Origin of the sequence: Vogesella facilis (assembly GCF_042648525.1) — a bacterium.
Lineage (GTDB): Bacteria > Pseudomonadota > Gammaproteobacteria > Burkholderiales > Chromobacteriaceae > Vogesella > Vogesella facilis.
Map to the genome: position 1 here is coordinate 1 of NZ_JBHRXN010000011.1, position 198,024 is coordinate 198,024.

Consider the following 198,024-nt stretch of genomic DNA (forward strand, 5'->3'; position numbering starts at 1 on the left):
CGGCGAAGTACCGAGCGTGAGCTACACCGTCAGCGACGGCGACAGCACCGACACCTCCACCCTGAGCATCAGCGTCAACCCGCTGGATGATCTGAGCGTGCTGCAGGGCGATGTTGATTCCGCTGCCGAAGACCACGTGGTGGCCGGCAACGTGCTGGATAACGATAGCGACATCGACAGCAATCTGACGGTGGCGAGTTTCACTGTCGACACCAACGGCGATGGCGTGGCCGAGAGCTTTAGCGCCGGCCAGAGCGCGGTGATTGCCGGCAAAGGCAGCTTGACCCTGGGTGCCGATGGCGAGTACAGCTTCACCCCGCAGGGTAACTGGAGCGGCCAGGTACCGCAGGTAACCTACACCACCAACACCGGCAGCAGTGCCGAGCTGAGCATCAAGGTGACCCCGGTGGCGGATGCGCCGGCGCTGAGCCTGGTGAGCAACGACGTGGTGTCCTCCCTCAACTTCGAGGACGTTTCCCTGCCGGGTAGCGGCTGGAGCGGCGATGTGCAGATCAACAACGTGTCCGGCGCCAGCACCATTGGCAGCTGGAACACGCTGAATGGCGATGGCACGGTAGAGGTCGGCAGCGAGAGCATCTATGTTGCCGGCGGCGACAGCAGCAACCAGGTGCTGGAAATCGAAGGCAATGCCGGCGACAGCACGCTGTTCACCACCTTCCATGCCGATGCCGGTTCCTTCTTCGAGCTGGAATTCGACATCGCGGCTCGCAGCGGCCACGTGGATTCGTCCGGTCTGTCCATCTCCATCGTCAAGCTGGACGGCGCGGGCAACCCGATCGCCGGCAGCGAGAAAGTGCTGTACACCTTCGACCCGACCAGCGGTGGCTGGGTGCGTGATCAGCAGGTGGGCATCAGCATCGAGAGCAGCGGCGACTACCGCCTGGTGTTTACCGCCGAGAACGCCGATACCTACGGCGCGATCCTAGACAACATCACCTTCTCGTCGCTGGACAACAAGGGCTACGAAAACAGCTTCTTCAACCTGAGCGAGATCAATGCCGCACTGACCGACACCGACGGCTCCGAAGTACTGTCGGTGGAGCTTTCCGGCCTGCCGGCAGGCGCGGTGCTGAAGGATGGCAACGGCCACCAGGCCACCGTGGCTGCAGATGGCAAGCTGGACGTGTCCGGCTGGTCGCTGAACTCGCTGCAGATCAAGGTGGACGAGCCGGGTCAGTACACCCTGACCGTAACCGCGACTTCCAGCGAAGTGGTGAATGGCCAGGTAGTGGATAGCGCCAGCAGCCAGACCAGCTTCCCGATCTCCGTGCTGGACGTGGCGGCGTTCACCGATGCCAACGAAGTGGTAAGCGTGGCGGAAGACACTACGCTGCAGGGCAACGTGCTGACCGGCACCAGCAGTGTGGAAGGCGCGGTTTCCGTGCTGTCGTTCAGCGTGAATGGCCAGAGCTATGCCGCGGGCGACAGCGTGACGCTGAATGGCGTGGGCCAGCTGCAGATCAAGGCGGACGGCAGCTATGTGTTCACCCCTGCGGCCAACTACAACGGCAGCGTGCCCACCGTGACCTACACCGTGAGCGATGGCGAGACTAGCGACACTTCCACGCTGAAGATCAGCGTGACCCCGGTAACCGACGGCTTCAGCGATGCCAACGAAGTGGTGAGCATTACCGAAGACACCACACTGGAAGCCAATGTGCTGGTAGGTACCAGCAGCGTGGATGGCCAGGTGCGCATCAGCAGCTTCCAGATCGGCAGCACCAGCTACACCGCCGGCCAGACCGCCAGCATCAGCGGTGTAGGTACCCTGAAGCTGAACAGCGATGGCAGCTATGTGTTCACCCCTGCGGCCAACTACAACGGCGCAGTGCCCACCGTGACCTACACCGTGAGCGATGGCGTGAGCACCGATACCTCCACGCTGAAGATCACCGTGACCCCGGTAATCGACACCTTCACCGACGCCAACGAAGTGGTGAGCGTAGCGGAAGACAACACCCTGCAAGGCAGCGTGCTGACCGGTACCAGCAGCGTGGAAGGCCAGGTGCGCATCAGCAGCTTCTCCATCGGTGACAGCAGCTACAGCGCCGGCCAGACCGCCAGCATTAGCGGCGTGGGCAGTCTGAAACTGAACAGCGACGGCAGCTACGTGTTCACCCCTGCGGCCAACTACTACGGCAGCGTGCCTACCGTGACCTACGTCGTGAGCGACGGCGTGAGCACCGACAGCTCCACGCTGAACATCACCGTGACGCCGGTGATCGACACCTTCACCGACGCCAACGAAGTGGTGACGGTGCCGGAAGACGGCGTGCTGACCGGCACGGTGCTGACCGGTACCAGCAGTGTGGAAGGCGCGGTAAGCGTCAGCAGCTTCTCGGTGGCTGGCAGCAGCTACACCGCCGGCCAGACGGCCACGATCAGCAATATCGGTACGCTGAAGATCAATGCCGACGGCAGCTATGTCTTCACGCCGGTGAAGGATTTCAACGGCCCGGTGCCGACCGTGAACTACACCGTGACCGACGGCAAGACCAGCGATGCCTCCACGCTGAGCATTTCGGTGACCGCGGTGGAAGACACCCCGGTGTCGTACAGCAGCAGCAGCGCCTACTGGCAGATGAACTACGCGCCGAACTCCAACTCCTTCGACATGAAGGTGAAGAACGGCACGATGACCCTTGCGGTAGGCGAGTCGCTGCACTGGGACGTGCTGGTAACCGACAGCGACCAGAATGCCACCCTGACGCTGATCAACAAGAGCCTGCCGGTCGGTACCACGCTGTCGTACGAGCGGCTGTATGCCGAGAACGGCGAGGTGATGCTGCGCGTTTACCTCACCGTGACCGGCAGTTCGGCGGTGAGCCTGTCGCAGGACAACCAGTTCTTTATCAACGTGGCTGGTGCCGACGGCGCGGCGCTGCTGATCAACTCGGATGAATACGTGGGTGTACACCCCAACAACGAGTACAACTACAGCACGCAGTTTGATAATGGTGCCGCTTCGCAGTGGGATGACACTGACTGGCTGAGCAGCAATAACAAGGGCGGCGAGCTGGCGAATTCGACCTCCACCCAGGACGGCGTCACCGTCAGCTACGGCAGTGGTGAAGATATCGTCTACGGCACCACCGGTGGTGACACCCTGAATGGTGGCAACGACAACGACTTCCTCGACGGCCGGGCCGGCAACGACACCCTGCATGGCGATGCCGGTAACGACGTGGTGCTGGGCGGTCACGGCAACGACACGCTGTACGGCGATGCCGGTAACGACTACCTGGATGGCGGCCGCGGCAGCGACACGCTGTATGGCGGTAGCGGTACTGATACGCTGAAAGGCGGCGACGACAGCGACACCCTGATCGGTGGCGCCGGCAACGACACGCTGACCGGTGGCAGCGGTATTGATACCTTCAAGTGGGAGCTGGGCGACAACGGTACGGTCAGTGCGCCTGCCAAGGACACCATCACTGACTTCAAGGCGGGCATTGGTGGTGACGTGCTGGATCTGAAGGATCTGCTGCAGGGCGAGAACAGCAACAACCTGGGTAACTATCTGCACTTCACCAAGGACAGCAGTGACAATGTCGTGGTACAGGTCAGCTCCACCGGCAACATCGCCAGCGGCTACGATCAGACCATTACCTTGAACAACGTGCACTTGGGCGATCTGGGGGGCAACGATCAGCAGATCATTTCCAACCTGCTGAAGAACGCCAATCTGAAGGTGGACATGTAAGCACGCCGTCAATGCAGCGCGAAAGGGCCGGGCTTCCGGCCCTTTTTTACGCTTGCGTGCCGGATAAACAGTGCCGGGCGTTGGGGATGCGGCCAACCTCACATACACTGGAACGACTATTGCTAATTTGATCCCATCAGATGATGGAGGAACGTTGTGGACAAGCGACCGGTAAGGGATTCCTTGCTGCTGGATTCTCATTTTCAGCCCATATACAGCCTGGCTCACCGCCGTACCGTGGGGCTGGAAGCTCTGCTGCGCGCTTCGGAACAGGGGCGGCCGCTGTCGCCGCCGGAGGTGTACGAGCGCTATATCCGCCGCGACGAGCGCGTGGCCATGGATCTGGCGGTGTGTGCCGCGCATTGCCAGCGCTTCGCCGCCATGGCGCATACCCATCGCTGGCTGTTCCTGAACGTGGATGCCATGACCATGTCCGACCCCAAGCAGGCGGCGGAGCTGGGCAACCTCATCCGCGCGGCGGGCATTGCGCCGCAGAGCGTGGTGCTGGAGGTGCTGGAGCAGGCCATCGAGCTGGATGCCCGCCTGCTGGAAGGCGTCGCCATGCTGCGCGAGCAGGGCTGTCTGCTGGCGATCGACGATTTCGGCGTCGGCCATTCCAACCTGGATCGGGTGTGCAGCCTGGAGCCGGACTTCGTCAAGTTCGACCGCAACCTGCTGCGCAGTGCGGTCAATCAGCAGCGCACCCGCAACCTGCTGTCACGGCTGGTGCGGCTGATGCACGAAATTGGTGCATTGGTGGTGGTGGAAGGGGTGGAGAGCGAGTCCGACGTGGTGGTGGCGCTGGATTCCGGCTGCGATCTGGTGCAGGGCTTTTACGTGGCGCGCCCGGCAGCGCAGCCGGATGCCGACACGCTGATCACGCCGCGGCTGGATGCCAAGTGGGACGAGCTGATGAACCGCGAGCTGCTGCGGCGCAAGCTCAACCGGCGCCAGCTGGAGCTGTCGCGCCAGGCTTTCGTGCAAACGGCGATCGCGCTGATGCAGGGCAGCGAGTTCCGCTTTGCCGCGCAGCCGATGCTGGCGCTGCCGGATGTGATCCGCTGCTTCCTGCTGGACCACGAGGGGCGGCAGAAGGGCCGTAACCTCAATGCGCGCCAGCTCAGTGAAGAAGACAATCTGCGCTTTGCGCCGCTGGAGGACACCACCGGCGCGGTGTGGTCGCGGCGCACCTACTTCCAGCACGCCATCGACCAGCCCGGCGTGCTGTACATGAGCGAGCCGTATCTGTCGATGACCGACACCCGCACCTGCGTGACGCTGTCGATGGCGATTGAGATCGACGAGGAAATGCACGTGCTGTGTACCGACGTGCTGCTGCCGCGTTAAACGGGTTGCGGCCAACCTTGCCGCGGCTGGCGCCGAGCGCGGCGTCGCACGCTGCGGTTTGTTCTTGCGGCAATGAGCCGCCGTCGCCCGGCCGCAGCGGCGCAAGCCGGCTGGCGGGCAGCAAAAAACCGGGCCAGGGCCCGGTTTTTTTCGTATTGCGTTTACTGCCCGATCGGCTCGAACAGGGTAACCACCTGTTGCACGCCGGACGTGCTGGCGGCCACCTGGGCGGCGGCCTCGCCCTCGGTCGCGGTCAGCAGGCCCAGCAGGTAGACCACGCCGCGCTCGCTGACCACCTTGATGGCATTGGGTGGGTAGCCGTTGCCTTCCAGCAGGCGGGTGCGCACCTTGGTGGTCAGCCAGATGTCGCCGTTGCGTTGCGGCAGACTGGCTGTCGGGGCCACCACCAGATGGTTATAGATGCGGCGCACATTGGGCATGCCGCGCAGCTGCAGCTCGGCGGCGCTGCGCTGGGCATCGTCGGCCACTTCGCCGGTCAGCAGCACCGCGCGGTTGTAGCTGGTTACCGTTACGTGCGCGCCGGCAAAGCGTTCGCGCATCACTTGGGCGGCTTTCAGCTCGATGCTCTGGTCTTCCACATAGGCGCCGCTGGTGCGGCGATCGGTGGCGACCATGGCACCGGCCGCTACGCCGCCGGCCACCAGCGGGAAGCAGGCGGAAAGGTTGGCCGCAGCCAGCGTGGCCAGCAGCAGGGCCGTTACGCGTTGTTTCATCATTCACCTCCCAACAGCATGTAATCGATGGCGTCACACAGCGCATGCAGCAGCAGCAGGTGCACTTCCTGCACGCGGGCGGCGCGGGTGACGGGAACATTCAGGTGCAGGTCTTCCGGCGACAGGATCTCGGCCACCTGGCCGCCGTCGTTGCCGGTGAGGGCGATCACGTTCATGCCGCGCTCGTGGGCAGCATAAATGGCCTCAATGATGTTGGCGGAGTTGCCGGTGCTGCTGATCACCAGCAGCAGGTCGTTGTGATGCCCCAGCGCCCGCACCTGCTTGGAGAAGATCAGGTCGAACTCGTAATCGTTCCCCACCGCAGTCAGCGACGGACCGTCGGACGACAGCGCGATGGCGGCCAGGCCCGGGCGTTCCTTCTCGAAGTGCCCCAGCATCATGGTGGCGAAATGGTGGGCATCGGCCGCCGAGCCGCCGTTGCCGCACACCAGAATCTTGCCCTCGTTCATCAGGCTGGCCACCAGCCGTTCGGCGGCCACCGCGACGGCGGGAGACAGTTCGTCCATCACCAGCTGCAGGGTGGCGATGCTTTCCCGGAAGTGTCCACCGGCGCGATCAATCAGATCCATGCTTGTTCCTTGCGTCTTGCCAGGCTGCCCGCAGGGGCTAGCCGATGATGTTTTTCAGCCACTGCGCCGCGCTGCTGCCATCAAACAGCACGGCATCGAAGCGGCAGGGGGTGTCGAGGCGGTGCTGGCTCAGGTACAGGTTGGCCGCAGCGGTCAGCTTCTGGCACTTGGCGGCGCTGATGCTGGCGGCGGCACCGCCAAAGCGGCTGTCACGGCGGGCGCGCACTTCGACGAACACCAGGCTGCCGCCATCGCGCATGATCAGATCGATCTCGCCAAAGCGGCACTGCCAGTTGCTGCAGACCAGCTGCAGGCCCTGCTGTTGCAGAAAGTGGGCCGCCTGCTGCTCGAAGGCGCTGCCGCGCTCGCGGCTCATTGGTTGCTGCCGAGCACGCTGCTGGGCAGCTCGCGCTGCACCTGCCAGCCCTTGCCGATGCGCAGGTCGCCGGTGGCGCCGCCCAGCTTGATCTGCGCCGGGTTCTTGCTGCCGGCCAGCGCCACGGCCAGGCGATAGGCATCCACGCCCAGCGCATACAGGCGCTCGGTGGCGCGGGTGAGGTTGCCGCTGGGGCGGGCGATGCCGCGGGTTTCCGGGTGCTCCGGCATCAGGAACCACGGCATGTCGACGAAACGCACGCCCTGCAGCACCGCCGGTGGCTGCTGGGTGTTGATCAGCGAGCTGGCATAGACCGGCAGTGCCGGCGGCAGCAGCGCACGGGTGGCCGCGGCTTCCTTGCTGTCCAGTGCCAGGATCACCGCGTCGCTGCTTGCCAGCGCCGCGCCCAGCTTGTCGGCGTCCGGGCTGCTGACATCCAGCTCGTTCAGCGGCTTGCTGCCGCGCGCGGTCCAGGCATCGGCAAACGCCTGCCGCAGCCGCTGCGACAGCGCCTCGCCGTTGAACAGCAGCAGCGGTTGCTGGCGGCCATCGTCCTGCAGCAGGCGCAGCACCTGCGGCGCTTCGGCTTCCACCGCCAGGCTCAGGCTCCAGATCTTGCTGCCGGCCGGCGGCGCCTTGTCCAGCGAGTTCAGCAGCAGCGTCGGCAGCTTGCTGGCCTGCGCCAGGTTGGCCGCACCCTGGCGGGTCAACGGGCCGACGATGAAGCTGGCGCCTTGTGCGGCCAACTGCTGGTAGCCGTCGAGCACCTTGCTTTCATCCGTCAGGCTGGCGACGCTGAGCTGCACCGCGCTGTCCGGGTTGGCGGCGGCGGCGGCATCGAAGCCGTCCTTCACCACCTGCGCCGCTTCTTTCAACGCCGGCGATGCCAGCGGCAGCAACAGGCCGAGATGGATGGCCTTGCCGGCCGGGCGGGCGGTGGCGAGTGGCTGGGCGGCAGGCGTGGCGGCGCTGAGCGCCGGCTTGCTACCGGGGGCCGGCTGCAGTTGCTGCTGATTTTGCTGCAGGATGTAGCCGGGGGATTGGGCAATCGCTACACTGGCCGCCATTAAAACGGTAGTGCCGGTAACCCATGGAGCCAATACGTGCAGACAGCGCTTGATCACTTGATGAATTCTGCTCGGGAAACGTTTATCGACGGGGCATTATATGTGGTGGCCACGCCCATTGGAAATCTGGCGGATGTGACCGTGCGCGCACTGGCCGGGTTCCACGCTGCCGACATCGTGCTGGCCGAGGATACCCGCGTTACCGGCAGCCTGCTGTCTGCCTATGGCATCCATAAAAAGCTGGTGAGCCTGCGCGAACACAACGAGCGCGAGATGGCCGACAAGGTGGTGGGCTGGCTGCTCGAAGGCAAGATCGTGCTGCAGGTGTCGGACGCCGGCACCCCCGGCATTTCCGATCCCGGCGCCCGCCTGGCCGCCGCGGTATGGGCCGCCGGCCTGCGCGTGGTGCCCATCGTCGGTGCCTCGGCGGTGATCGGCGCCTTGTCCGCCGCCGGGCTGGAAAGCGGGCAGTTCCAGTTTCATGGTTTCCTGCCGCCCAAGAGCGGCGCGCGCTGCAAGACGCTGCAGCAATGGCAGCAGGCCGACTACGCGGTGGTGTGCTACGAGGCGCCGCACCGCATCCTGGAATGCGTCGAGGACATCGTCGCCACACTGGGCGAGACGCGGCCGCTGGTGCTGGCACGCGAGCTGACCAAGACCTTCGAAACCTTCCTGCGTCTGCCGGCCGGTGAGCTGGCCGCCCGCATTCGTGCCGACAGCAATCAGCAGCGCGGCGAATGCGTGTTGATCATCGATGCCGCGCCGCGCCGCGAAGCGGCCGAGGACGCGCTGCCGGCACCGGCGCTGGCACTGCTGGCCGAGCTGGCCGCGGTATTGCCCACCAAGCAGGCGGCCGCCATCGTGGCCGGCCACTACGACCTCAACAAGAAGCAGCTGTACGATGCCGCGCTGCAGCTGAAGGCGGCGGAATAAGGTTTACAGCGCCAATCTTCGCCGACTATAATCCGTCCCCTAATGATTTTTCGCCCGGGTGGCGAAATTGGTAGACGCAGGGGACTCAAAATCCCCCGCCGCAAGGTGTGCCGGTTCGAGTCCGGCCCCGGGCACCACGGAAAATCGTTGGCCACCCAAAAAACCCGCACAGCGTCAGGCTCTGCGGGTTTTTTGTTGCGTCGGCGGCGGGCGGTTTACTTGGCCGCTTCGGCGACGAAGATTTCCACCCGGCGGTTGGCCGCACGGCCGGCCGGCGTGCCGTTGTCGGCCGCCGGCTCGCGCGAGCCACGGCCTTCGACGCTGATGCGGTTCATCGCCACGCCGCGCTGTACCAGGTAGTCACGCGTGGCCTTGGCGCGGTTGAGCGACAGCGGGTTGTTGATGGCATCGCTGCCGGTGTTGTCGGTATGGCCGATGATGCGCACGGTGGTAACCGGGTTCTGTTGCAGGCTGCTGGCAAAGCTGTCCAGCACCGGGCGCAGATTGGCCTTGATGTCATAGCGGCCGCTGTCGAACGACACATCGCTGGGGATGTTCAGCTTCAGCTGGTTGTCGCTGGTCTGGCTCACGCTGACGCCGGTGCCTTTCGACGCCTGCTCCATGGCTTCCTTCTGTTTCTGCATGTGCTGCGACCACAGGTAGCCGCCGCCGGCGCCGATGGCGGCGCCCAGCACGGCACCGGTGGCGGCGCTACGGCCGGTGTTGCCGCCGGCGGTGGCCGCCCCCAGCACCGCGCCGATGCCGGCGCCGATGGCGGCGCCGGTGCCGGTGGTGCGTTGGGTTTCGCTCATATTGGCGCAGCCGCTCAGGCTGCCGAGCGTGACGGTCAGCAGCAGCACGCTGGAAATAGCTTGTTTCATGATGACATCGACTCCTTAGAAAACATGGTGCGACTCGCGGCACCGCGTTGATGGCCCGCGCATAAAACGGGTCCGGCAAGCAGTGGCAAGGCATGCCTGGCGCCACTTCCCTTCAGCGTAGTTCCTGCCCGGCAAAGTTGCGCCCCGATTGCCGGCTGCCGCGGCGCTGGCCGCCGCCGGGCGATCGGGCTGGCATTCCGCGCCGTCTGCCGCTACTTTCCAGGCATCCACTGTTACCGCAAGGCGAGCCGTCATGTTCATCGATACCCATCTCCACCTGGATGCCGCGGAGTTTGCCCCGCAGCGTGCCGCGCTGTGGCGCGCGGCGCAGGCGGCGGGCGTGCAGCAGGCGATTGTGCCGGCGGTGGCTGCGGCCAACTTCGAGGCGGTGCGGGCGATGCGGCAGCAGTTTGGCGTGGCGGTCGCCTACGGTCTGCACCCGATGTATCTGCCGCAGCATCAGGATGCACATCTGGAGCTGTTGGCCGACTACCTGGCGCGGGAGCGGCCGGTGGCGGTGGGGGAGTGTGGGCTGGACCTGTTTGTGCCGGGGCTGGACCCGGTGCGGCAACAGCAGTTGCTGCTGGCGCAGCTCAAGCTGGCGCGGCGTTTCGACCTGCCGGTGATCCTGCACGTACGGCGCGCGGTGGATCAGGTGCTGAAGTGCCTGCGGCAGGTGCCGGTGCGCGGCGGGGTGGCGCATGCCTTCAACGGCAGCGAGCAGCAGGCGCAGGCGTTCATCGGGCTGGGCTTTTGCCTCGGCTTTGGCGGCGCGATGACCTATCAGGGTTCGCAGCGCATCCGCCGGCTGGCGGCCACGCTGCCGTTGTCGGCGATCGTGCTGGAGACCGACGGCCCGGACATCCCGCCGGAATGGGCGCAGGGGCAACCGAACCGACCGGACAACCTGCCGCGCATTGCCGCGGTGCTGGCCGGGCTGCGCGAGATGCCGCTGGTAGAGTTGGCCGCCGCAACCGCGGCCAACGCGCAGCGGACGTTCATCGACTTGTAACATTGCCAGCGCAAGCTTGCGGCATGCTGGCCACCGGGCTGGCCTGAATTGCGCGAACGGGAGCCGATATGTTCAAGAATATGCATTTTTCCACCCGCATCATTGCCGGCTTCGCCGTGCTGTTGCTGGGGCTGCTGGTGGTGGCCGGCAGCGGGATCAGCGCGCTGCAGCTGGCCGGTGGCAGCCTGCAGGTACTGGTGGAAGGCCGTTTGCAGTTCAGCAACGAGATCCAGTCGCTGCGCGCGGAAATGGGCAATCTGCGCCGCTACGAGAAGGATGCCTTCATCAACCTGGGCGACGCCGCCAAGCGCAGCGACTACATCAGCAAGTGGAACGGCAGCCTGGGCAAGGCGCGCGAGCACCTGCAAGTGGCGGACAAGCTGGCCGATGGCGACAGTCGCCCGCATATGCAGGCGTTGCAGCAGGCACTGGGCAGCTATGAGCAGGGCTTCAACACCGTGACGACGCAGATTGCGGCCGGCGCGTTGCTGACGACGCAGGATGCCAACCAGGCGATGGAGCCGTTCAAGCCGGCTATCCACAGCATGGAGGGCAGCACCAAGGAGCTGGTGGCGCAGGCGATGACTGCTGCGCAGGCGGAAGAGCAGGCGGTGACGGCCAGCATTGCCCGCTCCCGGCAGGTGCTGCTGGGGGTGGCGCTGGCGGCGCTGCTGCTGGGTTGCCTGTTTGCCGTGCAGATCGTGCTGTCGGTGCGGCGCCCGCTGCTGGCCATTACCGGTGTGGTGGAGCAGTTGGCCGCGAGTCGCGACCTGACGGTGCAGCTGCCGGCGTATGGCCGCAACGAGATCGGGCGGGTGGCGCAGGCGCTGAATGTGCTGGTGCTGTCGGTGCGCGAGCTGATTGCCGAGTCGCACCAGCACTCCGGGCGCCTGGTGGGCGCCGCCGAGCAGCTGTCGGCGGTGTCGGCCGATATTTCCGGTGCCGCGGCCAACCAGTCGCAGGCGGCGGCGGCCAGCGCGGCGGCTATCGAGCAGCTGACGGTCAGCGTGACCGTGATGGCCGATAACGCCGAGGGGGTGGAGCGGCAGGCACGCGCGGCGGCCGGCGCTGCCGAGCAGGGCGCGGCACTGGCCGGCACCGCCGCCGGGCAGATCCAGCGCATTGCCGACAGCATCGGCCATACCGGCGGCGCCATCGACAGCCTGAACCTGCGCTCCAGCGAAATCGGCAATATTGTCGGCGTGATCCACGATATCGCCGACCAGACCAACTTGCTGGCGCTGAACGCCGCGATCGAGGCGGCGCGGGCCGGCGAAACCGGCCGCGGTTTTGCCGTGGTGGCCGACGAGGTACGCAAGCTGGCGGAGCGCACCAGCCAGGCGACGGCCGAGATTGCCCAGCGCATCCAGGGGGTGCAGGACGATACCCGCAGCGCGCATGCCGCCATGCAGCAGGCGGGCGAGCTGGTGGCCGCCGGGGTGGCGGATACCGACCGCGTGACGCAGGCGCTGCAGCAAATCATGGCCACGTCGCTGGATTCGGTACACAAGGTGGCGGAGATGGTGGCGGCGGTGCGCGAGCAGGGCGTGGCCAGCCAGGACATCGCGCGCAGCATGGAACAGATTGCGCAGATGAACGACAGAACCAGCCTGGCGGTGCAGCAGGCGGCAACGTTGGCCGCAGACCTGCAGCAACAGGCGGGCGAGCTGGACGGCAGCATTACCCGCTTCACGGTGTGAGCGCGGCTTGCCGCCACAAAAAAATGGCCGGTCAGTGACCGGCCATTTTGTTATTGCCCTGCTGCTTAGTTAGTCGGCGCGGCCGGCTTTTTCGCTTTCTTCACTGGCTTTTTCACCGGCATCGGTGCGGCCGGGGCCGAGTTGTCCTGAATCACCACCACCACGCGGCGATGGGTCGGGTCGGTCGGCGCCAGGTTCGGCAGCAGACGGGTGCTGCCGTAGCCTTCATTGTCCAGACGGCTGGCCGGGATGCCCTTGCCTTGCAGGTAGTCACGCACGGCCTGGGCACGACGCTTGGACAGGTCCAGGTTGTGGTTGAAGTTGCCGGTGGTATCGGTGTGGCCTTCCACGCGGAAGCGCTTGTTGGCCAGTTCCGGCATGTTCAGGGTGGTGACCAGCTGGTCGAGTGCCGGGACGCTTTCCGGGCGCAGCTTGGCGGAGTCGAGGTCGAACTGCACCTGCACGCGCACGGTGACATCACGCTCGATCGGCTGCGGCGTGGTCTTGGCCACGATAGGCGCGGTGCTGGCGCCGACTTTGTTCTTGTCGAACGTCATCGGTGCGGTGTAGTCGGTGGAGCAGGTCGGGTAGGTCAGGTCGTCGGCGCGGGTCAGCGAGCTGTCCTGCGGCTGGATCTGCAGGGCTTCCAGCAGGCGGCCGGATTCCGCCAGCACGCGGTAGGTGGCCAGCTGCTGGTTCAGCTCGCCGTTGATCTGCTCGCGACGGGCATCAAACAGCTCGTTTTCGCTGTCCAGCAAGTCCAGCAGGGTGCGCTGGCCGATGTCGAACTGGCTGCGATAGGCATCGCGCGCTTTTTCGGTGGACAGCGCGTGCTGGCGCAGTGCATCCAGCTGGCTGCTGATCTTCAGCACGTCGTTGTGGGCGATGCTGACTTGCTGGCGCATGTCGCGGCAGGCCTTGATGCCCATGGCTTCGGCTTCGCCTTTGCGTTCGGTGGCGGCCAGCAGGCGGGCGCGATCGGCACCACCGCGGAACAGGTTCATGCTGACCACCAGCTCGACCGCGCTATCGCGGTAGTTGTTGTCGGTCGCCTGGTAATTTTCGGTGTTGGTGTGGGTGGCACGCAGGTCCAGCTTCGGCGAGAAGGCGCCTTTGCGGACATTGATGTCGTGCTCGGAGGCACGGTAGAACGAGCGTGCGGCCAACAGGGTCGGGTTGCTCTTGTCGGCCAGCGGCATCAGGTCGGCGCTGCTGGGCACCATGTTCAGATCCAGCGGCGGCAGGGTCAGCTCGGCCGGTGCTTCCTCGCCCATGATGCGGGCGTAGCGGGCCTTCACATCATGCAGGTTGGACATCTCGTTGATCAGGTTGGATTCGGCCAGGCTCAGGCGGCCGTTGATCTGTTCCAGGTCCACGCGGCGGCCCACGCCTTGCGATACCCGTTGCAGGATTTGCTCGTAAATGCCTTTGTGAACGGCATAATTCTGCTCGGCGATCTCGACCAGCTTGCTATAACGCACTACGTCGATGAAGGCGCGTACCGATTCCAGGCTCTGCGTCTCGGCCGCGGCCAGGTATTCGAAGTAGCGGGCGCGGGCGGTGTAGTCCAGCTGCTTGAGCTGGTTGACGGTCTGGAAACCGGTGAACAGGTTCTGGTTCAGGGTGGCGGCATAGCCGTGACGGGTGAACTTGCTGTCGGTGGCGGTGGTGCTGTTGATCGGGTCGCGCAGGTGTTCGCGGCCGACGGTGTAGCTCAGGTCAACGGTGGGGAAAAAGTCGGCGCGGGCGATGCCTTTTTCTTCGGCACTGGCGCGGAAGTTGTACCACTTCATGCCGACTTCCGGGTTATCTTTCACGGTTTGGATGACGGCATCCTTGAGCGCCAGGCCGTGCGACAGTGTGGGGACGGCCATGGCAAACAATGCCAGCAGCGTATAGCCATTCAGATATTTAGGACGGAAGTTCATGATAGCCTCACCTATGCCTAGAAATTGTAAACCGTTTGGTTCGAAGTATTTTAAATAATAGCTAAAGTGTAGGAATTTTCGGAACTGCATATCGCAGTGTCAAGTAAAAAGATAAAACGCTGTGGGGTGCAGGACAGTGTTTTGCTCTGTGGGCCGTGACCTGTATGGTTGGTATAGAAGCTTTCGCAAAGTTTGCACGGCCTTTCATGCAAGGCAGATGGCGCGCGTGCTTGCTGGCATCTGCCTGTGCAGGCCTGCTGCTGCTGGCCGGCCTAGTCGCGGCCAGCGTAACGGCCGATCGGGCGCAGCAGCTGTACGGGCCGCAAGTGTTGCGTATTTACCGCGACTGGCAGCAGTTGCTGCTGCGGCTGGGCAAGGAAGCCAGCGACGAGGTGAAGGTGCGCGAGGTGAACCAGTTCTTCAACCAGCGCCTGCACTACATGGAAGACATCGAGCTGTGGAAGCAGGTGGACTACTGGGCCACCCCGCTGGAATCGATGAGCAAGGGCTCCGGCGACTGCGAGGATTACGCCTTCGCCAAATATTTCACCCTGCGCGAGCTGGGGGTGGCGCCGCAGAAGCTGCGCATGATCTACGTAAAGGCGCGCATCGGCGGGCCGGCCAGCAGCATCACCCAGGCCCACATGGTGTTGGCGTATTACCCGGCGCCGACGGTGGAGCCGCTGGTACTGGACAGCCTGATCAGCAGCATCATGCCGGCATCGCAGCGCAGCGATCTGCAGCCGGTATTCAGTTTTAATGGCGATGGCATATGGGTGGGCGGCGGTAGTGCGCCCAATGCCAGTGTCGACCGGCTTACCCGCTGGCGGCAGTTGATAGACAAAATGAAAGCCGAAGGCTTTATCAATTGAGAGCGGCTAGGATGAAACGCGTTTCCCTGATTCAACAGCTGTGGTTCCTGGTGGTGGCCGCGGTGGTGCTGGCAGCCGCCGGCAGCCTGGCGGCCAACCTGTACAACGCCCGCAACTACCTGGAGCAGCAGCTGGCGGCGCAGAGCGCCGATGCGGCCAACTCGCTGGCGCTGCTGATCACGCAGAATCATGCCGACAAGGGTATGGGGGAGACGCTGATCAATGCCGCCTTCGACCAGGGCCACTTCCGCCGCATCACCTGGCTGGACGCCGCCGGCAAACCGGCGGTGCAGCGCATCAATGCCGCGCAGTTCGGCGGCGCGCCGCAGTGGTTCCGCCAGATTTTCCCGCTTAGCAGCACGCCGGCCCGGGCGATGGTGAGCAGCGGCTGGATGCAGGCCGGGCTGGTGGAGGTGGAAAGCGAGGCCGGCTATGCCTATGCCTCGCTGTGGCAGGGTGCGCTGACCGTGTCGTTCTGGGTGAGCATCGCCGGCATCGTGGTGGGGCTGATCGGTTCGCTCGGCGTCGGCACCATCCGCCGCCAGTTGCTGGCGGTGGTGGATCAGGCCAAGGCCATTACCCAGCGCCGCTTTGTCACCATCCCCGAGCCGGAGGGCCCGGAAATGGGGCGCCTGGCCCAGGCGATGAACGCCATGGTGACCCGCGTGAAAGCGATGTTCGAGGAAGAAGCCGGCCGCCTGGAGGAAATGCGCCAGCAAATCAACTTCGACAAGGTGACGGCGCTGGCCAATCGCGACTACTTCATGGGCCGCCTCGGCGCCACGCTGGGCGAGCAGGATGTGGCGCAGGAGATGCTGGTGCTGATGCGCATCGGTGCGCTGGCCGAACTCAACGCCCACCTGGGGCGGCCGCTGACCGACGAGATGCTGGCGCAGTTCGGCCGCAGCCTGCGCGATAGCCAGCGCTTTGGCGACGACAGCCTGGCGGCACGGCTGAACGGTGCCGATTTCGCGCTGCTGGCGCCGCTGAGCCATGTCGATGCCGACAAGGTGACGACGCTGCACGCCGAGCTGGCTGCCTTGCTCAGCAGCTTTGCCGGCGAGAGCGTACTGCTGGCGATGGCCGCCACCGACCTGCGGCCGGGCGACTCCATCCGCGACGTGATGTCGCGGCTGGACGCGGCGCTGGCGCTGGCGGAAGTCAACGGCGGCACGCGGGTGGAAATCGCCGGCAGCAATGTCAGCAAGCCGCCGGCGTTGACCGCGGAGCGCTGGGGCGCGCTGCTGGATCAGGCGGTGGCCGGTGGCGAATTCAAACTGGTGCGCTTTGCCGTGCGCAATGCCCACGGCGGCTTGCTGCATGAAGAGGCGCCGCTGCGGCTGCAGCAGGGCGGCGACTGGCTGCCGGCCGGCCAGTTCCTGCCGATGGCGATCCGTACCCGCCGCGTGGCGGCGCTGGACCTGGCCGCGGTGGGCATGGCGCTGACGCAGCTGGCAGACGATCCGGCCTGCCCGGGGCTGGGGGTGAACCTGGCGGCGGAATCGCTGGACGACGAGCGCTTTGTGGCGCAGCTGGCGGCGCTGGTGCGCGGCCAGCGCCAGGCCGCTGCCCGCTTGTGGCTGGAAATGGCCGAGGCCGGGGTGGTGCCGCGTTTCGAGCGCTTCCGCGCGCTGTGTCTGGCGCTGGAGGAATCGCCGTGCAAGATCGGCGTCGAGCACTTTGGCCGCCAGTTCAGCCTGATCGGCCAGCTGCACGACCTGGGCATCGACTACCTGAAAGTGGACGGCAGCTTCGTGCAGCAGATCGAGCAGCACAACGGCAACCAGACCTTCCTCAAGGGGGTGTGCAATATCGCGCACAATATCGGCTTGGGGGTGGTGGCCGAAGGGGTGAAGACCGAGCAGGAGGCCAGCATGCTGTTTGCGCTGGGCTTCGATGGCATCACCGGGCCGGGGGTGAAGTAGGGGCCGTCTGCGCTGACAAAAGGGCTGCCGCGGGCAGCCCTTGTTGTTGCCAGCGGCAGGTTGGCCATGATGCGGCCAACCTTGTGCCTGCCGGCACGGCTACACGCCTGGCCGCCGCGTAGGCAGGCAACAAAAAAAGGCGCCGGTGGGCGCCTTTGTTACTGGCTGGGAATGGCTCAGGACTGCTGGATACCGGCCACCAGCCACTTGCCGTTGCTGCTGTCGTCTTTCAGGTAGTGCCAGGTTTCGCCGAACGGTACGGCGGCGGCGCCGACGCTCTCGCTCACCAGGCCGCTGAAGCGCACGCTGCAGATCATGCGGCCGTTTTCCACCGTGCCTTCCACCACCTGGCAGTCCAGCTGCGGGAAGTCCGCCGGCTCGGTATTGGCGGCAATGTCTTCCTTCAGTGCCTGGAACAGCTCCGGCGTCAGGTACTTGCGCACCTCTTCCAGACTGTCGGCCGAGTTCAGGTTCTGCAGGTGCAGGAAGGTGGCCTTGGCCTGACGCAGGAAGTGCGGTACCTCGGTGCCATCCGGCAGGCGTTGCAGGCTGGCCGGCGGCGGGGTCAGGCCGCTGCCGCCGAACTGCGGGTTGCCGGAGCCGATCGGCGGGATGCCATTGGCGCCGGCCGGCTGGAACTGCATCGGCTGGGTGTGCAGCGGCTGCGGCGCGCGCGACATCTGCTGGTTGGCCGCACGGCGGCGGAAGAACGACAGCAGCGCCAGACCGGCCAGACCGCCACCGATCACGTACAGCCACGGGAAGCCGCCGCTTTCGCCGCTGCCAGCCTTGCCGTCATTCATGGCGTTGCCCAGCAGGTAGCCGGCGGCGGCACCGGCGGCACCGGCGGCCACCATGCCGCCAACGCCGGAACCCTTGCGCTGCGGCGCCGGGGCGGTCTGCAGCGGCGCCTTGGGCGGAATCGCCTGCTGCTGGAACGACTGGGTCGGGGTGCTGCGCTGCATGCCGGCGCTGCGACCCTTGCCCAGACGGGCGGCATCGGCAAACGGGCTGGCCAGCACGGTAATGAGGGAGAGGGCCAATACGGTCGTCTTCACTCGGGAATTCATTCTATGTGTCTCCAATGTGTGCGGATTGCGAAGGCAATCCGCCGCTCTGACAACGTCGAGCCAGGCTTAGTTCGGGGCGGGGGTGACAATTTCAAGCACGGTGACAACGTTGGCCGCAATGCTGAAACGCACATCGCAGTGCGCCAGGCGGATGCCGTACACCCGCGCCGGGTCGTCCTGGTAGGCCGGGCGCGGGTCCTGCGCAAGCACTTCGTCGATCAGCGCCGGCAGCCAGGGCGGGGTGTCGGCCCAGGCGGCCAGATCGGCGCGCGCGCGCTCATGCCACTGCACCGCCAGCTGCGGCGGCGGGCCGTCGACAAAGCCGCCGCGCGCCTCCGGCTTGGCTTCCACGAACGGGATGTAGGGCTTGATGTCCAGCACCGGCGTGCCGTCCAGCAGGTCGGCGCCGGCCAGCTGCAGCGTGACGCCATCAGTGGTGTCGATACCCTTGAGTGCCACCAGCGACAGCCCCAGTGCGTTGGGGCGGTGGGTGGCGCGGCTGGCGAACACGCCGACCTTGGTATTGCCGCCCAGCCGCGGCGGGCGTACCAGCGGCTGCCAGCCGCGCGCGGCGGTCTCGTGGAATACGAAAGTCAGCCAGATGTGCGAGAACGCCTCCAGCCCGCGCACGCAGTCGGGCTGGTTGTAGGGCGGCAGCAATTCCAGCGTCACCGGCGCCGACGGCGCCAGTGCCGGCTGGCGCGGGATGCCGAATTTTTCCTGGTACGGCGAGTGGATCACGCCGATGGTGTCGAGTTCGAAGCGCATGGCGCGATTGTAGCCGATGCGCCGCTGCGGCAAGGCCGGGCGTGGAACAGTCAAAAGGTTGGCCGCAAGCCTGGCGGCATGCGGCCAACGTTTGCCTGCCTGCTCGCCACGCGCTTGCCAGCGATGGCGAGACAAGGCGCAAGCTGAGGGGCGCGGCGCTGACATGGCGGCAATGCGCATCGCTGAGGCGAAGTACGCGGTTGCGCCGACGGACAGCAGATCGCGGGCTGGCGCTCAGGCGGCGAAGTGCTTCTGGTGGCGCAGATCCAGCCGGCTCATCGGCAGCAGCATGAAGAAGTCGGCGCAGTTGAAATCCGGATCCCAGGCCGGCTCGCCGCACACCCAGGCGCCGGCGCGCAGGTAGCCCTTGATCAGCGGCGGCATCGGCGCCGGGGCGGCGTCGTCCACCACCTTGTCCAGCGGCAGCGCCAGGTGCGGCGTGACGCGCCATTCTGGCGGCGCCAGGTGTTTGCCTTCCAGCTGGCGGTACAGGCTAACCGCCTGGTGGCCGCCGTCGGCCAGGCTCACGCTGGCGCAGCCGGCCAGATACTGCCCGCCCTGCTGGCGCACGTAGTCGGCCAGCCCGGCCCACAGCATGGCGATCACCGCGCCGCGGCGGTAGTCCTTGTGCACGCAGGAGCGGCCCACCTCGATGATATGGTCGCGGATGCCGGCCAGGCGCGCCAGATCGAACTCGTGCTCGGAATACAGGCTGGGCAGCGCGCGCGCCTTGGCCGACGACAGCATGCGGTAGGTGCCTACCACCTTGCCGCTGGCGTTGTCTTCCACGATCAGGTGATCGCAGTAGGCGTCGTAGTCGTCGCGGTCGATGCCTTCGGCGGCGCTGGCCAGCTGGGCGCCCATTTCGCCGGCAAACACCTGGTAGCGCAGTTTCTGCGCGCGGCGGATGTCCTTGTCGCTGCGGGCGAGGCGGACGCTGAGTTTGCCGGCCGGAGCCAGCGCCTGCTGTTCGCGAAGTTGTTGCATGCGGCTTTCCTGTAATGAAGGTGCCAGAGCATGCTAGGGGGCGATGTTGACGGCGGCGTGTCGTGTCGGTGACGGTTCGATGACGCCGCACAATGCCCCTGTAGCGGACAGGGCAAAGAAAATCAATGACTTACAATGTCGACAATTTGGCGTACAATGCCCGGTTCCGTTTTTTGCCTTTGCCTGTACACAGCTTATGATCTACCCGACGACCTTTGACGTGATTGTGGTGGGCGGCGGCCACGCCGGCACCGAAGCCGCGCTGGCAGCCGCGCGCATGGGCTGCAGCACCCTGCTGCTGACGCACAACATCGAAACCCTGGGCCAGATGTCGTGCAACCCGTCCATCGGCGGCATCGGCAAGGGTCATCTGGTGAAGGAAGTGGACGCGCTGGGCGGCGCCATGGCACTGGCCACCGATATCGGCGGCATCCAGTTCCGCACCCTCAACGCCTCCAAGGGCCCGGCGGTGCGCGCCACCCGCGCCCAGGCCGACCGCATCCTGTACAAGGCGGCGATTCGCGAGATGCTGGAAAACCAGCCCAACCTGACGCTGTTCCAGCAGCCGGTGGACGACCTGCTGATCGAAGGCGAGCGCGTGGCCGGGGCCATCACCGCCATCGGTCTCACCTTCCGCGGCAAGACCGTGGTGCTGACTGCCGGCACCTTCCTGTCCGGCAAGATCCACGTCGGCCTGGAAAACTACACCGGCGGCCGTGCCGGTGACGAAGCCGCCTCCACGCTGGGCGCACGCCTGCGCGAACTGAACCTGCCGGTAGGTCGCCTCAAGACCGGCACCCCGCCGCGCATCGATGGCCGCAGCATCGATTTCTCGGTGCTGGAAGTGCAGCCGGGCGATACGCCGGAGCCGGTGTTCTCCTACCGCGGCAACCGCACCATGCACCCGAAGCAGCTGCCGTGCTGGATCGCGCACACCAACCAGCAGACCCACGACATCATCCGCAGCGGTTTCGAGCGCAGCCCGATGTTCACCGGCGTAATCGAAGGCGTCGGCCCGCGCTACTGCCCGTCGATCGAAGACAAGATCAACCGCTTTGCCGACAAGGACAGCCACCAGGTATTCCTAGAGCCGGAAGGCCTGACCACCCACGAGTTCTACCCCAACGGTATCTCCACCAGCCTGCCGTTCGACATCCAGCTGGCAGCGGTGCGCTCGATCCGCGGCCTGGAAAACGCGCACATCCTGCGCCCGGGCTATGCCATCGAGTACGACTACTTCGACCCGCGCGGACTGAAATCCACGCTGGAAACCAAGGCTATCCAGGGCCTGTTCTTCGCCGGCCAGATCAATGGCACCACCGGCTACGAGGAAGCGGCGGCGCAGGGCCTGCTGGCCGGCCTCAATGCCGGCCTGTACGCCCGCGAGCAGGACGGCTGGTGCCCGCGCCGCGACGAGGCCTATCTCGGCGTGCTGGTGGATGACCTGTCCACCATGGGGGTGTCCGAGCCGTACCGCATGTTCACCAGCCGCGCCGAGTTCCGCCTGCAGCTGCGCGAGGACAACGCCGACCTGCGCCTGACCGAGGTTGGCCGCAAGCTGGGGCTGGTGGGCGATGCGCAGTGGGATGCCTTCTGCCGCAAGCGTGACGCGGTGGAGGCGGAGAAGCAGCGTCTGGGTAGCATTTGGGTGCATCCGGCCAAGATCCAGCCGGGCGAGGACGAGCGCATCGTCGGCCAGAAGCTGACGCGCGAGTATTCGCTGGCCGACCTGCTGCGCCGCCCCAACGTGGCTTACCGCGAGCTGATGACGCTGTCGCTGGCAGGGGAGGGCGTGGCCGACGAAGTGGTAGCCGAGCAGGTGGAGATCCAGATCAAGTACCAGGGCTACATCGATCGCCAGAACGAGGAAGTGGCGCGCCGCGAGCAGCTGGACGACGTGAAGCTGCCGGCGGACATCGACTACGGCCTGGTGAAGGGGCTGTCGAAGGAAGTGTCGCAAAAGCTCAACCAGCACCGCCCGGAAACCCTGGGCCAGGCCTCGCGCATCCAGGGCATCACCCCGGCGGCGGTGGCGCTGCTGCTGGTGCACCTCAAGCGCGGTTTTGCCGACGCCCGCAGCGCCAGCTGAGACGCAAAAAAATGCTGCAGTGCGCTCCGAAGTGCCGACTTCGGGGCGCATTTGTTTTTGATACCCGTTACAATCGGGCGATCCCAGAATTCAGACATTCATTGCCAACGACATGACGCACCGCGCAGACATCTCCGCCGGCCTGGCCGCCATCGGCCTGGACCTGAGCGAACAGCAGGTCAACCTGCTGGAAGGCTACCTGGGCCTGCTGGCCAAGTGGAACCAGACCTATAACCTGACCGCCATCCGCGAGGAAGAGCGTATGGTCAGCTACCACCTGCTGGACAGCCTGACGCTGGTGCCGCAGCTGGACGGTGGCACCCGCCTGCTGGACGTCGGCTCCGGCGGCGGCATGCCGGGTATCCCGGCCGCCATTGCCCGCCCGGACCTGCACGTGGTGTTGCTGGACGCCAATCACAAGAAAACCACCTTCCTGCGCCAGGCGGCCATCGAGCTGAAACTGTCCAACGTGGAGGTGATCACCGGCCGCGTCGAGGCGTATCAGCCGGAACAGAAATTCGACCGCATCACCAGCCGTGCCTTTGCCGAGCTGGCCGACTTCGTCAAGCTGTCGCGCCACCTGTTGGCCGCCGACGGCCAGTTCGTGGCGATGAAGGGGGTGTACCCGTACGAGGAAATCGCCCAGCTGCCGGAAGGCTTCGGCGTGGCGGAAGTGCGCCCGCTGCAGGTGCCCGGCCTGGATGCGGAGCGCCACCTGGTGCGCGTGGTAGCAAAATGACAGCCCGTATCATCGCCGTTGCCAACCAGAAAGGTGGGGTAGGCAAAACCACCACGGTGGTCAATCTGGCGACCGGCCTGGCGGAGCAGGGGCGGCGGGTGCTGATCGTCGACCTCGACCCGCAGGGCAATGCCACCATGGGCAGCGGCATCGACAAGAGCGAGCTGCCGCTGTCGGTGTACCACGTGCTGCTGGCGGAAAACAGCGTTGCGGAAGTGCGCCGCCCGGCCAAGGAAGGCGGCTACGACGTGCTGCCGGCCAATCGCGACCTGTCCGCCGCCGAAGTGCAGCTGGTGCAGGAGTTGGCGCGCGAGGCACGGCTGAAGAACGCGCTGGAGTTGGTGGCCGACGAGTACGACTACGTGCTGATCGACAGCCCGCCGTCGCTGAACCTGCTCACCCTCAACGGGCTGGTGGCGGCGCAGGGCGTGCTCATTCCCATGGTGTGCGAATACTACGCGCTGGAAGGCCTCACCGACCTGGTGGGCACGCTGCGCAAGGTGCGCGCCGCCGTCAACCCGCGCATCGAGATCATGGGCCTGCTGCGCACCATGTTCGATGCACGCAGCAACCTGTCGCAGCAGGTGTCGGAGCAGCTGGCGCGCCACTTTGGCGACAAGGTGTTCGACACCGTGGTGCCGCGCAACATCCGGCTGGCGGAAGCACCCAGCCACGGCCTGCCCGGCATCGTCTACGACCGCACCGCCCGCGGCTCGCAAGCCTATCTGGCCCTGGCTGGCGAACTCATCGCCCGTCTGGAGCCGCAAACCGTATCTACCGAGCAATAAACCATGGCCAAACTGAAAGGACTCGGGCGCGGCCTGGACGCGCTCCTCTCCACGGTCGAGGTGGCGGACGACCGCCTGACTTCGCTGCCGCTTCATCGCATCCGCCCCGGCAAATACCAGCCGCGCAGCTTCATGGCGGACGAGGCGCTGCAGGAGTTGGCCGCATCCATCCGCACACAGGGCGTGATCCAGCCGGTGGTGGTGCGCGAAGTCGGGCTGGGCGATTACGAACTGATCGCCGGCGAGCGCCGCTGGCGCGCCAGTCAGCTGGCCGGCTTGCAGGATATTCCGGCGGTGGTGCGCAGCGTGGCGGATGAAACCGCGCTGGCGATGGCATTGATCGAAAACATCCAGCGCGAGGATCTGGACCCCATCGAGGAAGCGCGCGGTATTCAGCGGTTGATCGCGGAGTTCGCGCTGACCCATGAGGCGGCGGCCGCGGCGCTGGGGCGTTCGCGCAGCGCGGTCAGCAATCTGCTGCGTCTACTGGCGCTGCCGCAGCCGTTGCAGGACATGCTGCACCGCGGGCAGCTGGAAATGGGGCATGCGCGCGCGCTGTTGCCGTTGCCGGTGATCGAGCAGGTGGCGCTGGCGCAGGAAATCGTGGCGGATGGCCTGACGGTGCGCGAGGTGGAGCAGCGGGTGCAGCAGGCGCCGGCGAGCGACAAGGTTGGTCGCAAACCTGACGCCGCTGTGCGGCGTGATCCGGACATCGACCGCCTGGCGGAGCTGCTGTCGGACCGCCTGGGCATGTCGGTGTCGTTCCGCCATTCCGGCAAGGGGCGGGGCAAGTTGATCATCGATTATGCAAGTCTGGATGAACTTGACGGACTACTTGAAAAACTTCAAGCAAAATCAAGCTGCTGACAGCTTGGTTATATTAGTCCAGATGCCAAGGGGCAAAGTTGACGCTCTCGTCAGCCCAAGCCTATAATCGCTCGATTTTTTCAGATTCAGACATGATTAATCCGGACGCCAAGCGCGTATTGCGCGCGCAGGTCAGACTAACCCTGCTGGCCATGCTGCTGAGTGTATTCATCGCCGGCGCAGTACCCAGTGTTCCGATGTCTGTGCTGATCGGCGGGCTATGTGCTATCGTGCCCGCCCTGCTTTATGTGCGGATCGCCGGCAAGGTACAGCGGGTGGCGCCGGCAGTGCTGATGCGGGCGCACTACCAGGCAGAGGCGGTGAAGTTTGTTGTCACTGTCCTGTTATTTGCGGCTACGTTCGCATTTTTCAAGGATTTATCCGTAGCGGGACTGTTTGCAGGCTATATCGCCGCGACATCCGGCTACTGGTTCGGGCTTTTGAGCAATAATCGAGACCAACGCAATGGCAAGTAACGCAACTGAGTATATTCAGCATCACTTGACGTTCTGGAACTCCTCGCACGAGGGCGGTTTCTGGAGTCTGCACGTCGACACCTTCTCCATTTCCCTGCTGCTGGGCTTCCTGTTCGTGGGCATTTTTGCCAAGGTTGCCCGTAACGCTAAACTGGAAAACCCGGGCCGTCTGCAACTGTTTGTAGAGTCCATCGTCGAGATGGTCGATACCCAGGTGAAGGAAATCTTCCACTCCAAGAGTAAGGTTGTTGCCCCGCTGGCACTGACCATTTTCGTGTGGGTGTTCCTGATGAACGCCATGGACATGCTGCCGGTCGACCTGCTGCCGTGGATTGCCGGCAACATCGGCGCCGCCCTGGGTCATGATCCGCATCACGTTTACTTCCGCGTGGTTCCGTCTGCCGACGTAAACGCCACTTTCGCCATGTCGCTGTCCGTGATGCTGTGCATCATCGGTTTCTCCATCTCGGCCAAGGGGCTGGGCGGCTGGATCAAGGAGCTGTTTACTGCCCCGTTCCATGCTGAAAGCCTGCCGATGATCATCATCCTGGCGCCGGTAAACTTCGCGTTCCAGCTGGTGGAACTGGCGGCCAAGCCGATTTCGCTGGCGCTGCGTCTGTTCGGTAACATGTACTCCGGCGAACTGATCTTCATCCTGATCGCACTGCTGCCGTGGGGCGTGCAGTGGGTACTGGGTGCACCGTGGGCCATCTTCCACATCCTGGTTATCACCCTGCAGGCGTTCGTGTTCATGATGCTGACCATCGTGTACCTGAGCCTGGCAGTTGAGCATCACTGATTTTTTGTGTTTTTTTAGTACCTTTTCTCAAACCATCCTTGCATTAGTCTTTAGGAGATTTAAATGGAAGCTCTCGTTTCTCAGATCCAGTCCATGACCGCTCTGGCTGCAGCCCTGATCATTGGCCTCGGCGCTATCGGTACCGCTCTGGGCTTCGCCATCCTGGGTGGCAAGTTCCTGGAGTCCTCCGCTCGCCAGCCGGAACTGATCCCGGTTCTGCAAACCAAGCTGTTCATTATTGCTGGTCTGCTGGACGCCATTTCCATGATCGGTGTGGGTGTTGCAATGCTGTACACCTTCAACAACCCGTTCCTGACCGCTGCTGTTGCTGCACTGAAAGCTGGCGCTTAATTTTTAAGCGGAAACGGTTGTTGTCGTAACCACACTGGAGGAAAACAAGCGTGGAATTCAACGTAACACTACTGGGCCAGGCGATCACTTTCGCCATCCTGGTATGGTTCACCATGAAGTTTGTTTGGCCTCCGCTTACCAACATGATGGAAGAGCGTGCCAAGCGAATCGCTGATGGCTTGGCCGCTGCAGAACGCGGCAAACAGGATCTGGAAGCGGCTGAAAAGCGCGTCGCTGACGAACTTCGCCAAGCCAAACAACAGGCTACCGAACTCGTTATCGCTGCTGAAAAGCGTGCCAGCCAGATCGTGGAAGAAGCCAAAGACGTGGCTCGTACCGAAGGTGCGAAACTCGTGGCGGACGCCAAGGCCCAGATCGATCAGGAAGTGTTGCGTGCCAAGGAGTCCCTGCGTGAGCAGGTGGCTGGTCTGGCCGTAGCCGGCGCAGAGAAGATCCTGCGCAAAGAGATCGACGCTGCCAAGCACGCGGATCTGTTGGCCTCCATCAAAGCGGAGTTTTAATTAACTCATGGCAGAACTCATTACCGTAGCAAGGCCCTACGCCGAAGCGGTATACAGCCTCGCCACCGAGCAGCAGACCCAGAGCAAGTGGTCGGAAGCTCTCGCGTGGCTGGCTGCCATGGTGGCGAACCCGGACGTGGCGCAAGTCGTCACCAACCCGAAACATACCGCGCAAGAGATTGAGGCGCTGTTGTTTGACGTGCTGGGTGATAAGGCAAGCAACGAAGTACGTCATTTCGTTGTTACCCTCATCGAAAACCGCCGTCTGACGCTGTTGCCGGAAATTGCCGCCCAGTTTGAAGTGCTGAAGGCTCAGGCCGAAGGTGTGGTCGACGCTACCGTCGAAACCGCTTTTGCCCTGACTGACGCCCAGCAAGCCGAACTGACCGCATCTCTCAGTCATAAATACGCTAAATCCGTACGCATCGTCGTACGTGAAGTGCCGGAATTGATCGGCGGCGTACGTATCCTGATTGGTGACGACGTGATTGATGCGTCTGTCAGCGGCAAACTGCAGGCAATGGCCGCAAGCCTCAAGAATTAGGAGAGATCATGCAGTTGAACCCCTCTGAAATCAGTGACCTGATCAAGGCCAAGATTCAGAACCTGTCCGAAGGCGTCGAGTCCCGTACCAAAGGTACCGTGATCTCCGTAACCGACGGCATCGTTCGTATCCATGGTCTGGCAGACGTCATGCAGGGTGAAATGCTCGAGTTTGCGGGCAACACCTTCGGCCTGGCCATGAACCTGGAGCGTGACTCCGTAGGTGCCGTGATCCTGGGCGAGTACGAGCACATTTCCGAAGGTCAGGAAGTGAAGTGCACCGGCCGCATTCTGGAAGTGCCGGTAGGTCGTGAACTGGTTGGCCGCGTGGTGAACGCGCTGGGTCAGCCGATCGATGGCAAAGGCCCGATCAACGCGACCAAGTCTTCCCCGATCGAGAAAATTGCTCCGGGCGTTATTGCCCGTCAATCGGTTTCGCAGCCGATGCAGACCGGCCTGAAGTCCATCGACTCCATGGTTCCGGTTGGCCGCGGCCAACGTGAGCTGATCATTGGCGACCGTCAGACTGGTAAGACCGCTGTTGCACTGGACGCGATCGTTAACCAGAAAGGCACTGGCGTTATTTGTATCTACGTTGCCGTAGGTCAGAAAGCGTCTTCCATCGCCAACGTGGTACGCAAGCTGGAAGAGCACGGCGCAATGGGTCACACCATCGTGGTTGCCGCTACCGCCTCCGAAGCCGCTGCCCTGCAGTTCATCGCACCGTACTCCGGTTGCGCGATGGGCGAGTTCTTCCGTGACAACGGTGAAGACGCGCTGATCGTATACGATGACCTGTCCAAGCAGGCTGTTGCCTACCGTCAGATCTCTCTGCTGCTGCGCCGTCCGCCGGGCCGCGAAGCTTACCCGGGCGATGTTTTCTACCTGCACTCCCGTCTGCTGGAACGCGCTTCCCGCATCAACGAGGATGAAGTAGAGAAGCTGACTGCTGGCGCGGTGAAAGGCAAGACCGGTTCCCTGACCGCTCTGCCGATCATCGAAACCCAGGCTGGCGACGTTTCCGCCTTCGTTCCGACCAACGTGATTTCCATTACCGACGGTCAGATCTTCCTGGAAACCGACCTGTTCAACGCTGGTATCCGTCCGGCCATCAACGCCGGTATTTCGGTATCGCGTGTGGGTGGTGCAGCACAGACCAAGGTGATCAAGAAGCTGGGCGGCGGTATTCGTCTGGCTCTGGCCCAGTACCGTGAACTGGCAGCCTTCTCGCAGTTTGCTTCCGATCTGGACGAAGCGACCCGCAAGCAGCTGCAACACGGTGAAGTGGTTACCGAGCTGATGAAGCAGAAACAGTTCTCCACCCTGTCTACCGCCGAAATGGCGCTGACGCTGTGGGCGGTGAACAAGGGTTACTACGAAGACGTTCCGGTGAAGAGCGCGCTGGCATTCGAAGCCGCGTTCCTGGCCTACGTTCGCGCTAACCACGCCGACGTGCTGACCGCGACCGATGCGTCTGGTGACCTGTCTGCCGACAATGAAAAAGTACTGGCCAAGGCGATCGAATCGTTCAAGGCTGGCTACAGCTTCTAAGCTGAGTCTTTCGGATACCTCGAGTTAAAGAAAGGTTCAGGATATGGCAGTCGGTAAAGAGATTCTCACCAAGATCCGAAGCGTGCAGAACACGCAGAAGATCACCCGCGCTATGCAAATGGTGTCGACCTCCAAGATGCGCAAAACGCAAGAGCGTATGCGCGCTGCCCGTCCTTACGCCGAGAAGGTGCGTGCTGTCATGGCGCACCTGGCTTCGGCCAATACGGATCTGGAGCACCCACTGCTTGCCCGTCGCAGCGAAATCAAGCGTGCCGGCATTATCGTTGTAACCTCGGACAAGGGTTTGTGTGGTGGCCTCAACGCCAACATCATCAAGCGCTTTTACGCCAAGGTTACCGAGCTGCAGACACAAGGTGTCGATGTGCAGGTGTGCGCCCTGGGCCAAAAAGGCCTGGCCGCCAGCCAACGCGCCAAATTGAACGTTGTGGCAAGCGCAGTGCATCTGGGCGATGTGCCCAAGATGGACAAACTGATTGGCCCGCTTACAGTGCTGTTGAAACAGTACGCTGAAGGCGAACTGGATGCGGTTTATCTCGTGTACTCCCGTTTCATCAACACGATGAAGCAGGAGCCGGCGCTGGAACAGTTGCTGCCGCTGTCCGAGGAGCACATGGTTGTCGAACACGCCCACGCTTGGGATTACGTGTACGAGCCGAGTGCCACCGACGTCATGGAGTTTCTGGTCAAGCGTTACCTGGAATCCGTCGTGTATCAGGCTGTGGCCGAAAACATGGCTTCCGAACAGGCTGCCCGTATGGTGGCCATGAAGGCAGCAACGGATAACGCCGGTAACGCGATCAAGCAACTGCGTCTGGTTTATAACAAGTCACGTCAGGCAGCAATTACCAAAGAGCTGTCGGAAATCGTGTCTGGCGCCGCAGCGGTATAACCGTCGCAGACTGTAAAAGTTTATTGAGTTAGGAACCGATAATGAGCCAAGGCAAAATCGTACAAATCATTGGCCCGGTGGTCGACGTGGAGTTTCCGCGCGACGCCATGCCAAAGGTTTATGATGCCCTGAAGCTGGTTGACGCAGACCTGACGCTTGAAGTCCAGCAACAGCTGGGCGATGGCGTTGTGCGTACCATTGCTATGGGCAGCTCGGACGGCCTGAAGCGTGGCATGGCAATCACCAACACCGGTGCACCGATTTCGGTACCGGTTGGCGCCGCCACCCTGGGTCGTATCATGGACGTGCTGGGCAGCCCGGTTGATGAAGCCGGCCCGGTAGCTTCCGAACACACTCGCGCCATTCACCAGGCAGCGCCGAAGTTCGACGAACTGTCCTCCGCTACCGAACTTCTGGAAACCGGCATCAAGGTTATTGACCTGCTGTGCCCGTTTGCCAAAGGCGGTAAGGTGGGTCTGTTCGGTGGTGCCGGTGTGGGCAAGACCGTTAACATGATGGAACTCATCAACAACATCGCGAAGGCACACTCCGGTCTGTCCGTATTCGCCGGTGTTGGTGAACGTACCCGTGAAGGTAACGACTTCTACCACGAAATGAAGGACTCCAACGTCCTTGATAAAGTGGCAATGGTGTACGGTCAGATGAACGAACCGCCGGGTAACCGTCTGCGTGTTGCACTGACCGGCCTGACCATGGCCGAGCACTTCCGCGACGAGAAAGACGCCAACGGCAAAGGCCGTGACGTGCTGTTCTTCGTGGACAACATCTACCGTTACACTCTGGCCGGTACCGAAGTGTCCGCGCTGCTGGGTCGTATGCCGTCCGCTGTGGGCTATCAGCCGACGCTGGCGGAAGAAATGGGCCGCCTGCAGGAACGTATTACCTCGACCAAGGATGGTTCCATTACCTCCATCCAGGCCGTATACGTACCTGCCGATGACTTGACCGACCCGTCCCCGGCTACCACTTTCGCCCACTTGGATGCGACCGTGGTTCTGTCCCGTGACATCGCGTCGCTGGGTATCTACCCGGCCGTTGACCCGCTGGACTCCACTTCCCGTCAGCTGGACCCGCTGGTTGTGGGCGACGAGCATTACACCGTTGCCCGTGGCGTGCAGTCCACCCTGCAGAAGTACAAGGAACTGCGTGACATCATCGCGATTCTGGGTATGGATGAACTGTCTGAAGAAGACAAGCTCACCGTATACCGCGCGCGTAAGATCCAGCGCTTCCTGTCGCAGCCGTTCCACGTAGCTGAAGTATTTACCGGTTCCCCGGGCAAGTACGTTCCGCTGAAGGAAACGATCAAGGGCTTCAAGGCAATTCTCAGCGGCGAATTCGACCACCTGCCGGAACAAGCGTTCTATATGGTTGGCGGTATCGACGAAGCTGCGGAAAAAGCCAAGACCCTGTAATCAAGGAGACGGCTCATGGCCAAGATGCATGTGGAAGTGGTCAGCTCCGAGCAGCAGATCTACTCCGGCGAAGCCGAGTTCCTGGTTGCGCCGGCACTGGAAGGCGAAATCGGTGTTTACCCACGTCACGTGCCGCTTCTGACCCGTATAAAGCCTGGTGTGCTGCGTCTGACAGTACCGGGTAGCAAGGACGAAGTGTTGGTGGCTGTTTCCGGCGGTCTGCTGGAAGTGCAGCCTACCCACATCACCGTTCTGGCTGATACGGCGATCCGCGGTGAGGATCTCGACGAAGCTCGCGCCAACGAGGCCAAACGTGTTGCCGAGGAATCCCTCAAACACGCTACCGACGACCTGGATACGGCGAAGGCCCATGCTGCCCTGGCAGCGGCCATCGCCCAACTCAAGGCGCTGGAATACCTCCGCAAGCGCGTGCACTGATAACGCGAAAGCGCCAAGTGTATAGTCGCAGGCTGCCACGCAAGTGGCAGCCTTTTTCATTTCTGCAAAGCCCCGCATAATGGCGGGCTATTTACCCAGATGGTTGCGGACGCATTCATGGAATCCCTCAGCGTAGTCATTCTTGCTGCCGGCAAAGGCAAGCGCATGTACTCGGCCCTGCCCAAGGTGCTGCACCCGATCGGCGGCCAGCCCATGCTGGCGCGGGTTATCACCACCGCCCGCCAGCTGCAGCCAGGCAAGATCGTGGTGGTGTACGGTCACGGTGGCGAACAGGTACGTACCACCATTCAGGATGCGGATGTGGAGTGGGCGTTGCAGGCCGAACAACTGGGCACCGGCCACGCGCTGAAGATGGCGCTGCCGCACCTGCCCAAGGATGGCCACACTCTGGTGCTGTACGGCGACGTGCCGCTCACCACCGTGGCCACGCTGCAGCACCTGTTGGCCGCAGCCGAAGGCGGCATGTCGCTGCTCACCGACGTGCTGGCCGATGCCAGCGGTTACGGTCGCATCGTGCGCGATGACGCCGGCGACATCGTGGCCATCGTGGAAGACAAGGATTGCAACGCGGTGCAGAAGACGATCCGCGAAATCAACACCGGCATGCTGGTGCTGCCGAACGCGCGGCTGGAAGGCTGGCTGTCCGAGCTGCGCAATGGCAACGCACAGGGCGAGTACTACCTCACCGACGTCATCGCGCTGGCAGTGCGCGACGGTATCGCGGTGCCGGGTGTCAACGTGGCTGCCAGCTGGGAAGCTGCCGGCGTGAACAACAAGCTGCAACTGGCCGAGCTGGAGCGCCAGCTGCAACTGAACCAGGCGCGCGCGCTGCTTACTGCCGGCGTTACCCTGGCAGACCCGGCTCGCATCGACATCCGCGGCCAACTTGAGCACAGCGAAGATGTCAGCATCGACGTGGGCTGCGTGTTCGAAGGCCAGGTCAAACTGGGTGCCGGGGTGCAGATCGGTGCCTACTGCGTGCTGAAGAACGTTACCGTAGCGGCGGGTACCCGCATCGCGCCGTACTCGCACCTGGAGGACGCCGAAGTGGGTGCCGGCTGCCAACTGGGCCCGTACGCGCGGCTGCGCCCTGGTGCCAAACTGGCCGACCACGTGCACATCGGCAACTTCGTGGAAGTGAAGAAGAGCACCATCGGCAGCGGCTCCAAGGTCAATCACCTTACCTACATCGGTGATGCCGACATCGGCAGCAAGGTGAACGTCGGTGCCGGCACGGTGACCTGTAACTACGACGGCGTAAACAAATTCCGCACCAGCATCGGCAACGGTGTGTTTGTCGGCTCCGGCAGCATGCTGGTAGCGCCGGTAACGCTGGAAGACGGCGCCACCATCGGTGCCGGCTCGGTAATCACCAAGACCGCGCCGTCCGAGCAGCTGACCGTGGCGCGCGCCAAGCAGCTGACGGTACCCGGCTGGCAGCGCCCGCAGAAGAAAGCCTGATCCGGCATCTGCGCTCACCGCGAACCGCCTTGTCCACCCGGCAAGGCGGTTTTTTCATGTCTGCGGCCAACATGTTGGCCGCAACAGTCCTGCGGATGGCATGCGGGCAGGATTGTACCGGGTAACATTCGCTGATATATTTCGCAAAATCTTTCGAAACGAAATTTTCGATGACCAAGCGAAATACACAGCAGCGCCGCCATGCCATCGTTGCACTGGTGCAGGAACGAGGCGAAGTCAGTGTCGAAGAGCTGACGCGGCGCTTTTCCACCTCTGAAGTGACCGTCCGCAAGGATCTGGCGCTGCTGGAAACCGGCGGTCTGCTGTTGCGTCGCTATGGCGGTGCGGTGTCGCTGCCGGCCGAGATGGTCAATGCCGGCGACCCGGTGAAAATTTCGGAACGAAAGCTGGCCATCGCCCGCGCGGCGGCGGAGCGCATCCGCGACCACAACCGCATCATCATCGATAGCGGCACCACCACCAGCGCCATGATTCCGCTGCTGGGCCACAAGCGCGGCCTGATCGTGATGACCAACTCGCTGAACGTGGCCGGCGCGCTGCGCGAGCTGGAAAACGAACCCACGCTGCTGATGACCGGCGGCACCTGGGACCCGCATTCCGAATCGTTCCAGGGGCAGGTGGCCGAGCAGGTGCTGCGCTCTTACGATTTCGACCAGCTGTTCATCGGCGCCGACGGCATCGACCTAGCGCGTGGCACCACCACCTTCAACGAACTGGTGGGGCTGTCGCGGGTGATGGCCGAGGTGGCGCGCGAAGTGGTGGTGATGGTGGAGTCCGACAAGATCGGCCGCCGCATTCCCAACCTGGAGCTGCCGTGGGAGCGCATCCAGACCCTGGTGACCGACGATGCCTTGTCGGCAGAAGCCAGGGAAAGCATACAAGCCAAGGGGGTCACGCTGATCTGTGCCCCGTCGCAGTCTGAACATCCAAGGAGATAAAACATGTGCGGCATCGTCGGCGCCATTGCCAACCGTAATATCGTTTCCGTGCTGGTAGAGGGCCTCAAGCGCCTGGAGTACCGCGGCTATGACTCCTCCGGCATCGCCGTGCACGCCGGCAGCCAGATCACCCGCGTACGCCGGGTTGGCCGCGTGGCCGAGATGGAAGCCGCGGCGCAGGCCGACAACGTGCAGGGCCAGCTTGGCATCGGCCACACCCGCTGGGCCACTCACGGCGGTGTGACCGAATACAACGCCCACCCGCATGTGTCCCACGGCCTGATCGCCGTGGTGCACAACGGCATCATCGAGAATCACGAAGAGAAGCGCGCCGAACTGAAAGCCGCCGGCTACGTGTTTGAATCGCAGACCGACACCGAGGTGATCGCTCACCTGGTGCATCAGTATTACCTGCAGGAAAAAGATCTGTTCCGCGCCGTGCACAAGGCTACCCGCGAGCTGACCGGCGCCTACGCCATCGGCGTTATCGCGCTGGACCGCCCGGACGAGCTGGTATGCGCCCGCATGGGCTGCCCGCTGCTGATCGGCCTGGGCGAGGGCGAGAACTTCATCGCCTCCGATGTTTCCGCCATCCTGTCCGCCACTCGCCGTGTACTGTTCCTGGAGGAGGGCGACATCGGCCACCTCACCCGCGATGGCGTGACGCTGATCGACAAGGACGACCAGCCGGTGGAGCGCAAGGTGCACGTGTCCGACGTGTCGCTGGCCTCGCTGGAGCTGGGCCCGTACAGCCACTTCATGCAGAAGGAAATCCACGAGCAGCCCAAGGCGCTGTCCGACACCATCGAAGTGGTGCTGGACGACGGCTTCGTACCCGCGCTGTTCGGCGCCGCTGCGGCCAACGTATTGCCGGCACTGACCGGGGTGAAGATCCTGGCCTGCGGCACCAGCTACTACGCTGCCCTTACCGCTAAATACTGGATCGAAAGCATCGCCGGCGTGGTGTGCGATGTGGAAATCGCCAGCGAATACCGCTACCGCGCAGCCTTCGCCGACCCGCAGCACCTGGTGGTAACCATCTCCCAGTCCGGAGAAACGCTGGACACCATGGAAGCGCTGAAATACGCGCGCAGCCTGGGCCACCAGCACGCGCTGTCCATCTGCAACGTGCGCGAATCGGCGATCCCGCGCGCCTCTGACCTGGTGTTCTACACCCGTGCCGGCGCCGAAATCGGCGTGGCCTCCACCAAGGCCTTCACCACCCAGCTGGTCAGCCTGTTCGTGCTGGCGGTAACCCTGGGCAAGGTGCGCGGTCGCGTGACTGCCGAGCAGGAAGCGCAGTACCTGGAAGAGCTGCGCCGCCTGCCGGGCAGCGTGCAGCATGCGCTGAACCTGGAGCCGCAGATTACCGCCTGGTCGCAGCTGTTCGCCGCCAAGAACGACGCCCTGTTCCTCGGCCGCGGCCTGCACTACCCGATCGCGCTGGAAGGCGCGCTGAAGCTGAAGGAAATCTCCTACATTCACGCCGAAGCCTACCCGGCCGGCGAGCTCAAGCACGGCCCGCTGGCGCTGGTGGACGAAAACATGCCGGTAGTGGTGATTGCCCCCAACGACACGCTGCTGGAAAAGGTGAAATCCAATATGCAGGAAGTGCGCGCCCGCGGCGGCGAGCTGTTCGTGTTCGCCGACGCCGACAGCCACTTCAGCGAATCCGACGGCGTGCACGTGATCCGCACCCCGCGCCACGTGGGCATCCTCAGCCCCATCGTGCACTCCATCCCGGTACAGCTGCTGGCTTACCACGTAGCGCTGGCACGCGGCACCGACGTGGATAAACCGCGTAACCTGGCCAAGAGTGTGACAGTAGAATAATTTAATGTGTTTTTTGTTTCTATTGATTATGTCAAATGAAATTTGTCGAATCCGAATAAAGTTTGTCGGAGTCTGAGTGAAGCGAAGGGGCCATTGGCCCCTTCGTCCGTTCATATTAGCTACCGGATTTGCGCTGCAAAGTGGGTGTGGTATGGCGCTGCTCGCTTGTGCGGACGCCGCGGCCACTGAGGGGAACTCATCAACGGCCGGTTTACACCGCTATTCGGAGCGTCTCCTTCCGCACCGCCGGTAGCACATGAGTTGGCCCGCGCCGGATGGGCCGTGAAATAAACCCGCCGCGCGGCGGTCGACAAAAGCAGAAGGCCGCCGGCGGCCTCTGCTTCCGGGCCGGCCGGAAGCACACAACGCTGACCGACGGCCAGGCGCTTATGACAGTCAGGCAGGGCTGGCGTATGCTAGGGCGCATCGTGACGCGCGCGTGAACCGCCATGGCCTTCAATCCCATCCTCAATACCGACTCCTACAAGCTCAGCCACTGGAAGCAATACCCGCCTGGCACCGACGGCATGTATTCCTATGTCGCCGCCCGCGGCGGCACCGCTTCGCACGTGCTGTTCTTCGGCCTGCAGGCGCTGCTGCAGGACTACCTGAGCCAGCCGCTGACCGCGGCACACATCGACGAGGCCGAGGCGCTGGCGGCACTGCATGGCGTGCCGTTCAACCGCGCCGGCTTCGAGCGCGTGCTGACGCTGCATGGCGGCTACTGGCCGGTGCGCATCCGCGCGGTGGCCGAGGGCGAGCTGGTGCCTACCGGCATTCCGATGATCACCATCGAATCCACCGATCCGGAACTGTTCTGGGTGGTGTCGTTCCTGGAAACCGCGCTGCTGCGCAGCTGGTACCCGATCAGCGTGGCTACGCGCAGCTTCCGTGCCAAGGAGATCATCCGCCGCTACCTGGCGCAGACTGCCGACAGCCTGGACGGGCTGCCATTCAAGCTGCACGACTTCGGCGCGCGCGGGGTGTCCAGCTACGAGAGCGCCGAGATCGGCGGCATGGCGCATCTGGTCAACTTCATGGGCACCGACACTCTGGCCGCGGTGGCGGCGGCACGTCGCTACTACCATGAGCCGTGCGCCGGCTTTTCGATTCCGGCGGCCGAGCATTCCACCATCACCGCCTGGGGGCGCCCGCACGAGGGCGATGCCTTCGCCAATATGCTGGCGCAGTTCGCCAAGCCCGGTGCCATCCTGGCGGTGGTCAGCGACAGCTACGACGTGTTCCACGCGGTGAGCGAGCTGTGGGGCGAGCGCCTGCGCCAGCAAGTGATCGACAGCGGCGCCACCGTGGTGATCCGCCCCGATTCCGGCGAGCCGGTGCAGGTGGTGGCCGAGGTGATAGACAGGTTGGCCGCCAGCTTCGGCACCACGCTCAACAGCAAGGGCTACCGCGTGCTCAACCACGTGCGGGTGATCCAGGGCGACGGCGTGAATCTGGCCAGCATCGAAGCCATCCTGTCGCGACTGGCCAAACTGGGCTACAGCGCCGACAACGTCGCCTTCGGCATGGGCGCGGAGCTGCTGCAGAAGCTGGATCGCGACACCCACAAGATGGCGCTGAAATGCTCGGCCATCCGCATCGGCGGCGAATGGCGCGACGTGTTCAAGGACCCGGTGACCGACCCCGGCAAGCGTTCGCTGGGCGGGCGCGTGGTGGCGGCGCGCAACAGCCGCAGCAGCTGGGGGCTGAACACGCTGGAGCGGGTCAGCGAGGCCGACCTGCAAATGCGCGTGGTGTGGGAGAACGGCAAGCTGCTGCTGGACGAAGACTTCGCCACCATCCGCGCCCGCGCCGCCGCTCACCTGGAGAACTGAATGAAAACGCCGGAACAAGTGGTGGCCGCCCAGCTGGACGCCTACAACCGCAAAGACCTCGACGCGCTGCTGGCCTGCTATGCCGCCGATGCGCGCATGTACGTCTACCCGGCCACGCTGGTGGCCGAAGGCCGCGCGGCGCTGCGCGAGCGCATGAGCCTGCGCTTTGCCGAGCCGGATCTGCATGCCGAACTGCGCCGGCGCGTGGTGCTGGGCGAGCTGGTGATCGACGACGAGATCGTGACCCGCACTTTCTCGGAAGGGCGCGGCAGCATGACCATGACCATGATCTACCGCGTGGCCGACGGCCACATCATCGATGCCTCGGTGATCGCCGGTGCGCCGGTGCTGGACGAGAGCTGAGATCGCGCGGTGGCGCATGACCAAGGTTGGCCGCAGGCGGCCAACCTTGGCGTGTGACGGCGAAGCCCTTGCGCAGCGCGGAAGGGCTTGGTGGTGTGAACAGGAAGGCTGCCGATTCAGGCTCGTGGCCGGAGCGGCCCGGCTTTGCCGGGTCCGGCAGAGTCCGAACGGAGCACGCTGTCAGCAGCCGGCCGCATGCGGCCAACCTTTATCATTTTCAGGCAGTTTGCAGCGACTGCTGCTGCAGCCGGCGCCGCCACAGCCAAGTGGCCGCCGCCAGCAGTGCCATGATGCCGTAGCTGATCCACGGCCCGATGGCCACCGCGCGCGCCACCGGCCAGTGAAAGGCCAGCCAGATGCGGCTGGCGCACTCCGCCAGCAGGCCGCCACCCCACAGCACGGTCATGCCGCGCAGCACGCTTTGCAGCGCCGGTAGCGCCAGCCGGGCCTGCAATTTATCCCGTTGCTGCGGCGACTGCCGCGCCGCCGCCGCCAGTGCCAGTCGCGCGAGCAGCGGCTGGCGCCACAGCAGGCTCAGCAGGAACAGCATCCCCACCGCGCCGGTGACCAGCGATTCACGCACCAGCAGCCAGCGGCTGTCGCCATCGCCGAGCATGGCCAGCAGCGACAGCACGATGCCGGCCAGTACCAGCACGCTCATCGCGTCCAGCCGGCGGTGGCGGTGCAGCTCCCACAAACTCCACAGCGTGGGCGGCACGGCCGACCACAACAGCGCGCCGCGCTCGCCCCAGCCGGCCACGGTGTGGTCATAGACCAGCCACGGCAGCAGCAGGTTGACGGCCAGATCCGGCAGCAGGGCGCGCCAGTCAGGCTTCATCGTCACCGTCTTGCAGCGCCGTCAGCGGCAGCACGCGGATCGGGTTGCCCGGCACGTCCATGCTGGCCCACAGCCAGTTCAGGTGCGCTACCAGTGTCTCGCCGCTGGCGTGCGGGCGGTTCTTGCAGGTGTGGGCATCGGCCACCACGGTCACCGCGTAGCCCAGCGAGGCGGCGCGGCGCACGGTGGTATCGACGCAGAAATCGCTGGCGTAGCCACCCACCCACAGGTTCTCGATCTCCTCGCTGTCCAGGTACTGGCGCAGGCTGGTGTCGAGGAAGCTGTCGCAGGCGGTTTTCTCGATCACCGGGTCGCCCGGCTGGCGGTGCAGGCCGGGGTGCAGCTGCCATTCCTCGCTGCCGCGCGGCAGGTCTTCGGCATGGTGCTGGATGAACACCACGCGGTGGCCGCAGGCGCGGGCATGGTCGATCAGCTGGTTGAGCGTGGCCAGGGTTTCGGCGCCGCGCGTGGCGCGCGGCTCCATGTTGATCAGGCCGTACTGGAAATCGATGACAAGCAGGGCGGTGTTGCTCATGGCAGTCTCCGGTGGGGCCGGCCGGCGGTAGCCAACCGGGGAAGCCGCATGCTAACAGCAAATCCGCCGGCCGCGACAGCGCTGTTCCGGCCAGCGGCGGGACGCTTGCGGCCAACCTTGCCCCAGGGCTAGCTTGCCTGGCTTGCGCTATCGCGCCAGGCCAGGATCAGGCTGCGCCATTCGGCCAGCATGGCGTGGTAGCCGGCGGCAAAGTCGCGGATGGCGGCGTTGCCGGCCTCGCTGAGCCCGGTGAGGGTGTAGCTGACCTGGACACGGGTGTTGGCATCCACAGGCTGGCAGCTCACCTGCACCTGCACGAAGCGCGAACCGGGCGTGACCCGCACATAGCGGTAGCTGTAGGCGGCTGGCTGGTAGTCCGCCAGCGTCCACAGCGTGGTCTCGCCGCCGTGGCCGGTACTGAACACCATGCCCTGCACGGTGTGGCCGTCGGCCGGGTGGAAGTATTGCGGTTGCCAGTCCGGCACCCACAGCGTTTCGCCGGCCGGGGTGAACAGCGGGTAGGCGGTATCGATATCCAGCGGCAGGGTGAATTCGCCGCCGAGGTGTTGGTGTATTGCCTGGAACATGGTTGCCCTTTCCTCAGAATTGGAAAAGCCGCAGCGCCCCATGGCGTGCGGCATGGCATGTCGCGGCAAACAACGGGCTCACTCTCCCTTGCGATCCTGCAGGCGGTGGCTGGCGTCGGCATCCAGGTCCAGGCCATAGATGGCCTTGAGCTGGGCGATGGTGGCCAGGGTTTCTGGCGAGAACGGCTGCTTGCCGTCGAAGGCGTGCAGCACGATGCCTTCCAGCAGGTCACCCAGCGTCATGTCCTTGTGCTCGGCCAGTGCCTTCAGCACCTTGACCAGCCGTTTTTCCAGCCGCACCCCGGTCTGGATGCGTTCCACTGCGATAGGCGCTTGTTCGGGCATGGTGAACCCCGTCATTTCGTTTGGTACATATGTACCAAGATAACTTTGTTGCGTTGGTGGCGCAAGCAAAAAAAAATTGGCCGCAAGTCTGCGGCCAACGTGTCGGAGACGGCTGTGGCTCAGGCGTCGTCGTCGGTGGCGTCCATATTCACCGGGATGTACAGCTCGACCACGCTGTCCGGGTGCTCCGGCCCCAGGAAGCGGCTGTCCACCAGCTCGAACTCGATGCCGGGCACCGCCACCAGCCCGGCTTCCGGCAGCCACTCGGTATAGGCGGCGCTGAAGGTGTCCGGCAGACCCTGCACCGGGCCGTGGTGTTCCACCACTGCGTAGTGCTGCGCCGGGATGTCGATGGCCACCATGCCGGCCGGCACCGCTGCATCGGCAGCCACTTCCAGCCCGGCGATGTAGCGCCAGCTGCCGTCCGGGTGCGCATCGCACACGCCGTAGCTGTTGGCCGACTGCACGCCCTGGATTTCCGGGATGCGCGGCACGAAGCGGGTCCACAGCTGGGCGATGGTGCCGCCGTCGCTCTGCTGCCATTGCATGCCGATGACGCGGAAGGCGGGGCGGGTGACCAGGGAAGGGGTTTGCATGGCGGGACTCCGATAGAGGTTGGTGCAGCAGGGTAGGCTGCTATGAGGGTAGTGTCGAGCCTGCGGTTGCGCCAACAAAACGTGGGCACGAAAAAGCTTGGCCGCAAGCCCGTTGCCAGGCTTGCGGCCAACCTTGTTCACATGGCGTGACGGTTTACAGCAGCACGCGTTCGATGCCGCCGTTGCGCGCCTTCTCCACGTAGTCCTTCATCCAGTTGTCGCCCAGGATGTGCTTGGCCATTTCTACCACGATGTAGTCGGCCTCGGTGTTGGTGTCGTCGCTGTAGCGGCTCAAACCCTGCAGGCAGGACGGGCAGGAGGTGAGGATCTTCACCGGCTTGTCGGTTTCGCCAAGCTTGGCCAGATCCTTGTTGATCTCCTCTTCCTTGCGGAAGCGCACCTGGGTGGCGATGTCCGGGCGGCTGGCGGCAAAGGTGCCGGACTCGCCGCAGCAGCGGTCGTTCTGGATCACGCCGCCGCCCAAGAGCTCGTTCACCACTTTCATCGGCTGGTAGGCCTTGATCGGGGTGTGGCAGGGGTCGTGGTACATGTACTTCTGACCGCCGATGCCTTCCAGCTTCAGGCCCTTCTCCATCAGGTATTCATGGATGTCGATGATGCGGCAGCCGGGGAAGATGTCCTCGAAGCGGTAGTTGGCCAGCTGGTCGTAACAGGTGCCACAGCTCACCACCACGGTCTTGATGTCGAGGTAGTTCAGCGTGTTGGCCATGCGGTGGAACAGCACGCGGTTCTCGGTGGTGATGGCGTCGCCCTTGTCCTGGTAGCCGGCGCTGGTCTGCGGGTAGCCGCAGCACAGGTAGCCCGGCGGCAGCACAGTCTGGGTGCCGACATGCCACAGCATGGCCTGGGTGGCGAGGCCAACCTGGCTGAACAGGCGCTCCGAGCCGCAGCCGGGGAAGTAGAACACCGCCTCGGCTTCCTCGCTCAGTTGCGGGTTGCGGATCACCGGGATCACGCTGGCGTCTTCCACGTCCAGCAGTGCGCGCGCGGTTTTCTTCGGCAGCCCGCCTGGCATCGGCTTGTTGATGAAGTGGATCACCTGCGCCTTGATCGGCGGCTTGCCGAGGGTGGACGGCGGCTGCGCGGTCTGCGCGCCGGTGACGCCAAGCTTCTTGCCGATGCTGTTGCCCAGGCGCTGCGCCTTGTAGGCCAGGCCCACCAGGCCGCCGCGGATGGTCTTGATGGTGGCCGGGTCCTTGGCGGTGAGGAAGGCCATGCCCAGCGCGGTGCCGGGGTTGAACTTCTTGTTGCCGGTCTTGCGCAGGAAGTTGCGCATTGCCACCGACACATCGCCGAAGTCGATCTTCACCGGGCACGGTTTCACGCAGCGGTGGCACACCGTGCAGTGGTCGGCCACGTCGGACAGCTCCTCGAAGTGCTTCAGGCTCACGCCGCGGCGGGTCTGCTCTTCGTACAGGAAGGCTTCGGTGAGCAGGCCCACGCCGAGGATCTTGTTGCGCGGGCTGTACAGCAGGTTGGCGCGCGGCACGTGGGTGGAGCACACCGGCTTGCACTTGCCACAGCGCAGGCAGTCTTTCACCGAGTCGGAAATCTGGCCGATGTCGGATTGCTCCAGGATCAGCGATTCGGCGCCCAGCAGTTCGAACGACGGGGTGTAGGCCATGCTCAGGTCGGCGCCCGGCAGCAGCTTGCCCTTGTTGAAGTGGCCGTTGGGGTCGACGCGCGCCTTGTAGTCGCGGAACGGCTGGATCTCGTCATCGGACAGGAATTCCAGCTTGGTGATGCCGATGCCGTGTTCGCCGGAGATCACGCCGTTCAGGCTGCGCGCCAGCGCCATGATGCGCTCCACCGCGCGGTGCGCGGTCTGCAGCATCTCGTAGTCGTCGGAGTTCACCGGCAGGTTGGTGTGCACGTTGCCGTCGCCGGCGTGCATGTGCAGCGCCACGAAGGCGCGGCCGCGCAGCACGCGTTGCTGGATGGCGCGGATGGCATCCATCACCGGCGCGTCGGCCTTGCCGGCGAACAGGCTTTCCAGCTCGGCCAGCAGCTCCTGCTTCCAGCTCACGCGCAGCTTGAAGTCGCGCATGGCGAGGAACACGCTGGCCTCGGGGTTGGCCGCCGCGTCTTCCATCGGCGCCTGCGGCCAACGTCCGAGATAGCTGCCCAGCGGCAGGTCCAGGTTGTCCAGCAGCCACTGCCAGCGCGCGCGCACCTGGGCGATCAGCTCCAGCGCGGTTTCGCGGCGGTCGCCGATCAGCTCGTCGGCGGACAGGGTTTCCTCGCTGTCCACCGGCAGGCGGCCGTGGAAGTAGTCGGTGAGGCGGTCCAAGAGCTTGATCTTGCTGGCCACCGACAGCTCGATGTTGATGCGCTCGATGCCGTCGCTGTAGTCGCCGAGGCGATCCAGCGGAATCACCACGTCCTCGTTGATCTTGAAGGCGTTGGTGTGGCGGGCGATGGCGGCGGTGCGCGAACGGTCGAGCCAGAATTTCTTGCGCGCGTCCGGGGTGACGGCGATGAAACCCTCGCCGTGGCGGGCGTTGGCGTAGCGCACCACCTGGCTGGCGGCCTCGGCCACGGCGTTCTCGTTGTCGGAGACGATGTCGGCGATCAGCACCATCTTCGGGCGGCCCTTGGACTTGGCCTTGGTGGCGTAGCCCACGGCGCGCACGTAGCGCCAGTCCAGGTGCTCCAGGCCGGCCAGCTGCACGCCGGCCTTCAGCCCGGCGCCGTTCGGCTTGAAGTAGTCGGTGATCTCGACGATGGCCGGGGTGGCCTCGGCCACGGTGCCGAAAAATTCCAGGCACACGGTGCGGATGTGGCTGGGCATGCGGTGCAGCACGAAGCGCGCGCTGGTGATGATGCCGTCGGTGCCTTCCTTCTGCACGCCGGGCAGGCCGGCCAGGAACTTGTCGGTGACGTCCTTGCCCAGACCGGTCTTGCGGAAGGTGCGGCCCGTGATGTCCAGCTGCTGGCTGGAGATCACGGTCTTGCCGTCGTCCTGCAGGCGGCTGACGCGGAAGCTGGCCACGTCCACGTCGTGGATCTTGCCGTAGTTGTGCTGCAGGCGCTCGACGAACAGCCAGTTGCCGTCCGGATCCACCATCTTCCAGCTGGCCAGGTTATCCAGCGCGGTACCCCACAGCACGGCTTTCTTGCCGCCGGCGTTCATCGCCACGTTGCCGCCGATACAGGAGGCCTCGGCCGAGGTCGGGTCCACCGCGAACACCAGGCCGGCGGCGCCGGCGGCTTCGGACACGCGCGCAGTGACCACACCGGCGCCGCACTGGATGGTGGCGTGCTTGCCGGCCAGACCCGGCAGCTCGATGTATTCCACGCCGATGTGGCGGTCGAGTTTCTCGGTGTTGATTACCGCGCTGCGGCGATCCAGCGGCACCGCGCCACCGGTGTAGCCGGTGCCGCCGCCACGCGGGATGATGGTGAGTTCCAGCTCGATACAGGCCTTCACCAGCGGCGCGATCTCGGCTTCGCTGTCCGGGCTCAGCACCACGAACGGGTATTCCACGCGCCAGTCGGTGGCGTCGGTGACATGCGACACGCGCGCCAGGCCGTCGAACATGATGTTGTCGCGGCGGGTGATTTTGGCCAGGCGCTTGAGGATGGCGGCGCGCAGCTCGCGGGTTTCGCCGAACTGGCGCTCGAAGCTGTCCACCGCCAGCTGGGCGGCGGCGATCATGCGGCCAACCTTGTCGTTGCCGTCGCGGCGCTTTTCCACTTCGTTCAGGCGGTGGCGCATGGCGCCCACCAGCGCGGACAGGCGCTGCGGGTTGTCCAGCAGGTCGTCCACCAGGTAGGGGTTGCGATCCACCACCCAGATGTCGCCCAGCACTTCGAAAAGCATACGGGCAGAGCGGCCTGTTTTCCGCTCTGCCCGTAGTTCTTCCAGTAAATGCCACATCGGCTCGCCCAGTAACCGGATGAAAATCTCCCGGTCCGAATACGAGGTGTAGTTGTACGGAATCTCCCGTACCCGCTGCTGGGTGGTGGTGCTCATGTCGTCCCTGAACTTCGTCAAGTATGTGAAAACTGTTGCTAATGGTAGCTGAAATGCTGCGCCGCGAAAATTGACGCGCGCGGAAGGGTTATTCGCTTGCCGCATATGGTATGCGCTATCGACATGCCATTTTGAGGGTGAATGTCGTCGGACGACTACAAAATGCTGTCGTATCGAGGCTTGCAGACAGGCGCATAGCTAGTTTGAAAATGACGACACCCCGCCCGGCAGCGCCGGTGCGGGGTGTGTTTTGTGCATGGCAGCGTAGTCAGCGCCGCTGGCTTGTCGCCAGTGTCAGCGCCAGTTGCACTGCTTCGAACAGGCTGCCAGGGTCGGCGCGGCCGCTGCCGGCCAGATCCAGCGCGGTGCCGTGATCCACCGAGGTGCGGATGATGGGCAGCCCCAGGGTGATGTTGATGCCGGCGCCGAAGCTGGCGTGCTTGAGCACCGGCAGGCCCTGGTCGTGGTACATCGCCAGCACCGCGTCGGCGCTGGCCAGCTTGTCCGGGTTGAACAGCGTGTCGGCCGGCAGCGGGCCGATCAGCTGCATGCCCTCGCTGCGCAATGCGGCCAACGTTGGCTCGATGATGTCGATTTCCTCGCGCCCCATGTGGCCGCCTTCGCCGGCGTGCGGGTTGAGGCCGGCCACCAGGATGCGCGGCGCGGCGATGCCGAACTTGTGCGTGAGGTCGGCGTGCAGGATGCGCAGCACCGCCGTCAGCCCGTCCTGGGTGATGGCGTCCGGCACCGCGCGCAGCGGCAGGTGGGTGGTGGCCAGCGCCACGCGCATGCCGCCGCCGGCCAGCATCATCACCACCAGCGGGGTGGCGGTGTGCTCGGCCAGGTATTCGGTGTGGCCGGAGAACGGCACGCCGGCGTCGTTGATCACCCCCTTGTGCACCGGTGCGGTGACCATGGCGGCGAACTCGCCGCGCAGGCAGCCGGCGATGGCGGCGTCCAGCGTGGCCAGCACGTAGCCACCGTTGGCCGCATCCAGCTGCCCGGCCACTACCGGCGCCGCCAGCGGCACGTGCAGCACTTCCAGCGTGCCCGGTGCCGGCGCGGCATCCGGCCGGTAGTCGTGCAGCGTCACCTCCAGCCGCAGCTGGGCGGCGCGCTGTTGCAGCAGGCTCTTGTCGGCGATCAGCAGCAGCCGCGCCGGCAGTGCCAGCTCGGCCAGGCGCAGCACGATGTCGGGGCCGATGCCGGCCGGTTCGCCGGCGGTGATGGCCAATACGGGAAGAGTCGGGTTCATGGTGTGGGTGCTAGCCGCAAACAGGGCCGGCCGGAGCCGGCAGGGTAGACGCAAGCAGGGCCGGCATGGGCCGGCGCTGCGCAAGCCGGGCCAGTATAGGCCGGCGCCAGGCAAACCGCGTGCTCCGGCATGCGCCGGCGGCACCGCAAAAGCAACAGGGCCGGCCTAGGCCGGCCCTGCTCGGGACTTACTTCTCGATCAGGCGATCGTCGATAAAGGCGCTGGAGCGCAGCTGCTCCAGCCAGTCGGTGTAGCTCTGTTCCATCTTGCGCTGGCGCAGTTGCTGTTTCAGCGCCAGGCGTTCGCGGTCTTCGCTGACGTTCTGGCTGCGCACTTCGTCGACGCGGATCAGGTGCCAGCCGAACGGCGATTTCACCGGCTCGCTGACCTGGCCGGCGGACAGCGCGAGGTAGGCGCGCTGGAAGTCCGGCACCATGTCGCCTTCCGATACCCAGCCCAGGTCGCCGCCCAGGGTGGCGGAGCCGTCCTCGGAGAACTGTTTGGCCAGGTCTTCGAACTTGGCGCCACGCTTCAGGCGATCCTGCACCTGCAGGATGCGGGTGTAGGCGTCGGCTTCGGAGGTGGCTTCGTTGGTCTTGATCAGGATGTGGCGCACCTTGTGCTGCTGCACGAATTGCGGCGCGCTGTCGTTGCGTTTTTCTACCAGCTTGAACAGGTACAGGCTGCCGCTGGCACGCACGATGTCGGTGACTTCGCCGACCGGCAGCTTGTCCAGCATCTGGATGAAGTCGGCCGGCAGCGCATTGGCGCTACGCCAGCCCAGGTCGCCGCCTTGCAGCGCGTTGGGCGCTTCGGAGTAGCTGGCGGCCACCTGCGCGAACGGCTTGCCGGTTTTCAGCTCGGCGGCGGCCTTCAGCAGTTTCTGGCGGCGCAGTTCGATCTGCGCGGCGTCGGCGCGTTCCGGCACGTTCACCTGGATCACCGCCAGGTGGTATTCGGTGTGCTTGCTGGCGATGGCGCTTTTCAGCACCTGGTCCACTTCCTGGTCGCTGACGCTGACGCGGCTGGCCAGCTCGCGCTCGCGGATGCGCTGCAGCAGCATGTCCTTGCGCACCTGCTCGCGCAGCTGCTCCAGGGTGATGCCGTCCTTGGCCAGCAGCGCGCGCAGGCCCGGCAGGTCGGTCTTGTTCTGCTGCGCCACGCTCTGCACCGCGTTGTCCAGCTCCAGCTCGCCGATGCGGATGCCGTTGTTGCCGGCAAACTGCAGCTGCAGCTGCTCGTTGATCATCTGGTCCAGCACCTGGCGCGCCAGCAGCTCTGCCGGCGGCAGGCCGATGTTCTGGCGCTGCAGGTTGGCGGTCACCTCCTGCTGGCGCTTGCTGAGGTCGGATTGGGTGATCACGCTGTTGTTGACCACTGCCACGATGCGGTCGGCGGTACTGATGGCAAACGCCGGCGTGGCCAGGCCGGCGATCAGGCCGGCGGCAAGGAGAAGCTTTTTCATTCTGTATCCGCGATGTTGTTGATATTGCTGTAGCCTGGGATGGCCAGGCGCAGCGTTTCCATGGGGTTGTTGCCGATGCTGCTGAGGTCTTTCAGCTCCAGTTGCAGGAACACCGCATTCTTGTACTGGCTGATGTCGGTCAGATAGCGCTCGCCCACCACCCGTACGATCCAGCAGCCCTGGTTGTATTCCACCCCGGCCAGGCGCTGCAGCACCTTGTTGTCCTGCAGCGAGTAGTTCTGGCGGGCCACCGCGTACCAGTTGCGCGCGATCGGCCATTGGCCGGCGATGTCGATGGTGCGCAGCGGGCCGTAGTTGCCGTCGTTGTCCAGCAGCTCGTTGCGGCCGAAACGGTAGCGCAGGCTCAGCGCCTTGCCGGCGGCCGGGCTGTAGCGCAGCTGGGTGCTGAAGCGCTCGGTCTTGCCCAGCGACTGGTTGTACTGGTAGGTGGCATCCAGACGCAAGGCCTGGGTCAGATCGCCACCAATGGTGGACAGGATGTCGGAGCTGTTCTCGGTGCGCTTGGATTCCGCGCCGCTGAGGGTGATGTCGTCGTCGTTCAGGTAGAAGCGTTGACCAATGCCCACGCGCAGGCGTTCCAGACCGTTGCGCTTGTCCAGCAGGCGGCTGGTGAGCGCGGTGGTGATGTTCTTGGCGGCATTGATGCGGTCATAGCCGGAGAAGCGGTTTTCGCTGAACAGCTGCGCGAAGCTGAGATCGTTTTCCGAGGTATCGAAGTTGGGCAGATTGCTCTGGTCCACGCGTGGGATGTGCACGAAATAAAGCCGCGGCTCCAGCGTCTGGGTGAAGTCCTGGCCCTGCAGCTGGGTGTCGCGCTCGAAGGTCAGGCCGCTGTCCAGCGTGGTGATCGGCAGGGTGCGATCCAAGGTGTTGGCCGCATTGCCGTTGTAGGCATCCAGCTGGTAGCGGGTGTGGTGCACGCCGAACTTGGCCTGCAGGAAGCCCCACGGCTTGTCCAGGTTCCAGCTCACGCTGGGGTAGGCCACGGTGCGCCAGCCATCCTGCAGATTGCGGTGCTCGAAGCGGGTGATTTCGCTTTCCAGGTTGGCAGTAAAACCCCACAGCGTCTTGTTGCTGCTGATCGCCAGCTTGGGCACGCGCGCGTATTGCTCGCTGCCGCCGGCCAGTGTCTGGTAGCGCGAGGCGCTGAGCTTGAAGCTGGCCCAGCCCGGGTTGTAGTTGACCCAGGCCTCGCGCAGCAGGTTGCTGCTGGTGGCGGCGGTGCTGCTGTTGCCAAAATCGTCGTAGTAGTCTTCGTCCGACACATAGCGGCCATCAAGGCCGAAGGTGGTGTCCTGGTTCAGCGTCTGGGTGTGTTCCAGCGCCCACAGCGAGCGGTTGCTGTCGGTCTTCTTGTCGTTCGGCAGCTGTTCGGTGTAGATCTTGCCGCTGTAGTCCGGCTGCAGGTAACGCCCCTCCAGCCCCAGCATCACGCCGCGTTGTTCGATATAACGCGGGGTGATGGTGGCATCGTAGTTGGGGGCGATGTTCCAGTAGTACGGCAGCGCGAATTCCAGGCCGTCGCTGCCGGTGGTGATGGTGGGGAACAGCAGGCCGCTCTTGCGGCCGCCGTCCAACGGGAAGTCCATCCACGGTGTGTACAGGAAAGGCACCCCTTCGAACTCCAGCCGCGCATGCTTGGCCACGCCGACGTTGCGGCCGTAGTCCAGATCGATGGTGCCGGCCTTCAGGTACCAGGAGTCATCGCCGGGCGCGCAGGTGTTGGCGCGGGTGGTCTGCAGCTGGTAGTTGCCCTTGCCCTGCATCTCCAGGGCGGCGGCATGGCCGCGCAACACGCGTTTGCCCTGGCCGAAGGCAAAATCGGCATTGCGTGCGCTGCCGGTATCGGTGGCCAGGTAGGCCTCCAGCGCATCCGCCTCCACTGTGCCCTCCGGCTGGCGCATGCGCGCGCGGTCGCCGGCGCGGATCAACTGCTTGTCGACGTAGTATTCCAGCCAGTCGGCTTCGAATTGCTGGGTGTCGCGGACGGCCTTTACCGAGCCGGTGGCCCGCAGCTGGCTGTCCATCTGGCCAGAGATGGTATCGGCCTCCACTTGCAGCGCGCCCGCCTTGATGGTCTCGGCCAGCGCAACAGGGGTGAGGAACAGGGGCAGCAGTGCTGCAGTCAGCGGAGCGAGACGGAAGCGGGAGAACATGGATGGCATCAGCCTGTCGGTGAGTGTGGGGGCTGGTGAAAGCGGGTTACAATCGCGTCATTGTACCCAATTTGCCGATATACGCGACTATGCAGCGACTCGAAGCCCTTAAAGCGTGGCTGGCCACGCAGTTTCCCGGTCAGGACATCGCGGTGGAATTCGCCGCCGCCGATGCCGACTTCCGCCGTTACTTCCGCGCCATCTTCCCGGATGGCAGCAGCCGCATCGTGATGGATGCGCCGCCGGAGCAGATGAACACCGACCCCTACGTGGCGGTGCGCGAGGTGCTGGCGCCGGCGGCCAACGTGCCGGCCATCGAACTGCGCGACCGCGAGCAGGGCTTCATGCTGCTGCAGGACCTGGGCAAGGTCACCTTCCTCGCCGCGCTGCAGCACGACGAGCGCCCGATGGTGCACCAGCACCTGCTGCTGGAAGCCATCGATACCCTGGTCGAGATCCAGAAGATCAGCCAGCCCGGCGTGCTGCCGGACTACGACCACGCGCTGCTGCTGCGCGAAGTCAGCCTGTTCCCGGAGTGGTTTGCCGCCAAGGAACTGGGCAAGCCGTTCACCTACGCCCAGCGCCAGCGCTGGGACGCGGCGCTGCAGGTGCTGCTGCCGCGCATCGAGGCGCAGGCCAAGGTCTACGTGCATCGCGATTTCATCGTGCGCAACCTGATGCTGACCCCGGATCGCCCCGGCGTGCTGGACTTCCAGGATGCGGTATACGGCCCGATCAGCTACGACCTGGTGTCGCTGCTGCGCGATGCCTTCATCGGCTGGGACGAGGAATTCGTGCTCGACCTGGTGGTGCGCTACTGGGAGAAGGCGCGCGCCGCCGGCCTGCCGGTGCCGGAACAGATCGACGACTTCTATCGCGATTTCGAATGGATGGGGGTGCAGCGTCACCTCAAGGTGGCCGGCATCTTCGCCCGCCTGTACCACCGCGACGGCAAGGACAAATACCGCAGCGAGATCCCGCGCTTCATCAAGTACCTGAAGAAGACCACCCGCCGCTACAGCGAGCTGGCGCCGCTGTACCAGCTGATCGTGGAACTGGTGGGGCTGGATGCGGACGACAACGACGACAGCATCCAGTCGGTGTTCAGCGCCACCAAGCTGTCCTCGGACCAGTAAGCCGATGAAAGCGATGATCCTTGCCGCCGGTCGCGGCCAACGCATGCGGCCGCTGACCGACCACACCCCCAAGCCGTTGCTGCCGGTCGGCGGCCAGCCGCTGATCGCCTGGCATATCCAGCACCTGGCCGCCGCCGGCTTCAGCGACATCGTCATCAACCATGCCTGGCTGGGCGACAAGATCGAAGCCACGCTGGGTGACGGCAGCCGCTACGGCGTGCGCCTGGCCTACTCGCGCGAAAAGAGCGCGCTGGAAACCGCCGGCGGCATCGCCACCGCCCTGCCGCTGCTGGGTGATGCCCCATTCGTGGTGGTGAATGGCGACGTGCTCACCGACGTCGACTTTGTCGCCTTGCGGCCAACGCTGGCAGCACTGGATGGCGAGCGCCACCTGGCGCACCTGCTGCTGGTGGCCAACCCGCCGCATCATCCGGGCGGCGATTTCGGCCTGCTGGCGGATGGCCGGCTGGCGGGCAATGCCAGCGACGGCATCGGGCTGACCTTCTCCGGTATCGGCCTGTACCACCCGGCGCTGTTCGCCGCCATCCCGCCGCACCAGCCGGCCAAGCTGGCACCGCTGCTGCGCGAGGCGATGGCGCGCGGCCAGGTGAGCGGCGCGCGTCACCACGGCCTGTGGCTGGATGTGGGCACCCCGGAGCGGCTGGCCGAGGCCGATGCCATCGCCCGGGGCTGGCAGCCGGCGTGAAGCGCCGCATCCTCGGCATCGACCCCGGCAGCCGCATCACCGGCTTCGGTGTGATCGACGTGATCGGCAACCAGCGGCACTACGTGGCTTCCGGCGCCATCCGCACCCCGCCGGGCGCTACCCTCGCCGAGCGCATCAAGGTGCTGGTGCACGGCATCCACCAGGTGATCGACACCTACCAGCCCACCGAGTCGGCGCTGGAGCAGGTGTTCGTCAACGTCAACCCGGCGGCCACGCTGATGCTGGGCCAGGCGCGCGGCGCCTGTATGACCGCGCTGGTACTGCGCGACCTGCCGGTGGCTGAGTACACCGCGCTGCAGGTCAAGCAATCGGTGGTGGGGCAAGGCAAGGCGCCCAAGGAGCAGGTGCAGTACATGGTGGTGCGCATGCTCGACCTGTCCGGCACGCCGCAGGCCGACGCCGCCGACGCGCTGGCGGTGGCGCTGACCCACGCCAACCACAGCGGCGGCGCTATCGGCAAGCTGGCGCTGCAGGGCCTGAAGGTGCGCGGCGGGCGGCTGGTGTGAGCTAGAAGCAATCCTTGTTGTGGTGTGAGTAATTAGTCTTACGGATGTCTATTTTTTTTGCTCAACAGCAAAAGGAATCTATGAACGAAGTTACATCCATATTCTGGTCGTCTTGGCGGGATTCTTTACAAAATGCAAATGAGGCATTGGGGTTTTATTGCTATGGCAAAGAAAGCGATCCGGCAGCTTTTTCATTGTGGCGTGATTCTGATGACCAGCAATTGACACCATGGATGCTACTGGGCGATCTGGGCATGATTGGTGTCCTCCATCAACAGGATAGTGATCTTTTGCTGCAGCTCATGTCCGTATCGGATGATGGTAGTTACCCATGCAGGATTGGCTTGATGCACCTGCCGTCTGGTCGAGAGACGGGTTTGATCTTCGATCCAGAGGCCAGTGAGCGGTTGATAGAAATCGACTGGCTGGATCAGCCCTCTTGGTTCGTATTGACACGGTTTGATGAGACACCCGAGCAGCATCGGATGTGTAGCATTTACGACGAAGGCATGAATTGTCTACTGACCATGCCTTTGCTATTGGTTTCCCGTGTATTTTCACCGCAGCCGGCTCTGATCCTATCCGTCAGCTCCAGCAGGCAAGCACGCTACGGTCTTTTTTCAGCACATGAACAGCGGTTGTGGCTGCCATGTGACTATATCGACCTATTTTCCTTCGATAATTTTTGGATTGGTATTACCCCAAGGGGGGACAGCCATATCTGGGATCAATTCTGTCAGTCCAGTCGAGTGCTCCCTTATGTACTGACATCTGTAGATGGCAAACTATTTGCCCAGCAAGGCGGCCTTTGGCAAGCGGCGGATGAGCATGGCAATGTTAGTGGTGAATTCAGCGCGCTTTCTCTGGAGGCATTGCTGGCGGAACCGCTGGATTTGCGAGGTCTTACATTGCCCACAGTAAACAGCATACTGGATGGCGATGTGGTAGCCCGTCTTGCTGATCTGTCCACACAAGGGGGTAGCAGTTGTAAGTATGAAGGTTTGTCTGAACCCTTCTGCGATGGCTATCTAGATATTGGACAGGCGGTGTTGTCTCCGGGTCAAATCGCCATTCTGCTTGAAAGCCGCTATGACGATCTGCGATGGTTGGTGCTGCCACAGGATGGTGCAGAGGGCCGGCGTGGTGTCGTTTGGCGTTTGTTTTCCGATACGCAGGCAGTTGGCTTGACTGAGTGCGAGCTGGCGGGGTTATCGGTACTGCTTGAGTCGGTGTAATCCAATTGATTCTGGCGTGATCCTCATGCTTTCTTGCTTGTGGCCAAGGTCGGTGATCAGTATGTTTGGCATCCTTTTGTCTTCAAACTGCTGGAGCCCGCCATGTGGAACGACTACGCCATCGCCCGCGCGCTGCACGTGCTGGCCATCCTGCTGTGGGTGGGCGGCGTGGCCTTCGTCACCGTGGTGCTGATCCCGGCCATCCGCCGCCACATCCCCGCAGCACAGCAATACGCGCTGTTCGAAACCGTGGAGCACCGCTTCGGCGCCCAAGCGCGGTTGTGGGTGCTGCTGGCGCTGGGCAGCGGGCTGTGGATGCTGCACGCCACGGCCGGCTGGTCGCGGCTGCTGGATAGCGGCTGGCTGCAGCTGATGCTGGCCGCCTGGCTGCCGTTCTTCCTGATGCTGTTCCTGCTGGAGCCGCTGTTCATCCACCGCTGGCTGCGCGACAGGGCGGCGCGCGATCCGGCCGGCAGCATGCGCCTGCTGCAATGGCTGCACGTGGGCCTGCTGGCGCTGACGCTGGCTGCCGCCGTGGCCGGGGTGGTGGGCGCGCACGGCGGCTGGCGCTTCTAGCGCGGCACGGCAGGCGGCGGCGCTGTGGCACAATGCCGGGCAAGCCGCCGGCTACCCGGCCGGCATCTGCGCCAGGCTGTGCCCGGCGCCATCTCCCTTCCTTGTGCCGCCTTGCGGCCAACCTTGTGAAAGACCCGGCATGATCGGACGACTCAGCGGCAAGCTGCTGGAAAAACTGCCACCGCAAATCAGCGTGGACGTGGGCGGCGTCGGCTACGACGTGGACGTCACCATGACCACCTTCTACCAGCTGCCGGCGTTGGGGCAGCCGGTGACGCTGTTCACTCACCTGGTGGTGCGCGAGGACGCTCACCTGCTGTACGGCTTCGCTAGCCGCGACGAGCGCGAAACCTTCCGCCAGCTGATCAAGATCACCGGCATCGGCGCCAAGATCGCGCTGGCCATCCTGTCCGGCATGACCGCCGACGAACTGGCCATCGCGGTGGCCAGCGAGGACATCAAGCGGCTGTCCTCGGTACCCGGCATCGGCAAGAAAACCGCCGAGCGCCTGGTGCTGGAGCTGCGCGGCAAACTGGCCACCGGCGGCAACCTCACCGTACCCGGCGGCCTGCCGTTCGCCGCCACGCCGGATGAAAAGAGCGACATCGTCAATGCCTTGTTGGCGCTGGGCTACAACGAGAAGGAGGCCGCCGCGGCCACCAAGGGCCTGGCGGCGGACGTTACCGTCAGCGACGGCGTGCGCCTGGCGCTGAAGAACCTGATGAAGGGCTGAACATGAGCAAGGTGCTGCTGATCACCGGCGCCAGCCGCGGCATCGGCGCTGCCACCGCGCGGCTGGCCGCGCAGCAGGGCTGGGCGGTGGCGGTGAACTACCACCGCAACCGCGCGGCGGCCGAGGCGGTGGTGGCCGACATCCGTGCCGCTGGCGGTCGGGCAGTAGCGATTGCGGCCAACGTGGCGGATGAAGTGGACGTGCTGCGCATGTTTGCCGAGTGCGAGGCGGCACTCGGGCCGCTGTCGGCGCTGGTCAACAACGCCGGCATCCTCGAGCAGCAGATGCGGCTGGACGAAATGAGCATGGCGCGCTGGCAGCGCATCATGGCCACCAATGTGCTGGGCCCGATGCTGTGCTGCCGCGAAGCGGTGAAGCGGCTGTCCACCCGCCACGGCGGGCCGGGCGGCGCCATCGTCAACGTTTCGTCCGCCGCCGCGCGGCTGGGTTCGCCGGGCGAATACGTGGATTACGCCGCCAGCAAGGGGGCGCTGGACACGCTGACCCTGGGCTTGGCCAAGGAGGTGGCGGCCGAGGGCATCCGCGTCAACGGCGTGCGCCCCGGCTTCATCTACACCGAGATGCACGCCGACGGCGGCGAACCGGGCCGTGTCGACCGGGTGAAAAGCGCGGTGCCGATGCAGCGCGGCGGCCAGCCGGAAGAAGTGGCTGCCGCCATTTTGTGGCTGCTGTCGGACGCGGCATCGTTTACCACTGGCCACTTGCTGGACGTGGCTGGCGGGCGCTGATCGCCGCTTCACCCTCGGCACCGTCGCATGCACGCCTGCGCGAGCGTGAACCGGCTTTGAACAACAAGGTGCTGCCGCAGGCTGTCGGCCGCGCGGCAGCAGCAAAAGGGGATCATCATGTCCAACAACGTAGCGGTACTGATAGACGCGGACAATGTGTCGCCGGCCTGGATAGAGGACGTACTGGAGGAGGCCGGCAAGCTGGGCGTGCTGGCGCTCAAGCGCGTCTACGGCGACTTCAGCCGCCACGACAAGGCCTGGCGCGAGCTGTGCGCGCGCTTCGCCATCCACCCCATCCAGCAGTTCCCCAACACCAAGGGCAAGAACGCCTCCGACATCACGCTGGTGATCGACGCCATGGACATGCTGCACTCCGGGCGCTACCACAGCTTCTGCCTGGTCTCCAGCGACAGCGATTTCTCGCGGCTGGCTACCCGGCTGCGCGAGGACGGGCTGGAGGTGTGGGGCTTCGGCGAGGAGAAAACGCCGGGTGCCTTCGTCAATGCCTGCAGCAAGTTCGTATACGTGGAAGTGCTGGCCATGGCCGACGAAGTCGCCAAGGCGGAAGAGGCCGGCAGCAAGGAAGGCTCGCCCGACAGCGGCCGGCAGCAGCCGGCACCACGGGTGCTGCGGCCGCTGGATAAGAAACTGCGCGCCCAGTTCCAGAAGGGCATCGAGAGCATGGACGACGAGGAAGGCTGGGCCGATCTGGGTGGCGTGGGCAGCCTGCTGGGCCAGTGGATGCCGGACTTCGACCCGCGCAACTACGGCTACGCCAAGCTGTCCGACCTGGTGGTGAAATCCGGCTGGTTCGAGGTCTACAAGGCCGGCGGCGGCCGCGGCGGGGTATCGATCCGCCTCAAGCCGGGCAATGGCGGCGGCAAGAAGGCGAAGTAGCCCTGCCGGAGATGAAACGTTGGCCGCAAGCCGTTGCCGGTTTGCGGCCGGTTTTTTGTGGGGTGGCGGCTGGTGTGGCGCCCGCTGGGCGGATGCTGATTTGAAACTGCTGCTTTCGCTAGTTGGGTGGGGAGTGTGTAGCTGCAGTGCACCCGGGATGAAATCTGTCGCGCATCCGCACGTAGGTTGGGCTGAGCGTAGCGAAGTCCAACGTTTACCGCGCAAGGCGAAGGTTGGCCGCAAACCATAACGGGTTTGCGGCCAACGTGTTTTGGTGGTGTGGAATCCGCTGTGCGGATGGTGGTTTGAGGTTGTCGCTGCCGAGCGGCGGGCGGGCTACTTTCTTTTGCTTCGCCAAAAGAAAGTAGCCAAAGAAAAGGCGACCCGGGGCTGCTCGAAACCCCGTACAAAAAGGCACGCCCCAGGCGCCGCCGAACTCGTCCCTCGCTAACGGCTCGGGACTCAGACAGATCGGCGGCTTAACACCTGGGGCGCACCGTTTTGCCCGGCTCGCGCCAACGGGATTGGGGCGCGTCGGTTCGGTTCTGCCTCTTGTGTTATTAGCAGGTAGCCCGGATAAGCCGCAGGCGCATCCGGGGCCGGCCTCACCCCGGATGCGCTGCGCTTATCCGGGCTACGCGTGGCCGCGCCAGCTCAATGCGCGTTGCGCTCCAGCCATTCCACCAGCTCGGCCACCGTCAGCTGCGGCAGACCGTGGCGCTCGGCATAGGCGTCCAGCTCGGCGCCGCGCATCATGCTGCCATCCGGGTTCATCAGCTCGCACAGCACGCCGGCCGGGCTGAAGCCGGCCAGTCGTGCCAGCTCCACCGCCGATTCGGTATGGCCGCGGCGTTCGCGCACGCCGCCGGCGCGGGCGATCAGCGGGTAGACGTGGCCGGGGCGTGCCAGGTCGGCGGGTACCGCCTGCGGGTTGATGGCGGCGCGGATGGTGGTGGTGCGGTCGGCAGCGGAGACGCCGGTGCTCACGCCCTCGGCGGCTTCGATGCTGACGGTGAAGGCGGTGCCGTAGCGGCTGCCGTTGTTGGGCACCATCGGCGGCAGTTCCAGCCGCGCGGCGTGTTCCGGGGTCAGGCACAGGCAGACGATGCCGCTGCAGTCGCGGATCATGCGCGCCATTTCCGGCACGGTAAGCGCGTCGGCGGCCAGGATCAGGTCGGCTTCGTTTTCGCGGTCGTGGTCGTCGGCGACGATCACCGGCAGGCCACGACGCAGCGCGTCGAGTGCGGCGTGGATGCGCAGGGAAAGGATATCGGTGTTGGCATTCATGGGAACGGTCCTCAAGTACGGCGTTTGAGAAACACGTCACCGGGCAGGAAGCGGCGGCCTTGCGGCCAACCTTGCGCCACGCGGATTGCGCGCGCAGACACAGCGCCGCGCATGGCGCGGTACTGGCGTCATCTTCTTTCATCCGGACTATTACCGTCGGCTCTGGATTCGCACCAGATCTGCTGACCCTTCAACACGGAAGGCGCTCGCGGGCTTGGCCTTGCGGCCTTACCGCCGGTGGGGACTTGCACCCCGCCCCGAAGACGTACGGGCCTTCCGGTGCACACATCGTTCACAGACTCCCAGAAGGCAAGGGCGAGTATAGCGGTGGTAACATCGCTTTATCTATTGCGAGCGACTGTTACATGATCCAGACCGACAACCTGATGGGCGGCGCCCCCGAGCGCCGCATCGTGACCCAGCAAAGCCTGTCACAGCAGGAAGAGGCGCTGGAGCGTGCGCTGCGGCCCAAGCTGCTGGACGAGTACGTGGGCCAGAAGAAGGCACGCGAGCAGCTGGAGATTTTCATCGAGGCGGCAAAGAAGCGCGGCGAAGCACTGGATCACGTGCTGCTGTTCGGCCCGCCCGGCCTTGGCAAGACCACGCTGGCGCACATCGTGGCGCGCGAGATGGGGGTGAACCTGCGCCAGACTTCCGGCCCGGTGCTGGAGCGTGCCGGCGACCTGGCGGCGCTGCTCACCAACCTGGAGCCGCACGATGTGCTGTTCATCGACGAAATCCACCGTCTGAGCCCGGTGGTGGAGGAAATCCTCTACCCGGCGCTGGAGGATTACCAGATCGACATCATGATCGGCGAAGGGCCGGCGGCGCGTTCGGTAAAGATCGACCTGCCGCCGTTCACCCTGGTGGGCGCCACCACCCGCGCCGGCATGCTCACCAACCCGCTGCGCGACCGCTTCGGCATTGTGGCGCGACTGGAGTTCTACACCGCCGAGGAGCTGACGCGCATCGTCAGCCGCTCCGCCGGCCTGCTCGGCGTGCCGCTGGGCGATGATGGCGCCTTCGAGGTGGCGCGCCGCTCGCGCGGCACGCCGCGTATCGCCAACCGCCTGCTGCGCCGGGTGCGCGACTACGCCGAGGTGAAGGCCGACGGCGTGGTGACTTCGCAGGTGGCCGATGCCGCGCTGGCGATGCTGGACGTAGACCCGGCCGGGCTGGACGTGATGGACCGCAAGCTGCTGCAGGCCATCCTCGACAAGTTCGGCGGCGGCCCGGTAGGGCTGGACAACGTGGCGGCCGCCATCGGCGAATCCACCGACACCATAGAAGACGTGATCGAACCGTTCCTGATCCAGCAGGGCTACCTGCAACGCACACCGCGCGGCCGCATGGCCACCGCGCTGGCTTACACCCACTTTGGCTTACCCACCGAATCATGAAACAGCGACTGATCATCAAGACCGGCGAACCGCACGCCGAGGTACGGGCCGAGCACGGCAATTTCGAACAATGGATCGTCCGCGAGCTGGGCAGCGACGGCGCCGCCTGGCGCGTGGTGGATGTAACCGGCGGCGAGGCGCTGCCAGCGGTGGCCGAGGTAGCCGGCGCCATCATCACCGGCTCGCCGGCGATGGTCAGCGACCGTGCCGACTGGAGCGAGGAAGCCGCCGCCTGGCTGCGCGCGGCGCATGCGGCCAAGGTGCCGCTGCTGGGCATCTGTTTTGGCCATCAGCTGCTGGCGCACGCGCTGGGCGGCGAGGTGGGCTACCACCCGGGCGGGCCGGAGGTGGGTACCGTGCAGGTACAGCGCCAGCCGGCGGCAGCGGGCGATGCGCTGTTCGATGCCATGCCGGTTAGTTTTGCCGCCCACGTGCTGCACTGGCAGAGCGTGCTGCGCCTGCCACCGGGCGCCGCGGTGCTGGCGGCCAATGCCTTCGAGCCGCATCACGCCTTCCGCCTCGGTAACAGCTGGGGCGTGCAGTTCCACCCGGAATTCGACCCCGCCGCCAGCGTGAGCCTGCTTGATGTGCTGACCCCGGCGCTGGAAAAAGAGCAGCAGCCGGTAGCGGCGCTGCGTGCCGGCATTACGGCGACGCCGGACGCCGCCACGCTGTTGCCGCGCTTCGCCGCCTTGCTGGCGGACTAAAGCGGCGTACAATGCCGGACACTACAAAGTTCAGGGAGCAAACATGTTTTACGCCTTGTTGATCGTGACGCTGGCGGTGGCGCTGGTGACCTCGCTGCTGGTGGCGCGGTTTTTCAGTGATGCCATCACCAAGATTCTCAACCGCATCATCGGCCCGGAGCTGACCGATGCCTGGCGCAAGTACATGAGCTTCGCCATCGTGGTGGTGGGGGTGTCCGGCGGCGTGAACATGTGGGAAATCCAGAAATACCTGCAGAACGGCCGCGAGCAGACCATGGAGCTGAACGGCCCGCGCTGGACGGTGGAGATCTACCGCACCGCCATCGACACGCTGTCGCAGATTTCCTGGGTGATGCTGCTGTTTTTCCTGTGCGCGATGGTGGCCTACGTGATCATGCGCGTGGCGGAAAGCAATCGCCTTGGCCGCCCGCCGCGCGCAGAACGCCAGGACGACGACAGCGCTGCCTGACTGTGCTGTATGGATGACGGCCCGCACCGTAAGGTGGCGGGCCGTTTGTTTTGCGGCGTGCGACCAACGTTGGCCGCGGCCCATGGCTCGCAGGCTGTCACCTTGCGGCAGGGGACTCCGGGCGCTCTGCTTCTGTGGGGACGCGGCACAACGGCCGGTATCGGGAAAGGTAACGGGCCGTTGTCGTTAGCTCTGTCGCTGGCGGCCGGCATGAAAAATGCGGCCAACGTTGGCCGCATTGTCGGGTTGCCGCTAACGCTTACAGCGTGACCATATTGTCGCGGTGGATCAGCTCCGGCTCCACCAGGTAGCCCAGCACGCCTTCGATGTCGCGGGTGGCCTTTTTCATGATCAGCCGCGCTTCTTCCGAGCTGTAGTTCACCAGCCCGCGCGCCACTTCGCTGCCCTGCTGGTTGACGCACACTACCGCGTCGCCGCGCAGGAAGCTGCCTTCCACCGCGATGACGCCCACCGGCAGCAGGCTGGTGCCGCGCTCGCGCACCGCCTGGGCGGCGCCGGCATCCAGCACCAGCTTGCCGGACAGCTGCAGGTGGTCGGCCAGCCATTGCTTGCGGGCGGCCAGGCGGGTGGTGGTGGCATTGAGCTGGGTGCCGATGCTTTCGCCGTCCGCCAGCCGCGACAGCACATTGGTTTCGCGGCCGCTGGCGATCACCGTGCAGGCGCCGCTGCGCGCCGCGCGTTTGGCGGCGATGATCTTGGTGTACATGCCGCCGGTGCCGACGCTGGAGCCGGCGCCGCCGGCCATGGCTTCCAGCTCCGGCGTGCCGGCCTCGGCCTCGTGCACGAACTGTGCATCCGGCTGCTTGCGCGGGTCGGCGGTGTACAGGCCCTGCTGGTCGGTGAGGATCACCAGCGCGTCGGCCTCGATCAGGTTGGTGACCAGTGCGCCCAGGGTGTCGTTGTCGCCAAAGCGGATCTCGCTGGTGACCACGGTGTCGTTCTCGTTGATGATCGGCACCACGCCGAGGGTGAGCAGGGTGGCGATGGTGGTGCGGGCGTTCAGGTAGCGCAGGCGGTCGGACAGGTCTTCGTGGGTGAGCAGCACCTGCGCGGTTTTCAGGCCGTATTCGCGAAACGCGCTTTCATACGCCTGGCACAACCCCATCTGGCCGACGGCGGCGGCGGCCTGCAGCTCGTGCACCGCCTTCGGCCGCTTGCTCCAGCCCAGGCGCTGGCAGCCTTCGGCGATGGCGCCGCTGGAAACCAGCACCACCTGCTTGCCGCGACGGCGCAATTCGGCGATTTCCGCTGCCCAGCGGGCAAGCGCGGCGTGGTCCAGACCCTTGCCGTCGTTGGTTACCAGGCTGGAGCCGACTTTGACCACGATGCGCGTGGCCGTGTGAATCACCGATTGCATCCGCACTGCTTCCTGTTGCTAAGAAAACGGAAAGCCAGTGTACCCGATTCAAGACGGCTGGTGCGTTGCGGCGGACAGCACGCTGGGGCGGTATTCAACAAACTGGTGGCTGGCGGTCTGCAGCGACAGCGAGGTGCTAGAGATCACCTGGCGGCCATGCCGATCCAGCAGGTAGAACTCGCGTTGGCGCTGGTACTGGCGGTCCGGCATCACCAGCAGCGGCTGCTTGCCCGGCCGTGGCGAGGCCGGCAACCGCAGCGCCATGTGGTAGTGGTCGTTGGGGTGGGTGAGCAGCGGCAGCAGCATCACCGCCTCCGGTTGTGGCCCCACCAGCTCGACGCCGCATTCGGTTTCCATCTGCTCGCCACACAGGTTGACCCAGCGCACCACCGCCAGCTGCCACGGCTGGCCCGGATGGCGCAGCAGCAGCAGTTCGCCGGCGCGCAGCGGGTGATATTGCGCCTCGCCACGCAGCAGCATGCCGGAGGCGCTGGTGTTGACCACTTTCATGCGCACCGGCAGCGGTGGCGGCAGGCGCTGCAGCTTGCCGCGCAGGCCGTTGTCCGGCAGCAGCTCTTCCGGCAGCGCCTCGCCGTTGGGGAAGGTCCATGCGGCGCCATTGCTGATGAACCAGATGGTGGACAGGCTGCTGACCAGCTCGATTTCGTCGTTGCAGGGCTGGCGGTCGTGGCGGCGCTGGATGGAGCTTTGCCACTCCATGGTGAGGTACAGCACGTGCTGGATTTCTTCCTCCAGCTCGAACGGGTTGTCCTGGCGACGCGCCAGGTACTGCAGCTTCTGCAGCTTGCTTTTCAGCTCGCCCTCCAGCGCGTGGGTGTCGATCACCCAGATGCCTTGCGCCGCCGGCATGTCCGGTGCCTCGCTGATGTAGCGCGGAGGCTGGTCGCTGCCCGGCTGGAAGGCGAAGCTGCCGTGGTCGCTGGTGAGCTGGCCCAGGTGCAGCAGGTCGAGCAGGTCGGCATGTTTGCGGATCAGCAGCAGGGTGTAGTCGATCAGCGCCGGCGCCATGCGGTTGCTGGCGGTCATGCCGAGCAGCAGCAGCTGGCGGTAGTAGTGGGCCGGGCTCTTGGTCTGCCCCGGTAGCGGGGTGTTTTCCCAGCCTTTTTCCAGCGCATGGAAAAACAGCCGGTGGCAGTCGTGCCAGAAGCCCTCCGGCAAGATGGTGTAGGTGCGGGCATACAGGAATGCCATCTGCCGCGCGCTGCGCATGGCCAGGCACAGCGCCTCCGACTTGTACTTGTCCAGCACCAGCAGGCCGTGCTCCTCGCTGCGCTCCATCGCCAGCTGCTTGTAGCCGGTGTGCAGCGCGGTACCCAGCTGCTGTGCCAGCCGCGCGGCGTGGCGCGCCTTGTGCTGGGTGCTGAGCTCGCCATTGGCGGCCAACCTTTCCAGCAGCGGCAGCAGCAGCTTGTGTTCCTGGTGGTGGCGTTCCAGCAGCTTGGCGCGCTGCGCCGGCGGCAGCCGCACCCGGTTGAGCTGCTCCAGCGCCTGTCGCAGCTGCTCGGCGCACTCCAGTGGCTGGCTCAGCGGGCGCTGTCGCAGCCAGGTATCCAGTTGTGGCAGGTCGGACATCGCCAGCGTGGAGTCCAGGTAGGTAGGGGCGATCGACAATTTCAGCATGCTCAACCTGTCGTGTTCGGGGTTGTCTAAACGGCAGAGTTTACTGCCGTTTATGCAGTTGGCAAATTTTGTCTACGGCAAGGGCGTGTCCTGCTTGCTGCCCGCTGCCGCGTCGTGCTGCCACAGCAGCGCCAGCACCTCCTGCGTGCTGTCCGACAGCTGGCGCATATGGCTGTCTTCCAGCACGTATGGCGGCATGAAATACACGGTATTGCCGATCGGCCGCGTCAGGCAGCCGCGCTGCAGCATGGCCTGGAAGAACGCCTGGCTGAAGTCGCTGCGCGCGTTGTCGACATCAAACGCCCAGATCATGCCGCGCTGCCGTACATGCCGAATGCCCGGCGTGGTGTGCAGCCAGGCCAGGTGCTGATTGAACTGTTCGGCTTTCTCGGCATTGCGCGCCAGGATGTCCTCGTCTTCAAAAATCGCCAGCACTTCCAGCGCCGCCCGGCAGGCCAGGGCATTGCCGGTATAGCTGTGCGAATGCAAAAAACCGCGGCTGACATCATCATCGTAGAACGCTTTATAGATATCGTCGCGGGTCAGCACGCAGGAAAGCGGCAGGTAGCCACCGGTAATGCCCTTGGACAGGCACAGGAAGTCCGGGCGGATGCCGGCCTGCTCGCAGGCGAACAGGGTGCCGGTGCGGCCGAAGCCGACGGCGATCTCGTCGGCGATCAGATGCACCTGATAGCGGTCGCACAACGCGCGCAGGCGGGTGAGGTATAGCGGGTCATACATCAGCATGCCGGCGGCGCCCTGCACCAGCGGCTCCACGATGATGGCGGCGATGCCGGCCGCCTCGCGCTGGAACAGCGCCTTGACATCGGCCAGCGCACGCAGTGCCACGTCGGCGGCGCTTTCACCCGGCTGCGCCAGCCGCGCGTCCGGCGAGGCCACGCGCAGATTGGTCTGCAGCAGCGGCGCATAGGTGGCGGAGAACAGCGGTACGTCGGTGACCGCCAGCGCGCCCGCCGTTTCACCGTGGTAGCTGTGCTGCAGGCTGACAAAGCGCTGCTTGTCAGGTTGGCCGCAGTTGCGCCAGTAGTGAAAGCTCATCTTCAGCGCGATCTCGGTGGCGCTGGCGCCGTCCGACGCATAAAAGGCATGACCCAGGCCGCTTAGCGCCTGCAGTTTCTCCGACAGCTCCACCACCGGGCGATGGGTAAAGCCGGCCAGAATCACGTGCTCCAGCGAATCCAGCTGCTCCTTGATGGCATGCTTGATGCGCGGATGGTTATGGCCAAATAAATTCACCCACCATGAACTGATACCATCTATATATCGTTTACCATCAAAATCCTGCAGCCAGACGCCGTCGCCGCTGGCAATGGGAATGATGGGCAACTGCTCATGACGTTTCATTTGCGTGCAGGGATGCCATACGGCGGCGCGGCTGCGTTGCAGCCACTGGCTGGAAATATCCGGCATGGGGTGATTCCTTCTGATTTTGCGGCATGCTAGCAGAGACGGGGCTAGCCATGGCTGACAAAAATTGTCACTTGTTGACAGTTTTGGGCAGGATTTTATGTTCGTAGCCATGGAGTGGCTGACAACTCCTGGGCCTTAAGTTGTCGTAAGGTGTTGTAACTACCTGACTGTAACTGAGCTGACTAAAGGGGCAAAACAGCCTGGCTCGGATATTGCTGATTTAGGCCGGCACCGCCTAGAGGTTGCCTCGAGGAGTGAGTTTGATGTGGCGAAGGCAAGTGGGCTTTACTCTGATAGAACTGATGGTAGTTGTTGCAATCATCGGTATTCTGGCCGCGCTAGCGATGTCTGCGTATATGAATTATTCCCGGCGTGCATACTTGGCCGAAGCATTCAACCTGGCTGGAGGGGTCAAGACTGCAGTTGAGCAATACCATGCGACCAACAGCGTGTGGCCAGGCTCGAATGCAAGTGCAGGAGTGTCGGCCCCCAATGCTTACTGGGGACAAGTGGTTACTGAGTTGCGGGTAATACCTTCAGGGGCGGTGTCTGTGATTCGCATGCAACTGAATGACAAGGTTGCCAGCGGTGCCTATGTATGGTTGGAACCGGGCGAAGATGTGAACGGCTCATATCGCTGGCGCTGTGCAGGTGACAACAATTTGACACAACTATTGCCCTCCAACTGCCGGGGTTAATGGTTCGTTTTTATTGGCAGTGATTCAGGAGAGTTGATATGAAACGAGCCCAGCAAGGTTTTACCCTCATCGAACTGATGATTGTAGTCGCGATTATCGGTATTCTTGCCGCGATCGCAATTCCTGCTTATCAGGATTACACCAAGCGTGCCCACGTATCGGAAGGCCTGCAACTGGCGGGAGCCGCCAAGACAGCGATAGCTGAATATTATTCTTCCAATAATGTATTCCCAGCAAGTAATGGTCCAGCAGGTCTGGCATCTCCGACTGAAATTAATGGTAATGCAGTCGATTCGGTTACCGTGTCTACTTCCGCTAGTCAGGGTATTATTTCTATTGACTATAAGAGCGTTGTTGATGATGCAGCAGTACTGGTGTTGACTGCTTCGGCAACTAATGGTGGTGCATTCGTGTGGGACTGCAGTGCCTCTGGTACCATGCAAGCAAAATGGGTTCCGTCTAACTGCCGTTAATTAATTTAATGTTGTTTTCAATAAAGGGTGCCGGGTGGCACCCTTTTTTGTGGTGATCAGGATGCGGTCATTGAATTTTTCAAGGTGGCAATTGTATATTCTAGCGGCGGCTATTAATTTGCCATTTTTTAATTTTGCACGTTACCTTCCTTCTCCTGACTGGTGGACCAATGCTACATGTGCACTTATTCTTAGTGTGGGGCTATTGGTTGGCGTTTTGTTTGACTCAGAAAATAAAGGGAATGACAAATTTCCTGTCTTTTTTGCGGTTGCTAGTGCTTGGTGGCTTCTGGCTTTTATGCCAAGCTTTGTGCTGAGGTCAGATATTTTATACCAGTTACCACTTGTGGAGGCTGGAGGGGCATTTCTAGCAATCTTGGGAGGGGTGCAAGTTTATAGGCTACAATCTTTGGTGGGACGGAGAAATATAGTTGTGGTACTGGCTGCTTCGATATTGGTTATGGCGCTTTTGCAAGCACTTATTGGATTTATTCAGCTAATAGGACTGGCACCACTGGCACGCGGTTACTTGGTGTTTAATGCTGGTAATCCGAGTGGTAGTATAATTGGTAATATTGGGCAGCGTAATCAACTTGCACAAGTGCTCAGTTGGGGGGTTTTGGCGGCAGCATATCTTTGGTCTATTAATTTGCTCAGGCCTTGGTTGGCTGCACCGGTAATGACGATTTTAGCTTTAGTCGCAGCATGGACTGGTGGGCGCTTACCCTTGGCTTATGCAGTGGCAATGATAGTTGTTGCATATTTTTGGAAATGCCGGACGGGTCGTAATAATTTTATAAAACCAGTGCTGCTAGGTGCGCTGCTATTAGTGCTGGCCCAAGTGCTAGGGAGAGAATTAGCAAACTGGTTGTCTGGTCATGAAATGGTTAGCGGGTTTGATCGATTAACCGATGCGGGTTTTGGTGCGAGGCGTTATGCGGAGTGGAAGAAAGCATGGGCGGTCACAATGAACTTCCCCTGGTTTGGGGTGGGCTTTGGAAATTATGCGTATCAATCAGTTTGGTTGGAAACTTTTGGCGGATTTTTTAAAGTGCCAGAAAGTGTGTTGTTTACCCATAGTCATAATTTGATTACTCAGCTTCTAGCTGAAACAGGGTTTCCGGCAACGCTTTTGGCTATCTTAGGTGTTTTGGTATGTCTGGTTCTATACTGTAGGAAAAATCAGGCAACTGAAGAAAATGCATTTTTATTGCTGTTGGCATTAATTATTCTTGGTCATTCGATGTTTGAATACCCATTATGGTATTTGCCTTTTTTGGTAATGTTTTTTATTATTCTGGCGCTTGCGCCAAGTGCTGGATTTAAAATTCCAGTGCGTTTTATTTTACGCCGGATCGGTAGTTTTTTTGTTGTTTTAGCAGTGGTTTTTTATTTTTCTAATGGTGTGCTGGCTTTTAGTTTGCTTAGCAAAAATGCGATCCCCACTCGTGATCAACAGGTTAATAACCATAGAGTCGGTGTGTTGCTGGACTTGCTTGCAAATCCATTTTGGGTTTTTGATACGGAAATCACACTTTCAAATTACCTAGTGCCATCGCGAAATGATTTGCAGCTAAAACTGCGGTACTACGAGCAATTGGTGGCTTATCGGCCTTATCCCATGTTGCTATGTCATCTTGCCATGTTACGGGCATGGGATGGCAACCAGATAGGAGCAAAAGAGGCGCTGCAAATGGCATTGGCAAGTTATCCATTACAGGCTCCACAACTGCTCTTGAGATTGCAATTGATCCAAGATCCGGTATTGCAACCGCTTGTTGATTTGGCAAGAACGGCAACCTTGGCGCTCACCAAAGGCGGCGATGTTGCCGCCGTTGAGGCCATCACCAAAGGCCTCCCCGTTCGCGGCCCGCAGATTCCCGATCTGTCGCGCTTCCGCTGACACTGCGCCGTGGCCGGCGGGCGGGGCTTGGTGGTATCGTGTCGCCGTTGGCGTTATGGATGAAACTGGCATGATCAGATGGACGATACCCGTGCTGCTGGCGCTGTCTGCCGCGGCAGCGGCACAGCAGACGGTGGACCAGCAACTGTTGGCCGCACAGATGGCTTTCCGCGCGGCAGATGGCCGTCAATTGCAGAGCCTGAAGCAACTGCAGGCTGCCGAGCAGGCATTGCGAGACGCCGAGCAGAAGCTGGCCAGCGCGCAGCAGCAGCTGCAGCAGAGCCAGCAGCAATTGCAGCAGGCGCAGGCGGGCAAGCAGGCGGCCGATGTCGAGCTGGAGCAGGCTACCCGCCAGTTACAGCAGGCCTGGCAGCAAAAAGAAGCCGCACCATAGCAAAACCGGGGCATGCCCCGGTTTTGTTTGTGCCGGCGTTGCCGGCGCTGTCAGTACTTACGCCGGAGCGCTGCTGACGCTCAGCCTTGCACGCCGTACTGTGCGCGGTAGGCGCTTACCGCCTCCAGGTTGGCCGCAAGCTCCGGGCTGCCGGCGAGAAAACCCAGCAGGTCGTTCAGGTTGGCGATGGCCACCACCGGCAGATTGTAGTCGCGGGCCACTTCCTGTACCGCGGACAATTCGCCGGTGCCGCGCTCCATGCGGTCCAGCGCGATGGCCACGCCGGCCGGCTCGGCGCCGGCGGCGCGGATCAGCTGTACCGACTCGCGCACCGAGGTGCCGGCGGAGATCACGTCGTCAATGATCAGCACCTTACCCTTGAGCGGCGCGCCCACCAGAGTGCCGCCTTCGCCGTGGTCCTTGGCTTCCTTGCGGTTGTAGGCGAACGGCACGTTGCGGCCCTGCTCGGCCAGCGCCATCGAGGCGGCGGCGGCCAGGATGATGCCCTTGTAGGCCGGGCCGAAGATCATGTCGAAGCCGATGCCGCTGGCGCTGATGGATTGTGCGTAGAAGCGCGACAGCTGCAGCACGCTGTCGCCGTCATAGAACAGGCCGGCGTTGAAGAAATAGGGCGAGGCCCGTCCTGCCTTGGTGACAAACTCGCCGAAGCGCAACACCTGCTTGTCCAGCGCAAAACGAATAAAATCCTGACGGAAGTCGCTCATTACAAACCCTCTTTCACTAACTCTTTGACATGGCTAAAAAATCGCCGGCAAGGATACCACGGGAGACCCTATGCTTCGAATCGTTTCGGCCAACCTCAACGGCATCCGCTCGGCGGACAAGAAAGGTTTCTTCGACTGGCTGGCAGGCCACAACGCCGATTTCGTCTGCGTACAGGAGCTGAAGGCGCAGGCCGGCGACCTGTCCGAGCGCATGCGCGCGCCGGACGGCTACAGCGGCTATTTCCACTACGCCGAGAAGAAGGGTTACAGCGGCGTGGGCATCTACAGCCGCCACCAGCCGGACGCGGTGGTGGAAGGCCTGGGCGTGGACTGGATCGACGCCGAGGGCCGCTACCTGCAGCTGGATTTCGGCAACTTGTCGGTGGTGTCGCTGTACCTGCCGTCCGGCTCCAGCAGCGATGAGCGCCAGCAGGTGAAATTCCAGTTTCTGGACGTGTTCATGCCGCACCTGGACAGCCTGCGCGAAAGTGGGCGCGATGTGGTGATCTGCGGCGACTGGAACATCGCCCACAACGAGATCGACCTCAAGAACTGGAAGGGCAACCTGAAGAATTCCGGCTTCCTGCCGGAAGAGCGCGCCTGGATGACCGACCTGCTGTCGCGCGGCTGGAGCGACACCTGGCGTCGGTTGTACCCGGAGCAGCCGGGCTACAGCTGGTGGAGCAACCGCGGCCAGGCCTACGCCAAGGACGTGGGTTGGCGTATCGACTACCACATCGTATCGCCGGGCATGATGGATAGCGCGCGCGCCGCCAGTGTGTACAAGGACGAGAAATTCTCCGACCACGCGCCGCTGACGGTGGACTACGAGCGGAGCCTGTGATGTGGGACGACGATGACGTGTTCCTGGTGACGGTGCCGGGCTGGGGCGATTCCGGCCCGCAGCACTGGCAGAGCCATTGGGAGCGGCTATATCCGCTTTCGCGCCGCGTGGAGCAGGACGACTGGCTGTACCCGACGCGCAGCGAATGGGTGGCGCGGCTGGCGGCCACGGTGGACGACTGCGCCGGCAAGGTGGTGCTGGCGGCGCACAGCCTGGGCTGCCACACCGTGGTGGCGTGGCTGGCGCAGGCCAGCCTTCCGCAGCAAAGCAAGGTGCAGGGCGTGCTGCTGGTGGCACCGCCGGCGTTGCCGATCACTCCCGCGCGGGCGCTGGCCAGCGGCGAACTGCCGGCCGGCGCGGCCGTGCCGGATTTCGCCGGCTTCGAGGCGCCGCTGGCGCTGCGCCTGCCGCTGCCGGCGCGGCTGGTGGCTAGCCGTGATGACCTGTTCTGCAGCTGGGCCGAGGCCGAGGCGCTGGCGCAGGGCTGGGGCGTGCCGCTGCTGGATGCCGGCAACGCCGGCCACATGGGCAGCCACAGCGGGCTGGGCGACTGGCAAGCGGGGCAGAGACTGCTGCAGCAGTTGATGCTGGGCTGAGCCGCGCGCACCGGCGACGGTAAAAAAGGTTGGCCGCAGCATGCTGCGGCCAACCTTTTTGTCTTGCTGCGCTGGCCGCATGGCAGCCGGCACGGTGGTAACACTCGCCGCCGCGCGGCGATGGACCCATGGTCGGCGGCATGGCTATCCGTCGGGCGGTTGTTACGCGCCGGTGGCTACCGGGCGGCTGGCATCGCTGCACCATTCGCTCCACGAGCCGGGGTACAGGCGGCTGCCGGCGAGGCCGGAGTGTTCCAGTGCCAGCTTGTTGTGGCAGGCGGTGACGCCGCTGCCGCAGTACAGCACCACCTCGTCGGCCGGGGTGTCGCCCAGCACCGCCTGCCATTCTGCGGCCAGCGTTGCTGCCGGTTTGAAGCGGCCGTCCTGCAGATTGAGCTGGAAGAAGCGGTTGCGCGCGCCGGGAATGTGGCCGCCTACCGGGTCCAGCGTTTCGTTCTGGCCGGCAAAGCGGTCCGGGGCACGGGCATCCACCAGCTGCAAGGCCGGCTTGGCCTGGTTGGCAAGGTTGGCCGCAATGGCGTCGGCGTCCACTGTTTCTTCCAGTGGCGCACGCATCACGAAGCGGGTGCTGCGCTTTTCCGGTGCTTCGCTGCTGACGGCGCCGCCAGCGGCCTGCCAGGCCTGGAAGCCGCCATCCAGCACCGCTACCGCTTCGTGCCCCAGCCAGCGCAGCAGCCACCAGGCACGGGCGGCGTACATGCCACCAGCGTCGTCGTAGGCGACTACCTGGGTGTCCGGGCCGATGCCCAGCGCGCCGAAGTTGACGGCCAGACGCTGGCCGTCCGGCAGCGGGTGGCGGCCGTTGCTGCCGTTCTTGGCGCCGGACAGGTGGTAGTCCAGGTGCAGGTAGTGCGCTTCCGGCAGGTGGCCGGCTTCGTACACCGTGGGGCCGTAGGCCGGATCGGCCAGCTGGAAGCGGCAATCGAGGATCACCAGTTCTGCCGGGTCAAGGGCCTGCAACTGCTGGGCCGAGATAAGGGTGCGGTACATGACGTTTCTCCTGTCTGCGCTGCGGGCACCTTGCGAAGCCAGCCGGTGGCCGGCTTCGCAAGGCGTCCTGATCGCTGGGCGAGAAGCGCCCGCTTTCGTCGCGATACTGCATTGCTCGCGAAAAATCCCTCCTTACATATCGACGCATATGCCGCGTCGGGATTTTTCGCTCGCGCCTTGTCTCGCTTAGAAACCGGTGCTTTCGCGGCCCAGCCATGATGGTCTGGCGTTGTTTGAAATTTTAAACGTTTTTCCACCTTAGCATGCCGCGGCCTCAGCCGGCCAGCGCCGCGCGCAGCCGTGCGGCCAACTGTGGCAGGCCGTGCGCCACGCCATCGCGCTGCGCCGCGCCCCACAGCGGATTGGGAAAGTGCTTGTCGTCGGCGAAGCGCGGGATCACGTGCCAGTGCAGGTGCGGCACCATATTGCCGAAGCTGGCGAGGTTGATCTTGTCCGGGTTCAGTACATCGCGCAGCGCCTGCTCGGTGCGCAGCACCCAGTCCAGCACATGGGCGCGGTCGACAGCGGGCAGGTCGGTCATTTCCTTGACGTGCGCCTGCCAGATCACGCGGCAGAATGCCGGGTAGTCGGCATCGGCCACCAGGATCACCCGCAGTTTGTCGTCACGGTAGAGAATCTCGCCCCCGTCCTGCTGGCACAGTTCGCATTGCATATCATGTCTCCTAGGTTGGCCGCAGGCTCACAGCCAGTCGCGCGGCGGCAGGAAGTCGCTGTACAGCGCCGCTTCCGGGCTGCCGGCTTGCGGCTGATAGCCGTATTCCCAGCGCACCAGCGGCGGCATCGACATCAGGATGGATTCGGTTCGGCCGCCGGTCTGCAGGCCGAACAGCGTGCCGCGGTCCCACACCAGGTTGAATTCCACGTAGCGGCCGCGGCGATAGAGCTGGAACTGGCGCTCGCGCTCGCCCCACGGCGTGGCCTTGCGGCGTTCGACGATGGGCAGGTAGGCGTCGAGGTAGCCGTTGCCCACTGCCTGCATGAAGGCGAAGCTGGTGTCGAAATCCGGCTGGTTAAGGTCGTCGAAGAACAGCCCGCCCACGCCGCGTGCCTCGCCGCGGTGTTTAAGATAAAAGTACTCGTCGCACCACTTTTTATATTTCGGGTAGGTGTCGGCACCGAACGGCGCGCACAGCTCGCGCGCCACCGTATGCCAGTGCACCACGTCTTCCACGTTGCCGTAGTAGGGGGTGAGGTCGAAGCCGCCGCCGAACCACCACACTGGCGCCTCGCCGTCTTTCTCGGCAATGAAGAAGCGCACATTGGCGTGGCTGGTCGGTACGTAGGGGTTTTCCGGGTGGATCACCAGCGACACGCCCATGGCTTCGAAGTGGCGGCCGGCCAGTTCCGGGCGGTGTGCGGTGGCGCTGGCCGGCAGCGCGTCGCCGGTCACATGCGAGAAGTTCACCCCGGCCTGCTCGAACACCGCGCCGCCGGTGAGCACGCGGCTGATGCCGCCGCCGCCAGTCGGGCGCTGCCAGCTGTCTTCGCGGAAGCGGGCAGACCCGTCGGCGGCTTCCAGCCCGGCGCAGATGCGCTGCTGCAGCGCCAGCAGGAAGGTTTTGACTTGGTTGGCGTGCGGGTGGCTCATTCACGTATCCTGCATTTTTTTGCTGATAGCCGATTGTAACCGGTTCGCCCGCGTCGGCACGCATTGCCGGCGCGCGCGGCCAAGGAGCCTGAGCATGATCGATCTGTATACCTGGGGCACGCCCAATGGCAAGAAAATCTCCATCGCGCTGGAGGAACTGGGCCTGGCGTACCGGGTGATTCCGGTGAACATTGGCCAGAACGAGCAGTTCGCGCCGGACTTCCTCAACATCAGCCCCAACAACAAGATTCCGGCCATCGTCGATCACGACGGCCCGGGCGCTGCGCCGCTGGCGCTGTTCGAATCCGGCGCGATTCTGGTTTATCTGGCGGAGAAATGTGGCCAACTATTGCCGCCGGCCGGTGTCGAGCGCTACCAGACGCTGCAGTGGCTGATGTTCCAGATGGGTGGCTTCGGGCCGATGCTGGGGCAGGCGCATCACTTCCTGCGCTACGCGCCGGAGCCGGTGCCGTATGCGCAGAAGCGTTACCACGACGAGACGCTGCGCCTGTACGGCGTGCTGGATCGCCAGCTGGCGACGCAGCACTACGTGGCCGGCGCGCACTACAGCATCGCCGATATCGCCATCTACCCGTGGGTGGCGCGGCACGAGTGGCATCACGTCGAGCTGGCCGCCTTCCCGCAGGTGGCGCGCTGGTATGCCGAGCTGGGTGCGCGCCCGGCGGTGCAACGCGGCATGGCGGTGCCGGGCTGAAGCTGGGCGGAGCGGGCGTCGCGTCGCGCGAACCGGGTGCGGCCAACTTGCGCGTTAGCTGCAAGGTTGGCCGCAAGCAGCGCCGGCTGCTGCCGGTCGCGTGCAAAAAAATGCCCGTCCGGCGGGACGGGCCAAGCAACGCACTTCAACACACTTCAAAACAAAACGCTGCCCGTCTCCGGGGAGGGGCCAGGCAGGCGAGGGAGAGGGTTTAGAACAGGTAGCTGACACCCACCTTCAGCGCGGCGGCCGGTGCGGTATCGGTGATGTCCTTGTGTTCGATATTGCCGATGCCTTCATATTCGGCACGCAGGCTGACCTGCTTGTTCAGCTTGTAGGCGGCGCCCACCCCCAGGCCCAGGCCCACGGAGTTGTCCTTGCTGCTTTCCAGCGCGGCATTGCTGCTGGTGAATTTGCTGCGGATGTAGTTGGCGGACACCTTGCCGTACACCTCGAACTGGTCGTTCACAGGAATGATGCCAAGTGCAGCTGCACGAAAGGTGTCGTAGTCGAGCTTGCCGGCGCCGTTCAGCGCGATGCCGTCGCCCTGGCGCAGGTAGCTGCCTTCCACCGCGAAGTTGTCATTGATGCGCTTGCCGACACCCAGTTCCACCAGGCCTTCGCTGGCGTCGTCGTCGCCCACTTTGGTGCTGCTGACCCCGGCGCGGCTGGCGGCGCCGTCTTTCAGCGTCCACTGGTTGCTGGAGGCGCCCAGGTTACCGAACACGTAGTTGCCGGTATCGGCGGCGTAGGCGCTGCTGCCGGCAGCGATCAGGACGGAAGCGATAAGCAGTTTTTTCATGAGGCACTCCTTGTTGAGTCATCAGTGAACTAAGTTGATGAACCCATTGTGCTAGGCGTGCCGGGGCAACACTATGTCGCTTGCGTGGGCGGAATGTGGCGGCGGGATGGCGCTGTGTGACGCTGTGTGACAGCGGCGCTGTCGGGCTAGGCGGCCGGCGGCTGCTGCGGCAGCTGCAGCGACATGCGGGCGCCGCGCAGGCGGTCGGCGACGCCGGCGCGCGCCTCGCCGCCGTGGTGCAGGGCGATCAGGCGCACGAAGGACAGCCCCAGGCCGTGGCCGCCGGTGGCGCGGTCGCGCGAGCGGTCCAGGCGCTGGAACGGCTCGAACACCCGCTCGCGCTCGGCGGCCGGAATGCCCGGGCCGTCGTCGTCGACGTCGATGTGCAGCTGGCCGGCGGCCAGCCACACCTGCATGTGCACCTGGCCGCTGGCGTACTTGAAGGCGTTCAGCAGCAGGTTGCGGGTGGCGACGTACATCAGCTTGCGGTCGAAGGTGGCGCTGCCGGCCACGCAGTCCAGCGCCAGGCTGATATGGCCGGGTTTCAGCGGGTGCAGCAGCTGCACCAGATCCTCGAACCACTCGATCAGGTCGATGGTTTCGTACTGCAGCGCCACCTCGCCGCGATCTAGCCGCGCGTAGCTGAGGCTGATGTTCAGCAGCTCGTCCAGCTCGGTGAGGTCGCGCTCCATGCCCTCGCGGAACTGGCCGCGCTCCTGCTCGTCCTCGGCCTCGTCCAGCATGGTGAGGCCGAAGCGCAGCCGCGCTACCGGCGTGCGCAACTCGTGCGCCACCGCGTGCGCCAGCGCCTGGCGGGTTTCCATCAGCCGCTCCAGCCGGGCGGCCATGTCGTTGATCAGCTCGGCCAGCGGGCCGAACAGCGGGCTCTTGAGGTTGGCCGCACGCGCCGACAGGTCGCCCTCGGCCAGCAGGGTGGCGGTGTGGCGCAGCGATTTGAGCGCCTGCCAGTGCGGGCGCAGGTTGAAATAGATCAGCAGCGCCATCGGCACGCCGAAAAAGCCGAACCACAGCAGGAACAGGCCGCTTTCGCTTTGCAGCCAGCCCTGGCTGTCCGGATCGTCCAGCGGCCCCAGCATCAGCACCTGGCGGCTGCCCGGCAGCGGTGCGTACAGCAGCTTGTGCTCTATATCCAGCCAGTTGTTGCCGCTGGCCAGCCAGGCGCGAGCATCGTCGCTGAGGCCGGCCGGGGCGGCGGGCAGCAGCTGCAGCGGGTAGGCGAACAGCTCGCTGATGGCGGTCAGCTCGCGCGGGCGCTGCTCCGGCGGCTGGGTCAGCAGCGCGCGCTGGATCATGCGCACCGGGCCGGCCATCTGCTGCTCGATGCGGTCGCGCTCGGCGCCGGAGGTGAGCAGGATCAGCAGGCCGACAAAGCCCAGCAGCAGCACGAATTGCACCACCATGGTCTGCACGAAGTAGCGTGCGAACAGTGCGGCCAACCCGGGCAGCGGTTTCACTCCCAGTCGCTCCGCGAGAACAAATAGCCCTTGCCGCGCACGGTCTTGATGCGGGTGGGGGTGTCCGGGTTGTCGCCCAGCTTCTTGCGCAGCCGCGAGATGCGCGCGTCGATGGAACGATCCAGACCGTCGAAGCCGATGCCGCGCAGGTCGTTCATGATGTCGTCGCGCGACAGGATCTCGCCGGCATGGCTGGCCAGCAGCCACAGCAGGTCGAATTCGGCGGTGGTCAGCTCCATCGGCTCGCCGCCCAGCGTGGCCTCGCGCGTGGCCTGGCTGATGCTGAACTGGCCGAAGTGCAGGCTGCCGTCGGCCGCCGGTGCTGCGTCGTTCTCGCTGCGGCGCAGCAGCGCGCGGATGCGTGCCAGCAGCCGGCGCGGCTCCACCGGCTTGGCCAGGTAGTCGTCGGCGCCCAGCTCCAGGCCGAGGATCTCGTCGATCTCCTCGTCGCGCGCGGTCATCATCAGGATGCGGCCGTGGTAGCGCGGGCGGATGTCGCGGCATACCTCGAAGCCGTCCTTGCCCGGCAGCATCACGTCGAGGATCACCAGCTCGGGGCTGGCCGCCAGGATGGCGTCGCCGGCGGTGTCGCCACGCGGGTGGTGCTCGACTTCATAGCCATGCTTGGCCAGGTACTGCATGACCAGATCGGCCAGGCGCTGGTCGTCTTCGACCAGCATCAGTCGGGTAGACATGAGACTCTCCGGTGGGTAGCTGTCATCGTCGGCTTTATACCGCAGACGGGGCAGACGAAACAGCCCGCGTTGCGGCGGGCTGTCGGTCGGGCTGCATGGCGGGGCGGCCGCGGCCGGCGCTTACAGCCAGAATTGCTGGCGCTGACGGTGCGCCTGCAGCAGGCGGCCGAACACGCCCGGGTCCTTGGTGAAGGTCAGCTCGCCGCTGGCCGGACGGTAGAAGTCCAGCAGCCGCGAGGTCCAGAAGCGGATGGCGGCGGCGCGCAGCATCAGCGGCCAGGCCTCGATCTCGGCGGCGGTCAGCGGTCGCACCGCCTGGTAGCCGGCCAGGAGTGCCGTGGCCAGCGCGTCGTCGATGCTGCCGTCGTCCAGCCGTGCCCAGTCGTTCAGCGCGATGGCCACGTCGTACAGCAGGATGTCGTTGCAGGCGTAGTAGAAGTCGATGAAGCCGGCGATCTTGTCGCCGTCCATCAGCACGTTGTCCTTGAACAGGTCGGCATGCACCACGCCATGCGGCAGATCGTCGAAGCGGTGGCTGGCCTGCACGGCGATTTCGTCGCGCAGCAGAGCGGCTTCGTCGGCCGGCATGTGCCGGTACAGCTCGGCGGCGGTGCGGTGCCACCACGCCGGGCCGCGCGGGTTGGCCATGCGCAGCGGGAAGGTGTTACCGGCCAGGTGCATCTGCGCCAGCATCTCGCCCACCGCAAAGCACTGCGCCGCGTTGGCCTGGCTGACATCCTGGCCGGACAGGCAGCTCACCAGGCAGGCCGGCTTGCCGGCCAGCAGCGAGGCAAAGCTGTCGGTGTGGTCGGCGATCGGCGCCGGGCAGGCCACGCCGTGGCGCGACAGGTGGCTCTTCAGCTTGAGGAAGTACGGCACTTCTTCCAGCGTCAGCACCTCGAACAGCGTCAGCACGTAGCGGCCATGGGTGGTGGTGACGAAGTAGTTGGTGTTGGTGACGCCGGCGGCGATGCCTTTCAGCTCGACCAGTTCGCCCAGGGCATAGCGCTGCAGCCAGGCGCGCATTTCGTCCTGGCTGACGGAGGTGTAAACGGACATGCGCGCTCCTAGAACGTCAGCAGCGGCCAGCTGGGCGTCAGCGTCGGACGCTGGGTGCTGCCGGTGTTCTGCTGCTTCAGGCCGTGGTCTTCATCCAGCAGCATGTAGCTGGGCGCGCCATCCGGGTTGATCTTGATCTGGTACACCTGGCCGTTGCGACGGTATTCCTCCACCGTGCTGCTGCCGTGGTCGGTGACTTGTCGTTCCGGCTCCACGCCGGCTGGCGCCGGGGCCGGCGCTGCGTGCGCCGCGAAGGTGGCCAGCAGCAGGCTGGCCAGCAAAATGCGTTGCATGAAGGTTTCCTTGTCCTGGATTCTGGATGGGGCGAACGGCTTGGCGGCCATTTCTGTAACCGTCGATTCTAGCATTGCCATGCCCGCCACAGGCGGCGGCCTGGGCCGCCGCTACTGCTTAGAGGTTCAGCAACTGTTCGCGTTCTTCCGGCAGTGCCTCGAAACCGCGGGTTTCGTAGAAACGGAAGATGGTTTCCACGATCTCCTGCGGCTCGTCGATCAGCTGCAGCAGGTTGATGTCCTCCGGGTTGATCATGCCTTCGCCGATCAGGCGGTTGCTCACCCACTCGAACAGCCCGCCCCAGAACGCGCGGCCGCACAGGATGATGGGCATCTTGCGGCTCTTGCCGGTCTGGATCAGCGTCAGCGCCTCGAACATTTCATCCAGGGTGCCGAAGCCGCCGGGCATCACCACGTAGGCCAGCGCGTGCTTGACGAACATCACCTTGCGGCTGAAGAAGTGGTCGAACTTCAGGCTCAGATCCTGGTATTCGTTGGGGCGCTGCTCGTGCGGCAGCACGATGTTGAGCCCCACCGACGGGCTCTTGCCGTAGAAGGCGCCCTTGTTGGCCGCCTCCATGATGCCGGGGCCACCGCCAGAGATCACGGCGAAGCCGGCGTCGGAAAGCAGGCGGGCGATGTGTTCGGTCTGCTTATAATACGGATGGTCGCGAGGGGTGCGGGCGCTGCCGAAGATGCTGACGGCCGGGGTGACCTGCTGCAGCTCCTCTGCCGACTCCACGAATTCGGACAGGATTTTCATCACGTGCCAGGCTTCGCGGGCCCGGAAACGTTGCATCATCGCGTAGCGGTCGCTGGTTTGCGGCAATTTATCGGACAAGCTCATTTTTATCGCCTTTATGAAAACGTTGTTATTGATTGACGGCTCTTCTTATCTGTACCGCGCCTTTCACGCGATGCCCGACTTGCGTTCTCCGCAGGGCGAGCCGACCGGGGCGATCTACGGCATGGTGAACATGCTGGCCAGGCTGCGCAAGGAAGTACAGTTCGATTATAGCGCCTGCATATTCGACGCCAAAGGCAAGACCTTCCGCGACGATCTGTACCCGGAATACAAGGCCAACCGGCCTTCCATGCCTACCGACCTGGCGGCGCAGATCGCCACCGTGCACGAGGTGGTGCGCGCCAGCGGCTGGCCGCTGCTGATGGTGGACGGGGTGGAGGCCGATGACGTGATCGGCACCCTGGCGCGCCAGGGCGCTGCCGCCGGCATGCAGGTGATCATCTCCACCGGCGACAAGGACATGGCGCAGCTGGTGACGCCGCAGGTATCGCTGGTCAACACCATGACCAATGAAAACCTGGACGAAGCCGGGGTGAAGGAAAAATTCGGCGTGGCGCCGGACCGCATCATCGACTACCTGACGCTGATCGGCGACAAGGTGGACAACGTGCCTGGCGTCGACAAGTGCGGCCCCAAGACCGCGGTGAAATGGCTGGAGGAATACGACAGCCTGGACGGGGTGATCGCCCATGCGGCCAACGTTGGCGGCAAGGTGGGCGACAACCTGCGCGCGGCGCTGGACTGGCTGCCGCGCGGCCGCGAGCTGATCACCATCAAGTGCGATGTGGCGCTGGATGCCGAGCTGCCGGCCGGCATGGAAAGCCTGCGGCACGGCGAGCGCCAGCTGCCGCGGCTGGCGGAGCTGTTCAGCGCCTGCGGCTTCCGCACTTTCCTGCGCGAAGTGCAGCAGGCGCAGGGTGGTGGTGCTGACGAGGCGGACAGTGCGCCAGCCCCGGCGCAGCCGGCTGCCGGCGCCACTGCCGACCTGTTCGGTGCAGAGCCTGCGACCAGCGTGGCCGTTCCGGCGGCAACGGCCTCCGCCATTGCTGCCGCACCGCTGGAACGCCACTACGAGACCATTGTCAGTGAGGCGCAGCTGGAGGACTGGCTGCACAGGTTGGCCGCAGCCGACATCGTGTCGGTCGATACCGAAACCACCAGTCTGGACCCGCTGCAGGCGCAGATCGTCGGCCTGAGCTTCGCCATCGAGCCGGGCCACGCCGCCTACCTGCCGCTGGCGCACCGCGGTCCGGATGCGCCGCAGCAGCTGGAGCGTGACGCCACCCTGGCGCGGCTCAAGCCGTGGCTGGAGGATGCTGGCAAGAAGAAGCTGGGGCAGAACCTGAAGTACGACCGCCACGTGCTGGCCAATCACGGCATCACCCTGCGCGGCGTGGCCGACGACACCCTGCTGGCGTCCTACGTGATCGAAAGCCACCTGCGCCACAATATGGACGACCTGGCCAGCCGCCACCTGGGCGAAACCACCGTCAGCTACGAGGAGGTCTGCGGCAAGGGGGCCAAGCAGATCGGCTTCGACGAAGTGGCGGTAGACGTTGCGGCCAACTATGCGGCCGAGGATGCCGACATTACCCTGCGCCTGAACCGGCACTTCGCGCCGCTGCTGACCGGGCGGCTGCAGAGCGTGTACCGCGACATCGAGCTGCCGGTGGCCGAGGTGCTGTTCAAGATGGAGCGCAACGGCGTGCTGATCGATCGCGACATCCTGGCGGCGCAGAGCCACCAGCTGGGCAGCGAGATGTTGCGGCTGGAGCAGGAGTCCTACGCGCTGGCCGGGCAGCCGTTCAACCTCAATTCGCCCAAGCAGCTGCAGGAGATCCTGTTCGGCAAGCTGGGTATCCCCACCAAGGGGGTGAAGAAGACCGCCAGCGGCGGCTTCTCCACCGACGAGGAGGTGCTGGAAAAACTGGCGCTGGACTTCCCGCTGCCCAAGCTGATCCTGCAGTACCGCGGTCTGGCCAAGCTCAAGTCCACCTACACCGACAAGCTGCCGACGCTGATCAACCCGCACACCGGCCGCGTGCACACCAACTACGCGCAGGCGGTGGCGATTACCGGCCGCCTGGCCAGCAACGATCCCAACCTGCAGAACATCCCGGTGCGCACCGCCGAGGGCCGCCGCGTGCGCGAGGCGTTCGTGGCGCCGGCCGGGCAGCTGATCGTCAGCGCCGACTACTCGCAGATCGAGCTGCGCATCATGGCGCACCTGTCCGGTGATGCCGGCATGCTGGCCGCCTTCGCCAGCGGCGAGGACATCCACAAGGCCACCGCCGCCGAGGTGTTTGGCGTACCGCTGGCCGAGGTCAGCGTCGACCAGCGCCGCGCCGCCAAGGCCATCAACTTCGGCCTGATCTACGGCATGGGCAAGTACGGGCTGGCGTCGCAGCTGGGTATCAGCAACGATGCGGCGCAGCAGTACATCGATAGCTACTTCCGTAAGTATCCGGGCGTGGCCGACTACATGCAGCGCACCCGCGCCGATGCCGCCGAGCAGGGCTACGTGGAGACGGTGTTCGGTCGCCGGCTGTACCTGCCGGAAATCCGCGCCGCTAACCAGGCGCGCCGCGCCGGTGCCGAGCGCGCGGCGATCAATGCGCCGATGCAGGGCACCGCCGCCGACCTGATCAAGCTGGCGATGCTGGCGGTGCAGGGCTGGCTGGAGGCGGAGCAGCTGCACAGCAAGCTGATCATGCAGGTACACGATGAACTGGTGCTGCAGGTGACGGCGGACGAACTGGCGCAGGTGCGGGAAAAACTGCCGCAGCTGATGGCCGGGGTGGCGGCGCTGAAAGTGCCGCTGCTGGCGGAAGTGGGCGTCGGCCCCAGCTGGGAGGCGGCGCACTAGCGCAGCGCAGACGTCCGGCACCCTGCACATGCGGCCAACCTGTTATCCGGGTTGGCCGCATTTTTCGTGTTTGGCTCGCTGCCGCGCGCAAGCTGCCGGCCCTGGCATCGCCTTGCTGCCCCAGTGCGGTGCGCCGGCTCAGCCCGCCTGCTGCCGCGGCACGGTGTTGTTGGTGCGGCTTAGTCGGTGCTGGCCACGCACACGCGGTTGCGGCCATCGTGCTTGGCCTGGTACAGCGCCTTGTCGGCCTGGCGGATCATGTCGCCCAGCGTCAGCACCGTGCCGTCCAGGCTGCACAGGCCGACGCTGACAGTGACCTCGATGGTGTTGCCGTTGCTGGCCATGCTGCAGCTGGCCACCGCCTTGCACACCCGTTGCGCGGCAATGTGGGCTTCTTCCTCGCTGGCGCCGATCAGCAGTGCGGCGAATTCCTCGCCGCCCATGCGGCACACCAGGTCGCTGTTGCGCAGGCCGTCGCTCAGCAGGCGGGCGAAGTGGGTCAGCACGTCGTCGCCGGCCTCGTGGCCGAAGCGGTCGTTGACGGCCTTGAAGTGGTCGAGGTCCAGCATCAGCAGGCTGAGCGGCTTGCCCTGCTGGCGGGCGTCGTGGAAGGCCTTGCCAGCCAGCTCCATGAAGTGGCGGCGGTTGATCAGCCCGGTGAGCGCGTCCTGGGTGGCGAGCTGGAACAGCTGGCTGGCACGTTGCTCCTGCTGGATGGCGATGGCCATCAGGTGCGAGGTGCGCTGGATGATGTTCAGCGTGTGCGGGTCCGGCTGGCGCGGCTCGGCGAAATAGGTGGCGAAGGTGCCCAGCAGCTGGCCGTCGTGCGCCAGGATCGGGTGCGACCAGCAGGCGCGCAGCGCGAACGGACGCACCTGCTCGCGGTATGGCGCCCACAGCGGGTCGCTGTGGATGTCGCTGACGATCACCGCCTGGCTGCGCTCGGCGGCGGTGCCGCAGGAGCCGACGCCCTCGCCGATGGCGATGCCGTCGATCAGCGCCTTGTAGTCCTCCGGCAGCCCGGGGCCGGCGGCCAGGCGCAGGTGCTGGCCGTCCGGCAGCAGCTGCATGATGGAGCTCATCGCGCCGCCGATCTGGCTGTCCATCATGCGGCAGGTCCAGTCCATCACCTCCGGCAGCGGGCGGTCGTTGGCCAGCATTTCCAGCAGCCGGTTCTCGTCGGCCTGCCACAGGCGGTTGGCGTGCTGTTCGGTGATGTCGCGCTCGATGCATAGCAGGCTCTGGATCTCGCCGTCCTCGTTGCTTTCCGGCAGCAGCCGCGCCTCGAACACCAGGTGGCGTTCCGGGCGGCTGATTTCGGTTTCGAAGGTGTAAGGTTGGCCGCTGCTCAGCACCTGGCGGGCGGCATGGTGCATGGCGTCGCTCATGCTGAGCGGCAGGCCGCGGTCATCGATGCCAAGGCCGATGTGATACAGCGGCGGCAGCGGCGAGTGGCTGGCCAGCGCGCTGTTGACGTACAGGCATACCAGCTTGGTGTCGTAGCGGCTGATGATGTCCGGCGAGTTTTCCACCAGGGTACGGAACGCCTGCCGATCCTCGCGCACGCTCAGCAGCAGGCCGTGCGGCAGCGGGGTCAGCAGCCAGTCCAGCAGCAGGCCGTGGTGGAAGTGCTGCAGCGACCAGTTTTGCGGCGTTTGCTGCAGTTGCTGCTGCACCGCCGGCGGCAGCACGCCGGGCGGCAGCGGCTGCCCGACGGCCAGCGGCGGGCATTGCAGCAGCAGCTCGAAGCGTGGCGAAACCAGCTGGATCTGCAATTGCGTGTCCAGCAGCAGGTAGCCGCCGGGCAGGGCGGTGAGGATGGTTTTCAGGGTGGCTGAATCCGGCACGATCCGCTCCGTTTGCGTGTGCATCGACAGGTTGGGCGGCGCCCGACGGGGTAGGTAGCGTGATTGTAGTCATTTTGGCTAGAAAGGGGCGGCAAATCCGTCACTGCGGCACGGCGGCGCGGTCGCCAAGCCGCAGCCGAGCGGGTATCCTCGACGGGATTATTGAGGGGAGCCGCTTGTGGAGTACTTTCCGATCTTCCTGCGCCTGCAGGACGAGCCCTGTCTGCTGGTGGGCGGGGGCGAGGTGGCCGTGCGCAAGGCGCGGCTGTTGCTGTCGGCCGGCGCGCGGCTGACGGTGGTGTCGCCGGCGCTGATGCCGGAGCTGGTCGCGCTGGCGGCCAGCGGCGCCATCCGCCACCTGCCGCGCGCAGTGGCGGCCGAGGATGTCGCCGGCCAGCGCCTGGTGGTGGCGGCCACCGACGATCGCGAGGTGAACCGCATGGTGTCGCAGGCGGCACAGGCGCAGGGCATTCCGGCCAATGTGGTGGACGACCCGGAGCTGTCCAGCTACGTCACTCCGGCCATCATCGATCGCTCGCCGCTGGTGATCGCGGTATCCACCGGCGGTGGCGTGCCGGTGCTGGCACGGCTGATCCGCGCCCGGTTGGAAAGCCTGATTCCGGCCGGTTTCGGCAATCTGGCGCGCTTCGCCAGCCGCTTCCGCGACCAGGTGAAGGCGCGCTTCGGCAATGTGGAGCAGCGGCGCGCGTTCTGGGAGTCGGTGCTGGAAGGGCCGCTGGCGGAACGGGTGATGAACGGCGACGAAGCCGCCGCCGAGGCCGAGATGCTGGCCAGGTTGGCCGCAGTCGATACGCCGCCGTCCGGCGCGGTGTACCTGGTGGGCGCCGGCCCGGGCAACCCGGACCTGCTGACTTTCCGCGCGCTGCGGCTGATGCAGCAGGCCGACGTGGTGCTGTACGACAATCTGGTGGCCGAGCCGCTGTTGGAGCTGGTGCGCCGCGATGCCGAGCGTATTTTCGTGGGCAAGCAGCGTGCCAACCACACCCTGCCGCAGGAGGACATCAACAGCCTGATGGTGCGCCTGGCCGGCGAAGGCAAGCGCGTGCTGCGGCTCAAGGGCGGCGACCCGTTCACCTTCGGCCGCGGCGGCGAGGAGATCGAGGCACTGGCGGCGGAGGGAATTCCGTTCGAGGTGGTGCCCGGCATTACCTCCGCCAGCGGCGCGGCGGCCTATGCCGGCATTCCGCTGACCCACCGCGACCATGCGCAGTCGGTGACATTTGTTACAGGTCACAAGCAGGACGGCAGCATAACGCTAGACTGGCCGGCGCTGACCCGCGAGCAACAGACCGTGGTGGTGTACATGGGATTGAGCATGGCGGCGGAACTCTGTACCGAGTTTATCCGTCATGGCAAGGCCGCCAGCACGCCGGCCGCGGTGGTGGAGCGCGCCACCACCCTGCAGCAGCGTACCGTGGTTGGTACACTGGAAACCTTGCCTGGCTTGATCCAGGCGCATAGTATCAGTTCGCCCGCGCTGATTATCGTGGGCGATGTGGTGGCGCTGTCGCCGCGGCTGGGCTGGTTCCGCCGTGCGGAAACGGCGCCGGGAAAGGCGGGCTGACCGCCGGCCGCGGATGCGGCCAACTTGACCGGCACAGGCCGGAGTAAACGAAACATGGTTGGTGTACTGATCATCTCACACGGCAATCTCGGGCACAGCCTGGCCGATTGCGCGCGGCATGTGCTTGGCCGCGTGCCGGACAATCTGGCGGTGATGGCCGTGGAAAAACACGAAGACCCGGAACAGAAGTTCCACGAAGCCAGCGCGCTGGTCGCCAAGCTGCAGCAGGGTGATGGCGTGCTGCTGCTCACCGACATGGTGGGCGGCACGCCGGCCAACATCACCTGGCGGCTGGTGGAAGCCGGCAAGGTGGAGGCGGTGGCCGGCATCAACCTGCCGATGCTGGTGCGCGCGCTGTGCTACAGCAGCCAGCCGCTGGAGGTGGTGGTAGGCAAGGCCATTACCGGCGGGCTGGAAGGGGTCTACTACATGCTGCCAGAGGGGAAAGATGCAAAAGCAACAGATTGAGATCATCAACAAGCTGGGCCTGCATGCACGGGCATCCAGCAAATTCACCCAGACCGCCAGCCGCTTCCGCGCCGAGGTATGGATCGCGCGCAACGGCCGCCGCGTCAACGGCAAGAGCATCATGGGAGTGATGATGCTGGCCGCCGCCAAGGGGGCGCTGGTGGACCTGGAAACCAACGGCGAAGACGAAGATGCCGCCATGGCGGCCCTGGTGGAGCTGATCAACAACCGCTTCGACGAAGCGGAATAAGCCGCCGGCACAACGATAACAACAGGGCGAGGGAGCGAACAATGAGCATCATCTTGCACGGCGTGCCCATCGGTGGCGGTATCGCCATTGGCCGGGCGCACTTGTTGACGCAGAGCATGGATGACGTGGTGCATCTGGTGCTGGACGACGACGAGATTCCCGCCGAGCAGGCCCGCTTCGACCTCGCCGTGCGCGACACCCGCAAGCAGCTGGAGCTGCTGTGGGGCACCATCCCCGAGAACGCGCCCGCCGAGCTGGGCGCGTTCTTGTCATTGCACATCATGCTGCTGTCCGACCCCACCATTTCGCGCGAGCCGCGCGAGCTGGTGGAAAGCCAGCGCTGCAATGCCGAATGGGCGCTGAAGCTGCAGTGCGACACGCTGGTGGCACAGTTCGAGGCCATCGAGGACGACTACCTGCGCGAGCGCAAGCACGACGTGCTGCAGGTGATCGAGCGCATCTTCAAGAACCTGGGTGGCCACAGCACCGAGCTGCAGATCGCCGAGGACCTGGACGAGGACACCATCCTGGTGGCGCACGACCTGTCGCCGGCGGACATGGTGTACTTCAAGGATGCCAGCGTGGCGGCCTTTGTCACCGATGTCGGCGGCGCCACCAGCCACACTGCCATCCTCGGCCGCAGCCTGGACCTGCCATCGGTGATCGCGCTGCACCACGCGCGCGAACTGGTGCGCGAGGAAGAAATGATCATCGTCGATGGCCAGCAGGGGGTGCTGGTGATCGACCCGCCGGCCTCGGTGCTGGCCGAGTACCGCCGCCGCCAGCGCAACTGGGTGGAGGCGCGGCGCAAGCTGTCCAGCATCCGCAAGACCGACGCCATCACCCGCGACGGCACGCCGATCGAGCTGCTGGCCAACATCGAGCTGCCGCAGGATGCGGCCAACGTGTTGGAGTCCGGCGCGGTGGGCGTGGGGCTGTTCCGCAGCGAATTCCTGTTCCTCGGCCGTGACAGCCTGCCGTCCGAGGACGAACAGTACGAAGCCTACCGCGCGGTGGCCGAGGCGACCCGCGGCGCGCCGGTGACGGTGCGTACCATGGACCTGGGGGCCGACAAGAACCCGCGCTGGCTGGGCCACGGCAGCGCCGAGAACCCGGCGCTGGGGCTGACCGGCATCCGCCTGTGCCTGGCCGAGCCGCTGATGTTCCGCGCTCAGCTGCGCGCGCTGCTGCGCGCCTCGCATCACGGCAAGATCCGCATCCTGTTCCCGATGATCAACGGCCTCTCCGAGTTGAAGCAGGCGCTGGTGCAGCTGGAATATGCCAAGCACGAGCTGCGCGAAGAGGCGCTGCCGTTTGCCGCGGAAGTGGAAGTCGGCGCCATGATCGAAATTCCGTCGGCGGCGCTGGTGGTGGGCAGCCTGCTCAAGCACGTGGACTTCCTGTCCATCGGCACCAACGATCTGATCCAGTACACGCTGGCCATCGACCGCAACGACGACTCGGTCAGCCATCTGTACGATCCGGTGCATCCGGCGGTGCTCAAGCTGATCTCGCACACCATCAAGACCGCCACCAAGGCCGGCAAGCCGGTGTCGGTGTGCGGCGAGATGGCCGGTGACGCACGCCTGACCCGGCTGCTGCTGGGCATGGGCCTGCGCCGCTTCTCCATGCACCCGGCCAACCTGCTGCAGGTGAAGCAGAATGTGCTGGACAGCCACCTCGACGAGCTCGGCCCACAGGCCGGCCGTATCCTGCGCAGCGAAGACCCTGATAGAATCGCCGATCTTCTGCAACAACTGAATGCTGGGCCGGGCGCCTGACCCGGCTTTTTTCTTTTATGCTCAAGGATGCTATCGACTTGTCCGCCGTGCGGCGCGTGCTGCTTATCAAGCTGCGCCACCACGGCGACGTGCTGCTCAGCTCGCCGCTGCCGACGGTGCTGAAGAATCACGCCCCGCATCTGGAGATCGACGCGCTGGTGTATCACGACACCCGCGACATGCTGTCCGGCCACCCGGCGCTGAGCGAACTGTTCACCATCGACCGGCAGTGGAAGAAGCTGGGGCCGCTGGGCCAGCTGCGCGCCGAGTGGCAGCTGCTGTCGCGGCTGCGTAGCCGCAACTACGACCTGGTGATCCACCTCACCGAACACAAGCGTGGCGCTTGGCTGTCGCGGCTGCTGTCGCCGCGCTGGTCGGTGGCGCCGGGCGGTGAGCACGGCAAGTTCTTCAAGCGCAGTTTTACCCATCGTTACCCGGTGATCGGCGGTAATCGCCGCCATACCGTGGAAATCCACCTCGACGCGCTGCGCCGGCTGGGCATCTACCCGGCGGCGGACGAGCGTCAGCTGCAACTGGCCATCCCGCAGCCGGCGCGCGAAGTGGTGCGCGCCAAACTGGCAGCCAACGGCGTGACTGGCCGCTATGTATTGATCCACCCGACCTCACGCTGGCTGTTCAAGACCTGGCCGGTGGCGCGCATGGCGGCACTGATCGACGCGCTGACCGCGCGCGGCGAGAGCGTGGTGCTGTCGGCGGCGCCGGACAGCGCCGAAATGGCGATGCTGGCCGACATCCAGTCGCGCTTGGCGCGCCCGGTGGCCAGCCTGGCCGGCGAATTGAACCTGAAACAGTTGGCCGCCTTGATCGACGACGCCGCGTTGTTCGTCGGCATGGACTCGGTGCCGATGCACATGGCGGCGGCGTTGCAGACGCCGTGCGTGGCGCTGTTCGGCCCGTCCGGCGACATTGAGTGGGGGCCGTGGCAGGTGCCGCACCGGCTGCTGACCACCAACATGAGCTGCCGCCCGTGCGGCCGTGACGGCTGCGGCGGCGGCAAGCGCAGCGAATGCCTGGAGCACATCGACGAGCAGCAGGTGCTGGCGGCCATCGCGCAACTGCAGCAGGAGCTGTCATGAAAAAACTCGCCATCGTGCGGCAGAAATACAACCCGGCCGGCGGTGCCGAGCGCATCGTCAGCGCCATTCTGCGCCAGCTGCACGGCCGGCCGGATGTCGATGCCTACCTGATCAACCGCAAATGGCAGCCGATGGAAGGCATCAAGGGCGTGTCGGTCAACCCGTTCTACCTCGGCAATGTGTGGCGCGACCGCAGCTTTGCCCGCGCGGCGAAGGCGCGCTGGCAGCAGGACGGCGCCGACCTGGTGCAGTCGCACGAGCGCATTCCCGGCTGCCATGTCTACCGCGCCGACGACGGCGTGCACCGTGCCTGGCTGGCCTCGCGCCGCGGCGTGAAGGGGCCGCTGGGCATGCTCGGCATGCTGCTCAACCCCTACCACCACTACATGTTGGCCGCAGAGAAGGGCATGTACCGCTCGCCGGCGCTCAAGGGCGTGATCTGCATCTCGCAGATGGTGAAGAACGACATCGTCGCGCATTACGGCGTGGCAGCGGACAAGTGCCACGTGGTTCTCAACGGCATCGACACCGCCTTTTTCAATCCTGAAGAGGCACGAGCCGGGCGTGATAGCCTGCGCGCCGAGCTGGGCATTCCGCCACAGGCGCCGGTGCTGCTGTACGTGGGCTCCGGCTTCGAACGCAAGGGCGTGGCGCAGGCGCTGCAGGCCATCAGCCAGCAGCCCGCGGTATGGCTGGTGGTGGTGGGCGGCGACAAGAAACTGCGTCGCTACCAGCAGCTGGCCCGGCAACTGGGCGTGGCGGAACGGGTGCGCTTTACCGGCGCGCAATCCAATGTGCGTGCCTACTACGGCATGGCCGACGGTTTCATCCTGCCGGCGCTGTACGAGCCGTTCGGCCTGGTGGTGAGCGAGGCGATGGCCTGCGGCCTGCCGGTGCTGGTCAGCACCCGCGTTGGCGCCGCCGAGCTGGTCGAGCCCGGTCGCAGCGGCTGGGTCACCGCGCCGCAGGACGATGCCGGCTGGCGCCAGGCGGTAGCCGGCTGGCTGGCGGCGCGCCAGGGTTGGCCGCAGATGGGCGATGCCGCGCGCCAGCGTGTGGTCGGCCTGACCGAAAAACAGATGGTGGACGGCATGATCGCGCTGTACGAGCGCTGGCTTGCCGGTGCGGCGGCATGAAGAACAGCCGCGTTCCCGGCCGTCTGCTGATCTTCGCGCTGCTGCTGCCGCGGCTGCTGTTCGGCTGGCTGCGCCACAAGCCGGCTGCGGCCAACGTTCGGCGCATCGTGGTGCTGCACCAGTTCCTGCTGGGTGATGCGCTGATGGCCACCAGCCTGCTGGCCAAGCTGCGGCAGCAATACCCCGCCGCCGAGATTCTGCTGGCCTGTCCGCCGCTGCAGGCCGGGCTGTATGCCGCCCGGCCCTACGGCGTGCAGGTGCTGCCGTGGTCGCCGCGCGATTTTTCCGCCATCTGGCGGCTGTGCACGCTGGGCCGGGTGGACTGGGTGCTGCTGATGGGCGAGAACCGCCTGTCTTTCCTGGCACGAGCGATGGGTGCGCGCTGGGTCAGCGGTTTTGCCGGCGAAATGCCGGCCTACAAGAACTGGCTGCTGGACGAGGCGGTGCCGTATGCCGATACGCCGGAAGCCTGGACCGATACCGCTGCGCGGCTGGTGGACGGCCCGGAGCCGGCGCGCTTCGCGCTGGGCGACTGGCCGTTGCCGCAAGCCGCGCTGCCGGACTTGCCGGCGCGCTTCGTGCTGCTGCACGTGGGTGCCAGCTCCGCCACCCGCTACTGGCCGGCGGATAGCTGGACCGCGCTGGCGCAGCTGCTGCGCACACAGGGGCTGGGCATTGTCTGGTCCTGCGGGCCGGGCGAGCAGCAGCTGCTGCCCGTTGCCGGCATCCTGCCGGAGGATACGGTGCTGGCCGGTACGCTGAGCCTGCCGCAGCTGCGGCTGGTGATGGCGCGGGCGCAGGCGAACGTGTGCCCGGATACCGGCGTGGCGCACCTGGCCAAGACCACCGGCCAGCCGCTGGTGATGCTGTTCGGCCCCGGCGCCGAGATACTGTTCGGGCCCGGCCGCTTCTTCGCCGGCTCGCCGTTCGCCGGCGTGGGGCCGGCCTGGTTCCCGTGCCGCAATCAGCGCACCGTTCATCACCGCGAAGTGGACTGGGCGCTGCGCTGCGGCCGTCGCCTCGGCAATGCGCCGCCGGCCTGCCGCCGCCCGCTGTGCATGGAAGCCATCCAGCCCGAAGCCGTGGCCGCCGCCGTTGGCCGCATGCTGCAACCGAATGATTGAGAAGCGATGACTAAAAAGCTGGACCTGCTGTTCCTGTTGCTGGCCCTGGTGTTCGTCACCCTGGCCAATGTGTCGCATACCGTGGCGTTGCGCTACGGGCTGCTGCTGCTGTTCCTGGGCTACGCCGGTTGCAACTGGCGCGCGCTGCTGGGCTTCGTCCGTGGCAGCGGCGTGCTGTGCTGGGCGCTGGCGGCCTTTGTCGGCTATGCCTTCCTGCATGCGTTGCTGTGGTCCAACTGGCCGGAGCTGTCGCTGAGCGAGGCACGCAGCCAGCTGCTGATGGGCCTGCTGTGGTTCGTGGCCGGCGGGGCGCTGTTCTGGCGCCGGCAGGCGCTGTCGATCAAGGATGTGGTGATGCTGGCCGGCGCGCTGCTGTGCGCGGTGGAGCTGGGGCATGCCGCTTATGTGCTGGCGACCACGGGCGCGCTGCCCTATCAGACGGCGTTTACCACCGCCACCAAGCTGGAGCTGACCTTCTTCATCAATACCGTGCTGGTATTCCTGGCGGCGCGCATCTTTGCCGATTTCAGCCCCCGCTTTCACTATGCCAGCCGCCTGCCGCGCTGGTTTCCCTACCTCGCACTGCTGCTGTTGCTGCTGGTCAGCCTGATGGCCGGGGCGCGCAACGGCCTGATCGGCATGGTGTACCTGGTGTTTTCCATGCTGGGCGTGTTGCTGTACTGGGAACGTAAACGCCTAGGCTGGCGCAAGGCGGTGCTCATCGTCGCCGCGATCTGTGCCGCCATCGGCAGCATGGCCAGCTACGCCTATCACAAGGACACTCGCAACCAGGTGTTTGTCGAATCCGCCGATATGGGCTGGCACTATCAGGGCAGCAAGGGTTGGCTGCGGGTGGCGGACTATCCGAAGATGCGCAATGGCCAGGTGGTGGACCCATCCGCCTACGAACGCATCGCCTGGATCAGCCGCGGCCTGGACCTGATCCGCGACAATCCGCTGGGTTACGGCTACGGCCGCAATGCTTTTACCCGTTCACTGACCCATGTCGGCGTGGAGAACAAGGTTGGCCACAGCCATAGCGGCTTCATCGACCTGGGCGTCGGGCTGGGCATTCCGGGCATCCTGCTGTGGCTGCTGTTCTGCCTGTCGCTGATGGTTACCGGCTTGCGGCGTTTCGTGCGCGAGCAGAACACCACCGGCCTGGTGCTGGCGCTGGTGGTGGGCGGCTTCGTTGGCCGCATGCTGATCGAAAGCATCCAGCGCGACCACCTGCTGCACCTGTTCCTGTTCATCGTCGGCGCGCTGCTGGCCGAGCTGCTGTCGCGGGAGTCGCGCCATGCTTGAGCACGTGGTATTCACCGAATCCTCGCGCAACGTCGGCGGGCAGGAGTTGCAGCTGATGCAGCAGATGGCGGCGATGCAGGCGCAGGGCATTGCCTGCACTCTGGTGTGCCCGGCGGGCGGCAAGGTGGATGCCGCGGCGCGTGCACGCGGCCTCGCGGTGGAAAATGCACCGTTCCGCAACAGCCTGCACCTGCCCAGCATCCTGGCGCTGGCGGCGCTGCTGCGCCGCACGCGGGCCGGCATGGTGATCTGCCACAGCGGCCACGATGCCAACAATGCCGCGCTGGCGGCACGGCTGGTGCGGCCGCGGCCCTTCGTGCTGCGCTCGCGCACCTATCTTGCCGGCCGGGTGAAGCCGCTGCCGTACAATGTGCTGGCCGATGCCACCATGGTGCCCAGCCACTACCTGCGCAATGCGCTGCTGGACAACCCGGCGATCCGCGCCGAGCGCATCCACGTGGTGTACCCGGGCATCGACTTTGCCGGCATCGACCAGCGTAGCCATGAAGCCTTGCCCGCCCACGTTGCCGAGTGGCTGGCGGCAGGGCAGGGCCCGCTGCTGCTGCACGTGGCGATGCTGCGCGGCGAGAAGGGCCACCTGCTGATGCTGGAAGTGCTGGCGCAGCTGCGGCAACGTTGGCCGCAACTGCGTTACCTGATTGCCGGCGAGGGCGATGCCCGTGCCGCCATCGCGGCGCGGATTGTCGCGCTGGGCCTGCAGCAACAGGTGTTGCTGGCGGGCTCGGTGATGCCGGCCAGCTGCCTGTTCCGCCATGCCGATCTGTTGGTGATGCCGTCCACCTATGAGCCGCTGGGCATGTCGCAGATCGAGTCGCTGGCGCTGGGTGTGCCGGTGGTGGTCAGCGCTACCGGCGGCATTCCGGAAACCGTGATTGCCGAACGCACCGGCGTGCTGGTGGCGCCGGGTGATGTCGACGCCTGGGCGGCGGCCATCGACCAGGCGCTGTCGGCGCCGCAGGCCATGCGCGAGCTGGCGCAGCAAGGGGCGCTGGACGTGCGCGCCCGCTTTTCCGTTGAACACAATCTGCAGCAGATCCTGGCGCTGCAGGCCGATTTTGCCCGCCGCCAAGCGCGCAGATAGAGAGTGAAATTGCATAATTCCGAGCGAAGCAGCCTGCAGATCTACCTGCGGCTGCTGCAATACCTGAAGCCGTACTGGAAGGTGTTCCTGCTGTCGCTGGTGTCGATGACTGTCGCCGCGCTGACCGAGCCGTTCTTCGCGCGGCTGATGAAGCCGCTGATCGACGGCGGCTTCGTCAACCGCGATCGTTCCGCCATGGTGTGGGTGCCGCTGGCCATCATCGGCGTGTTCGCGGTGCGCGGCATCACCTCCTTCATCAACGAATACAGCTCCAGCTGGCTGACCGGCCACCTGGTGCAGAAGCTGCGCGAAGAAATGTTCGCCAAGATGCTGCGCCTGCCGATCCGCTACTACGACGACAATCAGTCCGGGCGGCTGGTGTCGCGCATCTCCTACGATGTGAACCAGGTGACCGAAGCCGGCTTCAACGTCATCACCGTGACGGTGAAGGACGGCATCACCGCGCTGAGCCTGCTGGGCTGGCTGCTGATTCTGGACTGGCAGCTGACGCTGATCTGTCTGGTGGTGATGCCGGTGGTGACGCTGTCGATGCGCAAGGTGGGCAAGCGCCTGCGCGGCCTGTCGGTGCAGAACCAGCAGAACATGGCGCAGCTGACCCAGGTGCTGAGCGAGAGTATTGACGGCCAGCGCGTGGTGAAGATCTACGATGGCTACGCGCTGGAGCAGAGCCGCTTCAACGACGCCGCCATGTCGCTGCGCCGCAACCAGGTGAAGCAGAGCGCCGCCAGCTCTGCCAACACCGGCGTCACCCAGCTGGTGATTGCCTGTGCGCTGGCCGCCATCCTGTATTTCGCCACCCTGCGCGCGCAGCACGACAGCTTTACCGCCGGCGATTTCATGTCCTTCCTCACCGCGATGATGCTGTTGTTCGCACCGGTGAAGCGGGTGACCGGCGTGGCGCAGGCCATGCAGCGCGGCCTGGCCGCCGCCGACAGCATCTTTACCTTCCTGGATGAACCGGAGGAAGTGGACGAAGGCAAGCAGGCGCTGCCGCAGACCCGTGGCCAGCTGCAGTTCCAGGATGTCAGCTTCAGCTACCCGGGCGCGGAGCGCGATGCGCTGTCTGGCATGAACTTCGCGGTGCAGCCGGGTGAAACCGTGGCGCTGGTGGGTTCTTCCGGCAGCGGCAAGACCACGCTGGCCAGCCTGGTGTCGCGCTTTTACACGCCCAGCGGCGGACAGATCCTGCTGGACGGCATGCCGCTGTCCGACATCCGCCTGGCCGACCTGCGCCGCCACATCGCGCTGGTGAGCCAGGAGGTGGTGCTGTTCAACGACAGCGTGGCCGCCAACATCGCCTATGGCGCGCTGCGCGACATCGACCGCGACAGCATTGTCGAGGCGGCGCGTGCGGCCAACGCGTTGGAGTTCATCGAGGCACTGCCGGAAGGTTTCGACACCGTGATCGGCGAGAACGGCGCCAAGCTGTCCGGCGGCCAGCGTCAGCGGCTGGCGATTGCCCGCGCACTGCTGAAGAACGCGCCGATTCTGATTCTGGACGAGGCCACCAGCGCGCTGGATACCCAGTCCGAGCGCCTGGTGCAGAGCGCGCTGGAAAACCTGATGAAAAACCGTACCACGCTGGTGATTGCCCACCGCCTGTCCACCATCGAGCATGCCGACCGTATCGTGGTGATGCACCAGGGGCATATCAAGGAAATCGGCAACCACCAGGCACTGCTGGCACAGGACGGCATGTACGCCCGGCTGCACCAGTTGCAGTTCAAGGAAAACTGATATGGCAGACCAACTGCTGACCATCCTGCACACCGAGTCGTCCGTTGGCTGGGGCGGCCAGGAACATCGCACCTTCAAGGAAATGGTGGGCCTGAAGAAGCTGGGCCACCGCATCCTGCTGCTGACCCGCGCCGGTGCAAGGTTGGCCGCACGCGCCCGCGAGGCCGGCATCGAAACCTTCGAGATTCCGATCTACAACGCCTTCGACATGCGCGCCATGTGGCGCATTTACAAGCTGATCAAGGCGCAGCGCGTGGACGTGGTGAATACCCACAGCGGCCACGACAGCATCCTCGGCGGGCTGGCCGGGCGTCTGGCCGGCATCAAGGTGGTGCGTACCCGCCACCTGGCGCTGCCGATCACCTCCAAGCTCACCTACTCGGTGCTGCCGCATCACGTGGTGTCGGTCAGCAACTTCGTGCGCAGCTACCTGATTGCTGCCGGCATCCCCGACGAGCAGGTGTCCACCGTGTATACCGGCGTGGACCCGGAGCAGCTGAAGGTGGACGGCGAGCCGTCGCTGCGCCGCGAGCTGGGCTTGCCGGACCATGCCAGGCTGGTGCTCACCGTGGCCATCATGCGTACCGAGAAGGGCCACCGCTTCACCATCCAGGCCGCGCCGCGCATCTTAGCAGCCTGCCCGGATACCTATTTCATCTTCGCCGGCGACGGCCCGCTGTTCGACGAACTCAAGGGCCAGGTGGCCGCCGCCGGGCTGGCGGAGCGCATCCGCTTCCTCGGCCTGCGCCGCGATATCGCCAATGTGCTGGCCTCCTGCGACCTGTTCCTGCTGCCTACCGAGCAGGAGGCGCTGGGCACCGCCTTCATCGAGGCGATGGCCATGGGCCTGCCGGTGATCGGCACCAATGTCGATGGCGTGCCGGAAGTGGTGCACGACGGTGTGAACGGCTTGCTGATCAAGCCCAGCGACCCGCAGAGCCTGGGCGATGCGGTGATCCGCCTGCTGTCCGACGACCCACTGCGCCAGCAGATGGCCGCCAAGAGCCGCGAGCTGGTGGCGGCGCAGTTCTACGTGGACGTGATGTCGCGCAATATGCAGACGCTGCTGCGCAAGGTGGTGGCGCAAGGAGAAGGCAATGGCGCGCGCTGATGCCGTACCGGTACTGATGTACCACCATGTCAGCCCCAACCCGGGGCTGGTGACCGTCTCGCCGGAAACCTTCGATGCGCACATGCACTGGCTGGCACGCAATGGCTGGCACGCGTTGCGTGCCGAGGAGTTCGCTGGTTTCCTCGCCGGCAAGCCGGTGCCGAAAAAGAGCGTGCTGATCACCTTCGACGACGGCTACCTCGACAACTGGGTATATGCGCACCCGGTGTTGCAGCGTTACGGGCTGACTTCGCTGCTGTTCACCATCTCCGGCTGGATCGGCGATGGCGAAGCGCGCGCGGTGGCCGGCCAGGGCCAGCCGCTGCCGCAGATGCCGGATCACAACGGCTGCAAGCAGGCGGTGGCTGAAGGCCGTACCGACCAGGTGATGATGCGCTGGAGCGAGGTCGAGGCGGCGCGCGCCGCCGGTACCTTCGAGTTCCACAGCCACACCCACAGCCATGCGCGCTGGGACAAGCTGTGCACCAGCCGCGAGGAAAAGCGCGACAAGCTGGCGGCCGACCTGGCCGCCGCGCGTGACACGCTGCAGCAGCGGCTGGGCGCGGTGAGCGACCATCTATGTTGGCCGCAAGGCTACTTCGACGATGACTACCGCGAGGTGGCGCGTGCGGCCGGCTTCCGCCACTTCTACACCGTGGACAAGCACATCAACACCACCGGCACCGACCGCGAGCTGATCGGCCGCATCGTCACCAAGGACCGGCAGGGCAGCTGGTTCGGCCAGCGCATGTGGGTATACAGCCGGCCGCTGCTGGGCGCGATGTACCTGGCGCTGCGCGGCAAGTAAACAACGGGGCAACAGCCCCGTTTTTTGCAGTTGGTGCGGTGCATGGTGCTGGCGGCCGGGCCTGCACCTGTGATCTGCCCGCTGTTGCGCAGCATGGTTACCTGCCTCGGCCAAGCTAGTCTTTGCGACCAGTGCAACTGGTCCGTTAACGGTGGTGGCCCGCTGCGCATTTCTTGTTCTAGTTCAAGCAATTGTCATTTATTGGCTTTACCTGCCGTCGTCTGCTTGCGCCCCCCCAAACTGCTTGCTAAATGTAAATGTCATTTGCATTTTTTGGGGGCTGAAGCATGGCACGACAACAGGCATTTACGCTGCTCGAAATGCTGGTAACGCTGGCGCTGCTGGCCATCGTCACCGCCTTTGTGGTTGCCGACTTGGGGCGGACGGCACGGCTGAATCGCTATCACGCGGTGCTGAACGGCATGGCGGTCAATGTCGCGCTGGCACGCTCCGAGGCCAGAATGCGGCGCCTGCCGGTACACGCCTGTGCGGCCAACTTGAAAAGCAATCTGGATGTGCAGGGCTGTCAGGCCCAGACGGCTACACCGGCACCCTATCGCTGGGAAGAAGGGCTGATGATTTTTTATGACAAGGTCGGTGGCCGCAGCGGCGTGTACGATTCCAAGGAGCTGCTGGCCGTGACGCCGATCGAGCCCGGCTTGCACTTGCTGCTGACGACATCACAGCGGATTGTCACTTTTAACCCTGATGGCATGATGCAGGCCAGCCAGGTGCGGTTCGAGTTTTCCGTGCCGCAAGACGGCTGGTGTCAGCGTTTGGTTATCTTCAAGACCGGTATCAGCCGACAGGGTGATTGCTGATGAAAGGGCGCGGCTTCAGCCTGCTTGAGCTTTGCCTGGGCCTGCTGCTCGCCAGCATCGTGCTGTCATGGGGCCTAGCCAGCTATCGGACGCATCTGCAGCAACAGGCGCTGCAGGCGGCGACGGTGCTGCTGAAACAGGATGCCGCCTATCTGGCGGAGTATTACGCGCGGTATCTGCGCTACAAGCAGACGGCATCCACTTGGCCGCCATTGCCGCACACGCGTTACCCCGAGTCCGGTACGGCACAGTACGACATCGCTTTTGGCAGCGTGGCGCGTAATACCGACAATGGTTACTACGTGTTGCGGGCGGTGGATGTCGCGGATCGGTTGCGGTATGTGGAGTTGACCCAGACGGGGATACTGAAATATTGCCAGACTACGGACGGCATTAGCGTGTGCCGCCTGCAGCCCTAATCAATGGCCGCGGAACAGCGGGTGATAGGGCGCCAGTTCCCGGCCTTCGGCGGCCACGATATGCCATACCGACAGGTGGGCGAGCCGGGGTTGCAGTTGTTGCGCAAGCTCGATGTAGGCCTGCACGTCTAGCAGGTAGGCATGGGTTTGCAGCAGCAGCAGCTGGGCAGCAAGGTTGTCCGGCTCCAGCTGCACGGTATAGAGCAGCACCTGCAATGCTTCCTTGCGTTTACCGTAGGAGAGGAACACCTCGGCCTCGGCCACCGGGTCAATGCCTCGTTCCTGCGGGGGCACAAAGCTGCGGCCAACCTTGAACAGTTGTACGAGGCGGTTAATGCCCTGCGACTTACCCAGTTTGGAGATCAGCTGTTTGCACATGGTCGGCTCCCGAATGTTGTCAGGAGATTGTCCGGCTTGTACTGGTTTGTCGCAATTCGTAGAAATGCGTACGCTGCGGCAATTATGCCTTGCTGATGAAGCGGCCGGTCAGGACTTGCTGCAGTACGTCTTGCGGCACGGTGGCCACCTGTGCCTGGCCAAGCGTCTGCAGCAGGACAAAACGAATTTCGCCGTCGCTTACTTTTTTGTCATGGCTCATCAGCTCCAGCCAGGTAGCCACGCCGAGGTCCGGGCTGATGGTCGGCAAGCCGGCTTGTTCCAAGATGGCTTTGACGCGCTGTACATCGGCTTCGCTCAGGTTGCCCAGCAGGCGTGAGGTTTCCGCGGCCAGCAGCATGCCGGCACCGACTGCCTCGCCATGCAGCCAGGTGCCAAAGCCCAGGCCGGCTTCAATGGCGTGGCCAAAGGTGTGACCCAGGTTCAGCAAGGCGCGGACACCGTGTTCCTTTTCATCCTGTGACACGATATCGGCTTTCATCGCACAGGAGGTCTGGACGGCATAGGACAGTGCCTGCTTGTCCTTGGCACGCAGCGCCTCCATGTTTTGTTCCAGCCAGCCAAGGAAGGCGAGATTGCCCAGCAGGCCATACTTGATGACTTCGGCCAGGCCGGCGGACAACTCGCGCTCTGGCAGCGAATCCAGCAGATCCATATCGGCAACTACCACCCTGGGCTGATAGAACACACCAATCATGTTCTTGCCCAGCGGGTGATTGATCGCGGTTTTCCCGCCCACCGACGAGTCTACCTGCGCCAGCAGGGTGGTTGGAATCTGGATGAATGGGGCGCCACGCTGGTAGCAAGCGGCGGCAAAACCGACCATGTCGCCGATCACGCCGCCGCCCAGGGCGATCAGGGTGGTGTTGCGCTCACAGCGGTGTTGCAGCAGGGCATCGAAAATCTGGTTCAGCGTTTCCCAGGTTTTGAAGTCTTCGCCGTCGGGCAAGACGATGGGAATGACGTTGATACCCTGGTTTTCTAGGGCCTGACGCAGGTTGGCAAGATACAGCGGCGCTACGGTGGTGTTACTGATCAGCGCGACCTTCTTGTGCTTGATGTGCGGCAGTAGCAGGTCCGCCCTGCCGAGCAGCTGTTGTCCGATGTGGATGGGGTAGCGGGTGTCCGGCAGAGTCAGATCAAGCGTAATCATGTCAGGGCTGTTGAGTGAGCAGGCGTTGTTCGAGACGCTGTACCAGCGTATTGACGTTCTGGCAGCTGGTGTCCATTACTACGTCGGCGATTTCCATGTAGAGCGGGTCGCGTTGTTGGTACAGCTGTTCGAGTTTGGCGCGAGGATTGGCGGTTTGCAGCAGCGGACGGCTTTTGTCGTGTTTGGTCCGCGCCAGAATGTCATCAATCTGTGCCCGCAGATAAATCACGGTGCCGTGGGCGGCCAGTACTTGGCGGTTTTCCGGCGCCAGAATGGCGCCGCCACCTGTCGCCAGCACGATGTCTTTCATCTGGCACAATTCGGCGATTATCTGCTTTTCGCGAGCGCGAAAGCGTTCTTCGCCTTCTATGTCGAAGATGGTGGTGATTTTAACGCCGGTGCGGCGCTCGATTTCATGGTCGGAGTCGTAAAAGGTTTTGCCGGCGTGGCGCGCAAGTGTGCGGCCAACCGTTGTTTTGCCGGCACCCATCAGCCCGACCAGAAAAAAATTGCCTGCCAGTTCCATGGCAGGCATTGTATCGGATTGCATTACAGCGTGTCTGTGCTAATTAGCGGGCAATCAGCTCGCTTTCCACGATACGCGGCGTAATGAAGACCAGCAATTCGCGACGGTTATTGATCACCGATTTGTTGCGGAACAAGGCGCCCAGAACCGGGATATCGCCAAGCAGCGGCACTTTGTTTTCGGTATTGCTGGTGTCCTGGGTATAAATGCCACCAATGACCACCGTGCCACCGTTCTCCACCCGGACCTCGGTAGTTACGGTTTTCTTGTCGATGGCCGGTTCGGTGCCAACCGAGACGGTATTGCTGACGCTGTCTTTGGACAGATTGAGCTTCAGCACAATATCCTCGTCCGGCGTTACCTGCGGCATTACGGTCAAGCTCAGCAGCGCCTCCTTGAAGCTGGTATTGATGGTGTTGGCAGTGCTGCTGGTATAGGGGATTTCGGTACCTTCGGAGATGGTGGCCGAGGTGCGGTCCGCCGTGAGGATACGCGGGCTGGACACAATCTTGCCTTGGCCTTCCTGTTGCATTGCAGAAAGCTCCAGCCCGATCAGCGTACTGGCACTCTTGTAGATAGCACCAATGCTGGCGCCGCTTAGCCCGGCAGGCAGGCTGACGTTGGGGCTGAACGAGATAGTGCCGCTGTCGTTGATGGTGCCGATCGAAGTGTCGCCGCCAATCTTGCTGATGCCCAGCCTTACCCCCAGATCGCGCTGGAAGTTATCCTTGGCCTCTACGATGCGGGCTTCGATCAACACTTGGCGCAGCGGCGTATCCAGGGTCTGGATCAGCTTGCGCAGTTCCTCGATCACGGAAACGCGGTCACGCACGATGATCTTGTTGGAGCGCGGATCAACCACCAAGCCTGTGAACTTCGCATTCTGTGCGGCGTTGGTGCCATCCACCAGATTGTCGGCGGTGATGCTCTCGCGGTAGACGCTGACCAGCTCTTTCAGCGCATCCTTGAACTCCTCAACCGCGCGGTACTTGATCTGGAAGGTTTCGGTGATCAGCGGCTCGGTGTTGACCTTCTGACGCTGCGCTTCGGCTGCCTGCTTCTCGGTGGCAATCAATTCGGCACGGGGCGCGATGCGGATCACATTGCCGGCCTGGCGTTTTTCCAGATTACGCTGCGCCAGAATGAGGTCCAGCGCCTGATCCCATGGCACGTCTTTCAGCCGCAGGGTAAGCGAGCCGGTCACCGTGTCGCTCACAATCACGTTCAGGCCGGTAAATTCGGCAATCACCTGCAGCAGCGAGCGTACCTCCACGTTCTGGAAGTTCAGCGACAGGCGCTCGCCCTTGTACGGACTCTTGCCCTGGGCCAGTAGTTGAGCGTCCATGTCTTCGGATGTGCGCTTCTGGATTTCTACCACCAGCCGGCGGTCTGTCTGATAGGAGGAGTAGCTCCAGTTGCCTTCGGACTGAATGGTGACCCGGCTGCCGCTGCCCTGGTTGATCGCTTCCACGCGCGAGGTAGGGGTGGCGAAGTCGGTGACGTCGAGACGGCGCTCCAGCGAACGGGGGACTTTGACGCCAGCCAGGTCAATCACGACATTCTTGCCTTCACGGCGGATGTCTACCGGGGTGTTGGCACTCGGCAGATCCAGCACGATGCGGGCGCCACCTTCATTGCCACGGCGGAAGTCCAGGTTGGCGAGCATGCCATTGGGTGCGATTGCCCCTGGTGCGGCCGCCACGACGGGCGGTTGAATTTCTGTCGGCGGCTCTGCGGCCAACGTTGGACTGCTGCCAACGCTAGGGGCATTGCCAGCCAGGGTGACCAGGACGCGATTTTGTTCCACCTTGCTGCTGTAGGAAGCGGGCTTGGTCAGCGACAGCACCAGGCGCGACTTGTCCTGTCCTTCTACCAGCGTGGCGCCACTGATCAGGCTGCTGTTGAGTGTCAGCTGGTTCTTCCCGGTTTGATTGCGCGTCGCCGGAAAGTCGAAAGCAATGCGCGGCGGGGAAGACAGGGCAAAGCTGCGTGGCGCCGGGGCGCCATCGGCAAAGCTGATGGCCAGCACTTGCTCATCCTGAGTGTTTTGGATGAGCTTGACGTCGGTAATGGTACTGGCTGCCCAGGCGGGAAGAGACAGGCCTGTGAGCAGCAGGGCCGAAGAAAGCAGCGTCAGCGTAATTCGTTTCATGGGGTTCTTCCTTGTTCCACCTGCAGGTAGAGGTGATTTTCCTGCTTGACCCACTCACCGTTAATGTCTTCTACCGTTTCATCCAGTCGCACGTCCGTTTCGCTGATGCTACGCACGATGCCGAAATTGGGTCCGAGAAAGCTGCCAACCTGAATGCGTTGAATGCCGACATCGGGGGTCCTGATCAGCGCGATGCGCCCCCGTTTCAGCGCGACGGTACCGACCAGTTTCAGCTTGTCCAGATCATAGTTTTCCAGCAGTTCTCTTGGCCGTTGCGTGTCCGGCAGGTTGTTGCGCGCGCTTTTCTTCGCAACCTGCAGGCGGTCTGTGTTGAACGGCGGAAGCAGGTTTTGGCCCTGGTATTCAAACGGCGTGTACGGCTGCATCGGCGGAATGGGCTCGATCGAGCCTTTGATGTTTTTGCCGGCATCGCGCATCCATTGCTCGATATCGTCATCCTGTCTATAGCCGCAGCCAGTCAGCAGTAATCCGAGCAGTAGCGTAATGATCAGTTTCATGATGGCGCTCTGACTCAGGGTTTGGGCGCAGCCGGGGCGGCTTCGCTCGGATCGATGGCGCGGTAGGTGCGGGCGGTGGCGTCCATGCCCAGGCGCGGCTCCACTGGCCCGCCAGCCAGCGGCGACAGGGTAATGTTGCCGATGGTCACGATGCGCGACAGCTTGCCGACATCGGTGGCAAAGGTGGCCAGGTCGTTGTAGCTGCCGGTCAGGCGAATCTGGATCGGCAATTCCGAGAGCTGGTCGTTACGGATTTCTGCGGCCGGGCGGAACAGATCGAATTGCAGGCCGCGGCCAACCCCAGCCTGGTTGATTTCCGTCAGTAGAGAGTCCATTTCGGCCTTGCTGGGCAATTGTTTCAGCATGGCATTGAAGGAGCGCTCGATTTCCGCCAGCTGCGCTTGCAGTGCCACCAGGTTGGCGACCTGCTGTTTCTTGCCGAGGAAGGTTTCTTTCAGCTGCTGCTCTTTGCTTTGCTCGCGGTCAATTTCATCCTGCATGTCGCTAAACAGTGCGTAGTAGGCAAGGCCAAAGACCAGTAGTGCCAGAAACACCATTGCGCCAACCTGTGCCTGCAGCGGCCAGTTGGGCATGTCCTTGAAGTCGAGCTGGCGAACTTCATCCAGTGTCATTTTTTCTCTCCCGGCTTCGTGCCCGGTGCTGCTGGCTGACGCAGGTTCACGTTGAGGCTAAAGCGGTTGGCCCGGATATTGTTTTCGACGGTGGCACTTACTTCGATGAGTACCGGCTCGGCAAAAACCTGCGAATTGCTCAGGTTGCGCATCAACAAGGACACTCTGGCGCTGGAGAGCGCCGAGCCGCCAAGGCTGATGGACTGGCCATTCTGGCTGAAATTGCGCAGGTAGACTCCTTCTGGAATCACGCGGATTAGCTCATCGAAGATGCGTACGGTCTGCCCGCGCTCGGACTGCAGTTTTTCGATCAGCGCCTGGCGGGTGAGCAGGGCCGAACGCTTCTGGCGGAGCTGCTCGATATCCTTGAGCTGCTCGTTGAGCTTGGCAATTTCCTGTTCCAGCCGTTGATTGCGAGCGATCTGGGCTTCTTTCCAGCTATCCAGCAGCAGGTAGGTGCCGGCCGTGATTGCCAGTATCGCGATGACGCTGCCCAGCAGAATGTGCTGGAAGCGTTTGCGATGGGCCGCTTTTTTCTGTTCGCGGTGCGGTAGCAGGTTGATGCGGATCATGTTAGTCAAATCTCCGCAGGCCGAGTCCGCAGGCAACCAGCAGGGCTGGCGCATCCAGCAGCAATTCCTTCAGGGGAATACGCGGAGCCTGGGTCATGGTAGTGAAGGGATTGGCGATCATAGTGCTGATCTGGGTGCGGGCCAGGACCGCATCATCCAGCCCCGGCAACATGCTGCAGCCGCCGGCCAGCAGGATGTAATCCACGCGCAGGTATTGCGATACGCTTACCGTGGTATAGAAGAACTGTAGTGCACGCTGGATTTCCTGCGACAGCGAATCGACAAAGGGGTGCAGCAGCTCGCTCTCGAAACTGTCCGGCAAGGTCATCGAGCGCTTGGCGACTTCGGCATCTTCGTAGCTGTAGCCGTAGCGGCGCTGGATATCGCGGGTGAGCTGGCTGCCGCCGAAAGCCTGTTCGCGGTAGTACAGTTGCTGCCCGTTACGGATGATGGAGCACTGGATCTTGCTGGCGCCAATATCAAACAGGGCAAAGGTCTGGTTCATGCCCTGATCCGGCAATTGCTGCTGGATCTGCTCGAACGCCGTCATCATGGCGAAGGCGTCGATGTCCACCATCTCCACCTTCAGCCCGGCCATTTCCGCTACCGCCACCCGCTCTTCGACTTTCTCCTTGCGCGCCGCGCAGATCATCACGTCCAGGTCGCCGGCGCTGTTCAGCGAGGGGCCGAGCACCTGGTAGTCGAGGTTGACCTCGGCAAGCGGGAAGGGGATGTACTGGTTGGCCTCGCGTTCGACCTGCACTTCCAGGTCGTCCTCGTCCGCGGCGGCGGGCACCAGGATTTTCTTGTAGATGGCCATGGAAGTGGGCAGGCTGACCGCGGCACGGCGCGTGCCGCTATCCAGCCGTTTCCAGGCTCGACTGATGGCGCCGGCAACCTCTTCCATGTTGTTGATGTTGCCATCGACGATGGCGTCCTTGGGCAACGGCTCAATGACATAGCGTTCCAGCTGGGGGGTGTGGCCGATGGCGCCAAACTCCACGATCTTGACCGCAGAGCTGCTCACGTCCACCCCAAGCAAGGAGTTCTGGGCGGGTTTCAGCCAGTTGCCCAGAACGTTTTGCATGCCGGCAAAGTCAAAACGACGTTTTTCTACTGCCATGTGCGTGTGGACGCCGGGTACCGGCGGCCAACCTCCCTTATCGCGGCGCTTGTTGCTTGCGCTCGTTGCAAATCATCGTGCGGCATTACCATACAGGTATAATGCGCCATCCCATTTATAGGCTAGAACATCATGCTCAAGCGTGTTGTGATCTTGATCGCGGGTTTTATTGCCGCGGCCAGCGTGTTGCTGGCCGGGCTGGTAGTTATCGCGATCATCGTGACGTATCCGCGCCTGCCCAGCCTGGACATCCTCACTGATTACCGTCCCAAAATGCCGCTGCGTGTTTACACCGCAGATAACGTATTGATTGGTGAGTTTGGCGAAGAGCGCCGCTCTTTTACCCGCATTCAAGATGTGCCGCAATACATGAAGCAGGCATTGCTGGCCGCCGAGGACGAGCGCTTTTACCAGCATGGCGGTATCGATTACCTGGGGGTAATGCGCGCTGCTGTTGGAAATATAGTATCAGGACGCACGCATTCGGGGGCAAGCACCATCACCATGCAGGTGGCCAAGAATTTCTTCCTGTCGAGTGAGCGCACCTTCACGCGCAAATTCAACGAAGCGCTATTGGCATTCAAGATTGAGCATACTTTATCGAAAGACCAGATTCTCGAGCTGTATATCAATCAGATTTACCTGGGACAGCGCGCTTACGGTTTTGCCGCCGCCGCGCAGGCTTATTATGGTAAGCCGTTGAATACGCTGAGCATTGCCGAAATGGCGATGCTGGCTGGCCTGCCCAAGGCACCGTCCACCTATAACCCGGTGGTCAACCCGGAGCGGGCGCACCTGCGGCAACTGTATGTTTTACGGCGCATGTACGAACTGCGCTTCATCTCCGCCGAGCAGTACGAGGCCGCCAAGACGGAAAAACTGGTGCTGGCGCGGCAGACGCTGGATAGCAGCCTGCCGGCGCAGTACGTGGCGGAAATGGTGCGTCAGGCGATGTACGGCCGTTACAAGGAAGCCGCCTATACCGAGGGTTACCGCGTGTTCACCACGCTGGACAGCCATCACCAGCAGTGGGCATTCGATTCGCTGCGCGCCGGGCTGATGGATTACGACCGCCGCCAGTCCTACCGCGGCCCGGAATCCTTCGTCGACCTGTCGGCCATCCCGCAGGAAGAGCTGGAGGAAACGCTGGACGAGACGCTGTCCGCCATTCGCGACAGCGGCAACCTGCAGCCGGCCATCGTGCTGGCGGCCAACCCGTCGCGGGTGCGGCTGTACCTGCGTGGCGGCAAGCGGGTGGACGTCACCGGCAGCGGCCTCAGCTTCGCCCGCTTCGCGCTGTCCGAGCGCGCCACGCCGGCGCAGCGCCTGCGCCCCGGCGCCCAGGTACGCGTGCAGCAGGATGCCAAGGGCAACTGGCAGATTACCCAGATGCCGGAAGTGGAAGGCGCCTTCGTGGCGATGGACCCGCGCAGCGGTGCCATCAAGGCGCTGGTCGGCGGCTTCGACTTCAACCGTCGCAGCTTCAACCACGTGACCCAGGCGCTACGCCAGCCGGGCTCTACCTTCAAGCCGTTTATCTACTCCGCGGCGCTGGACCGCGGTTTTACCCCGGCCACCTTCATCAATGACGCGCCGATCACCATCGACCCGCAGACCATCGGCGGCCAGAGCTGGGATCCGAAGAACGACGACGGCAAATATGCCGGCATGATCAGCATGCGCCGTGCGCTGGCGCTGTCGAAAAACCTGGTGTCGATCCGCATCATGATGGCCATCGGCCCGGACTTCGCCCAGCAGTACGCGCAGCGTTTCGGCTTCGATCCCAAGAACATCCCGGCCTACCTGACCATGGCGCTGGGCGCCGGCCAGGCGTCGCCGATGCAGATGGCGGAAGCCTACTCGGTGATCGCCAACGGCGGCTATCGCACCCGCGGCTACTTCATCGAGCGCATCGAGGATGCCAACGGCCGCCTGCTGGCGCGCACCGCGCCGGCGGTGGCCGGGCAGAACGCGCCGCAGGCGATCGACCCGCGCAACGCCTTCATCATCGGCAATATGCTGAAGGACGTGGTGCGCTACGGCACCGCCAACCGTGCCACCGCGCTGGGGCGCAGCGACATCGCCGGCAAGACCGGTACCACCAACGATTTCCGTGACGCCTGGTTCGCCGGCTTCAACCCGTCGCTGGTGGCGGTGACCTGGGTCGGCTTCGACCAGCCGCGCAGCCTGGGCCGCTATGGCTACGGCGGCACCGCGGCGCTGCCGATCTGGGTCAACTACATGGGCAATGCGCTGAAAGGCGTGCCGGATCTCGAACTGCCGCCGCCGCCGGGCGTGGTGGTGAAAGCCGGTGCCGGCCTGCGCGGCAACGACGAATACTTCTTGGAAGAATTCCAGAGCACCAATCCGGAACTGCGCATCAACAACCGCGGCAGTGTGCCGGGCAACGGCAACCACGCGCCGCAATCGTCGGACGCGACCGGCGATGAGCCGGCCACGCCGCCGCAGGATGCGGTGGAGAACGTCAAAGAGCAGTTGTTCTAGCCAATGACAAACGGCCCGGGAAACCGGGCCGTTTGCGTCTGGCGGGGCGGCGCTTACAGCAGCGCCAGCAGGTTTTCCGGCGGGCGGCCGATGGCGGCGGCGTTGGCGCCGACGGCGATCGGCCGCTCGATCAGCCGCGGGTGCGCCAGCATGGCGGCGATCAGCGCCTCTTCGCTCAGGCTGGCATCGGCCAGCCCCAGCGCCTGGTATTCCTCCTCCTTGCTGCGCAGCAGCGCGCGGGCCGGGATGCCCAGCAAGCTCAGGATCTGGCGCAGTTCGTCGGCGCTGGGCGGGGTTTTCAGGTACTCGATCACCTGCAGCTCGGCACCGCGTTCCTGCAGCAATTGCAGGCCTTCGCGCGATTTGGAGCAGCGGGGGTTATGGTAGTAGCGCAGCATGGTGGGGCCCTTTCCGGCATCGCATCCGTCATGTAGGACAGTCGACAAAAACGGCTGCCAACGCCTAATGTACAAAACGGCTAATTTGAAACCGCACAGTGTAGTGCGCGGCCAACCTTTTGAGAAAGCACCGTTATTCCATGGCTGATTCCGCCAACAAGCAGCAAGGCGCGCTGGCGCTGCTGCTGGCCGCCCTGGCCACCCTTGGGCCGTTTTCCATCGATACCTTCCTGCCGGCGATGAGCGACATTGGCCACGCGCTGGCGGCCTCGCCGCTGCAGATGCAGCAGGCGCTGTCGGTGTACCTGTTCTGCTATGGCCTGATGATGCTGTGGCATGGCGCCATTTCCGATGCCGTTGGCCGCCGGCCGGTAGTGCTGGTGACTTCCTTGCTGTTCGCGCTGGCCTCCATCGGCTGCATGCTGGCGCCCAATCTGGGCACGCTGCTGCTGTTCCGCGCGCTGCAGGGCCTGTGCGGCGGCGCCGGTCTGGTGGTGGGGCGGGCGATCATCCGCGACCGTTTCACCGGCCATGACGCGCAACGCATGATGTCGCAGGTCACCATGCTGTTCTCGCTGGCGCCGGCGGTGGCGCCGGTGATCGGCGGCTGGCTGTTCGGCGCCTTCGGTTGGCGCTCGATCTTCCTGTTCATGGCGCTGGTGGGGCTGGGGCTGTTCGTGGCCAGTTGGCGCCGCCTGCCGGAAACCCACCCGCCGGCGCAGCGTTCCTCGCTGCACCTGGGGCAGTTGACGGCGAACTATCTGGAAGTGGCGAAGAAGCACGATTTCCAGCTGCTGGCGCTGGCGGTCACCTTCAACTTTGCCGGCTTCTTCGTTTACATCCCTGCGGCGCCGGTGTTCCTGATGCAGCACCTGGGGCTGGGGCACAACGATTTTCTGTGGCTGTTCGGGCCGGCGGTGGGCGGCATCATGCTGGGGGCGTTCATTTCCGGGCGGCTGGCCGGGCGCTTTGCGGCGCGCGAGCAGGTGAGCCTCGGCTACGGGCTGATGTTCGCCGCCGCGGCGGCCAACCTGCTGCAGGCCTGGCTGCTGACGCCGAGCGTGCCGTGGGCGGTGCTGCCGCTGGGGCTGTACACCGTGGGCATGTCGGTGGCGGCGCCATCGATCACCATCGTGCTGATGGACCAGTTTCCGCACCTGCGCGGCACGGTGTCGTCGGTGCAGGGCTTCGTGCAGACCATGATGTCGACGCTGCTGGCCGGGGTGATCGCGCCGCTGGTGTGGGGCAGCGTGCTGAACATGGCGTACTGGATGGCGTTCTCGGTGGTGCTGGGCTTCGCGCTGCGCATGCGCTACCGCCGGCGCATGGATCGCCGCTTCCAGGCGATCGAGCTGGAGCAGTAATCAGGCTAGTGCAGTTATCCGACTGGCACAGTCAGCAGACTGCAGCCATCAGGCGCGCACGCTGACCAAGGTTGGCCGCAGCACGCGCTGCACTTCGGCCGGGCTTAGCCCGACCAGGAAGCCGCGCTTGCCGCCGTTGATGTAGATGCGCGGCAACTCGGCAATGCTGGCCTCCATGTACACCGGCATCGCGGCCCTGGTGCCGAACGGGCTGGTGCCGCCTACCTGGTAGCCGCTGTGGCGGTCGGCGGTTTTCGGGTCGCAGGGGCTGATCTTCTTGGCGCCGATCTGCTTGGCCAGCATGCCGGTACCCACCTCGCAGTCGCCGTGCATCAGCACGATCAGCGGCTTTTTCTGCTCGTCTTCCATGATCAGCGTCTTCACCACCGCGTGCTCGTCCACTCCCAGCTCGCGGGCGGAGACCGCGGTGCCGCCGCGTTCCTCGTACTTGTACAGGTGCTCGCTGTAGTCCACCTGCTGTTCGCGCAGTACGCGCACCGCCTGGGTTACCGGTGTCTTGTCCTTGGCCATTTTCGAAAAATTCCCGCTTTCGTCGCGATACTGCGTTACTCACGAAAAATCCCGGCTTACATATCGGCCAGGGATTTTTCATTCGCGCCTTGTCTTGCCTGGCAACCGGGCTTTTTCGAGCTACCCGGTCATCTGCCGCACAATCAAGGCGGCGCTCATTGTACGCGGCGCGGCCAACGTTGCCACAGCCGCCAGGCCAGCAGCACGGCGAGGATGGCGGCATACAGCATGGGCTGGCTGATGTCGCGCTTCACCAGCCACCAGTAATGCAGCACGCCGCAGACCGCCAGCGGGTAGACCAGCCGGTGCAGCCGGCCCCAGTTGCGCTTCAGCCGCCGCATCCAGCCGTCGGTGGAGGTGACGGCCAGCGGCAGCATCAGCAGCATGGCGGTCATGCCCACGGTGATGAACGGCCGCTTGAGGATGTCGTGGCCGATGGCGCGCCAGTCGAAGAACTGGTCCAGCCACAAATAGCTCGTCAGGTGCAGCACGCCGTAGAAGAAGGCGTACAGCCCCAGCATGCGCCGCAGCCGTTGCAGCCAGCCGGGGGCGCCCAGCCAGCGCAGCGGCGACACCGCCAGCGTCAGCAGCAGAAAGCGCAGTGTCCACACCCCCAGCGCGCGGGTCAGGTATTCGATGGGGTTCACCGCCGTGCCGCTGATCACCACCTCGGCGATCTGCGCCAGTGGCAGCAGGCACAGCAGGAACACCACGCCCTTGAACCAGGACAGCTGGCGCGGCGACGGGCGGGCAAGGTTGGCCGCAAGGGTAGTATTCATAGTCATGTCAGAACCTGTTTACGATCTCGCGAGCTAGCGCGAGACAAGGCGAGAATGGCTGAGGAAGCGGAGTTTACGAACAGTAAATGAGCATTTCGAAGACGTTATCAACGCCGTATCGCCGAAGCGCAGCAGATCGTAAACCGGTTCTCAGAAGTTCTTCACCAGATCCATGCCTTTGTACAGCTGCGCCACCTGCGCGCCGTAACCGTTGAACGGCAGCGTCTTGCGCTTGAGGAATTCGCCGATGCGCCGCTCGCTGGCCTGGCTCCAGCGCGGGTGGTCCACCGCCGGGTTGACGTTGGAGTAGAAGCCGTACTCGTCCGGCGCCGCCTGGTTCCAGCTGGTGGGCGGCTGTTTTTCCAGTAGCCGGATGCGGGTGATGGCCTTGCTGCTCTTGAAACCGTACTTCCACGGCACCACCAGGCGGATCGGCGCGCCGTTCTGCTTGGGCAGCACCTCGCCGTACAGCCCCACCGCCAGAATGGTGAGCGGGTGCATCGCCTCGTCGATGCGCAGCCCCTCGCGGTACGGCCAGGCCAAGACCCGCCGTGCCACGCCCGGCATCTCGCCCGGCCGCAGCGCGGTCTCGAACGCTACGTATTTCGCCTTCGAGGTTGGCCGCACCTGTGCCAGCAGGCTGGCCAGCGGAAAACCGATCCACGGAATCACCATGCTCCAGCCTTCCACGCAGCGCAGCCGGTAGATGCGCTCCTCCTGCGGGTATTTCAGCAGCTCCTCAATGCCGAAGCTGCGCGGTTTTTCCACCTCGCCATCCACCACGATGCTCCACGGCTGGGTCTTGAGGCGGCCGGCGTACTGCGCCGGCTCGTCCTTGGCGGTGCCGAATTCGTAGTAGTTGTTGTAGTGGGTGATCTCGTCGCGGCTGTTGGCCGGCTCGCTGCTGGAGTAGGGGCTCTTGCGCGCCGGCAGCGCCGCCAGCGCGGAGGCCGGCAGCAGCAGGCCGGCGGCACCGGCCATGAACTGGCGGCGGTCGAGGTAGACGCTCTCGGGGGTGATGTCCGACGGCAGGATGTCGGCGGGGTGGCGAATCAACATGGCGCATCTCCTGGCAGGTGATGCCGGTGAGTCGGCGGGGCAGGCCAATTCTGACAGCGCGGCGGGCAAAAAATTCGCGCTTACAGGCGGATACCGGCCAGGAACAGCCCCAGCAGCAGCAGCGAGCTGGCCAGCAGCGCGATGGCCAGTGCGCGCACGAACTCGTGCACCGTCTGGCGTTGCTGCCGGTTCAGCAGCCAGCGCAGCGCCAGGTAGATCACGCACAGCAGCAGGAACAGGCGGAACAGGCGGCCGATCATCGCAGCATCCAGCAGGAAGGGACGCCGATTATCGGGAACGGCTAGCCAGGTGCGCAAGCGCGTGTTACCGATATAATCGCGGCTTGCCATGGAGAAGCCTTGATGCGGGCGGGGCAGAGTCGCAAAGACCAGCCCCCCGCCCGCCGCCGACTAGCAAAGAGAAACGCATGCCCAATAACGCATCTTCCGTCGGTATCGTCAGTGCGCAGCGCGCACTGTTCGAGACGCCGCTCGATCTGGCCAGCGGCATCACGCTGCCCGCTTACGAGCTGGTGTTCGAAACCTATGGCGAGCTGAACGCCGAGCGCAGCAACGCCATCCTGATCTGCCACGCGCTGTCCGGCCACCACCATGTGGCCGGCCGCTACAGCGCGGACGACAAGGCCGCCGGCTGGTGGGACAACATGATCGGCCCCGGCAAGCCCATCGACACCAATCGCTTCTTCGTGGTCGGCGTCAACAACCTCGGCGGCTGCCACGGCAGCACCGGCCCGTCCAGCATCGACCCGGCCAGCGGCCAGCCGTGGGGCTCGCGCTTCCCGGTGATGACGGTGCCGGACTGGGTCACTTCGCAAGCGCGGCTGGCCGACCGGCTGGGCGTCACGCGCTGGGCGGCGGTGATCGGCGGCTCGCTGGGCGGCATGCAGGCGCTGCAGTGGAGCATCGCCTACCCGGAGCGCATCGCCCACGCGCTGGTGATCGCCTCGGCGCCCAAGCTGTCGGCGCAGAACATCGCCTTCAACGACGTGGCGCGGCAGGCCATCCTCACCGACCCGGATTTCTGCGGCGGCGACTACTACGCCGCCGGTACCATCCCGCGTCGCGGCCTGCGCCTGGCGCGCATGCTGGGCCACATCACCTACCTGTCGGATGACGGCATGGGCGAGAAATTCGGCCGCATGCTGCGCTCCGGCGAGTACAAGTTCGGCTACGACGTGGAGTTCGAGATCGAGAGCTACCTGCGCTACCAGGGCGACAAGTTCTCCGACTACTTCGATGCCAACACCTATCTGCTGATGACCAAGGCGCTGGACTACTTCGACCCGGCCAAGGACTACGACGGCGACCTGGTGGCGGCGCTGAAAAAGGCCAGCGCCAGCTTCCTGGTGGCCAGCTTCACCAGCGACTGGCGCTTCTCGCCGGAACGCTCGCGCGAGACGGTGAAAGCGCTGATCGCCGCCGGCAAGCGCGTCAGCTATGGCGAAATCGAATCGGTGCATGGCCACGATGCCTTCCTGATGACCGACGGGCCGTATGTCGACCTGATGCGCGCCTACCTGAACCGCGTGGCCGAGGAGGTGAACGCATGAGCTTTTTCGATTCTCTCCGCCCCGACCTGCAACTGATCGCCGACTGGATTCCGCCGGGCAGCCGCGTGCTCGACCTGGGCTGCGGCGAAGGCGAGCTGCTGGCCTGGCTGCAGCAGCACAAGCAGGCCAACTGCTACGGCGTGGATTTCGACGTTAACAACGTGGTGGGCTGCGTCAAGGCCGGGGTCAACGCCATCCAGGGCGACCTGGAGGCCGGCCTCGCCGAGTTCGAAGACCAGCGCTTCGACCACGTGGTGCTGTCGCAGACCATCCAGGCGATGCGCCACACCGAGGAGATCCTGCTGGAAATGCTGCGGGTTGGCCGCGAGGCCATCGTCACCTTCCCCAACTTCGGCTACTGGCAGAACCGCTGGCAGATCATGCTCGGGCGCATGCCGGTGTCCGACGACATGCCGTACCAGTGGTACAACACCCCCAACATCCACTGGTGTATGCTCGGCGACTTTGACGCGCTGTGCGCCAAGAACCACATCCGCGTGCTGGAGCGGGTGGTGATGACGCACGGCCGGCAGGTGAATTTCCTGCCCAATCTGCGCGGCAGCCTGGCGTTCTACCGCGTCAGCCGCGGCTGAGTGCCGCCCCGCACTGCGTCGCCATCCGTGCGGCAGCGTGCGGCCAACTATCACCATATACGGGGCGCTGCGGCGCCCTGTGCATTTGCCGAACAAGGGGGCGCGTAATGCGCGATATCCGACAGCTGGGCGCCTGGCGCCTGCTGATGATCTGGGTGCTGGGCTTTGCCAGCGGCCTGCCGCTGGCGCTGTCCGGCACCGCCATGCAGGCATGGCTGACGGTGGACGGCATCGACATCGCCACCATCGGCTTCCTGAGCCTGGTGGGGCTGCCGTATACCTTCAAGTTCCTGTGGGCGCCGCTGATGGACCGCTTCGAGCCGCCGCTGCTGGGCCGCCGCCGCGGCTGGCTGGTGCTCACCCAGCTCGGCCTGGCCGCCACGCTGCTGGCGATGTCGGCGCTGTCGCCGGCCAGCGACGTGCAGGGCTTCGCCTTGCTGGCGGTGCTGCTGTCCTTCCTGTCCGCGTCGCAGGACGTGGTGATCGACGCCTACCGTACCGACGTGGTGACGCCGGACGAGCGCGGGCTGGCGTCGTCGCTGGGGGTGTTCGGCTACCGGCTGGCGATGGTGCTGTCCGGCGGCGTGGCCATGGTATGGGCCGACCCGCTCAGCGGCAGCGGCTGGAGCTGGAACAATGTGTACCAGGTGATGGCCGGCATCATGCTGGCGGCGGCGGCGGCTTCGCTGCTGCTGTTGCCGGCGGTGCCGAAGGACAACGTGGCGCCGACCAGCGACGCGCGCAACGACCTGAAAGGCTTTGCCGCGCTGCTGCTGGCGGTGGTGATCGGCTACCAGTTCACCAGCCATGTGCTGGCGCCGCTGGCCGACCGCGCGCTGACGCCGCTGTTCCCGCCGCAGGCGGCCAGCGAAGTGGTGGCCAAGACGCCGGCACCGCGGCTGACCAAGGCTGCGGCCAACCTTGCGCCCGCAGCGGCCGTGCACACTCAGACGAGCGGCAGCCAGCCGGCCGCCGCGCCCGTCGACAACCCCAACAAGAAGAAGTGGGTGGACCTGCTGTCGCTGCTGCTGGGCATGGCGGTGACGGTGCCGCTGGCGTGGTGGGCGGCGCAGAAGGCGCGCTTCGAAACCCTCAACCGCTCGCTGGGCAACTACTTCAGCATGGAGGCGGCGGGATCGTTTCTGGCGCTGATCATCCTGTACAAGCTGGGCGACGCCTTTGCCGGCGCGCTCACCACCACCTTCCTGCTCAAGGGCATGGGCTTTGCCCAGGCCGAGATCGGCGTGGTGAACAAGGTGATCGGCATCTGGCTCACTATCGTCGGCGCGCTGGCCGGCGGCGCGCTGATGCTGCGGCTGGGGCTGTACCGCGCGCTGATGGCGTTCGGCGTGCTGCAGCTGCTGTCCAACCTCGGCTTCTGGCTGGTGGCGGTATCCGGCAAGGGCGCGTGGAGCGGCTTTACCCTGCCGGCCTTCGACTGGCTGATCGTGGCGCTGAAGGACAGCACCCAGGTGGACTACCTGCTGCTGTTCGCGGTGGCGGTGGAGAACCTGTCCAGCGGCATGGGCACCGCCGCCTTCGTCGCCTTTCTGATGGCGCTGTGCAACCAGAAATTCACCGCCACCCAGTTCGCGCTGCTGTCGGCGTTCGCCGCGGTGGGCCGAGTGTGGGTGGGGCCGCTGTCCGGCGTGCTGACCGAAAGCATCGGCTGGCCGGCGTTCTTCCTGTTCTCCACCTGCGCCGCACTGCCGGGGCTGATCATGCTGGCGCGGCTGAAAAGCCGGGTGCAGGCGCTGGACGTGCCGCGCGGCGTGGTGGCGCTGGACGACTAGCGCCGGCTGCCGCCGTCAGGCCATTGGCATGGCGTGTTTGCGAGTCGGCTGTCATAATTGGCGCCCGATTTTCCTGAGCATGCCTGCCGGCATGCGGGCGCCCGATGAAAACCTCCGCTCTGCTGCTGGCCCTGGCCGGCGTGTTCCACCTGGCCCCGGCCCTGGCCGCCGGGGTCGCCACCTTCAGCCCGCAGGGCGAGGTAACCCGACCCAGCCAGGTGCGGCTGAGCTTCAGCTCCGCCATGGTGCGCCTGGGCGACAGCCAGGCCGCGGCGCCGGTGCAGTGGAACTGCCAGCTGGCGGCGCGCGGCCACTGGGTGGACGACAAGAGCTGGGTGCTGGACATCAGCGCGCCGCCGCCGGCCAATACCCGCTGCCAGTTCACGCTGCGCGCCGGGCTGAAGGATCTGCAGGGCGCGGCGCTGCCGGCGGCCAGCTACAGCTTCTTCACCGGGGCGCCCAGCATCGTGCAGAGTTGGCCGCAGGATGGCGAGCGCATCGAGGAGGAGCAGGCCTTCGTGCTCAAGCTCAATGCGCGCGCCGGCAGCCTGCCCGGCCTGAGCTGCCAGTCGTCGGCGCTGGCGGAGCAGCTGCCGTTGCAGCCGCTGCCCGCCGCCGAGCGCGGCGTGCTGCTGCGCCACCTCAAGCTGGAGCAGGACGCCGCCAGCATCCTCACCGTGCGTTGCGGCCAACGTCTGGCGCCGGACAGCAAGCTGACGCTGCATAACCCGCGCCAGGGTGGCGAGGCGCAGCGGCTGGACTACCGCGTGCGACCGCCGTTCCGCGCCACGCTCAGCTGCAGCCGCGACAACGCGCGCGGCGCCTGCATCCCGTTCAAACCCATCAGCCTGGCATTCAGCTCCCCGGTATTGCCGGCGCAGGCCGCCGCCATCCGTCTGCATGGTGCCGACGGCGAGCGCCAGCCGCTGCTGGAGCGCAACCACGGCGAGGCGCTGGACAGCATCAGTTTTGCGCCGCCGTTCACCCCGCAGCAGGCGCTGCAGCTGACGCTGCCGCGCGGCTTCAGCGACGAGGTTGGCCGCACGCTGCAGAATGCCGACAAATTCCCGCTGCCGGTGCGGATAGGCGCCTTCCCGCCGCTGGCCAAGTTTGCCGCCGCGCCGTTCGGCATCATCGAGGCGGCGGAGGACGCCAGCCTGCCGGTGACGCTGCGCGGGGTAGAAGCGGCGCTGCCGCTGCGCGGCCTGCAGCTGAGTGGCATGGGCGTGGTGGCGCGCGAGGACCGCAATATGATGCGCTGGCTGGGCAAGGTGCTGCGCTACCACGAAAGCCGCATCAGCGTGGCCAAGGGCCGCGAGCTGGAAAGCCGCCGCCTGTCGCTGCTGCGGCGCCGGCCGGACGCCCGCCGCCTTGCGCTGCCGGAGCAGCCGGACAGCAAGGGGCGCTGGCCGTTCCAGGTGGTGGGCATCCCGCTGCCGCAGCGCGGCCTGCACGTGGTGGAGATCGAGTCGCGGCTGCTGGGCAAGGCGCTGCTGGGCGCCAATGCGCCGATGTACGTGCGCACCGCGGCGCTGGTTACCAACCTGGCGGTGCATTTCAAGCGCTCGCCGGAAAACGCCGCGGTGTGGGTCACCACGCTGGACCGGGCGCAGCCGGTGGCGGGCGCGCAGGTGCGCATCTATGACTGCCGCGAGCAGCTGCTGTGGCAGGGCAACACCGACAAGCAGGGCGTGGCGCGGGTGGACAAGGCGCTGCAGGACGCCAGCTGCAGCGGCGAGGAGAGCCTGGAAGGGCTGTTCATCACCGCGCGCGCCAGGGACAGCAAGGGCGTGGAGGACGTGTCCTTCGTGCGCAGCGGCTGGAACCGCGGCATCGAGGCCTGGCGTTTTCCCTTCCCCACCAATACCGAGGGCGAGCCGGCCATCATCGCGCACAGCATCCTGGACCGCAGCCTGCTGCGCGCCGGCGAAACCGTGTCGATGAAGCACCTGCTGCGCATCCAGAACAGCAAGGGGCTGGCCATGCTCAAGGCCGGCGAACTGCCGGAGGTGGCGCGCATCCGCCACGATGGCAGCGACGACGAACTGGTGCTGCCGCTGAACTGGCGCAAGGGGCGCTATGCCGAAAGCAGCCTGGCGCTGCCCAAGGCGGCCAAACTGGGCGAGTACAGCATCTACCTGGAACGCAAGGGCGTGCGCGGCAGCCGCGACTACGGGCAGCCGGCATCGCCGGCGCTGGACGGCTATTCGCTGTACAGCGGCGGCTTCCGGGTGGAGGAATTCCGCCTGCCGGTGATGAGCGGCCGCATCAGCTACCCGGCGGGGGCGGGCGTGCCCGGCAGCCCGCTGCCGCTGAAAGTGAACCTGGCCTGGGGCAATGGCGGCGCGGCGCGCAACTGGCCACTGCAGGTCAGCGCGATGCTGCAGGCCCGTTACGAGAGCCCGCGCGGCTACCAGGACTTCAGCTTCAACCCGCCGCGGCGCGACGGCGAGCAGGATGGCGACCCGCTGGACGGCAAGCTGCTGCTGGACAAGGCGCCGCTGCAGCTGGATGGCAATGGCAACGGCAAAATCAGCGTCGACAAGCTGCCGGCGCTGGACCGCCCGTACTGGCTGCAGGCGGAAGCCAGCCTGCGCGACCCGTCGGGCGAGACGCAGACCATCTCGCGCATGATCCCGCTGTGGCCGTCGGCGCTGCAGGTGGGGGTGCAGGTGGAAGACTGGGTGTCGGTTGGCCGCAAGCTGGGCATCAAGGCGGTGGTGCTGGATACCCAGGGGCGGCCGCAGGCCGGCAGGAACATCACCCTGCTGCAGCTGCGGCGCGAGTACCTGTCCAGCCGCAAGCGGCTGGTGGGCGGCTTCTACGCCTGGGAGCACGAGGAGACGCGCAGCGACGAGCGCACCCTGTGCAAGGGCAAGAGCGACGCCCGCGGCATGCTGTTCTGCGAGCTGGCGCCGGAGCAGGCCGGCAGCCTGGAAGTGATCGCCCGGGTGGAAGACGACAAGGGCAACCCGGCGACGGCCAGCCAGGATGTATGGGTCAGCGGCCAGGACGAGGTGTGGTTCGACGTGGACGACCACGACCGCATCGACGTGCTGCCGGAACGCAGCAGCTACAACCCCGGCGACATCGCCCGCTTCCAGGTGCGCATGCCGTTCCGCAAGGCCACCGCCTGGGTGGCCATCGAGCGCGAAGGCATCGTGGAAACCCGCGTGCTGGAGCTGAGCGGCAAGCAGCCGGTGATCGAACTGGAAGTGCGGCCGGAATGGGGGCCCAACGTCTACGTATCGGTGCTGGCGGTGCGCGGCCGGGTGCGCGACGTGCCGTGGTACTCGTTCTTCACCTGGGGCTGGAAAACGCCGCTGGAGTGGTGGAGCGCCTACTGGAACGAGGGCAGCGACTACAGCCCGCCGTCCAGCATGGTGGATCTGTCGCGGCCGGCGTTCAAATACGGCGTGGCCGAGATCGAAGTGGGCGACAAGGCGCGCCGGCTGCAGGTGACGGTGACGCCGCAGCGCAAACAGTACGGCATCCGCGAGCAGGTGCAGGTACGCATCCAGGTACGCATGCCGGACGGCAAACCGGCGCCCGCCGGCACCGAGCTGGCGTTCGCCGCCGTGGACGACGCGCTGCTGCGGCTGCAGCCCAACAACAGCTGGAAGCTGATGGAGGCCATGTACCAGCGCCACAGCTACGGCGTAGAAACCGCCACCGCGCAGCTGGAGGTGGTCGGCAAGCGTCACTACGGCCGCAAGGCGCTGCCGCCGGGCGGCGGCGGTGGCAGGGCGCCGACGCGCGAGCTGCTGGACACCCTGCTGCTGTGGCAGCCGGCCGTGGTGCTGGACGCCAACGGTGCGGCCAACCTCAGCGTGCCGCTGAACGATGCGCTGACCCGCTTCCGGCTGGTGGCGGTGGCGGACGTGGGCGACAACTACTTCGGCAGCGGCGAGGCGGAGGTCGACGTGGTGCAGGAGGTGCAGATCAGCAACGGCCTGCCGCCGCTGGTGCGCGAGGGCGATCAGCTGGCCGCCACCGTTACCGTGCGCAATGGCAGCGCGCGGGCAATGACGCTGGAGGTCGGCGCCGACTGGGGTGGCGGCAAGCTGCCGGCGCAGCGCATCAGCCTGCCGGCCGGCGAAGCGCGCGAAGTGAGCTGGCCGTTCACCGTGCCGCAGGATGTCCGTGAGCTGGCGTGGACCATCCGCGCGCAGGAGCCGGGCGGCAAGGGCGGCGACACGCTGGCCTTCCGCCAGCAGGTGGAGCCGGCGGTGGCGGTCACGGTGGAGCAGGCCACGCTGCTGCGGCTGGATGCGCCGCGCAGCCTGCCGCTGGCCTTGCCGCCGGGCGCCCTGGCGGGCAAGGGCGGGGTGCGGGTCAGCCTGCAGTCCAGGCTGGGCAGCGAGCTGCCGGCGGTGCGCCGCTGGTTTGCCGACTACCCGTATGCCTGCCTGGAGCAGCGCAGTTCCAAGGCGCTGGGCCTGGCCAGCAGCGAACAGTGGGCGCGCACCATGGCCGAGCTGCCGCTGTACCTGGACGGCGACGGGCTGGCCGATTACTTCCCGCTGGCCGAGGGCGACCGTGGCAGCGGCAGCGATGTGCTGACCAGCTACCTGCTGCAGGTCAGCCAGGAGGCCGGGCAGACGATTCCGGACGGGCCGCGCCAGCGCATGCTGGATGGCCTGGCCGCCTTTGTCGAAGGCCGCCTGGCGCGCGAGCTGCCGATCTCGCGCCAGGACCGCGACGCCCGCCGGCTGGGCGCCATGCTGGCGCTGGCGCGGCATGGCCGCTTCCAGCCGGCGATGCTGGATGTGCTCGACCTGCAGCTGCAGCGCTGGAGCACCGCCATGCTGGTCGACTGGCTGGAGCTGCTGCAGCGCGTGCCGGCGATACCGGCGCGTGCCGAACGGCTGGCGCAGGCCAGCCAGCTGCTGCGCAGCCGCTTGAGCTACCAGGGCACGCGGCTGGTGTTCAGCGGCGAGGAGGCCGACGGCGCCTGGTGGCTGATGGGTAGTGCGGACCTCAACGCCGCCCGCCTGCTGCTGGTGGCCAGCCGGCTGCCGGACTGGCAGGCCGACGTGCCGCGCTTGCTGAGCGGCCTGCTGGCGCGCCAGCAGCGCGGCCACTGGCAGACCACCACCGCCAACCTGTGGGGCCAGCTGGCGGTGGCGCAGTTCTCGCGCCAGTACGAGAACGTGGCCGTCAGCGGCAGCAGCAGCGCCGAGCTGGCGGACAAACGTGTTACCGCCACTGCCACGGCGACCGCCGCCGCCATGCCGCTGCTGCCGTGGCCGGTGGCGGGCCGCGGCACGCTGCAGCTGACGCACCAGGGCAGCGGCGCGCCATGGGCCACGGTGCAGCTGGAGGCGGCGGTGAAGTTCAGCGGCCAACGTTATGCCGGCTACAGCGTGAAGAAGACGCTGACGGCGGTGAGCCAGCAGCAGGCGGGGGAATACCGCACCGGCGACGTGCTGAAGGTGACGCTGGACATCAACGCCCAGGCCGACATGAGCTGGGTGGTGGTGGACGACCCGATTCCGGCCGGCGCCAGCATCCTGGGCAGCGGGCTGGGCAACGATTCGGCCATCGCCGTGGCGCAGGCCGACGAGCGTGGCGACGGCTGGCCGGACTTTGTCGAGCGCCGTTTTGCCGGCTACCGCGCCTACTACCGCTTCGTGCCGCGCGGCAATTTGAAAGTGGAGTACACCGTGCGGCTGAACAATCCGGGGCAGTTCCAGCTGCCGGCTACCCGGGTGGAGGCGATGTATGCGCCGGGCGTGTTCGGCATGCTGGCCAATGCGCCGTTCCGGGTGGCCCGTGCGCAGTAAGCGGCGCTGGGCCGGCCTGCTGCTGGCACTGTGCGCCGTGCCGGCGTTGGCCGCACCGCGCTTTGCCGCAGTGAAGGCAGCGTGGCAACCGTCGGACGTGCTGCTGCTGGACCGCCACGGTGCACCGCTGCAGCAGCTGCGGGTCGACAAGCGGGCGCAACGGCTGGCGTGGGTGAGCCTGGCGGATATCTCGCCGGCGCTGCGTTACGCGCTAGTGCTGTCGGAGGACCGCCGCTTCTACCAGCACAGCGGCGTGGACTGGTCCGGCGTGGCCGCCGCCGCCTGGGGCAATCTGTGGCACAGCCGTACCCGCGGCGCCTCCACGCTGACCATGCAGCTGGCCGGGCTGCTGGACGAGGACCTGCGGGCCACGGCCGGCGGGCGCAGCCTGTGGCAGAAGCTGGGGCAGGGCTGGTCGGCGCGCGCGCTGGAGCAGGAGTGGCGCAAGGACGAGATCCTGGAAGCCTATCTCAACCTGGTGAGCTTCCGCGGCGAGCAGGTGGGGTTGGCCGCCGTGTCGCAGGCGCTGTTCGGCAAGCTGCCGTCCGGGCTGAACCGGGTGGAGGCGGCCATCATCGTGGCGCTGCTGCGCGGCCCCAATGCCGGCACCGAGCGGGTGGTGGCACGCGCCTGCGGCATCCTGCAAGCGATGGACAGCGACAGCGCGCGGCTGGGCGGGCAGCCGTCGGCAGCGGCCGACAGCCAGCGCGACTGCGCGCGCGCCAGCGTGCTCGGCAGCCAGGCGCTGAGCTATCGCCGCGCCGCGCCGGCCTGGCAGGCGCCGCTGGCGCCGCATTTCGGCTACAAACTGCTGCAGCAACTGCAACCGGCCGCCGGCAGCCGCATCGCCACCACGCTGGACGCCGGCCTGCAGCGTTATGCCACTGCCGTGCTGCAACGCCATCTGCGGGCGCTGGCGCAGCGCAATGTGCAGGATGGCGCGGTAGTGGTGCTGGATAACGCCAGCGGCGACATCCTGGCCTGGGTCGGCTCCAGCGGGCGCCTGTCGTCTGCGGCCAACGTGGACGGCGTGACGGCGCTGCGCCAGGCCGGCTCCACGCTCAAGCCCTTCCTGTACCAGCTGGCGCTGGAGCGCCGCTACCTGAGCGCGGCCTCGCTGCTGGACGACAGCCCGCTGGACATGCAGACCGCCGCCGGGCTGTACGCGCCGCAGAACTACGCCCGCGATTTCAAGGGGCCGGTGTCGGTGCGCACCGCGCTGGCGTCGTCGCTGAACGTGCCGGCGGTGCGCACCATCGCCATGGTGGGGGCGCCGGCGCTGCGCGATCGGCTGTACGCGCTGGGGCTGAGTTCGCTGCAGAACGACGGCGATTACTACGGCTACAGCCTGGCGCTGGGCGCGGCGGACGTGCGGCTGCTCGAGCTGGCCAATGCCTACCGCACGCTGGCGCAGGGCGGGCTGTACAGCGCGCCGCGCTGGACGCTGGCCCAGCCGCGGCCTGCGCCGCAGCGGCGGCTGGCTGCCGCCTCCAGCTTCATCATCGCCGACATCCTGTCCGACCGCACTGCGCGGGCGCGCACCTTCGGGCTGGAGAGCGTGCTGTCCACCCGCTACTGGAGCGCGGTGAAGACCGGCACCAGCAAGGACATGCGCGACAACTGGACACTGGGTTTCTCCCGCCGCTACACCGTGGGCGTCTGGGTGGGCAATGCCGGCGGCGAGCCGATGTGGGATGTGTCCGGCATGCACGGCGCCGCGCCGGTGTGGCAGAGCGTGCTGGATTACCTGCAGCGGGGGCTGGCCTCGCTGCCGCCGCCGGCGCCACCCGGCGTGCGCCAGCAGGCGGTGCGTTATCAGGGCGAGGTCGAGGCGGCGCGGCAGGAGTATTTCCTGGCCGGCAGCGAGCGGCGGCTGATCCTGCCGCAGCAGGCGGCGACGCGGGCGGCGGCGGGCATCGTGGCGCCGCTGGACGGCAGCATCTATGCGGTGGATCCGGATATTCCGCCGGCCAACCAGCGGCTGCTGTTGCGCGCGCGTGGCGTGGCCGGGGCGCAGTGGTGGCTGGATGGTCGCCGCATTGCGCGCGGCGCCAGCGTGCCGTGGTTTCCCTGGCCGGGGCGGCACCGGCTGGAGCTGCGCGACGGCAGCGGCAAGCTGGTGGAGCGGGTGAATTTCGAGGTGCGCGGCGCGGTGGCGAAGCCGGGCAGCCGGGCGCCGGGCGCGCGCTAGCTCAGCCGCCTGCGGCCAACCTTTTCGCCGCCTCGGCCAGGCGCTTGCCCTGGGCGATGGCCAGCTTCTTTTCGTCGTCGCTGAGCGGCGCGTGCTGGCTGCCGGCCACGTGGCTGGGGCCGTACGGGGTGCCGCCGCTGGTGGTGTGGACCACGGCCGGCTCGGTGAACGGCAGGCCCATGATCAGCATGCCGTGGTGCAGCAGCGGCAGCATCATCGACAGCAGGGTGGATTCCTGGCCGCCGTGCTGGCTGCTGCTGCTGGTGAACACGCAGGCCGGCTTGCCGACCAGGGAGCCCTGCATCCATTCCGCGGCGGTGCCGTCGAGGAAGTATTTCAGCGCGGCAGCCATATTGCCGAAGCGGGTGGGGCTGCCCAGCGCCAGGCCGATGCAGTCGGCCAGATCCTGCCTTTCCACATAGGGGGCGCCGTTGTCCGGCACTGCCGGCGCGGTGGCCTCGCACACGGTGGATACCTTGGGCACGGTGCGCAGCCGGGCGCGGCAGCCGGCCACGCTGTCGATGCCGCGGGCGATCAAGCGCGCCAGTTCGCGGGTGGCGCCGTGCTGGCTGTAATAAAGCACCAGAATATCCTGCATGGGCTGTCCTATCGGTTAACATTGGCGACCCGCATTTTACCGGCTTGCCCTTACCGTGTCCTTTCCCGTTCCCGCCGTGCTCGGCTTTGCCGACTTCATCCGTCGCCGCCTGGCGCAGCAGCGCGTGCTGCAGGTGGCGGGCAGCCTGACCTTCACCACCCTGCTGGCGCTGGTGCCGCTGCTGACCATCGCGCTGACGGTGATGTCGGCGTTCCCGGTGTTTGCCGATTACAGCACCCGCTTCAAGGTGATGCTGCTGTCGACGCTGGTGCCGGAGTTCGCCGGCAAGGTGATCACCGTCTACATGCGCCAGTTCGCCGACAATGCCGAGAAGCTCACCGCCGCCGGCATCGTGATGCTGGGGGTGACCTCGCTGATGCTGATGTCGACGGTGGAGCGCACCTTCAACAGCATCTGGGGCGTGCGCCGCGCGCGGCCGTGGCTGCAGCAGAGCATGGTGTACTGGACGGTGCTGACGCTGGGGCCGCTGGTGCTGGGCGGCGGCCTGCTGGGCTGGCGGCTGCTGTTCAAGACCACGCATATTGAGCGCATCTCGCCGCTGCTGGACGACAGCCTGCAGGCGCTGGGCAGCATCGGGCTGACCATGCTGGTGCTGGCGCTGCTGTTCCGCATCCTGCCCAACCGCTATGTGCCGCTGAAACACGCCATGCTGGGCGGGCTGGTGACCGCCATCCTGCTGGAGGCCACCAAGCTGGTGTTCGGCTTCTACATCGGCGCGATCGCCAACTACCAGCTGGTGTACGGCGCCTTCGCCAGCCTGCCTATCCTGCTGCTGTGGCTGTTCTGCCTGTGGCTGGTGGTGCTGATGGGGGCGGTGCTCACCGCCTCGTTCTCGTACTGGGAAGGCGCGGCGTGGAAGCGGCGCAATGAACCGCGCCGCCGCTTCCTGGACGCGGTGGAGGCGCTGGTGATGCTGGACCGCGCCCAGGACGACGGCCTGGCGCTGCGGCCGGAAGACCTGCGCCGCGAGGTGAAGGTGGGCTACGACGAGCTGGGCAGCGTGCTGGACAAGCTGGCGCAGGCCGGCTACGTGCAGCGCGGCGCCGGCGACAGCTGGGTGCTGCTCAAGCGCGCCGAGCACATCCTGCTGGCCGACGTGTTCCGCCTGTTCGTCTACCGCCCGGAATGCAGTGCCGGCGACGACGACATCGCCGCCGGGGTGGAGAAGCTGCTGCAGCCGACCATGGCCGACCTGGCTCAGTTCAGCGTGGCGGAGTTCGCCCGCCGCGTCGGGCGGAAGTAATCGCGGTTGCCGTAGAAGGCGGCGTCCTGCGGCTGCCACCAGCCGGGGATGCCCAGCAGCGGTAGTGGCAGCAGCTGGCGCGGGCGGCTGAGCCAGCCGTCGTCCGCCAGCAATGCGGCCAAGCTGGCATCCAGCTGCTGTTGCCGCTGCCAGTAGTCCAGCGCAAAGAAATCCGCCGCCACCGGCAGCAGCAGCGCCTTGCCGCACCAGCCGATATGCATCGCCAGCCCCTGCTCGAACAGCGCATGGCCCAGCACGTGGCTGTCGATGTGCCGCCCCCAGTCCGCGGCGCGCGTCTGGAACAGCGTCTGCCAGTCCATGGCATGCAGCGCGGCAGCCAGCGTGTCATCACTCACCGGCAGGATCACCCCGCATTCATCCAGCAGTGTGGCGGCATCGCGGAACGGGCCGCGGCCAAGCTCGCCGCGCTCGATGGCGCGCACGTGGCGCGCATTCAGCGCCAGCTTGCTCTGCGGCCACGACAGCCATGCCAGCGCGCCGAACCAGTCGTGCCAGTTCTGCGTGCGGGTGGGTATCTCGCCGCTGCTGCCGATGTGCATCTCGTAATACAGCGCCGGCGCCAGGTCGCAGGCAAAGCGCAGCTCGGCCGGCAAAGGTTGGCCGCAGCCGCGGGCGTGCGCCAGCAGCGCGTCGTACTCGGCCTGGCGCGGCCAGTCGGCGAACTGCGCCGCATCCCGCCACGGCGCCAGGCTGCGGTACAGCGGGTGCTGCGGCCAGGCGGCAAACGCCGCCGGCAGGCAGCCCTGGGCGGCCATGCGCATTACTGCGCCTGGCTGCTGGCGGGTGTGGCGGCCTGGGCGCTGGCGGCCGGCTGGAGCAGGAAATGGTTCACCGCGCTGGCCAGCACGATGCCGAGAATGGCGAGAAGGGACAGACGTTGCAGCAGGTTCATGACGGTTCACACGGTGGTGCTGCCGGCAGCGGGTGCCGGCAGCGGGTTGCGGACGAAGCGCCGCATTCTAGCAATGTTCGCCGCGCATGGCTGCACGTTGGCCGCGGTTGGCCGTCAGATCATGCTGTCCGGCTGCACCCAGGTATCGAACTCTTCGCCGCTGACCTCGCCCAGCGCCAGCGCCGCGTCGCGCAGGCTCAGCCCGTGCTGGTGCGCATGCTTGGCGATGGCCGCGGCGCGGTCGTAACCGATATGCGGGCTGAGCGCGGTGACCAGCATCAGCGAGTTGCTCAGCAGCTCGCCGATGCGCGTCTGGTTGGCTTCGATGCCACGCGCGCAGTGGGTATCGAAGCTGGCTATGCCGTCGGTCAGCAGGCGCACGCTTTGCAGCAAATTGTGCGCGATCAGCGGCTTGAACACGTTCAGCTCGAAATTGCCGGCGCTGCCGCCGATGCTCAGCGCCACATCGTTGCCCAGCACCTGGCAGCACAGCATGGTCAGCGCCTCGCACTGGGTGGGGTTGACCTTGCCCGGCATGATGGAGCTGCCGGGCTCGTTTTCCGGCAGCTGCAATTCGCCCAGCCCGCAGCGCGGGCCGGACGCCAGCCAGCGCACATCGTTGGCGATCTTCAGCAGCGCCACCGCCAGCGTTTTCAGCGCGCCATGCGCGCCGACCAGCGCGTCGTGTGCCGCCAGCGCGGCGAACAGGTTGTCGGCCACGCGGAACGGCAGGCCGCTTTCGGCGGCCAGCCGCGCCGCCACCTGCGCGCCGAACTGCGGGTGGGTGTTCAGCCCGGTGCCCACCGCGGTGCCGCCTACCGCCAGCTGGTACAGCGCCGGCAGCGTGGCGCGGATGGCGCCATCGGCATGCGCCAGCTGCGCCACCCAGCCGGAGATTTCCTGCCCCAGCGTCAGCGGCGTGGCGTCCTGCAGGTGGGTGCGCCCGATCTTCACCACGCCGGCGAATGCCGTCGCCTTGGCGGCCAGCGTGGCCTGCAGCTGCTGCAGCGCCGGCAGCAGCTGGCGGCTGATGGCGCCGGCGGCCGCCACGTGCATGGCAGTGGGGAAGATGTCGTTGGACGACTGCCCGAGGTTGACGTGGTCGTTGGGGTGCACCAGCCGGCCGCTGCCGCGCTGGCCGCCCAGCAGCTCCGACGCCAGGTTGGCCAGTACCTCGTTCATGTTCATATTGGACTGCGTGCCGGAGCCGGTTTGCCACAGCGACAGCGGAAAGGCGTCGGCGTGCTCGCCGGCCAGCACCTGCTCGGCCGCCTGCACGATGGCGTCGGCCAGCGCGGCGTCCAGCAGCCCCAGCCGCGCGTTCACCTGCGCCGCGCTGCGCTTGATGCGCGCCAGCGCCAGCAGCAGTTCCGGCGGCATGCGCTCGCTGGAGATGGCGAAGTGCTGCAGCGAGCGCTGGGTCTGCGCCCCCCACAGGGCGCTGGCGGGCACGGCGATGTCGCCAAAGGAGTCGCGCTCCTGCCGGTAACGGGGTTTCATGCGGCGGCCTCCTGCGGGTGGATACTCCAGTGTAGTTGGCCGCGGCCGACAACAAAAAACCCGCGCGGCCAACAGGCGGGCGGGTCGGGTGGGGTGGCGTCCCCAGCAGGAATCGAACCTGCAACTAGCCCTTAGGAGGGGCTTGTTATATCCATTTAACTATGGAGACGTCATGCAATATCAGGCGTCGCGGGCCACCGACAGTTCGGCGATTTCGGCCAGCGCGCGCTTGTAGTCGCCGTCCGGCAGCGGTGCCAGCGCGGCGATGGCGGCGGCGGCGGCTTTTTCCGCCTCGCGGCGGGCGTAGTCCAGCGCGCCGCAGGATTGTACCGCAGCCAGTACCTCGCCGAAACGCTCGCGGCTGGCGGCTTCCAGCGCTTCGCGCACCGCGCTGGCTGCGGCGGCCGGGCCCTGGCGCATGGTGTAGATCAGCGGCAGCGTCGGCTTGCCTTCGGCCAGGTCGTCGCCCAGGCTCTTGCCGATGGTGGCGGCGTCGCCGCTGTAGTCCAGCACGTCGTCGATGATCTGGAACGCGGTGCCCAGGTGCATGCCGTAGTCGGCCAGCGCCTGTTCCTGTTCCGGCGCAGCCTCGGCGATGATGGCGCCGACTCGGGTGGCGGCCTCGAACAGCTTGGCGGTCTTGTACTGGATCACCTGCAGGTATTGCTGTTCGCTGACATCCACATTGCCGATGTTCAGCAGCTGCAGCACTTCGCCCTCGGCGATGATGTTGGTGGCGTCGGCCATCACCTGCAGGATGCGCAGGCTGCCGCTTTCCACCATCATCTGGAAGGCGCGGGTGTACAGGAAGTCGCCCACCAGCACGCTGGCCGCATTGCCGAACATGGCATTGGCGGTTTCGCGGCCGCGGCGCATGTCGGATTCGTCCACCACGTCGTCGTGCAGCAGGGTGGCGGTGTGGATGCATTCGATCATCGCCGCCAGGCTGTGCAGATGCGGGCCGTTGTAATCCAGCGCACGGCCAGCCAGCAGGGTCAGCATCGGACGCAGGCGCTTGCCGCCGGCGCTGATGATGTACTCGGCCACCTGGCGGATCAGGACAACATCGGAATGCAGACGGGTGCGGATGGCCTGGTCGACGGCGTTCATGTCGTCGGCAACCAGGGTGCGGAACAGCGGAGTGTTGGACATCGCGGCCGGATTCTTGAAAGGGGTTGGGCTGGAAAACCGCGCGATATTAGCAGAGATGCATGGCTTGTTGCCACGCCCGGCCGTGGCGACGGGGCGGAATCCGGCAAAAAGTTGACGACATTCAGAGACTTGCGTATAGTCGCGTGTTCCTTGCGCACCTGGCGCCAGGGAAAGAACATTTAGGAGCTATACGAATGTATGCGGTCGTAAAAACTGGCGGCAAACAGTACAAAGTTGCCGTTGGCGAAAAACTCAAAGTAGAACAGATACCTGCAGACATCGACAGCCAAATCGTACTGGAAGAAGTGCTGATGGTTGTGGACGGTGATCAGGTTTCCGTAGGTGCCCCGCTGGTATCCGGCGCTAAAGTGCAGGCTACCGTTGTTTCCCACGGTCGTGGCGAGAAGGTACGTATCTTCAAGATGCGTCGCCGTAAGCACTACCAGAAACATCAAGGTCACCGTCAGAACTACACCGAAATCCGTATCGACGCGATTTCCAAGTAAGGATAAACAGACATGGCACACAAGAAAGCAGGCGGTAGCTCCCGCAACGGCCGTGATTCCGAAGCCAAACGCCTGGGCGTGAAAGCCTACGGCGGCGAGCTGATCCCGGCAGGTTCCATCATCGTTCGTCAGCGCGGCACCAAATTCCACGCTGGTGAAAACGTTGGCATGGGCAAAGATCACACCCTGTTCGCCAAGGTAGATGGCTACGTTGCATTCGCTGTTAAAGGCGCATTCAACCGCAAGACCGTTACCGTGGTACCGTACACCGGTGTAGACGCTGAGTAATCTCGCGTCCCAGACAGAAAGCCCTATCCTGCGATAGGGCTTTTTTGTTTCGCACAATTGTTTCCGCAATGAGTCATCACGCGAGGCGTGAGGCGCAAGCGGCTGCGGCCAACGTTGCGGCCGTTTGCGCCTGACTCCTCGGCAAGTTTGGAGGAAGTACCCAATGAAATTCATCGACGAAGCCCGCATCGAAGTGCGCGGCGGCAAGGGCGGTAACGGTTGCGCCAGCTTCCGCCGCGAGAAATTCGTGCCGCGCGGCGGCCCGGACGGCGGTGACGGCGGCCGTGGCGGCAGCGTGATCGCCATTGCCGACGAAAACATCAACACCCTGGTGGAATACCGCTTCGTGAAGAAGTACCTGGGCGGCCACGGCGAGAACGGCCGCGGTGCCGACTGCTACGGCAAGGGCTCGGACGACATCTACCTGCGCATGCCGGTGGGTACCCAGATCATCGACATCGACAGCGAGGAAGTGCTGGCCGACCTGACCTTCAACGGCCAGGAAGTGGTGCTGGCCAAGGGCGGCCGCGGCGGCATGGGCAACATCCACTTCAAGAGCTCGGTGAACCGCGCCCCGCGCCAGTTCACCCGCGGCGAGGAAGGCGACATCCGCAACCTGCGCCTGGAGCTGAAAGTGCTGGCCGACGTCGGCCTCTTGGGCATGCCCAACGCCGGCAAGTCCACCTTCATCCGCGCGGTATCCGCCGCCAAGCCGAAAGTGGCCGACTACCCGTTCACCACCCTGCACCCCAACCTGGGCGTGGTGCGCATGGACGACACCTCCAGCTTCGTGATCGCCGACATTCCCGGCCTGATCGAAGGCGCGGCGGAAGGCGCCGGCCTCGGCCACCGCTTCCTCAAGCACCTGCAGCGCACCGGCATCCTGCTGCACCTGGTGGACCTGGCGCCGTTCGACCCGGATACCGACCCGGTGCAGGAAGCGCGCGCCATCGTCGAGGAACTGAAGAAGTACGACGAAGAGCTGCACAACAAGCCGCGCTGGCTGGTGCTGAACAAGGTCGACATGCTGGACGAGACCGAGCGCGCAGAGAAGGTGCAGGCCTTCCTCGACGCCTACGACTGGCCGCAGGCCAAGCCGGACGACCGTTTCGGCTTCGACATGAACGCGCCGCGCTACTTCGTGATCTCCGGCCTCACCGGCGAAGGCACCCGCGACCTGGTATTCGCCATGAACGAATACATCAAGGTGCTGCGCGAAGCCGCGCGCAAGGCGCGCCAGGAAGCGGAAGAAGCCGAACGCGCACTCAAGCTGGCCAAGGCCGCCGCCGCGGTGATCCAGCCGGTGATTGCCAGCGACGACGCCGCCCCGACTGCGGAGTAAGCCCAAGGTTGGCCGCAGGCGCTGCGGCCAACCCCGCGCCGCGTGTGGCCATGTCATTGACTAGCCAGCGCTGCAAACCAGACAATCCGGTCTTTGCAGACCGGATTGTTTGCTTTTGAACTCCCTAGCCGAATTCTTCCGCCCCGACATCGCGCCGGACACGCTGCCACAGCTGAACAAGCTGACGGCCGCCTGGCCGTACCTGGCGGTGTTCGTCACCCTGTTCCGCGGTGGCGAGGAGGAGGTGCTGATGCGCCTCTTGGTGCTGCGCGAGCTGGGCGGCCGCGCCGATGCGCCGTACTGGACGCCGCAGGAAATCGCGCAGCGCTTCGCCTACCTCAACGATACCAAGCTGAACACCATCCTCGGCCGCCTGCGCGAGGGCGATCTGCTGGTCTACGACAGCGACAGCGGCCGCTACGCCCTGAGCGAAGGCGCCCGCGTGGCGCTGTCGGCACTGGCGACGCTGCTGGATTTCGCCGGCGACGACGTGGAACTGGGCTACCTCACCAGCCAGGTGGCCGCCGGCCAGGCGGTGGGGCAGGTGTCGGAGGAGGCGATGCAGCACCTGCTGGCGCGCCTCACCGAGCTGCACGACGAATTCGCCGACGCGCTGGAGTCGCAATCGGAATTCCGCATCCGCGCCGCGCAGCACCGGCTGGAATCGGTGTGGCGCTGGGTGCAGAAATCCACCGACGTGGTGCGCAGCCTCACCCAGGACGAGAGTCTGACGCTGACCACGCTTACCCAGGCGCAGGCCATCGCGCTGGCGCAGAGCCGCATGCTGGCGCTGGCCGGTACCTTCGAGCGCCGGCTGGCACAGTTGGCCGCACAGCGCGTGCACCTGGGCAACTCCGGCCTTACCTCCACCGACATCGCCGACTTCCTGCGCCGCCAGGGCAGTGCCTGGCTGGCCAGCCAGGCCAGCGGGCCGCTGGCGCTGGGGGTGGAGCCGGCCTTCCTGTCCACGCCGGAGCTGGGCGATGTAGCCGAGTTCGAGCTCTTGGGCCGCGAGCGCGCCCGCGCCGAGGACAGCACCCTGCCGCAGGCCGCCAGTGCCGAGGCCGCCGATGCGCCGGAAGTGGAGCGCCTCTTGGAAGCGGAAACGCTGTACGACAGCCTGCTGGAAATGGGGCTGCAGCTGGGGCCGGACAACGACGGTTTCCACATCTCCAGCGCGGTACTGGCCGACAGCTACAACGAAACCGCCTACCGCCTGTCGCTGCTGTCGCTGCTGGGCGACCCGGAAACCAGCAATGACGCCAGCGTGGTTGCCGCGCTGGCACGGCTGCCCTACCAGCTGGCGGGCGGCGACGACATTCTTCATCTCGATCACCCGGAAGTCGCCACCCTGTCGGATGCGCGGCTTCTGGCCAACAAGGCCGGATAATGGACCAAGCCGTAGCCACACTTACCGCGCGCCTGCTGGCGCACCGCGTGCTGCCGCGCACCGACCCGCTGGCGCGCCGCGCACTGCTGGATGAAAACTTCCGCCACGACCTGGATCAGCAGCTGGCTGCCGTCGGCCTGCAGCTGCTGGAGAACCCCTACGCCGAACACATCGCCGTGGCCCTGCTGCCGGCAATGACCGAGCCGGTATTCGGCAGCGGCGAAGCCTGGCTCAACAACAACCTCGGCCTGCCGCGCGACGGCGTAGCGCTGCTGGTGATCGTGTGGGCGCTGATCATCCTGCCCAAGCGCGAGCGGCAGCTGGCGCGGGTGGAAGCCGGGCGCGAGAACCAGAGCGACATGTTCGGCGAGCAGAAACCGCTGCCCACTGGCGACAGCGTGTCGGTAGGCATCTCCGAGGACGCGCTGTACGCCGACTTCGGCAAGCAGCTGGGCGGCCGTACCCGCTTCAACGCCAACCTGGGCCGGCTGGTGAACCTGGGCTTTCTGCAGCGGCGTAACCGCTGGCTGGTGGAAGGCCCGATGCTGGACCTGATGATCGACTACAGCGCGCTTGCACCGCGCATCATCGAAGGCGCGCTGGCCGAGGTGCTGGGCCGCCGCAGCCAGCTGTCACAGGTGCTGGACGCGGCAACGTTGGCCGCAGCAGATGCCGCCGAAGCCGCGCCGCAAGCCGAAGCACATACCGAGCAACACACCGGAGAGGACGCCTGATGTTCCAGATGCAATCTATCGAAATGGTGCACTGGGACTTCTGGCAGCGCCTGTCCGTGCCGCTGGACGCGCAGATCGTCACCATCATCGGCCCCAACGGCTCCGGCAAGACCACGCTGCTGGACGCGCTGCGCACTCTGCTGGCCATCAAGTGCTCCGGCAAGCGCGACTACAAGCGCTACGTGCGCAACAACCGCGAGCCCTTCGCCTACCTGCGCGGCGTGGTGGACAACCCGCGCCGGCTGTCCGGGCTGTATCCCACGCCGTTCTTCCCGCTCACCAGCGAGCAGGTCACCCTGCTGTGCCGCATCAAGAAGCAGGGCGGCGACTGGGTGCGCCACTACGCCATCGCCGAAGGCGACGTGGCGCTGGACGTGGCGCTGGCCGACGAGGCGCTGCAGTGGCTGGGGGTGAACGAATACAAGCGCCGGCTGGAAGCGGCCGGCCTGACTGCGGCGGTGGGCGAGGTGCTGGCGCTGGAGCAGGGCGATACCGACAAGCTCACCGAATACAGCCCGCGCCAGCTGCTGGATCTGGTGTTCCAGGTCTTTGGCGACAAGGACGTACTGGCCAACTACCAGCGCGCCCGCGATGAACAGAAGGCCGCCGAGGCCGAACTGGTGGCGCTGGTGCGCCAGCAGGAGGCGCTGGATACCCGCGTCGAGGCGATGAAGAGCCGTGCTGGCCGCTACCTGGAATGGCAGGGCATCCAGAAGCGCGCCGCAAGGCTGCGCGACGAGGCGCTGCCGGTGCTGGGCCTGCTGGATGGCCGCGTCGGCGTGGGCAAGGGCTGGCAGGACTACCGCCGCGCCCAGCACGGCTTCCACGACATGCTGCGCCAGCGCCGCGACACGCTGGCGCTGGTGACCACGTTGCGCGAGGCCGAGAGCGCCGCAAAGGCGGCGCGCGATGCCGCCGAGACGGTGCGCGTCGAGGCGCAGGGCGCCTTCATGCAGGCGCGCGACGCCGAGCGCGACGTCGCTAGCCAGCTCAAGGAGCGCGACCGCCTGCAGGCGCTGTCCAGCCGCGAGTACGGCGAGGACGCCATGGCGCTGTCGCACAAGCTGGCCGGCCTGCGCGACAACATCGACAAGCTCAAGGATGAACTGAAGGCGCACAAGCTGCAGCGCGACGGCCTGATGGGCGAACTGTCGGCGCTGGAAGGCGGCAAGCCGCGCGCACCGGAAGACGTGCGCGCCTTCCGCGCCGAGCTGGACGACGCCGGCATCGGCCACAGCATGCTGGCCGACATCGTGGAAGTTACCGACAGCCGCTGGCAGGGCGCGGTGGAAGCGCTGCTCAAGCCCTACCGCCAGGTGGTGCTGCTGGACAACCCCGCTGACCGCCGCGCTGCCTGGCAGCTGGGCGAGAAGTTGCGCTACCGCCACTTCGTGGTGCCGGACACCGCTGCCGCGCCGCGTGCGCGCAGCGGCAGCCTGCTGGAAGTAGTGCGCTTTGCGGCCAACGCCCCGGAGTGGCTGCACTCGCAGCTCAACCGCGTCAGCCGCGTGGCCGACGTGAAGGAAGGCGCGCAGCAGGACGGCGACTGGATCACCCCGGAAGGCTACTTCCGCGAACGCCGCGGTGCGCGCCACATCGGCGTGCCGGCCTACGACTACGCCTTTGGCGAAGCCGCACGCCAGGCGCGGCTCCTGGGTCTGCGCGACGAACTGAAGTCGCTGAACGTGCGCGTGCTGCGCGACGAGGAACAACTGGTGGCCGCCAGCCGCGAGGCGGCTCAGCTGGCCGACTACCTGTCGGGCATGGACGCCATCCGCCTGCTGGACAGCCGCGCCGAGGAATTTGCCGCGCTGGCGGCGCAGGCCGAATCGCTGAAACAGGCGGTGACCGAGGCCGGTGAAAGGTTGGCCGCAAGCCAGGCCGAGCGCGACGCCGCCGAGCAGCGCTTCAGCGATGCCCGTCTGGCGCACGACCGCGTCTGCCAGCGCGAGCAGGACGGCATGAACAAGCTGGCCGCCGCGCGCAGCGAAGTGGAGCAGGCGCGCCGCAGCCTGCGCCGTGGCATGGCCGAGCTGCGCGAATGCCGCGCCCACCTGCCGGCCGCCGCGCAGGACGATGCCTACGTGGCGCAGCTGGCCGACGAGTTCGAATCCGCCGCCGACGTGCGCCACGAGATCCACTACCTGGAAGAAAAGCTCGCCAGCGGCGACTGGGAAACCGACGACGCCGTGCTGCAGCTGAAGGACAAGCTGCAGGAAGACCTAGCCAGCCTCACCCGCGACTGCCAGCGCCGCCAGGCCGAAGTGGAGCGCGCCGCGGCACTGACCCACGACGCGCGCGACGCCTATATCGGCAAGCTGCGCGCCACCGTGCGCGCCTATGCGGCCAACGTCAAACGCCTGGGCGAGCTGGCCGGCATCGGCGTGGAGGTTGAACTGCCGCAGCTGTCCAACGACGACACCGTGCTGGCGCAGGCCGGCCTGGTGCTGAAGTTCAACTTCGACCAGAAGGGCCTGATGGGCATGAACGACGGCGAGGCCTCCGGCGGCCAGCAGGTGATGAAGTCGCTGATCCTCTTGATCGGCCTGATGATGGACGAGGCCAACCCGTCCGGCTTCGTGTTCATCGACGAGCCGTTCGCGCACCTGGACATCTTCAACATCGACCGCGTGGCCGGCTTTCTCAAGGCCACCGAGGCGCAGTACCTGATCACCACGCCCAACACCCACAACATCAATATCTTCGCGCCCTCCGGCCTGACCCTGGCCACGCGCAAGAAACGGCCGGGCGAGGTATGGGCGCCGCCCATCCTGCAGACCCGTCGCCGGGTGGAAGCGGCATCCTGAACAGGCACCCCGGCTTGTCGGGGTTTTTCATGCGCGCCGGCAATTTTTAGTTGGTTGTCATGGACTTGCGGCGGCAGGCTGATTACAATGCGCGCCTCCGCAACCCTTCAATGACATGAACATGAAAAAGCTCGCTTTCGTTGCCGCGCTGTCCGCCGCCCTGGCTGGCCCGGTGCATGCCTTCGGCCTGGACAACCTGCTCAGCGCCGGTTCCGACCTGGTGAAATCCGCCACCCTGAGCGATGGCGAAGTGCAGGCGATGGCCGCCGAATCCAGCAAGGTGATGGACAAGCAGAACAAGGTGGCACCGGCCGGCAGCGCCTACGCCAAGCGCCTGAGCAAGATCGTGCAGGGCCTGAACAGCGAAGACGGCCTGAAGCTGAACTTCAAGGTGTACCAGAACCCGGAGGTGAACGCCTTCGCCATGGCCGACGGCACCGTGCGCGTGTACAGCGGCCTGCTGGACAAGATGACCGACGACGAAGTGCGCTATGTGATCGGCCATGAAATCGGCCACGTGAAGCTGGGCCACACCAAGAAAGCCATCCAGGTCGCCTACGCCTCCTCCGCCGCGCGCAAGGCGGCGGCCGGCAGCGGTAATGCCGTGGCCGCGTCGCTGTCCGAGTCCGAGCTGGGCGACTTCGCCGAGCAGGTGCTGCATGCCCAGTTCTCGCAATCGCAGGAAAGCGATTCCGATAGCTACTCGGTGGATTTCCTCAAGCGTCATAGCTACAGCCTGCAGGCCGCCCCGTCCGCGCTGCGCAAGTTGGCCGCACTGTACGGCAACGAACGCAGCCTGATGTCCAGCCACCCGGCGCCGGGCGACCGTGCCGACAAGGTGGAAAAGCTGATCAGCAAGTAAGCCGTACCAGTAAGCAGACAGCCCGCCTCGGCGGGCTGTTGTCGTTTCCGGCGCTGGGGCTTGTGCTGCCGCAATAGTCCCGGCCGCACCCGCTGTGTTTCTGGCGGCCAGCCAGTACACTAAGCGGATTCGCATAATGAATAATCAGGGAGATCGCCATGATGAAATACGTACTCACCACGCTGGCTTGCCTTGCGGTACTGGCGCCGCTGGCGCAGGCGGAAGACAAGCTGCTGGATGCCGGCAACCCCAAGGCCTTGTATGAACTGGCGCGTGGTTTCGGTTCGGCGGAGCTGGGAACCTCGGAAAAGGGCAACCCGAAGATCAAGGGCCGTATGGACGGCATGGGTTACAGCATTTTCTTCCTGCAATGCGAGGATGGTAAGAAATGCCGCGATGTGCAGTTCAGCGCCGGCTGGGAGGGCTATGACATCACCCAGGCGCAGATCAACGACTGGAACCGGCGCAAGAACTACAGCAAGGCCTATCTGGATGAGGTGAACGATCCGATTCTGGAAATGGACGTGGTGATGAACCCGGGCATCAGCCCCGCCGCATTTGAGCGTGCCTTTAAGCTGTGGAAAATGGCGCTGAAAGACTTCCGCCAGCAGGTGTTGAAGACCGACGACTGAACCCTGTTGGCAACGTGCGATCAGGCCACCTGCGGGTGGCTTTGTTGTTGCTGCCGCTGCCGACTGTGCACCGGGACGGGTGACAAAATCAAGCACTTGCTCGACAATCGCCGCATCCTGTTGCGGAGCTGTGCCATGCGTACCCTGACCTCATTACTGGGCAATTCACAGAAACTCGACGGCGGCGCCATGTTCGGCAATGCGCCGCGCGCGATGTGGGAGGGCTGGCTGCCGCCGGACGACGCGCATCGCGTGGCGCTGGCCTGCCGCTGCCTGCTGGTGCGCGAGGCGGATGGCCGCCGCATCCTGCTGGAAACCGGCATCGGCGTGTTTTTCGAGCCCAAGCTGCGCAGCCGCTACGGCGTGCAGGAAGAACACCATGTGCTGCTGGACGAGTTGGTGGCCCAGGGGCTGAGCGATGCCGACATCGACGTGGTGGTGCTGTCGCACCTGCACTTCGACCATGTCGGCGGCCTGCTGGCGCCGTGGGATGGCGGCCCGGCGCGCTTGCTGTTTCCCAACGCGCAGTTCGTGGTTGGCCGCGAGGCCTGGCAGCGCGCGCTGCAGCCGCATCCGCGCGACAAGGCGTCGTTCATCCCGGCGCTGCTTAGCCTGCTGCAGGACAGCGGCCGGCTGGTGCTGGTGGACGGTGAACAGCCGCCGGCCTGCCTGCCGCCGGACTGGCGCTTTACCGTGTCACATGGTCACACCCCGGGCATGCTGCTGGCGGAGATCCCGATGCCGACCGGTGCGGTGCTGTTTGCCGCCGATCTGATCCCGGGCGCGCCGTGGGTGCACGTGCCGATCACCATGGGCTACGACCGTCACCCGGAGCTGCTGATCGACGAAAAGCAGGCGCTGCTGCAACGGCTGGCGGCGGAGGGCGGGCGGCTGTTTTTCACCCACGATCCGGCGGTGGCCTGTGCTGCCGTGCACTGGGATGGCGAGCGGCGTCGCTTCGTCACCGCCGCCGCGCAAGCCGGATTGTGCAATGCGGCAGGCTGAAAGTGTGGCAAATGTTTAACATAATTGACGAAAACTGAACGCGTATTTGCGGCAGAATATCCCACCCACCGCCCGGCGGCGCAGTGCGCTGCCGGGCGGTTTTTCATGGCAAGAATGGATGTGTGCAAGCCTTTATTTATAAGGCTGTATGACGAAGGGCAGCGCGGTGCCGGCGGCGGCGGGCGCGGTGCCGGCGGCGCGGGGTGGAGTGCGGCGACCGCTGTTGGTGTTTAAAAAAATGCTCGGCAATCCGGGGCGGCTGGCTATAATGGCCCGCAACAAAAACCGGGTGCCACCCAGAACGCCGGCGGCGCTCGCATAACACCACCAACGCTACCCAGGATTCAAGGAGACGGAAGTAATGCTTGTTTGGTTTGTCGTACTGTATCTGGCAGTTACCGTGGGGATCGGTTTGTACGCCTCCACCCGCGTTCACAGCGCCAAGGATTTCGCCTCCGCCGGCGGCAGCATGCCGTTGCCGGTGGTGACCGCCATGGTGTTCGCCACCTGGTTCGGCTCCGAGGCGGTGCTGGGCATCCCGTCCACCTTCCTGCAGGAGGGTTTCTCCGGCATCGTCGAGGACCCGTTCGGCTCCTTCGGCTGTCTGATGATCGTGGGGGCGCTGCTGGCCAAGCGCCTGTACCGCATGAACCTGCTCACCATCGGTGACTTCTTCCGCAAACGTTATGGCACGGCGGTGGAGGGCATCATCAGCGTGGTGATCATCCTGTCCTACCTCGGCTGGATCGCCGCGCAGATGACGGCGCTGGGCGTGGTGTTCAACGTGCTGTCCGAAGGCGCCATCACCACCACCCAGGGCACGCTGCTGGGCGCGGTGATCGTGCTGTTCTACACCCTGTGCGGTGGCATGCTGTCGGTGGCGTTTACCGATTTCCTGCAGATGTCGGTGATCGTCGGCGGCCTGATCTACCTGGTGTACCTGGTGTCCGGCATGGCCGGCGGCTTCGACGTGGTGGTGGCCAAGGCCGCCAGCGAGAACAAGCTGACCTTCATCCACGATACCAGCCCGAAAGGCATCGTCGCCTTCATCGGCGCCGCGGTCACCATGATGCTGGGTTCGATTCCGCAGCAGGACGTATACCAGCGGGTGATGTCGGCCAAGAACGAAGACGTGGCGATGAAAGGCTCCATCCTCGGCGGCGCCATGTACCTGACCTTCTGCATGCTGCCGATCTTCCTGATCAGCGCCGCCTCCCTCATCGATCCGAAAATGGTGAGCGAGCAGCTGGGCATCGATCCGCAGATGGTGCTGCCGCGGCTGATCCTCGACAAGACGCCGCTGTTCGCGCAGATCATGTTCTTCGGCGCGCTGCTGTCCGCCATTATGTCCACCGCCTCCGGCACGCTGATGGCGCCGTCGGTGACCTTCGTCGAGAACATCCTCAAGCACTTCGTGCCCAAGATGAGCGACCGCCAGTTCATCAAGGCGATGCGGCTGTCCATCGTGGTGGCTGCGGTGTCCACCACCGCCTTTGCGCTGCTGTCGGATGCCAGCATCTACGAGATGGTGGGCAACGCCTACAAGGTGACGCTGGTGGCGGCGGTGGTGCCGCTGTTCGCCGGCCTGTTCTGGAAACGTGCCACTACCCAGGGCGCGCTGCTGGCGATGCTGCTGGGCGCCGGCAGCTGGATCGCGCTGGAAATCGGCTACACCGACGCCGCCTTCTGGCCGCCGCAGCTGGCCGGCCTGCTGATGAGCGCGCTGGGCATGCTGATCGGCACCCTGGCGCCGCAGTTGGTGGCGCACCGCAGTGGCCGCCACGGCGAGGCGGTGGCACAGACCCAGGCGGTCTGAACAATTGCTGTCTGTGCTGAGTTAACCGGGGCCATGGCCCCGGTTTTTTTATGCGCGGAACAGAGTGTTGTCCGCCTGGCGCTTGTCGGCCAGCGCCGGCTCGTGGCATGGTCGCTGGCATGAACCCGCAATCCCCCCGCCTGGCTTACCTGTTGCTGATGCTGACCGCGCTGTTCTGGTCCGGCAATTTCGTGCTGGCGCGCGCCATGCACGCCAGCGTGGCGCCGCTGACGCTGTCGTTCGCGCGCTGGAGCATCGCGCTGCTGTTGCTGCTGCCGTTTGGTCTCAAACCCGCCTGGCAGCAGCGCAAGCTGTGGCTGCCGCACTGGCGGCGGCTGCTGTGCCTGGGGCTGCTGGGGGTCAGCGGTTTCAACTCGCTGGTGTACTGGGGGCTGCAGTACACCGCCGCCACCAACGGCGTGTTGCTCAATTCTTTCATCCCGCTGCTGATCGTGCTGCTGGGCGCGCTGTTTTTCGGCATGCGCAGCAGCGCGCGCCAGCTGCTGGCGGTGGCGGTATCGTTTGCCGGCGTGCTGCTGATCGTGGCGCACGGCGACTGGCAAAGGTTGGCCGCACTGGATATCAACCGCGGCGACGCGGTGCTGTTCCTCGCCATGCTGGCCTGGGCGCTGTATACCCTGCTGCTGCGCACGCTGCCGGCCGGGCTGGACCGCATCGGCCTGCTCACCGTGCAGGTGGCCATTGGCCTAGTCGGCATCGCGCCGTTCTTCGCTGCCGAGCTGCTGTCCGGCCGCCACACGCCGCTGAACGCTGCCACGCTGGCCACCTTCGCCTACGTCGGCACCCTGCCGTCGGTGGCGGCCTACTATTTCTACAATCTCGGTGTAGCCAGGGTAGGGGCAGCCCGTGCCGGCATGTTCATCCACCTGATGCCGATGTTCGGCGCGCTGCTGTCAATGCTGTTCCTCGGCGAGCAGCTGCACGGCTACCATCTGGCCGGCATCACGCTGATCCTCGGCGGGGTGCTGCTGGCCACCCGCACTGCACAATCCGCCCCTTCTGAAAGAGCACGCGCATGAGCCGTTTCTGGAGTCCCGTCGTCCACGACCTCACCCCCTATGTGCCGGGCGAGCAGCCGCGCATCAGCCAGCTGGTGAAGCTCAACACCAACGAGAACCCCTATCCGCCGTCGCCCAGGGTGCAGGCGGCGATTGCCGCGGCCAACGTCGACAGCCTGCGGTTGTACCCGGATCCGGAATCCAGCGCGCTGCGCGCCAGCATTGCCGGCTACTACGGCGTAGCGGCCGAGCAGGTGTTCGTCGGCAACGGCTCGGACGAAGTGCTGGCGCTGGTGTTCCAGGCGCTGCTGCAGCACGAGGCGCCGCTGCTGTTCCCCGACATCAGCTACAGCTTCTACCCGGTGTACTGCAAGCTGTACGGCATCGCCTACCGCACTGTGCCGCTGGATGCTGATTTCGCCATCGACCCGGCGAGCTACCAGCAGCCGTGCGGCGGCATCATCTTCCCCAACCCCAACGCTCCCACCGGCCGCCTGCTGTCGCGCGCGGCGATCGAGGCCATGCTGCAGCAGCACCCGGACACGGTAGTGGTAGTGGACGAGGCCTATGTCGACTTCGGCGGTGACAGCATGATCCCGCTGGTGGCGCAGTACCCGAACCTGCTGGTGGTGCAGACGCTGAGCAAGTCGCGTTCGCTGGCCGGGCTGCGCGTCGGCCTGGCGGTAGGCAATGCCGAGCTGATCGCCGGCCTCACCCGGGTGAAGAACAGCTTCAACTCCTACCCGCTGGACCGGCTGGCGCAGGCCGGTGCCCAGGCGGCGTTCGAGGACGACGCCTACTTCCAGGTCTGCCGCGAGCGGGTGATCGCCAGCCGCGAGGCGCTGGTGGCCGGCTTGGCGGCGCTGGGTTTCGCCGTGCTGCCGTCGGCGGCCAACTTCGTGTTTGCCCGCCACCCGGCGCACGACGCGGCAAGGTTGGCCGCATGCCTGCGCCAGCGCAATATCATCGTGCGCCACTTCCAGCAGCCGCGCATCGAGCAGTTCCTGCGCATCAGCATCGGTACCGCGGCGGAATGCCAGCTGCTGCTGAGCGCGCTTGCCGACATTCTTGCCGACGGAGCCACTGCATGAGCGAACAGGACAAACAGGCCGGCCTGGCGCGCCGCACCGAGGTGATGGGTGAAGCCTTCGCCAGCCGCGCGATGAGCAATCTGGACGGCTTCTCGCGCCCGCTGCAGGACTGGCTGAACGAGCACGCCTGGGGCAGCACCTGGCAGCGCGGCGGCATCGATCTGAAGACCCGCAGCCTGCTGACCTGCGCCATGTTGGCCGCAATGGGGCGCAGCCACGAGCTGAAAGGCCATGTGCGCGGCGCCATCAACAACGGCGCCAGCCTGGTGGAAATCCGCGAGACGCTGCTGCACTGCGCGGTGTACGCCGGCGCGCCGGCGGCGGTGGAAGCGTTCCGCGCCGCGCGCGAAGTGCTGGCCGAACTGGGGCTGAGCCTGCCGGACGAGGCTTGAGCCAAAAAAACAGCCCGGCACAGGCCGGGCTTGAATACGGCAGGCACCCGCGGGTGCCTGTGTGCTTTAGCGCGTTTGCAGCGCCGGTTGCAGCTCGGTAGCGTCGTCTTCGGCGTGCAACGCGCGCACCGCCTCCACATCATGCTCCTGGCTCAGGTAGCGGGTACGCCAGCCGCTGCGGGCGCCCCAGTGGAAGAAGCCCAGCGCCACCAGCGCCACCACCGCCATGTCCGGGCCGTAGGGCAGCAGGTTCATGCCGCCGAACTCGCTGCTGCCGATGCAGGACAGCAGCGCCATCGCCGGCAGGTACAGCACCATCCACAGCGCACCCTTCACCTCGCGGCCAAAACCCTGCCAGCCGGCCTGGTGCTGGTACCAGAAGTACACCGGCAGCGCGGCGATGATCAGGAAGATGATCTGGCCGGTCAGTGGCCAGCGCGCCCAGTACAGCACCAGCGAGGCGCAGACGAAGGCGAACGGCGCGATCAGCGGCATGCCTGTCAGCTTCAGCGGGCGCGGCAGCTCCGGCGCGGCGCGGCGCAGCGCGGCCACGCTGATCGGGCCGGTGAGGTAGGAGATCACGGTTGCCACCGAGATCACCGCCGCCAGCGTGCCCCAGCCACGGAAGAAGAACAGGAACACATACGCCACCGCCAGGTTGAACCACATCGCCGGGCGCGGCACGTGGTACAGCGGGTGCATGCGGCCGAAGACCTTCGGCATGGTGCCGTTGCGCTGCATGGCGTAGATCATGCGCGCAGTGGACGCCATGTAGGCGGCACCGGTGCCGCTGGGGCTGATGAAGGCGTCGAAGTACAGCGTCAGCATCAGCCAGTTCAGGCCCAGTGCCATCGCCAGCTGCGCGAACGGCGAGCTGAAGTCCAGGCCGTGCCAGCCGTGCGCCAGGTCTTCCGGGCGCAGCGCGCCGAGGAAGGACACCTGCAGCAGCACGTAGATCACCGCGGCGATCAGGATGGAACCCACCACGCCGAACGGGATGCTGCGGCGCGGGTTGATGGCTTCGCCGGCCATGTTGATCGGGCTCTGGAAGCCGTTGAAGCTGAACACGATGCCGCTGGTGGCCACCGCGGTCATCACGCTGGACCAGCCGTAGGGCGCAAAGCCGCCCGGGGTGTGGCCGCCGAGGTTGCCGGCATCGAAGCCGCTGTAGATCAGCGCGCCGATGGTGGCGCCCGGCACCAGCACCTTGAACACGGTAATGGCACTGTTGGCCTTGGTGAACAGCTTCGCGCTCCAGTAGTTGAGCAGGAAGTACACCAGTACCAGCACGGCGGCCAGCTGCAGGCCGGTGCCGCTCAGTTCGCCGTTGCGGTACAACGCCTGCGCCCACGGGAAGCTCCACGAACTCATGTATTGCACCGAGGCTTCCGCCTCGATGGGAATCACCGACACGATGGCGATCCAGTTGGCCCAGCCGGCCAGAAAGCCCAGCAGCGAGCCGTGCGAGTAGCGGGCGTAGCGCACCATGCCGCCGGTCTCGGGGAACATGGTGCCCAGTTCGGCGTAGGTGAGGGCGATGGCGAGGATGATCACCATGCCGATCAGCCAGGCGAAAATGGCGGCCGGGCCGGCGATCTGCGCGGCATGGGCGGCGCCGAACAGCCAGCCGGAGCCGATGATGGAGCCGAGGCCGGTGAGCATCAGCGCGACCGGGCCGATATGGCGTTGGGGGGTATGTGACACGTAAATCTCCACGGTGTTGGATCTTTTCTGTCACCACCGGCGGGTAGCCAGCGGCGGCTTTTATGCCATCTGTTTGATGGTCTGTTTGTGGTGAGGCGCGACTTTACGTGTGAAGCGGGTTTGCCTTATGTATCGGTTTGTTGTTTTGATCGAAAAGACAGGTGACAGCCGGCCGTGCTTGCTGTCGGCGGCGGCGCGCTGATCCCCCTGCCGTGTTCGGGGTTGAATTTCTGCCGCCATGCGCCAAACTGCGACATCTCCCCCTCACCTGACAAAGGATTCACCATGGCTAGCGTCACCCTGCGCGGTAACCCAGTAGAAGTCGCCGGCAGCCTGCCGGCAGTCGGCAGCCAGGCCCCGGCCTTCAGCCTCACCAATGGCGATCTGAACGATATCGGCCTGGCCGCCTTCGCCGGCAAGAAGAAGATCCTCAACATCTTCCCGTCCATCGACACCCCGACCTGCGCCACCTCGGTACGCAAGTTCAACGAAAAAGCCGCCAGCCGCGCCGGCGTGGCCGTGCTGTGCATCTCCGCCGACCTGCCGTTCGCGCAGAAGCGTTTCTGCGGCGCCGAAGGCATCGAAGGCGTGGACAACCTGTCCACCTTCCGCAACCCGGCCTTCGCCGAAGCCTACGGCGTGAAGCTGGCTTCCGGCCCGCTGGCCGGCCTCACCGCGCGTGCGGTGGTGGTGCTGGACGAGAACGACCAGGTGCTGCACAGCGAGCTGGTGGCCGAGATCGGCAGCGAGCCGAACTACGACGCCGCGCTGGCAGTGCTGTAAGCCACGGCCTTGCGGCCAACGTTGGCCGCATGCAAAAGGCTCCCCGCGGGGAGCCTTTTTTCATTGCCGCGGCGTTCAGGCCGCCAGTGGCGTTGCCGGCGCCGGGCCGGTGCGGAACCAGCCCAGGTCGCGGTTCAGCTGCTGCGAGGCATCGGTGAGCTGCTCCATCGCCGGCGCCAGCTGCTGCATGCGGCTGAAGATGTCGCTGGCCAGCGCCGATACCTGCTGGCCGTGATCCAGAATGCTGTGGCTGGCGTTGCTCTGCTCGCCGCTGGCCTCGGCAATGCTTTGCAGCACGCGGTGAATGGCGGCCATGGCGCCATCCACGCCCTGCAGCGCCTGGCTCAGTGTCTCCTGTGCGCTGGTGCTCTGGTCGCTGGCGGCGCGGGCGGTGTCCATGGTGCCGGACAGCGCGGCGGTGGCGCTTTCCACCCGCAGCAGGGTGTCGAAGATGCGCGCGGTGGCGTCGGCGGTGCGTTCCGACAGCTTGCGCACCTCGTCGGCCACCACCGCGAAGCCGCGGCCCTGCTCGCCGGCGCGTGCCGCCTCGATGGCGGCGTTCAGCGCCAGCAGATTGGTCTGCTCCGCCACCTCGCGGATCAGCGTGCTGATCTGCGCGATGTCGCTGATCGAGGTTTTCAGCTGCTCGGTCTCGTTCACCGCGCCGCGGATGCGCTGCGACAGCGCCTGCAGCGTCAGCGCGGTGTCGCCGGCCAGCTGCTGCGCGTGCTGGGTCTGCGCATTGGCCTGCTCGCTGTCGGCCAGCGCCTGGCCGATGTGGCGGTTGATGCCGCTGGAGGTGCTGGCGATGCGCTGCGCCGACAGCCGGCTCTGCTCGCTCTGTTCGGCCTGCTGGCGGGTGATGCCGATCACGCTGCCGGTCATCGCCAGCGCCTGGTGCGCCTCGTGCGCGCTGCTGGCGGCATTGCTGCTGACGCTGTTGAGCAGCCCGGCCAGCTTGTCGAGAAAACGGTTGATGTGGCCGGCGGCCTGCGACAGCTCGTCCTGGCCCTGCTGCGGCAGGCGCGCGGCCAGGTCGCCGTCGCCCAGGCGGTCGGCGGCCAGCTGCATGGCGGCGATCTGCCGCTTCAGGTGTCGCGCCAGCAGCACCTGCGACAGCACCACCAGCACGCTGGCCAGCAGCAGCGGCCCCAGCAGCCACAGCCCCAGCTGCAGCATGCGCTGGCGCATGTCGCTGGCCGCCTGTTGCAGCTGCTGGCTGTCGGCCTGCAGTTTCTGGTCGATCTGCGCCACCAGCGGCACGATGCTCATGCCGTAGGCCTGTTCCGGAATCGACAGCGCATCCTGCGGTGCGCTTTCGGCGATCTTCAGCGCCGATTGCAGGTTGCGGCGGAATGCCTGCCAGTGCTTGCCGGCGTTGTTGCGGAACAACTGCGCCTCCTCCGCCGGCAGCGCAGCGGCGATGGCCGGCAGCAGGCGGCCAACCTGCGCATCCACCGCCGCCAGCTTGGCCGCGGTTTCCGGCAGCAGCGGGTCGGCGCGCGCCAGCGACAGCACCTCGGCCTTCAGCGTCTGCAGGTCGGAGGAGCGTTGTTGTTGCTGGCTGTAGCCGGCGAATTCGCCGCGCAGCGCCAGCCATTGCTGGCCGCTGCTCAGCGCCACCGCCAGCAGGCAGGCCAGGGTGAGCGCAACCGTGAGCCAAAGCCGTTTTACGAGCGTCATGAGCGGCATGTCCTTATCGAGAGCGGGCAGTGTAGGCAGCGCACATTACAAATACATGACGTGTTGTAGACCAGGACAATGGCAAGTCCGGCGTGCGCGGGCGCTGCTAGGTACGCTAGAACAGGCAGGTGACAGCAGGATGACGCGCGAGGCGCGGCGGGCGGGAAATGGCGGGGGACGAGGGCTGCCCGGCGGCGTTTGCCGCCGGGGCGGGCGCGGCTTAGGTCAGGTCCTTGATGGTGTCGCTGGGGCCGTTGCTCTGCACCGAGGCGATGCCGTTGTCGCGGCCGGCTTCCGCTTCATACATCTGGCTGCTGCCGATCACCTGGTGGTTGGCCGCCTTCAGCGTGAAATAGAACTTGCCGTTGCTGGCGGTTTTCCTGTCGTAGCGCGCGGCGTCCGGCGCATTCTTCTGCACCGAGGCGATGCCGTTCTGTGCCGCATCCAGCGATTTGTACAGCTCGCTGCTGAGAATGGTCTGCGCGTTGCCCGCCTTCAGCACGAAGCGGAATTGCCCGTCCGTGCTCTTGCTCAGTTCGAACCAGCCTGCCATGGGATGCTCCTTGCGTTGTCGGTTGGCGCCTGCGGCCAACCTAGCGGTGAATGGCGTGCCGCCCGGCGGCGGCCTGCCATTCAGCATAGAGCGGGCCCCGGCATTTGCCCAACCGCGCGGCGGCGCCTACTCCGCCAGGCTGGCCTTGTGCTTGTCCATCACCTTTACATAGTGTTCGGCGGAGTACTTGAAGTAGGCCAGCTCACCGTCGGTGAGCGACCGCACCTGCTTCACCGGGTTGCCCAGGTACAGGTAGCCGGATTCCAGCCGCTTGCCCGGCGGCACCAGGCTGCCGGCGCCGATCAGCACGCGGTCTTCGATTACCGCGCGGTCTAGGATGATACTGCCGATGCCGATCAGCACCTCGTTGCCGATAGTGCAGCCGTGCAGGGTAACGTGGTGGCCGATGGTGACATCGCGGCCGATCACCAGCGGTGCGCCCAGCGGGTCGCTGTCCTTGCGGTGGCTCACGTGCAGCATGGCAAAATCCTGCACATTGCTGCCTTCGCCGATGCTGATGCTATTCACGTCGCCACGCACCACCGCGCACGGCCACACCGACACATTGGCCGCCAGCGTCACCTCGCCGATCACCACCGCGGCCGGGTCGATATAGCAGGAGTCGTCGATCTGCGGCCGGTGGCCGTCGTAGCTGCGGATATTGCGATTCACCGAGTTGTCCTTATCTTGAAGAGATTGCGCGGTAGTGATGATACCGCTTGCTTGCCACATCGTCCGCGTACCACGCGGCTGCCACAGGATACCGCCATGAGCCAGACCAACCCGTTGCTCGACTTCTCCGACCTGCCCCGTTTCGACGCCATCAAGCCGGAACACATCACCCCGGCGCTGGACGTACTGCTGGCCGAGGCGCGCGCCGCCATCGCCGCCGTGATTGCACAGGGCGGCGACAGCTGGGAAGAGGTCTCCGAGCCGCTGTCCGACGCCACCGAACGCCTGGCGCGCGCCTGGGGCGTGGTCGGCCACCTCAACGGCGTGATGGGCAATACCGACGGCCTGCGCGAAGCCTACAACGCCGAGATCCCGCGCATCTCCGCCTTCTTCACCGAGCTGGGGCAGAACCTGGAGCTGTTCGCCCGCTTCAAGGCGGTGGCGGCCAACCCGGCGTTTGCCGGCGCCAGCGCCGCGCGCCAGAAGGTGATCGACAACGACCTGCGCGACTTCCGCCTGTCCGGCGCCGAGCTGCCGGATGCGCAGAAGGCGCGCTTTGCCGAACTGTCCAGCCGCCTGGCCGAGCTGTCCAACCAGTTCTCGCAGCACGTGATGGACGCCACCGACAGCTTCGCGCTGTACATCGACGACGTGACCGAGCTGGCCGGCATTCCGGAAGACAGCCTGGCCATGTACGCGGCGCTGGCCGAGGCCGATGGCCAGCCGGGCAAATACAAGCTGGGCCTGCAGTTTCCGCTGCTGTTCCCGGTACTGCAGTACGCCGACAACCGCGCACTGCGCGAAAAACTGTACGAAGCCAATGCCAAGCGCGCCTCCGAATTCGGCCCCGCCGAACAGGACAACGGCCCGCTGATCCGCGAGAAGCTGCAGTTGGCCGCAGAAGAAGCGCAGCTGCTGGGCTTTGCCAACTACGCCGAGCTGTCGCTGTACACCAAGATGGCGCAAAGCCCGCAGCAGGTTACCGACTTCCTGCGCGACCTGGCGCAGCGCGCCAAACCCTACGCGCTGCAGGATCGCGCCGAGCTGGAAGCCTTTGCCCGCGACGAACTGAATCTCGCCGAGCTGCAGGCCTGGGACATCAGCTACGCCGCCGAAAAGCTGCGCGTGGCGCGCTACGCCTTCTCCGAGCATGAAGTGAAGCAGTACTTCCCCGAGCCCAAGGTGCTGGCCGGCCTGTTCGGCGTGGTGGGCAAGCTGTACGGCGTGCGCTTTGCTGCACGCAGCGTGGCTGCCTGGCACCCGGACGTGCGCTACTACGAAATCTTCCAGGGCGATGCGCTGCTGGGCGGCTTCTACCTCGACCTGTACGCCCGCGACGGCAAACGCCCCGGCGCCTGGATGGACGACGTGCGCGGCCGCCGCGTGAAAGACGGCCGGGTGCAGACCCCGGTGGCCTACCTGGTATGCAACTTCAGCCGCCCGGTGGGCGACAAGCCGGCCTACTTCACCCACGATGAAGTCATCACCCTGTTCCACGAATGCGGCCACGGGCTGCACCACCTGCTCACCCGCGTGGACGAACTGGGCGTGGCCGGCATCAGCGGCGTGGAATGGGACGCGGTGGAGCTGCCCAGCCAGTTCATGGAGAACTTCTGCTGGGAGTGGGACGTGCTGCAGGGCATGACCGCCCACGCCGACAGCGGCCAGCCGCTGCCGCGCGATCTCTACGACAAGATGATCGCCGCCAAGAACTTCCAGTCCGGCATGCAGATGGTGCGCCAGCTGGAGTTCTCGCTGTTCGACATGCTGCTCTACACCGCTGCCGACCCTGGCAGCATCGATTGGCTGGCGCTGCTGGAGCAGGTACGCGACGAGGTGGCGGTGAACCGCCCGCCGGCCTACAACCGCTTCCCCAACAGCTTCAGCCACATCTTCGGCGGCGGCTACGCGGCCGGCTACTACAGCTACAAGTGGGCGGAGGTGCTGTCTGCCGACGCCTACGCGGCGTTCGAGGAGGCCGGCGGCGCCAACCCGGTGGTGGGCCGCCAGTTCTGGGACGAAATCCTGGCAGTGGGCGGCAGCCGCCCGGCGCTGGAATCCTTCCGCGCCTTCCGCGGCCGCGACCCGCAGATCGACGCGCTGCTGCGTCACAGCGGTATGAGCGAGCCGGCGGCTTCTTGAGCGGCGGTTAGCGGGGTAGGGCGGCCGAGGTTGGCCGCTTTTTATTAATGATGGGGGGCAGAATGGAATTCTCTAGCTTCGACAGCCACTGTATTGAGATGCTCAATGCATTACCAAATAGGCATTCAAGGCATTGCTTTCGTTCTGCTTTAAATCATTTGGAAAGAGCTGAGAAGCTCTTTGAAGTTGATAGTGTCATGGCTTGTTTTCGTTGTATAACGGCGGAAGAAGAGGCTGCAGCGGGGTTGATGCACTGCCTGAAAGAGAAAGACTATGATAATGCAGCAGGTTTGAAACCTAGAGATCACAAACATAAATCTGCAGTGATCGTGCTTTTTTCGGTTCTAGGTGATTTTGTTGGTAAGGATTTGGTAGATAGCGGAATAGTTGTGGATTTGAGTGTTTTTGAAGAGGGTGATGGGAAAAAACTGAAATTGAGTTTTGAGGTGCCTACTGATAATAAAATTGTTACTTTTTTCAGTGATCCTCCACTCAATGTTCAGCTGATAGCAGAGGGGAAGAAATTTTCTTATCGACAGCAAATTTATACGCACCTGGAAAAAAAGGGACATTCTAAAATGAAGGATCATTTGGTTGATCTTGCAAATTTTAGAAATAAACTGCTTTACGCTGGTCCAGCAGGCTTTCCTTCCGAGGTTAAAGTTGAAGAAAAATTCTTTGGTGCATACAAAAGTCGAGTCATGGCAATGTTAAGGGCGTACTTGTTAGTAGTGCCTTATAACGAGAAACAGATATTTGCACAAGATTCACTAGATGTTTTTCTGAGTATGGTTAATGGGATGGACTTGGACGGATTAAGTCTAGATTTTTGACTTTTAATTGTAAGCCTCATGGTATGGCGGAACTAGTTAACGTCCAATTTTCACCGTACTTTTTTTCCAGAAGGTTGGCCGCAAGCCGTTACGGTTATGCGGCCAACGCTGTTATGGGGCTTGGCCTCCGCTGCGCGGAGGATGTTTGAAGTCGCCGGTTTCGCCCGGCGGACGAGGAAGGGGGCGGCCGCCGCCCCCTTTCCAATCCCCGGCTCTCCCGAAGGCTGCTCGAAACCCCGTGCCAAACGGCACGCCCCAGGCGCCGCCGAACTCGCCGCGCGCTAGCGTCGCGCGGCTCAGACATGCGGCGGCTTAAGACCTGGGGCGCACCGTTTTGCCCGGCTCGCGCCAACGGGAAGGGGCGCGTCGGTGCGGCTCTACAACTTGCTGAATCGGCTGCCGCCCGTAGATTGCGGTTGAGCCTAGTGGTTACCGCATAATGAAAAGGTTGGCCGCAACAAGATGTGAACAATGGCAGGCTTGTGATGAGTTGGCTCTGTTACCATGTCGTAGGAATATGATGCTGTGGTGGTGGGGCGAGGATGGCGTTGGCCCGGTGCAAGCTGCTGTGATGAGTGCTCCAGCGAGGACAGATGAACAAGGATCAAGCATTTATCGTGTTGAATACTTCATTCAGCCGTGGCTCTGCCACCTGGTGTGCGCCGGGGTGCGATCGAACGGCATATCTTGCCGAAAAGTCGCAGCAGCTTCTTGCCTGCGTCATTGACCCTCGGGAAGTTACGATTCAGGGCGAAATGTTTCACTACGGGATACAGCAACAACTGAATCAGACGCCACTCTACGCAATTGCACAATATGGCGAAAACTGGCTGCTGTACTCGCCTGGCCAGCATGTCTTTTCCCTCGCATTTGGCGTAAGCACTGCAAAGCTGACGGTGTTGGGTTTTGCTAGTGATGATGCTCTGGCTGAGTGGCTGGGGTGAGTGCAGCAAAGTCCTGAACTTAGTGTTCCAGATTAAATTTGGCCGTAAACCGTGCTGGTTTGCGGCCAAAGTTTTTTGTGGGTGTAGTGTCTGCAGTGCAGTCGATGATTTTCCTGACAAGGTTGGCCGCATCACACACTCGAAAGCATGCGGCCAACGTTGTGTGGCGCCCAGTGCCCCATTGGGCCGCGCCGGTCAAAACGGGGTTCGCCAGGTTTTAAGGCGGCAGCTGAGCCGTTTGCCGTTAGCAAACGGCGAATTGCCGGCGCCTGGCGAATGCCGTTTTGGCCGGGGTTTCGCGGACCTCTGGGGCGAGCGGGGTCGCGAGGGGGCGGCGGTACGCCCCCTGGCCCGTGCGCCGGGCGGAACCGGCGACTTCAAACGGCATCCGCGCAGCGGATACAAAGCCTTCTAGCTGGCATCGCGAAAGTAGCCCAGAGGTTGGCCGCATCAAGTTGACGCCACCACCGTGCGGCCAACGTTGAGGCGCAAGCGCCCCAGCCTTCCCCACGCTGCTATAACGGTAGCTCCGCAACCCACCCCGCCGGCCACGCCGGCTACCGCAGCGAGGCCGCCGCATGACTACCACCTTTCGCACCAGCCGCCAGTTCGCTGCCACGCCGGTGGCGGTGTTTGCCGCCATCGCCGACGCGACGCGCATCGCGCGCTGGTGGGGGCCGGCGGGGTTCAGCAACCGCATTGCCGAGTTCGATTTCCGCCCCGGCGGGCGCTGGCTGTTCGACATGATCGGGCCGGACGGCACGGTGTATGCCAATGAATCGGTGTTCGTCAGCATCGAGCCGGCGCGCCAGCTGCTGCTGCGCCATGTCTGCCAGCCGCATTTCCAGCTCAGCATCGAGCTGCAGCCGCTGGCGGGCGGCACGCTGCTGTTGTGGGCGCAGAACTTCGACGACGACGCGGTGGCCGAGGCGGTGCGCCATATCGTGGAGCCGGCCAACGAGCAGAATCTGGACCGGCTGGCGGCGGAGCTGGCGCGGGGCGCGGGCTGAGGCGGGGCGGCCGCGGTTTTTTTGCCGCGGCGTGGAACCAATGCCGGCAGGGGTGTTCACACCGTTGTTGCATGTCGCAATGCTTCAAGGCAGCAAGCGAACTTGACTGTTACCCCCGCCAACCGCGGGGGTCTTTTTTTGCCTGCCCGCCGGCGCCGGCATGAAAAAAGCCGCGACCTGGGCCGCGGCAAGGGAGAGCAAGCGCCTGGCGGGCAGGCGGCTCACGTGATCAGCGCTGCACCGCGGCCAGCATCAGCCCGGCGATGACGAACAGCCCGCCGCTGGTGCGCGAGAAACGCTTCAACCGCTGGCCGTGCGCCAGCCAGGTGCCGAGGCGGCCGCCGGCGGCGGCCAGCAGCACGGCGATCACCAGGTCGGCCACTACCCAGGTGGCGGCCATGGTCAGGTACTGCGGCCACAGTGCGCGTTCCGGCTCCAGGAAGCGTGGCAGCAGCGCGGAGAAGAACACTGTGTCTTCCGGGTTGCTCACCGCCAGCAGGAAGGCGGGGCGGAAGCCGCTCCACAGCCTGCTGGCCGCGCCGGCCTGCTCGCCGCCCAGCGCAAACGGCTTGCGCCACAGGGTGATGCCCAGCCACACCAGGTAGCCGGCGCCCAGCAGCTTCACGATATTGAATGCCGTCGGCGAGGCGAACAGCAGCGCGCTGATGCCCAGCGCCGACAGCGCCATCAGCAGCAGCGCGCCGGCGGAAAAGCCCAGCGCATTGGGAATGCCGCCGCGAGCGCCGTGCTGCGCGCCGTGCGACAGGGTGAGCAGCGGGCCGGGGCCGGGCGCCGCCATCAGCAATACGATGGTGCCAAGATAGAGAATCCAGTTACTGAACGACATGACAAGTCCTTGGCGCCACGGCGCGGGGCCGTGAACGCGGTTTCCTGCCCGCCCGCAGCAGTGGCGCGGTGTGCGGCCAACATGGCGGAGGGCATGATTGCGCCTGCGTGCGGCAGCGGCTGGGCGGCGGGCACAGGCAGACGGAGGCGCCGGGCGCGCGGGTAGCGGGCTCAGGCTTTATGCAATAGGGGAAACGGGCAGGAAACGACGCTAACGCGGCGGTTTGGACTGGCTGTCGGGCTGGGCGGCCGGGTGCAGGCGGTGGGCTTGCGGCTTGGCGGCGGAACGCATATTGAAATCGAGGGCCAAGGGCGCCAGGCGGCGACGATTGGGGTTTTTGGTGGGGCACTCGTTGAGTACCTGGTTGGCCGGGTGGCGCGAGTTACGAGAGAACAATTGGAACTTCCGGTTACGACGATGTGGCCATTCTAGGTGGCCGGCGGGGGGCTTGGCAAGCTTGCTGTTTATTTTGTTAGACGGCATGTGCGGCTAACTGGCTGATTTTTGGCAGCTGCAGCGCGGCAGGTGTTTGCGATTTTAGCCGCGTTGTCAGCCTGCGCCAGCCGCGCTAAGGTGACGCCCTGCAATCACACCGGAGCCCGCCATGCAACTTGCCACCTGGAACGTCAACTCGCTGAAAGTGCGCCTGCCGCAGGTGCTGCAGTGGCTGGCGGAAAACCCCGTCGACGTACTGTGCCTGCAGGAGCTGAAGCTGGACCAGCCGGCGTTCCCGCTGGCCGAGATCGAGGCCGCCGGCTACCAGGCGGCGTGGCTGGGGCAGAAGACCTATAACGGCGTCGCCATCCTGGTGAAGAACGGCCGCAGCATGGCCGATGTGGTGACCGGCATCCCCGGCTACGACGACGAGCAGCGGCGGGTGATCGCCGCCACCGTGGACGGTGTGCGGGTGATCTGCGCCTACTTCGTCAACGGCGAGGCGGTGGATTCACCCAAGTACCAGTACAAGCTGCAGTGGCTGGCCAATATGGAGCGCTACGTGGCCAGCGAGTTGGCCGCCCACACGGATTTTGCGCTGCTGGGCGACTACAACATCGCACCGGAAGACATCGACGTGTACGACCCGGAGGGCTGGCACGAGCAGGTGCTGTGCACCACGCCGGAGCGCGACGCCTTCCGCCGCCTGATCGGCATGGGTCTCACCGACAGCTTCCGCCACTTCAACCAGGAGCCGAAGATGTACAGCTGGTGGGATTACCGCGCCATGATGTTCCGCCGCAATATGGGCGTGCGCATCGACCATATCCTGATCAGCGACAGCCTGAAGGCGCGCGCCAGCGGCTGCGTGATCGACAAGGTGCCGCGCAAGTGGGAACGCCCGTCCGACCACACCCCGGTAGTGCTCACCCTGGGCTGACACGAGGATTCCGCCATGCCGCATCTCACCGTTGAATACTCCGCCAACCTCACCGCGCTGCCGGCCGCCGCGCTGCTGCGCACGCTCAACGACGTGCTGCTGCACAGCGGCCAGTTCGACGGCCCGGACATCAAGAGCCGCGCGCTGCCGCTGCCGGTGTTCCTGGTTGGCGACGAGCCGGACGGCCATGCCTTCGTGCATGTGAAGCTGTCGCTGCTGGCCGGACGCCAGCCGGAGGTGAAAAAAATGCTGTCGCAGCAGTTGCTGGCGGCGCTGCAGAGCGCCTGCGACTGGCCGGCCGGCCTGGCGGTGCAGCTGTGCGTGGAGCTGCTGGACATCGACCGCGGCAGCTACAGCAAGGCCACGCTGTGATGCGGCGCGCATGGCTGTTGCCGGCGCTGCTGGCCGGCGCAACGTTGGCCGCACCGGCCGCCGCGGCCGATGTACCGGGGCGTTTCGATTTCTACGTGCTGGCGCTGTCGTGGTCGCCGGACTACTGCGCGGCGCGGCCGCAGGATGCCGAGCAATGCGGCCGGCCGTACGGCTTCGTGCTGCACGGGCTGTGGCCGCAGTACCAGCAGGGCTACCCGGCAGACTGTGGCGCCGAACCGCTGCAGCCGCAGATTGCACAGCAGTTCGCCGGCCTGTATCCCAGCCGCAAGCTGTACCGCCACGAGTGGGACAAGCACGGCAGCTGCAGCGGCCTGAGCCAGCCGCAGTTCCACCAGCTGGCCGCCAGCCTCAAGGCCAGGGTACGCATCCCGGCCGCCTACCAGGCGCCGGCGCAGCCGCTGCGCCGCAGTCTGCCGCAGCTGAAGGCCGATTTGTCTGCGGCCAACCCGTGGCTGCCGGCCAGCGCCATCAGCGTGGCCTGCAGCGGGGCCGGGCGCTTCCTGCAGGAGGTGCGGTTGTGCATCAACAAGCAGGGCAGCGCCGCGGTTGCCTGTAGCGAGCAGATGCAGCGCGCCGAGGCGCGCAGCTGCCGCCAGCCGGACCTGCTGGTGCGCAGCGTGCGCTGAGCGCATGGAGCGCAGCCGGCACGATCTGGTATCAGGAAAAGGCGATCCGCGGATCGCCTTTTTTCATGGCGGCAGCTTGGCAGGCACCGCGCGCCGGTCGGCCGGCAGCGGTATCAACGGCAGCATCCGCGCCGCGGCGGCAAATCGCATGGCACGAGCCCGCTCGCGGCGGCGTTTGCGGCGTGGCCGCGCGGCGCTGTTTCCAGCGCCGCGGACAAAAAAAAACGGCCCGTGGGCCGCTTAACAGGCAAGCGTCGCGCTACAGGAAGCGCGCCGGCGCGTACGGCGCCGGGTCGGTGAATGGCGTCTCGCCGCAGATCAGCTGCGCCAGCAGTTGGCCGCATACCGGCCCCAGCGTCAGGCCGTGGTGGGCGTGGCCGAAGTTGAACCACAGCCCGCGGTGGCGCGGCGCGGCGCCCAGCGCCGGGCGCATGTCCGGCAGGCAGGGGCGGCTGCCCATCCACGGCGTGGCGTCCAGCCGCTCGCCCAGCGGGAACAGCCCGCGCGCCAGTGCTTCCGCCTGCTGCAGCTGCGCGTAGTTGGGGGCGGCGTCGCGGCGCGCCAGCTCCACGCCGGTGGCGATGCGCAGCCCGCGCTGCATCGGCGACACCACGAAGCCGCCTTCCACGTCGGCCACGGTGTACTGCAGCCCCGGCCCCAGCGGCTGGTAGTGCATGTGGTAGCCGCGCTTGCTCTGCAGCGGGATGCGGTAGCCCAGCGGGCGGAAGATATCGTCCGACCACGGCCCCAGCGCCACCACCACCTGCGCGGCGCGCAGCGTGCCGGCGGCCGTGTGCAGCTGCCAGCCGCTGCCGTCCGGCGTCAGCGCCGTGGCTTCCTGTTGCAGCAGCACGCCGCCCAGGGCCTGGAAATAGGCGGCGTAACCGCGGGTGAGCGCGCCCGGATCGCTGACCCGCTGCGGGTCGCGCCAGTGCACCGCGCCGGCGAAGCCCTCGCCCAGCCCCGGTTCGGCGGCGCGTAGCTGCGCCGCGTCCAGCAGCTGCAGCTGCAGGCCGTGTTCGGCGGCGACGCGGCGGGCGTTGGCGGCCTCGGCGGCAAAGCCGGCCTCGGTGCGGTAGGCCTCGTACAGGCCGTCGTCGCTGCACAAGTCCTGCATGTTGGCCGCGGCGATCAGCGTGGCGTGTTCGTCCAGGCTGCGGCTGATCAAGGGCAGCATGTCGTGCGCGGCGGCGGCCAGCCGGTGCGGGGCGGAGGCGCGGAAGTAGCGCCACAGCCACGGCGTGCTCTGCAGCAGGCTGGACGGCTGGTAGCGCACGTCGGCGCTGCGGTTGCGGCCGATGCGCAGCACGCTGGCCAGGTTGCGCGGAAAGCCGTACGGCACCACCGCGGCGCGTTCCAGCAGCCCGGCGTTGCCGTGGCTGGTTTCCTCGCCGGGGGCGCGGCGGTCCAGCAGCGCCACGCGTTGGCCGCGCTGCTGCAGCGCGATGGCGGTGGAGACGCCGATCATGCCGGCGCCGAGGACGATGATGTCGAAATCCATGTCTTGCTTCTCTCAGATGCAGTTGCCATGGGCGCTGCGGGCAGCGGCCATGGCAACGGAATCTGCAAGGTTGGCCGCAGGCCGCGGCCAACCTTGCCGGTCGCTTACTTGGCGATGATGTCGCGCTTGAAGTATTTCTGCGACAGGCGGCTGAGGGTGCCGTCCTGCTTCAGGCCGGCGATGGCTTTCTCCAGCGCCGCCATGGTGGCCTTGTCGCCCTTGCGCACGCCGAAGCCGGTGCCTTCGCCCAGGGTGGCGAAGTCGCTGAGCACGCCGCCGGCAAAGTCGAAGTCCTTGCCGTTGGGCTTGCTGAGGAAGCCTTCCATCGCGTTCTGCGCTTCCTGCACGCCGGCATCCAGCCGGCCGGAGGCCAGGTCAAGGTAGATCTGCGCCTGGTCGCGGTAGGCCACCACCTTCACGCCGTTCTTCTCCCAGTGCTTGCGCACGAAGTCTTCCTGGGTGGCGCCCTGCAGCACGCCCACGGTCTTGCCTTTCAGGCTGGCCACTGTCGGTTGCAGGCCGCTGCTGCGCTTGGCCACCATCTGGATCGGCACGATGTAGATCGGGGTGGTGAAGTCGATGGATTCGCGGCGCTTGGCAGTGATGTTCATCGACGAGTTGATCACGTCGAATTTCTTCGCCTTCAGGCCCGGGATCAGGCCCTCGAACGAGGTCTCCACCCAGCTGCACTTGGCGGCCATGCGTTCGCAGATGGCCTTGCCGACATCGATGTCGAAGCCGACCAGCTGGCCGTCGGCCTGCTTGCTCTCGAACGGCGGGTAGAACGGCTCCAGCCCCATGCGGATGGTGCTTTGCGCCATGGCCGGTGCGGCCAGCAGGGCGATGAGGGGCAGGGCGAGGGTACGGAAGGTGCTGCGCTTCATGAAGTTTCTCCTGGGTGATCGGTCGGGCTTCCCGTTGTGGCGCTGCGCGGTGGCCGCGTCTGTGTTTGCCGCTTGCTAATGTAGACAAAAAATCCACTGTGGACAAATTATTTCCATTTTTGCCGGCACACTGCTAGTCTGTGTAGACAAAATATCCACAAAAGACAGCAACCTCGTCGCAGGAGACCAAGATGACTATCTCGCACCAACGCCCGCCGCTGACCCTGAACGCCGAACAGATCCGCCCGCTGCTGGCCGGGCTGCCGCTGGCGGCCACCCTGCGTGGCCTGTTCGCGGCGCTGGCCGACGAGCAGGCGGTGCAGCCGGCACAGACGCTGACGCTGTTCCCGCACGGCGCCGGCGACTTCATCACCTACCAGGGCGTGCTGGCCAGCGAGCAGGTGTTCGGCGCCAAGCTGTCGCCGTACATCGTCACCCCCGGCCGGCCGGTAATCACCGCCTGGACCGCGCTGCTGTCGATGCAGACCGGCCAGCCGCTGCTGTTCTGCGACTCGGGCGAACTCACCGTGGCGCGCACCGCCGGCACCACCGCGCTGGCGGTGGACGAGCTGGCGCCGCAGGATAGTCAAGTATTGACGGTGATCGGCTGCGGCGCACTGGGCCAGGCGCACCTGCGCCAGGCACTGCCGCTGCGCGCCTGGCGCGAGGTGCGGCTGTACGCGCCGGATCTGGCGGCCAACCCCGCGCTGCAGCAGACGTTGGCCGCAGTGGATGCGCGCGTGCGCTGCTGCGACAGCCTGGCCGCCGCCACCGACGGCGCCGACGTGATCATGCTGTGCACCTCGTCCGCCGGCGCGGTGCTGGACCCGGCCACGCTGGCCAAGCCGGCGCTGATCACCTCCATCAGCACCAATGCCGTCAACGCGCACGAAGTGCCGCCGGAAAGCCTGGCCGGCATGGACGTGTACTGCGACCACGCCGCCAGCACCCCCAGCCGCGCCGGCGAAATGGTGCTGGCCGCCGAGCGCGGCTGCTGGCACCCGGTAGCGCTGTGTGGCGACCTGGCGGCGCTGGTGTCCGGCCGCGCGCCGCGCCCGGACTACCGCCGCCACGTGTTCTTCCGCTCCATCGGCATGGGGCTGCAGGACGTGGCCATCGCCCACGCCATCTGGCAGCGCCACGCCGCCACTTGTCCGGCCTGAGCACATCGGTCACTATCCGCCAGTCCTTTCCGCCCCCCGCTACCATGAGCGCACACTCCGCCACCCGCCAGCACCCGCTGCTGGCGCGTTACCAGCACCTGGCCGACGGCATCGCCCGGCTGTTCTTTCCCTATGCCGAGGTGGTGATTCACGACCTGGCCACCCAGCGCGTGCTGTACCTGGCCAACAACCTGTCGCGGCGCGAGGTGGGCGACGACGCGGCGCTGGAGGAGATCGAGCGCACCATAGACGAGCGCACCGTCGGCCCGTACGAAAAGCTGAACTGGGACGGCCGCAAGATGCGCTGCACCAGCTCGGTACTGTTCGACGACGCCGGCGCCGCGCAGGGGGTGATGTGCATCAACTTCAACATCGCGGTGTTCGAGCACATGCACGGCATGCTGGACATGCTGCTCAAGGGCGCCGGGCTGGTGGAGCAGCCGGCCGAGCTGTTCCGCGACGACTGGCAGGAGCGCATCAACACCTTCATGCACGCCTGGCTGCATGAGCGCCAGCTGGCGCTGAACACCCTGACGCGGCAGCACAAGCGCGAGCTGGTGGCGGCGCTGTACGCCGAGGGGGCATTCAACGGCAAGAGCGCCACCCACTACATCGGCAGCGTGCTGGGGCTGGGGCGGGCGACGGTGTACAAGTATTTGCAGGCGCTGCGCGGCGAGTAGCGCCAGGTGCCACGTTGCAATGCGCAAGGCCGCCCACGGGCGGCCTTGTTGTTGGAGATATCTGGGTAGCTAGCGTTGCAACAGCCGTTGCACGGCACGCTTGTAGGCCGTGGAGTGTTCACGTTTGTCTATGGCCAGCACCAGTACCACCAGCTCGCCGTCTTCGACGCTGTATATCAGCCGGTAGCCCTGCTTGCGCAGCTTGATCTTGTAGCAGCCGCGCAGTTCGGCCATGAGTTCCGAACCCTGCACATGCGGGTTTTCCAGCCGCTTTTTCAGCAGGCGCTTGAACTCCTGCTTGACGGAGCCATCCAGCGCCTGCCATTCGGCCAGCGCCTCGGGCATGAACTTGAGGTGTACGGCTGTGGCTCAGAGTTCATCCAGCTTCACTTCGATGGCTTCTCCCTTGCGGGACAAGCGTTCCTGCAGCACGGGCAGCAAATCGATGTCGGCCAGCTTTTCCATCATCGCCTCGAAGGTTTCCGGGTCGATCATGTAGAACGCGGGTTTGTTGTGGTTCAGCACGGCCACCGGCGTGTTGCCGGCTTCGCGCACAACCTTCGATGGATTCTTTTTGAACTCCGACATGCTCACTGCCAGCTTGGTCAATACGGTTTCCATGGCGAGTCCTGAGCTTGGGTGATGAACTGCATTCTACAAGAAAAAGCTCCAAATTCAGCTCTGAATTTGGCGCTTTTTAACTGGGGCATTTGTTGCCATCGCTGCCAGCCCTTGATGTGGGCTACGTCCTGTGCCTGCACCTTCAACTCATCCCGATCGCACCTCGAACTGCTCGAACAGCGCCGCCACCTGCTGTTGCACGTCGGCCTGCGGCCAACCTTCTGCGATGGGTGCGAACGGCTGCGGCAGCTGCGGGCCGGGGCGCAGCAGCTGCCAGGCGTAGTGGCGCACGCCCTGTTGCGCCAGTTGGCCGGCCAGCTGCAGCAGGGTGGCGTCGTCGTGCAGCGCCGGGTGGATGGTGCTGCGGCATTCGAAGGCGCTGCCGTGCGCCAGCAGCAGATCCAGACAGGCGAAGGCGCGGGCGCCGCTGCCGCCGCTGCCGGTGAGCGCGGCGTAGCGGCCGGGCAGGGTCTTGATGTCCAGCCCCACCCAGTCCAGCAGCGGCAGCACGCGGCGCAGCCGCTCCGGGTGGCAGCCAGCGCTGTGCAGGCCGGTGGCGAAGCCCATGGCGCGCACTTCGGCCAGCAGCGCCGGCAGCGCCGGGTCGGTGAGCGGCTCGCCGCCGGAGAACACCACGCCATCCAGCAGGCCGCGGCGGCGCAGCAGCAGTTCGCGCAGTTGCGGCCAACGTGGCTTGCCGTGCTGGCGCGCCAGCAGGCCGGGGTTATGGCAGTAGCCGCAGCGCCACGGGCAGCCGGCGAGGAATACCACTGCAGCCAGCCGCCCCGGCCAGTCGCAGGCGGAGAACGGCTGCCAGCCGCCGATGCGGGCGCGCTCAGCCGGCGCGCTGTTGGTCGAAGTGGCGGCGTTCATGGAATTCACCCTGCTTGCCGGTGTTGAACGAGGCTACCGGGCGGTGGTAGCCCATTACTCGCGTCCATACTTCGCAACGGGTGCGTTCTTCGTCTTTCAGTTCGATGGCTGGCTGCTGTTGCATGGGGTTTCCTTTCAAGGTTGGCCGCATGGCGGCGGGTTGGTTCTGTCTGGTTGCGATGGGGTTGCTGGTGGGCGCGCTGCGCTGCGCCCGCCTTGTGATTCCCCCTGCGGGATCAGTCGCAGCAGGCGGCGCGGCGTTTTTTCGCGATCAGCTCGGCATCGCACTTCGGGCAGAAGTCGTGGCGGCCGGACAGGTAGCCGTGGCTCGGGCAGATCGAGAACGTGGGGGTGATGGTGATGTAGGGCAGGCGGAAGTTTTCCAGCGCGCGGCGCACCAGCTGGCGGCAGGCGTCGGCGCTGCTCACCGCCTCGCTCATATACAGGTGCAGCACGGTGCCGCCGGTGTATTTGCGCTGCAGCTCGTCCTGGCGCAGCAGCGCCTCGAACGGGTCGTCGGTAAAGCCCACCGGCAGCTGACTGGAGTTGGTGTAGTACGGCTGCTGCGGCGTGCCGGCCTGCAGGATGCCGGGGTAGCGCTTGTTGTCCTCGCGCGCAAAGCGGTAGGTGGTGCCTTCCGCCGGGGTGGCCTCCAGGTTGTACAGGTGGCCGGTGGCCTGCTGGAACTCCACCATGCGCGCGCGGATGTGGTCCAGGTAGCGGCAGGCAAAGGCGTGGCCCCAGTCGCTGGTGATGTCGTGCTCGTCCGCGCTGAAGTTGCGGATCATCTCGTTGATGCCGTTCACCCCCAGGGTGGAGAAGTGGTTGCGCAGGCTACCGAGGAAGTGGCGGGTGTACGGGTACAGCCCGCCGTCGATGTGCTGCTGCACTTTGCTGCGGCGCGCTTCCAGCACCTCGCGGCCCAGGTCGAGCAGGCGGTCGGTTTCGGCCAGCAGCGCGGCTTCGTCGCCGGCAAAGCGATAGCCCAGGCGCGCGCAGTTGACGGTGACCACCCCCACCGAGCCGGTCTGCTCGGCGCTGCCGAACAGGCCGTTGCCGCGCTTCATCAGCTCGCGCAGGTCCAGCTGCAGGCGGCAGCACATGCTGCGCACCATGTGCGGCTCCAGCTCGGAGTTCACGAAGTTCTGGAAGTAGGGCAGGCCGTACTTGGCGGTCATCGCGAACAGCAGCTCGGTGTTGTCGCCGTACCAGTCGAAATCCTTGGTGATGTTGTAGGTGGGAATCGGGAAGGTGAAGGCGCGGCCGCAGGCGTCGCCGGCCAGCATCACCTCGATGTAGGCGCGGTTGATCAGCGCCATCTCGGGGGCGCAGTCGCCGTAGCGGAACGGCATCTCCTCGCCACCCAGCACCGGAATCTGCTCGCGCAGGTCTTCCGGGCACACCCAGTCGAAGGTGAGGTTGGTGAACGGCGTCTGCGTGCCCCAGCGGCTGGGCACGTTCAGGTTGTAGATCAGCTCCTGGATCGCCTGCTTCACCTGCGCGTAGCTCAGTGCGTCCTTTTTCACGAACGGCGCCAGGTAGGTGTCGAAGGAGCTGAACGCCTGCGCGCCGGCCCATTCGTTCTGCAGCGTGCCGAGGAAGTTGACGATCTGGCCGCAGGCGCTGGACAGGTGGCGCGGCGGCGCCGATTCCACCTTGCCGCCGACGCCGGCAAAACCCAGCTGCAGCAGGGTGCGCAGCGACCAGCCGGCGCAGTAGCCGGACAGCATGTCCAGGTCGTGGATGTGCAGGTCGCCGTGGCGGTGCGCCGTGGCGGCTGCGACCGGGAACACCTCGCCCAGCCAGTACTCGGCGGTGAGCTTGCCGGCGATGTTGAGGATCATGCCGCCCAGGCTGTAGCCCTGGTTGGCATTGGCCTGCACCCGCCAGTCGGCACGGGACAGGTACTCGTTGATGCTGCTGACGGCGTCAACCTGGCGGCTGGGGCGTGCGTCCATGTTTGCTCCAATATCTTGTGTTTGAAGCATTGTATGGACGCAGCATGTGGTAGTGATTGATGTGCATCAAGGCTCTGAAAATACTGCTGGCATGATGCGGGCGGTGCGCTGGATAGCGTGCTTGGGCCGTGTGGCGAGTGGGGTTGGCAGCGGCGGGCGGCTGGCGCTGGTGCCGTATCGGCGGCCAGCACGGCGCTGGCCGGGGCCATGCGCCAGGGGGTGTGCCGGCGCTGGCGTGGCAAGGTTGAGCGCGCGCCGGGGTGGCGTTGCGGGGGCCGGGGCGGCGCCCAGATCGGCAGCGCTGCTGAGGTGTGCTAGCGGCTGGCGGGCGCCGGCATCACGATGCTGCGCTGGAAGCGCAGCAGGCTGTCGCCCGGATTGTGGTAGCGGTAGCCGTGCTCGGTGCCGTAGCCGGCGGTGTCGCCGGCCTGCAGCGTGTGCTGCTGCGCGGCGTGGCTCAGCTGCAGCGTGCCGCTGTGCACCTCGACGATCTCGCCGCAGCCCAGCGGGTCCGGCGTCGCCTGGTAGCTGTCGCCGGGTGCCAGCTGCCATTGCCACAGCTCCAGCGTGGCGCCGGCCAGCGCCACGCTGTGCAGCAAGGTGGCGTGGCTGTCGCTGCTGTCGCCCTGCCACACCCGCACCGGCGCCTCGCTGCCGGGGGCGCGCACCAGCTCGGAAAAGGTCAGCCCCAGCGCGCTGGCCAGCCGGTCCAGGGTGGCGATGCTGACATTGCTGGCGCCGGCTTCGATGCTCACCAGCATGCGGCGGCTGACCTCGGCGCTGGCGGCCAGTTTTTCCTGGCTCAGGCCGCTGCGCTGGCGCGCGGCGCGCAGGTTGTGGGCGACGTGGCTGAAGACTTGCAGGGGAGGGTGTGCGCTCATTCGGTGCAATATATTGCTCAGTTGGCGGGTTGTGCAATATAGTGCACAAATCGAGCCATCACCCTACACCCGAGCCACTGCCATGTCCACTCTCAGCGTTACCGCCCCCGCCCCGCACCGTTCCTGGCTGCCAGACCTGTCGCTGGTCGGCATTACCCTGATCTGGGGCGGCACCTTCCTCGCGGTGCAGACCGCACTGCAATGGAGCGGCGCCTTCGCCTTCGTCGGCATGCGCTTCGCCGTGGCCGCCGCACTGGCGCTGCTGCTGTGCCGCCGCCAGCTGGCCGGCCTCAACCGCGCCGAAGTGCTGGGCGGCGTCAGCATCGGCGCGGTGCTGTACTTCAGTTACAACCTGCAGACGCTGGGGCTGGACCACATCGCCAGCAGCACCTCGGCGTTTCTCACCGGCCTGTACGTGCCGCTGGTGCCGCTGCTGCAATGGGCGCTGTTCCGCCAGCGCCCGGGCCTGGCGGCCTGGGGCGGCGTGGCGCTGGCGTTTGCCGGCCTGCTGCTGTTGGCCGGGGTGGATGGCCTGAGTATTCAGCTGGGCTTGGGCGAGTGGCTGACCATCGCCGCCACCGCCACCATCGCGCTGGAAATCTGCCTGATCAGCCGCTTTGCCGTCGGCTGCAACGCGCGGCGCATGGCGCTGGTGCAGCTGAGCACGGTGGCGCTGCTGTCGCTGGCCAGCGCGCCGCTGGCGGGCGAGGCGCTGCCGCAGTGGCAGCCGCTGCTGCTGGCCTGCGTGCTGGTGCTGGGCGCCGCCACTGCGCTGATCCAGATCGTGATGAACTGGGCGCAGCAGACGGTGCCGGCCACCCGCGCCACCATCATCTACGCGATGGAGCCGGTGTGGGGCGGGCTGATCGGCTGGCTGGCCGGCGAGGCGATGACGGCCGGCAAGGTCGGCGGCGCCGCGCTGATCGTCGCCAGCGTGCTGCTGAGCCAGCTGGGCGCACGCAAGGCGACGCATGCGCCGGCCTGATCCTTTGCGCCTGTTCGCCATCGGTTGCGACTTGTTGCAATGCGGCGAGATGGCGTTGAAAACGGCTGCCGCCGGCAGGTTTACCGCTGGATAAACGCCGCTTGCCCGGCCGCTTTCGCCTGGGCGCGCGCGAGCGTGGACACATGCTTACGCGGCAAAACGATGCGGCCAACCTTGGCAGACAAGGTTGGCCGCATCGTTATTTGCGTCGCGCTCAGCGCCCGCCGCCGGCGGTGAAGGCCATGCCTTCCTGTTCGCCCAGCGGGCGTGGGTGCAGATGGGCCTCGAACTGCCGCGTCGCCGCCGCCCAGGAGAAGCGCTCCGCCACCTGGCGCACCTGGGCGCGGTCCAGCGCCAGCGCCTGCAGGCAGGCGCTGCGCAAGTCGTCGTGCAGCACGCCGCCGCCGCTGTCGCCCACCACGTCCAGCGGGCCGGCCACCGGGTAGGCGGCCACCGGCGTGCCGCAGGCCATCGCCTCCAGCAGCACCAGGCCGAAGGTGTCGGTGCGGCTGGGGAACACGAACACGTCGGCGGCGCGGTAGAAGCGCGCCAGCTCGTGCTGCGGGAACACGCCGGCGAAGTGCACCGCCGGGTAGCGCTGGCGCAGCTCTTCCAGCTGCGGGCCTTCGCCCACCACCCACTTGCTGCCGGGCAAGTCCAGCTGCAGGAAGGCTTCGATATTCTTTTCCACCGCCACGCGGCCGATGTAGACGAAGCGCGGCGGTGCGGTCTCCAGCCGTTCGCGCTCGCCGGGGCTGAACAGCGCGGTGTCCACGCCGCGCCCCCACAGCACCACATTGTTGAAACCACGCTGGCGCAGCGCGCGCACGATGCTGGGGGTGGGTGCCATCACCGCGGCGGCCGGGGCGTGGAAGCGGCGCATGAAGGCGTAGCTGATGGCCAGCGGCAGGCGGATGCGCGCGGCGACGTATTCCGGGAAGCGGGTGTGGTAGGCGGTGCTGAACGGCTGGCCGCGGCGCAGGCACCAGCGCCGCGCCGCCCAGCCCAGCGGGCCTTCGGTGGCGATGTGCACCGCGTGCGGCGCGAAGGCGGCCAACCTTGCCGCCGCCTGGCGGTAGGGGAACAGCGCGATGCGGATGTCCGGGTAGCTGGGCAAGGGCAGGGTGCGAAAGCCGTCGCCGGCGTCGTGCTCGCCGCCCAGCGGAGTGAGCAGCGCCACCTCGTGCCCCAGCGCACGCAGCTCGCGCACGGTTTCCAGCAGGCTGCGCACCACGCCGTTGACCTGCGGCAGCCAGGCGTCAGTCACGATCATGATGCGCATGTGGCGGTCTCCTGCTGGGCTGCCTGCGGCGCCAGCGCTTCCGGCGCGGCGGGAAAGGCGGCCGGCAGCGGCGCGCTGTCGGCGCCTTGCGCCGCCAGCTGCGTCCAGTACACCACCTCCAGCCGGCCGTCGTGGTGCTCCACCAGCGCCGACAGGCTTTCCACCCAGTCGCCGCAGTTGCCGTACACGATGCCGTCGATGTCCTTCACTTCCGGCTTGTGGATGTGGCCGCAGATCACGCCGTCGAAGCCGCGGCGGCGTGCCTCGGCGGCCAGGATGTGCTCGAAGTCGCTGATGAAGTTCACCGCGTTTTTCACCTTGTGCTTCAGGTATTGCGACAGCGACCAGTACGGCCGCCCCAGCTTGTGGCGTAACCAGTTGTAGTGGCGGTTGAGGCCGAGTATCAGCGTGTACAGGCTGTCGCCGACATAGGCCAGCCACTTCACGTGCTGGATCACGCCGTCGAACTCGTCGCCGTGGATGATCAGCAGCCGCTTGCCGTCGGCGGTGCGGTGCTCGGCCTCGGCGCGGATGGCGATGCCGCCGAAGTCCAGCCCGGCGTACTGCCGCGCCGCCTCATCGTGGTTGCCTGGCACGTACACCACCCGGGTGCCCTTGCGCGCCTTGCGCAGCACCTTCTGCACCACGTCGTTGTGCGCCTGCTTCCAGTACCAGGATTTCTTCAGCTGCCAGCCGTCGATGATGTCGCCCACCAGGTACAGGGTGTCCGACTCGTGGTGCTTGAGAAAATCCAGCAGGAAGGCGGCCTGGCAGCCGCTGGTGCCCAGGTGGACATCGGACAGCCAGATGGTGCGGTAACAGTGGCTCATGGTGCATCTCCGCAGGGCAGATGCGCACGATAGTGCTGCCGTTGCATGACAACACCGTGAGCTGGCGGTGACGGATCGGTGACAAAGCGATACGCTGCGGCAACTTGCGCTGCGCTAGCCTGCGCCGCTAAGCCTGGCTTAATGCTGGCCTGTTGCAATGCGCACGCCGGGCAGGCTGCGTGCCTGCCGTCCGAGTTCATTTTTGAGTGCACCGATGAAAAAACTGCTACGTCCCGCGCGGGCGGAATGGCTGGCGCTGGGCGCCGCGCTGCTGTTCGTGCTGCTGTTCAACCTGCCATTCTGGCAACGCATGCTGCATATCGTCGGCCCGCTGGATGGCCACGCGGTGAAAATGCTGGGCCTGTCCTTCGTGCTGGTCACCGCCTTCATCAACCTGCTGCTGCTGCTGTTGGTGTGGCCGCGCATCGGCCGGCCGCTGCTGACGGTGCTGTTCGTCACCACCGCGGCGGTCAGCTACTTCATGAGCCAGTACGGCGTGCTGATCGACACCAATATGGTGCGCAACGCCATGCAGACCGACGGCGCTGAAGTGCGCGACCTGATCACGCTGAAGATGGTACTCACCGTGCTGCTGCTGGGCGGGCTGCCCAGCCTGTGGCTGTGGCAGGCGCCGCTGAGCTTCCGCCCGGCGCTGCGCGAGGTCGGCAGCCGCGTGCTGGCGCTGCTGATCACCGCCGGCGTGCTGTTCGGCGTGGCGATGGCCGGCTATCAGGATTTTGCCTCGCTGTTCCGCAACAACCGCGAACTGCGCTTCGCCATTACCCCCACCAACTACCTGCAGGCCACCAGCTCCTACTTCAAGCGGGTGAACGCCAAGGCGCAGCCCTTGCAGCAGATCGGGCTGGACGCCAAGCGCGGCCAAGGTTGGCCGCAAGGCAGCAAGCCGCGGGTGCTGGTGCTGGTGGTGGGCGAGACCGCGCGCGCCGACCACTTCTCGCTCAACGGCTACCCGCGGCCGACCAACCCGGAACTGGCCAAGGTGCCGGGGCTGGTCAACTACCCGGATGCCTGGTCGTGCGGCACCGAGACCGCGGTGTCGGTGCCGTGCATGTTCTCGGCGCTGCCGCGCGACAAGTTCGATGCCGACGAGGCCAAGCACCGCGAGAACCTGCTGGACATCCTCAAGCGCAGCGGGCTGGCGGTGAGCTGGCTGGACAACAACTCCGGCTGCAAGGAAGTGTGCAACCGCGTGCCGACGCAGCTGCTGTTCGGCGCCAAGGACCCCAAGTTCTGCAATAGCGAGGAATGCTTCGACGACATCCTGCTGGACGCGCTGGATGGCAAGCTCAAGGGCCTGCAGCAGGACGCGGTGATCGTGCTGCACCAGAAGGGCAGTCACGGCCCGGCCTACTACAAACGCTACCCGCAGCAGTTTGCGGCGTTCCAGCCGGAATGCCGCAGCAGCGAGCTGCAGAAGTGCAGCCGCCAGGACATCATCAACGGCTTCGACAACACCATCCGCTACACCGATTACTTCCTGGCGCAGGTGATCAAGCGCCTGCAGCAGCGGCAGGACATCGCCGGCAGCATGTTCTACCTGTCCGACCACGGCGAATCGCTGGGCGAGAACAATATGTACCTGCACGCCACGCCCTACATCGTGGCGCCGGATGCGCAGAAGCACATCCCGATGCTGGCGTGGTTCTCGCCGCAATGGCTGTCTGCGGCCAACATGCAGCCGCAATGCCTGCAGCAGGCCAGCCGCCAGCGCTACAGCCAGGACAACCTGTTCCACAGCGTGCTGGGGCTGATGGACGTGCACACCGCGCTGTACGAGCAACCGCTGGACATGTACGCCGCCTGCCGCCAGCACTGAGCCGCACCGGCCACAGGGCGCCGCCGTCTGGCGGCGCTTTTTTTATGCCTGGCCGCCGTTAAGTTTGCGCTAATCCGCCGCCGGCACACTGCCAGGCTGATCCCCACTTGCCGGAGCCTGGCATGCCTGCCTCCCCCGCCGATTTTTACCGTCGCCAGCTGCTGTGGCTGCTGGGAAGTTTGCTGTTGTTGTGGTGGCTGGAGCGCTTCCCGGCGCTGGATCTGCGCCTGCAGCAGCTGTTCTTCGACCCGGCCAGCGGCCATTTCCCGCTGCAGAACGCGCACTGGCTGGACCTGCTCAACCACCAGCTGGCCAAATACCTGATCGTGGCGGCCGGCGTGCTGCTGGGCGTCCAGGGCTGGCGCCGGCGCGACTACCGGCAACTGCTGGCGGTGGCGGTGATGCTGCTGGCCACCGCGCTGGTGTCGTGGCTGAAGCAGAAAAGCGCGCACTCCTGCCCGTGGGATCTGCAGGCCTTCGGCGGCCATGCCAGCCGCTTTGGCCTGTTCGCCGCGGTGCCGCTGGATGCCGGCCCCGGGCGCTGCTTCCCAGGCGGCCATGCCTCCGCCGGCTTCTCGCTGCTGGCGCTGGGCTTCTGGCAGCGGCCGCTGCGGCCAACCTTGGCGCGGCGGCTGTTCTGGCTGGGCGGTGCGGCCGGCATGCTGATGGGGCTGGGGCAGATGGCGCGCGGCGCGCATTTCCTGTCGCACAACCTGTGGAGCGGCTGGCTGGTGTGGCTGGCCTGCTGCCTGCTGTTCGCCGGCCACGACCTGCTGTGGCAGCCGTGGCGCCAGCGCCTGGCTACGCGCCTGCCGCGGCTAAGCCTGGATTAAGCCAGCGCTAAGCCGTGGTTAAGGCCAGTGGCATTAAATGCCAGGGTGCCTGCAGGCGTGCAGGTAAACATCGCCCCTCCAAGGAGAACCACCGTATGAAAAAGCTACTCGCCGTCAGTCTGCTGGCCGTTGTTGCCTCCAGCGCGTTTGCCTCCGCCCAGTGCCCGGCCCAGCCGAAAGACAAATGGCAGAAAGAAGCCGACTTCAAGAAGCAGCTGGCAGGCCAGGGCTACCAGATCAAGAAGTTCAAGGTGTCCGGCAACTGCTACGAAATCTACGGCAAGAACAAGGACGGCAAGAAAGTGGAAATCTACTTCGACCCGGTATCCGGCAAGCCGGTGAAGAGCGACATCGAGAGCTGAGCGTCGCCGCCACGGCCGGGCAGCTGCCCGGCTTTTTTCATTTGCCGCTGTCGCCAGATGGCCTGGCCGCCACCGCGTGCCAGCGCTGGCGGCGTTTACCGGAGGCTCTGCCATGAGCACCATGCCCGATCAAGCCGGCATCCGCCGCGAAAAAGTGTGGGATCCATTCGTGCGCCTGTTCCACTGGACGCTGCTGAGCTGCGTGGCGGCCAACCTGCTGCTGCTGGAGGAGGGCGATCCGCCGCACCGCTGGGCCGGCTACCTCGCCACTGGCCTGGTGCTGGCGCGCATCGTCTGGGGCTTCGTCGGCAGCCGCCATGCGCGCTTCGCCAGCTTCTTCCCCACCCCGGCACGGCTGAAAGCGCACCTGGATGCGGTGAAGGACGGCCGGCACCCGCAAACCGCAGGCCACAACCCGCTGGGCGCGCTGATGATGCTGGCGCTGATGGGCCTGGTGCTGGCACTGGGGGTAAGCGGCTACCTGATGGGCACCGATGCCTACTTTGGCGAAGACTGGCTGGAAGAGCTGCACGAGGCACTGGCCAACACCCTGCTGGCCGCCGCCGGGCTGCACGCGCTGGCGGCCATCGTGATGAGCCGCGTCGAGCGGGTGAATCTGGTTCGTGCCATGATTACCGGTATCAAGGAATGGCATTAGGAACACGCATGCGGGTATTGATCGTCGAGGATGACCCCCTGATTGGGGACGGGCTGCAGGCCGGCCTGCAGGCGCTGGGCTTCAGCTGCGACTGGCTGCGCGACGGCAAGCTGGCGCTGGCCGGCATCCGTGCCGCGCCCTACGACGCGGTGGTGCTGGACCTGGGCCTGCCCGGCATGGACGGGCTGGAAGTGCTGGCCGCCTGGCGCCGCGCCGGCCAGCAGGAGCCGGTGCTGCTGCTCACCGCCCGCGACGGCGTCACCGACCGCATCCGCGGCCTGGACGGCGGCGCCGACGACTATCTGGTGAAGCCGTTTGCGCTCGGCGAGTTGGCCGCACGGCTGCGCGCGCTGCTGCGCCGCCGCGGCGGCAGCAGCGCGCCGCTGCTGAGCCACGGCCGCGTCAGCCTGGACCCGGCGGCGCGCCAGGCCACGCTGGACGGCGTGCCGGTGGCGCTGTCGGCGCGCGAGCTGGCGGTGCTGGAAGTGCTGCTGGGCAACCGCAACCGCGTGCTCAGCCGCGCCGAGATCGAGGAAAAACTGTACGACTGGGCGCACGAGGTGGAAAGCAACGCGGTGGAAGTGCACATCCACCACCTGCGCAAGAAGCTGGGCGCCGACTTCATCAAGACCCGCCGCGGCCTGGGCTACACCCTGGGGGATGCCTGATGCACAGCCTGCGCGGCCAGCTGATCCGCGGCCTGCTGATCGTGGTCACCCCGCTGTGGCTGCTGACCAGCACGCTGATGGTGCTGCACGCGCGGCGCCAGGTGTACGAGCTGTATGACGGCCAGCAGCAGATCTTCGCCCAGCAGCTGTACAGCACGCTGCCCAGCCTGGTGCAGCGCCAGGGCGGGCCGCAGCTGCGCGACGACAACGTGCCGCACCAGGCCATTGCCCTGTGGACGCCGCAGGGGCGCACGCTGCTCACCGACTCGGAAGGCGTACTGCTGGAATTCCACAATACCGGCACCGGCTTTCACACCGTCACCACCGGCAAGGGCGAAGAGTGGCGGGTGTACTACCTGATCGGCCCCGAAGGTAGCGTGGCGGTGGCGCAGGAGCTGGAAGAGCGCTGGGAGACCATTGTCGGCCTGATGGTCACTCAGTCGCTGCTGTGGCTGCTGCTGCTGCCGTTCGCGCTGGGCGCGGTGTGGTGGGCGGTGCGGCGCGGGCTGCGGCCGTTGGCCGCCTTGCGCGACACGCTGCAGCAGCGCCAGCCGGACGACCCCACGCCGCTGTCGCGCTATGTGCCCAGCGAGCTGCTGCCGCTGATCGACAGCATGAACGGCCTGATCGACCGCGTCGCCGGCACGCTGCAGCGCGAGCGCCAGTTCACCGCCAGCGCCGCGCACGAGCTGCGCAGCCCGCTGGCGGCGCTGCGGGTGCAGGCCGAGCTGCTGACCCTGCTGGACGAACCGGCGGCGCGCAACGCCGCCGCCGGCAAGGTGATGCAGGGCGTCGACCGCGCCAGCCACCTGGTGGACCAGCTGCTGGCGCTATCGCGGCTGGAACAGCAGCAGGACCTGCCGCGCCAGCCGCTGGACTGGGCGCAGCTGGCGGCGCAGGCCTGCCAGCAGGTGGCCGACTACAGCAGCGTGCGCGGCAGCCATCTTCGCCATCAGGTCAGCGGCAGCCCGCTGCCGGCCGGGCAGGCGCTGCTGCTGTCGCTGCTGCTGCGCAACCTGCTGGACAACGCGGTGCGCTACTCGCCGCCGGGCGCCGAGGTGCTGCTGGAGGTCACCCCGCAGCTGATCCGCGTCAGCGACAACGGCCCGGGCATCGCCGCCGAATACCTGGACCAGGTCGGCCAGCGCTTCTTCCGCCCGCCGGGGCAGAGCCAGAGCGGCAGCGGCCTGGGGCTGTCCATCGTGCGCCGCATCGCCGAACTGCACGGCCTGACGCTTGCCTGGCACAACCGGGCCGAAGGCGGCCTCAGCGTGGAATTGCGCCCGGACTGAGCGCGCGCCGGCTGCATTGCTTATCAATTTTTGTGTGATAAGCAATGCAGATTTTCTTGGTTCGTGCGCGGCGGCGGCTTGGCTAGATTCTCCCCATCGATTGCCGCTCATAGGGGAGAACAACCATGCACCGCCTGACCCGTTTTGCCACCGCCACCACCCTGCTGTTCGCACTCGCCGGCCACGCGCTGGCCGATGTCAGCCTGCTCAACGTGTCCTACGACCCGACCCGCGAGCTGTACCAGGACTTCAACACCGCCTTCGCCAAGTACTGGAAGGCCAAGAGCGGCGAAACCGTCACCATCAAGCAGTCGCACGGCGGCTCCGGCAAGCAGGCGCGCTCGGTGATCGACGGCCTGGAGGCCGACGTGGTAACGCTGGCGCTGGGCTATGACGTGGATGCGCTGAACACCGAGGCCAAGCTGATTCCGGCCAACTGGCAGAAACGCCTGCCCAACAACGCCTCACCGTACACCTCCACCATCGTGTTCCTGGTGCGCAAGGGCAACCCGAAGGCTATCCGCGACTGGAACGACCTGCTCAAGCCGGGGGTGGAAGTGGTGACGCCGAACCCGAAAACCTCCGGCGGCGCGCGCTGGAACTACCTGGCCGCCTGGGGCTACGCGCTGAAACAGCCGGGCGGTAACGACGCCAAGGCCAAGGATTTCGTGCAGAAGCTGTACCAGCACGTGAAAGTGCTGGATTCCGGCGCCCGCGGTTCCACCGTTACCTTCACCCAGCGCGGCATCGGCGACGTACTGCTGGCGTGGGAGAACGAAGCCTACCTGTCGGTGAACGAGTTCGGCCCGGACAAGTTCGACATCGTCACCCCGTCGCTGTCCATCCTGGCCGAGCCGCCGGTGAGCGTGGTGGACAAGGTGGTGGACAAGCGCGGCACCCGCAAGGTGGCCGAAGCCTACCTGCAATACCTGTACAGCCCGGAAGGCCAGGAGCTGGCGGCCAAGAACTACTACCGCCCGCGTGACGCCAAGATCGCCGCCAAATACGCCGACAAGTTCAGCAAGGTAAAACTGTTCACCATCGACCAGCTGTTCGGCGGCTGGAGCCGCGCGCAGAAGACCCACTTCGCCGATGGCGGCGTGTTCGACCAGATCCAGGTGAAGTGATGCTGAACCGCCTGCCGTTGCTGCTGCTCGCCGACGGCCGGCTTCCCGATGGCCGCACCCTGCAGGCGCTCGCGCGCGGGCAGGGTGTATTTGCGCTGGCGGCCGCAGCCGCCGTGCCGGCCTGGCTGCAGGCGGCCAGCATGCCGTTCGTGCTGCTGGCGCACGGCGACTTCTGCCTGCCGGCGCTGGCGGCGGTACGTGGCGACGGCCGCTGCCGCGCCGCGCTGCTGCTGTCGCCGCAGGGCGACCCGCTCACCGCGCGGGCGCTGCCGTTTCCCGCGCTGGTGGCCTGCCACCGCCCCGACCCGCGCTACCCGCGGCTGATCCACGCCGCCGGTCTCGCCACCGCCTGGCAGGCGCGGCTGCAACTGCTGTCCGCCGATGGCGACCCGGTGGACGAACTGGCGCCGCTGCTGGCCGAGCTGGTCCGGCTGGCCGGCCAGCCGTTGGCGGGGGAGTGCTGAGGGGAAAAGGTTGGCCGCAGGGAGTTGCGGCCAAGGGTTTTGTTTTGTGGCGCGTTGCGCGTAGCTTGGGTTGAGCACAGCGCAGCCCAACGTTTACCGCGTCAGGTTTTGTATCCGCTGCGCGGATGATGTTTTTCATGCCGGTTTCGCCCGGAGAACGAGGAAGGGGGCGACCGCTGCCCCCTTTCCAATCCCGGCTCTCCCGACGGCTGCTCGAAACCCCATGCCAAACGGTACGCCCCAGGCGCCGCCGAACTCGCCGCGCGCTAACGTCGCGCGGCTCAAACATGCGGCGGCTTAACACCTGGGGTGCACCGTTTTGCCCGGCTCGCGCCAACGGGACTGGCGCGCGTCGGTTCGGCTCTGTGGCTTGATACGTTAGTGCGTAACTTGGGTTGCGCGCAGCGAAGCCCAACGTTTACCGCGTTGCCTTATTGGTGTTGTCGAGAGTGAAATCCGCTACGCGGATGATGTTTGAAATCGCCGGTTCCGCCCGGCGTACGGGGAGGGGGGGCGTGCCGCCGCCCCCCTCCACCCCCGCTCGCCCCAATGGTCCGCGAAACCCCGGCAAAACAGGCCCGCGCAAGGCGCCGCTGATTCGCCACTTGCTAACGGCGCGCGGCTCAAGCAGCGGCTTAAAACCTTGCGCAGACCTGTTTTGCCGGCGCTCCCCGTGGGGCAATTGGGCGTTACACAACGTTGGCTGCATGCTTTATGCGTACTTATGCGGCCAACGTTTTTGTTTCGTCTCTATGGGTGGCGCCGCCAACGTCGCGCGGATATGGCCTGCGGCCAACCCGCCCTACGGCAGACCTCCACCCGACAATTACGCCCACAAAACAAACAGCAGAACCGAACCGACGTGCCCCAATCCCGTTGGCGCGTGCCGTTTTGCCCGGGGTTTCGAGCAGCCGTCGGGGAGGCGGGGATTGCAAAAGGGGGCGGCGGTCGCCCCCTTTGCCCGTGCGCCGGGCGGAACCGGCTATTTCAATCAACATCCGCGTAGCGGATTCCACACCAGACAACACCACCAAACCAACCCGGCAACCGTTGGGCTTCGCTACGCTCAACCCAACCTACGTGCTTTGTTCAGTTACCTCTTATTTCTCAAACGATTGTTCTTGGCTACTGTGCCATCAACTTTGACATCATAGGTAAGCAGGCCCGAGACGAACCCAACGGCCGCTAGTGTGAGAATACTTCTCCCATTCAAGCAGAGCACCACTACACTACCAAATGCAGCGATAGCGGCCCACTGAAGACGGCGACCTACGCGACCCATTTCACGTCCTCCCTAGATGTTCTTGGTCAGCATAGAGTAAGCCTGTGGCTTCATGCTGCATGATTTCTGAGGCAATGTAGTCAACGCCCTCGTTCCGCAGGCTCGCTATAAGGATCAGCCTGTTCAGACGACTAACGCCATCGCCCAGCTTCACGATATCGCACGCGCCACCATCGATAACGCCCTGTTACGGAACCGTAAGCACGTCAATGAAGGCGTGGATTTCTTCAAGGTGCATCGGCGACTTCAGTCATCATCCGCGCAGCGGATACAAAACCAGACGCGGCAACCGCTGGGCTTCGCTACGCCCAACCCAACCTACGCGCAGAAGGGGAGGAGGTTGGCCGCATGATGCTGCGGCCAACGTTTTTGTTTCGTGGCGCGTTGCGCGCAGGCTGGGTTTCGCTACGCTCAATCTGCGCACCGCGCTTATCCGGGCTACGCGCCGCCCACCCGCGCCGCGGACGCCACTTAAAACCTTCCGCTATATCAATACGCCACCTCCCGCTTTTTCAGTTATCGAATAAGCAACGAAGAAATCCTTATTTTTCGAATAAGGAGCCGGCCAATATCCTGTGGCCAGTTATATAGCCACGGGATGCCGCATGAAACCGACCACTCGAGGTGCCGCCTCATGAGCCGCGCCGCCACCTTGCCCCGCGTGTTGCCCGGCTTTGGGCTGTCGCTGGGTTTCACGCTTACCTATCTGTCGCTGATCGTGCTGATTCCGCTGTCGGCGGTGTTCATCCGTGCCAGCGGCTTGTCCCTCGATGCCTTCTGGGAGGCGGTGACCGCGCCGCGGGTGCTGGCCTCCTACCGGCTGAGCTTCGGCATGGCGCTGCTGGCGGCGGCCATCAACAGCGTGTTCGGCCTGCTGCTGGCTTGGGCGCTGGTGCGCTACCGCTTTGCTGGCAAGAAGCTGGTGGATGCGCTGGTGGACCTGCCGTTCGCGCTGCCCACCGCGGTGGCCGGCATCGCGCTTACCGCCCTGTACGCCGGCAACGGCTGGCTGGGGCAGTACCTGGAGCCGCTGGGCATCAAGGTGGCGTTCGGGCCGCTGGGGGTGCTGGTGGCGCTGGTGTTCATCGGCCTGCCCTTCGTGGTGCGCACGGTGCAGCCGGTGCTGGAAGACCTGGAGACCGAGCTGGAAGAGGCCGCCTCCAGTCTGGGCGCGCACCGCTGGCAGACCTTTCGCCACGTGATCCTGCCGGTGCTGCAGCCGGCGCTGATGACCGGTTTCGCGCTGGCCTTCGCCCGTGCGGTGGGCGAGTACGGCTCGGTGATCTTCATCGCCGGCAATATCCCGATGGTGTCGGAGATCACCCCGCTGATGATCATCAGCAAGCTGGAGCAGTACGACTATGCCGGTGCCACTGCCATCGCCGGGGTGATGCTGGTGCTGTCCTTCCTGCTGCTGCTGGCCATCAACGGCCTGCAGGCATGGCAGGCGAAACGTAGCGGAAGGAGCGCATGATGAGCGGCGCCATCAGTAATCTCTATGCCCAGCACGACCGCGCGGCGCTGCTGGAAAGCCGGCAGGCCACCCGCGAGCCGGCGTGGGTGAAGTACACCATTCTCAGCGTGGCGCTGGCTTTCTTTGCCGTGTTCCTGCTGCTGCCGCTGGCGGTGGTGTTCGCCGAGGCGCTGGCCAAGGGCTGGGAAACCTACTTTGCCGCGCTGCTGGAGCCGGATGCGCTGTCGGCGGTGCAGCTCACCCTGCTGGCGGCCTTGATCTCGGTGCCGCTGAACCTGGTGTTCGGCGTGGCGGCGGCATGGGCGATCACCCGCTTCGATTTTCGCGGCAAGCAGCTGTTGATCACCCTGATCGACCTGCCGTTCTCGGTGTCGCCGGTGGTGGCCGGCCTGGTGTACGTGCTGGTGTTCAGCAGCCATGGCTGGGTAGGCCCCTGGCTGCTGGGCCACGACATCAAGATCATCTTCGCGGTGCCGGGCATCGTGCTGGCCACCGTGTTCGTTACCGTGCCCTTTGTCGCCCGCGAGCTGATTCCGCTGCTGCAGGCGCAGGGGCGGGAGGAAGAAGAGGCCGCGGTGGTGCTGGGCGCGCGCGGCTGGCAGGTGTTCTGGCATGTGACGCTGCCCAATGTGCGCTGGGCACTGCTGTACGGCGTGATTCTCAGCAATGCGCGGGCGATGGGCGAGTTCGGCGCGGTGTCGGTGGTATCCGGCCATATCCGCGGCGAGACCAACACCCTGCCGCTGCACGTGGAGATTCTCTACAACGAATACCAGTTCGCTGCCGCCTTTGCCGTGGCCAGCCTGCTGGCGCTGCTGGCATTGGTGACGCTGGCGGTGAAGAGTTGGGTGGAGTGGCGCGCCACGCGCGATTAAGCGTCGCTAACAAAACCCCTGATCCTGCGTTGCGCCTCTTTGCCGTACTCGTTGTACTGTCTGCGTCGGCGCGCCTTGGCTCAGGTCCTCTGCGAGGTTTTGTTAGCAACGCTAAATAGATACCCGCTGCGGCGAGCGCAGCGGGCAAGGTTGGCCGCACAATGGCCACGGAGAGATAGCATGAGCATTCAGGTACAGAATATTCACAAGGCCTTCGGCGATTTTGTCGCGCTGGACAATCTGACGCTGGATTTCCCCGGCGGCGAGCTGGTGGCGCTGCTGGGCCCGTCCGGCTGCGGCAAGACTACGCTGCTGCGCGTCATCGCCGGGCTGGAGCAGGCCGACAGCGGCCGCGTGCTGCTGGATGGCGACGATGCCTCCGATACCCATGTGCGCGAGCGCCAGGTGGGTTTCGTGTTCCAGCACTACGCGCTGTTCCGCCACATGACGGTGTTCGACAACGTGGCCTTCGGCCTGCGCATGAAGCCGCGCAAGCTGCGCCCGAGCGAAGCGGAGATCAAGCGCAAGGTGCACGAGCTGCTGAGCCTGGTGCAGCTGGACTGGCTGGCCGACCGCTTCCCGGCGCAGCTGTCCGGCGGCCAGCGCCAGCGCATCGCCCTGGCGCGCGCGCTGGCGGTGGAGCCGCGCGTGCTGCTGCTGGACGAGCCGTTCGGCGCGCTGGATGCCAAGGTGCGCAAGGAGTTGCGCCGCTGGCTGCGCCGCCTGCACGACGAGCTGCACATCACCTCCATCTTCGTGACCCACGACCAGGAAGAGGCACTGGAAGTGGCCGACCGCGTGGTGCTGATGAACCATGGCCGCGTGGAGCAGATCGGCAGCCCGGCCGAGGTGTACCGCCAGCCGGCCACGCCCTTCGTCTACGGCTTTCTGGGCGCGGCCAACCGTTTCGAGGGCAGCGGCAGCGCCGGCGGCATCGCGGTGGGTTCGGCGCGCTTGAGCCACGAGCCGGCCAGCCATGATGGCCGGGTGATCGCCTTCGTGCGGCCGCACGAGCTGGACATCGTGCCGGGCGAGCACGGCGACGGCGTGCCGGCGCGCATCAGCCGCGTGCTGACGCTGGGGGCGCTGACCCGGGTGGAGCTGGAGGGCCACGACGAGCTGGCCGGCCAGCAGTTCGAGGTGGAGCTGCCGGCGGACAGCATCCTGGCGGCCGGCCTGCACGCCGGGCAGCCGGTGCGACTCAAGCCGCGCAGCGTGCGGGTGTTCGCCAACCATGAAACGGCAGGTGCGGCATGAACTTCCAGCAACTACGCATCATCCGCGAGACGGTAAGACAGAATTTCAACCTCACCGAGGTGGCCAATGCGCTGTTCACCTCGCAGTCCGGCGTCTCCAAGCACATCAAGGATCTGGAAGACGAGCTGGGCGTGGAGCTGTTCGTGCGCAAGGGCAAGCGCTTCCTCGGCCTCACCGACCCGGGCAAGGAGCTGCTCACCATCGTCGAGCGCATGCTGCTGGACGCCGGCAACATCAAGCGCCTGGCCGAGCAGTTCAGCCAGCGCGACGAAGGCCAGCTCACCATCGCCACCACCCACACCCAGGCGCGCTACGCGCTGCCCAAGGTGGTGACCGCGTTCAAGAAGGCCTTCCCCAAGGTACACCTGGTGCTGCACCAGGCCAGCCCGGACGAGCTGGTGCGCCTGCTGCTGGCCGGCGAAGCCGACATCGGCATCGCCACCGAGGCGGTGGCCGAGGTGGCGGAACTGGTGTCCTTCCCGTACTACAGCTGGCACCACGCGGTGATCGCACCGCCGGCACACCCGCTGCACGGGCAGCAGCTGTCGCTGGAGACGCTGGCCGACTACCCCATCGTCACCTACCACCAGGGCTTTACCGGCCGCGCGCAGATCGACCGCGCCTTCGCCGACGCCGGCCTGGCGCCGGACATCGTGATGGCGGCACTGGATGCCGACGTGATCAAGACCTATGTGGAGCTGGAGCTGGGCGTGGGCATCATCGCCTCGATGGCGGTGGATGCGCAGCGCGACAGCCAGGTGCGGGTGGTGGAGGGCGCGCCGCTGTTCGGCCACCAGACCACGCGACTGGCGATCCGCCGCGGCCACTACCTGCGCAGCTACGCCTATCGCTTCATCGAGCTGTGCTCGGCGGCGCTGGACGAGGATACGGTGCGGCGGGCGTTGTCGCCGGTGGCGCAGGATTGAGCTGATTACGATCTTTGGCTCGCGAGGGCGTGAGCCTGTTCTGTAATGCTTGCGGCCAACCTTGAAGGTTGGCCGCAAGTGTTTGCAGGGCTGCTATCGCAGCACGTAGGTTGGGTTGAGCGCAGCGAGGCCCAACGTTTACCGTGTTGCCTTGTTGTGTTGTCTGGCGTGGAATCCGCTGCGTGGATGATGATTGTGGCGCCGGTTTCGCCCGGCGAACGAGGAAGGGGCCGACCGCCGGCCCCTTTCCAATCCCCGGCTCCTCGGGGCTGCTCGAAACCCCGTGCAAAAAGGCACGCCCCAGGCGCCGCCGAACTCGCCGCGCGCTAGCGTCGCGCGGCTCAAACATGCGGCGGCTTAACACCTGGGGCGCACCGTTTTGCCCGGCTCGCGCCAACGGGATTGGGGCAAGTCGGTTCGGTTCTGCTGCGTGTGGCGTTGGCCGCATCCACCCAGGAACAAGGCAGCCGTCAGCACGGCGTTGTGGTGCCAGCCCGTAGGTTGGGTTGAGCGTAGCGAAGCCCAACGTTTACCGGGTTGGTTTGGTGGTGTTGTCTGGTGTGGAATCTGCTACGCGGATGATGTTTGAAGTCGCCGGTTCCGCCCGGCATATGTGGATTGGCTCGCGGTAGGGCGGGTTGGCCACAGGCCATACCCGCGCGTTGTGGCTGGTTCGCGCGGGGATGAACCGTTGCTTCAACCCGCCCTACTTGCTGGGAGAGTGGCTTTACCACGTTGCGGCCAACCTTGTGGCGAAAAGGTTGGCCGCAAGCATTTTCCGCCCATCAGCTACGCACCGCCCGTGCCGGCAGCGCCTGCCACAGCGCCGCGCCGGCGATCAGCAGGCCGCCGATCCAGCCGCTGGCGGCCAGCGGCTCGCCCAGCCAGGCCACCGCGAACAGCGCGCCCCACAGCGGCTCGCTGCCCAGCAGTAGTGCCACCTTGCTGGGGCTGGAGTCGGCCAGCGCGCGGTTCATCGCCCAGAAGGCGAACAGGGTGCAGAACAGCACCAGGAAGGCGATGGCCAGCCAGAACGGAGCCTCTGTCGGCAGCGGCGGCAGCCCGCCGGGCTGCAGTAGCGCGAGCAGCAGTGCCCCGACGCCCACCAGCGCGCTCTGCACGCCGGTGAGGCCCAGCATGTCGATGCCCTTGCCGGCGGTAAGGCGGGTGGCAAGGCAGGTCTGCACCGCACGCAGCAGCGCCGCCAGCAGCATCAGCGCATCGCCAGTGCTGAAGCTGCCTGCCGCCATGCCGGTGAGCAGCCAGGTGCCCAGCAGCGAGATGATGGCTGCCAGCCACAGCCGCGCCGCCGGGCGCTTGCCGAACCATAGCCATTCCACCGGCGGCGTCAGCAGCAGGCACAGGCTGATCAGGAAGGCGGCGTTACCGGCGCTGGTGTGCGCCACGCCATAGGTTTCCACCAGGATCACCGTCAGCAGCCCGGCGCCTATCGGCAGCGCCGCCCGCAGCGTGGCAGCCTGCTGCGCGCGCGGCAGCCGCAACCAGTAGGGCAGCAGCAATAGCGCGCTCAGCAGAAAGCGCAGCGCGATGACACCGGCCACCGGGTAGAAGGCCAGCGCGCTCTTCACCATGCTGTAGCTGCCGCCCCAGATGGCGGCGGTGAGCAGCAGCAACAGTTCGGCGGGAATCAGGATGCGGTTCATGGCGGGCTCCTTGCATGTGTTGGCTACCAGTATGAAACTGCATGCAGGTATTGATAATCGGCTATTCAGGCACAGGATTTTTGCGCCATGAGAACAAGTGAGCTATTGCCGCTGCTGGCGGACCTGGCAGTGCTGGTGGAAGTGGTGGAGGCGGGTTCCTTCAGCGCCGCCGCGCGGCTGCAGGGCAGCACGCCGTCGGCGGTGAGCCGGCAGATTGCCCGGCTGGAGGCGGCGCTGGGGCTGAAGCTGCTGGAGCGCAGCACGCGGCGGCTGCACCTGACCAGCGGCGGGCAGGAGGTGCTGCGCCACGCCCGCGCTATGCTGGAGGCGGCCCGCGCCGCCTGCGACGGCGCTGCACACCACGCCAGCAGCGTCAGCGGCCGGGTAAGGTTGGCCGCACCCAAGGCGGCGCTGCGGCAGCTGATTCATCCACAGCTGCCCGGCCTGCTGCAACTTTATCCACAGTTGTCGCTGGAGTTGCAGGTAACCGACCAGGTGGTGGACCTGATCGCCGACGGCGTGGACATCGCGCTGCGCCTGGGTGACCCGCCGCCCGGCTACGTGGCGCGGCCGTTCATGGAGGTGCGCACCCTGCTGTACGCCGCGCCGGCCTACCTGGCGGCGCACGGCACGCCGCAGCATCCGGCCGAGCTGGTGCGCCACAGCTGCCTGCAGCTGGCGGAGCTGCCGGGCGACGACGAATGGTGCCTGATGCGCGACAACGAGCGGGTGGTGGTGAATGTGCGCGGCCGCTATGCCAGCAACCACAGCGAGATGCGGCGCGAAGCGGCCGAGTGGGGGCTGGGCATCGCCTGCCTGCCGGATTTCTCGGTACGGCAGCAGCTGGCGGACGGCAGCCTGCAGCAGGTGCTGCCGGGCTGGCAGTTGCTGGGGCGCTACCAGGGCAGCTGCTGGCTGGTGTACCACGCCGACCGTTACCGCTCGCCACGGGTGCGCGCGGTGGTGGACTACCTGCTGCAGATTGCTGCCGAGCTAGGCCAGAGTCTAGGCCAGCAGCGCGCGTAGCAGGCCGATGCCGGCACAGGCGGCAATCACCGGGATTACGCCGCGGCCGCCCTTTACCAGCGCCCACAGGCTGGCGGCGGCCAGCAGCGCGGCGAACCAGTCGATGCCGGCGGCGAGGCCGTGCGGCCACAGCAAGTGCCGGCCGAAGAACAGTGCCAGGTTGACGATCACCCCCACCACCGCGGCGATGATGGCGGTAAGCGGCGCGGTAAAGCCCAGCTTGCCGCGGGTGTGCTCCACCAGCGGTGCGCCGGCGAGAATGAACAGGAAGGATGGCAGGAAGGTGTACCAGGTGACCCAGCTGGCGGCGACGATGCCGCTGATGGCCGCGCTGCCGGCACCGAACAGCGGCGCGCCGTAGCCGCCGACAAAGGCGACGAAGGCCACCACCATGATCAGCGGCCCCGGCGTGGTTTCGCCCAGCGCCAGGCCGTCCATCATCTGCCCCGGGCTCAGCCAGCCGAAGTGCGTCACCGCGCCCTGGTAGACGTAGGGCAGCACCGCGTAGGCGCCGCCGAAGGTCAGCAGCGCCGCCTTGGTAAAGAACCAGCCCATCTGCGGCAGCGTGTGCTGGCTACCGGCAAGGCTGACGGCCAGCAGCATCGGCAGCGCCCACAGCAGCGCACCGCTCAGGATCAGGCGCAGCAGCTTGCCGTGGCTGTAGCTGGCATGCGGCGGCGGCGGGGTGTGGTCGTTGATCAGCGCCTGGCTGTCGTCCGGCGCGCCGCTGGCGGCGTGCCCCTTGCCGCCGGCAAATATCTGCGGCCAACGTCTGGCACCCAACCAGCCGGCGATGCCGGCCAGCAGCACGATGGCCGGGAACGGCAGCGCGAACAGCGCCAGCGCCAGCAGCGCGGCGGCGGCGATGCCCCACAGCAGCGGGTGCTGCAGCGTGCGGCTGCCTATGCACCAGGCGGCCTGCAGCACGATGGCCAGCACCGCCGCCTTGATGCCGGCAAAGGCGCCGGCCACCAGCGGCAGCTGGCCGAACACCATGTACAGCCAGGACAGCGCAATCAGGATCAGCAGCGACGGCAGCACGAACAGCACCCCGGCCACCACGCCGCCGCGGGTACGGTGCATCAGCCAGCCCAGGTAGGTGGCCAGCTGTTGCGCCTCCGGCCCCGGCAGCAGCATGCAGTAGTTGAGTGCGTGCAGGAAACGCTGCTCGGAGATCCAGCGCTTGTTGTCCACCAGTTCGCGGTGCATCAGTGCGATCTGCCCGGCGGGGCCGCCGAAGCTGAGTAAGCCCAACTTCAGCCAGAAGCGCAGGGCATCGCGAAATGGCACGGCGGGGTGGGACATGGCGGGCTCCGTTAGCATCTGTTCATGATTAGCCGCGCGTCGGCGATAGCGCGTTAACACCGGCCGCGAAATGCTCATTTACGCTGTGTAAATTCCGCTTTCTCAGCCGGTGTCACCTTGTCTCGCCCTGGCTCGCAAGCGCCTGCACAGGCTCACAGCAAAACACCCCGTGCAGGACGGGGTGTGATGGGGACAAGCTTGGCCGCAGGGGCCGCTTGTGTGCTTACTTCTCGACGAAGGCGCGCTCGATGGCGTAGTGGCCCGGCTCGCCCATGCGCGGCGATTCCTGGAAGCCCAGCTCGTCCAGGATGTGGCAGGTGTCGTCCAGCATCGCCGGGCTGCCGCACAGCAGCGCGCGGTCGGTTTCCGGGTTCAACTGCGGGATGCCCAGCTGCTTGGCCAGCTCGCCGCTCTTGATCAGGTCGGTCAGGCGGCCCTGGTTGCGGAACGGCTCGCGGGTCACGGTCGGGTAGTAGACCAGCTTCTCGCGCACCAGCTCGCCCAGATATTCGTGCTCGGCCAGTTCCTTGGTGATGTAGTCGTGGTAGCCCAGCTCGCTCACCCAGCGCACGCCGTGGATCAGGAAGATCTTGTCGTACAGGTCGTAGACTTCCGGATCCTTGATGATGGACATGAACGGTGCCAGGCCGGTGCCGGTGGACAGCAGGAACAGGTGCTTGGCGCCCGGCAGCAGGTTGTCCTGCACCAGGGTGCCGGTGGGCTTGCCGGAGATCACCACCTTGTCGCCCGGCTGCAGGTGCTGCAGGCGCGAGGTCAGCGGGCCGTTCGGCACCTTGATGGAGTAGAACTCCAGGTGTTCTTCCCAGTTGGCGCTGGCCACGGAATAGGCGCGGATCAGCGGTTTGCCGTTCACCTCAAGACCGATCATCACGAACTGGCCGTTGATGAAACGCAGACCCGGGTCGCGGGTGCAGGTGAAGCTGAACAGGGTGTCGTTCCAGTGATGTACGGACTGGACGGTTTCGGTCGTGAGGGTAGCCATGTCTGGTGGTCTCTAGCATGCGGCAGTAATTCAACAGGCGCGTATTCTAACTCAGCTGCCAAATAACTGCTTGGACGGAAAGGTTCTGTCTTTATTGCCTTTTTTGATATTGCTCAATTTATATAATGATATAGATTCCCAACAAGCAGGCGGGGCGCGGCTGTCAGGCTGTCCGACAGCCTGGCTTGCCGGCTAACGGCGGCCGCGTTATGTTGCTATGCAACAACAACGACGAGAGATCAGGGCGATGAAACTGTGCGTAATTGCCGGCGACGGCATCGGCCGCGAGGTGGTGCCGCAGGCACTGCGGGTGCTGCAACTGCTGTTGCCGGGGCTGCAGACCGTGGCCGCCGACGCCGGCTGGGACACCTTCCGCCAGCACGGCACGGCGCTGTCGGCCGCCACGCTGGCGGTGGCACGCGACTGCGGCGCGGTGATCTTCGGCGCGGTCAGTTCGCCGGCGCACCAGGTGGCTGGCTACCGCTCGCCCATCGTGCAGCTGCGGCGTGAGCTGGGCTGCCACGCCAACCTGCGGCCAACCCTGAGCCTGCCCGGCTGCGGTGCCGCCGGCATCGACCTGCTGATCGTGCGCGAGAACACCGAAGACCTGTACATCGGCGAGGAGCAGTCCGACGGCGACACCGCCACCGCCATCAAGCGCATCACCCGCGCCGCCTCGCAGCGGGTGGCCCAAACCGCCTGCCAGCTGGCGGTGGCTGCCGGCCGGCGGCGGCTGACCATCGTGCACAAGGCCAATATCCTGCCGCTCACCGACGGGCTGTTTCGCGATGCGGCGCGCCAGGTGGCGGCCGGCTACCCGCAGCTGGCGGTGGACGAGCTGCTGGTGGACACCGCCGCGCTGAAGCTGGCGCAGGCGCCACAGGATTTCGATGTGCTGCTGGCGCCCAATCTGTACGGCGACATCCTGTCCGACCTGGCGGCGGCGTGCGGCGGCGGGCTGGGCGTAGCGGCCTCGCTGAACCTGGGGGCGGATGCGGCCATTGCCGAGCCGGTGCATGGCTCGGCGCCGGACATCGCCGGGCAGGGCATTGCCAACCCGGTGGCCAGCCTGTTGTCGCTGGCGATGCTGTTGCGACACTGGTGGCGGCTGCCCGAGTTGGCCGCCAGGCTGGAGCAGGCGGTGCGCGCCACGCTGGCCGCCGGCACCCGCACGCCGGATCTGGGTGGCACGGCCGGCACTGCCGGGTTCTGCGATGCGGTGATCGGGCGTTTGTAAGCGGGGATGATGCGGCCAACGTTTGCTGCCAGGCGATATCGTCTTGGCGGTCTAGCCATTTCAAAGCATGCGGCCGGCGTCGTGTAGCGCCCAAACTGCCCCACGGGGAGCGCCGGTCAAAATGGTGTTCGCCAGGTTTTAAGGCGGCACCTGAGCCGTTTGACGTTAGCAAACGGCGAATTGCCGGCGCCTGGCGAATGCCTTTTTGGCCGGGGTTTCGCGGACCCGTGGTTTATCTAACTGGCCGGCGCGCGGGGGTGGAGGGGGCGGCGGCACGCCCCCGATCCCGTACGCCGGGCGGAACCGGCGACTTTAAACATCATCCGCACAGCGGATTCCACACCCTACAACACGACTAAAACAACGCAGTAAACGTTGGGCTTCGCTTCGCTCAACCGCAACCTACGCCGCGACGTGCTGCGACAAAATGCCGCAGCCGGCGCCACGCCCCCGCCGCGGTGCTAAAGTGCCGGCCATGATGTCTTCCGTTTCCCCGTTTCTGTCCGCCGGCCGGCTGGATGCCGTGTTGCCGCGCCTGAGTCTGCTGCGCTGGGCGATGCTCGGCGGCGCGCTACTGCTGCTGGCGCTGTGCCAGGCGCGGCAGCTGGCGTTGCCCTGGCTGCCGCTGCTGCAGGCGCTGGCCACGCTGGCGCTGTTGAATCTGCTGCTGCCATGGCTGGCGCGGCGTGGGGTGGCCGCGCAGCACCTGCTGGCGCTGGGGCTGGCCGCCGATGTGCTGGTGTTGACCGAGCTGCTGGCCTTCAGCGGTGGTGCGGCCAACCCGCTGGCCTCGCTGTACCTGCCGCCGGTGCTGTTCGGCGCCTTGTTGCTGCCACCGCGCCAGGCCTGGGCGCTGGCGCTGAGCAGTCTGGCCGCCTATGCGCTGCTGTTCGCCTGGCACCTGCCATGGCCGCTGGCTGGCGACGATGCCGCTTACGCCTTCCGCCTGCACCTGGTGGGCATGTGGCTGACCTTCGCGCTGTCGGTGCTGCTGCTGACGCTGTTCGTGTCCTACCTGATGGCGCAGCTGCTGCAGCGCGAGGCGGCGCTGGCGGCGGCGCGCGAGGCGCAGTTGCGCAACGAGCAGCTGGTGGGGCTGGGGGTGCAGGCGGCCAGCGCCGCCCACGCGCTATCCACGCCGCTGGGCACGCTGACCCTGTTGTGCGATGAGCTGCTGCACGCGGCGGATGGGCCGCTGCGCGACGACCTGCTACTGATGCAGCGCCAGCTGCAGCTGTGCCGAGCGGCGCTGGCGCAGCTCAAGGCCGGCAGCGACGGCGACGCGGTGGCGTTGCCGCTATGCCAGCAGCTGGCGCAGCAGTTGCAGGGCTGGCACAGCACGCGGCCGCAGGTGACGCTGATCCGCCACGGCTTGCTGCAGGGCGGCCCGGCGTTGCGGCTGGATGCGCGCTTCTGGCCGGCGTTGTTCAACCTGCTCAACAATGCCGCCGATGCTGCGGCCAACGGTGAGGCGGCTGCCTGCGAGGTGGAGCTGACCGTGGCGCTGGAGCCGGGCTGGCTGCGGCTGGAGATCCACAACCGCCGCGGCAGCCTGAGCGCGGCGCAGCTGCAGCGGGCCGGGCTGGCGCCGCTGGACTCCGCCAAGCCGGCCGGGCTGGGGCTGGGGGTGCTGCTGTCGCACGCCACGCTGTCGCAGCTGGGCGGCGAACTGCAACTGGATAACGCTGCCGCCGGCGGCGTACGCGCCACGCTGCGCCTGCCGCTGGCGGAAGCAAGCTGAGCACGCCATGCACAACATCCTGATCATCGACGACGACGAAACCTTTGCCGCGGTGCTGGCGCGCGGCCTGACCCGCCGTGGCCTGACGGTGCGCCAGGCGGCGGACCCGCAGGCGACGCTGGCCGCGCTGCAGCCGCCACCGGACGGCATCATCCTCGACCTCAACCTGGCCGGCGACAGCGGCCTGCGCCTGCTGCCGCAGCTGCTGGCCGCGGCGCCGGCGGCGCGGGTGCTGGTGCTGACCGGCTATGCCAGCATCGCCACCGCAGTGGCGGCGGTAAAGCTGGGAGCGGTGAACTACCTGGCCAAGCCGGCCACGCTGGACGACATCCTGGCGGCGCTGGGGCAGCCTGCGGCCAACCCCGAGGCGCCGCTGGCCGCGCCGATGTCGCTGAAGCGGGTGAGCTGGGAGCATCTGCAGCGGGTGCTGGCGGCGCACGACGGCAATGTGTCGGCCACCGCGCGGGCGCTGGGCATGCATCGGCGCAGCCTGCAGCGCATGTTGGCCAAGCGGCCGGTAAAAGACTGAAACCGGGCGTATCTGCCGTCTTATGACAGCTAAGTCCCTGATAAAAAAATGGACAACCTAGAGCAATTACGCTAAATTGTGCAGCGCACTCAAGCCGAAAGGTTTTTGTGGTGTTAGCCCCTCGAAGCATCGATCCGGCCCCTCGCCGGCGAGATGTTTCTTCCTCGTGTTGGCCCCTGCGGAAACCCTCAGGGGATTTTTTTTGTCCGCGTGGCGGGCATCATTCCGCCAGCCGTCCCTGCCACAGCGTCAGGTACTCGGCCAGCGCCTCCTGCGGCAAGGGTTTGGCAAACAGGTAACCCTGCGCCGTATCGCAGCCGATCTTGGCGAGGAAATCCGCCTGCTCCGTGGTTTCCACCCCTTCGGCGGTAATGCTCAGCATCAGGCTGTGCGCCAGCGTAACGATGGCGCGGCAGATGGCGCAGTCGCGCACCGCTTCCGGCGTGTCCTTCACGAAGGAGCGGTCTATCTTCAGTCGGTCTATGGTCAGGTGCTTGAGCAGCGCCATCGACGAGTAGCCGGTGCCGAAGTCGTCGATGGCGATGCTCACCCCCAGCGCCTTCAGTTCGCCCAGCACGCGCTGGCTGTCTTCCATGATCTGCAGCGTGCTCTCGGTCACCTCCAGCTCCAGCAAGTGCGGGTACAGCCCGGTTTCCAGCAGGATCAGCCCCACCTTGCGCACGAAGTCCGGCGCGGCGAACTGCCGTGCCGACACGTTCACCGCCACCCGTAGCGGCCGCGGGTAGCCGTCCTGCCATTGCTTGGCCTGTTTGCAGGCGCTGCGCAGCACCCACTCGCCGATGTCGTGGATCAGCCCGCATTCCTCGGCGATGGTGATGAAGCTGTCCGGGAAGATCAGCCGGTCCGGCTCGCGCCAGCGGATCAGCGCCTCGAAGCCCACCAGCTGCGCCTCGCTCAGCGAAATCAGTGGCTGGTAGTGCAGCTCGAACGCCTGGCGGTGCATGGCCTGGCGCAGGCGCTGCTCGGTCTGCATGCGTAGCCGCACCTTGTCGGCCATGCCGTCGTTGAACAGGCAGAAGCGGCGCTTGCCCTGGATCTTGGCCTCGTACATGGCGCTGTCGGCGGCGCGCAGCAGCTTGTCGATTTCCTGGCCGTGCTGCGGGAACAGCGCGATGCCGATGCTGCAGCTGATCACCACCGGCTCGTCGCTGAGCAGGATCGGCGTTTCCAGCTTGGCGATCAGGCGGCTGGCCAGCGCGGTGCATTCCTCCTCGCCGCTGCCGGGGCAGACGATGAAGAATTCGTCGCCGCCGAAGCGGGTGGCGATGTCGCCGCGGCGGATGGTTTCCTTAATGCGCGCGGCGACGATCTGCAGCAGGCGATCGCCGGCGGCGTGGCCCAGGCTGTCGTTCACCAGCTTGAAGCCGTCCAGGTCGATGAACACCAGGCCCAGCGGCTGCTGGTGGCACAGTGCGCGGTCCAGTTCGATTTCCAGCTGCTCCTGCAGCAGGTGGCGGTTGCCCAGCCCGGTCAGTGCATCGTGGAAGGCCATGTGGTTGAGCTCGCGTTGTGCGTTGTGGATGCCGGAGATGTCCGAGCAGGCGATGATGAAGTGCGATAGTTGGCCGCTGTCGTCGTGCACCGCGCAGATGTGCTCCCACACCGGGAACAGCTCGCCGCCGCTGCGCCGGCACAGGATCTCGCCGTTCCACAGCCCGTGCTGCTGCTGCGCCAGCTGCTGGTAGAACTCGACGCTGTGCTGCCGCTCGTGCAGCAGCTGGTCGATGTCCTGCCGCAGCAGCTCGCCCAGGCTGTAGCCGGTCATGCGCAGGAAGGCCGGGTTGGCGATCTGGATCTGCCGTTGTGGCGACACGATGGCGATGCCCTCGGCGGTGGTGTGGAACACCGCGCTGGCCTGGCGCAGTTTTTCCTCCATCTGCACCCGCTCGGTGACATCGCGCAGCACGCCCACCAGCTTGGTGTGGCCGGCAGGTTGGCCGTGGAATTCGCGCGCGTTCAGCTCCACCCACGCCGCCTCGCCGTCCGGGCGCTGCAGGCTGGCGATCATCTCCGCCTGGCCGCGCTGCTGCAGCATGGTCAGCAGCTTGTCGCGGTCGGTCTTGGCCAGCAGGCGCATGAACGACGGCGCATTGTCGCGCAGCGTGCCGGGGCGGATGCCGGTGAGCTGCTGGATGTGGCCCTGGCTGAAGAAGGTGGACTGCTGGGTATCCCATTCCCAGATGCCGAGCTTGGCGGTTTCGATCGCCATTTCCAGCCGCCGGTGCTGGTCGCGGGTTTCCGATTCGGCGGCGCGGCAGGAGAACGCCATGCGCAGCGTGGCGTTGAGCTCGCGCAGCTCGAACGGCTTGAGCAGGTAGCCGTACGGCGCGCTCTGCTCGGCGGCTTTCAGGGTGTTTTCCTCGGCATAGGCGGTGAGGAACACCACCGGGATGTCCAGCTCCTGGCGCAGCACGGCGGCGGCCTCGGTGCCGCTCATCGGGCCGTCCAGGTGGATGTCCATCAGCGTCAGGTCCGGGCGCAGTTCGCGGGCGCGGGCGATGGCCTTTTCGCCGGAGGCGCTGATGTCCACCACCTCGAAGCCCAGGCTGCGGATGCATTCTTTCAGATCCAGCGCCACGATGCGCTCGTCCTCGACGATCTGGATGCGATGGCTCATGGCGTGTCTCCGGCCACCAGCGAGGGAAAGTGCAGCACGAAGTGCGTGCCCTGCTGCGGCTGACTGTGCACCTCTAGCCGGCCCTGCAGCTGGTCGGCCAGCATCGGCAGCAGCTGGAAGCCCAGGGTGCGGCTCTCACCCAGCGCCACCTCCGCTGGCAGCCCCACGCCGTCATCGCGGATGCTGAGGCGGTTGTCCGGCTCGTCCGGCTGCAGCGTCAGCGTCAGTGTGCCGTGCTCGCGCTCGGCAAAGGCATGTTTGAAGGCATTGGTGATGATCTCGTTCACCAGCAGCCCCAGCGGGATGCTCTGCTGCAGCTCCAGGAACACCTCCTGCGGCGGCGGGGAAAACTGCACCGTCACCTTGCGCTGGCTGTCGGCAAACGAGTGCTGCAGCAGCATCAGCAGCCGTTCCAGGTAGGTGGTGAGCGGCACGCGCGAGAAGTCGCTGCGCTCGTACAGCAGCTGGTGGATCAGCGCCATCGACTTGACGTGGTTCTGGCTTTCCACCAGCGCCACCCGCACCGGCGCGGCGGCGTTGCGCGCCTGCAGGTTGAGCATGCTGGAGATCACCTGCAGATTGTTCTTCACCCGGTGGTGCACCTCGCCCAGCAGCACGGTTTTTTCCGCCAGCGCCTTTTCCATCGCCTGCTGCGCCTGGTAGCGCGCGGTGACATTGGTGATCGAGGCCAGGGTCAGCAGCTGGCCGTCGATCTCCAGCGGGTTGAGGCCGATCTCGCACGGAAAGCTGGAGCCGTCGCGGCGCACGGCAAACAGCGGCTTGCGGTTGGCCATGTCGCGGGTGGACGGGCTGGCAAAGAAATGCTGCACCAGCGACTGGTGCTGGTTGCGCACGCTGTCCGGCAGCAGCTGCGCAAAGCCCTGGCCGATCAGCTCGTCGCGGGTATAGCCGAACAGCTCTTCCATGCGGCCGTTCACCAGCCGGATCACGCCGTGGCTGTCCACCATCATCAGCGCGTCCGGGGTGGCTTCCACCACCTGGCGGAAGTGGGTCTCGCTCTGCCGCAGCGCCTGTTCGCTGCGGGTGCGGTCGCTGATATTGTTGGCCGAGCCCACCAGGTGGGTGATCTCACCGCTGTCGTCGCGCAGTGGCGCCAGCATGAAATCCAGCGTCATGCGGCTGTCGTCCTGCATGCGCACCTCGATGTCGCGGCGCACGGTGTCGCCGGCGGCGGCGGTGGTCACCACCTCGTGCGCCAGCTGCTGCATCTCGGGGCTGAAATTCCACCAGAAGGTGTCCCACAGCTTCAGGCCGCGCACGCTGTCCAGGCTGATGCCGGCGGCCTCCAGCGGCGCGCGGTTCACTTCCAGCAGGGTGCCGTCCGGCGCGATCACGCCGACGAAGGTGAACAGGCTATCCAGCACGCGGCGGATGTGCTGCTCGCTCTGGCGCAGGCGGCGCGCGGTGTCGCGGGCGTGGGTGACGTCCTCCACCATGGCGACGATGCCGGCCACCGCGCCATCCTGCAGGTAGGGGTGGTAGCTGGCGTTCCACAGCCGGTACTGGCCGGAGCCCGGCGGCACCTCGGCGCTGGCCTCGAAGTTGCGCCGCGCCTGGCCGCTGGCCATCACGTCGCGCATGATGGCTTCCAGCTGCTCGCCCACGTCCGGCAGCACGTCGCGCGGCGCGCGGCCGATGTGGTGGGCGATGCTGTGGCCGTTGGAATCGGCCAGCAGCTGGTTGATGTGCAGGTAGCGCAGCGCGCGGTCCAGCACGGCGATGCCGATGGGAGCGGTTTCCAGCAGGGCGAGCAGCAGCGGGTCGCTGGCGGCGGACGTGGTCATGGCAGCGAACCCGGGGCAGTTGGCTATAGCTTCAGGGTAGTCGCAAAGTCTGACAAAACAATGTCATTACTGCGCCGGGAGTCCGCAGCGCTCGGGCGGGGGCGCGGGCACCACGCCGGCGGGCCGGGCCGTGGCTAGTGTCGGCGCGCGCGGCGGGCGGCGCTTACAGCCATTTGCCCGGGTTCATGATGCCCTGCGGGTCGATGGCGCGTTTCACGCTGCGCATCAGCGCCAGCGCCGCCGGGTCCTTGTAGCGCGCCAGCCAGTGGCCCTTGAGCTGGCCGACGCCGTGCTCGGCCGCCAGCGTGCCGCGCTGGCGGTAAACGTGCTCATAGACGATGGCGTTCACCGCGTCCTCGTCGTCGAACAGCGCGGCATTGCCCGGCCGGGTATAGCTGATGTTGTAGTGCAGGTTGCCGTCGCCGGCATGGCCGAAGGCGATGATGCGCACGCCGGGAAACGCCGCCTGCAGCGCCGCGTCGCAAGCGGCGAGGAAGGCCGGTATTGCCGAGCTGGGCACGCCGATGTCGTGCTTGATGCTGGCGCCGTCGCGCTTCTGCGTTTCCGACATGTCCTCGCGCAGCTGCCACAGCCGCGCACGCTCCGCCTCGCTGCGCGCCAGCACGCCGTCGCCAAGGTTGGCCGCATGCGCCAGCCAGGCCTCGAACGCCGCCTCCAGCACTGCCGGCGCGCCGCTGTCCGACAGCTCCACCAGCAGCGCCCACGGCGCGAAGAACGGCACCTTGCCCGGCTGGTACTTGTCCAGCAGCCGCTGGCAGGCTTCCGACATCATTTCAAAGGTGGTGAGCCGGTCGCCAAAGGCGTTCTGCAACGCGGTAAGGGTGGCGATGGCCTGCTCGGCGCTGTCCACCGCCAGCATGGCGGTGGCGCGGGCGGTGGGCTGCGGGTAGAGCTTGAGCGTGGCGGCGGTGATCAGCCCCAGCTGGCCTTCGGCGCCGATGAACAGCTGCTTCACGTCCAGGCCGCTGGTGTCCTTGCGCAGGCTGGACAATGCATCCAGCACCGTGCCGTCCGGCAGCACCACCTCCAGCCCCAGCGCCAGCTCGCGCATGGTGCCGTAGCGCAGCACCGCCAGGCCGCCGGCATTGGTGGCCAGGTTGCCGCCGATCTGGCAGCTGCCTTCCGACGCCAGCGACAGCGGGAACAGGCAGCCGGCATCCGCCGCCGCCTGCTGCACCGCGGCCAGTGCCATGCCGGCTTCCACGGTGATGGCGCGCCCCGCCACGTCGACGTTGCGCAGCCGGTTCAGCCGCCGCATGGCGATCAGCAGCTGGCGGCCGCTGCCGTCCGGGGTGGCGGCGCCGCAGGTGGAGGTGTTGCCGCCCTGCGGCACGATGGCGATGTGCTCGGCCGCGCACAGCCGCACCAGCGCCGCCACCTCGGCGGTGCTGGCCGGCAGCGCCACCGCCAGCGGCCGGCCGTGATAGCGGCCGCGGTAATCGGTAACGAAGGGGGCGACATCGTGCTCGCGGGTGAGCAGGTTGGCCGCACCAACGATGGCGGCCAGGCGGGCGAGGAGATCGGTCATCGGCAGGTTCTCTTTACGGTGCGCTCAGGCGTCGCTGTCTTCCGGCTCGGCGAAATCCGGTGCCATCAGGTTGTCCGGATGCTCCCAGCCCGGCTGCGCGGCGATGCGCGCCAGCCAGGCGGCGACATGCGGCCAACCTTTTACGTCGATGCCGGCATCCGCCGCCCACCACAGGTAGGCGCTGGCGGAGACGTCGGCGATGCTCAGGCCGCTGGCCAGCAGGTAGTGCTGCTGCGCCAGCTGGGCGTCCAGCACGTCCAGGTCGCGGCGGCAGCGCGCTTCCAGCCAGGCCTGCACCTCGGCCGGCTGCGGCTCGAACAGGCGCGCGAAGCGCAGATTGGGCAGCGACAGGCCGATGCGGTTGGCCTCCCAGCACAGCCATTCGCGGATGGTCTGCTTGTCGCCGGGGCGGCCGGCCAGCACGCCTTCGCTTTCCGCCAGCCACTGCAGGATGGCGTTGGACTGCACCAGCGCCACGCCGTCCACCAGCAGTGCCGGCACCTCGTCCCAGCGGCTGGCGGCGCGGAATTCGTCCGGGCGCGCTGTGCGCGGCGTGGCCAGATCGACATGGCGGTATTCATGCGGCAGGTCGCCCAGCACCAGCGCCAGGCGCACTTTGTAGCTGTGGCCGGAATCGCGGTTGCCGTACAGGATCAGGTTGCTCATCGGGAAAGGCTAGGCGGGCTGAAAACGCGATCATACGCGGCTGCCGCCCGCGCCGGAATGGCTACCAGCCCAGCTGCTGCGGCAGCGCCAGCAGCCAGCGCAGCAGCTCGGCGCCCAGCCACCACAGCAGCGCGACATAGCCCCACGCCAGCACGGTGACGACATAGCCGGCCAGCAGCATGCGGCCGTCGCGCACCCGCAGCCCCCAGGCCAGCAGCACGGTGGCCAGCGCCGGCACCACATTGTCGAACGACACCATCGGCACCGGCGTCAGCATCGCCAGCCCGGCCAGCGCCAGCATCACGCCGTTGAGGCGGCGGCTGCGCACGTCGGACAGCCGCAGCAGCCGCGGCTGGCTGATGCGCGCCAGCCGGGCGGTGAGCCGCGCCACCTGCTGGGCCAGCGGCGCGCTGAGCCTGCCCGGCAGCCGCCGCTGCTGCAGCCAGCGTGGCAGCGGCAGGCAGCGGCCAAGAAAAATGCTGGCCGCCACCAGCACGCAGAACGCCGCCACGGTGGTGGCCATACCGGGAATGCTCAGCGGCAGCAGCAGCGGCAAGGCCAGCAGGCCCAGCCAGGTGAGCTGCTGCCGCGGGTGGCGGCCGATAGCCTCGCCCAGGGTGTGGTGGTGCAGATGGTTGGCCGCAAGGGCGACGCGCACCCAGGCGGTGCGCGGGCGGGAGGAGGGCGGTGGCAGCATGGCGATCCGGCGGCAAAAGGCAGACTGGCTGCGACCGGGGCGCCGGCATTTGGTTGCATGCGGCCAACCTTTCACGTTGGCCGCAGCGGTTTACTTCTGCCAGTAGGTCTTGACGTTGACGAACTCGTACAGGCCGAACTCGGACAGCTCGCGGCCGTAGCCGGAGGCCTTCACCCCGCCGAACGGCAGCCGCAGGTCGGAGCTGGTGTAGCGGTTGATGAACACCGCGCCGGCCTCGATATCGCGGCCCAGCCGCCAGGCGCGTTCGGTGTCGGCGCTGAAGATGGTGGCACCGAGGCCGAACGGGGTGTCGTTGGCCAGGCGGATGGCGTCGGCCTCGTCGCGAGCGCGCAGGATGCTGGCCACCGGGCCGAACACTTCCTCGTGGTAGACACGGCAGGCCGGGCTGACCTCGTCCAGCACCGTGGCCGGATAGTAGAAGCCGACGCCGTGCGGCATCACGCCGCCGGCCAGCAGCCGCGCGCCGTTGTGCGTCGCATCGATCACCTGGGCGTGCAGCGCCTCGCGCAGGTCGGCGCGGGTCAGCGGTGCCAGGGTGGTGGCGGCGTCGGCCGGGTGGCCGGGCACCAGCGCCGCCACGTGTTGCAGGAAGGCTTCGATAAAGGCATCGGCCACCTGCGGCACCACGATCATGCGCTTGGCGGCGTTGCAGCTCTGGCCGGCGTCGCGGAAGCGCGAATGCGCGGCCTCGGCGGCGGCGGCCTCCACGTCGGCATCGGCCAGCACGATGAAGGGGTTGCTGCCGCCCAGCTCCAGCACCGATTTCTTCAGGTGGCG

Annotated in this window: 182 protein-coding genes, 2 tRNA genes and 1 riboswitch; of the genes, 107 read left to right on the plus strand and 77 right to left on the minus strand. The window is 65.7% G+C overall.

The window, feature by feature from the left end:
* A partial coding sequence (locus tag ACFOLG_RS05435; protein WP_386089330.1) for a tandem-95 repeat protein occupies window positions 1-3,724 on the plus strand: 3,724 nt, incomplete at its 5' end.
* A 156-nt stretch (window positions 3,725-3,880) separates the two neighbouring features.
* Window positions 3,881-5,071 carry a sensor domain-containing phosphodiesterase gene (locus ACFOLG_RS05440; RefSeq protein WP_386089333.1) on the plus strand — a complete coding sequence of 397 codons (1,191 nt, stop codon included), beginning with the start codon at window positions 3,881-3,883 and terminating at the stop codon, window positions 5,069-5,071.
* Window positions 5,072-5,232: 161 nt separating this feature from the next.
* On the opposite strand, the gene ACFOLG_RS05445 is transcribed toward ACFOLG_RS05440, so the two are convergent.
* From ACFOLG_RS05445 to ACFOLG_RS05460, 4 genes are read right to left on the minus strand one after another with little or no spacing between them, the layout of a single operon-like run.
* Window positions 5,233-5,805, minus strand: coding sequence for a BON domain-containing protein (locus tag ACFOLG_RS05445; RefSeq protein WP_386089337.1), 573 nt, complete (start codon window positions 5,803-5,805; stop codon window positions 5,233-5,235).
* Window positions 5,805-6,395 carry a phosphoheptose isomerase gene (locus ACFOLG_RS05450; RefSeq protein WP_386089340.1) on the minus strand — a complete coding sequence of 197 codons (591 nt, stop codon included), beginning with the start codon at window positions 6,393-6,395 and terminating at the stop codon, window positions 5,805-5,807. Before ACFOLG_RS05450 ends, ACFOLG_RS05445 begins: the two co-directional genes overlap by 1 nt.
* Before the next feature lie 37 nt (window positions 6,396-6,432).
* Window positions 6,433-6,771 (minus strand): YraN family protein, encoded by a 339-nt coding sequence (locus tag ACFOLG_RS05455; protein WP_386089343.1) that lies wholly within the window; start codon window positions 6,769-6,771, stop codon window positions 6,433-6,435.
* Complete coding sequence (locus ACFOLG_RS05460; RefSeq protein ID WP_386089345.1) at window positions 6,768-7,838, minus strand: penicillin-binding protein activator; 1,071 nt, start codon at window positions 7,836-7,838, stop codon at window positions 6,768-6,770. The genes ACFOLG_RS05455 and ACFOLG_RS05460 overlap by 4 nt, the downstream gene beginning before the upstream one ends.
* Window positions 7,839-7,898: 60 nt before the next feature.
* On the opposite strand from ACFOLG_RS05460, the gene rsmI reads away from it, so the two are divergent.
* Both rsmI and ACFOLG_RS05470 read left to right on the plus strand, forming a co-directional pair.
* Complete coding sequence (gene rsmI, locus ACFOLG_RS05465) at window positions 7,899-8,771, plus strand: 16S rRNA (cytidine(1402)-2'-O)-methyltransferase (protein ID WP_386089347.1); 873 nt, start codon at window positions 7,899-7,901, stop codon at window positions 8,769-8,771.
* Between the two features lie 52 nt (window positions 8,772-8,823).
* A tRNA-Leu gene (locus tag ACFOLG_RS05470) sits at window positions 8,824-8,908 on the plus strand.
* Window positions 8,909-8,986: 78 nt separating this feature from the next.
* Here the strand turns inward: ACFOLG_RS05470 and ACFOLG_RS05475 are convergent.
* Window positions 8,987-9,652, minus strand: a complete 666-nt coding sequence (locus tag ACFOLG_RS05475) for an OmpA family protein (protein WP_386089349.1) — start codon at window positions 9,650-9,652, stop codon at window positions 8,987-8,989.
* A 253-nt stretch (window positions 9,653-9,905) separates the two neighbouring features.
* On the opposite strand from ACFOLG_RS05475, the gene ACFOLG_RS05480 reads away from it, so the two are divergent.
* Window positions 9,906-10,664 (plus strand): TatD family hydrolase, encoded by a 759-nt coding sequence (locus ACFOLG_RS05480; RefSeq protein ID WP_386089351.1) that lies wholly within the window; start codon window positions 9,906-9,908, stop codon window positions 10,662-10,664.
* 68 nt (window positions 10,665-10,732) lie between these two features.
* Window positions 10,733-12,364, plus strand: a complete 1,632-nt coding sequence (locus ACFOLG_RS05485) for a methyl-accepting chemotaxis protein (protein WP_386089353.1) — start codon at window positions 10,733-10,735, stop codon at window positions 12,362-12,364.
* 65 nt (window positions 12,365-12,429) lie between these two features.
* On the opposite strand, the gene ACFOLG_RS05490 is transcribed toward ACFOLG_RS05485, so the two are convergent.
* A complete protein-coding gene (locus tag ACFOLG_RS05490; protein WP_386089355.1) occupies window positions 12,430-14,292 on the minus strand; it encodes a TolC family outer membrane protein in 1,863 nt (620 codons plus the stop codon).
* A 326-nt stretch (window positions 14,293-14,618) separates the two neighbouring features.
* On the opposite strand from ACFOLG_RS05490, the gene ACFOLG_RS05495 reads away from it, so the two are divergent.
* On the plus strand, window positions 14,619-15,164 hold the full coding sequence (locus ACFOLG_RS05495) for a transglutaminase-like cysteine peptidase (protein WP_386089357.1): 546 nt from the start codon (window positions 14,619-14,621) through the stop codon (window positions 15,162-15,164).
* Between the two features lie 11 nt (window positions 15,165-15,175).
* Window positions 15,176-17,089, plus strand: coding sequence for a bifunctional diguanylate cyclase/phosphodiesterase (locus ACFOLG_RS05500; protein WP_386089360.1), 1,914 nt, complete (start codon window positions 15,176-15,178; stop codon window positions 17,087-17,089).
* Window positions 17,090-17,265: 176 nt separating this feature from the next.
* Here ACFOLG_RS05500 and ACFOLG_RS05505 read toward each other — a convergent pair whose 3' ends face one another.
* From ACFOLG_RS05505 to ACFOLG_RS05515, 3 genes are all read right to left on the minus strand, one after another.
* Window positions 17,266-18,147 (minus strand): Tim44 domain-containing protein, encoded by an 882-nt coding sequence (locus tag ACFOLG_RS05505; protein ID WP_386089362.1) that lies wholly within the window; start codon window positions 18,145-18,147, stop codon window positions 17,266-17,268.
* 78 nt (window positions 18,148-18,225) lie between these two features.
* Complete coding sequence (tsaA, locus tag ACFOLG_RS05510) at window positions 18,226-18,927, minus strand: tRNA (N6-threonylcarbamoyladenosine(37)-N6)-methyltransferase TrmO (RefSeq protein WP_386089364.1); 702 nt, start codon at window positions 18,925-18,927, stop codon at window positions 18,226-18,228.
* Between the two features lie 234 nt (window positions 18,928-19,161).
* Window positions 19,162-19,914 carry a GNAT family N-acetyltransferase gene (locus ACFOLG_RS05515; RefSeq protein WP_386089366.1) on the minus strand — a complete coding sequence of 251 codons (753 nt, stop codon included), beginning with the start codon at window positions 19,912-19,914 and terminating at the stop codon, window positions 19,162-19,164.
* 196 nt (window positions 19,915-20,110) lie between these two features.
* Here ACFOLG_RS05515 and mnmG point away from each other — a divergent pair, with 196 nt between their 5' ends.
* The 18 genes from mnmG to ACFOLG_RS05605 all read left to right on the plus strand — a co-directional run bounded on the left by mnmG (window position 20,111) and on the right by ACFOLG_RS05605 (window position 37,894).
* Complete coding sequence (mnmG, locus tag ACFOLG_RS05520; protein ID WP_386089368.1) at window positions 20,111-22,003, plus strand: tRNA uridine-5-carboxymethylaminomethyl(34) synthesis enzyme MnmG; 1,893 nt, start codon at window positions 20,111-20,113, stop codon at window positions 22,001-22,003.
* Window positions 22,004-22,115: 112 nt separating this feature from the next.
* The gene (gene rsmG, locus ACFOLG_RS05525) at window positions 22,116-22,742 is read left to right on the plus strand and encodes a 16S rRNA (guanine(527)-N(7))-methyltransferase RsmG (protein ID WP_386089370.1); all 627 of its coding nucleotides are present in this window, start codon (window positions 22,116-22,118) and stop codon (window positions 22,740-22,742) included.
* Entirely contained in the window at window positions 22,739-23,530 is a 792-nt protein-coding gene (locus ACFOLG_RS05530; protein ID WP_386089373.1) for a ParA family protein, read from the plus strand. Before rsmG ends, ACFOLG_RS05530 begins: the two co-directional genes overlap by 4 nt.
* Before the next feature lie 3 nt (window positions 23,531-23,533).
* Window positions 23,534-24,397, plus strand: a complete 864-nt coding sequence (locus ACFOLG_RS05535; protein ID WP_386089375.1) for a ParB/RepB/Spo0J family partition protein — start codon at window positions 23,534-23,536, stop codon at window positions 24,395-24,397.
* 92 nt (window positions 24,398-24,489) lie between these two features.
* The gene (locus ACFOLG_RS05540; protein ID WP_386089378.1) at window positions 24,490-24,873 is read left to right on the plus strand and encodes an ATP synthase subunit I; all 384 of its coding nucleotides are present in this window, start codon (window positions 24,490-24,492) and stop codon (window positions 24,871-24,873) included.
* Window positions 24,863-25,672 (plus strand): F0F1 ATP synthase subunit A, encoded by an 810-nt coding sequence (atpB, locus tag ACFOLG_RS05545; RefSeq protein WP_386089380.1) that lies wholly within the window; start codon window positions 24,863-24,865, stop codon window positions 25,670-25,672. Before ACFOLG_RS05540 ends, atpB begins: the two co-directional genes overlap by 11 nt.
* 63 nt (window positions 25,673-25,735) lie before the next feature.
* Window positions 25,736-26,023, plus strand: a complete 288-nt coding sequence (gene atpE / locus ACFOLG_RS05550; RefSeq protein ID WP_174876065.1) for a F0F1 ATP synthase subunit C — start codon at window positions 25,736-25,738, stop codon at window positions 26,021-26,023.
* Window positions 26,024-26,073: 50 nt separating this feature from the next.
* A complete protein-coding gene (locus ACFOLG_RS05555) occupies window positions 26,074-26,544 on the plus strand; it encodes a F0F1 ATP synthase subunit B (RefSeq protein ID WP_386089384.1) in 471 nt (156 codons plus the stop codon).
* A 7-nt stretch (window positions 26,545-26,551) separates the two neighbouring features.
* Window positions 26,552-27,088, plus strand: coding sequence for a F0F1 ATP synthase subunit delta (locus ACFOLG_RS05560; RefSeq protein WP_386089387.1), 537 nt, complete (start codon window positions 26,552-26,554; stop codon window positions 27,086-27,088).
* Window positions 27,089-27,096: 8 nt separating this feature from the next.
* Window positions 27,097-28,638, plus strand: coding sequence for a F0F1 ATP synthase subunit alpha (gene atpA / locus ACFOLG_RS05565; RefSeq protein WP_386089389.1), 1,542 nt, complete (start codon window positions 27,097-27,099; stop codon window positions 28,636-28,638).
* Window positions 28,639-28,681: 43 nt separating this feature from the next.
* A complete protein-coding gene (gene atpG, locus ACFOLG_RS05570; protein WP_386089391.1) occupies window positions 28,682-29,548 on the plus strand; it encodes a F0F1 ATP synthase subunit gamma in 867 nt (288 codons plus the stop codon).
* 41 nt (window positions 29,549-29,589) lie between these two features.
* Window positions 29,590-30,984 (plus strand): F0F1 ATP synthase subunit beta, encoded by a 1,395-nt coding sequence (atpD, locus tag ACFOLG_RS05575; protein ID WP_386089394.1) that lies wholly within the window; start codon window positions 29,590-29,592, stop codon window positions 30,982-30,984.
* A gap of 15 nt (window positions 30,985-30,999) precedes the next feature.
* Window positions 31,000-31,422 carry a F0F1 ATP synthase subunit epsilon gene (locus ACFOLG_RS05580; protein WP_386089396.1) on the plus strand — a complete coding sequence of 141 codons (423 nt, stop codon included), beginning with the start codon at window positions 31,000-31,002 and terminating at the stop codon, window positions 31,420-31,422.
* 117 nt (window positions 31,423-31,539) lie between these two features.
* On the plus strand, window positions 31,540-32,904 hold the full coding sequence (glmU, locus tag ACFOLG_RS05585; RefSeq protein ID WP_386089398.1) for a bifunctional UDP-N-acetylglucosamine diphosphorylase/glucosamine-1-phosphate N-acetyltransferase GlmU: 1,365 nt from the start codon (window positions 31,540-31,542) through the stop codon (window positions 32,902-32,904).
* A 170-nt stretch (window positions 32,905-33,074) separates the two neighbouring features.
* Entirely contained in the window at window positions 33,075-33,863 is a 789-nt protein-coding gene (locus tag ACFOLG_RS05590) for a DeoR/GlpR family DNA-binding transcription regulator (protein WP_386089400.1), read from the plus strand.
* 3 nt (window positions 33,864-33,866) lie between these two features.
* Window positions 33,867-35,696, plus strand: a complete 1,830-nt coding sequence (glmS, locus tag ACFOLG_RS05595) for a glutamine--fructose-6-phosphate transaminase (isomerizing) (RefSeq protein WP_386089402.1) — start codon at window positions 33,867-33,869, stop codon at window positions 35,694-35,696.
* A 449-nt stretch (window positions 35,697-36,145) separates the two neighbouring features.
* Window positions 36,146-37,531, plus strand: a complete 1,386-nt coding sequence (locus tag ACFOLG_RS05600) for a nicotinate phosphoribosyltransferase (protein ID WP_386089404.1) — start codon at window positions 36,146-36,148, stop codon at window positions 37,529-37,531.
* Complete coding sequence (locus tag ACFOLG_RS05605) at window positions 37,532-37,894, plus strand: nuclear transport factor 2 family protein (protein WP_386089406.1); 363 nt, start codon at window positions 37,532-37,534, stop codon at window positions 37,892-37,894.
* 217 nt (window positions 37,895-38,111) lie between these two features.
* On the opposite strand, the gene ACFOLG_RS05610 is transcribed toward ACFOLG_RS05605, so the two are convergent.
* The 9 genes from ACFOLG_RS05610 to ACFOLG_RS05650 all read right to left on the minus strand — a co-directional run bounded on the left by ACFOLG_RS05610 (window position 38,112) and on the right by ACFOLG_RS05650 (window position 49,689).
* Window positions 38,112-38,732, minus strand: coding sequence for a VC0807 family protein (locus ACFOLG_RS05610; RefSeq protein WP_386089408.1), 621 nt, complete (start codon window positions 38,730-38,732; stop codon window positions 38,112-38,114).
* Window positions 38,722-39,267 (minus strand): cysteine hydrolase family protein, encoded by a 546-nt coding sequence (locus ACFOLG_RS05615; RefSeq protein WP_386089410.1) that lies wholly within the window; start codon window positions 39,265-39,267, stop codon window positions 38,722-38,724. The genes ACFOLG_RS05610 and ACFOLG_RS05615 overlap by 11 nt, the downstream gene beginning before the upstream one ends.
* A gap of 128 nt (window positions 39,268-39,395) precedes the next feature.
* Window positions 39,396-39,854 carry an SRPBCC family protein gene (locus ACFOLG_RS05620; RefSeq protein WP_386089412.1) on the minus strand — a complete coding sequence of 153 codons (459 nt, stop codon included), beginning with the start codon at window positions 39,852-39,854 and terminating at the stop codon, window positions 39,396-39,398.
* A 78-nt stretch (window positions 39,855-39,932) separates the two neighbouring features.
* Complete coding sequence (locus ACFOLG_RS05625; RefSeq protein WP_088968417.1) at window positions 39,933-40,199, minus strand: hypothetical protein; 267 nt, start codon at window positions 40,197-40,199, stop codon at window positions 39,933-39,935.
* Window positions 40,200-40,318: 119 nt separating this feature from the next.
* Window positions 40,319-40,795: a GyrI-like domain-containing protein gene (locus ACFOLG_RS05630; protein ID WP_386089415.1), complete on the minus strand. Its 477-nt coding sequence runs from the start codon at window positions 40,793-40,795 to the stop codon at window positions 40,319-40,321.
* Window positions 40,796-40,949: 154 nt separating this feature from the next.
* Window positions 40,950-44,792, minus strand: coding sequence for a DUF3683 domain-containing protein (locus tag ACFOLG_RS05635; protein ID WP_386089417.1), 3,843 nt, complete (start codon window positions 44,790-44,792; stop codon window positions 40,950-40,952).
* A 268-nt stretch (window positions 44,793-45,060) separates the two neighbouring features.
* A complete protein-coding gene (gene pdxA, locus ACFOLG_RS05640; RefSeq protein ID WP_386089419.1) occupies window positions 45,061-46,047 on the minus strand; it encodes a 4-hydroxythreonine-4-phosphate dehydrogenase PdxA in 987 nt (328 codons plus the stop codon).
* A 187-nt stretch (window positions 46,048-46,234) separates the two neighbouring features.
* A complete protein-coding gene (locus tag ACFOLG_RS05645; RefSeq protein ID WP_386089422.1) occupies window positions 46,235-47,512 on the minus strand; it encodes a peptidylprolyl isomerase in 1,278 nt (425 codons plus the stop codon).
* Complete coding sequence (locus tag ACFOLG_RS05650) at window positions 47,509-49,689, minus strand: LPS-assembly protein LptD (RefSeq protein ID WP_386089424.1); 2,181 nt, start codon at window positions 49,687-49,689, stop codon at window positions 47,509-47,511. Before ACFOLG_RS05650 ends, ACFOLG_RS05645 begins: the two co-directional genes overlap by 4 nt.
* An 89-nt stretch (window positions 49,690-49,778) precedes the next feature.
* Here ACFOLG_RS05650 and amgK point away from each other — a divergent pair, with 89 nt between their 5' ends.
* The 8 genes from amgK (at window position 49,779) to ACFOLG_RS05690 (ending at window position 56,248) form a co-directional block, all read left to right on the plus strand.
* The gene (gene amgK, locus ACFOLG_RS05655) at window positions 49,779-50,825 is read left to right on the plus strand and encodes an N-acetylmuramate/N-acetylglucosamine kinase AmgK (RefSeq protein WP_386089427.1); all 1,047 of its coding nucleotides are present in this window, start codon (window positions 49,779-49,781) and stop codon (window positions 50,823-50,825) included.
* Window positions 50,826-50,829: 4 nt separating this feature from the next.
* A complete protein-coding gene (gene murU / locus ACFOLG_RS05660; RefSeq protein ID WP_386089430.1) occupies window positions 50,830-51,531 on the plus strand; it encodes an N-acetylmuramate alpha-1-phosphate uridylyltransferase MurU in 702 nt (233 codons plus the stop codon).
* Window positions 51,528-52,058, plus strand: a complete 531-nt coding sequence (ruvC, locus tag ACFOLG_RS05665) for a crossover junction endodeoxyribonuclease RuvC (protein ID WP_386089432.1) — start codon at window positions 51,528-51,530, stop codon at window positions 52,056-52,058. The genes murU and ruvC overlap by 4 nt, the downstream gene beginning before the upstream one ends.
* An 80-nt stretch (window positions 52,059-52,138) precedes the next feature.
* Entirely contained in the window at window positions 52,139-53,293 is a 1,155-nt protein-coding gene (locus ACFOLG_RS05670; protein ID WP_386089434.1) for a hypothetical protein, read from the plus strand.
* A 102-nt stretch (window positions 53,294-53,395) separates the two neighbouring features.
* Complete coding sequence (locus tag ACFOLG_RS05675; protein WP_386089436.1) at window positions 53,396-53,869, plus strand: hypothetical protein; 474 nt, start codon at window positions 53,396-53,398, stop codon at window positions 53,867-53,869.
* A 139-nt stretch (window positions 53,870-54,008) separates the two neighbouring features.
* Window positions 54,009-54,602, plus strand: coding sequence for a Holliday junction branch migration protein RuvA (ruvA, locus tag ACFOLG_RS05680; protein ID WP_386089438.1), 594 nt, complete (start codon window positions 54,009-54,011; stop codon window positions 54,600-54,602).
* A gap of 2 nt (window positions 54,603-54,604) precedes the next feature.
* Complete coding sequence (locus ACFOLG_RS05685) at window positions 54,605-55,351, plus strand: SDR family oxidoreductase (RefSeq protein ID WP_386089440.1); 747 nt, start codon at window positions 54,605-54,607, stop codon at window positions 55,349-55,351.
* 117 nt (window positions 55,352-55,468) lie between these two features.
* Window positions 55,469-56,248, plus strand: coding sequence for an NYN domain-containing protein (locus tag ACFOLG_RS05690; RefSeq protein WP_386089443.1), 780 nt, complete (start codon window positions 55,469-55,471; stop codon window positions 56,246-56,248).
* A 654-nt stretch (window positions 56,249-56,902) separates the two neighbouring features.
* On the opposite strand, the gene ribB is transcribed toward ACFOLG_RS05690, so the two are convergent.
* Window positions 56,903-57,535 (minus strand): 3,4-dihydroxy-2-butanone-4-phosphate synthase, encoded by a 633-nt coding sequence (gene ribB, locus ACFOLG_RS05695; protein WP_386089446.1) that lies wholly within the window; start codon window positions 57,533-57,535, stop codon window positions 56,903-56,905.
* 126 nt (window positions 57,536-57,661) lie between these two features.
* Window positions 57,662-57,804, minus strand: a riboswitch (FMN riboswitch).
* Window positions 57,805-57,900: 96 nt separating this feature from the next.
* Between ribB and ruvB the strand changes: the two genes are divergently transcribed.
* Genes ruvB through ACFOLG_RS05710 form a run of 3 tightly spaced genes read left to right on the plus strand, consistent with a single transcriptional unit; the run spans window position 57,901 to window position 60,111 of the window.
* Entirely contained in the window at window positions 57,901-58,935 is a 1,035-nt protein-coding gene (ruvB, locus tag ACFOLG_RS05700) for a Holliday junction branch migration DNA helicase RuvB (protein WP_386089448.1), read from the plus strand.
* Window positions 58,932-59,642, plus strand: a complete 711-nt coding sequence (locus ACFOLG_RS05705; RefSeq protein WP_386089450.1) for a glutamine amidotransferase — start codon at window positions 58,932-58,934, stop codon at window positions 59,640-59,642. The genes ruvB and ACFOLG_RS05705 overlap by 4 nt, the downstream gene beginning before the upstream one ends.
* A 43-nt stretch (window positions 59,643-59,685) precedes the next feature.
* Window positions 59,686-60,111, plus strand: coding sequence for a hypothetical protein (locus ACFOLG_RS05710; protein ID WP_386089452.1), 426 nt, complete (start codon window positions 59,686-59,688; stop codon window positions 60,109-60,111).
* A 259-nt stretch (window positions 60,112-60,370) separates the two neighbouring features.
* Here the strand turns inward: ACFOLG_RS05710 and proB are convergent, their stop codons facing one another.
* The 3 genes from proB to bioA all read right to left on the minus strand — a co-directional run bounded on the left by proB (window position 60,371) and on the right by bioA (window position 64,561).
* Window positions 60,371-61,489, minus strand: coding sequence for a glutamate 5-kinase (gene proB / locus ACFOLG_RS05715; RefSeq protein ID WP_386089454.1), 1,119 nt, complete (start codon window positions 61,487-61,489; stop codon window positions 60,371-60,373).
* 48 nt (window positions 61,490-61,537) lie between these two features.
* Window positions 61,538-63,130: a hypothetical protein gene (locus ACFOLG_RS05720; protein ID WP_386089457.1), complete on the minus strand. Its 1,593-nt coding sequence runs from the start codon at window positions 63,128-63,130 to the stop codon at window positions 61,538-61,540.
* A gap of 72 nt (window positions 63,131-63,202) precedes the next feature.
* A complete protein-coding gene (bioA, locus tag ACFOLG_RS05725; protein WP_386089459.1) occupies window positions 63,203-64,561 on the minus strand; it encodes an adenosylmethionine--8-amino-7-oxononanoate transaminase in 1,359 nt (452 codons plus the stop codon).
* Between the two features lie 263 nt (window positions 64,562-64,824).
* Here bioA and ACFOLG_RS05730 point away from each other — a divergent pair, with 263 nt between their 5' ends.
* From ACFOLG_RS05730 to ACFOLG_RS05745, 4 genes are all read left to right on the plus strand, one after another.
* Complete coding sequence (locus tag ACFOLG_RS05730; protein WP_386089461.1) at window positions 64,825-65,259, plus strand: pilin; 435 nt, start codon at window positions 64,825-64,827, stop codon at window positions 65,257-65,259.
* A gap of 38 nt (window positions 65,260-65,297) precedes the next feature.
* Window positions 65,298-65,732, plus strand: coding sequence for a pilin (locus tag ACFOLG_RS05735; protein WP_386089463.1), 435 nt, complete (start codon window positions 65,298-65,300; stop codon window positions 65,730-65,732).
* Between the two features lie 61 nt (window positions 65,733-65,793).
* Window positions 65,794-67,635, plus strand: a complete 1,842-nt coding sequence (locus ACFOLG_RS05740) for a PglL family O-oligosaccharyltransferase (protein WP_386089466.1) — start codon at window positions 65,794-65,796, stop codon at window positions 67,633-67,635.
* A gap of 70 nt (window positions 67,636-67,705) precedes the next feature.
* Window positions 67,706-68,029 (plus strand): hypothetical protein, encoded by a 324-nt coding sequence (locus ACFOLG_RS05745; RefSeq protein WP_386089468.1) that lies wholly within the window; start codon window positions 67,706-67,708, stop codon window positions 68,027-68,029.
* Window positions 68,030-68,109: 80 nt separating this feature from the next.
* Here ACFOLG_RS05745 and pyrE read toward each other — a convergent pair whose 3' ends face one another.
* A complete protein-coding gene (gene pyrE, locus ACFOLG_RS05750) occupies window positions 68,110-68,754 on the minus strand; it encodes an orotate phosphoribosyltransferase (RefSeq protein ID WP_386089470.1) in 645 nt (214 codons plus the stop codon).
* A 70-nt stretch (window positions 68,755-68,824) separates the two neighbouring features.
* Here pyrE and ACFOLG_RS05755 point away from each other — a divergent pair, with 70 nt between their 5' ends.
* Both ACFOLG_RS05755 and ACFOLG_RS05760 read left to right on the plus strand, forming a co-directional pair.
* Entirely contained in the window at window positions 68,825-69,598 is a 774-nt protein-coding gene (locus ACFOLG_RS05755; protein ID WP_386089473.1) for an exodeoxyribonuclease III, read from the plus strand.
* On the plus strand, window positions 69,598-70,194 hold the full coding sequence (locus ACFOLG_RS05760) for an alpha/beta hydrolase (RefSeq protein WP_386089476.1): 597 nt from the start codon (window positions 69,598-69,600) through the stop codon (window positions 70,192-70,194). The genes ACFOLG_RS05755 and ACFOLG_RS05760 overlap by 1 nt, the downstream gene beginning before the upstream one ends.
* 162 nt (window positions 70,195-70,356) lie before the next feature.
* Here ACFOLG_RS05760 and ACFOLG_RS05765 read toward each other — a convergent pair whose 3' ends face one another.
* The 3 genes from ACFOLG_RS05765 to hemF all read right to left on the minus strand — a co-directional run bounded on the left by ACFOLG_RS05765 (window position 70,357) and on the right by hemF (window position 72,814).
* Window positions 70,357-71,205 (minus strand): sulfurtransferase, encoded by an 849-nt coding sequence (locus ACFOLG_RS05765; RefSeq protein WP_386089479.1) that lies wholly within the window; start codon window positions 71,203-71,205, stop codon window positions 70,357-70,359.
* Between the two features lie 274 nt (window positions 71,206-71,479).
* On the minus strand, window positions 71,480-71,878 hold the full coding sequence (locus tag ACFOLG_RS05770; RefSeq protein ID WP_386089481.1) for an HIT family protein: 399 nt from the start codon (window positions 71,876-71,878) through the stop codon (window positions 71,480-71,482).
* A 27-nt stretch (window positions 71,879-71,905) separates the two neighbouring features.
* Window positions 71,906-72,814, minus strand: a complete 909-nt coding sequence (hemF, locus tag ACFOLG_RS05775; protein WP_386089483.1) for an oxygen-dependent coproporphyrinogen oxidase — start codon at window positions 72,812-72,814, stop codon at window positions 71,906-71,908.
* Window positions 72,815-72,908: 94 nt separating this feature from the next.
* Here hemF and ACFOLG_RS05780 point away from each other — a divergent pair, with 94 nt between their 5' ends.
* Window positions 72,909-73,529 carry a glutathione S-transferase N-terminal domain-containing protein gene (locus tag ACFOLG_RS05780; RefSeq protein WP_386089485.1) on the plus strand — a complete coding sequence of 207 codons (621 nt, stop codon included), beginning with the start codon at window positions 72,909-72,911 and terminating at the stop codon, window positions 73,527-73,529.
* A 211-nt stretch (window positions 73,530-73,740) separates the two neighbouring features.
* Here ACFOLG_RS05780 and ACFOLG_RS05785 read toward each other — a convergent pair whose 3' ends face one another.
* From ACFOLG_RS05785 to ACFOLG_RS05810, 6 genes are all read right to left on the minus strand, one after another.
* Window positions 73,741-74,331 (minus strand): porin family protein, encoded by a 591-nt coding sequence (locus ACFOLG_RS05785; protein ID WP_386089489.1) that lies wholly within the window; start codon window positions 74,329-74,331, stop codon window positions 73,741-73,743.
* A gap of 146 nt (window positions 74,332-74,477) precedes the next feature.
* On the minus strand, window positions 74,478-75,806 hold the full coding sequence (locus ACFOLG_RS05790; RefSeq protein WP_386089492.1) for an ATP-binding protein: 1,329 nt from the start codon (window positions 75,804-75,806) through the stop codon (window positions 74,478-74,480).
* Window positions 75,803-76,501, minus strand: a complete 699-nt coding sequence (locus ACFOLG_RS05795) for a winged helix-turn-helix domain-containing protein (RefSeq protein ID WP_386089494.1) — start codon at window positions 76,499-76,501, stop codon at window positions 75,803-75,805. Before ACFOLG_RS05795 ends, ACFOLG_RS05790 begins: the two co-directional genes overlap by 4 nt.
* 120 nt (window positions 76,502-76,621) lie before the next feature.
* Window positions 76,622-77,560: a homoserine kinase gene (locus ACFOLG_RS05800; RefSeq protein ID WP_386089496.1), complete on the minus strand. Its 939-nt coding sequence runs from the start codon at window positions 77,558-77,560 to the stop codon at window positions 76,622-76,624.
* 8 nt (window positions 77,561-77,568) lie between these two features.
* The gene (locus tag ACFOLG_RS05805) at window positions 77,569-77,853 is read right to left on the minus strand and encodes a DUF2782 domain-containing protein (RefSeq protein ID WP_386089498.1); all 285 of its coding nucleotides are present in this window, start codon (window positions 77,851-77,853) and stop codon (window positions 77,569-77,571) included.
* 118 nt (window positions 77,854-77,971) lie between these two features.
* Window positions 77,972-78,700, minus strand: a complete 729-nt coding sequence (locus ACFOLG_RS05810) for an LOG family protein (protein WP_386089500.1) — start codon at window positions 78,698-78,700, stop codon at window positions 77,972-77,974.
* Window positions 78,701-78,713: 13 nt separating this feature from the next.
* Here ACFOLG_RS05810 and polA point away from each other — a divergent pair, with 13 nt between their 5' ends.
* On the plus strand, window positions 78,714-81,524 hold the full coding sequence (gene polA / locus ACFOLG_RS05815; RefSeq protein WP_386089503.1) for a DNA polymerase I: 2,811 nt from the start codon (window positions 78,714-78,716) through the stop codon (window positions 81,522-81,524).
* Between the two features lie 179 nt (window positions 81,525-81,703).
* Here polA and ACFOLG_RS05820 read toward each other — a convergent pair whose 3' ends face one another.
* Window positions 81,704-83,371 carry a sensor domain-containing diguanylate cyclase gene (locus ACFOLG_RS05820; RefSeq protein ID WP_386089505.1) on the minus strand — a complete coding sequence of 556 codons (1,668 nt, stop codon included), beginning with the start codon at window positions 83,369-83,371 and terminating at the stop codon, window positions 81,704-81,706.
* A gap of 178 nt (window positions 83,372-83,549) precedes the next feature.
* Between ACFOLG_RS05820 and cysG the strand changes: the two genes are divergently transcribed.
* The 14 genes from cysG (at window position 83,550) to ACFOLG_RS05890 (ending at window position 98,136) form a co-directional block, all read left to right on the plus strand.
* On the plus strand, window positions 83,550-84,956 hold the full coding sequence (gene cysG, locus ACFOLG_RS05825; protein ID WP_386089508.1) for a siroheme synthase CysG: 1,407 nt from the start codon (window positions 83,550-83,552) through the stop codon (window positions 84,954-84,956).
* 54 nt (window positions 84,957-85,010) lie between these two features.
* Window positions 85,011-85,424, plus strand: a complete 414-nt coding sequence (locus ACFOLG_RS05830; RefSeq protein ID WP_386089510.1) for a PTS sugar transporter subunit IIA — start codon at window positions 85,011-85,013, stop codon at window positions 85,422-85,424.
* Entirely contained in the window at window positions 85,405-85,674 is a 270-nt protein-coding gene (locus ACFOLG_RS05835) for an HPr family phosphocarrier protein (protein WP_349584087.1), read from the plus strand. Before ACFOLG_RS05830 ends, ACFOLG_RS05835 begins: the two co-directional genes overlap by 20 nt.
* A gap of 41 nt (window positions 85,675-85,715) precedes the next feature.
* On the plus strand, window positions 85,716-87,455 hold the full coding sequence (ptsP, locus tag ACFOLG_RS05840) for a phosphoenolpyruvate--protein phosphotransferase (protein WP_386089512.1): 1,740 nt from the start codon (window positions 85,716-85,718) through the stop codon (window positions 87,453-87,455).
* 17 nt (window positions 87,456-87,472) lie between these two features.
* The gene (rfaQ, locus tag ACFOLG_RS05845; RefSeq protein ID WP_386089513.1) at window positions 87,473-88,552 is read left to right on the plus strand and encodes a putative lipopolysaccharide heptosyltransferase III; all 1,080 of its coding nucleotides are present in this window, start codon (window positions 87,473-87,475) and stop codon (window positions 88,550-88,552) included.
* Window positions 88,549-89,688, plus strand: coding sequence for a glycosyltransferase family 4 protein (locus ACFOLG_RS05850; RefSeq protein ID WP_386089515.1), 1,140 nt, complete (start codon window positions 88,549-88,551; stop codon window positions 89,686-89,688). The genes rfaQ and ACFOLG_RS05850 overlap by 4 nt, the downstream gene beginning before the upstream one ends.
* Complete coding sequence (locus ACFOLG_RS05855; protein WP_386089516.1) at window positions 89,685-90,812, plus strand: glycosyltransferase family 9 protein; 1,128 nt, start codon at window positions 89,685-89,687, stop codon at window positions 90,810-90,812. The genes ACFOLG_RS05850 and ACFOLG_RS05855 overlap by 4 nt, the downstream gene beginning before the upstream one ends.
* Before the next feature lie 6 nt (window positions 90,813-90,818).
* Window positions 90,819-92,117, plus strand: coding sequence for an O-antigen ligase family protein (locus ACFOLG_RS05860; RefSeq protein ID WP_386089518.1), 1,299 nt, complete (start codon window positions 90,819-90,821; stop codon window positions 92,115-92,117).
* A complete protein-coding gene (locus ACFOLG_RS05865) occupies window positions 92,110-93,219 on the plus strand; it encodes a glycosyltransferase family 4 protein (RefSeq protein WP_386089520.1) in 1,110 nt (369 codons plus the stop codon). Before ACFOLG_RS05860 ends, ACFOLG_RS05865 begins: the two co-directional genes overlap by 8 nt.
* A 9-nt stretch (window positions 93,220-93,228) precedes the next feature.
* Window positions 93,229-94,977: a lipid A export permease/ATP-binding protein MsbA gene (msbA, locus tag ACFOLG_RS05870; protein ID WP_386089809.1), complete on the plus strand. Its 1,749-nt coding sequence runs from the start codon at window positions 93,229-93,231 to the stop codon at window positions 94,975-94,977.
* A 1-nt stretch (window position 94,978) separates the two neighbouring features.
* A complete protein-coding gene (locus ACFOLG_RS05875) occupies window positions 94,979-96,088 on the plus strand; it encodes a glycosyltransferase family 4 protein (protein WP_386089522.1) in 1,110 nt (369 codons plus the stop codon).
* Window positions 96,075-96,896 (plus strand): polysaccharide deacetylase family protein, encoded by an 822-nt coding sequence (locus ACFOLG_RS05880; protein ID WP_386089524.1) that lies wholly within the window; start codon window positions 96,075-96,077, stop codon window positions 96,894-96,896. Before ACFOLG_RS05875 ends, ACFOLG_RS05880 begins: the two co-directional genes overlap by 14 nt.
* Before the next feature lie 287 nt (window positions 96,897-97,183).
* The gene (locus ACFOLG_RS05885; RefSeq protein WP_386089527.1) at window positions 97,184-97,717 is read left to right on the plus strand and encodes a GspH/FimT family pseudopilin; all 534 of its coding nucleotides are present in this window, start codon (window positions 97,184-97,186) and stop codon (window positions 97,715-97,717) included.
* A complete protein-coding gene (locus ACFOLG_RS05890) occupies window positions 97,717-98,136 on the plus strand; it encodes a hypothetical protein (RefSeq protein ID WP_386089530.1) in 420 nt (139 codons plus the stop codon). The genes ACFOLG_RS05885 and ACFOLG_RS05890 overlap by 1 nt, the downstream gene beginning before the upstream one ends.
* Here the strand turns inward: ACFOLG_RS05890 and ACFOLG_RS05895 are convergent, their stop codons facing one another.
* The 8 genes from ACFOLG_RS05895 to ACFOLG_RS05930 all read right to left on the minus strand — a co-directional run bounded on the left by ACFOLG_RS05895 (window position 98,137) and on the right by ACFOLG_RS05930 (window position 105,172).
* Window positions 98,137-98,514 carry a type IV pilus assembly protein FimV gene (locus ACFOLG_RS05895; RefSeq protein ID WP_386089532.1) on the minus strand — a complete coding sequence of 126 codons (378 nt, stop codon included), beginning with the start codon at window positions 98,512-98,514 and terminating at the stop codon, window positions 98,137-98,139.
* A gap of 82 nt (window positions 98,515-98,596) precedes the next feature.
* A complete protein-coding gene (gene aroB / locus ACFOLG_RS05900) occupies window positions 98,597-99,685 on the minus strand; it encodes a 3-dehydroquinate synthase (protein ID WP_386089535.1) in 1,089 nt (362 codons plus the stop codon).
* Between the two features lies 1 nt (window position 99,686).
* Window positions 99,687-100,220 (minus strand): shikimate kinase AroK, encoded by a 534-nt coding sequence (aroK, locus tag ACFOLG_RS05905; RefSeq protein WP_386089811.1) that lies wholly within the window; start codon window positions 100,218-100,220, stop codon window positions 99,687-99,689.
* 34 nt (window positions 100,221-100,254) lie between these two features.
* Window positions 100,255-102,363, minus strand: coding sequence for a type IV pilus secretin PilQ (gene pilQ / locus ACFOLG_RS05910; protein WP_386089537.1), 2,109 nt, complete (start codon window positions 102,361-102,363; stop codon window positions 100,255-100,257).
* Window positions 102,360-102,881, minus strand: coding sequence for a pilus assembly protein PilP (locus ACFOLG_RS05915; RefSeq protein ID WP_386089539.1), 522 nt, complete (start codon window positions 102,879-102,881; stop codon window positions 102,360-102,362). Before ACFOLG_RS05915 ends, pilQ begins: the two co-directional genes overlap by 4 nt.
* A 14-nt stretch (window positions 102,882-102,895) precedes the next feature.
* The gene (gene pilO / locus ACFOLG_RS05920; RefSeq protein ID WP_386089542.1) at window positions 102,896-103,513 is read right to left on the minus strand and encodes a type IV pilus inner membrane component PilO; all 618 of its coding nucleotides are present in this window, start codon (window positions 103,511-103,513) and stop codon (window positions 102,896-102,898) included.
* Entirely contained in the window at window positions 103,510-104,085 is a 576-nt protein-coding gene (locus ACFOLG_RS05925; protein ID WP_386089544.1) for a PilN domain-containing protein, read from the minus strand. Before ACFOLG_RS05925 ends, pilO begins: the two co-directional genes overlap by 4 nt.
* A gap of 1 nt (window position 104,086) precedes the next feature.
* Entirely contained in the window at window positions 104,087-105,172 is a 1,086-nt protein-coding gene (locus ACFOLG_RS05930; protein WP_386089547.1) for a pilus assembly protein PilM, read from the minus strand.
* A gap of 168 nt (window positions 105,173-105,340) precedes the next feature.
* On the opposite strand from ACFOLG_RS05930, the gene ACFOLG_RS05935 reads away from it, so the two are divergent.
* Window positions 105,341-107,713: a penicillin-binding protein 1A gene (locus ACFOLG_RS05935; RefSeq protein WP_386089549.1), complete on the plus strand. Its 2,373-nt coding sequence runs from the start codon at window positions 105,341-105,343 to the stop codon at window positions 107,711-107,713.
* Between the two features lie 53 nt (window positions 107,714-107,766).
* Here the strand turns inward: ACFOLG_RS05935 and arsC are convergent, their stop codons facing one another.
* The gene (gene arsC, locus ACFOLG_RS05940; RefSeq protein ID WP_386089552.1) at window positions 107,767-108,111 is read right to left on the minus strand and encodes an arsenate reductase (glutaredoxin); all 345 of its coding nucleotides are present in this window, start codon (window positions 108,109-108,111) and stop codon (window positions 107,767-107,769) included.
* Between the two features lie 140 nt (window positions 108,112-108,251).
* Between arsC and ACFOLG_RS05945 the strand changes: the two genes are divergently transcribed.
* On the plus strand, window positions 108,252-109,475 hold the full coding sequence (locus tag ACFOLG_RS05945; RefSeq protein ID WP_386089554.1) for a multidrug effflux MFS transporter: 1,224 nt from the start codon (window positions 108,252-108,254) through the stop codon (window positions 109,473-109,475).
* 48 nt (window positions 109,476-109,523) lie between these two features.
* Here the strand turns inward: ACFOLG_RS05945 and ybaK are convergent, their stop codons facing one another.
* From ybaK to ACFOLG_RS05965, 4 genes are all read right to left on the minus strand, one after another.
* The gene (gene ybaK / locus ACFOLG_RS05950) at window positions 109,524-110,006 is read right to left on the minus strand and encodes a Cys-tRNA(Pro) deacylase (RefSeq protein WP_386089556.1); all 483 of its coding nucleotides are present in this window, start codon (window positions 110,004-110,006) and stop codon (window positions 109,524-109,526) included.
* Between the two features lie 155 nt (window positions 110,007-110,161).
* Complete coding sequence (locus ACFOLG_RS05955; RefSeq protein WP_386089559.1) at window positions 110,162-110,791, minus strand: protein-methionine-sulfoxide reductase heme-binding subunit MsrQ; 630 nt, start codon at window positions 110,789-110,791, stop codon at window positions 110,162-110,164.
* A gap of 144 nt (window positions 110,792-110,935) precedes the next feature.
* Complete coding sequence (gene msrP, locus ACFOLG_RS05960) at window positions 110,936-111,844, minus strand: protein-methionine-sulfoxide reductase catalytic subunit MsrP (RefSeq protein WP_386089562.1); 909 nt, start codon at window positions 111,842-111,844, stop codon at window positions 110,936-110,938.
* A gap of 80 nt (window positions 111,845-111,924) precedes the next feature.
* Entirely contained in the window at window positions 111,925-112,104 is a 180-nt protein-coding gene (locus ACFOLG_RS05965) for a protein MIGRI (protein WP_386089564.1), read from the minus strand.
* A 167-nt stretch (window positions 112,105-112,271) separates the two neighbouring features.
* On the opposite strand from ACFOLG_RS05965, the gene metX reads away from it, so the two are divergent.
* From metX to pbpC, 5 genes are all read left to right on the plus strand, one after another.
* Window positions 112,272-113,414 carry a homoserine O-succinyltransferase MetX gene (gene metX, locus ACFOLG_RS05970; RefSeq protein ID WP_386089566.1) on the plus strand — a complete coding sequence of 381 codons (1,143 nt, stop codon included), beginning with the start codon at window positions 112,272-112,274 and terminating at the stop codon, window positions 113,412-113,414.
* Window positions 113,411-114,007 (plus strand): methionine biosynthesis protein MetW, encoded by a 597-nt coding sequence (gene metW / locus ACFOLG_RS05975; protein ID WP_386089568.1) that lies wholly within the window; start codon window positions 113,411-113,413, stop codon window positions 114,005-114,007. Before metX ends, metW begins: the two co-directional genes overlap by 4 nt.
* Window positions 114,008-114,114: 107 nt before the next feature.
* Entirely contained in the window at window positions 114,115-115,800 is a 1,686-nt protein-coding gene (locus ACFOLG_RS05980; protein ID WP_386089570.1) for an AmpG family muropeptide MFS transporter, read from the plus strand.
* Between the two features lie 104 nt (window positions 115,801-115,904).
* Window positions 115,905-121,586 carry an alpha-2-macroglobulin family protein gene (locus tag ACFOLG_RS05985; RefSeq protein WP_386089572.1) on the plus strand — a complete coding sequence of 1,894 codons (5,682 nt, stop codon included), beginning with the start codon at window positions 115,905-115,907 and terminating at the stop codon, window positions 121,584-121,586.
* Window positions 121,576-123,777, plus strand: coding sequence for a penicillin-binding protein 1C (gene pbpC / locus ACFOLG_RS05990; protein WP_386089574.1), 2,202 nt, complete (start codon window positions 121,576-121,578; stop codon window positions 123,775-123,777). The genes ACFOLG_RS05985 and pbpC overlap by 11 nt, the downstream gene beginning before the upstream one ends.
* 1 nt (window position 123,778) lies before the next feature.
* Here pbpC and wrbA read toward each other — a convergent pair whose 3' ends face one another.
* The gene (gene wrbA, locus ACFOLG_RS05995) at window positions 123,779-124,375 is read right to left on the minus strand and encodes an NAD(P)H:quinone oxidoreductase (protein ID WP_386089576.1); all 597 of its coding nucleotides are present in this window, start codon (window positions 124,373-124,375) and stop codon (window positions 123,779-123,781) included.
* Between the two features lie 55 nt (window positions 124,376-124,430).
* Here wrbA and ACFOLG_RS06000 point away from each other — a divergent pair, with 55 nt between their 5' ends.
* On the plus strand, window positions 124,431-125,639 hold the full coding sequence (locus ACFOLG_RS06000; RefSeq protein ID WP_386089579.1) for a YihY family inner membrane protein: 1,209 nt from the start codon (window positions 124,431-124,433) through the stop codon (window positions 125,637-125,639).
* Here ACFOLG_RS06000 and ACFOLG_RS06005 read toward each other — a convergent pair.
* The 5 genes from ACFOLG_RS06005 to ispB all read right to left on the minus strand — a co-directional run bounded on the left by ACFOLG_RS06005 (window position 125,594) and on the right by ispB (window position 129,204).
* A complete protein-coding gene (locus ACFOLG_RS06005; RefSeq protein ID WP_386089581.1) occupies window positions 125,594-126,421 on the minus strand; it encodes a DUF3025 domain-containing protein in 828 nt (275 codons plus the stop codon). The two genes, ACFOLG_RS06000 and ACFOLG_RS06005, sit on opposite strands and share 46 nt — an antisense overlap.
* Window positions 126,421-126,552 carry a hypothetical protein gene (locus tag ACFOLG_RS06010; protein ID WP_386089584.1) on the minus strand — a complete coding sequence of 44 codons (132 nt, stop codon included), beginning with the start codon at window positions 126,550-126,552 and terminating at the stop codon, window positions 126,421-126,423. The genes ACFOLG_RS06005 and ACFOLG_RS06010 overlap by 1 nt, the downstream gene beginning before the upstream one ends.
* A gap of 114 nt (window positions 126,553-126,666) precedes the next feature.
* Window positions 126,667-128,052 (minus strand): class II fumarate hydratase, encoded by a 1,386-nt coding sequence (gene fumC / locus ACFOLG_RS06015; RefSeq protein WP_386089586.1) that lies wholly within the window; start codon window positions 128,050-128,052, stop codon window positions 126,667-126,669.
* Window positions 128,053-128,146: 94 nt separating this feature from the next.
* Window positions 128,147-128,221, minus strand: a tRNA-Arg gene (locus ACFOLG_RS06020).
* An 11-nt stretch (window positions 128,222-128,232) separates the two neighbouring features.
* Window positions 128,233-129,204, minus strand: a complete 972-nt coding sequence (ispB, locus tag ACFOLG_RS06025; RefSeq protein WP_386089589.1) for an octaprenyl diphosphate synthase — start codon at window positions 129,202-129,204, stop codon at window positions 128,233-128,235.
* Between the two features lie 194 nt (window positions 129,205-129,398).
* On the opposite strand from ispB, the gene rplU reads away from it, so the two are divergent.
* From rplU to ACFOLG_RS06090, 13 genes are all read left to right on the plus strand, one after another.
* Window positions 129,399-129,710 (plus strand): 50S ribosomal protein L21, encoded by a 312-nt coding sequence (rplU, locus tag ACFOLG_RS06030; protein WP_174874793.1) that lies wholly within the window; start codon window positions 129,399-129,401, stop codon window positions 129,708-129,710.
* Between the two features lie 12 nt (window positions 129,711-129,722).
* Window positions 129,723-129,998, plus strand: a complete 276-nt coding sequence (gene rpmA / locus ACFOLG_RS06035; protein WP_088966257.1) for a 50S ribosomal protein L27 — start codon at window positions 129,723-129,725, stop codon at window positions 129,996-129,998.
* A gap of 163 nt (window positions 129,999-130,161) precedes the next feature.
* Entirely contained in the window at window positions 130,162-131,340 is a 1,179-nt protein-coding gene (gene obgE / locus ACFOLG_RS06040) for a GTPase ObgE (protein ID WP_386089592.1), read from the plus strand.
* 115 nt (window positions 131,341-131,455) lie between these two features.
* Window positions 131,456-132,730, plus strand: coding sequence for a hypothetical protein (locus ACFOLG_RS06045; RefSeq protein ID WP_231895330.1), 1,275 nt, complete (start codon window positions 131,456-131,458; stop codon window positions 132,728-132,730).
* Complete coding sequence (locus ACFOLG_RS06050; protein ID WP_386089595.1) at window positions 132,730-133,464, plus strand: hypothetical protein; 735 nt, start codon at window positions 132,730-132,732, stop codon at window positions 133,462-133,464. Before ACFOLG_RS06045 ends, ACFOLG_RS06050 begins: the two co-directional genes overlap by 1 nt.
* Window positions 133,464-136,271: an AAA family ATPase gene (locus tag ACFOLG_RS06055; RefSeq protein WP_386089597.1), complete on the plus strand. Its 2,808-nt coding sequence runs from the start codon at window positions 133,464-133,466 to the stop codon at window positions 136,269-136,271. The genes ACFOLG_RS06050 and ACFOLG_RS06055 overlap by 1 nt, the downstream gene beginning before the upstream one ends.
* Window positions 136,272-136,392: 121 nt before the next feature.
* Entirely contained in the window at window positions 136,393-137,133 is a 741-nt protein-coding gene (locus ACFOLG_RS06060; RefSeq protein ID WP_386089600.1) for a M48 family metalloprotease, read from the plus strand.
* Window positions 137,134-137,291: 158 nt separating this feature from the next.
* A complete protein-coding gene (locus tag ACFOLG_RS06065; RefSeq protein ID WP_386089603.1) occupies window positions 137,292-137,765 on the plus strand; it encodes a YbjN domain-containing protein in 474 nt (157 codons plus the stop codon).
* A 135-nt stretch (window positions 137,766-137,900) separates the two neighbouring features.
* Window positions 137,901-138,770: an MBL fold metallo-hydrolase gene (locus ACFOLG_RS06070; RefSeq protein WP_386089605.1), complete on the plus strand. Its 870-nt coding sequence runs from the start codon at window positions 137,901-137,903 to the stop codon at window positions 138,768-138,770.
* A gap of 361 nt (window positions 138,771-139,131) precedes the next feature.
* A complete protein-coding gene (locus tag ACFOLG_RS06075) occupies window positions 139,132-140,586 on the plus strand; it encodes a sodium:solute symporter family protein (RefSeq protein WP_386089608.1) in 1,455 nt (484 codons plus the stop codon).
* A 119-nt stretch (window positions 140,587-140,705) separates the two neighbouring features.
* Entirely contained in the window at window positions 140,706-141,626 is a 921-nt protein-coding gene (locus tag ACFOLG_RS06080) for a DMT family transporter (protein WP_386089610.1), read from the plus strand.
* Window positions 141,623-142,696, plus strand: coding sequence for a histidinol-phosphate transaminase (gene hisC / locus ACFOLG_RS06085; RefSeq protein WP_386089612.1), 1,074 nt, complete (start codon window positions 141,623-141,625; stop codon window positions 142,694-142,696). Before ACFOLG_RS06080 ends, hisC begins: the two co-directional genes overlap by 4 nt.
* Window positions 142,693-143,088: a carboxymuconolactone decarboxylase family protein gene (locus ACFOLG_RS06090; protein WP_386089614.1), complete on the plus strand. Its 396-nt coding sequence runs from the start codon at window positions 142,693-142,695 to the stop codon at window positions 143,086-143,088. Before hisC ends, ACFOLG_RS06090 begins: the two co-directional genes overlap by 4 nt.
* 66 nt (window positions 143,089-143,154) lie before the next feature.
* Here ACFOLG_RS06090 and ACFOLG_RS06095 read toward each other — a convergent pair whose 3' ends face one another.
* A complete protein-coding gene (locus tag ACFOLG_RS06095) occupies window positions 143,155-144,792 on the minus strand; it encodes an APC family permease (RefSeq protein WP_386089617.1) in 1,638 nt (545 codons plus the stop codon).
* A 285-nt stretch (window positions 144,793-145,077) separates the two neighbouring features.
* Here ACFOLG_RS06095 and tpx point away from each other — a divergent pair, with 285 nt between their 5' ends.
* Window positions 145,078-145,575, plus strand: coding sequence for a thiol peroxidase (gene tpx / locus ACFOLG_RS06100; RefSeq protein WP_349583887.1), 498 nt, complete (start codon window positions 145,078-145,080; stop codon window positions 145,573-145,575).
* Window positions 145,576-145,650: 75 nt separating this feature from the next.
* Here tpx and ACFOLG_RS06105 read toward each other — a convergent pair whose 3' ends face one another.
* From ACFOLG_RS06105 to ACFOLG_RS06115, 3 genes are all read right to left on the minus strand, one after another.
* A complete protein-coding gene (locus tag ACFOLG_RS06105; protein ID WP_386089620.1) occupies window positions 145,651-147,258 on the minus strand; it encodes a methyl-accepting chemotaxis protein in 1,608 nt (535 codons plus the stop codon).
* A 220-nt stretch (window positions 147,259-147,478) separates the two neighbouring features.
* A complete protein-coding gene (locus ACFOLG_RS06110) occupies window positions 147,479-147,811 on the minus strand; it encodes a YegP family protein (protein ID WP_386089622.1) in 333 nt (110 codons plus the stop codon).
* A gap of 126 nt (window positions 147,812-147,937) precedes the next feature.
* Window positions 147,938-148,483, minus strand: coding sequence for a gamma carbonic anhydrase family protein (locus ACFOLG_RS06115; RefSeq protein WP_386089624.1), 546 nt, complete (start codon window positions 148,481-148,483; stop codon window positions 147,938-147,940).
* A 96-nt stretch (window positions 148,484-148,579) separates the two neighbouring features.
* Here ACFOLG_RS06115 and ACFOLG_RS06120 point away from each other — a divergent pair, with 96 nt between their 5' ends.
* From ACFOLG_RS06120 to ACFOLG_RS06135, 4 genes are all read left to right on the plus strand, one after another.
* Window positions 148,580-150,625, plus strand: a complete 2,046-nt coding sequence (locus ACFOLG_RS06120) for a M3 family metallopeptidase (RefSeq protein ID WP_386089627.1) — start codon at window positions 148,580-148,582, stop codon at window positions 150,623-150,625.
* Window positions 150,626-150,687: 62 nt separating this feature from the next.
* Window positions 150,688-151,458 carry a hypothetical protein gene (locus ACFOLG_RS06125; RefSeq protein WP_386089630.1) on the plus strand — a complete coding sequence of 257 codons (771 nt, stop codon included), beginning with the start codon at window positions 150,688-150,690 and terminating at the stop codon, window positions 151,456-151,458.
* 593 nt (window positions 151,459-152,051) lie between these two features.
* On the plus strand, window positions 152,052-152,402 hold the full coding sequence (locus ACFOLG_RS06130; RefSeq protein WP_386089633.1) for a hypothetical protein: 351 nt from the start codon (window positions 152,052-152,054) through the stop codon (window positions 152,400-152,402).
* A gap of 578 nt (window positions 152,403-152,980) precedes the next feature.
* Window positions 152,981-153,412, plus strand: a complete 432-nt coding sequence (locus ACFOLG_RS06135; RefSeq protein ID WP_386089635.1) for an SRPBCC domain-containing protein — start codon at window positions 152,981-152,983, stop codon at window positions 153,410-153,412.
* Window positions 153,413-153,641: 229 nt separating this feature from the next.
* Here the strand turns inward: ACFOLG_RS06135 and ACFOLG_RS06140 are convergent, their stop codons facing one another.
* Both ACFOLG_RS06140 and ACFOLG_RS06145 read right to left on the minus strand, forming a co-directional pair.
* Window positions 153,642-154,259, minus strand: coding sequence for a LysE family translocator (locus tag ACFOLG_RS06140; RefSeq protein WP_386089637.1), 618 nt, complete (start codon window positions 154,257-154,259; stop codon window positions 153,642-153,644).
* Window positions 154,260-154,469: 210 nt separating this feature from the next.
* Window positions 154,470-154,655 (minus strand): hypothetical protein, encoded by a 186-nt coding sequence (locus ACFOLG_RS06145; RefSeq protein WP_386089640.1) that lies wholly within the window; start codon window positions 154,653-154,655, stop codon window positions 154,470-154,472.
* Window positions 154,656-154,863: 208 nt separating this feature from the next.
* On the opposite strand from ACFOLG_RS06145, the gene xth reads away from it, so the two are divergent.
* From xth to ACFOLG_RS06160, 3 genes are read left to right on the plus strand one after another with little or no spacing between them, the layout of a single operon-like run.
* Window positions 154,864-155,634: an exodeoxyribonuclease III gene (xth, locus tag ACFOLG_RS06150; protein WP_386089643.1), complete on the plus strand. Its 771-nt coding sequence runs from the start codon at window positions 154,864-154,866 to the stop codon at window positions 155,632-155,634.
* 15 nt (window positions 155,635-155,649) lie between these two features.
* Complete coding sequence (locus ACFOLG_RS06155) at window positions 155,650-156,006, plus strand: 5-carboxymethyl-2-hydroxymuconate Delta-isomerase (RefSeq protein WP_386089644.1); 357 nt, start codon at window positions 155,650-155,652, stop codon at window positions 156,004-156,006.
* Entirely contained in the window at window positions 156,006-156,653 is a 648-nt protein-coding gene (locus tag ACFOLG_RS06160) for a ribonuclease T2 family protein (protein ID WP_386089646.1), read from the plus strand. Before ACFOLG_RS06155 ends, ACFOLG_RS06160 begins: the two co-directional genes overlap by 1 nt.
* Before the next feature lie 259 nt (window positions 156,654-156,912).
* Here ACFOLG_RS06160 and ACFOLG_RS06165 read toward each other — a convergent pair whose 3' ends face one another.
* Window positions 156,913-158,154 carry an NAD(P)/FAD-dependent oxidoreductase gene (locus tag ACFOLG_RS06165; RefSeq protein WP_386089648.1) on the minus strand — a complete coding sequence of 414 codons (1,242 nt, stop codon included), beginning with the start codon at window positions 158,152-158,154 and terminating at the stop codon, window positions 156,913-156,915.
* Between the two features lie 104 nt (window positions 158,155-158,258).
* Window positions 158,259-159,038 (minus strand): ABC transporter substrate-binding protein, encoded by a 780-nt coding sequence (locus ACFOLG_RS06170; protein WP_386089651.1) that lies wholly within the window; start codon window positions 159,036-159,038, stop codon window positions 158,259-158,261.
* Window positions 159,039-159,229: 191 nt separating this feature from the next.
* Here ACFOLG_RS06170 and ACFOLG_RS06175 point away from each other — a divergent pair, with 191 nt between their 5' ends.
* Window positions 159,230-160,201, plus strand: a complete 972-nt coding sequence (locus ACFOLG_RS06175) for an ornithine cyclodeaminase family protein (protein ID WP_386089652.1) — start codon at window positions 159,230-159,232, stop codon at window positions 160,199-160,201.
* 44 nt (window positions 160,202-160,245) lie between these two features.
* Complete coding sequence (locus tag ACFOLG_RS06180) at window positions 160,246-160,881, plus strand: helix-turn-helix transcriptional regulator (protein ID WP_386089654.1); 636 nt, start codon at window positions 160,246-160,248, stop codon at window positions 160,879-160,881.
* 69 nt (window positions 160,882-160,950) lie between these two features.
* Here ACFOLG_RS06180 and ACFOLG_RS06185 read toward each other — a convergent pair whose 3' ends face one another.
* From ACFOLG_RS06185 to ACFOLG_RS06210, 6 genes are all read right to left on the minus strand, one after another.
* Window positions 160,951-161,226 (minus strand): type II toxin-antitoxin system RelE family toxin, encoded by a 276-nt coding sequence (locus tag ACFOLG_RS06185; RefSeq protein ID WP_386089656.1) that lies wholly within the window; start codon window positions 161,224-161,226, stop codon window positions 160,951-160,953.
* A gap of 24 nt (window positions 161,227-161,250) precedes the next feature.
* The gene (locus ACFOLG_RS06190) at window positions 161,251-161,502 is read right to left on the minus strand and encodes a type II toxin-antitoxin system Phd/YefM family antitoxin (RefSeq protein WP_386089658.1); all 252 of its coding nucleotides are present in this window, start codon (window positions 161,500-161,502) and stop codon (window positions 161,251-161,253) included.
* Between the two features lie 147 nt (window positions 161,503-161,649).
* Window positions 161,650-162,375, minus strand: a complete 726-nt coding sequence (locus tag ACFOLG_RS06195) for an anaerobic ribonucleoside-triphosphate reductase activating protein (RefSeq protein ID WP_386089660.1) — start codon at window positions 162,373-162,375, stop codon at window positions 161,650-161,652.
* The gene (nrdD, locus tag ACFOLG_RS06200; protein ID WP_386089662.1) at window positions 162,338-162,499 is read right to left on the minus strand and encodes an anaerobic ribonucleoside-triphosphate reductase; all 162 of its coding nucleotides are present in this window, start codon (window positions 162,497-162,499) and stop codon (window positions 162,338-162,340) included. The genes ACFOLG_RS06195 and nrdD overlap by 38 nt, the downstream gene beginning before the upstream one ends.
* Window positions 162,500-162,611: 112 nt before the next feature.
* A complete protein-coding gene (locus ACFOLG_RS06205; protein ID WP_386089664.1) occupies window positions 162,612-164,333 on the minus strand; it encodes a ribonucleoside triphosphate reductase in 1,722 nt (573 codons plus the stop codon).
* Between the two features lie 314 nt (window positions 164,334-164,647).
* Window positions 164,648-165,214 (minus strand): helix-turn-helix domain-containing protein, encoded by a 567-nt coding sequence (locus tag ACFOLG_RS06210; RefSeq protein WP_386089666.1) that lies wholly within the window; start codon window positions 165,212-165,214, stop codon window positions 164,648-164,650.
* An 82-nt stretch (window positions 165,215-165,296) separates the two neighbouring features.
* On the opposite strand from ACFOLG_RS06210, the gene ACFOLG_RS06215 reads away from it, so the two are divergent.
* Complete coding sequence (locus ACFOLG_RS06215) at window positions 165,297-166,199, plus strand: DMT family transporter (RefSeq protein WP_386089668.1); 903 nt, start codon at window positions 165,297-165,299, stop codon at window positions 166,197-166,199.
* A gap of 214 nt (window positions 166,200-166,413) precedes the next feature.
* On the opposite strand, the gene ACFOLG_RS06220 is transcribed toward ACFOLG_RS06215, so the two are convergent.
* The gene (locus ACFOLG_RS06220) at window positions 166,414-167,481 is read right to left on the minus strand and encodes a glycosyltransferase family 4 protein (RefSeq protein WP_386089671.1); all 1,068 of its coding nucleotides are present in this window, start codon (window positions 167,479-167,481) and stop codon (window positions 166,414-166,416) included.
* Window positions 167,469-168,311, minus strand: coding sequence for a UDP-2,3-diacylglucosamine diphosphatase (locus ACFOLG_RS06225; protein ID WP_386089674.1), 843 nt, complete (start codon window positions 168,309-168,311; stop codon window positions 167,469-167,471). The genes ACFOLG_RS06220 and ACFOLG_RS06225 overlap by 13 nt, the downstream gene beginning before the upstream one ends.
* A 214-nt stretch (window positions 168,312-168,525) precedes the next feature.
* On the opposite strand from ACFOLG_RS06225, the gene ACFOLG_RS06230 reads away from it, so the two are divergent.
* The 12 genes from ACFOLG_RS06230 (at window position 168,526) to ACFOLG_RS06285 (ending at window position 181,366) form a co-directional block, all read left to right on the plus strand.
* On the plus strand, window positions 168,526-170,148 hold the full coding sequence (locus tag ACFOLG_RS06230) for a phosphoethanolamine transferase (RefSeq protein WP_386089676.1): 1,623 nt from the start codon (window positions 168,526-168,528) through the stop codon (window positions 170,146-170,148).
* Between the two features lie 122 nt (window positions 170,149-170,270).
* Window positions 170,271-170,981, plus strand: coding sequence for a phosphatase PAP2 family protein (locus tag ACFOLG_RS06235; RefSeq protein WP_386089679.1), 711 nt, complete (start codon window positions 170,271-170,273; stop codon window positions 170,979-170,981).
* 95 nt (window positions 170,982-171,076) lie between these two features.
* Complete coding sequence (locus ACFOLG_RS06240) at window positions 171,077-171,343, plus strand: PepSY domain-containing protein (RefSeq protein WP_386089681.1); 267 nt, start codon at window positions 171,077-171,079, stop codon at window positions 171,341-171,343.
* Between the two features lie 112 nt (window positions 171,344-171,455).
* A complete protein-coding gene (locus ACFOLG_RS06245; protein WP_386089683.1) occupies window positions 171,456-172,001 on the plus strand; it encodes a cytochrome b/b6 domain-containing protein in 546 nt (181 codons plus the stop codon).
* A gap of 8 nt (window positions 172,002-172,009) precedes the next feature.
* Entirely contained in the window at window positions 172,010-172,669 is a 660-nt protein-coding gene (locus tag ACFOLG_RS06250; RefSeq protein WP_386089685.1) for a response regulator, read from the plus strand.
* Complete coding sequence (locus ACFOLG_RS06255) at window positions 172,669-173,961, plus strand: ATP-binding protein (RefSeq protein WP_386089688.1); 1,293 nt, start codon at window positions 172,669-172,671, stop codon at window positions 173,959-173,961. Before ACFOLG_RS06250 ends, ACFOLG_RS06255 begins: the two co-directional genes overlap by 1 nt.
* A 125-nt stretch (window positions 173,962-174,086) precedes the next feature.
* The gene (locus ACFOLG_RS06260) at window positions 174,087-175,088 is read left to right on the plus strand and encodes a sulfate ABC transporter substrate-binding protein (RefSeq protein WP_386089690.1); all 1,002 of its coding nucleotides are present in this window, start codon (window positions 174,087-174,089) and stop codon (window positions 175,086-175,088) included.
* The gene (locus ACFOLG_RS06265; RefSeq protein ID WP_386089692.1) at window positions 175,088-175,552 is read left to right on the plus strand and encodes a hypothetical protein; all 465 of its coding nucleotides are present in this window, start codon (window positions 175,088-175,090) and stop codon (window positions 175,550-175,552) included. Before ACFOLG_RS06260 ends, ACFOLG_RS06265 begins: the two co-directional genes overlap by 1 nt.
* A gap of 1,916 nt (window positions 175,553-177,468) precedes the next feature.
* Window positions 177,469-178,308 (plus strand): sulfate ABC transporter permease subunit CysT, encoded by an 840-nt coding sequence (gene cysT / locus ACFOLG_RS06270; protein WP_386089694.1) that lies wholly within the window; start codon window positions 177,469-177,471, stop codon window positions 178,306-178,308.
* Window positions 178,308-179,183: a sulfate ABC transporter permease subunit CysW gene (gene cysW, locus ACFOLG_RS06275; RefSeq protein WP_386089696.1), complete on the plus strand. Its 876-nt coding sequence runs from the start codon at window positions 178,308-178,310 to the stop codon at window positions 179,181-179,183. Before cysT ends, cysW begins: the two co-directional genes overlap by 1 nt.
* 180 nt (window positions 179,184-179,363) lie before the next feature.
* Entirely contained in the window at window positions 179,364-180,440 is a 1,077-nt protein-coding gene (locus ACFOLG_RS06280; RefSeq protein ID WP_386089699.1) for a sulfate/molybdate ABC transporter ATP-binding protein, read from the plus strand.
* A complete protein-coding gene (locus ACFOLG_RS06285) occupies window positions 180,437-181,366 on the plus strand; it encodes a CysB family HTH-type transcriptional regulator (RefSeq protein WP_386089701.1) in 930 nt (309 codons plus the stop codon). Before ACFOLG_RS06280 ends, ACFOLG_RS06285 begins: the two co-directional genes overlap by 4 nt.
* Window positions 181,367-182,151: 785 nt before the next feature.
* On the opposite strand, the gene ACFOLG_RS06290 is transcribed toward ACFOLG_RS06285, so the two are convergent.
* Window positions 182,152-183,030, minus strand: a complete 879-nt coding sequence (locus tag ACFOLG_RS06290; protein WP_386089703.1) for a DMT family transporter — start codon at window positions 183,028-183,030, stop codon at window positions 182,152-182,154.
* An 87-nt stretch (window positions 183,031-183,117) separates the two neighbouring features.
* Here ACFOLG_RS06290 and ACFOLG_RS06295 point away from each other — a divergent pair, with 87 nt between their 5' ends.
* Complete coding sequence (locus ACFOLG_RS06295; protein ID WP_386089706.1) at window positions 183,118-184,056, plus strand: LysR family transcriptional regulator; 939 nt, start codon at window positions 183,118-183,120, stop codon at window positions 184,054-184,056.
* On the opposite strand, the gene chrA is transcribed toward ACFOLG_RS06295, so the two are convergent.
* Both chrA and ACFOLG_RS06305 read right to left on the minus strand, forming a co-directional pair.
* The gene (chrA, locus tag ACFOLG_RS06300) at window positions 184,036-185,361 is read right to left on the minus strand and encodes a chromate efflux transporter (RefSeq protein WP_386089708.1); all 1,326 of its coding nucleotides are present in this window, start codon (window positions 185,359-185,361) and stop codon (window positions 184,036-184,038) included. The genes ACFOLG_RS06295 and chrA overlap by 21 nt on opposite strands.
* A gap of 223 nt (window positions 185,362-185,584) precedes the next feature.
* Window positions 185,585-186,364, minus strand: coding sequence for a ferredoxin--NADP reductase (locus ACFOLG_RS06305; protein ID WP_386089710.1), 780 nt, complete (start codon window positions 186,362-186,364; stop codon window positions 185,585-185,587).
* Between the two features lie 247 nt (window positions 186,365-186,611).
* Between ACFOLG_RS06305 and ACFOLG_RS06310 the strand changes: the two genes are divergently transcribed.
* The 3 genes from ACFOLG_RS06310 to ACFOLG_RS06320 all read left to right on the plus strand — a co-directional run bounded on the left by ACFOLG_RS06310 (window position 186,612) and on the right by ACFOLG_RS06320 (window position 189,871).
* Window positions 186,612-187,601 (plus strand): isocitrate/isopropylmalate dehydrogenase family protein, encoded by a 990-nt coding sequence (locus ACFOLG_RS06310; RefSeq protein WP_386089713.1) that lies wholly within the window; start codon window positions 186,612-186,614, stop codon window positions 187,599-187,601.
* 475 nt (window positions 187,602-188,076) lie between these two features.
* Window positions 188,077-189,342 (plus strand): ATP-binding protein, encoded by a 1,266-nt coding sequence (locus ACFOLG_RS06315; RefSeq protein WP_386089715.1) that lies wholly within the window; start codon window positions 188,077-188,079, stop codon window positions 189,340-189,342.
* A gap of 7 nt (window positions 189,343-189,349) precedes the next feature.
* Window positions 189,350-189,871: a response regulator transcription factor gene (locus ACFOLG_RS06320; RefSeq protein ID WP_386089717.1), complete on the plus strand. Its 522-nt coding sequence runs from the start codon at window positions 189,350-189,352 to the stop codon at window positions 189,869-189,871.
* A gap of 220 nt (window positions 189,872-190,091) precedes the next feature.
* On the opposite strand, the gene ACFOLG_RS06325 is transcribed toward ACFOLG_RS06320, so the two are convergent.
* The 6 genes from ACFOLG_RS06325 to ACFOLG_RS06350 form a co-directional block, all read right to left on the minus strand.
* Complete coding sequence (locus ACFOLG_RS06325) at window positions 190,092-192,509, minus strand: two-component system response regulator (protein ID WP_386089719.1); 2,418 nt, start codon at window positions 192,507-192,509, stop codon at window positions 190,092-190,094.
* The gene (locus ACFOLG_RS06330; RefSeq protein ID WP_386089721.1) at window positions 192,506-194,314 is read right to left on the minus strand and encodes a sensor histidine kinase; all 1,809 of its coding nucleotides are present in this window, start codon (window positions 194,312-194,314) and stop codon (window positions 192,506-192,508) included. Before ACFOLG_RS06330 ends, ACFOLG_RS06325 begins: the two co-directional genes overlap by 4 nt.
* A 163-nt stretch (window positions 194,315-194,477) precedes the next feature.
* Window positions 194,478-195,863: an FAD-binding oxidoreductase gene (locus ACFOLG_RS06335; RefSeq protein ID WP_386089723.1), complete on the minus strand. Its 1,386-nt coding sequence runs from the start codon at window positions 195,861-195,863 to the stop codon at window positions 194,478-194,480.
* 24 nt (window positions 195,864-195,887) lie between these two features.
* Entirely contained in the window at window positions 195,888-196,529 is a 642-nt protein-coding gene (locus ACFOLG_RS06340) for a glutathione S-transferase family protein (RefSeq protein WP_386089726.1), read from the minus strand.
* Window positions 196,530-196,590: 61 nt separating this feature from the next.
* A complete protein-coding gene (locus ACFOLG_RS06345; protein WP_386089729.1) occupies window positions 196,591-197,226 on the minus strand; it encodes an exopolysaccharide biosynthesis protein in 636 nt (211 codons plus the stop codon).
* Window positions 197,227-197,316: 90 nt separating this feature from the next.
* A partial coding sequence (locus tag ACFOLG_RS06350) for an aldehyde dehydrogenase family protein (protein WP_386089732.1) occupies window positions 197,317-198,024 on the minus strand: 708 nt, incomplete at its 5' end.

What these genes read in the sequence shown, in the direction of transcription:
- ACFOLG_RS05445 (WP_386089337.1), bottom strand. Translation starts at nt 5,805, where the DNA reads ATGAAACAACGCGTAACGGCCCTGCTGCTGGCCACGCTGGCTGCGGCC.
- ACFOLG_RS05450 (WP_386089340.1), bottom strand. Translation starts at nt 6,395, where the DNA reads ATGGATCTGATTGATCGCGCCGGTGGACACTTCCGGGAAAGCATCGCC.
- ACFOLG_RS05455 (WP_386089343.1), bottom strand. Translation starts at nt 6,771, where the DNA reads ATGAGCCGCGAGCGCGGCAGCGCCTTCGAGCAGCAGGCGGCCCACTTT.
- ACFOLG_RS05460 (WP_386089345.1), bottom strand. Translation starts at nt 7,838, where the DNA reads ATGGCGGCCAGTGTAGCGATTGCCCAATCCCCCGGCTACATCCTGCAG.
- rsmI (WP_386089347.1), top strand. Translation starts at nt 7,899, where the DNA reads ATGAATTCTGCTCGGGAAACGTTTATCGACGGGGCATTATATGTGGTG.
- ACFOLG_RS05475 (WP_386089349.1), bottom strand. Translation starts at nt 9,652, where the DNA reads ATGAAACAAGCTATTTCCAGCGTGCTGCTGCTGACCGTCACGCTCGGC.
- ACFOLG_RS05480 (WP_386089351.1), top strand. Translation starts at nt 9,906, where the DNA reads ATGTTCATCGATACCCATCTCCACCTGGATGCCGCGGAGTTTGCCCCG.
- ACFOLG_RS05485 (WP_386089353.1), top strand. Translation starts at nt 10,733, where the DNA reads ATGTTCAAGAATATGCATTTTTCCACCCGCATCATTGCCGGCTTCGCC.
- ACFOLG_RS05490 (WP_386089355.1), bottom strand. Translation starts at nt 14,292, where the DNA reads ATGAACTTCCGTCCTAAATATCTGAATGGCTATACGCTGCTGGCATTG.
- ACFOLG_RS05500 (WP_386089360.1), top strand. Translation starts at nt 15,176, where the DNA reads ATGAAACGCGTTTCCCTGATTCAACAGCTGTGGTTCCTGGTGGTGGCC.
- tsaA (WP_386089364.1), bottom strand. Translation starts at nt 18,927, where the DNA reads ATGCGCTTCGAACTCGACACCATCGGCGTGATCCACTCGCCGTACCAG.
- ACFOLG_RS05515 (WP_386089366.1), bottom strand. Translation starts at nt 19,914, where the DNA reads ATGCAACAACTTCGCGAACAGCAGGCGCTGGCTCCGGCCGGCAAACTC.
- mnmG (WP_386089368.1), top strand. Translation starts at nt 20,111, where the DNA reads ATGATCTACCCGACGACCTTTGACGTGATTGTGGTGGGCGGCGGCCAC.
- rsmG (WP_386089370.1), top strand. Translation starts at nt 22,116, where the DNA reads ATGACGCACCGCGCAGACATCTCCGCCGGCCTGGCCGCCATCGGCCTG.
- ACFOLG_RS05530 (WP_386089373.1), top strand. Translation starts at nt 22,739, where the DNA reads ATGACAGCCCGTATCATCGCCGTTGCCAACCAGAAAGGTGGGGTAGGC.
- ACFOLG_RS05535 (WP_386089375.1), top strand. Translation starts at nt 23,534, where the DNA reads ATGGCCAAACTGAAAGGACTCGGGCGCGGCCTGGACGCGCTCCTCTCC.
- ACFOLG_RS05540 (WP_386089378.1), top strand. Translation starts at nt 24,490, where the DNA reads ATGATTAATCCGGACGCCAAGCGCGTATTGCGCGCGCAGGTCAGACTA.
- atpB (WP_386089380.1), top strand. Translation starts at nt 24,863, where the DNA reads ATGGCAAGTAACGCAACTGAGTATATTCAGCATCACTTGACGTTCTGG.
- atpE (WP_174876065.1), top strand. Translation starts at nt 25,736, where the DNA reads ATGGAAGCTCTCGTTTCTCAGATCCAGTCCATGACCGCTCTGGCTGCA.
- ACFOLG_RS05560 (WP_386089387.1), top strand. Translation starts at nt 26,552, where the DNA reads ATGGCAGAACTCATTACCGTAGCAAGGCCCTACGCCGAAGCGGTATAC.
- atpA (WP_386089389.1), top strand. Translation starts at nt 27,097, where the DNA reads ATGCAGTTGAACCCCTCTGAAATCAGTGACCTGATCAAGGCCAAGATT.
- atpG (WP_386089391.1), top strand. Translation starts at nt 28,682, where the DNA reads ATGGCAGTCGGTAAAGAGATTCTCACCAAGATCCGAAGCGTGCAGAAC.
- atpD (WP_386089394.1), top strand. Translation starts at nt 29,590, where the DNA reads ATGAGCCAAGGCAAAATCGTACAAATCATTGGCCCGGTGGTCGACGTG.
- ACFOLG_RS05580 (WP_386089396.1), top strand. Translation starts at nt 31,000, where the DNA reads ATGGCCAAGATGCATGTGGAAGTGGTCAGCTCCGAGCAGCAGATCTAC.
- glmU (WP_386089398.1), top strand. Translation starts at nt 31,540, where the DNA reads ATGGAATCCCTCAGCGTAGTCATTCTTGCTGCCGGCAAAGGCAAGCGC.
- ACFOLG_RS05590 (WP_386089400.1), top strand. Translation starts at nt 33,075, where the DNA reads ATGACCAAGCGAAATACACAGCAGCGCCGCCATGCCATCGTTGCACTG.
- glmS (WP_386089402.1), top strand. Translation starts at nt 33,867, where the DNA reads ATGTGCGGCATCGTCGGCGCCATTGCCAACCGTAATATCGTTTCCGTG.
- ACFOLG_RS05600 (WP_386089404.1), top strand. Translation starts at nt 36,146, where the DNA reads ATGGCCTTCAATCCCATCCTCAATACCGACTCCTACAAGCTCAGCCAC.
- ACFOLG_RS05605 (WP_386089406.1), top strand. Translation starts at nt 37,532, where the DNA reads ATGAAAACGCCGGAACAAGTGGTGGCCGCCCAGCTGGACGCCTACAAC.
- ACFOLG_RS05610 (WP_386089408.1), bottom strand. Translation starts at nt 38,732, where the DNA reads ATGAAGCCTGACTGGCGCGCCCTGCTGCCGGATCTGGCCGTCAACCTG.
- ACFOLG_RS05615 (WP_386089410.1), bottom strand. Translation starts at nt 39,267, where the DNA reads ATGAGCAACACCGCCCTGCTTGTCATCGATTTCCAGTACGGCCTGATC.
- ACFOLG_RS05620 (WP_386089412.1), bottom strand. Translation starts at nt 39,854, where the DNA reads ATGTTCCAGGCAATACACCAACACCTCGGCGGCGAATTCACCCTGCCG.
- ACFOLG_RS05625 (WP_088968417.1), bottom strand. Translation starts at nt 40,199, where the DNA reads ATGCCCGAACAAGCGCCTATCGCAGTGGAACGCATCCAGACCGGGGTG.
- ACFOLG_RS05630 (WP_386089415.1), bottom strand. Translation starts at nt 40,795, where the DNA reads ATGCAAACCCCTTCCCTGGTCACCCGCCCCGCCTTCCGCGTCATCGGC.
- ACFOLG_RS05635 (WP_386089417.1), bottom strand. Translation starts at nt 44,792, where the DNA reads ATGAGCACCACCACCCAGCAGCGGGTACGGGAGATTCCGTACAACTAC.
- pdxA (WP_386089419.1), bottom strand. Translation starts at nt 46,047, where the DNA reads ATGAACCCGACTCTTCCCGTATTGGCCATCACCGCCGGCGAACCGGCC.
- ACFOLG_RS05645 (WP_386089422.1), bottom strand. Translation starts at nt 47,512, where the DNA reads ATGAAAAAGCTTCTCCTTGCCGCCGGCCTGATCGCCGGCCTGGCCACG.
- ACFOLG_RS05650 (WP_386089424.1), bottom strand. Translation starts at nt 49,689, where the DNA reads ATGTTCTCCCGCTTCCGTCTCGCTCCGCTGACTGCAGCACTGCTGCCC.
- amgK (WP_386089427.1), top strand. Translation starts at nt 49,779, where the DNA reads ATGCAGCGACTCGAAGCCCTTAAAGCGTGGCTGGCCACGCAGTTTCCC.
- murU (WP_386089430.1), top strand. Translation starts at nt 50,830, where the DNA reads ATGAAAGCGATGATCCTTGCCGCCGGTCGCGGCCAACGCATGCGGCCG.
- ACFOLG_RS05670 (WP_386089434.1), top strand. Translation starts at nt 52,139, where the DNA reads ATGAACGAAGTTACATCCATATTCTGGTCGTCTTGGCGGGATTCTTTA.
- ACFOLG_RS05675 (WP_386089436.1), top strand. Translation starts at nt 53,396, where the DNA reads ATGTGGAACGACTACGCCATCGCCCGCGCGCTGCACGTGCTGGCCATC.
- ruvA (WP_386089438.1), top strand. Translation starts at nt 54,009, where the DNA reads ATGATCGGACGACTCAGCGGCAAGCTGCTGGAAAAACTGCCACCGCAA.
- ACFOLG_RS05685 (WP_386089440.1), top strand. Translation starts at nt 54,605, where the DNA reads ATGAGCAAGGTGCTGCTGATCACCGGCGCCAGCCGCGGCATCGGCGCT.
- ACFOLG_RS05690 (WP_386089443.1), top strand. Translation starts at nt 55,469, where the DNA reads ATGTCCAACAACGTAGCGGTACTGATAGACGCGGACAATGTGTCGCCG.
- ribB (WP_386089446.1), bottom strand. Translation starts at nt 57,535, where the DNA reads ATGAATGCCAACACCGATATCCTTTCCCTGCGCATCCACGCCGCACTC.
- ruvB (WP_386089448.1), top strand. Translation starts at nt 57,901, where the DNA reads ATGATCCAGACCGACAACCTGATGGGCGGCGCCCCCGAGCGCCGCATC.
- ACFOLG_RS05705 (WP_386089450.1), top strand. Translation starts at nt 58,932, where the DNA reads ATGAAACAGCGACTGATCATCAAGACCGGCGAACCGCACGCCGAGGTA.
- ACFOLG_RS05710 (WP_386089452.1), top strand. Translation starts at nt 59,686, where the DNA reads ATGTTTTACGCCTTGTTGATCGTGACGCTGGCGGTGGCGCTGGTGACC.
- proB (WP_386089454.1), bottom strand. Translation starts at nt 61,489, where the DNA reads ATGCAATCGGTGATTCACACGGCCACGCGCATCGTGGTCAAAGTCGGC.
- ACFOLG_RS05720 (WP_386089457.1), bottom strand. Translation starts at nt 63,130, where the DNA reads ATGCTGAAATTGTCGATCGCCCCTACCTACCTGGACTCCACGCTGGCG.
- bioA (WP_386089459.1), bottom strand. Translation starts at nt 64,561, where the DNA reads ATGCCGGATATTTCCAGCCAGTGGCTGCAACGCAGCCGCGCCGCCGTA.
- ACFOLG_RS05730 (WP_386089461.1), top strand. Translation starts at nt 64,825, where the DNA reads ATGTGGCGAAGGCAAGTGGGCTTTACTCTGATAGAACTGATGGTAGTT.
- ACFOLG_RS05735 (WP_386089463.1), top strand. Translation starts at nt 65,298, where the DNA reads ATGAAACGAGCCCAGCAAGGTTTTACCCTCATCGAACTGATGATTGTA.
- ACFOLG_RS05740 (WP_386089466.1), top strand. Translation starts at nt 65,794, where the DNA reads ATGCGGTCATTGAATTTTTCAAGGTGGCAATTGTATATTCTAGCGGCG.
- ACFOLG_RS05745 (WP_386089468.1), top strand. Translation starts at nt 67,706, where the DNA reads ATGATCAGATGGACGATACCCGTGCTGCTGGCGCTGTCTGCCGCGGCA.
- pyrE (WP_386089470.1), bottom strand. Translation starts at nt 68,754, where the DNA reads ATGAGCGACTTCCGTCAGGATTTTATTCGTTTTGCGCTGGACAAGCAG.
- ACFOLG_RS05755 (WP_386089473.1), top strand. Translation starts at nt 68,825, where the DNA reads ATGCTTCGAATCGTTTCGGCCAACCTCAACGGCATCCGCTCGGCGGAC.
- ACFOLG_RS05760 (WP_386089476.1), top strand. Translation starts at nt 69,598, where the DNA reads ATGTGGGACGACGATGACGTGTTCCTGGTGACGGTGCCGGGCTGGGGC.
- ACFOLG_RS05765 (WP_386089479.1), bottom strand. Translation starts at nt 71,205, where the DNA reads ATGTACCGCACCCTTATCTCGGCCCAGCAGTTGCAGGCCCTTGACCCG.
- ACFOLG_RS05770 (WP_386089481.1), bottom strand. Translation starts at nt 71,878, where the DNA reads ATGCAATGCGAACTGTGCCAGCAGGACGGGGGCGAGATTCTCTACCGT.
- hemF (WP_386089483.1), bottom strand. Translation starts at nt 72,814, where the DNA reads ATGAGCCACCCGCACGCCAACCAAGTCAAAACCTTCCTGCTGGCGCTG.
- ACFOLG_RS05780 (WP_386089485.1), top strand. Translation starts at nt 72,909, where the DNA reads ATGATCGATCTGTATACCTGGGGCACGCCCAATGGCAAGAAAATCTCC.
- ACFOLG_RS05785 (WP_386089489.1), bottom strand. Translation starts at nt 74,331, where the DNA reads ATGAAAAAACTGCTTATCGCTTCCGTCCTGATCGCTGCCGGCAGCAGC.
- ACFOLG_RS05795 (WP_386089494.1), bottom strand. Translation starts at nt 76,501, where the DNA reads ATGTCTACCCGACTGATGCTGGTCGAAGACGACCAGCGCCTGGCCGAT.
- ACFOLG_RS05800 (WP_386089496.1), bottom strand. Translation starts at nt 77,560, where the DNA reads ATGTCCGTTTACACCTCCGTCAGCCAGGACGAAATGCGCGCCTGGCTG.
- ACFOLG_RS05805 (WP_386089498.1), bottom strand. Translation starts at nt 77,853, where the DNA reads ATGCAACGCATTTTGCTGGCCAGCCTGCTGCTGGCCACCTTCGCGGCG.
- ACFOLG_RS05810 (WP_386089500.1), bottom strand. Translation starts at nt 78,700, where the DNA reads ATGAGCTTGTCCGATAAATTGCCGCAAACCAGCGACCGCTACGCGATG.
- polA (WP_386089503.1), top strand. Translation starts at nt 78,714, where the DNA reads ATGAAAACGTTGTTATTGATTGACGGCTCTTCTTATCTGTACCGCGCC.
- ACFOLG_RS05830 (WP_386089510.1), top strand. Translation starts at nt 85,011, where the DNA reads ATGGTTGGTGTACTGATCATCTCACACGGCAATCTCGGGCACAGCCTG.
- ACFOLG_RS05835 (WP_349584087.1), top strand. Translation starts at nt 85,405, where the DNA reads ATGCAAAAGCAACAGATTGAGATCATCAACAAGCTGGGCCTGCATGCA.
- ptsP (WP_386089512.1), top strand. Translation starts at nt 85,716, where the DNA reads ATGAGCATCATCTTGCACGGCGTGCCCATCGGTGGCGGTATCGCCATT.
- rfaQ (WP_386089513.1), top strand. Translation starts at nt 87,473, where the DNA reads ATGCTCAAGGATGCTATCGACTTGTCCGCCGTGCGGCGCGTGCTGCTT.
- ACFOLG_RS05850 (WP_386089515.1), top strand. Translation starts at nt 88,549, where the DNA reads ATGAAAAAACTCGCCATCGTGCGGCAGAAATACAACCCGGCCGGCGGT.
- ACFOLG_RS05855 (WP_386089516.1), top strand. Translation starts at nt 89,685, where the DNA reads ATGAAGAACAGCCGCGTTCCCGGCCGTCTGCTGATCTTCGCGCTGCTG.
- ACFOLG_RS05860 (WP_386089518.1), top strand. Translation starts at nt 90,819, where the DNA reads ATGACTAAAAAGCTGGACCTGCTGTTCCTGTTGCTGGCCCTGGTGTTC.
- ACFOLG_RS05865 (WP_386089520.1), top strand. Translation starts at nt 92,110, where the DNA reads ATGCTTGAGCACGTGGTATTCACCGAATCCTCGCGCAACGTCGGCGGG.
- ACFOLG_RS05875 (WP_386089522.1), top strand. Translation starts at nt 94,979, where the DNA reads ATGGCAGACCAACTGCTGACCATCCTGCACACCGAGTCGTCCGTTGGC.
- ACFOLG_RS05880 (WP_386089524.1), top strand. Translation starts at nt 96,075, where the DNA reads ATGGCGCGCGCTGATGCCGTACCGGTACTGATGTACCACCATGTCAGC.
- ACFOLG_RS05885 (WP_386089527.1), top strand. Translation starts at nt 97,184, where the DNA reads ATGGCACGACAACAGGCATTTACGCTGCTCGAAATGCTGGTAACGCTG.
- ACFOLG_RS05890 (WP_386089530.1), top strand. Translation starts at nt 97,717, where the DNA reads ATGAAAGGGCGCGGCTTCAGCCTGCTTGAGCTTTGCCTGGGCCTGCTG.
- ACFOLG_RS05895 (WP_386089532.1), bottom strand. Translation starts at nt 98,514, where the DNA reads ATGTGCAAACAGCTGATCTCCAAACTGGGTAAGTCGCAGGGCATTAAC.
- aroB (WP_386089535.1), bottom strand. Translation starts at nt 99,685, where the DNA reads ATGATTACGCTTGATCTGACTCTGCCGGACACCCGCTACCCCATCCAC.
- aroK (WP_386089811.1), bottom strand. Translation starts at nt 100,220, where the DNA reads ATGCCTGCCATGGAACTGGCAGGCAATTTTTTTCTGGTCGGGCTGATG.
- pilQ (WP_386089537.1), bottom strand. Translation starts at nt 102,363, where the DNA reads ATGAAACGAATTACGCTGACGCTGCTTTCTTCGGCCCTGCTGCTCACA.
- ACFOLG_RS05915 (WP_386089539.1), bottom strand. Translation starts at nt 102,881, where the DNA reads ATGAAACTGATCATTACGCTACTGCTCGGATTACTGCTGACTGGCTGC.
- pilO (WP_386089542.1), bottom strand. Translation starts at nt 103,513, where the DNA reads ATGACACTGGATGAAGTTCGCCAGCTCGACTTCAAGGACATGCCCAAC.
- ACFOLG_RS05925 (WP_386089544.1), bottom strand. Translation starts at nt 104,085, where the DNA reads ATGATCCGCATCAACCTGCTACCGCACCGCGAACAGAAAAAAGCGGCC.
- ACFOLG_RS05930 (WP_386089547.1), bottom strand. Translation starts at nt 105,172, where the DNA reads ATGCAAAACGTTCTGGGCAACTGGCTGAAACCCGCCCAGAACTCCTTG.
- ACFOLG_RS05935 (WP_386089549.1), top strand. Translation starts at nt 105,341, where the DNA reads ATGCTCAAGCGTGTTGTGATCTTGATCGCGGGTTTTATTGCCGCGGCC.
- arsC (WP_386089552.1), bottom strand. Translation starts at nt 108,111, where the DNA reads ATGCTGCGCTACTACCATAACCCCCGCTGCTCCAAATCGCGCGAAGGC.
- ACFOLG_RS05945 (WP_386089554.1), top strand. Translation starts at nt 108,252, where the DNA reads ATGGCTGATTCCGCCAACAAGCAGCAAGGCGCGCTGGCGCTGCTGCTG.
- ybaK (WP_386089556.1), bottom strand. Translation starts at nt 110,006, where the DNA reads ATGGCCAAGGACAAGACACCGGTAACCCAGGCGGTGCGCGTACTGCGC.
- ACFOLG_RS05955 (WP_386089559.1), bottom strand. Translation starts at nt 110,791, where the DNA reads ATGACTATGAATACTACCCTTGCGGCCAACCTTGCCCGCCCGTCGCCG.
- msrP (WP_386089562.1), bottom strand. Translation starts at nt 111,844, where the DNA reads ATGTTGATTCGCCACCCCGCCGACATCCTGCCGTCGGACATCACCCCC.
- ACFOLG_RS05965 (WP_386089564.1), bottom strand. Translation starts at nt 112,104, where the DNA reads ATGATCGGCCGCCTGTTCCGCCTGTTCCTGCTGCTGTGCGTGATCTAC.
- metX (WP_386089566.1), top strand. Translation starts at nt 112,272, where the DNA reads ATGCCCAATAACGCATCTTCCGTCGGTATCGTCAGTGCGCAGCGCGCA.
- metW (WP_386089568.1), top strand. Translation starts at nt 113,411, where the DNA reads ATGAGCTTTTTCGATTCTCTCCGCCCCGACCTGCAACTGATCGCCGAC.
- ACFOLG_RS05980 (WP_386089570.1), top strand. Translation starts at nt 114,115, where the DNA reads ATGCGCGATATCCGACAGCTGGGCGCCTGGCGCCTGCTGATGATCTGG.
- ACFOLG_RS05985 (WP_386089572.1), top strand. Translation starts at nt 115,905, where the DNA reads ATGAAAACCTCCGCTCTGCTGCTGGCCCTGGCCGGCGTGTTCCACCTG.
- wrbA (WP_386089576.1), bottom strand. Translation starts at nt 124,375, where the DNA reads ATGCAGGATATTCTGGTGCTTTATTACAGCCAGCACGGCGCCACCCGC.
- ACFOLG_RS06005 (WP_386089581.1), bottom strand. Translation starts at nt 126,421, where the DNA reads ATGCGCATGGCCGCCCAGGGCTGCCTGCCGGCGGCGTTTGCCGCCTGG.
- ACFOLG_RS06010 (WP_386089584.1), bottom strand. Translation starts at nt 126,552, where the DNA reads ATGAACCTGCTGCAACGTCTGTCCCTTCTCGCCATTCTCGGCATCGTG.
- fumC (WP_386089586.1), bottom strand. Translation starts at nt 128,052, where the DNA reads ATGAAACCCCGTTACCGGCAGGAGCGCGACTCCTTTGGCGACATCGCC.
- ispB (WP_386089589.1), bottom strand. Translation starts at nt 129,204, where the DNA reads ATGTCCAACACTCCGCTGTTCCGCACCCTGGTTGCCGACGACATGAAC.
- rplU (WP_174874793.1), top strand. Translation starts at nt 129,399, where the DNA reads ATGTATGCGGTCGTAAAAACTGGCGGCAAACAGTACAAAGTTGCCGTT.
- rpmA (WP_088966257.1), top strand. Translation starts at nt 129,723, where the DNA reads ATGGCACACAAGAAAGCAGGCGGTAGCTCCCGCAACGGCCGTGATTCC.
- obgE (WP_386089592.1), top strand. Translation starts at nt 130,162, where the DNA reads ATGAAATTCATCGACGAAGCCCGCATCGAAGTGCGCGGCGGCAAGGGC.
- ACFOLG_RS06050 (WP_386089595.1), top strand. Translation starts at nt 132,730, where the DNA reads ATGGACCAAGCCGTAGCCACACTTACCGCGCGCCTGCTGGCGCACCGC.
- ACFOLG_RS06055 (WP_386089597.1), top strand. Translation starts at nt 133,464, where the DNA reads ATGTTCCAGATGCAATCTATCGAAATGGTGCACTGGGACTTCTGGCAG.
- ACFOLG_RS06060 (WP_386089600.1), top strand. Translation starts at nt 136,393, where the DNA reads ATGAAAAAGCTCGCTTTCGTTGCCGCGCTGTCCGCCGCCCTGGCTGGC.
- ACFOLG_RS06065 (WP_386089603.1), top strand. Translation starts at nt 137,292, where the DNA reads ATGATGAAATACGTACTCACCACGCTGGCTTGCCTTGCGGTACTGGCG.
- ACFOLG_RS06070 (WP_386089605.1), top strand. Translation starts at nt 137,901, where the DNA reads ATGCGTACCCTGACCTCATTACTGGGCAATTCACAGAAACTCGACGGC.
- ACFOLG_RS06075 (WP_386089608.1), top strand. Translation starts at nt 139,132, where the DNA reads ATGCTTGTTTGGTTTGTCGTACTGTATCTGGCAGTTACCGTGGGGATC.
- ACFOLG_RS06080 (WP_386089610.1), top strand. Translation starts at nt 140,706, where the DNA reads ATGAACCCGCAATCCCCCCGCCTGGCTTACCTGTTGCTGATGCTGACC.
- hisC (WP_386089612.1), top strand. Translation starts at nt 141,623, where the DNA reads ATGAGCCGTTTCTGGAGTCCCGTCGTCCACGACCTCACCCCCTATGTG.
- ACFOLG_RS06090 (WP_386089614.1), top strand. Translation starts at nt 142,693, where the DNA reads ATGAGCGAACAGGACAAACAGGCCGGCCTGGCGCGCCGCACCGAGGTG.
- tpx (WP_349583887.1), top strand. Translation starts at nt 145,078, where the DNA reads ATGGCTAGCGTCACCCTGCGCGGTAACCCAGTAGAAGTCGCCGGCAGC.
- ACFOLG_RS06105 (WP_386089620.1), bottom strand. Translation starts at nt 147,258, where the DNA reads ATGACGCTCGTAAAACGGCTTTGGCTCACGGTTGCGCTCACCCTGGCC.
- ACFOLG_RS06110 (WP_386089622.1), bottom strand. Translation starts at nt 147,811, where the DNA reads ATGGCAGGCTGGTTCGAACTGAGCAAGAGCACGGACGGGCAATTCCGC.
- ACFOLG_RS06120 (WP_386089627.1), top strand. Translation starts at nt 148,580, where the DNA reads ATGAGCCAGACCAACCCGTTGCTCGACTTCTCCGACCTGCCCCGTTTC.
- ACFOLG_RS06125 (WP_386089630.1), top strand. Translation starts at nt 150,688, where the DNA reads ATGGAATTCTCTAGCTTCGACAGCCACTGTATTGAGATGCTCAATGCA.
- ACFOLG_RS06130 (WP_386089633.1), top strand. Translation starts at nt 152,052, where the DNA reads ATGAACAAGGATCAAGCATTTATCGTGTTGAATACTTCATTCAGCCGT.
- ACFOLG_RS06135 (WP_386089635.1), top strand. Translation starts at nt 152,981, where the DNA reads ATGACTACCACCTTTCGCACCAGCCGCCAGTTCGCTGCCACGCCGGTG.
- ACFOLG_RS06140 (WP_386089637.1), bottom strand. Translation starts at nt 154,259, where the DNA reads ATGTCGTTCAGTAACTGGATTCTCTATCTTGGCACCATCGTATTGCTG.
- xth (WP_386089643.1), top strand. Translation starts at nt 154,864, where the DNA reads ATGCAACTTGCCACCTGGAACGTCAACTCGCTGAAAGTGCGCCTGCCG.
- ACFOLG_RS06155 (WP_386089644.1), top strand. Translation starts at nt 155,650, where the DNA reads ATGCCGCATCTCACCGTTGAATACTCCGCCAACCTCACCGCGCTGCCG.
- ACFOLG_RS06160 (WP_386089646.1), top strand. Translation starts at nt 156,006, where the DNA reads ATGCGGCGCGCATGGCTGTTGCCGGCGCTGCTGGCCGGCGCAACGTTG.
- ACFOLG_RS06165 (WP_386089648.1), bottom strand. Translation starts at nt 158,154, where the DNA reads ATGGATTTCGACATCATCGTCCTCGGCGCCGGCATGATCGGCGTCTCC.
- ACFOLG_RS06170 (WP_386089651.1), bottom strand. Translation starts at nt 159,038, where the DNA reads ATGAAGCGCAGCACCTTCCGTACCCTCGCCCTGCCCCTCATCGCCCTG.
- ACFOLG_RS06175 (WP_386089652.1), top strand. Translation starts at nt 159,230, where the DNA reads ATGACTATCTCGCACCAACGCCCGCCGCTGACCCTGAACGCCGAACAG.
- ACFOLG_RS06180 (WP_386089654.1), top strand. Translation starts at nt 160,246, where the DNA reads ATGAGCGCACACTCCGCCACCCGCCAGCACCCGCTGCTGGCGCGTTAC.
- ACFOLG_RS06185 (WP_386089656.1), bottom strand. Translation starts at nt 161,226, where the DNA reads ATGCCCGAGGCGCTGGCCGAATGGCAGGCGCTGGATGGCTCCGTCAAG.
- ACFOLG_RS06190 (WP_386089658.1), bottom strand. Translation starts at nt 161,502, where the DNA reads ATGGAAACCGTATTGACCAAGCTGGCAGTGAGCATGTCGGAGTTCAAA.
- ACFOLG_RS06195 (WP_386089660.1), bottom strand. Translation starts at nt 162,375, where the DNA reads ATGAACGCCGCCACTTCGACCAACAGCGCGCCGGCTGAGCGCGCCCGC.
- nrdD (WP_386089662.1), bottom strand. Translation starts at nt 162,499, where the DNA reads ATGCAACAGCAGCCAGCCATCGAACTGAAAGACGAAGAACGCACCCGT.
- ACFOLG_RS06205 (WP_386089664.1), bottom strand. Translation starts at nt 164,333, where the DNA reads ATGGACGCACGCCCCAGCCGCCAGGTTGACGCCGTCAGCAGCATCAAC.
- ACFOLG_RS06210 (WP_386089666.1), bottom strand. Translation starts at nt 165,214, where the DNA reads ATGAGCGCACACCCTCCCCTGCAAGTCTTCAGCCACGTCGCCCACAAC.
- ACFOLG_RS06215 (WP_386089668.1), top strand. Translation starts at nt 165,297, where the DNA reads ATGTCCACTCTCAGCGTTACCGCCCCCGCCCCGCACCGTTCCTGGCTG.
- ACFOLG_RS06220 (WP_386089671.1), bottom strand. Translation starts at nt 167,481, where the DNA reads ATGCGCATCATGATCGTGACTGACGCCTGGCTGCCGCAGGTCAACGGC.
- ACFOLG_RS06225 (WP_386089674.1), bottom strand. Translation starts at nt 168,311, where the DNA reads ATGAGCCACTGTTACCGCACCATCTGGCTGTCCGATGTCCACCTGGGC.
- ACFOLG_RS06230 (WP_386089676.1), top strand. Translation starts at nt 168,526, where the DNA reads ATGAAAAAACTGCTACGTCCCGCGCGGGCGGAATGGCTGGCGCTGGGC.
- ACFOLG_RS06235 (WP_386089679.1), top strand. Translation starts at nt 170,271, where the DNA reads ATGCCTGCCTCCCCCGCCGATTTTTACCGTCGCCAGCTGCTGTGGCTG.
- ACFOLG_RS06240 (WP_386089681.1), top strand. Translation starts at nt 171,077, where the DNA reads ATGAAAAAGCTACTCGCCGTCAGTCTGCTGGCCGTTGTTGCCTCCAGC.
- ACFOLG_RS06245 (WP_386089683.1), top strand. Translation starts at nt 171,456, where the DNA reads ATGAGCACCATGCCCGATCAAGCCGGCATCCGCCGCGAAAAAGTGTGG.
- ACFOLG_RS06250 (WP_386089685.1), top strand. Translation starts at nt 172,010, where the DNA reads ATGCGGGTATTGATCGTCGAGGATGACCCCCTGATTGGGGACGGGCTG.
- ACFOLG_RS06255 (WP_386089688.1), top strand. Translation starts at nt 172,669, where the DNA reads ATGCACAGCCTGCGCGGCCAGCTGATCCGCGGCCTGCTGATCGTGGTC.
- ACFOLG_RS06260 (WP_386089690.1), top strand. Translation starts at nt 174,087, where the DNA reads ATGCACCGCCTGACCCGTTTTGCCACCGCCACCACCCTGCTGTTCGCA.
- ACFOLG_RS06265 (WP_386089692.1), top strand. Translation starts at nt 175,088, where the DNA reads ATGCTGAACCGCCTGCCGTTGCTGCTGCTCGCCGACGGCCGGCTTCCC.
- cysT (WP_386089694.1), top strand. Translation starts at nt 177,469, where the DNA reads ATGAGCCGCGCCGCCACCTTGCCCCGCGTGTTGCCCGGCTTTGGGCTG.
- cysW (WP_386089696.1), top strand. Translation starts at nt 178,308, where the DNA reads ATGAGCGGCGCCATCAGTAATCTCTATGCCCAGCACGACCGCGCGGCG.
- ACFOLG_RS06280 (WP_386089699.1), top strand. Translation starts at nt 179,364, where the DNA reads ATGAGCATTCAGGTACAGAATATTCACAAGGCCTTCGGCGATTTTGTC.
- ACFOLG_RS06285 (WP_386089701.1), top strand. Translation starts at nt 180,437, where the DNA reads ATGAACTTCCAGCAACTACGCATCATCCGCGAGACGGTAAGACAGAAT.
- ACFOLG_RS06290 (WP_386089703.1), bottom strand. Translation starts at nt 183,030, where the DNA reads ATGAACCGCATCCTGATTCCCGCCGAACTGTTGCTGCTGCTCACCGCC.
- ACFOLG_RS06295 (WP_386089706.1), top strand. Translation starts at nt 183,118, where the DNA reads ATGAGAACAAGTGAGCTATTGCCGCTGCTGGCGGACCTGGCAGTGCTG.
- chrA (WP_386089708.1), bottom strand. Translation starts at nt 185,361, where the DNA reads ATGTCCCACCCCGCCGTGCCATTTCGCGATGCCCTGCGCTTCTGGCTG.
- ACFOLG_RS06305 (WP_386089710.1), bottom strand. Translation starts at nt 186,364, where the DNA reads ATGGCTACCCTCACGACCGAAACCGTCCAGTCCGTACATCACTGGAAC.
- ACFOLG_RS06310 (WP_386089713.1), top strand. Translation starts at nt 186,612, where the DNA reads ATGAAACTGTGCGTAATTGCCGGCGACGGCATCGGCCGCGAGGTGGTG.
- ACFOLG_RS06315 (WP_386089715.1), top strand. Translation starts at nt 188,077, where the DNA reads ATGATGTCTTCCGTTTCCCCGTTTCTGTCCGCCGGCCGGCTGGATGCC.
- ACFOLG_RS06320 (WP_386089717.1), top strand. Translation starts at nt 189,350, where the DNA reads ATGCACAACATCCTGATCATCGACGACGACGAAACCTTTGCCGCGGTG.
- ACFOLG_RS06325 (WP_386089719.1), bottom strand. Translation starts at nt 192,509, where the DNA reads ATGAGCCATCGCATCCAGATCGTCGAGGACGAGCGCATCGTGGCGCTG.
- ACFOLG_RS06330 (WP_386089721.1), bottom strand. Translation starts at nt 194,314, where the DNA reads ATGACCACGTCCGCCGCCAGCGACCCGCTGCTGCTCGCCCTGCTGGAA.
- ACFOLG_RS06335 (WP_386089723.1), bottom strand. Translation starts at nt 195,863, where the DNA reads ATGACCGATCTCCTCGCCCGCCTGGCCGCCATCGTTGGTGCGGCCAAC.
- ACFOLG_RS06340 (WP_386089726.1), bottom strand. Translation starts at nt 196,529, where the DNA reads ATGAGCAACCTGATCCTGTACGGCAACCGCGATTCCGGCCACAGCTAC.
- ACFOLG_RS06345 (WP_386089729.1), bottom strand. Translation starts at nt 197,226, where the DNA reads ATGCTGCCACCGCCCTCCTCCCGCCCGCGCACCGCCTGGGTGCGCGTC.